At 39.7% G+C, this 181,520-nt stretch carries 162 protein-coding genes and 2 tRNA genes (1 of these 164 only partly in view); 79 read left to right on the top strand and 85 right to left on the bottom strand.

Annotated elements, in window-relative coordinates; translation table 11 throughout:
* Nucleotides 1–114 precede the first annotated feature (114 nt).
* Nucleotides 115–309, top strand: a complete 195-nt coding sequence (locus FW757_RS02735; protein ID WP_446440836.1) for a hypothetical protein — start codon at nt 115–117, stop codon at nt 307–309.
* Between the two features lie 162 nt (nt 310–471).
* Nucleotides 472–816: a hypothetical protein gene (locus FW757_RS02730; RefSeq protein WP_182794844.1), complete on the top strand. Its 345-nt coding sequence runs from the start codon at nt 472–474 to the stop codon at nt 814–816.
* A 20-nt stretch (nt 817–836) separates the two neighbouring features.
* On the opposite strand, the gene FW757_RS02725 is transcribed toward FW757_RS02730, so the two are convergent.
* On the bottom strand, nt 837–1,040 hold the full coding sequence (locus tag FW757_RS02725; protein ID WP_182794845.1) for a hypothetical protein: 204 nt from the start codon (nt 1,038–1,040) through the stop codon (nt 837–839).
* 81 nt (nt 1,041–1,121) lie between these two features.
* Between FW757_RS02725 and FW757_RS02720 the strand changes: the two genes are divergently transcribed.
* Both FW757_RS02720 and FW757_RS02715 read left to right on the top strand, forming a co-directional pair.
* Nucleotides 1,122–1,619: a GNAT family N-acetyltransferase gene (locus FW757_RS02720; protein WP_182718859.1), complete on the top strand. Its 498-nt coding sequence runs from the start codon at nt 1,122–1,124 to the stop codon at nt 1,617–1,619.
* A gap of 81 nt (nt 1,620–1,700) precedes the next feature.
* The gene (locus FW757_RS02715; protein WP_446440835.1) at nt 1,701–2,474 is read left to right on the top strand and encodes an alpha/beta hydrolase; all 774 of its coding nucleotides are present in this window, start codon (nt 1,701–1,703) and stop codon (nt 2,472–2,474) included.
* A 419-nt stretch (nt 2,475–2,893) separates the two neighbouring features.
* Here FW757_RS02715 and FW757_RS02710 read toward each other — a convergent pair whose 3' ends face one another.
* Nucleotides 2,894–3,415 carry a TetR/AcrR family transcriptional regulator gene (locus tag FW757_RS02710; protein ID WP_182740531.1) on the bottom strand — a complete coding sequence of 174 codons (522 nt, stop codon included), beginning with the start codon at nt 3,413–3,415 and terminating at the stop codon, nt 2,894–2,896.
* 110 nt (nt 3,416–3,525) lie between these two features.
* Between FW757_RS02710 and FW757_RS02705 the strand changes: the two genes are divergently transcribed.
* Complete coding sequence (locus FW757_RS02705; RefSeq protein WP_182740530.1) at nt 3,526–3,726, top strand: hypothetical protein; 201 nt, start codon at nt 3,526–3,528, stop codon at nt 3,724–3,726.
* Nucleotides 3,727–3,790: 64 nt separating this feature from the next.
* Here FW757_RS02705 and FW757_RS02700 read toward each other — a convergent pair whose 3' ends face one another.
* Entirely contained in the window at nt 3,791–4,999 is a 1,209-nt protein-coding gene (locus tag FW757_RS02700; RefSeq protein ID WP_149981168.1) for a porin, read from the bottom strand.
* A gap of 301 nt (nt 5,000–5,300) precedes the next feature.
* Here FW757_RS02700 and FW757_RS02695 point away from each other — a divergent pair, with 301 nt between their 5' ends.
* The 7 genes from FW757_RS02695 to FW757_RS02665 all read left to right on the top strand — a co-directional run bounded on the left by FW757_RS02695 (nt 5,301) and on the right by FW757_RS02665 (nt 13,658).
* On the top strand, nt 5,301–6,887 hold the full coding sequence (locus FW757_RS02695; RefSeq protein ID WP_145233417.1) for an ABC-F family ATPase: 1,587 nt from the start codon (nt 5,301–5,303) through the stop codon (nt 6,885–6,887).
* 153 nt (nt 6,888–7,040) lie between these two features.
* Nucleotides 7,041–7,523 carry a 5-(carboxyamino)imidazole ribonucleotide mutase gene (purE, locus tag FW757_RS02690; protein WP_145233343.1) on the top strand — a complete coding sequence of 161 codons (483 nt, stop codon included), beginning with the start codon at nt 7,041–7,043 and terminating at the stop codon, nt 7,521–7,523.
* 1 nt (nt 7,524) lies between these two features.
* Entirely contained in the window at nt 7,525–8,673 is a 1,149-nt protein-coding gene (locus FW757_RS02685; RefSeq protein ID WP_182735528.1) for a 5-(carboxyamino)imidazole ribonucleotide synthase, read from the top strand.
* 47 nt (nt 8,674–8,720) lie between these two features.
* The gene (locus tag FW757_RS02680) at nt 8,721–8,945 is read left to right on the top strand and encodes a DUF2798 domain-containing protein (protein WP_145233348.1); all 225 of its coding nucleotides are present in this window, start codon (nt 8,721–8,723) and stop codon (nt 8,943–8,945) included.
* A gap of 13 nt (nt 8,946–8,958) precedes the next feature.
* Nucleotides 8,959–9,894 carry a YeiH family protein gene (locus FW757_RS02675; RefSeq protein WP_446440834.1) on the top strand — a complete coding sequence of 312 codons (936 nt, stop codon included), beginning with the start codon at nt 8,959–8,961 and terminating at the stop codon, nt 9,892–9,894.
* Nucleotides 9,891–11,060, top strand: a complete 1,170-nt coding sequence (locus FW757_RS02670) for an endonuclease/exonuclease/phosphatase family protein (RefSeq protein WP_446440833.1) — start codon at nt 9,891–9,893, stop codon at nt 11,058–11,060. Before FW757_RS02675 ends, FW757_RS02670 begins: the two co-directional genes overlap by 4 nt.
* Nucleotides 11,061–11,165: 105 nt before the next feature.
* Complete coding sequence (locus tag FW757_RS02665; protein ID WP_446440832.1) at nt 11,166–13,658, top strand: prolyl oligopeptidase family serine peptidase; 2,493 nt, start codon at nt 11,166–11,168, stop codon at nt 13,656–13,658.
* 27 nt (nt 13,659–13,685) lie between these two features.
* On the opposite strand, the gene rrtA is transcribed toward FW757_RS02665, so the two are convergent.
* On the bottom strand, nt 13,686–14,306 hold the full coding sequence (rrtA, locus tag FW757_RS02660) for a rhombosortase (RefSeq protein ID WP_404936140.1): 621 nt from the start codon (nt 14,304–14,306) through the stop codon (nt 13,686–13,688).
* 56 nt (nt 14,307–14,362) lie between these two features.
* Between rrtA and ggt the strand changes: the two genes are divergently transcribed.
* The 3 genes from ggt to FW757_RS02645 all read left to right on the top strand — a co-directional run bounded on the left by ggt (nt 14,363) and on the right by FW757_RS02645 (nt 18,849).
* The gene (ggt, locus tag FW757_RS02655; RefSeq protein ID WP_446440831.1) at nt 14,363–16,156 is read left to right on the top strand and encodes a gamma-glutamyltransferase; all 1,794 of its coding nucleotides are present in this window, start codon (nt 14,363–14,365) and stop codon (nt 16,154–16,156) included.
* 161 nt (nt 16,157–16,317) lie between these two features.
* Nucleotides 16,318–18,012, top strand: coding sequence for an NAD-dependent malic enzyme (locus FW757_RS02650; protein WP_446440830.1), 1,695 nt, complete (start codon nt 16,318–16,320; stop codon nt 18,010–18,012).
* A gap of 126 nt (nt 18,013–18,138) precedes the next feature.
* A complete protein-coding gene (locus tag FW757_RS02645) occupies nt 18,139–18,849 on the top strand; it encodes an SIMPL domain-containing protein (RefSeq protein ID WP_446440829.1) in 711 nt (236 codons plus the stop codon).
* Nucleotides 18,850–18,857: 8 nt separating this feature from the next.
* Here the strand turns inward: FW757_RS02645 and FW757_RS02640 are convergent, their stop codons facing one another.
* Nucleotides 18,858–20,207, bottom strand: coding sequence for a DUF2254 domain-containing protein (locus FW757_RS02640; RefSeq protein ID WP_182718848.1), 1,350 nt, complete (start codon nt 20,205–20,207; stop codon nt 18,858–18,860).
* Nucleotides 20,208–20,570: 363 nt separating this feature from the next.
* Here FW757_RS02640 and FW757_RS02635 point away from each other — a divergent pair, with 363 nt between their 5' ends.
* The 3 genes from FW757_RS02635 to miaE all read left to right on the top strand — a co-directional run bounded on the left by FW757_RS02635 (nt 20,571) and on the right by miaE (nt 22,252).
* Nucleotides 20,571–20,945 carry an MAPEG family protein gene (locus FW757_RS02635; RefSeq protein ID WP_182718847.1) on the top strand — a complete coding sequence of 125 codons (375 nt, stop codon included), beginning with the start codon at nt 20,571–20,573 and terminating at the stop codon, nt 20,943–20,945.
* Nucleotides 20,946–21,578, top strand: a complete 633-nt coding sequence (locus FW757_RS02630; RefSeq protein ID WP_182718846.1) for a sulfotransferase family protein — start codon at nt 20,946–20,948, stop codon at nt 21,576–21,578.
* A 101-nt stretch (nt 21,579–21,679) separates the two neighbouring features.
* A complete protein-coding gene (gene miaE, locus FW757_RS02625; protein ID WP_149981156.1) occupies nt 21,680–22,252 on the top strand; it encodes a tRNA-(ms[2]io[6]A)-hydroxylase in 573 nt (190 codons plus the stop codon).
* A gap of 53 nt (nt 22,253–22,305) precedes the next feature.
* Here miaE and FW757_RS02620 read toward each other — a convergent pair whose 3' ends face one another.
* Nucleotides 22,306–23,013 carry a metallophosphoesterase gene (locus FW757_RS02620; RefSeq protein WP_446440828.1) on the bottom strand — a complete coding sequence of 236 codons (708 nt, stop codon included), beginning with the start codon at nt 23,011–23,013 and terminating at the stop codon, nt 22,306–22,308.
* Nucleotides 23,014–23,710: 697 nt separating this feature from the next.
* Between FW757_RS02620 and FW757_RS02615 the strand changes: the two genes are divergently transcribed.
* The 5 genes from FW757_RS02615 (at nt 23,711) to FW757_RS02595 (ending at nt 29,323) form a co-directional block, all read left to right on the top strand.
* Nucleotides 23,711–24,091 (top strand): response regulator, encoded by a 381-nt coding sequence (locus tag FW757_RS02615; protein WP_145233960.1) that lies wholly within the window; start codon nt 23,711–23,713, stop codon nt 24,089–24,091.
* 27 nt (nt 24,092–24,118) lie between these two features.
* Complete coding sequence (locus FW757_RS02610; RefSeq protein ID WP_182718844.1) at nt 24,119–25,024, top strand: AAA family ATPase; 906 nt, start codon at nt 24,119–24,121, stop codon at nt 25,022–25,024.
* A gap of 168 nt (nt 25,025–25,192) precedes the next feature.
* Nucleotides 25,193–26,020, top strand: a complete 828-nt coding sequence (locus FW757_RS02605; RefSeq protein WP_182718843.1) for a DUF58 domain-containing protein — start codon at nt 25,193–25,195, stop codon at nt 26,018–26,020.
* Entirely contained in the window at nt 26,007–28,004 is a 1,998-nt protein-coding gene (locus FW757_RS02600) for a transglutaminase TgpA family protein (protein WP_446440827.1), read from the top strand. Before FW757_RS02605 ends, FW757_RS02600 begins: the two co-directional genes overlap by 14 nt.
* Entirely contained in the window at nt 28,001–29,323 is a 1,323-nt protein-coding gene (locus tag FW757_RS02595) for a Na+/H+ antiporter family protein (RefSeq protein WP_182740520.1), read from the top strand. The genes FW757_RS02600 and FW757_RS02595 overlap by 4 nt, the downstream gene beginning before the upstream one ends.
* 174 nt (nt 29,324–29,497) lie before the next feature.
* Here the strand turns inward: FW757_RS02595 and FW757_RS02590 are convergent, their stop codons facing one another.
* The 3 genes from FW757_RS02590 to FW757_RS02580 are packed head-to-tail and all read right to left on the bottom strand — an operon-like array spanning nt 29,498 to nt 31,600.
* A complete protein-coding gene (locus FW757_RS02590) occupies nt 29,498–29,929 on the bottom strand; it encodes an acyl-CoA thioesterase (RefSeq protein WP_064666260.1) in 432 nt (143 codons plus the stop codon).
* A gap of 5 nt (nt 29,930–29,934) precedes the next feature.
* The gene (locus FW757_RS02585) at nt 29,935–30,750 is read right to left on the bottom strand and encodes a M23 family metallopeptidase (protein ID WP_182718841.1); all 816 of its coding nucleotides are present in this window, start codon (nt 30,748–30,750) and stop codon (nt 29,935–29,937) included.
* A complete protein-coding gene (locus tag FW757_RS02580) occupies nt 30,743–31,600 on the bottom strand; it encodes a 6-carboxytetrahydropterin synthase (protein ID WP_149981106.1) in 858 nt (285 codons plus the stop codon). The genes FW757_RS02585 and FW757_RS02580 overlap by 8 nt, the downstream gene beginning before the upstream one ends.
* Nucleotides 31,601–31,804: 204 nt before the next feature.
* Here FW757_RS02580 and fabA point away from each other — a divergent pair, with 204 nt between their 5' ends.
* Entirely contained in the window at nt 31,805–32,320 is a 516-nt protein-coding gene (gene fabA / locus FW757_RS02575; protein ID WP_182718839.1) for a bifunctional 3-hydroxydecanoyl-ACP dehydratase/trans-2-decenoyl-ACP isomerase, read from the top strand.
* Between the two features lie 80 nt (nt 32,321–32,400).
* On the opposite strand, the gene rmf is transcribed toward fabA, so the two are convergent.
* Nucleotides 32,401–32,571, bottom strand: a complete 171-nt coding sequence (gene rmf, locus FW757_RS02570; RefSeq protein WP_182718838.1) for a ribosome modulation factor — start codon at nt 32,569–32,571, stop codon at nt 32,401–32,403.
* 729 nt (nt 32,572–33,300) lie between these two features.
* On the opposite strand from rmf, the gene acuR reads away from it, so the two are divergent.
* Nucleotides 33,301–33,936, top strand: coding sequence for an acrylate utilization transcriptional regulator AcuR (acuR, locus tag FW757_RS02565; protein ID WP_446440826.1), 636 nt, complete (start codon nt 33,301–33,303; stop codon nt 33,934–33,936).
* A gap of 63 nt (nt 33,937–33,999) precedes the next feature.
* Nucleotides 34,000–34,992 (top strand): acrylyl-CoA reductase (NADPH), encoded by a 993-nt coding sequence (gene acuI / locus FW757_RS02560; RefSeq protein ID WP_182761831.1) that lies wholly within the window; start codon nt 34,000–34,002, stop codon nt 34,990–34,992.
* A gap of 211 nt (nt 34,993–35,203) precedes the next feature.
* Here the strand turns inward: acuI and FW757_RS02555 are convergent, their stop codons facing one another.
* A complete protein-coding gene (locus FW757_RS02555; protein WP_182718835.1) occupies nt 35,204–35,770 on the bottom strand; it encodes a hypothetical protein in 567 nt (188 codons plus the stop codon).
* 189 nt (nt 35,771–35,959) lie between these two features.
* Between FW757_RS02555 and FW757_RS02550 the strand changes: the two genes are divergently transcribed.
* Complete coding sequence (locus tag FW757_RS02550; protein ID WP_145233938.1) at nt 35,960–36,376, top strand: VF530 family protein; 417 nt, start codon at nt 35,960–35,962, stop codon at nt 36,374–36,376.
* 320 nt (nt 36,377–36,696) lie between these two features.
* Here the strand turns inward: FW757_RS02550 and FW757_RS02545 are convergent, their stop codons facing one another.
* Nucleotides 36,697–37,506: a sulfite exporter TauE/SafE family protein gene (locus FW757_RS02545; protein ID WP_182830920.1), complete on the bottom strand. Its 810-nt coding sequence runs from the start codon at nt 37,504–37,506 to the stop codon at nt 36,697–36,699.
* Between the two features lie 521 nt (nt 37,507–38,027).
* Here FW757_RS02545 and FW757_RS02540 point away from each other — a divergent pair.
* On the top strand, nt 38,028–39,002 hold the full coding sequence (locus tag FW757_RS02540; RefSeq protein WP_182717840.1) for a DUF1852 domain-containing protein: 975 nt from the start codon (nt 38,028–38,030) through the stop codon (nt 39,000–39,002).
* Between the two features lie 68 nt (nt 39,003–39,070).
* The gene (locus FW757_RS02535; RefSeq protein ID WP_182739273.1) at nt 39,071–40,120 is read left to right on the top strand and encodes a methionine synthase; all 1,050 of its coding nucleotides are present in this window, start codon (nt 39,071–39,073) and stop codon (nt 40,118–40,120) included.
* Between the two features lie 102 nt (nt 40,121–40,222).
* Here the strand turns inward: FW757_RS02535 and FW757_RS02530 are convergent, their stop codons facing one another.
* From FW757_RS02530 to FW757_RS02515, 4 genes are all read right to left on the bottom strand, one after another.
* Nucleotides 40,223–40,654 carry a DUF3859 domain-containing protein gene (locus tag FW757_RS02530; protein WP_182717842.1) on the bottom strand — a complete coding sequence of 144 codons (432 nt, stop codon included), beginning with the start codon at nt 40,652–40,654 and terminating at the stop codon, nt 40,223–40,225.
* A 49-nt stretch (nt 40,655–40,703) separates the two neighbouring features.
* Nucleotides 40,704–42,527, bottom strand: coding sequence for a protein kinase domain-containing protein (locus tag FW757_RS02525; protein WP_446440825.1), 1,824 nt, complete (start codon nt 42,525–42,527; stop codon nt 40,704–40,706).
* Nucleotides 42,528–42,848: 321 nt separating this feature from the next.
* Nucleotides 42,849–43,775: an electron transfer flavoprotein subunit alpha/FixB family protein gene (locus FW757_RS02520; RefSeq protein WP_149981097.1), complete on the bottom strand. Its 927-nt coding sequence runs from the start codon at nt 43,773–43,775 to the stop codon at nt 42,849–42,851.
* On the bottom strand, nt 43,776–44,525 hold the full coding sequence (locus FW757_RS02515; RefSeq protein WP_149981096.1) for an electron transfer flavoprotein subunit beta/FixA family protein: 750 nt from the start codon (nt 44,523–44,525) through the stop codon (nt 43,776–43,778).
* A gap of 195 nt (nt 44,526–44,720) precedes the next feature.
* Here FW757_RS02515 and FW757_RS02510 point away from each other — a divergent pair, with 195 nt between their 5' ends.
* The 6 genes from FW757_RS02510 (at nt 44,721) to FW757_RS02485 (ending at nt 51,394) form a co-directional block, all read left to right on the top strand.
* A complete protein-coding gene (locus FW757_RS02510; RefSeq protein ID WP_182717845.1) occupies nt 44,721–46,367 on the top strand; it encodes an electron transfer flavoprotein-ubiquinone oxidoreductase in 1,647 nt (548 codons plus the stop codon).
* Nucleotides 46,368–46,506: 139 nt separating this feature from the next.
* A complete protein-coding gene (locus tag FW757_RS02505) occupies nt 46,507–46,977 on the top strand; it encodes an acyl-CoA thioesterase (protein WP_145233918.1) in 471 nt (156 codons plus the stop codon).
* 222 nt (nt 46,978–47,199) lie between these two features.
* On the top strand, nt 47,200–47,772 hold the full coding sequence (locus FW757_RS02500; RefSeq protein WP_182717846.1) for an outer membrane beta-barrel protein: 573 nt from the start codon (nt 47,200–47,202) through the stop codon (nt 47,770–47,772).
* A 108-nt stretch (nt 47,773–47,880) separates the two neighbouring features.
* Nucleotides 47,881–48,585 carry a tRNA (N6-threonylcarbamoyladenosine(37)-N6)-methyltransferase TrmO gene (gene tsaA, locus FW757_RS02495; protein ID WP_446440824.1) on the top strand — a complete coding sequence of 235 codons (705 nt, stop codon included), beginning with the start codon at nt 47,881–47,883 and terminating at the stop codon, nt 48,583–48,585.
* 90 nt (nt 48,586–48,675) lie between these two features.
* A complete protein-coding gene (locus FW757_RS02490) occupies nt 48,676–50,400 on the top strand; it encodes a proline--tRNA ligase (RefSeq protein ID WP_182717848.1) in 1,725 nt (574 codons plus the stop codon).
* A gap of 151 nt (nt 50,401–50,551) precedes the next feature.
* Complete coding sequence (locus FW757_RS02485; protein ID WP_182739270.1) at nt 50,552–51,394, top strand: UDP-2,3-diacylglucosamine diphosphatase; 843 nt, start codon at nt 50,552–50,554, stop codon at nt 51,392–51,394.
* Between the two features lie 17 nt (nt 51,395–51,411).
* Here FW757_RS02485 and FW757_RS02480 read toward each other — a convergent pair whose 3' ends face one another.
* The 4 genes from FW757_RS02480 to FW757_RS02465 all read right to left on the bottom strand — a co-directional run bounded on the left by FW757_RS02480 (nt 51,412) and on the right by FW757_RS02465 (nt 57,450).
* Entirely contained in the window at nt 51,412–54,462 is a 3,051-nt protein-coding gene (locus FW757_RS02480; protein ID WP_446440823.1) for an ATP-binding protein, read from the bottom strand.
* 192 nt (nt 54,463–54,654) lie between these two features.
* Nucleotides 54,655–55,863 carry an ABC transporter permease gene (locus FW757_RS02475; RefSeq protein WP_182830918.1) on the bottom strand — a complete coding sequence of 403 codons (1,209 nt, stop codon included), beginning with the start codon at nt 55,861–55,863 and terminating at the stop codon, nt 54,655–54,657.
* Nucleotides 55,856–56,644, bottom strand: coding sequence for an ATP-binding cassette domain-containing protein (locus FW757_RS02470; RefSeq protein WP_149981088.1), 789 nt, complete (start codon nt 56,642–56,644; stop codon nt 55,856–55,858). Before FW757_RS02470 ends, FW757_RS02475 begins: the two co-directional genes overlap by 8 nt.
* Nucleotides 56,641–57,450, bottom strand: coding sequence for a DUF3025 domain-containing protein (locus tag FW757_RS02465; protein WP_182717853.1), 810 nt, complete (start codon nt 57,448–57,450; stop codon nt 56,641–56,643). Before FW757_RS02465 ends, FW757_RS02470 begins: the two co-directional genes overlap by 4 nt.
* 108 nt (nt 57,451–57,558) lie before the next feature.
* Here FW757_RS02465 and FW757_RS02460 point away from each other — a divergent pair, with 108 nt between their 5' ends.
* Entirely contained in the window at nt 57,559–59,184 is a 1,626-nt protein-coding gene (locus FW757_RS02460) for a M28 family metallopeptidase (protein WP_446440822.1), read from the top strand.
* Between the two features lie 69 nt (nt 59,185–59,253).
* On the top strand, nt 59,254–60,426 hold the full coding sequence (locus tag FW757_RS02455) for a putative manganese transporter (RefSeq protein ID WP_149981085.1): 1,173 nt from the start codon (nt 59,254–59,256) through the stop codon (nt 60,424–60,426).
* Between the two features lie 65 nt (nt 60,427–60,491).
* On the opposite strand, the gene FW757_RS02450 is transcribed toward FW757_RS02455, so the two are convergent.
* The 6 genes from FW757_RS02450 to seqA all read right to left on the bottom strand — a co-directional run bounded on the left by FW757_RS02450 (nt 60,492) and on the right by seqA (nt 67,900).
* Nucleotides 60,492–62,069, bottom strand: a complete 1,578-nt coding sequence (locus tag FW757_RS02450; RefSeq protein WP_446440821.1) for a dihydrolipoyllysine-residue acetyltransferase — start codon at nt 62,067–62,069, stop codon at nt 60,492–60,494.
* Nucleotides 62,070–62,077: 8 nt separating this feature from the next.
* A complete protein-coding gene (locus FW757_RS02445) occupies nt 62,078–63,055 on the bottom strand; it encodes an alpha-ketoacid dehydrogenase subunit beta (protein ID WP_145233893.1) in 978 nt (325 codons plus the stop codon).
* The gene (locus FW757_RS02440; RefSeq protein ID WP_182783667.1) at nt 63,055–64,269 is read right to left on the bottom strand and encodes a thiamine pyrophosphate-dependent dehydrogenase E1 component subunit alpha; all 1,215 of its coding nucleotides are present in this window, start codon (nt 64,267–64,269) and stop codon (nt 63,055–63,057) included. The genes FW757_RS02445 and FW757_RS02440 overlap by 1 nt, the downstream gene beginning before the upstream one ends.
* 261 nt (nt 64,270–64,530) lie before the next feature.
* Nucleotides 64,531–65,583, bottom strand: coding sequence for a succinylglutamate desuccinylase (gene astE / locus FW757_RS02435; protein WP_145233889.1), 1,053 nt, complete (start codon nt 65,581–65,583; stop codon nt 64,531–64,533).
* 84 nt (nt 65,584–65,667) lie between these two features.
* Nucleotides 65,668–67,305, bottom strand: a complete 1,638-nt coding sequence (gene pgm / locus FW757_RS02430) for a phosphoglucomutase (alpha-D-glucose-1,6-bisphosphate-dependent) (RefSeq protein WP_182761325.1) — start codon at nt 67,303–67,305, stop codon at nt 65,668–65,670.
* Between the two features lie 10 nt (nt 67,306–67,315).
* Nucleotides 67,316–67,900, bottom strand: a complete 585-nt coding sequence (gene seqA, locus FW757_RS02425) for a replication initiation negative regulator SeqA (RefSeq protein WP_182717858.1) — start codon at nt 67,898–67,900, stop codon at nt 67,316–67,318.
* A 141-nt stretch (nt 67,901–68,041) separates the two neighbouring features.
* Here seqA and FW757_RS02420 point away from each other — a divergent pair, with 141 nt between their 5' ends.
* From FW757_RS02420 to fur, 5 genes are all read left to right on the top strand, one after another.
* The gene (locus FW757_RS02420) at nt 68,042–68,806 is read left to right on the top strand and encodes an alpha/beta fold hydrolase (protein ID WP_446440839.1); all 765 of its coding nucleotides are present in this window, start codon (nt 68,042–68,044) and stop codon (nt 68,804–68,806) included.
* Between the two features lie 99 nt (nt 68,807–68,905).
* Nucleotides 68,906–69,127: a DUF2788 domain-containing protein gene (locus FW757_RS02415; RefSeq protein ID WP_054204660.1), complete on the top strand. Its 222-nt coding sequence runs from the start codon at nt 68,906–68,908 to the stop codon at nt 69,125–69,127.
* A 2-nt stretch (nt 69,128–69,129) separates the two neighbouring features.
* Complete coding sequence (gene ybfE / locus FW757_RS02410) at nt 69,130–69,408, top strand: LexA regulated protein (RefSeq protein WP_016709654.1); 279 nt, start codon at nt 69,130–69,132, stop codon at nt 69,406–69,408.
* A 14-nt stretch (nt 69,409–69,422) separates the two neighbouring features.
* Nucleotides 69,423–69,950, top strand: coding sequence for a flavodoxin FldA (gene fldA / locus FW757_RS02405; RefSeq protein WP_149981079.1), 528 nt, complete (start codon nt 69,423–69,425; stop codon nt 69,948–69,950).
* Nucleotides 69,951–70,136: 186 nt separating this feature from the next.
* A complete protein-coding gene (gene fur / locus FW757_RS02400) occupies nt 70,137–70,577 on the top strand; it encodes a ferric iron uptake transcriptional regulator (protein ID WP_145233880.1) in 441 nt (146 codons plus the stop codon).
* 91 nt (nt 70,578–70,668) lie between these two features.
* Here fur and glnS read toward each other — a convergent pair whose 3' ends face one another.
* The gene (gene glnS / locus FW757_RS02395) at nt 70,669–72,330 is read right to left on the bottom strand and encodes a glutamine--tRNA ligase (protein ID WP_145233878.1); all 1,662 of its coding nucleotides are present in this window, start codon (nt 72,328–72,330) and stop codon (nt 70,669–70,671) included.
* 498 nt (nt 72,331–72,828) lie between these two features.
* On the opposite strand from glnS, the gene FW757_RS02390 reads away from it, so the two are divergent.
* Entirely contained in the window at nt 72,829–73,899 is a 1,071-nt protein-coding gene (locus FW757_RS02390) for a DUF3083 family protein (protein WP_182717859.1), read from the top strand.
* A gap of 42 nt (nt 73,900–73,941) precedes the next feature.
* Here FW757_RS02390 and FW757_RS02385 read toward each other — a convergent pair whose 3' ends face one another.
* The 9 genes from FW757_RS02385 to sdhC all read right to left on the bottom strand — a co-directional run bounded on the left by FW757_RS02385 (nt 73,942) and on the right by sdhC (nt 85,859).
* A complete protein-coding gene (locus FW757_RS02385) occupies nt 73,942–75,789 on the bottom strand; it encodes a diguanylate cyclase (protein WP_446440820.1) in 1,848 nt (615 codons plus the stop codon).
* Between the two features lie 215 nt (nt 75,790–76,004).
* Entirely contained in the window at nt 76,005–76,877 is an 873-nt protein-coding gene (gene sucD, locus FW757_RS02380; RefSeq protein WP_145233870.1) for a succinate--CoA ligase subunit alpha, read from the bottom strand.
* Entirely contained in the window at nt 76,877–78,043 is a 1,167-nt protein-coding gene (gene sucC / locus FW757_RS02375; RefSeq protein WP_145233868.1) for an ADP-forming succinate--CoA ligase subunit beta, read from the bottom strand. The genes sucD and sucC overlap by 1 nt, the downstream gene beginning before the upstream one ends.
* Before the next feature lie 176 nt (nt 78,044–78,219).
* Nucleotides 78,220–79,734, bottom strand: a complete 1,515-nt coding sequence (gene odhB / locus FW757_RS02370; protein WP_182717861.1) for a 2-oxoglutarate dehydrogenase complex dihydrolipoyllysine-residue succinyltransferase — start codon at nt 79,732–79,734, stop codon at nt 78,220–78,222.
* 3 nt (nt 79,735–79,737) lie between these two features.
* Entirely contained in the window at nt 79,738–82,557 is a 2,820-nt protein-coding gene (locus FW757_RS02365; protein WP_182739261.1) for a 2-oxoglutarate dehydrogenase E1 component, read from the bottom strand.
* Nucleotides 82,558–82,643: 86 nt separating this feature from the next.
* On the bottom strand, nt 82,644–83,360 hold the full coding sequence (locus FW757_RS02360) for a succinate dehydrogenase iron-sulfur subunit (protein ID WP_064666153.1): 717 nt from the start codon (nt 83,358–83,360) through the stop codon (nt 82,644–82,646).
* A gap of 10 nt (nt 83,361–83,370) precedes the next feature.
* Entirely contained in the window at nt 83,371–85,143 is a 1,773-nt protein-coding gene (sdhA, locus tag FW757_RS02355; RefSeq protein WP_182717863.1) for a succinate dehydrogenase flavoprotein subunit, read from the bottom strand.
* Nucleotides 85,144–85,491, bottom strand: coding sequence for a succinate dehydrogenase, hydrophobic membrane anchor protein (gene sdhD, locus FW757_RS02350; protein ID WP_169017830.1), 348 nt, complete (start codon nt 85,489–85,491; stop codon nt 85,144–85,146).
* Nucleotides 85,482–85,859, bottom strand: a complete 378-nt coding sequence (gene sdhC, locus FW757_RS02345; protein WP_446440819.1) for a succinate dehydrogenase, cytochrome b556 subunit — start codon at nt 85,857–85,859, stop codon at nt 85,482–85,484. The genes sdhD and sdhC overlap by 10 nt, the downstream gene beginning before the upstream one ends.
* Before the next feature lie 411 nt (nt 85,860–86,270).
* On the opposite strand from sdhC, the gene FW757_RS02340 reads away from it, so the two are divergent.
* The 3 genes from FW757_RS02340 to FW757_RS02330 all read left to right on the top strand — a co-directional run bounded on the left by FW757_RS02340 (nt 86,271) and on the right by FW757_RS02330 (nt 89,329).
* A complete protein-coding gene (locus FW757_RS02340; protein WP_149981074.1) occupies nt 86,271–87,557 on the top strand; it encodes a citrate synthase in 1,287 nt (428 codons plus the stop codon).
* Nucleotides 87,558–87,687: 130 nt separating this feature from the next.
* Nucleotides 87,688–88,902: an aminotransferase class V-fold PLP-dependent enzyme gene (locus FW757_RS02335; RefSeq protein ID WP_404698889.1), complete on the top strand. Its 1,215-nt coding sequence runs from the start codon at nt 87,688–87,690 to the stop codon at nt 88,900–88,902.
* Between the two features lie 13 nt (nt 88,903–88,915).
* Nucleotides 88,916–89,329: a SufE family protein gene (locus FW757_RS02330; RefSeq protein WP_182761321.1), complete on the top strand. Its 414-nt coding sequence runs from the start codon at nt 88,916–88,918 to the stop codon at nt 89,327–89,329.
* Here the strand turns inward: FW757_RS02330 and tcdA are convergent.
* Genes tcdA through FW757_RS02295 form a run of 7 tightly spaced genes read right to left on the bottom strand, consistent with a single transcriptional unit; the run spans nt 89,326 to nt 96,552 of the window.
* Nucleotides 89,326–90,126: a tRNA cyclic N6-threonylcarbamoyladenosine(37) synthase TcdA gene (tcdA, locus tag FW757_RS02325; RefSeq protein WP_182777569.1), complete on the bottom strand. Its 801-nt coding sequence runs from the start codon at nt 90,124–90,126 to the stop codon at nt 89,326–89,328. The two genes, FW757_RS02330 and tcdA, sit on opposite strands and share 4 nt — an antisense overlap.
* Nucleotides 90,127–90,801 carry a TIGR01621 family pseudouridine synthase gene (locus tag FW757_RS02320; RefSeq protein ID WP_257325926.1) on the bottom strand — a complete coding sequence of 225 codons (675 nt, stop codon included), beginning with the start codon at nt 90,799–90,801 and terminating at the stop codon, nt 90,127–90,129.
* 3 nt (nt 90,802–90,804) lie between these two features.
* The gene (kdsB, locus tag FW757_RS02315; protein ID WP_149981069.1) at nt 90,805–91,563 is read right to left on the bottom strand and encodes a 3-deoxy-manno-octulosonate cytidylyltransferase; all 759 of its coding nucleotides are present in this window, start codon (nt 91,561–91,563) and stop codon (nt 90,805–90,807) included.
* Nucleotides 91,551–91,748 carry a Trm112 family protein gene (locus tag FW757_RS02310; protein WP_182761317.1) on the bottom strand — a complete coding sequence of 66 codons (198 nt, stop codon included), beginning with the start codon at nt 91,746–91,748 and terminating at the stop codon, nt 91,551–91,553. Before FW757_RS02310 ends, kdsB begins: the two co-directional genes overlap by 13 nt.
* Entirely contained in the window at nt 91,738–92,718 is a 981-nt protein-coding gene (gene lpxK, locus FW757_RS02305; RefSeq protein WP_404698890.1) for a tetraacyldisaccharide 4'-kinase, read from the bottom strand. The genes FW757_RS02310 and lpxK overlap by 11 nt, the downstream gene beginning before the upstream one ends.
* Entirely contained in the window at nt 92,715–94,460 is a 1,746-nt protein-coding gene (gene msbA / locus FW757_RS02300; RefSeq protein WP_182783662.1) for a lipid A export permease/ATP-binding protein MsbA, read from the bottom strand. Before msbA ends, lpxK begins: the two co-directional genes overlap by 4 nt.
* Before the next feature lie 58 nt (nt 94,461–94,518).
* Entirely contained in the window at nt 94,519–96,552 is a 2,034-nt protein-coding gene (locus tag FW757_RS02295; protein ID WP_446440818.1) for a DNA internalization-related competence protein ComEC/Rec2, read from the bottom strand.
* Nucleotides 96,553–96,777: 225 nt separating this feature from the next.
* On the opposite strand from FW757_RS02295, the gene FW757_RS02290 reads away from it, so the two are divergent.
* Nucleotides 96,778–97,287: a DUF2062 domain-containing protein gene (locus FW757_RS02290; protein ID WP_182830447.1), complete on the top strand. Its 510-nt coding sequence runs from the start codon at nt 96,778–96,780 to the stop codon at nt 97,285–97,287.
* Between the two features lie 111 nt (nt 97,288–97,398).
* On the opposite strand, the gene FW757_RS02285 is transcribed toward FW757_RS02290, so the two are convergent.
* From FW757_RS02285 to FW757_RS02185, 21 genes are all read right to left on the bottom strand, one after another.
* Nucleotides 97,399–99,132, bottom strand: a complete 1,734-nt coding sequence (locus FW757_RS02285; protein ID WP_446440817.1) for a DUF3466 family protein — start codon at nt 99,130–99,132, stop codon at nt 97,399–97,401.
* Nucleotides 99,133–99,143: 11 nt separating this feature from the next.
* On the bottom strand, nt 99,144–101,063 hold the full coding sequence (gene uup, locus FW757_RS02280) for an ATP-binding cassette ATPase Uup (protein ID WP_182717873.1): 1,920 nt from the start codon (nt 101,061–101,063) through the stop codon (nt 99,144–99,146).
* Nucleotides 101,064–101,078: 15 nt separating this feature from the next.
* Nucleotides 101,079–101,315 (bottom strand): glutaredoxin family protein, encoded by a 237-nt coding sequence (locus FW757_RS02275; protein WP_149981062.1) that lies wholly within the window; start codon nt 101,313–101,315, stop codon nt 101,079–101,081.
* The gene (gene rlmKL, locus FW757_RS02270; protein ID WP_145233826.1) at nt 101,308–103,425 is read right to left on the bottom strand and encodes a bifunctional 23S rRNA (guanine(2069)-N(7))-methyltransferase RlmK/23S rRNA (guanine(2445)-N(2))-methyltransferase RlmL; all 2,118 of its coding nucleotides are present in this window, start codon (nt 103,423–103,425) and stop codon (nt 101,308–101,310) included. Before rlmKL ends, FW757_RS02275 begins: the two co-directional genes overlap by 8 nt.
* A 90-nt stretch (nt 103,426–103,515) precedes the next feature.
* Nucleotides 103,516–104,046 (bottom strand): cell division protein ZapC domain-containing protein, encoded by a 531-nt coding sequence (locus FW757_RS02265; RefSeq protein WP_145233823.1) that lies wholly within the window; start codon nt 104,044–104,046, stop codon nt 103,516–103,518.
* Between the two features lie 120 nt (nt 104,047–104,166).
* Nucleotides 104,167–105,177: a quinone-dependent dihydroorotate dehydrogenase gene (gene pyrD / locus FW757_RS02260; RefSeq protein WP_145233821.1), complete on the bottom strand. Its 1,011-nt coding sequence runs from the start codon at nt 105,175–105,177 to the stop codon at nt 104,167–104,169.
* Between the two features lie 114 nt (nt 105,178–105,291).
* Nucleotides 105,292–110,133 (bottom strand): NAD-glutamate dehydrogenase, encoded by a 4,842-nt coding sequence (locus FW757_RS02255; RefSeq protein WP_404687346.1) that lies wholly within the window; start codon nt 110,131–110,133, stop codon nt 105,292–105,294.
* Nucleotides 110,134–110,343: 210 nt separating this feature from the next.
* A complete protein-coding gene (locus tag FW757_RS02250; protein ID WP_182757716.1) occupies nt 110,344–112,668 on the bottom strand; it encodes an efflux RND transporter permease subunit in 2,325 nt (774 codons plus the stop codon).
* Nucleotides 112,668–113,669 carry a YCF48-related protein gene (locus tag FW757_RS02245; RefSeq protein WP_145233815.1) on the bottom strand — a complete coding sequence of 334 codons (1,002 nt, stop codon included), beginning with the start codon at nt 113,667–113,669 and terminating at the stop codon, nt 112,668–112,670. The genes FW757_RS02250 and FW757_RS02245 overlap by 1 nt, the downstream gene beginning before the upstream one ends.
* Nucleotides 113,670–113,822: 153 nt before the next feature.
* On the bottom strand, nt 113,823–115,187 hold the full coding sequence (locus FW757_RS02240) for a DUF1329 domain-containing protein (RefSeq protein ID WP_149981191.1): 1,365 nt from the start codon (nt 115,185–115,187) through the stop codon (nt 113,823–113,825).
* Between the two features lie 10 nt (nt 115,188–115,197).
* Nucleotides 115,198–117,294: a DUF1302 domain-containing protein gene (locus FW757_RS02235; protein WP_149981057.1), complete on the bottom strand. Its 2,097-nt coding sequence runs from the start codon at nt 117,292–117,294 to the stop codon at nt 115,198–115,200.
* A 245-nt stretch (nt 117,295–117,539) separates the two neighbouring features.
* Entirely contained in the window at nt 117,540–117,761 is a 222-nt protein-coding gene (locus FW757_RS02230) for a DUF2835 domain-containing protein (protein ID WP_149981056.1), read from the bottom strand.
* A 3-nt stretch (nt 117,762–117,764) separates the two neighbouring features.
* Nucleotides 117,765–120,359 (bottom strand): aminopeptidase N, encoded by a 2,595-nt coding sequence (gene pepN / locus FW757_RS02225; RefSeq protein ID WP_446440816.1) that lies wholly within the window; start codon nt 120,357–120,359, stop codon nt 117,765–117,767.
* Nucleotides 120,360–120,408: 49 nt separating this feature from the next.
* On the bottom strand, nt 120,409–121,887 hold the full coding sequence (nhaC, locus tag FW757_RS02220; RefSeq protein ID WP_182717879.1) for a Na+/H+ antiporter NhaC: 1,479 nt from the start codon (nt 121,885–121,887) through the stop codon (nt 120,409–120,411).
* A gap of 162 nt (nt 121,888–122,049) precedes the next feature.
* Nucleotides 122,050–124,089: a carboxy terminal-processing peptidase gene (gene prc, locus FW757_RS02215; RefSeq protein ID WP_149981053.1), complete on the bottom strand. Its 2,040-nt coding sequence runs from the start codon at nt 124,087–124,089 to the stop codon at nt 122,050–122,052.
* A gap of 26 nt (nt 124,090–124,115) precedes the next feature.
* A complete protein-coding gene (gene proQ / locus FW757_RS02210; protein WP_149981052.1) occupies nt 124,116–124,766 on the bottom strand; it encodes an RNA chaperone ProQ in 651 nt (216 codons plus the stop codon).
* 15 nt (nt 124,767–124,781) lie between these two features.
* On the bottom strand, nt 124,782–125,060 hold the full coding sequence (locus FW757_RS02205) for a hypothetical protein (RefSeq protein WP_064666123.1): 279 nt from the start codon (nt 125,058–125,060) through the stop codon (nt 124,782–124,784).
* Nucleotides 125,057–125,518, bottom strand: a complete 462-nt coding sequence (locus FW757_RS02200) for a GAF domain-containing protein (protein WP_149981051.1) — start codon at nt 125,516–125,518, stop codon at nt 125,057–125,059. The genes FW757_RS02205 and FW757_RS02200 overlap by 4 nt, the downstream gene beginning before the upstream one ends.
* Before the next feature lie 125 nt (nt 125,519–125,643).
* Entirely contained in the window at nt 125,644–126,039 is a 396-nt protein-coding gene (locus FW757_RS02195) for a hypothetical protein (protein WP_182783641.1), read from the bottom strand.
* A 143-nt stretch (nt 126,040–126,182) separates the two neighbouring features.
* Nucleotides 126,183–126,273: transfer RNA gene (locus FW757_RS02190), tRNA-Ser, on the bottom strand.
* A gap of 52 nt (nt 126,274–126,325) precedes the next feature.
* Nucleotides 126,326–126,416: transfer RNA gene (locus FW757_RS02185), tRNA-Ser, on the bottom strand.
* A 252-nt stretch (nt 126,417–126,668) separates the two neighbouring features.
* On the opposite strand from FW757_RS02185, the gene FW757_RS02180 reads away from it, so the two are divergent.
* From FW757_RS02180 to FW757_RS02155, 6 genes are read left to right on the top strand one after another with little or no spacing between them, the layout of a single operon-like run.
* Nucleotides 126,669–127,334, top strand: coding sequence for a Bax inhibitor-1/YccA family protein (locus FW757_RS02180; protein WP_145233793.1), 666 nt, complete (start codon nt 126,669–126,671; stop codon nt 127,332–127,334).
* A 55-nt stretch (nt 127,335–127,389) separates the two neighbouring features.
* Nucleotides 127,390–127,743: a sulfurtransferase complex subunit TusD gene (tusD, locus tag FW757_RS02175; RefSeq protein WP_149981050.1), complete on the top strand. Its 354-nt coding sequence runs from the start codon at nt 127,390–127,392 to the stop codon at nt 127,741–127,743.
* Nucleotides 127,740–128,096 carry a sulfurtransferase complex subunit TusC gene (gene tusC, locus FW757_RS02170; RefSeq protein WP_145233789.1) on the top strand — a complete coding sequence of 119 codons (357 nt, stop codon included), beginning with the start codon at nt 127,740–127,742 and terminating at the stop codon, nt 128,094–128,096. The genes tusD and tusC overlap by 4 nt, the downstream gene beginning before the upstream one ends.
* Nucleotides 128,093–128,359, top strand: a complete 267-nt coding sequence (locus FW757_RS02165) for a DsrH/TusB family sulfur metabolism protein (RefSeq protein ID WP_149981049.1) — start codon at nt 128,093–128,095, stop codon at nt 128,357–128,359. The genes tusC and FW757_RS02165 overlap by 4 nt, the downstream gene beginning before the upstream one ends.
* A 3-nt stretch (nt 128,360–128,362) precedes the next feature.
* Nucleotides 128,363–128,692, top strand: a complete 330-nt coding sequence (locus FW757_RS02160) for a TusE/DsrC/DsvC family sulfur relay protein (RefSeq protein WP_145233784.1) — start codon at nt 128,363–128,365, stop codon at nt 128,690–128,692.
* A 2-nt stretch (nt 128,693–128,694) separates the two neighbouring features.
* Nucleotides 128,695–129,372 carry a pseudouridine synthase gene (locus tag FW757_RS02155; protein ID WP_182717880.1) on the top strand — a complete coding sequence of 226 codons (678 nt, stop codon included), beginning with the start codon at nt 128,695–128,697 and terminating at the stop codon, nt 129,370–129,372.
* Between the two features lie 58 nt (nt 129,373–129,430).
* Here FW757_RS02155 and FW757_RS02150 read toward each other — a convergent pair whose 3' ends face one another.
* Entirely contained in the window at nt 129,431–130,714 is a 1,284-nt protein-coding gene (locus tag FW757_RS02150) for a sensor domain-containing diguanylate cyclase (RefSeq protein ID WP_182717881.1), read from the bottom strand.
* A 352-nt stretch (nt 130,715–131,066) separates the two neighbouring features.
* Between FW757_RS02150 and FW757_RS02145 the strand changes: the two genes are divergently transcribed.
* The 3 genes from FW757_RS02145 to FW757_RS02135 all read left to right on the top strand — a co-directional run bounded on the left by FW757_RS02145 (nt 131,067) and on the right by FW757_RS02135 (nt 133,250).
* Nucleotides 131,067–131,642: a hypothetical protein gene (locus FW757_RS02145; protein ID WP_182717882.1), complete on the top strand. Its 576-nt coding sequence runs from the start codon at nt 131,067–131,069 to the stop codon at nt 131,640–131,642.
* A 92-nt stretch (nt 131,643–131,734) separates the two neighbouring features.
* A complete protein-coding gene (locus FW757_RS02140) occupies nt 131,735–132,649 on the top strand; it encodes a M14 family metallopeptidase (RefSeq protein ID WP_182739247.1) in 915 nt (304 codons plus the stop codon).
* Nucleotides 132,650–132,824: 175 nt separating this feature from the next.
* Complete coding sequence (locus FW757_RS02135; protein ID WP_182739246.1) at nt 132,825–133,250, top strand: hypothetical protein; 426 nt, start codon at nt 132,825–132,827, stop codon at nt 133,248–133,250.
* A gap of 1 nt (nt 133,251) precedes the next feature.
* On the opposite strand, the gene ccoG is transcribed toward FW757_RS02135, so the two are convergent.
* A complete protein-coding gene (gene ccoG / locus FW757_RS02130; RefSeq protein ID WP_182739245.1) occupies nt 133,252–134,634 on the bottom strand; it encodes a cytochrome c oxidase accessory protein CcoG in 1,383 nt (460 codons plus the stop codon).
* 141 nt (nt 134,635–134,775) lie between these two features.
* Nucleotides 134,776–136,194 (bottom strand): sigma-54 interaction domain-containing protein, encoded by a 1,419-nt coding sequence (locus tag FW757_RS02125; protein ID WP_149981042.1) that lies wholly within the window; start codon nt 136,192–136,194, stop codon nt 134,776–134,778.
* Between the two features lie 476 nt (nt 136,195–136,670).
* Between FW757_RS02125 and FW757_RS02120 the strand changes: the two genes are divergently transcribed.
* Both FW757_RS02120 and FW757_RS02115 read left to right on the top strand, forming a co-directional pair.
* Nucleotides 136,671–137,522, top strand: coding sequence for an ABC transporter ATP-binding protein (locus FW757_RS02120; protein ID WP_446440838.1), 852 nt, complete (start codon nt 136,671–136,673; stop codon nt 137,520–137,522).
* Nucleotides 137,519–138,718, top strand: coding sequence for an ABC transporter permease (locus FW757_RS02115; protein WP_182794443.1), 1,200 nt, complete (start codon nt 137,519–137,521; stop codon nt 138,716–138,718). Before FW757_RS02120 ends, FW757_RS02115 begins: the two co-directional genes overlap by 4 nt.
* Before the next feature lie 38 nt (nt 138,719–138,756).
* Here FW757_RS02115 and FW757_RS02110 read toward each other — a convergent pair whose 3' ends face one another.
* Complete coding sequence (locus FW757_RS02110; RefSeq protein ID WP_145233766.1) at nt 138,757–139,305, bottom strand: TIGR00645 family protein; 549 nt, start codon at nt 139,303–139,305, stop codon at nt 138,757–138,759.
* 227 nt (nt 139,306–139,532) lie between these two features.
* Between FW757_RS02110 and FW757_RS02105 the strand changes: the two genes are divergently transcribed.
* Nucleotides 139,533–139,775, top strand: coding sequence for a hypothetical protein (locus FW757_RS02105; protein ID WP_149981038.1), 243 nt, complete (start codon nt 139,533–139,535; stop codon nt 139,773–139,775).
* Between the two features lie 99 nt (nt 139,776–139,874).
* Here the strand turns inward: FW757_RS02105 and topA are convergent, their stop codons facing one another.
* Together topA and FW757_RS02095 are read right to left on the bottom strand one after the other, a co-directional pair.
* Nucleotides 139,875–142,595 carry a type I DNA topoisomerase gene (gene topA, locus FW757_RS02100; protein ID WP_182739243.1) on the bottom strand — a complete coding sequence of 907 codons (2,721 nt, stop codon included), beginning with the start codon at nt 142,593–142,595 and terminating at the stop codon, nt 139,875–139,877.
* Between the two features lie 250 nt (nt 142,596–142,845).
* A complete protein-coding gene (locus FW757_RS02095) occupies nt 142,846–146,520 on the bottom strand; it encodes an Ig domain-containing protein (RefSeq protein WP_446440815.1) in 3,675 nt (1,224 codons plus the stop codon).
* Nucleotides 146,521–146,725: 205 nt separating this feature from the next.
* Between FW757_RS02095 and FW757_RS02090 the strand changes: the two genes are divergently transcribed.
* Nucleotides 146,726–148,057: a dicarboxylate/amino acid:cation symporter gene (locus FW757_RS02090; RefSeq protein WP_182717888.1), complete on the top strand. Its 1,332-nt coding sequence runs from the start codon at nt 146,726–146,728 to the stop codon at nt 148,055–148,057.
* Nucleotides 148,058–148,127: 70 nt separating this feature from the next.
* Here FW757_RS02090 and sohB read toward each other — a convergent pair whose 3' ends face one another.
* Together sohB and FW757_RS02080 are read right to left on the bottom strand one after the other, a co-directional pair.
* Nucleotides 148,128–149,144: a protease SohB gene (gene sohB, locus FW757_RS02085; protein WP_446440814.1), complete on the bottom strand. Its 1,017-nt coding sequence runs from the start codon at nt 149,142–149,144 to the stop codon at nt 148,128–148,130.
* Nucleotides 149,145–149,240: 96 nt separating this feature from the next.
* On the bottom strand, nt 149,241–151,646 hold the full coding sequence (locus FW757_RS02080) for a VolA/Pla-1 family phospholipase (RefSeq protein ID WP_182717890.1): 2,406 nt from the start codon (nt 151,644–151,646) through the stop codon (nt 149,241–149,243).
* 250 nt (nt 151,647–151,896) lie between these two features.
* Between FW757_RS02080 and FW757_RS02075 the strand changes: the two genes are divergently transcribed.
* Nucleotides 151,897–152,643: a YciK family oxidoreductase gene (locus FW757_RS02075; protein WP_149981190.1), complete on the top strand. Its 747-nt coding sequence runs from the start codon at nt 151,897–151,899 to the stop codon at nt 152,641–152,643.
* A 221-nt stretch (nt 152,644–152,864) separates the two neighbouring features.
* On the opposite strand, the gene rluB is transcribed toward FW757_RS02075, so the two are convergent.
* The 3 genes from rluB to FW757_RS02060 all read right to left on the bottom strand — a co-directional run bounded on the left by rluB (nt 152,865) and on the right by FW757_RS02060 (nt 154,922).
* Nucleotides 152,865–153,734 carry a 23S rRNA pseudouridine(2605) synthase RluB gene (gene rluB, locus FW757_RS02070; RefSeq protein ID WP_145233749.1) on the bottom strand — a complete coding sequence of 290 codons (870 nt, stop codon included), beginning with the start codon at nt 153,732–153,734 and terminating at the stop codon, nt 152,865–152,867.
* On the bottom strand, nt 153,731–154,321 hold the full coding sequence (scpB, locus tag FW757_RS02065) for an SMC-Scp complex subunit ScpB (RefSeq protein ID WP_446440813.1): 591 nt from the start codon (nt 154,319–154,321) through the stop codon (nt 153,731–153,733). The genes rluB and scpB overlap by 4 nt, the downstream gene beginning before the upstream one ends.
* A 169-nt stretch (nt 154,322–154,490) precedes the next feature.
* Nucleotides 154,491–154,922, bottom strand: a complete 432-nt coding sequence (locus FW757_RS02060) for an exonuclease III (RefSeq protein ID WP_446440812.1) — start codon at nt 154,920–154,922, stop codon at nt 154,491–154,493.
* Nucleotides 154,923–155,169: 247 nt separating this feature from the next.
* Here FW757_RS02060 and xthA point away from each other — a divergent pair, with 247 nt between their 5' ends.
* From xthA to rlmA, 3 genes are read left to right on the top strand one after another with little or no spacing between them, the layout of a single operon-like run.
* Nucleotides 155,170–155,976, top strand: a complete 807-nt coding sequence (gene xthA, locus FW757_RS02055; RefSeq protein ID WP_182734793.1) for an exodeoxyribonuclease III — start codon at nt 155,170–155,172, stop codon at nt 155,974–155,976.
* A 29-nt stretch (nt 155,977–156,005) separates the two neighbouring features.
* Nucleotides 156,006–156,653 carry an energy-coupling factor ABC transporter permease gene (locus tag FW757_RS02050; protein WP_182717920.1) on the top strand — a complete coding sequence of 216 codons (648 nt, stop codon included), beginning with the start codon at nt 156,006–156,008 and terminating at the stop codon, nt 156,651–156,653.
* Entirely contained in the window at nt 156,650–157,462 is an 813-nt protein-coding gene (rlmA, locus tag FW757_RS02045) for a 23S rRNA (guanine(745)-N(1))-methyltransferase (protein ID WP_145233741.1), read from the top strand. The genes FW757_RS02050 and rlmA overlap by 4 nt, the downstream gene beginning before the upstream one ends.
* Here rlmA and yfbV read toward each other — a convergent pair.
* Nucleotides 157,443–157,889, bottom strand: a complete 447-nt coding sequence (gene yfbV / locus FW757_RS02040) for a terminus macrodomain insulation protein YfbV (RefSeq protein ID WP_145234096.1) — start codon at nt 157,887–157,889, stop codon at nt 157,443–157,445. The two genes, rlmA and yfbV, sit on opposite strands and share 20 nt — an antisense overlap.
* Before the next feature lie 318 nt (nt 157,890–158,207).
* On the opposite strand from yfbV, the gene FW757_RS02035 reads away from it, so the two are divergent.
* The 7 genes from FW757_RS02035 to FW757_RS02005 all read left to right on the top strand — a co-directional run bounded on the left by FW757_RS02035 (nt 158,208) and on the right by FW757_RS02005 (nt 164,858).
* Nucleotides 158,208–159,419: an acetate kinase gene (locus FW757_RS02035; protein WP_446440811.1), complete on the top strand. Its 1,212-nt coding sequence runs from the start codon at nt 158,208–158,210 to the stop codon at nt 159,417–159,419.
* Between the two features lie 2 nt (nt 159,420–159,421).
* On the top strand, nt 159,422–161,572 hold the full coding sequence (gene pta / locus FW757_RS02030) for a phosphate acetyltransferase (RefSeq protein WP_182759802.1): 2,151 nt from the start codon (nt 159,422–159,424) through the stop codon (nt 161,570–161,572).
* A 215-nt stretch (nt 161,573–161,787) separates the two neighbouring features.
* Nucleotides 161,788–162,186 carry an ACT domain-containing protein gene (locus tag FW757_RS02025; protein WP_145233734.1) on the top strand — a complete coding sequence of 133 codons (399 nt, stop codon included), beginning with the start codon at nt 161,788–161,790 and terminating at the stop codon, nt 162,184–162,186.
* Nucleotides 162,186–162,680, top strand: a complete 495-nt coding sequence (locus FW757_RS02020; RefSeq protein WP_145233732.1) for a PTS sugar transporter subunit IIA — start codon at nt 162,186–162,188, stop codon at nt 162,678–162,680. Before FW757_RS02025 ends, FW757_RS02020 begins: the two co-directional genes overlap by 1 nt.
* Before the next feature lie 5 nt (nt 162,681–162,685).
* On the top strand, nt 162,686–163,033 hold the full coding sequence (locus FW757_RS02015) for an ArsC family reductase (RefSeq protein ID WP_182717896.1): 348 nt from the start codon (nt 162,686–162,688) through the stop codon (nt 163,031–163,033).
* The gene (gene dapE, locus FW757_RS02010) at nt 163,030–164,160 is read left to right on the top strand and encodes a succinyl-diaminopimelate desuccinylase (protein WP_145233727.1); all 1,131 of its coding nucleotides are present in this window, start codon (nt 163,030–163,032) and stop codon (nt 164,158–164,160) included. Before FW757_RS02015 ends, dapE begins: the two co-directional genes overlap by 4 nt.
* Nucleotides 164,157–164,858 carry a M15 family metallopeptidase gene (locus tag FW757_RS02005; RefSeq protein WP_182717898.1) on the top strand — a complete coding sequence of 234 codons (702 nt, stop codon included), beginning with the start codon at nt 164,157–164,159 and terminating at the stop codon, nt 164,856–164,858. The genes dapE and FW757_RS02005 overlap by 4 nt, the downstream gene beginning before the upstream one ends.
* Here the strand turns inward: FW757_RS02005 and FW757_RS02000 are convergent.
* Complete coding sequence (locus FW757_RS02000; protein ID WP_182739235.1) at nt 164,839–165,720, bottom strand: DMT family transporter; 882 nt, start codon at nt 165,718–165,720, stop codon at nt 164,839–164,841. The two genes, FW757_RS02005 and FW757_RS02000, sit on opposite strands and share 20 nt — an antisense overlap.
* Nucleotides 165,721–166,061: 341 nt before the next feature.
* Here FW757_RS02000 and FW757_RS01995 point away from each other — a divergent pair, with 341 nt between their 5' ends.
* The 4 genes from FW757_RS01995 to FW757_RS01980 are packed head-to-tail and all read left to right on the top strand — an operon-like array spanning nt 166,062 to nt 168,995.
* The gene (locus FW757_RS01995) at nt 166,062–167,426 is read left to right on the top strand and encodes a COG3014 family protein (protein WP_182739234.1); all 1,365 of its coding nucleotides are present in this window, start codon (nt 166,062–166,064) and stop codon (nt 167,424–167,426) included.
* An 8-nt stretch (nt 167,427–167,434) separates the two neighbouring features.
* Entirely contained in the window at nt 167,435–167,860 is a 426-nt protein-coding gene (locus tag FW757_RS01990; protein WP_145233718.1) for a YcfL family protein, read from the top strand.
* 11 nt (nt 167,861–167,871) lie between these two features.
* Nucleotides 167,872–168,507 carry a penicillin-binding protein activator LpoB gene (gene lpoB, locus FW757_RS01985; RefSeq protein ID WP_145233716.1) on the top strand — a complete coding sequence of 212 codons (636 nt, stop codon included), beginning with the start codon at nt 167,872–167,874 and terminating at the stop codon, nt 168,505–168,507.
* A 20-nt stretch (nt 168,508–168,527) separates the two neighbouring features.
* The gene (locus tag FW757_RS01980) at nt 168,528–168,995 is read left to right on the top strand and encodes a glycine zipper 2TM domain-containing protein (RefSeq protein ID WP_149981188.1); all 468 of its coding nucleotides are present in this window, start codon (nt 168,528–168,530) and stop codon (nt 168,993–168,995) included.
* Between the two features lie 71 nt (nt 168,996–169,066).
* On the opposite strand, the gene FW757_RS01975 is transcribed toward FW757_RS01980, so the two are convergent.
* Both FW757_RS01975 and FW757_RS01970 read right to left on the bottom strand, forming a co-directional pair.
* Nucleotides 169,067–170,284 carry a pyridoxal phosphate-dependent aminotransferase gene (locus tag FW757_RS01975; protein WP_145233714.1) on the bottom strand — a complete coding sequence of 406 codons (1,218 nt, stop codon included), beginning with the start codon at nt 170,282–170,284 and terminating at the stop codon, nt 169,067–169,069.
* Between the two features lie 106 nt (nt 170,285–170,390).
* The gene (locus tag FW757_RS01970; RefSeq protein ID WP_145233710.1) at nt 170,391–170,735 is read right to left on the bottom strand and encodes an Hpt domain-containing protein; all 345 of its coding nucleotides are present in this window, start codon (nt 170,733–170,735) and stop codon (nt 170,391–170,393) included.
* Nucleotides 170,736–170,885: 150 nt separating this feature from the next.
* On the opposite strand from FW757_RS01970, the gene FW757_RS01965 reads away from it, so the two are divergent.
* Both FW757_RS01965 and FW757_RS01960 read left to right on the top strand, forming a co-directional pair.
* On the top strand, nt 170,886–171,491 hold the full coding sequence (locus tag FW757_RS01965; RefSeq protein WP_182783626.1) for a tRNA-uridine aminocarboxypropyltransferase: 606 nt from the start codon (nt 170,886–170,888) through the stop codon (nt 171,489–171,491).
* Nucleotides 171,488–172,267, top strand: coding sequence for a CLCA_X family protein (locus FW757_RS01960; protein WP_446440810.1), 780 nt, complete (start codon nt 171,488–171,490; stop codon nt 172,265–172,267). Before FW757_RS01965 ends, FW757_RS01960 begins: the two co-directional genes overlap by 4 nt.
* Here the strand turns inward: FW757_RS01960 and FW757_RS01955 are convergent.
* The 3 genes from FW757_RS01955 to apbC form a co-directional block, all read right to left on the bottom strand.
* Nucleotides 172,218–174,737, bottom strand: a complete 2,520-nt coding sequence (locus FW757_RS01955) for a putative bifunctional diguanylate cyclase/phosphodiesterase (protein WP_182794438.1) — start codon at nt 174,735–174,737, stop codon at nt 172,218–172,220. The two genes, FW757_RS01960 and FW757_RS01955, sit on opposite strands and share 50 nt — an antisense overlap.
* Nucleotides 174,738–174,954: 217 nt before the next feature.
* The gene (dcd, locus tag FW757_RS01950; protein ID WP_145233702.1) at nt 174,955–175,542 is read right to left on the bottom strand and encodes a dCTP deaminase; all 588 of its coding nucleotides are present in this window, start codon (nt 175,540–175,542) and stop codon (nt 174,955–174,957) included.
* A 3-nt stretch (nt 175,543–175,545) separates the two neighbouring features.
* Complete coding sequence (gene apbC, locus FW757_RS01945; protein WP_182783622.1) at nt 175,546–176,625, bottom strand: iron-sulfur cluster carrier protein ApbC; 1,080 nt, start codon at nt 176,623–176,625, stop codon at nt 175,546–175,548.
* Nucleotides 176,626–176,801: 176 nt separating this feature from the next.
* Between apbC and metG the strand changes: the two genes are divergently transcribed.
* Nucleotides 176,802–178,826 (top strand): methionine--tRNA ligase, encoded by a 2,025-nt coding sequence (gene metG / locus FW757_RS01940; protein ID WP_149981018.1) that lies wholly within the window; start codon nt 176,802–176,804, stop codon nt 178,824–178,826.
* A gap of 133 nt (nt 178,827–178,959) precedes the next feature.
* Here the strand turns inward: metG and FW757_RS01935 are convergent, their stop codons facing one another.
* The 3 genes from FW757_RS01935 to lepB all read right to left on the bottom strand — a co-directional run bounded on the left by FW757_RS01935 (nt 178,960) and on the right by lepB (nt 180,891).
* A complete protein-coding gene (locus FW757_RS01935; protein ID WP_182739230.1) occupies nt 178,960–179,349 on the bottom strand; it encodes a hypothetical protein in 390 nt (129 codons plus the stop codon).
* 115 nt (nt 179,350–179,464) lie between these two features.
* Nucleotides 179,465–179,893 carry a hypothetical protein gene (locus tag FW757_RS01930; protein WP_182717908.1) on the bottom strand — a complete coding sequence of 143 codons (429 nt, stop codon included), beginning with the start codon at nt 179,891–179,893 and terminating at the stop codon, nt 179,465–179,467.
* A 347-nt stretch (nt 179,894–180,240) separates the two neighbouring features.
* Nucleotides 180,241–180,891, bottom strand: a complete 651-nt coding sequence (gene lepB, locus FW757_RS01925; RefSeq protein WP_182717909.1) for a signal peptidase I — start codon at nt 180,889–180,891, stop codon at nt 180,241–180,243.
* A gap of 163 nt (nt 180,892–181,054) precedes the next feature.
* On the opposite strand from lepB, the gene FW757_RS01920 reads away from it, so the two are divergent.
* Nucleotides 181,055–181,520: the 5' portion of a flagellar brake protein gene (locus FW757_RS01920; protein ID WP_257325865.1), read on the top strand. 260 nt of this gene lie beyond the right edge of the window; 466 of the gene's 726 nt are visible here — the first part of the coding sequence; its start codon is at nt 181,055–181,057; the stop codon falls past the right edge of the window.

Here is a 181,520-nt window from a genome sequence, read left to right as displayed (position 1 = left end):
GAAGAAATGCGGGCGGCATAAAATTTAACTTGAGGCGACAACTAACTTGAAAAACTCCGTGATCAACTTAAGTCTTTTGATCCAACTCAATACTCTTCTTTTGATATTGCTACAATGGCCGTAGCTGCAGATGAGTTTCTGACCTTCTGGAAGTACTCAAATGGAGAATATGAATTAGATGACGATATATGGGCTTTTTTCATTCATGCCCCTAAAAACAATCGACAAGTAATATCAGATATCGAAGGTGTTTTATTGGCTAGCGGTAAGTTTATTAAAGAAGAGGTTGATTTTAGCCAATACAAATAATACGCCTTTCATTTACTAGTTAGCGTATGTTCAGTCATTAATTTTGTTGGTGTATTATCGTTCGCGCACCCCAAACATTAAACTATTTATCATCGGCATTTTAGGCCGTTGATCAATAGATTACAGGTCAATTTTTCAGTTAGATTTATGGATAATAAGAATATGAAAAATATTATTAAATACTTTTTCACTTTAAGCATTTTACTATGCTCTACTTCGACTTTCTCAAAAGAAAACGATATTCAATTTAAATGGAAATTAACGCAAATCATTGCTTCAGATACAAATACCATAGAAATTAAAGATGGTAACTTTGTTAAAATTGATGATGCGGGGATCCTTGAGATGATGAAAGAGTATGGGAACAGGTATCATCCTTATCACAGAGAAGGGAACATATTACATGTAACCTCAGCTGGAGAGACAACTAAATGGGAAGTATTACTTGTAGATAAACATAATCTTCATCTTGATACACCAATTGGAACCTATATTTTAAAACGTTAAATCTTATATTTATAAATAGCTTAGCTATTTTTCTTTTCACGCGCTAATTGATTAGGTAATAACTGCTCTACAATTTCCCTTGCTGGCAATGTGTAACGCACGCCATCGAACATTACAGATGTAAATTCATCAATACTTGTTATACCTGTTAATGTCCATCCTTCACCGCGCTCAGGGCAATAAACAGTGGTTGTAGGTTGTATTACTTTAAATTCGTCATTCATAATTAGCTCAGTTATTAACTTGTATGGCGGGTATCTTAAGGGAATAATAGCGGGCTTTAAAGCCGTAATTTAATTTTATTTATGAACAATGAGTTTGCACTAAGTCGAATCACATTAAAGCCAATTAAGCATAGGGACTGTAGTGCGTTGTGGGCTATTTTGTCTGAGCCGTTAGTTGCTCAGTTTAATGACTATGCAGTGCCACTTGCACGTGATGACGTAAAACAACTGATCCAAGATGATATTACTGGCATGTATGAAGGAAATACGCTGCGCTTTGGAATGTACTTACTAAATACGTCGACCTTGATTGGCTGCATTGGTTTATATGATATTGAAGAAGATACTGCTTGGTTAGGTTTTGAGTTGTCACCAAATCATTGGGGGAATGGGTTTATGTCTGAAGCATTAGCATTTATGCTAACAAATATAACAGCCGTTGTTGCGCAGTTAGGCAATGAGTTGAGCATTACTAATTTACAGGCGAAAGTGGCGACAGAAAATAGCCAAAGCCAGCAACTACTTCGCCGTTTTAAATTCACTCATGTAGCGAGTGAACAATGGTTGTATCAACTGTAAATCACACTTTGTTACATAACGGTAGTTTAATTAAAAATACAGAAAGGGTATTGTTTTTAAAACAATCTTTACCTGAAAGCTATGCTGCTATTAAAAAAACTAAATCGCACTGCAATCATAATTCTATTGAGTACAGCCGGCTTCATTGCATGCGCTATTGTCATTTATAAATATAACGCGCATTACACGTCAAATTTTAAAGACATCACTATTTATTCTCAGGTATTGGATGAAAGTAGGAAAGTGTTTATTCGTTTACCTAACAATTTTGAGCCAAATAAGCGCTACTCCTTGATCATTAGAACCGATGGTAACTTTAATCTTACGCAGTGGGATTCAGTGATGACTGAGTTACCAGCGCAGCAAGATACAATTTTAGTGTCTATTCCTAATCAATTTTGGACCTTTACCAGAAATCGTGATTTAGTGCCGCCGTATGCACGCCAAGATGTGAATACCCAGGCAAGACCAGCAAGTGAAAATTCACCAGAATTATTTGGTCAAGCAGATCAATTTTTGGCTTTTATTGAAGGTGAGTTATTACCGTATTTAGAATCACATTATAAGCTAGATAATAATCGTGTTTTGTCGGGCTATTCAGCAGGAGGGAGTTTTGTTTTATACACTATGAGTACAAAGCCTTGGCTGTTTAACGGTTATTTTGCATTTAGTCCGGCTGCTTGGTACGACGATATGACCGTTGTAAAAGAGTTTGATCGATTCTTATCGCAACGATGCCTCAATACAGACGATAACATACCGCTGTCGCTCTATATAACAGTAGGAGGCGCCGAGCATCCTTTAATGTTAAGTGCCTTTGCTGGTCTTAATAATAGCCTTAACATATATGCTTAACTAAATAATAAGACAGTAATAAACCACAAAAGAACACATCATACTATATTTGTTAATTAAGATAACTCTGCATAAAAAGTTATTTTCAACTAAAAGCTATCGAGAAGAATCATGAGCTTGATAAATCAAAGTTAGTAATTCGATTAAACGTATCACAAGAGTTATGTTTATTTGGCTATGGAGGGATCTTCATTGATACAACGACAACGTCTTAAATCAAAAAATATCAGTAAACAGTCGGTAATTGCAGCGAATTAGTAGGGGTTTAGAAGGTGAGTTTTATTTACACACTAACGACGTTTAATTTATCAATAGATAAGTTACAGAGTTTGCACTTAAACATAGAAAATCGCTATTACTTTAAATTAAAAGCTTAGATTTAATGCCCAAAGTGAAACACAGAGTGAAATAAGTTGTCGCTAAAGAATAGATATTTTGCTGGTTAGTTGGCGTAGCATTTTTTCAGGTTCTGGCGCAGGTTCATTTAACCCTGAAATAATGGTCATAAAATAACAATCTAACATCACACTTGCTTTTATATCGTCAAACTCTTGCTGTTCATTGAACAGCCGTTTTTTAAACTCACTCATTTGCTGTTCAAAAAAAGCAGCTTGCCAAATCATATCGCTTATCAATATTTTACTAAATTCAATGTTATTACAATAAAATTCAAACAACGGTAGGGCATAGTGACGTAACTTTAGCCTTGGTGCATGTTGGCGATCAGTTAAACTAGTCTGATGAATGATCGTATCTATTTGTTGCTGCATTCCTGCTTTTAGTAAGTCGATTTTATTTTCGAAATGACTAAACACAGTACCAACGGCCACATTAGCCGCTTTTGCAATTTCTCGTGTAGATGTATGAGCATAACCTTGCTCTAAGAATAACAGCCAAGCCGAGGTAAGAATTTTATTATAGGTTTGCGTTTTTTTATTCATTGTATATCAATTAATTATATTTAACTTGTGATAGTAAAGATGAAGTTACTTGAAAAAGTGACTGCGCTCAATTATATTTATGAGCGCGCTCATTTAAACAAGGAACTTATATGAACTTTATCAAACAAGTTATTGGTTACGGACTATTTATCCCATTTATTATTTTTTATTCTTACATGCTAGGACCATTACTTAAAGCAATTTTATTACCGGGTGGAATTTTAATGTTATGGATAATTTTAGGACCTAAGGAAGGTTATTTGGCTTTGACAAAAGCGTTTGCAACTAAAGGTAAAGCAAAAAAAATGTGATCGCAGCGGGTGCTAAATATTAGCAAAACAGGCTGATTAAATAATCAGCCTGTCAGTGTTCTAGTTATAATGTGTAATGAAAACCAAATGCAATGCCATCATCTTCTGATAGACCCATTTGATATTCTTGCTCTTTATCGGCACTTGAAAAATCACTAAAGTCTTTACGTGCTTCAATGTAAAAAATCGTATCTTCGTCGAATAGATAGTGAAAGCCAAGTACTGTAAATTGACGTTTAAAGTTGTCATTAGGATCGGCGTTAAAATTTGGTTGGATCACGTAATCTGTTCCAGCATCATAGACGTTATATGCAATGAAGGTACGAATGTCATTATCAAACTTATAAGATAATAAAGACTCTACCCCAATCGCGTCTTTGATCAGACGGCCTAAGTTATCGGTATCATGATTTTCATTTTTGTTGATATTTGCGGCAAAATAAAGGCCATCATTGTTGAAGTTACCCCAAGTAACGCCTGCGCCATAAATAAAATCATTAACAGACTGAATTCGTCCTGCTGCGTAATTTACGGTCAGTTCTCCGCGGTTAAACCCAGCAGAAAGTTTTAAGTCGTCGCTTACTGAATAGGTAACGGCTGCCCCATAGGTTGAATTAAATTCTACTTGTTGAGCAAGATCACTGCCATTTTCCCACAAAGTCTGACAAGCAGCTTCAGAAATGGCTTCGATATCGCAAGTATAAAAATCATTATTTTTAAATTGCACTTGTGTTGCAATACTAAAATCACCGAACGTATTACGATACTGCAATAACTTGTCACCGCGCCCGGTACCATTAATTGCACCATCGTCTTTGTTGTAGGTGTAAACACCGGCTGCATTACCATCCCAAACTAGGCTATAGTTAGTACTATAAACTACGTCGTACCAAGCACCCCATTGTTTACCAATTGTCACTTGTCCGTATTTTTCATGTGCTATACCTACATAACCAAGTCGGTTATATAAAAATTTATCTTGAATAGATTCAAAGCGGTTGTTATAGATAATATCGCTACTACCAACAGGGTTTACACCCCATTCTAATAAGGCTAAAGCTGACCACTGATCTTTTAGTTTGCGACTAAAATCAAAGCTAATCCGTGATGCACCATTAACTATTTCAGTTTGCCCTTGTGTGTGGATTATTCTGGCGTCAATAAAACCACCGATGGTTAAATTGTTTTTTCCGTCATCATAAACCTCAACAGCGTTTACGCTCGGTGCTATCAAAGCGCTTGCGATGATGACCCCAATTAATTTTCTATTCATTTAATATTGCCTTGTGTGCTATTTATCATTGTCCTTTGGTCGCGCAGACTAACAAAGCTAAATTAATGGCTAAAGTGAAAAAATATCATCAAAAAATGATAGAGGAAATTTGAATTGTTAATTTATGTTCTTTTTGTGTGCAGCTACACAATACTAGCATAATAAATTGACCTAAATTAGCTTATTTCGATGGACAGCAGCTATAGCCCACGAAGCTAATAATTCATGGAAAAATAAGCCTATTTGGTTTACACTCCAGCCAATTTTATTTCTTTGATTTTCCCCGTTGGAGGGTAGCGCTATCATCAGTACAGCTAACATCACCATGCAATTTGGTGCTAAACCGTTATTTGAGAATATTTCAGCTAAATTTGGCGAAGGTAACCGTTATGGTTTAATTGGCGCAAATGGCTGTGGTAAATCAACATTTATGAAAATCTTAAGTGGGGAATTGGAACCGTCAGCTGGTAATGTAAGTACTGATCCAAATGAACGTGTTGCTAAACTAAACCAAGACCAGTTCGCTTACGAAGAATATTCAGTTATTGACACTGTGATAATGGGCCACAAAGAGCTGTGGGCGATTAAACAAGAGCGTGATCGTATCTATAGCTTGCCTGAAATGAGTGAAGAGGATGGCATGAAGGTTGCCGATCTTGAAACTGAGTTTGCTGAAATGGATGGCTATTCTGCAGAATCTAAAGCCGGCGAGCTACTAATGGGCGTAGGTATTGCAACTGATCAGCATTACGGTCCGATGTCAGAGATTGCTCCTGGTTTTAAACTGCGTGTGCTTCTTGCGCAAGTGTTATTTTCAGATCCAGATATCATGCTACTCGATGAGCCAACTAATAACTTGGATATTTATACTATCAAGTGGCTCGAAGATGTACTGAATCAACGTGATTGCACAATGATCATCATTTCCCATGACCGTCATTTCTTAAACTCTGTATGTACGCATATGGCTGATATTGATTATGGTGAATTGCGTATTTACCCAGGTAACTATGACGAATATATGTTTGCAGCAACGCAAGCTCGTGAACGCTTATTAAGTGAAAATGCCAAGAAGAAAAATCAAATTGCTGAGCTACAACAGTTTGTTTCACGCTTTTCAGCTAATGCATCTAAAGCAAAACAAGCAACATCTCGTGCCAAGCGAATTGACAAGATTCAATTAGATGAAGTTAAAGCATCGTCACGTCAAACACCGTTCATTCGTTTTGAGCAAGAAAAACAGTTATTCCGTAATGCCCTTGAATTAACAAACTTAGGCCAAGGTTTTGACGATATGCTGTTCACTGGCCTTGAAGGCTTAGTTGAAGTAGGCGAGCGTATCGCTATCATTGGTGAAAATGGGGTTGGTAAAACAACACTATTAAATACTTTAGCAGGTCGTTTGGCACCGAAGCAAGGCGAGTTTAAATGGTCTGAAAACCATAATATCGGTTATTATGCGCAAGATCATGCTGATGAATTTGCCACCGATATGAACTTATTTCAGTGGATGGAGCAATGGCAGCAAGAAGGCGATGATGAACAAGTTGTTCGCAGTTTCTTAGGCCGTATGTTGTTCTCACAAAATGATATTAAAAAGTCTGTAAAAGTAATATCTGGTGGTGAGCAAGGCCGCATGCTATTTGGTAAGATTATGATGCATAAACCAAATATCCTATTAATGGATGAGCCAACGAACCACATGGACATGGAGTCAATAGAAGCATTAAACCTTGCGCTAGAAGCATATGAAGGTACGTTAATGTTTGTATCTCACGACCGTCAATTTGTATCCTCAGTTGCAACCCGTATTTGGGAAATCAAAGACGGCAAAATAATTGATTTCAGAGGTACTTACTCTGAATATTTAGCCAGTAAAGAAGGCTAAAGCTCAATTTACATACTGATCAAAAAGCCATGCTAGTCATGGCTTTTTTGTTACTCGATATTCGCAATTTAACAATTAATACGTGTATAATGACCGCCTTTAATGCGGACATAAGTCCGCTATAGGTATTAAAACCATTACTGAGGAGTATTTATGACTGTTGGCATTATTATGGGTTCCAAGTCAGATTGGCCAACTATGGAACATGCGGCGATCATGCTAGATAAATTTGGCATCGCTTACGAAACTAAAGTTGTATCGGCTCATCGTACTCCTCAACTACTCGCTGATTACGCAAGTTCAGCAGCAGAACGTGGTATTAAAGTAATTATTGCCGGTGCCGGTGGTGCAGCGCATTTACCAGGTATGGCCGCTGCTTTCACATCGTTACCAGTATTAGGTGTGCCGGTTAAGTCTAAAACGTTAAATGGCATTGATTCATTGCTGTCGATTTGCCAAATGCCAAAAGGTGTTGCGGTAGGTACATTAGCAATTGGTGAAGCTGGTGCTGCAAATGCAGGATTATTAGCTGCACAGATTTTAGGTTGTCAGCAACCGGAAATATTCGCCAAAGTTGAAGCGTTCCGTAAAGAACAAACCGAAACTATTTTAGCTAACCCAAATCCAGCAGAGTAATATGACTATTTTAATTTTAGGAGCCGGCCAATTAGCACGTATGATGTGTTTAGCTGGTGCGCCATTGAATTTAAATGTGGTTGCGTATGATGTTGGTAGTAAAAAAATTGTTCACCCATTAACTGGGCAAATCTATACTACAACGTTAGAGCAAGCCATTGTAGATGCTCATGCGATCACTGCTGAGTTTGAGCATATTCCTGATGATGTGCTAACGCTATGCTGTGCAAGCAAAAAGTTTTATCCGGGTAAAGCCGCGATTAAAACGGGTGGCGATCGCGCCCTAGAAAAAGCATTACTAAGTAAAACCGCGGTTAAGTGCGCACCATATCAGTTAATCACTGAAAAAGCCCATTTAGAACAAGCCGTTGCTAGCTTGGGTAAGCCATTAGTGATCAAAACCTGTCAAGCCGGTTACGATGGAAAAGGCCAGTGGCGTTTAAAATCAGATGATCAAATTGAGCAGATATGGTCACAAATGGCTGATTTTATTGCCTCCGGTACTGAATCCGCGCCACACACTATTATTGCCGAACAAATGATCCCATTTGATCGTGAAGTATCAATCATAGGTGTTCGCGATAAAAGTGGTAATACCGCTATTTACCCACTTACTGAAAACCAGCATACCAATGGTGTTTTAACCTTATCTATCGCCGGTAAAGAAAAATCAGTGATTCAACAACAAGCTGAAGATGCATTTAATAAATTGGCTAATGAGCTTGATTACGTTGGTGTATTGGCGATTGAGTTTTTCGATGTGGCAGGGCAGTTATTGGTCAATGAAATTGCTCCTCGGGTTCATAATTCTGGTCATTGGACCCAACAAGGCGCGCATTGCAGTCAATTTGAAAATCATATGCGTGCAGTCTCTGGGCTGCCATTAGGTAGCACACAATTACAGCGTGTTACGGCAATGGTGAATGTGCTCGGACAAGCCGCGATTCCTCAGCAAGTACTAAGCATTGCTGAGGTTACGAGTCATTGGTATGGTAAAACAGCAAAGCCTGGTCGTAAAATGGGCCATATTAATGTATCTGCTGCGAACCTTCATGAGTTAGGTGAACGCTTAGCACAATTGTCGGAGTATCTTCCGGAGGAAGATTATCCCGGCGTATTAGCGGCCAGCACCGCGTTGATTTTAAATTAACTAAAAAAGCCGAGTTTATCTCGGCTTTTTACTTGAGGAATGGTTTTATGATTAGCGCTAAATACAGAACCGTGGTATTCGCTTTTTTCATGGCATTATTTATGTCTGGTTTTATGTCATTGGTAATTTCAATTTTTAATGTTGGTTTAATTGATAACATAGTTTCTATTTGGTTAGCGGCGTGGGCTTTTGCATTTTGTGTCGCATTTCCTACCGTAATTCTTGTAGCGCCAGTTGTGCATAAGCTCACTACAAAGATTGTGCGCTCGTAACGAAGGGATTATTTTGTCTGTGTCTGATCGGATTAAAAAGCCTCTATACCTGCTTTGTTTTGTCCTGTGTATCACCCCTTTGATTGGTGGTGGTAGTGCCCTAATTTGTGGCGCGATGTTTGCAGTTTTGCTCGGTAATCCATTTGCAGAGCTATCCCAAAAGGCGAGTAAATGGATGCTCAAAGCCGCGGTGGTTGGCTTAGGTTTTGCTGTTGATTTTAATCAGGTGATTGAAGTTGGTCGCAGTTCGCTGGTACTGACCATAGTCAGTATTACAGCGATCATTGGTCTTGGTGAAATTTTAACGCAAGTCTTTAAATTAAATCGTAACACAGGTGTATTAATATCATTCGGTACGGCCATTTGTGGAGGCAGTGCGATTGCAGCAATGGCGCCTGTAATTAAAGCTAAAGATCACGAAGTAGCGGTTGCACTTGGTGTAGTGTTTTTATTAAACGGTGTCGGTTTGCTACTATTTCCAACCATTGGTCATTACTTTAGTTTAAGCCAACACCAATTTGGTTTATGGGCAGCGTTAGCTATTCATGATACAAGCAGTGTAGTAGGGGCGTCAGCAGCTTATGGAGCTGTGGCACTAAGTATTGCTACAACAGTTAAGCTCACACGTGCGATGTGGATCATTCCCTACACTACGATTGCAGGTGTCTTTTGGCGCTCAGAAGAAAAGGCCAGCATTCCTTTATTTATTGTTGGTTTTTTAGCTGCTGCATTGATCAATACGTATTTGCCTCAATTTACAGATCTCTGGCAGCTGATCAACACCGTAGCAAAGCAACTATTAGTAATGACTTTATTCTTAATTGGCAGTGGCTTATCACTGGCTGTATTAAAACAAGCAGGACTAAAGCCCTTTATAATGGCAATTATTTTATGGATAGTCGTAAGTAGTGTCATTTTGTTATTAATTTTAGATGGATATATCGTATGAAGAAGCAGTTTTCTATCGCCACATTAGCGTGCCTATTAATCAGTGGTTTTTCTAACTCAGCATTGGCCGCATCATCTTTACGTGTAGCCACGTTTAATGTGAGCATGGATGCAACAAATTATGCTGAAAATGATAAGGACGTTGATCCTAATGGCCTGGTAAATGCGTTACAAACAAATCATCCACAAATCAAAAATATTGCCGAGATCATTCAACGCATTCGCCCTGACATTTTATTATTAAATGAATTTGATTATGTCAGCAAAGCGCAAGGCATTGATTATTTTAAAACGCACTACCTTGCTAAAAGCCAAAATAAACAGCCCTCTATAGATTATCCGTACAGCTATGTTGGCCCAGTAAACACAGGTTTGAAAACGCCATTTGATCTAGATAATGACGGCCAAGCAACTGGTATTAAAGGGGATGCATTTGGTTTTGGCTTTTTTGAAGGCCATTATGGTATGGCCGTCTTATCTCGCTACCCAATTGATTTTGATAAAATTCGTACCTTACAAACCTTTAAATACAAAGATATGCCAAATGCTAAAATGCCAATTGATCCAACTACAGGTGAAAATTGGTATAACAACGAAGAATGGCAAGCTTTGAGACTCAGTTCAAAATCGTTTTGGGATATTCCGGTTACTGTAAAAGGTAAAATGCTGCACGTTATTGCATCGCACCCAACGCCTCCTGTATTTGATGGTGCTGAAGATAGAAACGGCTTACGTAATCATGATGAAGTACGTTTGATTAAAGATTATATCGCCAGCGCAGATTACCTCTATGACGATCATGGTGTCAAAGGCGGGTTAGCTGAAAAATCACGATTTGTTATAGTCGGAGATTTAAATGCGGCTCCTGAAGGAGATAAAAAACGCCCAGATACAACGGATCAACTTTTAAAAAATTCATTAATAAATAGTCAATTTACACCAACTAGTAAGGGCGCTAAAACCACTTACAGTGAAAAATATGCTGCGGCTTACACAGCTTACTGGCAAGCTCGTGCAGATTATGTTTTGCCTTCAACTTATGGCATTGAAGTCCATGACGGTGGGGTATTTTGGCCAACTAAAAGTAGCGAGTTGTACCGGTTAATTAAAGATCGTAATGCATCGTCAGATCATCGCATGGTGTGGTTAGATATTTCTATAAAGTAACTTGGTTATTAAACAGCAAAGTTTGGCTGTTTGTCTGAAATAATTGCTATTACATAGGCGCTTCTGCTTAAATTGGGGGAATTACAATAACCTTACAGAAGCCCTATGATTTTTAAATCTTCTACTCAAAAAACCTTAATTGCACTTGCCGTCGCGTCCAGCGTTATGTTGTCCGGTTGTCAATCAACCGCATCTACCCCTACAGAGCAACCACAATCAACTGTTGCCAGCGTTGTTGTAACACCTGCAGATACAGGTAGCAGCGCAATCACACTTGAGCAAGCAATGGCTCATCCTGATTGGTTAGGCCGCCAAGCAGAGCGTGCGTTTTGGGCTGCTGATTCAAAAACAGTTGTCTATGCGCAAAAACAACAAGGTAATGAGCTTCGAGACTTATTTTCACAAGCTGTTGATAGCCAAGCTGCAAGCCAAGTAGCGTTAAATAAGTTGCATACATTAGGGGCTGATGATGCTGTTTATTCAGCAGATCGTACACAGCAAGCCTATGTATTTGAAGGTAATGTATTTGTAAAGAACATCAATACAGGTGCAATTACACAAATTACTCACGACAGTGCTAAACAATCTAAACCACAATTTTTAACTGATGGTAATTTAGCTTATCGTCAAGCAAACACTTTTTATAAAGTAGATCTGGCAACGGGACTGCAAGCTGAGCTTGTAAATCTTCATTTGAGCGATGCACCAAAAGGAGTTACAGAGCCTGAAACTTACATCGCTAAAGAACAGCATAAACTGATTGATTACATTGCGCTGACCCATAAAAATAAAAAAGATAAACAAGCGCGCAAAGAGCAACTCAACCAGCAAAATAGTTCAATTGCCAATGCTCAGTTTTACTTAGGTAAAGGCAATGAGTTAGCCGATGTGCAGTTATCTCCAAATGGTAAAGCCTTAATTGCTGTTGTCACTGAAGCCAGACCTTGGCGAGATGAAGCCGACATCATGCCAAACTATATTGCTGATGATGCACGGGTAAAAGCTGAAAAAGTACGTCGTCGTGTTGCTGATGAAAAACCACAAACCTCGCAAGTTATCTACATAGATTTAACTGAGCAAACGCAAACAGCACTCGCATTTGATACCTTACCTGGTTTTGATGAAGATGTATTAGCGGCAGTTAAAAAAGAAAACTATGCCCGTGACGGCAAAACATATGAATCTAAAAAAGAACTTCGTGCTATCAACCTAATGATGGATTGGGGATGGGATCAAAGTGCTATCGTCTGGAACAAAGCCGGCACGCAAGTCGCGATTATGCTTGAAGCATGGGATAACAAAGACCGTTGGTTAGCTACTGTTGATACTAAAAATTCAAAACTTGTTTCACAACACCGTTTACACGATGATGCATGGGTTAACTATGCTTATAACGATTTTGGCTGGTTAAATAATTCAGATACCTTGTATTATTTATCTGAAGAAACTGGCTATAGCCACCTATATAAAAAACCACTCAATGGTAAAGCAACACAACTTACCAAAGGTCAGTTTGTCGTATCGAACCTCACACTAACAGATGACGACAGTGCAATTTATTACAAAGCCAATGTTGAGCATCCTGGTCTATATGAAATCTACCGCGTTGATCCACAAACGGCAAAATCAGAGCAAGTAACCAACTTAGACGGTATGACCGACTATAAATTAAGCCCTGATCAAAGCAAATTATTGTTAACACATTCCAAAATCATGGCTCCACCAGAGTTATATGTTGCTGATGCAAAAGCGAATACAACTGCAACGCAGCTAACTCATACAGTATCGAGTGAATTTTTAGCAAAACAATTAATTGCGCCTAAAATTGTTGCGGTACCGTCAAGTCATACTGAACAACCGGTATACGCTAAAGTATATTACCCAGCAGACTATGTAGAAGGTGAGAGCGGCAAAAACCGCAAAGCGATCATTTTTAACCATGGTGCAGGTTATCTACAAAACTCACACATGGGTTGGTCAGGTTACTTCCGCGAATTTATGTTTCATTCATTACTAGCCTCTGAAGGTTATGTAGTGATGGACATGGATTATCGTGCATCAAAAGGTTATGGACGTGATTGGCGTACGGCGATTTACCGTCAAATGGGTACCCCAGAAATTGAAGATTTAGCCGATGGTGTTAAATGGATGGCTGAAAATGCCAATGTTGATACCGGTGCTGTGGGTACATATGGCGGCTCTTATGGTGGCTTTATGACCTTTATGGCGTTATTTACTCAGCCTGATTTATTTCAAGCCGGGGCTGCACTTCGTCCAGTTACCGATTGGGCACACTATAATGGTCCATACACATCAAACATTTTAAATCACCCAGATGTTGATCCAATTGCGTATGAAAAAAGTTCGCCTATATATTATGCGCAGGGACTTAAAAACCGCTTATTGATCAACGCCCCTATGGTTGATAATAATGTGTTTTTCCAAGACTCAGTACGCTTAGTACAGCGTTTAATTGAGCTTGAAAAAGAAAACTTTGAAACGGCTATATTTCCAGTCGAACCACATGGTTTTGTACAGCCTTCTAGTTGGTTAGATGAATACCGTCGTATTCATAAACTATTTAAAGAAAGTTTATAAGCACTAAATTTTTAGACAACGCCAAGCTTATGCTTGGCGTTTTTTTATATAATTTATCAGCAGTGGCGTTGCGAGTACTATTCCGCCAATTGCACCTATTAAGTGAGCATCAACAGCAACCCGAGAGGCAATTAATTTACTCACTTCAGCACTGGGGCCATGAAATTGTTCATAAGTAATTTTAAGCCAAATACCGATAAACAATAAACCGCCGCTTTTCATGCCAACTTCAATATCTTTGATTGCCCCCCATACAATGACACCATGCAGTAGTGCACTCAATCCGGTGTAAATGTGAATGTCAGGACAAAAAAAGTAAACCCCAATACCGCACCAAGCAGCCAAAAATAAGGTGTGTAATGCATATTGCGTCGGTTTTGTATGCTCAGCATGTAACGCCCATATCAGTACGATACCGGCACAATTTAATGCTAAGTGCGCCCAGTTAGCATGCACATATTGGCTCGTGATCAAACGCCATACTTGGCCTTGGTCAATGAGCTGGCGATTAAACTCTAAAACATCATTTAAATTAAACGCTGCAAATAGGGCGCTTAATGCCATTAAACACAGCGGGGGTAAAATATATCGGGGTTGAAGTGGTAAATTGACCATTTTATTCTTATTTTTTACAGCAAAATTTTGCATATTGTGCCCGTTTAACTTTAAGATGCCAAACATCTCAATGCAATTAAGGTCTTTTTATGTTTTTACCTTTTAAAACCAGCGTCGTCTTTAGTTTAACTCTTTTTACTTTACCGGTTTTAGCCACTCAAACACCACGGGAAGTACGCGAGCCAGAAGCCGCCACTGGCCATCAACTTAAGCAACATGTCACCGGTCAGCAGTATATGGTTGCTGCGGCAAACCCCTATGCTGCTAAAGCTGGACAAACCATACTCGCTAAGGGCGGCAGTGCTGTTGATGCTGCCATTGCAACACAATTAGTGCTGACTTTGGTCGAGCCGCAATCATCCGGGATCGGTGGTGGTACTTTTATGCTGCATTTTGACAAAGGTCATAATAAGCTAACCAGCTTTGATGGCCGCGAAACAGCGCCAAGTAATGCTGACGAAACATTGTTTTTAGATGAAAAAGGTAACGCGGCACCTTGGATTGAAGCAGTGGTTGGCGGCCGTTCAGTGGGTGTACCTGGTTTATTGCATGCCTTCTCTAAAGCGCATCAACAATATGGCAAACTTGCATGGGCGGAACTGTTTAAACCGGCCATAGAACTTGCTGAACAAGGATTTGTAGTATCGCCGCGTTTACATGCTTTATTAGCCAAACAAATAAATCCTGGGGTGACAACACTTCCAGTGATCCGTGATTATTTTTTTCCAGATGGTAAACCGCTTGCTGTTGGTACTGTTAAAACGAACCAACCACTTGCTGAAGTTTACAAAAAAATCGCCAGTAAAGGCATTGATGCTTTTTATAAAGGCGATAACGCTAAGCAAATGGTTGCTGCGGTCACTCATTCTATTGTTGCGCCAGGCACTTTAGCATTAACCGATCTAGCTAATTATCAAAGTAAACAACGTGACGCAGTTTGCACCCCGTACCATAGCTATAAAGTATGTTCTATGGCACCACCGAGCAGTGGCGGAGTCGCGGTGTTACAAATTCTCGCTTTGCTTGAAGATAAGAACATGGGTCAATTTAAAGCTAATTCGGCACAAGCCCTGCATTATTTTAGCCAAGCATCGCGACTCGCTTTTGCGGATCGTAATGTGTATATGGGCGACCCCGATTTTGCAGATATTCCTACTAATGAGCTACTCGATAAACGCTATATCGAGCAACGGACAAAATTAATAAGTGAGCGAGACGAAAAAGCCTATGCAGGGCAGCCTCGTCCATTACTAAGTTACGCACAAGATGATGCGTATGAATTGCCATCTACTACCCATGTATCTATTGTCGACAGTGAAGGGAACGCGGTATCAATGACCAGCTCAATAGAAATGGCGTTTGGTTCAACGGTTATGGTGAACGGTTATATATTAAACAACCAATTAACCGACTTTGCCTTGTCGCCGCGCAAAAACGGCAAATTATTAGCCAACCGTGTTGAAGCAGGTAAACGTCCGCGCAGCTCAATGTCACCGGTGATGGTGTTTAATAACGATGGCAGTTTACGCTTAGTGGTCGGCTCACCTGGCGGTAGCCGAATTATCGACTATGTCGCGCAAGTGGTTATTGGCGTACTAGATTGGCAACTAACTGCTCAACAAGCCATTGACTTGCCAAGAATTACTAATCGTAATAATAATTACACTAGTATTGAAAAAGGCACCGCTATCGAGGCGATTATTCCTGATTTACAAAAGCGGGGTCATACAGTAAAAGTGGTCGATTTAAACTCTGGCTTGCATGCGGTTGAAGTCGTCAATGGCACTTTATTTGGTGCCGCAGATCCTCGCCGCGAAGGGATCGCTTTAAGTGAGCAAAGTATTGTTCTTAAAGAGCACGAAATGCCAGTGAATAAGCCTTAATTGACATCGTGATTTAATGTACAATCTACTTTTACGTGTGTGTTAAGCACACACGTCTTATTTTCTCCTAATGGTCTGACAAGATTGAATATCATTGCTTTTTAATATTCAACAGTAATAATGACAGATCGTAACTTAAAGACTTCGTTAAGCTTGGACTTATGACTACAAATACTGACCCAAATTATCTTTATATTCATCACTCAGGCCCTGGTCTGATCGAAACGCCACTCTTAAATAAAGGCAGTGCATTTACTCAAAAAGAGCGTGAAAGTTTCAACCTTGCGGGATTACTGCCTCCACGCTATGAAACGATTGAAGAGCAGGTTGAACGTTGTTATCAACAATATTCAAGTTTTAAAGACAACCTAAATAAACACATTTATTTACGCGCCATCCAAGATAACAACGAAACACTTTACTACCGTTTAGTGCGTGACCATCTTGAAGAAATGTTGCCTATTATTTACACCCCAACGGTGGGTGATGCCTGTGAAAAATTCTCAGATATTTATCGTAGCGCGCGCGGTTTATTTATCTCTTATGAAGATCGTTATCAAATCGATGATATTTTACGTAATGCGACCAAAGGCAAAGTAAAAGTTATCGTTGTTACCGATGGTGAACGTATTCTTGGTTTAGGCGACCAAGGTATTGGTGGCATGGGTATTCCAATTGGTAAACTATCACTTTATACCGCCTGTGGTGGCATAAGCCCAGCCTATACGCTACCGGTTATGCTTGATGTAGGAACGAATAACGAAAAGTTATTAAACGATCCTATGTATATGGGTGCTCGCCATAAACGTATTGCACAAGATGAATACGATGAATTTTTAGATCTATTTATTAAAGCCGTTAAGCGTCGTTGGCCAAATGTGTTATTACAATTTGAAGACTTTGCACAGCCTAATGCGATGCCTTTATTAAAACGCTACCGTGATGAAATTTGCAGTTTTAATGATGATATTCAAGGCACAGCAGCGGTTACAGTTGGTTCGTTGCTTGCTGCATGTCGTGTGAAGAATGAACAATTATCAGAACAAAAAGTAGTGTTTGTAGGCGCAGGCTCCGCAGGTTGTGGTATTGCCGAGCAAATCATTACGCAAATGGTGTCGGAAGGTATTTCTGACGAACAAGCTCGCAGCCAAGTTTTCATGGTTGATCGTTTTGGTTTGTTAACACAAGGTATGGAAGGACTGCGCGACTTCCAGCAAGCACTTGCTCAACCTACAGATAAATTAGCTGATTGGACATACAGCGGTGAATACGCCTCATTGCTAGATGTGATGCACTGCACAGCTCCTGATATTCTCATTGGTGTATCAGGGCAACCTGGTTTATTTACTGAGCAAGTCATTCGCGCCATGCATCATGGATGCGAACAGCCTGTTATTTTCCCGTTAAGTAATCCATCTAAGCAAGTTGAAGCACTACCTGAAGATGTGATCAATTGGACACAAGGCAAAGCGATTGTTGCAACTGGCAGCCCATTTGCACCGGTTGTTTATGACGGTGAAACATTTGTAATTCCACAGTGTAATAACAGCTATATTTTCCCTGGTATTGGTTTAGGTGTTATTGCGGCGAAAGCCACCCGTATTACTGATGCAATGCTCATGGTGTCGAGTGAAATATTAGCAGAATCATCACCTCGGGCTAATACCGGTAAAGGGAGTTTATTACCTGCACTAACAGAAATTGAAACACTGAGTAAACGTATTGCTTTTGGGGTGGCTAAAAAAGCCATCGAAGAGGGGGCAGCGCTTGAGATCAGCGATGATATGTTATGGGCGGCAATTGACAGAAATTACTGGTTACCAAAATACCGTAATTACAAACGTTGTAGTATCTAAGCGGTCACTGCTGATTAACTAGTAAATTATCTAGAAACAGGCTTCGGCCTGTTTTTTTATGCTTGTTCATTTTAAATTAACCGCGTACGGTATCTAATAACGTTATTAAAACTATTAAGGATATGTATGCGTTATTTACCATTATTAGCCGCGACTCTAAGTTTCAATGTATTTGCAGCCAGTACACCAGATGCCCCACACATTTATATTCAAGGCCAAGCGCAAATCTCCACTATTGCCGATAATGTAAAGTTAGGCGTTGCCATTGTTGAAGTTGATAAGGACTTGATGAGCGCTAAACAAAAAGCTGATCAAACTATGTCTAAAGCGATTAAATTAGCAAAGCAGCAGGGGATTGATGAAAAAAGTATTTATGGTTCACAGATCTCAATTAACCGAGAAAATCAATATAACCGTGAAACAGGTAAACAAGACTTTATTGGTTACCGAGTTAGTCGCACACTTTCACTCACACTGACGGATGTAACAAAATATCCATTACTGCTGCAAAGTTTAGTGAACGCAGGCATTAATGAAATAAATCAAACTGAGTTCACATCGAGTCGTTACGATTCATTGCAAAAGAAAGTGCAAAAAATGGCAATTGCAGATGCAAAATCAGCGGCAAAAGAATTTGCAGCTGAATACGACGTAGAACTCAAAGGTTTGTATAGTGCTTCAAATGCCCCTATGAACGTATCAGCTCAACCTTACATGCGTGCTGAAAAAACCATGCTGTCAGACAGTAATTCAGGTAATTTCGTCCCTGATGCCTATCATGCTGGCGAAATCACAATCTCAGCAGACAGCTATGCAATTTATCTAATTAAAAATTAACACTCAACTCATTGGTGGCGAAATTTCGCCACCAATTTATCTCCCATTTCAGGGGAGATCCTCGCGATAGCATTAAGCATATTAATTATTTGCTCGCGATCATACTGATTACTAATATTTTCATTTACATCATCGATAATAGCATCTAAATAAGTAAATAGACTCTGCGCTGCTTTACTGTTCTGGTGGGTTCTGAACAAAATGTTTTTGAACGCTTCGAGTACATTATTCATCACATAACCATCACTTTTTGCATAGTTGCGGATTGGCGTGAAGTTATCATGCAATAATTCATCAAATGATGTTTCATGGAAATATAACAGTGGCTGTTTATCATCACTATGTTTTAAAGAGTAATTAACGTTATAAATGCTTAATCGATCAATGAGTAAAATACTGAGCATATCGATCGCCTTTACCGCAGTACCTGGATCGTTAATACCCGGGCTCATCGCTTTCACTGCAATCTCTGAAATCTGTGTCATTCCAAACCTATAATTGTCACTTACATATTCTTCGATATAAAAAATAAAGCAATTAAGTAGATCTTCAAGGAGTTGCTCGTTATCAGATAAATCATGATTACATTTTAAAAACGGATAGCCTTCAACAGTAAAAAAACCCTGCTTAACTACAACATAAATTTTTATATCATGTTGTTGGCAAAGGGCACATAGTTTATCGCTATTCACGCCTTTAAAGTAACCTTCTGTTTTACTTGAAATACTCGACCAATCGTCAAAGTTAGGAAATACATCGATAGGGTTATCTTTTTGCATGCTAATAATCGATTTCAATTCATTTTTAGTATTCTTATATAAGTCGTTTAATACGTTATCGACTTGAATAGCCCTTGAAATTGAATGGATGAAAAATACAAAAAAGCCTAACGATATCAGGCCAAAAACAAGTGAAAAAAGTATGCCCAATGAAGGAATTCCTATTTCACCATTATCCATAGTACGGATGTTGATCAGCATAACGATTGAAAAAATAATACTGCCGAGATAAAACCCCAAAACAAGTTGATGTGATTTCCGCGTTATAAGCCCCGGTAATACTCTTGGTGATAGACTTGCGCTGGCACTATTTAGTACCACCATAACCATAGAAAAACTAAAAACAGTTAGCGAAATAATACTACCCGTTAATGTACTTAGAATCGTTCGTGCATTTTCTTCGCTATCAACCAATAGTACCTCAAGCAGCGACTTAAGCTCCATAACAAAAGAGGTGTACTCTGTTGTGGTAACAAGTACTGCAAACAATAAAAATATCACCGATAATAACGATGGATAGAAACCAATACTACTGACTAATTCTCGGTAATTATCGGCAAATTTTCGCGGAGTAAACATATATGAACCCTAAGATGACTTAGTTGTTGCACCAACAACAGCTAGTTTATGCAGTAAGCTTAACAACAAACTTTGTTGCAGGTCTAATTATTAATAGTAACAGTGCCAATAGGAACGTATTTTTTGTCCGCTGCAGGTTTAAAATCTATAATATATGGGCTTCTAATCGCGGGCGGTAAGATGTTGTTACTTTATTTATATTTCATCATGATTAATCGGATAAATAGTAAACGCCATTGATACTGTACTGGTTGATTATCATTTGTTATTTAAATAACAATAGTTGTATAGTACTACCAATAATTAGGGAGACTTGGTAATACACAAGTTTTTATAAACACTTAGATAAAAATTAGGTTTATTGTGATTGTATCTTTATATGCTGCTTTATTAGCACTTTTTTATATTTATTTAACGATGAACGTAGTTAAAGTTCGTCGAGCTGAACGAATTTCACTTGGTGATGGTGGTAATCAACAACTGCAATGCGCCATGCGCGCGCATGGTAATTTTATTGAGTATGTTCCTCTTGCAATTATTTTATTGTTTTTAGTCGAGTATCAAGGTTTAGCCAGTCATTATTGCCACGCATTTGGGGCAGCATTACTGATAGGGCGCGTATTTCATAATTTGGGTATTGTCGATAAAAATCTCCGCTATCGCCAAATTGGCGCGCTAACAACCTTCTTAATAATAGTGTTAAATGCGTTTATCTTATTACTTACACGCCTTTATTAAATGTCAGAGAGAATCTTTATAATTGGCCTACCTCGTACGGGCACAACCAGTGTATGCCATGCATTTTTACAACTTGGTTTTAGTTGTGCCCATACAGCCTATACCAAGCAATGTTTTAACCAAGCGCAAGTGATCGCTGACACCCCAATTTTTAATGATTACGAATATTTAGATTCACTTTATCCAGGTGCTAAATTTATCTATTTAGAGCGAGAAGCAGATAAATGGCTGCCTTCAATTCGCCAATTATTACTGAGAATGCACACCAACTTGATGCGAGCGGATGGGGGGTTCAACCCTCATATTAAGCGTTGTTATCTGCATACCTTTGGCCGTTTTTCTGTTGATGAGTTACACAGTGATGCCTATTTGCAACAATGCTATGAGCAACACAAAAGTGCTGCGCATAACTATTTTGCTAAGCGAACAGCTGACTTTTTATCAATAGATATCGCCCATCCAAACAGTTTTAATCAGCTTTGTGATTTTTTGCAATTACAAACTGAACTGACAGAGTTTGAAAAAATGAATATTGGTGGCAAAGTAACAGCTTGGAATGCAGTAAAACATCCACTAAAAGTTGCTTCAACAGCAAATGGTAAAATCGATAAATATCTATACCCATCGTCTTGATAGGAAGTAACTACTCAAGGTGATTAAAAATTATTGCTGTAACAAGATTTTGTAGTTCAATTGCGTTAAAATCTCGCCATTAGTTTTTAGGTAAAATATTTATGTTCGAATTAAAATACCACACTCCATTTGCATGGACCGAAGCTGTGATGGCAGACTTTGACACCTTTTTACAAGATCATGCCGCTGCAGAAAAAAAAGCATCCGGTATGGCTATGTCGATGTTGTCGCATTATCCAGATCGCCGCAAGCTTGTAAAAGCAATGACAGATTTAGCACTGGAAGAAATGATCCACTTTAAACAAGTATTAAAGCTACTGCTTGATCGTGATGTTAACTTAGGCAACGACCAAAAAGATCCCTACGTGAAACAAATTCGCGCGATTTTTAGAAATGGCCGCGACGAGTTCTTAATGGATAGATTATTAGTCGGTGCCGTAATTGAGGCGAGGGGACACGAGCGTTTCTCTTTAGTTGCACAAGCATTACCAATCGGCAAAGAAAAAGATTTTTATGTGGCAATAGCTAAATCGGAAGAAAAACATAAGAACTTATTTGTCGAGCTGGCTTATGAATATTTTGATAAAAATGAGGTCGATGCACGATTAGAAGAAATTCTTATCGCTGAAGCTGAAATATGTAAAAACATTCCATTTACTGCAGCGCTGCATTAAACATATGGGCACTAGCTGGTAATTTTATTTATCTAGTGCCTAACTGTAAGTTACTAATTTATCAACGTTTTAAAATTTTTGATTAATTCACTTAACTCAACAATTGTAGGGCTCCCGCCTAAGTAATTGGTATCAATATGGTACGTATTTTCGATCCAATATGGCTTAGCGGTTGCGTTATGTCCATGAATAGAGAACAGCACGCCAAGGTTTTGAACCAGTTTTTTACTCTGCGTTATTTGTCTATCCCATAATAAGTCACTGATCAGTTGAGCATTTACTTTCATAGGTTGCTGCCAATCCCAACATGTAGCTAAAGTATGCGACAAACCAATTTTTTCGCCTTGGTAGTTCAATAAAATTGATAGTGGGCATGATATTAATTTATTACAGGCATTTAGTAGGCTATTTTTATCACTATGTTTGTGCCATAGACCGCCATTTTTTATCCATAAGTCATACGCTTGTTGATCTTTAGCAAGTGCCTCGAGCATCATATGCTCATGGTTACCCAAGACCATATAGACACCCAACTGTGAAAAGGTATCTAACAACTTTAAACTATCATTGCCACGGTCGATAACATCACCTAATGAAATTAGTACATCAGCGTGCGGATCAAAACTTACTGAATGGATGGCTTGTAGAAATTTATTATAATCAGCATCTAAATCACCAATCACAAACACACGTTTATCAGCCGGAATATCAATAACTTTATTAGGGGACGCATACCGTATTTTATTCGTGCTAATTCCCATCAAAACAAATTACTCCTGTGATTTTACTAATTCTTCATACGCTAACATTGTAGCTATGTAAGCTAAAACAATTTATAAATAAGCGAAGTGTTTACTGGTCATAAATAATCAAGCCGTAGTTCACGCTTAAAAAGTCGCTACCAGATAGTCAGCAATAAAAAACGCATCTTACGCTAGGGCACTTGCCTGTGAATATACTAAACGAGCTGTCACGTACAATTGAGCAAATACACGAACGAATGATCGTAGAGCTAGGACCATAGTTCAACCATATAGTTGTGTGTAAATGAGCAATGCTCAAAGTCAGCTAATATAAAACAGATTTAAAGTGCGCTTAGAATCAAAGTTAAACGACCAGCCTTAACAATTAGTTATGTGTGAGTTAGGTATTTGAAATTGATGTAACTGATTTAATCTAAATTTGCATGCAAGTAGGGAAAATAGCGTTTATTTATCACGGTAATTAGGTTGTTACTTATAAAACTCACTCTATTTAACATAATATAAATTATAGGTTATTAATTATCTAAGCTGGGGTGTGTTTATATGGGCGTTAAGTCCAATACTAGACGGTATCGGACTTAGTGGTGGTTTATTTCAATAATACAGTTTAATTCGAGTATCTTTCTTGAGCTTCATTATCGCTTAGCATAGTATTAAAAATACAATTTAAGCTGTATCACAAGAAGTAAACAATATGGAATTTGTGCGCCCGTTAGAACCAATCCTAATAATTGATGATGTTCAAGATATACGTGACTACTTAAATCAGATCTTAACTGAGTTAGGTTTTGAAGATATTCTTGAAAGCAGAGATTTTGAATCGGCTAAAACGTTGATTGATGAAAAATCCCCGAATGTTATCTTTCTCGATATTGAACTGCCCGATACCGATGGTACAGAAATTCTTGAATACTTAAATGACAATTACCCACATACACATGTTGTCATGTGCTCTGGCCATAACAGCCTCGAAAATGTTCAAAATACTTGGGAACTAGGTGCTAAAGGTTTTATTGCAAAACCATTTAATGCTAAAAAAGTTGATACGGTCATGAAACGCCTCGAACTCATTTAATGTAATTTATCAACCTACAAGGTTACTATGAAACAGTCCGTACAAGCGATCATTGATGATTTATCTCAGGTTATTTTTGGCAAACAGCAACAAATAAAACTCGCGTTAACCTGCTTATTTAGCCAAGGTCATTTATTAATTGAAGATTTGCCAGGTATGGGTAAAACCACTTTATCGCATGCACTTGCTGCGGTATTAGGTTTATCATATCAACGAGTGCAATTTACCAGTGATTTATTACCCTCAGACATACTGGGCTCAAGTATTTTTAATGCCAATGAGCATAAATTTACTTTTCATAAAGGGCCTATCTTCAGTCAAGTTGTTTTAGCGGACGAAATAAATCGCGCAGGTCCAAAAACACAAAGCGCTTTATTAGAGGCAATGGAAGAAAACCAAGTTACTATGGATGGTGATAAACATGCCCTACCAACACCATTTTTTGTTATAGCAACTCAAAACCCTTTATATCAATCAGGTACTTATCCTTTACCTGAATCTCAATTAGACCGTTTTTTTATGCGTATTAGTTTGGGTTTTCCACCTAAAGAAGCTGAACGTAAACTCATTTTAGGCCAACATAATCGTGATTATGCACACTTACCTGTACGTATCGATACACAACAATTAATTGAAATACAAAATAAAGTAAGTGCTGTTATGTTAAGTGAACCGGTTGTTGATTATATTTTGGCGCTTGTATCTGCTACCCGAAATAACAGCCAATTTGCTAATGCGTTATCTCCACGGGCCAGTATTGCAGTTGGCAAAGCCGCGAAAGCATGGGCGTTTATTGATGGTCGTGACTTTGTTACCCCTGATGATGTGCAAACTATTTTTGCTAGTGTTAGCGAACATCGTTTAGGTCTGCAGCATGATGTTAGCTCACAACAGATCAAACAATTAATAAATACTGTTGATGTGCCACTTTAAGGTATGAACAATAAAACAGGAAAGCGCCCTACTTTTTGGTTTCAGTTTAAAGCTAAGGTTTTCAAGCTATTACTAAGAAATAAACATAATACCGAACATCTTACCTTAACGCATAACACAATATATGTTTTGCCATCAAAATTGGGCGTGAGCTTTTTAGTGGTTACTATGCTTAATTTTATATTAGGCATTAATTATCAGAATAATCTGATTTTAGCGATGGCTTATTTAATGCTTGTCGTAATGATATTTTCGCTACTTATGGGTTATAGCAATCTTAAAGGATTAAAAATTGATTATAAAAATCATATAGCTAGCTATGCTCCCTGCTCTGCATTATTAGAGCTGCAACTAAAAACCGAAAAAAAATGTCAATCATTGCAGTTTATTTATGAAAATAAAACCCTCACAACCGTTGATGAAATAACCAGTCAAAAGCAAATAGTTAATTTAGATTTAGGATTAAAAGAACGTGGTGAATACCCCTTGCGCCGATTAAAAATAATCAGCAAGTACCCGTTTGGATTAGTATCAGTATGGAGCTACATGCAATTAGCACATACGGTATTTGTCTACCCGCAACAACTCAAACCATTGCATGAAGCTAGTTTGCAAAATAACCACAACACTGATGATGGCCTGCATAAAAACAGCCATGGTAGTGATGAATTTGATGGTTTAAATATTCATCAAACTGGTATGAATATGAAACGAATATCATGGAAACATTACGCAAAAACTCAGCAATTAATGGTAAAAGAGTTTGTAAATTATTCAGCCCAAAGTGTTGTTTTTGATTTTAATCAGTTACAAGGAAATACCGAATCCCGCCTACAACAATTAAGCTATTTAGTAACTCAGGCTTACTCACAAGGCGTTAGTTATGGCCTGCAATTAGAAGCAGGACTATACGCGATCAGTGATACCAAAGAACATTGTAAACAGTGTTTAGAAGCACTAAGCCGTTTTGCAAAGGATGAAAATGAAAGTCACTGATAATTTAACCGCGATCAATTTGTCGTTATCTATTGTTTATATTTTAGTGCTGAGTTTTATTTTTACTGAGTTACCTCCTCTATTTAATACATTATTAGCTAGTTTGTGTATTTGGAATCTAGCCGTTACCTTATTGAAAAGAAATAAACCCACTGCCATATTAGCAAATACTTTGGCCGGTTTGAGTCTATTGATCTTGTTTTATGACGTAGGTTTTAGCGATACGGTGACTTTATTTGTTGCGATGCTGATCCTCTCTAGCTTATTTAAATTACTGCAAGCCAATACAAAAAAGCATTATCAAACTATCATTTTGTTAAGTTTTTTTAGTCTCTCAACAGTATATCTATTTTCTCAGAGCTTATTTGCTACGCTAGTAATTAGCATGCTATATATTTTAAATTTTGCGCTTTTAGCGCTGATTGAATCTAAACATAGTTTAAAAATTGCAGCTAAAGACAGCTGCAAACTTTTGTTGCTAGCACTACCTTTAGCGATATTTTTATTATTATTGTTACCGAAACTTCCCGCATTTTGGCAATTACCGGGGCCAAAACTCGCTAAAACCGGTTTGTCAGAAAGTGTTGATCCATTTGATATAGCCAAACTGTCTAATTCAGATGAGTTAGTATTTCGAGCTAAATTTGATCAGCAAAAGCCATCTACCCCCTATTACTGGCGAGCGATTATACATGATGAGTTTGATGGTAAACGCTGGTTAATATCGGACATTTTAAAAAGCCAGCAAGTAATTGACCAAATCACCTCAGCTGAACGTGGTGAACCATTATATAGTTATCAAATTTTTGCAGAGCCTGGCGCTAAGCCTTGGCTTTATGGTTTACAGTTTGCCGACTCGGCCCATCAAGATGTAAAAACAACCAGCAATGGATTACTACTGCGGAAACGTTTTTTAGCTAATAGTATCAGCTATACAGCCCAGAGTTATGCTTTTAGCTTGGCTGAACTCTCTCGCTCTGCACACTATCAAAACGTGCAGCTTAGTTTATTAGCTAAAGAGACTAATTTACAGTCGCAGTCTTTAGCTAAACGTCTGTATGAACTACATAATAACGATGATCAGGCTTTTTATTTAGCACTGTATGACTACTTTGCCAATAATAACTTTAGCTATACCTTAACGCCGGATCCAATTACCGGTAACAACACCCTTGACCAGTTTTTATTTGCTAATAAACGTGGTTTTTGTGGCCATTATGCCAGCACGGCTGCATTTATGTTTAGAAGTGTTGGTATTCCTGCCCGCGTTGTTTCGGGGTACTTAGGTGGTGAGTATAATCAACAAAATAGTTATATGAGCATCTATCAATATGATGCCCATGCATGGGTTGAAGTATTTATAAAAAATAAAGGTTGGCAAATTTTTGATGCAACTGCGGTTGTTTCACCTGAACGATTAAACGGATCTTTATCACAGCACTTGCAGCTTAATAGCGAATTTACTAGCAACTTGAGTTTTGGCTTATTACGATTGAGTAATATTGCTGATATTAACTGGTTAAGGCTTAAGCTTGAAAATCTTGATTACCAATGGACAAATTGGGTGTTAGGTTTTGACCAGCAAAAGCAATCTTCCCTGCTAAAAGAATTATTCGGTAATAAACAGCTTTGGCAAATTTCACTGATCGTGATAGCAACCGTATGTTTAGCCTTTATTTGTTACTTTGTGTATTTGTCTTGGCCTAAAAAGCCAGAATCGCCAGCGCATTCACTCGCAAAAGACTACCTTACTGTTGTGCGTTGGTGTAATAAGCAAGGTATTTCTGCACCGTCAAATCAAACGCCGCTGCAATTTTTAGCATATGCAGCTCAACAGCTGCCTAACAAGCGGACATATATCATGCAATTTGCGCAATTATACTCCGATGTGCGTTATCGCCAGCTAATATTTAGCGCTTATCGTAAAAAACACAGTAAAAATCTGGTAAAATTAATTAAAACAACAACTAAGAGAACTCTATGAATGCAGTCGTGATTGGCGTTATTTTAATGCTTGGCCTTACTTTAGCCCGCGTTAATGTAATTGTTGCTATGACTTTAAGTGCTTTAGTCGCCGGTTTAACCGCCGGACTTAGCTTAAACGATACCCTAAACGCATTTAACGCAGGCCTCTCTGGCGGAGCTGAGATCGCTCTAAGCTATGCAATGCTAGGCGCATTCGCTGTTGCGATTTCAAAATCAGGCTTAACGCGCATTTTAGCTGCAAAACTACTCGCTAAAGTAAATAACAATAGTAGTAATAGCGAAACGAATTTAAGCTATTTTATTTTACTGATAATTTTAGTGTGTGCAATTTCATCGCAGAACCTAGTCCCAGTTCATATAGCTTTTATACCAATTTTGATACCCCCGCTACTGGTTATATTTAATAAACTAAGGTTAGATCGACGTGCTATTGCCTGTATTTTAACGTTTGGTCTAGCAACCTCATATATGGTTTTACCCTATGGCTTTGGTGGAATTTATTTATACTCGATTTTACATAAAAACTTAGTGGAAAATGGCTTAGATATCATTAATACCCAAGTACCTATGGCGATGATCATTCCTGCCTGTGGCATGTTAGTTGGGTTAATTGTAGCTGTGTTTATCAGTTATAGAAAACGTCGGGATTATCAGCATGATGAACATCAAGAGCACGCAACTAATGTGGTTGTAGAACAACCTAAAAAAGTATTGTTAGTCGGTATTACAGCGGTATTAGCCTCTTTAGCAGCACAAAATGTCAGTGGTTCAATGATTTTAGGTGGCTTAGTTGGGGTGATGATTTTTAGTTTGTTTGGCGTAGTTAAGTGGGAGCAAAATAGCGACGTATTTAGCAAAGGCGTAGCAATGATGGCAATGATTGGATTTATCATGATCTCAGCTCAAGGGTTTGCCTCTGTAATGAAAGCGACAGGCGATGTGACTAGCTTAGTACAAAGCGCCGCATTGATTATTGATGGCAACAAACCTTTGGCAGCTGCACTAATTTTATTAGTTGGTTTAATGATCACCATGGGGATTGGCAGCTCATTTTCCACAGTTCCAATAATAGCAACCTTGTTTGTGCCACTGTGCTTAGAGCTTAACTTTTCAATGATGGCAACCGCAGCTTTAGTGGGAACCGCAGGTGCTTTAGGCGATGCTGGTTCCCCTGCTTCCGATTCAACCTTAGGACCAACTTCCGGCTTAAACGCTGACGGTCAGCATGATCATATCTGGGATTCAGTTGTGCCTACTTTTATCCACTTTAATATTCCATTGCTAATATTTGGCTGGATAGCTGCTATGGTGCTTTAATACCTTGAATGTGAGTAACCAAGTAGAGAATAGATTAAGACCCCTACTTGGTTACTCAATTATTGTTTTAACGCAGATGCTAAAGATATATAACAGTGCAACATAGTATGATGTGTTCTTTTTATATAGCAAAGAAAGCACCATAAAAGTGCTTTCTTAACTTAACAACTCGGTTTAAAAACCATAAATCATCTTATCGCATACAACAGGCGTAGGTCTGTGATTGTCATCGACCGCAACGAATGTAAAACTCCCAGTAATTGCCGAGTGTTTATCATCCCTGTGCATTGTTTCTAAGAATATTTCAACGTCTACTCTTAAACTTGTATTGCCTACATGCACAACTTTTGAGATCAATTCAGCGAAGGTTCCAGCTGGAATAGCTTCTTTAAAATCAACTCTATCTGATGAAATGGTTACCAATGGTTTACGGCAAAAGCGCGTTGCAGCAATAAATGCAACTTCGTCCATCCATGCCAATGCATCACCACCAAACAAGGTATTGTGGTGATTAGTGCGCCCAGGAAATACTGTTTTTGTGACCGAAGTCGTTGAGTCTTTAATACGCTGAGCAATTATTTCTTCACGGTTTACTTGAGTTGTCATGTTCTCTACTTTTGGTTTGCTAATTTATCTAACATCATAAGTGCAGGATCAAGGCGTTCGCCTTTCCAATTAAAACGCCAATCCAGATGAGGGCCAGTTACACGACCAGTCGCACCAATTTCAGCTATTTTATCACCGCGTTTAATGGTATCCCCTACTTTTACATCAAGCTTACTTAAGTGTATGTAGGTAGACGTGACACTGTGGCCATGATCTAAAATTAAAGTTCCACCAGAGTAATAAAGGTCGTTATCAGCAAAAACAACGGTACCACTGACAGGCGCATAAACAGGACTGCCTGTCTTGTTGGCTATATCTAAACCAAAATGTGGCCGACGAGGCTCACCATTAAAATAGCGTTGGCTACCATACACACCCGAAATACGCCCTTGTGCAGGTTTGTAAACTGGATCTAAAAAGTACCTAAGCTCAGAGTCAACTTTTCGGGCATTTCTTACTGCCACAGCTTCGCGGCTGATACGGTCACTTACCGCTTTTGGCGGTGACACATATTTACTTGCCACTCCAGTAATTTTATCAATTTTATAATCACGTTTAGTGATCTCAATCGCTTGCTGATGTTTGACACCGTCTGCATCAACCCAGGCTAATTGATGGGTTAATTCAGCATCACGGCCAAAGCCAAATACAAACTCACCTTGTGCGGTGGTTTTTAATGCTTGGCCATTAAAAATAACTGACTTAACCCCATCAATTTGACCAGTCACTAACCCGCCTTGGGTTAAGTGACCTTTTAGCTCCACTGCATCAGCAAAAAAGCTCACAGTAGCAAATAACGAAACGGCTAATAATTTACGCATAACAAATGGACCCTTTGGCCACACCTTCGTATGCTGTGACTTTTACGTCATTGTCAGGATGCTGAGCTTTAACTTGCTCAGCAAGGTAACCTGCAATACATTCAACCGTAGTATCAATGGGTAAAATATCACACCGTTCTTTACTTATTGCCATTTCAAAATAGCCTTGTGCGGCGGTATAGGCAAAACAGAGGTCATTTTCTTTGGCGCTGATGTGCTGTAGCTGCGGCGCTTGAATTTGATCTTCTGCTGTAGCTAAATAAATATCTTGCCATTTATCAGCCCATTGCTTTTGTAATCGTGGCATTGCCATTCCATCAAGGGCAATACCAATTTGCGAACGGTGACCATGAATAATACGCTGGCAATTACCGTCGTGCTTTTTAAGGCCATGACTATAGTGATAATAAAAGCTCTTACTATGCTCTGGCTTTAACTCAATTTCGATTTTATCGATATTGCTTGGTAACTGCGGCATGATTGTAGCAATTAAAAATTCAATAACTGACTGCTCATTAATAACATCAGCATCAATTAAACAAAACGCTTGGTTTGGCGCGCTCATTGCTAAGTGGTGATCATCACCAAAAGTACAATCAAGTGTTGTGTAGTCACCATGGTTTTCAACTTGGCCGTTAATTTGGTTGCCAATGGCCAGCTTGTGATCAATACATTGGTCGATAATGCCTTTGATTTGCTTTTTAACTAAGCCAAAATCAAGCACCATAGACTCTTCATTTAACTTGCCATGCAAGGTTAAATCAACAATCCAGCTCTCGCCAACTGCGCCTCGTTTATTACACAAGTAAGAAAAATCAATTACGGTAAGTGCGTTAACAAAAAGGATCATAAACTTCCTTTATACTGGTTAAAAAATCACGGTAATTATAATGATTTTTGCTAGTAATTGCGCGATTTAATCGTGTAATTAGCATGTTCTTCACCTAAGCGGTGGTATTTCGTGCAAATAAATTATTTTTTTAACTGCTCCGAGTTGTTTAGCGTACAAGTGTACGCTAAAGTACGTGGCAATTTCTAAGCGATGAAAAATGTTATGGAACCTAAAAATAGTTATACAAAAGAAGATTTGATCCTATGTGGTCAAGGTGAAATGTTTGGAGAAGGCAATTGTCGTCTACCAAGTGACAACATGTTAATGATGGACCGTATCGTCTCAATCACTGATGACGGTGGAGAGCATGGTAAGGGTGAAATCGTTGCTGAGCTTGATATTAACCCTGATCTTTGGTTTTTTGCTTGTCACTTTAAAGGTGATCCAGTCATGCCAGGTTGTCTTGGTTTAGATGCAATGTGGCAACTGGTTGGCTTTTTCCTTGGTTGGTCTGGTGGTCCTGGTCTTGGCCGTGCGCTAGGTGTAGGTGAAGTTAAATTTACTGGGCAAATTTTACCAACAGCAAAAAAAGTGACCTACCGTTTGACCATGAAGCGCGTTATTAAACGTAAATTATTCATGGGGATGGCTGATGGTACTGTTGAAGTAGATGGCCGCGTTATCTACGAAGCAAAAGATTTAAAAGTTGGTTTATTCCAAGATACTAGCGCGTTTTAATTTTGTAATTAAAACCCAGCTACAAAAACGCCGCTGTTTCATAAACAGCGGCGTTTTTGCTTTAATTCAATACTTAAAAATTAGGTTTTATACATATTGCGATTTTCTATCGCTTCGCGCCAACCGCCTAACCACTCTGATTTTGGGTCTATTTGTTGATAAGGGCATAGGTCTTTTGAACGGCCCGCGAGGCCTGCTTTAAAGCCTTGAGAATGAGCTCTTTCTAACCGATCTCTTTTCTGTCTCTTCATAGGTAAATCCTCACCTTTTATATTTATATATTTGTAGTGTTCGTGACATCTACATTTAATGAATAGTTAATAAAACTGTTAAATTCAAATCACAAAAGCAATTAAATAAATTGACTTTAACTAAGCTGCTGATGCAAAAATGAATTAACATATAAAAAAGTAAAGTGGTCGTACCATCTTCTGTGCGACCCATATATGTACAAAAAATTACGACTATCTAATCACTAACACGCAGTTTCCTGCTCTAATTGTGACTGCGGTTTATGGGTGAAGTTCCTATAAAAAATGTAATTATGACAAATTTATTTCAACTCATTAATAGTAAAGAAGTTTAATTTTTGAACTTATTTCAGACCACTTTACTGCGGCTTATTCACACTTAATTAGCCCACATTTCACGTACATTTTTAAATTGTTTAATAATTAATCCTTGCAACTATACCCAAACCACCTCAATATACAGAATTCAGCGTTTCACAGGGGCTTAGTATCAAGGCGTTACTTTGCAACAATGGCAGCCCCTTTTAAGAAGTAACAACGCTGAGAGTAAGTGCCTGTGAAACGCCCAACGGGTTGGTTTAAAAGCGATTTATACTGCGTTATTGATTTTAACAATAGAACCACTATTACTTGCAATCAATGCCTTGCCTAAATCGCTTTTAATTCCAACTGAAACTCGCATCTTGAGGTGGTTTGGGTATATTAATACGATCGGTCTAATATGTGTTTATGCTAAAAAACAGTCAAAATCCACCACGACGTGGTCGCCCACCAAAAGTTGCCCGCAGTAATGCCGACACCAAAGCGTTACTTATTACTACGGGGGTAGAAACACTAACCGAGTTTGGCTTCAGTGCCACAGGACTTGATACTATTTTAAAAAAAGTAGGTGTTCCAAAAGGTTCTTTTTACCACTACTTTAATAATAAAGATGCCTACGGCTTAGCTGTTATAGACGCTTATAACGATTACTTTGTTGCTAAACTTATTCGCTATCTAGGGGCAAGCGATATCCCTCCTTTAGAGCGACTAATCAATTTCACCCAAAGTGCAGCACGGGGTATGCAAAAGTACGATTTTAGTCGCGGTTGTCTAGTCGGTAATTTAAATCAGGAACTAAACCACCTCAGCGATGACTTTAAAAATAAACTATTAACCAGCTACGAGATTTGGCAACAACATGTGCAAGTTTGCTTGGCACAAGCTCAGCAGGAGCGTGTTATTGCAGCCAACGTGAATACCACACAAATGAGTGAATTTTTTTGGATTGGCTGGGAAGGTGCTGTAATGCGTGCCAAGCTAACTAAAAATACTCAGCCACTTATTTTATATACTGAAATGTTTTTACGTGCATTGCTTAGGTAACGGCTTAAGTAATTGCTCTTTATTCATAACAATTAAAAGACGATCGGTCTAAATGGAGTCCAGATGAACAATCAATTTAAAGCCATTGTTATAAATAATACTGACGATAAGTATACCGCGTCAGTACAAACACTAAATAATAGCGAATTACCCAATCTCCCTGTCAAACTAGATGTGCTTTACAGCACCCTAAATTATAAAGATGGTCTAGCTATTACAGGAAAAGGCCCCGTGGTGCGCTCATTTCCTATGGTGCCGGGTATTGATTTAGTGGGTAAAGTAACAGCCAGTGATTCTAGCGAGTTCGCTATTGATCAGTTGGTATTACTAAATGGCTTTGGTGTTGGCGAAAAATACTGGGGGGGTCTGGCTCAACAAGCCGCTGTTAATGGCAATTGGTTGCTCCCACTCCCAACGTCGTTAACACCTAAACAGGCCATGCAAATTGGTACTGCCGGTTACACCGCGATGCTCAGTATTATTGCGCTTGAAAAGCAAGGCATCACTCCCGAATCTGGTGATATTTTAGTTACGGGTGCAAACGGTGGTGTAGGTAGTTTTGCCGTCTATTTACTTAATCTACTAGGTTTTACCGTAGTTGCAGCAACAGGTCGTGTAGATCAAAGCAAACATTTAAAACAACTTGGCGCCTCTGAAGTGATCGATCGAAATGAGCTATCAAATCCAGGTAAGCCATTAGCAAAAGAACGTTTTGCTGCAGCCATTGATTCGGTTGGCAGTCATACCCTTGCTAATATTTGTGCTTCTTTAAAGTATGGCGGTGTAGTTACTGCTTGCGGTTTAGCACAAGGCATGGATTTTCCTGCATCCGTTGCGCCGTTTATTTTGCGTGGTATTTCATTAATCGGCATAGACAGTGTAATGCGTCCAAAGGTCGACCGCATCCAAGCATGGCAACGTCTAGGTGAGCTTGTTGAGCAGAGCTACTTAGATAAAATATCGACTGAAATTAATTTAGAGCAGGTTATTAACGCGGCTGATGAGCTGATGGCCGGAAATATCCGAGGCCGTGTAGTAGTAAATTGCCAACAGTAAAAATAAGTTATACCAATCGTGTTAAGTTACTAAGTATTTATAGCGACGGAGAAATACAGTGATAACAAGACAGGAATTTTGACATGCCGTTGTTCTACTTGAAAAATTACTGACGTATTTAGCGCTTCATTTAGCCCGCTAGAATGGTTAAATATTTAACTCAATTGGTATATTAAAGCTTCTTGTAAAAGAAGCTTTAATTTTTTCGTCATTACATGCCTAAAGCAGCAAGCTTTTCGTTTAATTCGTCTTTTGAAATTAAACTCATTTCATACTGTTTTTTAACTTTACGAATAGTGTCGAAATTATCAAGTTTTAATCGTGCTTTAGCTAATTTCTGTTCTTTTTCTGCTACAGAGATCACATCAAGTTTAACGGCTTTTTCAAGCTTCTCTTTTTCTTGATCGTATTCTTTTTGAAAAATTGCTTTTTCTTGAATGATGATTTGATCTTTTAGCTTTTTCTCAATTTCAATAGCTTCATCTTCAAGCTCAATTTTTTTCTCAAGTAACGGTTCAACACGGTTTAATGCTTCTTGCAAAGCACTTTCGATATTTTGTCCTTGGTTTTCTAGTAAATTTTCTACGTATTTTTTACCAATATCTTGATAACCAATATTTAGCTGCCCTTCTATTGAAGTGATCTCAGAGCGGATCGCCGATAACTTTGAGTTCTCTTTCATTGAGGTGCTCATATCAGAGCTTAGTTTAGACGTTGATTCGCTGATATTTGAACCAATAGTGGTAGCTTGTGTTTTAATTTTATTAAAAAGACCCATGTATATTATTCCTTAAATCTATCATCCAATGTTGTGGCGTCATGCCAATACTTATTAAAGCGCACTAATATTACCGATAAACTAAACAAATGTAAATTACACAAGCAAACTGACTTGATATTCTTGTATCAAATTATCGTGATAAAAATTATAATTCTGGGATTAGATTTTAGAAAAAGAGTGTAAAACATGAGTAATGAAGATTTATTCGGCAATAACCCGCTACAAGGCGTTAAACTTGAGCAAGTTGTATCAGAGTTAGTTGATCAATATGGGTGGGAGCTTTTACATGCTTATCTACTGCTAAATTGTTTTAAAAACAACCCTGACATCAAATCTGCAGTTAAATTTTTGCGTAAAACCCAGTGGGCACAAGATAAAGTTGAAAACTTTTATCTTTATAGATTAAAAAATCTTCCTAAACCCGATGATGTTCAATATGAACTACCACCACGTGACCGCGTTATTCCTGAAGATCATAAACCGGGTGAACCATGTGAGTTAAGTTTTAGTGACGCAAAACGTATTCAAGCGAAAAAAGAAGCCAAAGATCGTGCACGGACGCGCAAACAACGCTCAAATGCCAGTAATCCTTGGGGTAACTAGGTGCTAGGTGCTAGGTGCTAGGTGCTAGGTGCTAGGTGCTAACAAAATATTTTAATAATTAAGCTGGCAGTGCCAGCTTTTTTGCGTTTATACGGATACTTTTCATAAATGTTCTAATGTACTTTCATTTAAAAAACGACTTAGCTTTCTCAGATTTAAGCCCTCATTTATTTCTCATTCTTTCCTCTTTGTGCAATAAAATTTTAGTGAATTATTCACAAAGAAATTAAGGTTCGCTGCGCTTAAAGAGCTAGCCTACGCAAATAGAACCGATTTGATAAATTATTGGCTCTATTCGTTTCACTGCAGTGCCCTTCCTTTTAATACATAATCATTTTGACAGCGGTTACTAGCAACAATGCGGCGAAGATTTTTTTGACTAACGTGACTGGTAAGTGATGGGTGGCTTTGGCGCCTAACGGGGCGGTAAACCAGGATGTGCAAATAATACCGAATAACGCTGGTAAATACACGAATCCAGCAAATCCATCTTCTAGTGCAAAATGGCCGCTGCCTGAGCTGATGTAACCAATTGAACCAAATAATGCGATAACAATGCCGCATGCGGATGCACACCCTATGGCTTTTTTCATATCGACTGAGAAAAACATTAACAATGGTACCAAAAGCGCGCCTCCGCCAATACCGATCATCGCAGACAAGCCGCCGGTGATCGTGGTCATAATGGTTAACACACCTTTATTGGGCATGTCACGCTCAACCGATGGCTTACGCTTATTACTTACAAACATCTTTATCGCAATAAGTACCACTGTGACAGCAAACACTAAGCGAACAATCTGCTCAGGTAATAGTGCTGCTATAAAGCCACTGATAAGCGCCCCCAGTGCAACGCCCGTCATTACCCAAGGAGCAAGAGTCCATGGAACATTGCCATTTTTATGATGTGCGATTGCGGAAGACGTTGATGTAAATAATATTGATGCTAATGACGTTGCAATTGCGGCAATAACGACTTGCTCAGCTGGTAGAATTTCAAAATGCAGTAAAATAATACTCAACACAGGAACAATAACCAGCCCGCCCCCAATACCTAGCAGCCCTGCTAAAAAACCTACGCCACTGCCAAGTAAGGCGCAGTATAAAATCAACATTATCAATTCACTCATTGCGTTTATCTCTTATTATAATTTTGGGGCACTCATGCCAGATGAATGCGTTTCTATTTCCAACAGAGCAGCGATCACTCACCACATTGGCCGCGAGTATATCAATATAACTGATGCCCATTGATATATTTGCTAAATTAAGCCCTGAATAATCCTCATGTTTTAGATGAAATAAATACAAGATACCCACCCAGAAGTCTAAATGTCTGTATAGCCAAGTTGGCACTCTGTCTTTTAAAGTGCCACTTCAGATAATTTATAGCTAATGGCGTGCAATATTATTAGTTGATGAATACAGCTCATGTTTTAGGTGAAATTAAACCGTTTTTATTCATGTACCGATCCACGTATAAATAGCTCAACTCTTAGAGGCAACACAGTTTTACAGCGGTTTTAATTAAGCCATCAGGCACAAACACAAAAACTGTGAACATCACTTACTGAGAGATCAGTAACGTTAATTCGCTCAAGAGCACAGCATAAACGCAGGTTTTAAATCAGATAATTGGATACAGATCACCATGACTAAAGATTTCACATTTACTATTAAGAGTATTTGTCTCGATGAAAATTATCATCCAGCAGCTAATACACGTATCACTACCAATTTTGCAAACTTGGCCAGAGGCAGTTATCGCCAAGCAAACTTACGCAACGCCTTAAAAATGATCGATAACCGTTTTAATGCCTTGGCGCAGTGGGATAACCCAAAAGCGGATCGTTATTCTGTAGAGCTTGAAATCATCTCTGTTGATATGGATATTGCTGGCAGTGGTAATAGCTTTCCATCGATTGAAATATTGAAAACAAATATTGTTGATCATCACACTAACAAACGCATTGAAGGCATTGTAGGAAATAATTTTTCCTCCTATGTGCGCGACTATGATTTTAGTGTATTACTGCAAGAACATAATAAAGATCAGCCTAAATTTAGTATTCCTGATAACTTTGGCGAGCTGCATGGCAAACTATTTAAATATTTTATTAGTTCTGACAGCTACAAAAAGCACTTTAAAAAGCCGCCAGTAATATGCCTAAGTGTTTCGGATAACAAGACCTATCATCGTACTGAAAATCAGCACCCTGCGTTAGGTGTTGAATATCAGCCAAATGAACCGTCTTTGACTGAGCAATATTTCAAAAAAATGGGCTTGCAGGTGCGTTATTTTATGCCGCCAAATAGTGTAGCGCCCTTAGCCTTTTATTTTGTTGGTGATTTGCTAAATGATTACACTCATCTTGAGCTTATTAGCACTATTAGCACTATGGAGACATTTCAAAAAATCTACCGACCAGAGATCTATAATGCCAATGCGACTGCGGGGAAATCATATCAACCAAATTTGAAGAACCTAGATCATTCACTCACGCAAATTGTTTATGACCGTGAAGAGCGCAGTAAATTGGCGAATGAACAGGGGAAATTTGCTGAGCAGCACTTCATCAAGCCATATCAAACAGTGCTTGAGCAATGGTCTGCTAATTACGCGTAATAGCGAGTTCAATCGTTAGATTCAATCGCAACTTAAAAAGTTAACCCAAATAAATGGCATTATTTATTATGAAAACATCTATTAGCAAAACAATATTACCGACTTCAACTGCAGGCAGCTTACCTAAACCTTCATGGCTTGCAGAGCCAGAGACTCTTTGGTCACCTTGGAAACTTCAAGGTGATGAATTAATTGACGGCAAACACGATGCATTACGGATCTCTCTGCAAGAGCAACAACGCGCAGGTATTGATATTGTCAGTGATGGCGAGCAAACACGCCAACACTTTGTTACCACATTTATTGAGCACCTTAACGGTGTAGATTTTGAAAACCGTAAAACGGTGAGAATTCGTGACCGCTATGATGCCAGTGTACCGACAGTCATTGGACCTGTTAGTCGTATAAAACCGGTTTTTGTTGATGATGCTAAGTTTTTACGCAGCCAAACCAAAAAACCGATCAAATGGGCGCTACCAGGTCCTATGACTATGATAGATACACTTTATGATGACCATTATAAAAGCCGCGAACAGCTCGCTTGGGAATTTGCCAAAATTCTTAATCAAGAAGCCAAAGAACTAGAAGCTGCGGGGGTTGATATCATTCAATTTGATGAGCCTGCATTTAACGTGTTTTTTGATGAGGTAAATGATTGGGGAATTGCGTGTTTAGAAAAAGCCATTGAAGGCCTTAAATGCGAAACGGCCGTACATATTTGTTATGGTTATGGCATCAAAGCCAATACAGATTGGAAAAAAACGTTAGGCTCAGAATGGCGACAATACGAAGAAGCATTTCCAAAACTGCAGCAATCTAATATTGATATTATCTCATTAGAATGTCACAACTCTCATGTACCAATGGAACTACTTGAACTTATTCGCGGTAAAAAAGTAATGGTTGGCGCCATTGACGTTGCCACCAATACCATAGAAACACCTGAAGAAGTGGCAAATACGCTACGTAAAGCACTGCAGTTTGTCGATGCTGACAAGCTCTACCCGTGTACTAACTGTGGTATGGCCCCCCTACCTCGCGCAGTTGCAAGAGGTAAGCTCAATGCGTTAACCGCTGGCGCAGAGATTATTAGAAAAGAGCTGGCTCAAAGTAATTAAAATCTAATTTATTTCATGAGGTGGAGTAACCACCTCGTCCTAATTTATTTTCAACAATTACACTTACTACAAATACAATAAGCCTATATACACATAAAGTATTTAATACCCGCGCTTTTGCCAAAACTCAATTTCTGACATGGACTCTTGTTCAAACACTGAAAATGTTTTATCGGCAATCAGTTTACCGTTTAGCTCTATGGTCATGCGCCAGTCACCTATTTTATTGCTGATAGGTTGCCACAAGGTATCACCTAAGTAAAAGTGCCAGTCATTGTCTTTAACGTATTCAAAGCCGTCAAATGGTGGCATTACCTCACCATCAGCATCCGGTATGTCAGGATGATAAATACAATAATGAAGCTTTTCGCCTTTGGCTTTTTTAATATTAATGATAAAACCAAACTCCACATCGAGTTGTGCGGGTACTTTTGTGGTAAATGCTTGAATTTGCGGTAAGGCTTTTGATGATGAATCCCACTTTGTATAAATACCAAAGCTTTGCATAGTGATTGCGGGCTGAGTTTTTGCCATTATTTATCCTTTTTTTGATGCATTAGTTTAACGTATTTACACGGCAAAATTAAGCGCCAAAACGTTTAGGATCTTTAGGATAGAAAAAATCAGGCTGGCGATCACACAAGGCAAACTCACGGGTATTTTTGTAAGGTAGTTTCATAAACCCGGCAACCCCCACATCAGTAATGCTCACCGCATATTGCATCAACTTATTAAGCAAGCGCTTAAACTGTGCTTCTTTAGTGCCATCTAACAAACGATAGTAATGATGTATTTTCATTCTATCTGGTAAAGCTTCAAAAATAATGCAGCCGGTATGATGTATTTGGTTTAACTCAAATACGCATTTGATCACTTTTTTAGGTAGCTGCAGTTGCTCGTCCGGATCTTTACCGTCTTCAAAATAAGAATGTGGTCGGGTGACTTCTGAGCTTTTTAAATTCATTACCTCATAGTCAAGCTCTGGAAGTTGTTCAAACTTAAATGCCCCTGTGCCATCACGCTCCAGTTGAATGGTCTTTCTGGCATCAAATAAACAACACTTAAATAAGCCTTTTTGATGAATGCCTTGTGCCAACATCACGGTATTATTAACCGCTTGGGTAAAAGCATGGCCTAAACTTTCATCATGCATGATCAGTGATGATTCAACGAACAGTGATTCCTCTTTCCAATGAAAGCTTAAGCCCCCTACTACTGGATATTTTGCTAATCGGCTGATAGAGGCTAAAAATGCTTTTTCAGTATCACCGGTATCAAACAGGAATTCTTTATAATACCGGTCCAATTGAGCGTCATTTACATCAAGCAGTTGTTGATTGAGGTCGGCTTGGCGTAAAAATTGTTTACGTGAACTATAAACCACAGTATCAGGTAGTTCGTCATCGTTACCAAACCAAAATGGAATATTGGCTCGCACATCTTCAGCTAAATTGAGCTCTGGTAAATATGCTTTTGCCATAGCAGGCATATTACGCATAAAGTAATCACCCGCCCCGTCTCTTGTAATTTTATTTTTAGAGAGCATACCGTCAATCACTTTTGCAAGCTCCATAGGGAGCCCTAGTGAACTGGCTGGGATCACTTGCGCGCCAAATCGGCATGACTGTGCAGAAGCCAGTGCGTATAAGGTGGACGCCACGCCTTGCTCATCAAAACGCGGCGATGATTTAGCACCTGACATTTGCTCATCACCAATAAAATACACATCCCCCATCCGCGCATTGGTGGTACTTAAATCGCCAGACATTAAATCCATAAAGTTACTGGTGATTGGCTCGCCATTACTGTCTATTTGGGCATACACAGAGCTGCCCCAGTCCACCAGCGATAAGCCTTGGGTATGTTCATCCCACACTAGATTAGAGGGCTTGATATCGCCATGCACAATCGGTTGTGGCGTTATGCCATTTTGCTGAGTGCGAAGGTCTATTAATACATTACGTAGTTTTAGCGCTAAACTGGTGATTGCTGCGGCGCTAAAGCGGCCTTTTTTAAGTGATACTTTTTCTAAGTCTTCGCCTAGCGCGCGGGCCATCATTAAAATGCCCTGCTTTTTTATCCGTTCAAAAGCATAAAACTTAGGCACTAATGGGTTATCAACTTGCGAGAGCATATACGCTTCGTCCTCAAGTCGATCACGTACACTTTGCGCCAAGGTGATACGTGAAAATTTAAACACCCAAGGAAGTTTACGCTCATCTAAACCCGCAAATACAAATCCAAAAGCACCCGAGCCAATCATTTCAACCTGGCTGTAGCCTAAATTAGTGAGTTGCTTAATACAGATATTCAACCATTGGCGGTGTTTTTTGGCGTCATGGTGCGAAAGCAAATAGACCGACTGCTCTTCATTGATATAAAAATTGCGGATTGCTTTGGTTTTCACTGCGAAGTCTCAACGTATTCTAAAAAATGTAAGGGATAAGGGTGAAGCTAGCTTATTGATTATTAATTTTTTAGTTCTAAATTTCTAGTCATTTAGCCTCAGCTTAGCGTGTCCTGACATTTTGCGCAAAAAAAGTGTAAAAAGGCAATCTGTGTTAAAAAAATAATGCACCCAACTCACTAAACGACAAGTGATACTCCTTTTTCATGGTAATTGCTTAGTTAGATATTACAGACTTTCTGATTGGTAAAATAAAAGAAAAAAAGCCGCGTGATCAGCGAACTGATCACAACAGCTTTTAACAACCAGAATCGTTATAAATTAGAGTGCTTGTTCAAGCTCTGGTAGCACATCAAATAAATCCGCAACAAGGCCATAGTCTGCAACTTGAAAAATAGGCGCATCGGGATCTTTATTGATTGCAACAATCACTTTTGAATCTTTCATGCCTGCTAAATGCTGAATTGCGCCACTAATACCTACAGCAATATATAAGTTAGGCGCAACGATCTTACCGGTTTGACCCACTTGCATATCGTTTGGCACAAAGCCTGCGTCAACCGCAGCACGAGACGCACCAATTGCCGCGCCTAGTTTATCGGCAATACCATTAAGTAATGAAAAGTTCTCGCCATTTTGCATACCGCGTCCACCTGATATAACCACTTGCGCAGCAGTTAACTCTGGGCGCTCAGATTCGGTTTGCTCAACACTTACAAATGCGCTTAATTCACTGCTAAACACAGAATCAACAACACGACTCTCAGCGGGAGCTTGCTCACCTTGCAGATCAAAGCTACTTGCACGAACGGTGAGCACTTTTTTGCTATCAAGTGATTTTACAGTTGCGATGGCATTACCTGCATAGATTGGGCGTTTAAATGTATCAGCGTCAACCACATCAATGATTTCTGAAATTTGTGCAACATCAAGTAATGCGGCAACACGTGGCATAAAGTTTTTGCCCGTTGTAGTGGCACTAGCAACAAGATGCGAATAATCTGGCGCAAGCGATAACACTAAATCTGCGATGTTTTCAGCTAACTGATGCGCATACTCGCTATGATCAGCCACCAGCACAGTGTTTACACCAGCAATACTGGCCACTATTTCACTCATTGGTGCTACGTTTTCACCAGCAATTAGTACATCAACAGCAAAACCAAGCTTTAATGCTGCGTTTATGGTTTTAGAAGTTTCAGGCTTTAAACTGCCATTGTCATGATCTGCTATAACTAATGTTTTCATTTAAATCACCTTCGCTTGTGTTTTTAATAAATCAACTAACTGCGCTACATCATCAACAATGATACCGCCACTGCGTTTTGCCGGTTCATGTACCGCAACAAGTTCGATACGCGGGGTTAAGTCTACACCTAAGCTATCAGCTGCAATTACCTCAAGTGGTTTACGTTTGGCTTTCATAATATTTGGCAATGATGCATAACGGGGTTCATTCAAACGTAAGTCTGTTGTGACTACGGCCGGTAACTTTAATGCCACTGTTTGTAAACCGCCATCAACTTCACGCGTCACATTAACAGTGCCATTTGCTATGTCGACCTTTGATGCAAACGTACCTTGCCCGCGCCCAGTAAGAGCCGCCAGCATTTGACCTGTTTGATTGTTATCTGAATCAATCGACTGTTTACCTAAAATCACCAGTTCAGGGGCTTCTTGCTCGACGATTTTAGCAAGCAGCTTTGCAACGTGCAGTGATTCTAATTTTTCGTCAGTCTCAATATGAATCGCTTTATCGGCGCCCAGTGCCAGAGCTGTACGTAATTGTTCTTGAGATGCTTTAGCACCAATGGTTACAGCAATCACTTCAGTGGCAGTGCCCGCCTCTTTTAAGCGGATAGCTTCTTCAATGGCAATTTCGCAAAATGGGTTAAGTGCCATTTTCACATTAGTTAGATCAACGTCGCTATTATCTGCTTTAACGCGTGCTTTTACGTTGTAGTCGATAACTCTTTTTATTGGAACGAGAACTTTCATAGGAACTCCATAATTATTTAAACCTACAAGCTAACGTGTACGTCAACCTATTTATTTTATGAAATCAGACTACTTCCTGTTGACGTAAACGTCAACCTAAAATAACCTTAAACTATTCATCGCCTGTAACGTTTCATTTGCAAGTATGAAATTGCCCTCGTAAAGGCACAGGTCCGTCACATAAAAGAGGTTAATATGGTCGAACGCGAAACCATGGAATTTGATGTCGTTATTGTCGGCGCAGGCCCTGCAGGCTTAGCTACCGCCATACGATTAGCGCAACAAGCACAAGAAAAACAACAAGAGTGCATGATCTGCGTGGTTGAAAAAGGCTCCGAAGTGGGCGCCCATATATTATCGGGCGCAGTATTTGAAACCACCGCTTTGGACGAGTTACTGCCCAATTGGCAAGAACTTGGCGCACCAGTGACCACTAAAGTAACCAGTGATGAAATATATTGGTTTAATAATGACAGCAAAGCCACCGCTATCCCTCACTTTGCCGCACCTAAAACATTTCATAATTCTGATAACTATATTGTCTCTATGGGTAATGTATGCCGCTGGCTTGCAGAGCAAGCAGAAAACCTAGGGGTTGAGATTTTCCCAGGTTTTAGCGCACACTCACTGATTATTGAAGATGACACAGTAAAAGGCATTATTACCGGCGATATGGGCCTTGATAGCAATGGCAATGAAAAAGATGGCTTTATGCCTGGCATGGAACTTCGTGCTAAATACACTGTATTTGCTGAAGGTTGTCGTGGTCACTTAGGTAAACAGCTGATCACTCAATTTGCACTTGATCAAGATGCCTCACCGCAACATTATGGTTTAGGCTTTAAAGAAATTTGGCAAATCGATCCTGCTAAACACAAGCAAGGCACGGTAGTTCATGGCACCGGTTGGCCCTTAAGTGCAGATACTAACGGTGGTGCGTTTATGTACCACAGTGATAATAATCAAGTTGTAGTCGGCTTAATTGTTGATTTAAATTACTCAAACCCGCATTTAAGCCCGTTTGATGAATTTCAGCGCATGAAACACCACCCAATCTTTAAAGATGTATTAGCCGGTGGTGAACGTATTGCTTATGGCGCTCGTGCGATTGCAAAAGGTGGCTTACACTCATTACCAAAAATGCACTTCCCGGGTGGTTTGTTGGTCGGCTGTGATGCTGGCACCTTGAATTTTGCCAAAATCAAAGGCAACCACACAGCGATGAAGTCAGGTATGATTGCCGCTGAGGTGATCTTTAGCGCGCTTACAAACGAGCAACAGCATACTGACTTAGTTGACTACAGCGAAGCATTTAAACAAAGCTGGGCTTATAAAGAGCTATACCAATCACGTAACTTTGGCCCTGTGATGCATAAGCTAGGAAAATTTCTTGGTGGTGCGTATAACACCCTTGATCAAAATATTTTTGCAGGGGCATTACCTTTTACTTTTAAAGATAATATCCCAGATCACGCAACGCTAGTTGATAAAAATCAGGCCAGTGTCATTAATTACCCGAAGCCTGATGGTCAACTCAGCTTTGATAAATTATCTTCGGTGTTTTTATCAAATACCAATCATGAAGAATCTCAGCCGTGTCATTTAAAACTAAAAAATAGCGCTATTCCTATCGATGTTAACTTAGTTAAATTTGACGAGCCTGCTCAGCGCTATTGCCCGGCGGGTGTGTATGAGATACAGCAAATTGCCGGCAAAGACGAGTTTGTGATCAATGCACAAAACTGCGTGCATTGTAAAACCTGCGATATTAAAGATCCGAGCCAAAACATCACCTGGGTAACACCTGAGGGAGCCGGTGGTCCCAACTACCCAAATATGTAATCTAAATACAATTAAAGCGCTTGATACAGCGTAAAAATAATATTTTACATATAAGTTATAAACCTATCCTAAATTGCAGGGGCTTCGGCCCCTTTTTTGCGCTATGCTAATAAGAATTATATATGAGTGAGATATTTTTATGCCGTCGTCTAATGTTGTATTCCGTTTTTTAGCAGAGCCCACCGATGTGAATTTTGGCGGGAAGGTTCATGGCGGTGTCGTCATGAAGTGGATTGACCAAGCAGGTTATGCCTGCGCTGCTGGTTGGAGTGGTCATTACTGTGTCACTGTATCTGTCGCTGGGGTTAAATTTCGTCGCCCAATTCTAGTTGGTCAAATTGTTGAAGTTGAAGCTAAAATTGCCCACACTGGCAAAACCAGTATGCAAATCTTTATACAAGTTCGCTGTGGCGATCCGAAAACGCGTAATTTAGTTGAGACTAACCACTGTGTAATTAGCTTTGTTGCCATGGACGAAACAGGTTACCCCGTAGCAGTGCCAGAATACATCGCAGTGAGTAATGAAGACAAAAAATTAGAAAACTACGCAATTAAGATGAAAGAGATTGCCATAGAAACTGAAACTTTATTGCATAAATCAGAACCCTGATCACCTAAACTATCTATCTGTAAAAGCTACATCCTAGTCAGAAATATTTTCTCCAGCCAAACTGAACGAGCGTTTAAATAGCGCTCATTGGTATACTTTATATGCTATAAAAGACTATAACTGGCTGTTTTTAAGCCAAATTAATCATGGCACGCACCATGCAATATTAAAATTAACCGGTAATTTAAAGGTTATATTTTTATTTTGTAAAGGAGCTATTAAATGATTAAATCAATTTCACTTTCTGCTATCTCATTAGCATTGTTAGGTTTTAATACTGCAGCTAGTGCAGAAACAACAAACATGGATTACCCTCGCGTATATACAGGTATTGGCTATGGTCAATACTCATTCAAATTTGAAGACTCTGATGACGACATCGATTTTGATGATGATTCACAAATGCTTAAGGGTTACGTTGGTACGCAATTTAATAAGTATTTAAGTTTAGAGCTTGCCTATCAAAACTTTGATGAAGTAAGCGATATTGATAGCTATGCTGAAGTTGATGGTGTGTCTTTGGCCGCACGGTTAGCTGCCCCTATTACGGATAGCTTCTCTGTCTATGCTAAAGGTGGTTGGCTAGAATGGGATGCTGAGGTAACCAGCGACCTTCCTGCTATTGGTAAGATATCAGCAGATCAAAGTGGAGGCGATGTATTTTATGGTGCAGGTATCGAGTACGCATTCACCACCAACATGCAGGTACGCTTTGAGTATGAACGCTATGAACTAAAAGATGAAATTGATCCAGAAATGGATGTAGCATCGGTTTCATTCCAATATATGTTCTAAGAAATGCTTAACCTATTTTGAGGTTATTTAGCAGTAAAAGGCAGCTTCGAGCTGCCTTTTTTGTTTTTAGCGGTTAGAATATCGTATCTTTAACAGTAATTGAGTTTCATGAGCGATTTTCAACTAACGGCTATTGGCCATATTCAATCTCCTTATAAACAAAAGTTCGCCATTCCTCGCCAACCGCGTTTAGTTCCACAAGCAAAAGCTAAGTTGGTATTTGCTGCTGATTTTAACCGTGAAGAATTTGTTCGTGGTTTAGATGAATTTAGCCATATTTGGTTATTGTTTCGCTTTCATGAAACTGCAGATAAAGGCTACTCAGCCATGGTTAGACCACCGCGTTTAGGCGGTAATGAGCGCAAAGGCGTATTCGCCACACGCGCGACCTTTAGACCCAATGCCATAGGCATGAGTGCCGTCAAACTTGAAGGCATAGAGTATAAAAATGGCCAGCTGTGTTTATTATTGGCAGGCATAGATTTACTTGATGGCACCCCGATTTTAGACATCAAACCATATTTACCTTATTCAGATGCCATGGTTGATGCCACTGCAGGCTTTGCTGACACGCGCCCAGAAACGCAAATGACCGTTGAGTTTAGCCCGCAAGTGCAGGCGTTTATTGAACAGCAAACCAACTTCCCACAGTTGGATGACTTTATTAGTAATGTACTTAAGCAAGATCCTCGCCCTGCCTATAAAAAGCAAAAAGAGGGTGAACAAAGTTATGGAATGACCTTGTATGATTTTAATATCCGTTGGCAAGTAAACGACGAGCATAACTATGTCACTAGCATAGAAAAAAGTTAGAAAAACACACTTAGCGCTTTAGTGTAAAAGCAACCGCTGCTAAACTGAGTGCCCAATTGAAATAATAATTTTATAACTATCGGAATAAACATGCGTACCAGTCAATATATACTCGCAACACTTAAAGAAACGCCATCAGATGCTGAAATTGTATCGCATCAATTAATGTTAAGAGCGGGCATGATCCGTCGCGTCGCGTCGGGCCTATATACTTGGTTACCCTCTGGATTACGCGTGTTACGAAAAGTCGAAAACATTGTGCGTGAAGAAATGGACAAATCAGGTGCAATCGAAATGTTGATGCCTGTTATTCAACCTGCGGATCTATGGGAAGAGTCTGGCCGTTGGGAGCAGTTTGGCCCAGAACTTATGCGTTTTACTGACCGTCACAATCGTACTTTCGCGTTAGGACCAACCCATGAAGAAGTGATCACTGACTTTGTTCGTAAAGAAGTAAGTTCGTATAAACAATTACCGCTTACTTTGTATCAAGTACAAACAAAAGTGCGCGACGAACGTCGTCCTCGTTTTGGGGTTATGCGCGCGCGTGAATTTACTATGAAAGATGCCTATTCATTTCATTTAAGTGAAGAATGTTTAGATGCAACTTATCAAGTAATGCACAAAGCATACTGTAATATATTCGATCGCTTAGGCCTTGATTACCGTCCTGTTATTGCTGATACCGGCTCTATAGGTGGTAGTGTATCTCATGAATTTCATGTGTTAGCTGAATCAGGTGAAGATGCTATCGCCTTTAGTGATAAAAGTGACTACGCAGCAAACATCGAAAAAGCAGAAGCATTAGCGCCAAGTGAAGCGCGCCCTGCTGCCGCAAAAGAATTAAAAGCATTCCCAACGCCTGATGCGAAAACTATCGACGAGCTAAAGAAACACTATGGTGTTAAACCTCATCGCAGTGTTAAAACACTGATTGTTTACGGCGCGCCAAATGAAGATGGTCAACGTGGTTTAGTTGCATTAGTAATACGTGGCGATCATGAGCTTAACGAACTTAAAGCTGAAAAACATCCATTAGTAGATTCTCCACTGGAAATGGCAAACGAGGCTGACATAATTGCAGCCATTGGTGCTAAACCGGGTTCATTAGGCCCTGTTGGCTTAATCATGCCAATTTTAGTAGACCGTACAGCCAACGTAATGGCTGATTTTGTAGCCGGTGCTAACAAAGATGACGAGCATTACAGCGGTATTAACTGGGATCGCGATGTAACTGAGTATGAAGTTGCTGATCTACGTAATATTGTCGAAGGTGATCCTAGTCCATGTGGTAATGGTACTTTACATATTAAACGCGGTATTGAAGTTGGCCATATCTTCCAGCTTGGTACTAAGTACTCAGAAGCGATGAAAGCGGGAGTATTAAACGAAAGCGGTAAAAACCAAATAATGACTATGGGTTGTTATGGTATTGGTGTATCGCGTATTGTCGCAGCGGCTATTGAACAAAATAATGATCAATACGGTATTATTTGGCCACAGCCAATCGCCCCGTTCGATTTAGCTATTGTGCCAATGAATATGCATAAATCGCATCGTATACCAGATATCGCTAATAACCTTTACGACGGTTTAAAAGCCGCAGGCTTAGACGTGTTATTTGATGACCGTAAAGAGCGCCCAGGTGTGATGTTTAACGACATGGAATTACTCGGTGTACCTTTCACGTTGGTAATTGGTGAGCGTAATCTTGATGAAAACAAGGTTGAGCTGAAAAATCGCCGTACCGGTGAAAAACTAATGATAGATATTGATAGCGCTGTTGAAGCAATCAAAGCGGCCATGAACGCTTAATCATCAGCACCCTCTGTAACAAAAAAACCGCGAAATGCGGTTTTTTTGTTTTTGCACGATCATTAATTGTCATAGATGTTTCGTCAAACAGTCTTATAAACGTCATTCAAGTTGCTTAACTTTGTTGTTATTACACCGTGAGTAACCTCCTATGCACGACATCGAAAAAAGTGATAAAAAGTACTACCCAGCCGTTTGGATCTCCGATGTACATTTAGGCTATAAAGATTGTCGAGCAGATTACCTACTCGACTTTTTAAATAGTATTGAGTGCGATACCCTTTATCTAGTGGGTGACATCGTCGATTTATGGTCTATGAAGCGAAGTTTTTATTGGCACCCTAGTCACTATCAAGTATTAGCCTGTATTCAAGCCAAAGCAGTTCAAGGTACTCGAGTGATTTATATTCCCGGCAATCACGATGAAACATTCCGGCACTACGTCAATAACAGCCTATTTGGTATTGAAGTCCACCAGCAGTTTATTCACACAACCAAAGCCAACAAACGATTTCTTCTGGTTCACGGTGATGATTTTGACTCAGCAACTCGGTATAACAAACTGATCAGTATTGCCGGTGATGCAGGTTATGACTTTTTACTATTTTTAAATCGCTGGACTAATCGTATTCGACGCCTATATGGTGGTAACTATTGGTCACTTGCTGCTTGGATAAAAGCCCGCGTTCATAAAGCGCGTGAAGCAATAGAGGCATTTGAAAATGCTGCTATTCATGAGGCTAAAAAGCAAGGCGTAGACGGTATTATTTGCGGTCACATTCATCACCCACAACTCAAAGTCGTTGATGGCATTGTTTACTGTAATGATGGCGATTGGATAGAAAGTTGTACCGCAGTAGTAGAGCAAGAAAATGGTCGTATCGAATTGCTACACTGGTCTGACACTCAAACAGTGATTAATTCTGCTGATATTACCAAACTTAATCAAAATCTTGGTGGACCAAAGGCTAAACCTGAAAAATCAGTAGCTTAAAATTTAGACTGTGTGGTTTATTTTAACCACATAGCTAATTTGTCTTTCAAAACTTTTGGCTTTATGGGTTTGGTAATATAATCATTCATACCAGCTGTAATACAGCGTTCTCTGTCACCTGCCATAGCGCTGGCAGTCATAGCGATAATAGGCACTTTCGCATAGTCAGCACCAGCTTTGTTGCTGCGAATTGCAGAGGTCGTGTCATAGCCATTGAGGTTTGGCATTTGGCAATCCATAAAAATCAGATCAAATAAAGCTGTTTGCTCTGTATTTAATATTTCTAGTGCATCGAGGCCATCGCTGGCACATACAATAGTGACACCGGTATTTTTTAATATTGCTTTGGCAACTTCAAGGTTGATCATATTATCATCAACCAATAACACCTTAAAATTTGAGAAATCGTATTCAACATATTCTGTTTGCTCACTACCTTGGCTAGCAACCAAAAAACTATTATTAATACCAAACAAACTTGCTAACTTAAAGCTAAATTGATCTTGAGTAAGCGGCTTATTAAGTACATGGCAATTTTCAGGCACCTGCTCTTTGGCTTTTTTACTAAGCAATAAATCACGCAAAATTAATACATATTTTTTATTCTGCTTATTACATAAATTAATCAGTGTTTGTAAGTATGGGTGATCATTATCAACAACCAGTAAATCAACTTTTAACTCTTGATATTGTGCTTGGTAGTCAAATCGTTGAATATTATTGGCCGCTACTTGGCAATTTTTAATCAATAAATTAGTGACATTGTTATATACACTGTCGCTATCTATCAGCACGCCAACCTGAATATCTTTTGCCAACTCAACGGCTGTATTGAGCTTTTTCTCAGCTGCAATATGTAATTGCACTTGCGCTGTAAAACAGCTCCCTTTGCCTTTTTCACTGGTGACGCTAATATCACCGCCCATCAATTGCGCCAACTTACGACAAATTGATAAACCAAGCCCAGTACCACCAAAGTGGCGAGTGGTACTGGTGTCCTCTTGGGTAAAGGCCTCAAACAACTTATCGATATTTTTTTCAGCAATGCCGATGCCTGAATCTTCAATAACAAAGCTCATTAATAACTTTTCTTCAGTAAGATACTGACATCCAAGAGTCAAACTGACTTCACCTTGATGGGTAAATTTGAATGCATTATTAAGTAAGTTTATTAATATTTGTTTTAATCGGTGGCTATCTCCTACTAACATACGATCAATAACTTTATCGGTATGCAAAAACACTTCTAAGCCTTTACGCTGGGCTTGTAATGCCATAGAGGTGATCATATCACTGCATACAGTAATCACATCAAAACTGTGATTATCAATATCAAGTTTACCTGCTTCTATTTTTGAAAAATCCAAGATGTCATTAATTAATGTCATTAATGAGTTAGCGCTGCTATTGGCCAGCTCTAGGTATTGCTGTTGCTGTTGCGTTAGTGTGTCTTCTTTGAGCATTTCCAGCATCCCTAATACACCATTCATAGGGGTACGTATTTCATGGGAAATGTTAGCAATAAAATCACTTTTCGATTTACTGGCTGCCAACGCTTCTTCAATCGCACTTTCAAGTTCAGTTGTGCGTTGGCGAACCTTTTGCTCTAACGTACTATTGAGTTTTTCAAGCTCTACTTGAGTCTGTTTAAGTGAATTGATGTTTCGTAAAATCGCTGCAACCTGGTGGCGCTGGGTAAAAATATCAAACACGCTAGTAAGTGTAATTGAGTAAAAGTGTTGTTGATCCTGCGGATCAGTATACACGCCTTCAAATGATGGTTTTGACCCCTGCGCTATGGTTTCATCAATACATGAATTATCACTTTCAGCAAGCGTAAATAATTGCGTGAATTTGGTGTGATCAATAATGATATCAAAGAACTGCAACGCTGTTTTATTGGCATTACTGATAAGCCCATCCTCTTGTACTGTTAAGATTGCATCGAGGGAATTTTCAATAATCTTGTTATTACGCTCCTTCAAGGAGTGAAACTCTAATTTGCGGTTTATATACCTTTGGTATAACCACACTAATAACCACAAAGCAGTGAAAAGTGAAATAATTACCAGCACAAAATGATCACGACGCTTAGCAACGTCTTTTGCCAAAATATCGGTATTAATTGATACCGCAAGTTCAAGGGGCAACATGCTAATGTTATTTTCTAAACTAATACGTTGTTTTAAATAATAATGGCTTGGTAAATCATGAAAAGGTAAAGTCGCTTGGCTGCTCATATCTTGGCTTTGACTAAATACACTTGACCAAGTAATGTCTTGACCAAACTCAAAACCAAATCGCAGTTTAGGATCTGGGTGAAATAAAAACTGCTGCTGATCATTTAACAGATAAACATCAACCCCAGCAGGTGAACTAAAAGTAACACTATTAAATAACTCATCAGCAAAATAATTGGTTACTAATACAGCAAACACTGCTCCTTGTTTATTAAATACCGGCTTAGCAACTCGGTAGGTACTCACGTAGGGGATCTGAATTTGGCCATGCTCTCGATTATAGTTAATCGGTGATATATAGACAGATTCACTATCTAACCTGCTGGCATTAAGCATGTAATCCCGCTGCCCTTTTTGTTGTAATAAGTCTCCCTCTAGGCGAACCAAAGCATCATTGATCCTATCAACACGGACAATTTCTTGACCATTATCAGCAAGGGTAATATATCTGGCTTGTAATAGCTGCGGGTCAGTGCGCATAAAGCCACTAAATATTTCAGCTAAGCGCGTTTGCCATATTGCGATGGGAGTATTTAATAGTGGATCAATAAGGTTATTTGCAGCGGCTCGGCTGATGCCACTGATAGGCGGTGTGGCATTTAAAAAGTTGATTGACGAAACACTGTCTTTTAAATGTCCTTTTAACATCAGTGCTTTTGTATCAAGCTCTTGCTGTAGTGTGGTTTGGGCAACCTGGTAAACATCTTTGCGTACTTTCAGCTCAAATATATATAAAGCAGGTATTGCGAGGATGAAAAAAAACAGCAATGCTAATAAAGAAAGTTTATTACTGCGAAATAAATTAAAAAATGTCAGTGAGTTGCGCATCAAAATTGCCAGTTTGCTTTCAAATACAAACTACATTATAGAGCAATTAAAAAGTTATCTCTGCGCTTTTTATCGATTCTTAGTTTTTCTAAGGAAACTATAGTAATAAAAAATGACGAGCTAGCCCGTCATTTTTATTATTTAACTAAGAGTATTGTAACAACCACGCCCAGCCTACTTCTATATAATTTATTATCTAAATAAGACTTCTTCTTTATTAAACCATTTAACACAAAATGCTAATAGTGCACCGGCAACAATCACGGTCGCTAAAAAGATTAGTCCAAGTAACGTGTAATCAATCGTACCTTTGATAATTTCTTTAATCGCTAAAGCCACATTAGTAACCGGTATAAATGCGGTTTTAGCTGTTAGCTCAACATTCGGTAGTAAAGCAACAATGATAGGAAATATCACCCCCATACTCAGTGGTGTCATGTAATTCTGAGCTTCTTTAAAGCTACGCGCATAAATCGATATTGCTAACGCAAGAGAAGAAAAAATCGCGGCGACGGGTAATAAAATAATAAAAATGAGTGCCAAATCTAATACGCGTAATGAACTAAATGCTGTTTTTATCACATCCAAATCAATGAAAGAAATCGCGATACTGATCCAAACGCCCATACTCAACACGGTTATCGTTGTGGTGGCGATTGACGCTGCAAGTAAAGTAATAAATTTACCTAATACAAGTTGCGTACGGGTGATTGGTGTCAATAGTAACGTTTCTAATGTGCCGCGTTCTTTTTCACCTGCACCTAAATCAATTGCTGGGTATGTTGCTCCCATCAATACTAATGGGATCAGTAAGTAAGGGATAAAGCCGCCTATTTTCTCACCTAAATTTTCTCGTTTATCAGCAGTATCAACTTTTACAACTTTGATTGGATCAATAATTGCACTTTGTTGCTCAACTGAAACACCGTAGCTTAATAGTTTTTCAGCTCTTAGCTTATTACCAAATTCTTCAGCAAGCTCTTTTACTCTGTCGAATAAAAAGTTAATCGCTTTAGCATCGTTATAAACCACTTGCCACTGACTTTGTTTTGCGTCATCAAGGTTTTGTTTGGCATCTGCGGGTAAGAAAATACCCATATCAATGGTGCCGGCTTTAACGGCCTCTGTAAGCTCTGCAACTGTATTAAAGGTGTGATCACCTTTGTATAATTGAAAACTTTTATGATAAAAAACTTTATCTGTGAATGATTGCGCATATTCGCCATTGATAACGGCATAGGTATGAACTTTTTGTTCGGCTTCAAGTGTTGCTTGAGAACTAATAAATGCCATCACCGCAAATAATAATGGAAAGATAGCAACTGGTAATGCGACAATAAAAATGAGTGTTTTTTTATCTCGTAATAGCTCCTTTAATTCCTTTTTAAATACTTCAAACATTATTTTTCTCCGTCAATATATTCATAAACGCTTGATTAAGTTCGTCGCTTTTACCCACTTTTTTAAATTCGTCAAGACTGCCGTCAAAACAACTGATACCTTCGTTGATCACCGCAACGCGGTCACACAGTAGCGCTACTTCATCTAAATGATGGGTTGAAAATATAACAGGAGTCCCTTGCGCTTTAAGCCGTTTTATAAACTCGATCACCGTTTGAGTGGTCATAATGTCTAATCCAGTGGTCGGCTCATCAAGTACCACGACTGCCGGATGGTGCACAACTGCGCGGGCTATATTGGCTTTTTGCTTCATACCCGTTGATAAATTATCAGCACGTTTATCAATAAAGCTATGCATATCGAGTAAATCAAATAACTCTTCACACCGTGCTCTAATCGCGTCTTTACTCATACCGTGTAGTTTTGCAAAATATTCGATATTTTCTTTTACCGTTAAACGGCCATATAAACCGGTACTGCCAGATAGAAAACCAATAGACTTACGACCAAATAGTGGTTTTTTAATGATGTCTTCACCAGCAATAATTATTTGCCCTTCATCGGGTTTTAACGCTGTCGAGATCATTCTTAGCGTGGTGGTTTTTCCTGCACCATTAGGGCCGAGTAAGCCCAGCACTTCGCCTTTATTACAATGAAAGCTGACATCTCGCACCGAATGAAAATAATCTTTATCTTCACGGGGATCTATTTTATCGACTTTGTTTTTTTTATGGTCTTTAGTTAGCTTAAATTTCTTTTTAAGCCCCGTAACTTCTATCATGTTCGTGTCCTTCGTTTTGGTCTAAAGTAATCCGTATTACTATAAAACTCGGGGTTATTATTATCATACCAGCCTGGTACGCCTAGCAGTGGTAATGGTGAGAGCTGGCTATTGTCCCTTAAACAGTTATCGACGCTAATCATCTCATAAAGGGTTTGATCAATATACTGATACTGCTGGGCTAAATCTTTACAAAATATGTCACTCGGTACTTTTACAAATAATGCTTTACCTGTCAGACCAATATACGGCTTTGTTAGCATTTCATAATTAGCGTGGCCGAACATAAATGGCGCAATGGTTTTACCCCACAACGCTCTTTGCTCAATAAATGCCTGCTGCCATTGATGATTTTTAAGTAACGCAGGCCAAACATTATCACTTACAGCAAGTACAACCCCACATTCATCAAACAAGGTTAAGGCATTGCGGTGTTTTGAGCGTACTTTAGTGCCGTGAAGTGTGATCTCTTCAACATGGCGTTGATTGATCAATGCTTTCGTTTTAGGAAATAAACACCAGATAAGTCCACCAAATAAGTCATGCCAATTTTGTTGTCGCGTTGGTACTTTACCGGTATCAAAAATGATTTGCTCATAATAGCGCTCTTCCTCACTAAAGCAGGCGTCTTCAACAAAGCGAATTGTTTGCTGATTTGCATTTTTAGCATCTAAAAATGATGAAATCCACGCACATTGCGGCCAGTCGGATAAACCGTTTAAAGAAAACAGTGTATTTAAATGGCTAAATGCACCATTTTCTAAACTGGCGCTATGCCATTGTTCGTAAGGGGTAAAACGCTTCATGAGTATCTTTAGCTTTACAATTATTATGGTTGGAGTTTACCGCAAAAACTGGTTCTCTTTAATAGAAGTTCTTATACTGAGCTCACTTAAAACAAAAAAAGAGCGACTATGAAACGTTATTTTTCTCTGACACTCCTTGCAACTGCGGTACTTGCAGGATGTGCAACAACAAGTCTCACCTCTGATGATGTTAGCAAAGGGTATAATTCAATCAATGCCCAACAACTCGCAGAGCATGTCAAAGTGCTTGCCTCCGATGAATTTGGAGGCCGCGCTCCATCTTCAAAAGGTGAAGAACTCACACTAGCTTACCTTACTGATGAATTTAAAAAACTAGGTTATCAACCAGGTAATGGCGACAGCTTTTTACAAGAAGTTCCGTTGGTGTCTCTTGAAGCAGATCCAAACATGGTGTTAACTATCGGCGGCAAAGATTACCAGTATAAAAAAGACATGGTAATGGGCAGCAGTCGCATTAGCGAACGCCAAAGTATTAAAGACTCTGAACTGGTATTTGTTGGTTATGGTGTTAATGCCCCAGAATATAATTGGAATGATTACGCAGGTTTAGATGTTAAGGGTAAAACTGTGGTGATTTTAGTCAACGACCCTGGTTTTGCCACTAAAGATCCTGCTTTGTTTACCGGTGATGCCATGACTTACTATGGCCGTTGGACTTACAAATACGAAGAAGCCAGCCGTCAAGGTGCTGCTGGGGCTATCATCGTTCATGAAACTGCACCGGCCTCTTACCCTTGGTCTGTGGTTGAAAACTCATGGAGCGGCGAGCAGTTTGGTTTTCAAAAAGAAAACAATAATATGGACAGAGTCGCTGTTGAAGGTTGGGTAACCACAGAGGTTGCTAACGAGCTTTTCACTAAAGCAGGTTTAGATTTTGCCAGTGCGAAAACCAATGCAGCAAAAGGCGCTTATCATGTTGATATGGGCGATTTAACGGCGTCTGTTGCGGTTAAAAACACCATCAAAAAATCAATTTCATATAACTTCATTGCGACTTTACCCGGTAGTGAAAAACCAGATGAGCATATTATATACTCAGCACACTGGGATCACTTAGGTACTGATAAAAACCGTAAAGGCGACCAAATCTACAATGGAGCACATGATAACGCGACAGGCACTGCAGGCTTAATTGAAGTAGCAGAAGCGTTTGCAAGCTTACCAAAGCACCCTAGCCGCTCAATGACTTTCTTGGCAGTGACAGCTGAAGAGCAAGGTTTATTAGGATCTAAGTATTATGCTGCACACCCAGTGATAGCAGCAAATAAGACAGTCGCTAATATTAATATGGATAGCTTGAACTTGTTAGGCAAAGTAAAAGATATCAGCGTGGTTGGTATTGGTAAATCAGAAATGGACTCGCTATTAGCACAGGCAGCTAATGCACAAGGGCGCACGGTCTCCGGCGATCCTAAACCATCTTCAGGCGGGTACTATCGCTCTGATCATTTTGCTTTCGCCAACATGGGTATTCCAGCGATGTATGCGGGTGGTGGCAGTGAAGCACTTGACGAAGATACGGCTAATTATCGTAAACGCATGAGCTTAGTGCTACGTGGTTGTTACCATCAACCATGTGACAGATACCGTGATGAATGGGATCTATCGGGAGCTGTACAAGACTTACAACTGTTTTATCAAGTAGGTTTTGATATTTCAGAGCAACCACAATGGCCCAAATGGAATGCGAACTCAGAATTCCAAAGAAAATAACGCAAATGATATTGATTTTCATTTAATTTGAATCTAAAGTGCAACTTAGATAGTTTTTAGGTTGCACTTATGTTTTCACTTTCACTGCCCAAAATTAGTTTTCCAGCGTCCACACATTTTATTACCAGTAATAAACGGCTGCTATTACCGCTATTGTTGTTGTGTTGTTTAGCTTATGCTCCTTTGCGAGCAATGACATTGACGGCAATGAGTGATGCGTTTTTTCAAGTTAGTATATTTGTTGCCGTCACTTTATTTATCTATTACTACGCCATCGATCGGTTGCCTCACTTAGAGCTTGGCTATTTAAGCCAAAAATCACCCTTGTTAGAAATTAGTTTTGCTTCACTACTAGGAGCTTTACCTGGCTGCGGAGGCGCCATCATAGTAGTGACACAATTTACCAAAGGACAAGCGAGCTTTGGCTCTATCGTTGCTGTATTAACAGCGACCATGGGGGATGCTGCATTTTTACTATTAGCAACGAAGCCGCTTGAAGGCTTACTTATTATGATTATTGGCCTAAGCGTTGGTATTATCAGCGGATCCTTAGTCAATGCATTTCATAAGCAAGATTATCTTCGCCCAGCAAAAAATGATTATGCTGATGAGTGCTTAAATCAGCCTAGTAAGGCAATTATAGTCAGTAAATCAATTTGGCAAATTATTATGATGCCCAGTCTTATTGTGGCAATAATGATTGCTTTCAATACTGACTTTTCAGCCTTTGATGCTCTACTTGCTGAATCAATAACCTTATTTGGCGCTATTATGGCGCTATTGGCTGTTACCACTTGGGCGCTGTCGTCTAAAGGTCAAAGCTATCAACAAGTAACTTCAGAAGAAGAGACTATAACGCCCCCTTCAAAGCTATATAAAGTTTTGCAAGACACCCATTTTGTTACGGCATGGGTAGTTGCCTCATTTATGCTATTTGAGTTATTAGTAACATTTGCCGGTGTGGATTTAAAAGCCTGGTTTACTCACTATGCATACTTAGCGCCTTTAATTGCCGTTTTGATTGGTTTTTTACCTGGCTGTGGACCACAAATAGTGGTAACTACATTGTATATTCAAGGCATCATTCCCTTTAGTGCCTTAGCTGCGAATGCAATATCAAATGACGGCGATGCCCTTTTCCCTGCAATCGCAATGGCACCACGTGCCGCATTTGTGGCAACAATATATTCGGCAATTCCCGCTTTACTCGTTGGCTATGGCTTATATTTCTTTGGGGTGTAAGTCACTGACATAAAAAAGCTCAGCGACTGCTGAGCTTTGATAAAATGAATAATTAAGAGCTACGCTTAACTCATTGCCATCATCATTTTGGCTGGGTTTTCTAAATACGATTTCCACAAGTTATTGAATCGCGCTATCGTGGCCCCATCAATCACTCGGTGATCGCCTGACCAACTAACTTGCATAATTGCAGCAGACACCACTTGCCCTTTGGCATCAAAACGCGGTAGATGTTGTAATTTACCCAATGCCACAATCGCCACTTCTGGCTTGTTGATAATTGGCGTCGCAACTGTTCCGCCAATCGCACCAATATTAGAAATGCTAATTGTGCCGCCTTTGAGATCGTCAGGGCTAACACGTCCTTCACGGGCAGCATCCGTCAATCGCGTTACTTCATTGGCTACATCAACAATACTCTTTGTTTGACATTGTTTGATATTTGGCACTAACAAACCAATTTTAGAGTCAACTGCCATACCGATATTGTGATCATCAAAGTAGCTAAGCTCAGTGCATTCATCATTTATTTTCGAGTTTAATACCGGAAATTCTTTCATAGCCAGCGATAAGGCCTTGATGAAAAATGGCATCATTGTCAATTTAACGCCTTGTTGCTTATATTGCTCTTTTAAATCACTGCGCAAAGCAATCAAAGTTGTTAAATCAATCTCATCACAAAATGTAAAATGTGGGATAGTCGTTACCGAAGCAACCATTTGTTTAGCCATTGCTGCTTTGATGCCTTTAATTGGCTCAATACGCATGCCGCCAGTGTCGCTAGCTGTGGTTTTCGTAACGTCAGGCTTCGTTTGCAGTGGTGATGTATCAATACTATTTGGCACTTCCCCTTTCACAAACTGTTCAATGTCCTCTTTGTAAATACGGCCATTCTTACCACTGCCTGGGACTGTGGTTAGATCAACATCAAGTTCACGTGCTTTGCGTCTTACTGCCGGTGATGCGACCGCCTTTTTATTAATTACAGGGGCTGTCACTGACTTTTCAACTACTGCTGGTTTTTGCTCTACCGCTTTTGTTTGTGCTTTCACTAATGCATCATTGATATCGACAACGTTTGCTTGAGTGCCTGCAATCGACATTTGAAAAAGTGGACTGTGTACTTGTGCAACATCCCCTTTAGCATAATAAAGTTTTACCACTGTGCCGGTATATTTAGCTGGAATTTGTACCAGTGCTTTATCTGTCATTACATCACAAACGGCTTGGTCTTCTTCTATCAAATCGCCTTCGCTGACTAACCACTCAACAATTTCACACTCAACAATTCCTTCACCAATATCGGGAAGGATAAAATCCTCAACGACTTCAGCGTGAGTATTTGTTTGCGTGTGTTCTATCGCGCTGGTTGTTTCTGGTTGAGTATGATCGGCTGTAGTCTCACCAGCTACATCCATTGCAAACAGCGGGGCATGCACTAAAGCAACATCCCCTTTAGCATAATAGAGCTTACTGATCACACCATCATGAACCGCAGGAATTTGCACCAGTGCTTTGTCTGTCATTACATCACAAATCGGTTGATCTTCAGCTACGGTGTCGCCTTCGGCTACTAACCATTCAACAACTTCACATTCAACGATACCTTCACCGATATCCGGTAAAATAAAATCTTTTGCCATGATGACTCCTAAAATTCGACCGATTGCTTGATTGCTGCGAGCACTTTCAACGCATCAGGTACATATTCTTTTTCAAGCGCTAATGGATACGGAGTATCTAAGCCGCAAACACGTAAGATAGGTGATTCTAAATGCAAAAAACATTCTTGTTGGATTGTCGCCGCAATTTCTGCACCAAAACCATTAGTGATTGGTGCTTCATGGCTAACAATAAGTCGCCCTGTTTTTGTCACTGAGTTAACAATCGTTTCCATATCCCATGGTAAAATACTACGTAGATCAATCACTTCACAACTAATACCTTGCTCACTTGCACGTTTTGCAGCATCTTCGATGATTTCCATCTGTGCGCCCCAAGCAAGTAGTGTTACATCCGTACCTTCACTAACTATTTCAGCTTTACCCAGTTCAATGCTGTAATCTTGTTCAGGAACTTCACCCGTTGATGCACGATATAAACGTTTAGGCTCAAAGAAAATAACTGGATTATCATCTTTAATTGCAGCACGTAATAAGCCCTTTGCTTGGTAAGGGTTGCGAGGGACAACAATCTTAAGTCCCGGGGTATGTGCAAAATAAGCTTCAGGTGATTGCGAATGATATAAACCACCGGCAATACCACCACCGTAAGGAGTACGGATAGTCAGGTTGCCAACATTAAACTCGTTACCGCTTCGATAACGAAATTTAGCAGACTCATTTACTATTTGGTCAAAGGCTGGAAATATATAATCGGCAAATTGAATTTCAGCAAGTGCTGGTGCGCCAAACGCTGCTAAGCCATTAGCAAAACCCATGATCCCTTGTTCGGTTAATGGTGTATTAAATACACGGTGCTGACCATATTTCTCTTGTAGTCCAGACGTTGCGCGAAATACGCCGCCAAAATAGCCAACATCTTCACCAAAAATACACGCTTGCGGATGTTCAGCCATGGTTATATCAAGGGCTGAATTAATCGCATGTAACATATTCATTTTAGCCATTACTTAATTCTCCCTGCAGTCACTGGGTAAGCATCGGGGTGTTGCTTGATATGCGTTTTCAATTGCTCGTATTGACGTTGCAAAGAAGGGATCGGTGTATCATATACATCCGACACCAACTCTTCTAAGGCCGGTTTTGCAATCACTTCAGCGCGTTTTAATGCGGCTAGGATATCATCACGAATTTGCTCTTTGGCTTTATTGTCTTCTTCTTCATTAAGCCAGTTTTGCTTAATTAACCATTTGCGAAAACGTTCGATTGGACAAGATTGATAATTTGCTTCTTCGTCTTTTGAACGATAGCCACTAGGATCATCTGATGTAGAATGCGCGCCAAGGCGATATGCAATCGATTCAATTAAAATCGGCTCACCTGTTTTAGTGGCAAGTTCACGGGCTTTTTTAGTTGCGGCATAAACAGCAAGTGCATCAGCACCATCAACACGAATCGTTTTAATACCATAACCTACGCCACGAGAAGCGATGCCGTCGCCCTTAAATTGCTCATCCGCAGGGGTTGAAATCGCATAACCGTTATTGCGAGCAAAAAATATAACCGGTGACTTATGCACTGCGGCCATATTTAAACCAGCATGGAAGTCTCCTTCTGAAGCAGCCCCTTCGCCAAAGTAACAGATAGTTATGTTATCTATCGTTGAGCTTAGCTCACCTGATTTTGCATCTATGTGTTTAATTTTTTGGCCGTACGCGTAACCTGTTGCTTGCGGTATTTGAGTGCCTAGCGGCGATGAGATAGTCATGTAATTAAGTGCACTTGAACCGTAGTGAATTGGCATTTGGCGACCTTTACCTAAATCCAACTCATTTGAAAACATTTGATTCATAAACTGATCAAGTGTGAAGCCACGGTAATGAAGTGCAGCCTGCTCACGGTATTGCGCCATGATCATATCGTCTTGATCAAGTGCCGCAGCAGACGCTGTCACTGCCGCCTCTTCGCCTAAACATTGCATGTAAAAGCTTACCCGGCCTTGGCGTTGAGCAGCTTGCATACGCTCATCAAGTGCACGAATAAAACGCATTGTTTCATACAAGCGCAGCGCAGTACTTTCATCAATATCGGGGGCTGTTGCACCGTCGTGGATATCGCCATCCTCGTTTAAAATACTCAAGGTCGGAATATTTAAGGCATGACCGTCAATAAATGAGAGAGCATGACTAATATTCAGCGATACGTTATTTGGATTGCTCATAACCTACCTTCTTTTGTTGTCGTAAACAGTACAAGTCAGTTGTTATTATTGGCTGTGCTCTGCAGGATAAACTTTGCAGAAACTGTACTGTATTTAAATTAAAGCTGCTAACACTTTACGTTAACGTAAAGTGTTATTCAACTAATCATAGACGAAACAAAGTTAATTGGCGACAGTGGCATTGGAAAGTTAACTATACAAGAGCATAAAGTATATACAATCATATAGTTAACGATTTGAGCTGACCTGCAAAGCAACAAATTAAATAATATTATCAGTCAGTTGTAATGGTATTACCGTTAATAATGCACGTTGTCCAAGGGCAACATCGGCATTAGGAAATATAATTGCTTCGCCTTCAACATCTGCGTAATAACAGGTCTGACCATCCGTTGCGAGTAAATCACCTTTGCTAAACCCGGTAAAATTCTCGGCATCATCCGAAAAAGGAAACGAAAAATCGTGTTCAGTGCGATTGATTGATCGGTGCACAGCAAATAACTCAAAGTCACTTGCATCAAATTCTTTATATATCACTTCTTTTTGGCTAATTAATGCGATTAGGGTCGCTTTGGTTTTCGCAAAACGACTCATATCATTTTCACCAAACGGTTTTACTTGACCAAGTTCAACGGTAAATGAATCTGCACCATGAACAAAAGAAGAATAGTAACTAAAAGTGGTGGCTGGTGATTTCATCATTAGCACCGTATTTACTCCACAGCTTAATAAAAACTGTAGTTGCGACTTTTTCCACGGTTTACCATGCAAAAATGGATATACAGCAAATTTATCATTTTTTGAACCACGAATAGCAGTGTGTAAATCGTAATGACAGCGCTCTCGCTGCTGACCGCCGCGTTGATAAAAGTCACTAACATATTGTTCAAGCTTGGCCGCTCGTGTGCGCTCATTATTCATCTTTACACCTTCGACAGTGTGATGACCATTAAATAAACGGTTTAGATTTTCTTCTACAAAACGCTTGTCAATATTAATTGATTGCGGGTTACCAAAAATAAACAGTACACGCTGTGCTAGTTGTAAATCGCCTAAGATAATACGCTTAATTAATTCATCGCAAATTTCAATAGGTGCTGTTTCATTACCATGGATCGCACTTGAAAGTACCACATCGATTGTAGTAGCGCATTTTGGTTGAAACTCTATAACGCCAGTGTCATGAATAGTTACAGTGGTACCATTACTTAAAGTAAAAGCACTCGGTGCTAAATGCCATTCATTATTACGGCTGAGAGTTAAAAAATCGCCTTGCTGTTGTAATTCGTTTAAATACTCTGAGTTGGCTGTCATAATCCAAATGCCTTCATATTATTATGCAAATGAGAAACAAAAACGGCTGAATAAATCAGCCGTTATAAAATAGTCTAAGCGTTATTAACTAATCACTGAATCAACCAACTTCTTGGCTTCTTTTTCTAATAGCGCTAAATGTTCTTCACCTTTGAATGATTCAAGGTAAATTTTATAAATGTCTTCAGTCCCTGATGGACGCGCTGCAAACCAGCCGTTTTCAGTAACTACTTTTAAACCACCAATAGCGGCATTATTACCAGGCGCATGAGTTAGCTTTTGTAAAATAGGCTCGCCCGCAAGTGTATCTGCCGTAACATCTTTCGCACTTAGCCCTTTAAGTCGCTCTTTTTGGGCAGAACTTGCAGGCGCATCTATACGTTTGTATATAGGCGCACCAAATTCGAGCTCAAGCTCTTTATAAAGTGCTGATGGGGTTTTTCCTGTTACAGCTAAAATTTCCGCGGCTAATAATCCCATGATGAAACCGTCTTTGTCGGTATTCCATACTGTACCGTCAAAACGAAGGAATGATGCCCCGGCACTTTCTTCACCGCCAAACGCGAGTGTTCCAGTACTTAGCCCTTCGACAAACCATTTAAAACCAACAGGTACTTCTCGCACTTGACGATTATTACGGGCAACTACTCGGTCAATCATCGCACTTGAAACAAGTGTCTTGCCAATTTCAACGCCTTTGGACCAATCACGATGATTTAATAAGTAATCAATGGCAACCGCTAAAAAGTGATTAGGATTCATTAAGCCGTCAGGAGTTACAATACCATGGCGATCATAGTCAGGATCATTGCCAATGCTTATATCAAAATCATCTTTAAGGGCGATTAAGTTTGCCATCGCATAAGGTGATGAGCAATCCATACGAATTTTGCCATCTTTATCAAGTGGCATAAATGCAAAGCGCGGATCGACACTTTCATTGACGATTGTTAAATCTAAAGCAAATTTTTCGGCGATAATAGGCCAAAAGTTGATCCCTGAACCACCGAGCGGATCAATACCCACTTTAATATTTGCTTTTGCAATCGCTTTTACATCAACAACATTAATCAGATCTTCAATATAAGGAGTCATTAAATCTTGGTATTTAATAAAACCTGAACGGGCTGCTTTTGCAAATGGGAATAGCTCAACTTCAACTAAATCTTCTAGTAGTAGTTGATTTGCTCTGTCTTCTATCCACTTAGTAACGTCAGTATCTGCCGGGCCACCATTAGGTGGGTTATATTTAAAACCGCCGTCTTCTGGAGGATTATGTGAAGGTGTAACAACAATACCGTCAGCTAATTCATGAGGATGTAATTTGTTATGACACACGACCGCGTGGCTAATCACCGGTGTAGGTGTAAAATCGTCGTTTTCTTGCGTGATCACTTGTACTTCGTTAGCAACAAGCACTTCAATCGCTGAATTGTAAGCCGCCTCACTTAACGCGTGCGTATCCTTACCTAAGAATAGCGGTCCAAAAATATTATTTTGTTTTCGGTAATCACAAATTGCTTGAGTAATGGCGAGAATGTGAGATTCATTGAATTTCACATCATATGAACAACCTCGGTGCCCTGAAGTACCAAAAGCAACACAATGTTCAGGGTTTTGCTCTAGATCGGGTTCATTTAAATAATAAGCAGACACTAATTTTGGTACATTTACTAAATCTGATTGTGTTGCAGGTTTCCCTGCACCGGAATGAATCGCCATTACATTTCCTTTATAAGTAGTCTCGAATTTTTTCAGCTTGTTCAGCACTATAGCCTAAGCCAAGTGCCACTTCGTGTAGCATCATTTTCTTACGGGTAGTATTTGAGTTGGTCATTACCCAGTATTCACTGTCGGTAATGTTTTTTGGATTCATACTGCTGCCACTGTTTACTAACGCTTCTTTGCTGGTTGCGAAGTAAACGCGATCACGCCCTTGCACATCCAATACCGCTGAAAAATCAGTTTTATGAGTTCTATGTAAAGCAGATAAAATAAACAAAAAGCGCCCTACTACGCCTTTTTGCATCGCCAACTCTTCTTTATTGAGTATATTAAAAACACTGGCATGCGCTTGTGTCAATGGTGTGACAGCGGCTGACTTTTTATTCTCGGTCGATGAGGTGTGTTCAGTTGTTTGAGTCGTCTTTGCAACCTCATGCGTGACGGGCTGTTCTGGTTTTTCTTGCGCGGCTAAATCATTTTCGCCGTGAATATTTAATAAACGACGTAAAATAGTTGAGGCGCTTTCGCCTATACTTTGAGTGTTACTTGCAATGTATTGATATAACTCGTCGTCTATGTCAATTTTTTTCATGTTATTCCTGTCGTTACGGGTCACATTTTTTTCATCCATGCTGATTATACCCAAACCTGATTTAATTCTCTATGTTTTGCAATTTGTTATTTCACTAGGCAAACTAGGCACACTTTTATGAGATTAGTTTTGGAAACTGTGATGCTGTTAAATTACAAACAAACTGGCCAAGGGCCGCATGTAATTTTGATCCATGGATTGTTTGGTTCACTGGAAAATTTAAATGTTATTGCCAATGCATTGGCAGAAAATTTTACCGTAACGAATCTTGATTTACGTAACCATGGCCGTTCACCACACAGTGATATTATGGATTACCCGGCAATGGCTGACGACGTACTCGCCTTAATGGACCATTTAGGTATTGATAAAGCCCATTTAGTCGGTCACTCTATGGGCGGGAAAGTTGCTATGCAAATAGCACATATTAATCCAAGCTCAGTAAATAAACTTGTAGTATTAGATATCGCCCCCGTTGCATATCAAAGTCGTCATGATGATATCATTGCGGCACTAAAGCTGGTAAAAAGCCATGCTATTAATGACCGCAAAGAAGCGGATAAATTAATGACGCAGCTAATACCTGAATTAGGTGTTCGCCAGTTTTTGCTAAAAAGCTATGCGAAAAACGAACTTGGTGAACTGCAGTGGCGCTTTAATTTGACTACCCTAAGTGAAAAATATCGCAATATTTTAGCAAATATTAAAGCAAATGATTCTTGTTTATGCGATACTTTATTTATCAAAGGGAACGATTCTGATTATATATTGCCTGAATATCGTGAAGCTATTATGGCTCAATTTAGCAACGCAAAAGCAAAAATTATTCATGGCGCAGGTCATTGGTTGCATGCCCAAAAACCAATGGCGGTTAATAAGTCTATCAATGATTTTTTAATGGCTTAATAAAGCAAAATTTAATCACGTATTTTTGACTTAGCGCACTAAATTATTACAATTTTATATGCTATAGTACGCGCCGTTTAATTTAAAGGTTATACGTTGATGGTCAGTCAGTTAATTAACGAATTTGATACCCTTGGGTTGTACTTTGGCTTAGCCGGTGTGTTCTTTTTTATCGGTATGGCTATCCAAGACGTACTAAAAAAAGGTAATGTGCCTAAATTTGGCCGTTATGTAGTATGGCTTGTGCTATTTTTAGGGTGTTCTGGTTTTATCGCTAAAGGACTTATTCAAGTTTTTTGGCAAGGTGCGGGTGTGGGTTAACCATGGCTAAGTCTGAAACAGATAGAACAACGCTCGATTTATTTGAATACGAAAAACGCCCCGGCAGACCAAAAACGAATCCCCTACCAAGGGAGGTTCAGTTAAAGGTAAATAAACGTAATCAAATAAAAAGAGATAAAGCACGTGGTTTAAAGCGTGTCGAATTTAAAGTTTCATCGCAGTTATATCAAGCGTTAAGCGATATGGCCGATGCACAAAATATTAGCCGCAGTGCGCTGATTGAAACTATTTTACAAGAAAGATTGGCTATTGATAGATAAAAGGTTTTAAATCCATGGCAAGTGTAGGTATTTTTTTCGGAAGTGACACAGGTAACACAGAACACGTAGCTAAAATGATCCAAAAAGAATTGGGTAAAAAGTTAGTGGCTGTGCATGATATTGCTAAAAGTTCAAAAGAACAGATCGCAGAATTTGATTTAATCTTATTTGGCATTCCTACTTGGTATTATGGTGAAGCACAATGTGATTGGGATGACTTTTTCCCTGAATTAGAAGAAGTTGATTTTGATGGCAAGCTTGTGGCTATTTTTGGCTGTGGCGATCAAGAAGACTACGCTGAATACTTCCTTGATGCGATGGGTATGATCAATGACATCGTTACTGAGCGTGGCGCTATTGTTGTGGGTCATTGGCCAACACAAGGGTATGATTTTGAAGCCTCGAAAGGCATGGCTGATGACAACCATTTTGTTGGTTTAGGCATTGATGAAGACCGTCAACCAGAGCTTACTGAACAACGTGTAAAAGCATGGTCAGCACAAGTTTATGAAGAAATGTGTTTAAGTGAACTTGCTGATTAAATGCACTTTATTGCTAGTAATCGTATAAAATAGTGACGTTCGTTTTCCTATTACACATTTTATAAGTATTTCTAGCAATTGATCTTTGCACTTAATGACTAGGCACGTTATTCTTATCGTTGCTAATGTGTCGTGTACATCTTTGTAAGGTGTCTAGTATAACCAAATATAATTGAGACAGATTTAATGACTGATCATAACTTGGAATTAAAAAAAGCCGGCTTAAAAGTAACTTTGCCGCGTATTAAAATTTTAGAGATTTTACAATCTCCAGATAACCAACACATCAGCGCTGAAGATGTTTACAAAATTCTTTTGGACCTAGGTGAAGAAATTGGCCTTGCTACTGTGTACCGCGTACTTAACCAATTTGATGATGCGGGTATTGTTAGCCGTCACCATTTTGAAGGCGGTAAGTCAGTATTTGAACTCTCTGGTAGCACACACCATGATCATCTTGTATGTTTAAAATGTGGTAAAGTTGTTGAATTTGAAGATGAAATGATTGAACGTCGTCAACTTGAAATTTCAGAAGAAAATGGTATTAAATTAACCAACCACTCTCTTTATCTGTATGGCGAGTGTACTGACACTGCAGCATGTAAAGCATTTGCTGATAGCCAATAATTTATTAGCTGAATAAAAAAAACCTGCAAATTGCAGGTTTTTTTATATCTGTTACTTTTATCCCCTCGCCTTTGAGCGAAGGGATAAAAAACTACTGCTGTGTTTTAGTCCAAGAATCACGTAAACCAACTGTTTGGTTAAATACAATATTCTCTGACTTAGTATCACGGCTGAAGTACCCTGTACGTTCAAATTGAAAACCTTGTGCAGGCTCTGCATTAGCAAGTGATGGCTCAAGTTTTGCGTTTGCTAAAACCACTAATGAATCAGGATTTAAAGTTGTTGCAAAGTCTTCAGCTGCTGCAGGATTTGGTACGCTGAATAACCGATCATATAAACGAACTTCTGCGGTGATTGACTCACTGGCTGACACCCAGTGGATAACGCCCTTCACTTTACGTCCATCAGTTGGATTTTTGCCCAGCGTTTGTGGATCATAGCTACAGAAAATCGTGGTTATTTCGCCATTTTCGTCTTTTTCAACACGCTCTGCTTTAATAACATAAGCACCACGTAAACGAACTTCTTTATCAAGTACTAAGCGCTTGAATTTGTTATTTGCTTCTTCTTTGAAGTCTTCACGTTCAATATAAATTTCACGGGTGAACGGAACATCACGACGACCCATACTTTCATCATTTGGATGATTTGCAATTGATAAGGTTTCAACGGTATCAACAGCATAGTTTTCAATGATGATTTTAACCGGATCGAGAACGGCCATGGCACGTGGAGCATGTTCGTTTAAGTCTTCACGGATACAGGCTTCAAGCATGCCCATTTCAACCATGTTTTCTTGTTTGGTTACGCCAATACGTAAGCAAAATTCGCGAATTGATGCTGGTGTATAACCACGACGGCGAAGACCTGCAATGGTAGGCATACGTGGATCATCCCACCCTTCAACATACTCATTGACCACTAAGTCATTTAGCTTACGCTTTGACATTATAGTATATTCAAGGTTTAACCTTGAAAACTCAATTTGTTGTGGATGACATTCAAGACTGATGTTATCTAACACCCAATCATATAAACGGCGGTTATCTTGAAATTCAAGTGTACACAATGAATGGGTAATGCCCTCTAACGCATCTGAGATACAGTGCGTAAAGTCATACATTGGGTAAATACACCATTTGTCACCGGTTTGATGATGATGAGCAAAACGCACACGATAAATAATAGGATCACGCAGCACCATAAATGAGCTGGCCATATCGATTTTTGCACGTAGTACACACTCGCCTTCTTTAAATTCACCAGCACGCATTTTTTCAAATAGTGCTAGGTTTTCTGAAGGACTAGTATCACGGGTTGGACTATTTTTACCAGGCTCTTTTAACGTGCCGCGATATTCACGCGCTTGATCAGCTGTTAAAAAGCACACATAGGCTAAGCCTTTATTAATAAGCTCTACAGCATAGTCATACAAAGTATCAAAATAGTTTGACGAATACTTTATTTCACCATCCCAGTTAAAACCTAACCACTGAACATCTTCTTTGATTGAATTAACGTAGTTAATATCTTCTTTTTCAGGGTTAGTATCATCAAAACGTAAATTACATTGACCACTGTAGTCTTGCGCTATACCAAAATTTAAACAAATTGATTTAGCATGACCAATATGTAAAAAACCATTTGGCTCAGGTGGAAAACGAGTATGTGTAGACGCATGTTTACCTGATGCTAAATCTTCATCAATACGGGTTCTTATAAAGTTACTTGGGCGATTCTCAATTTCCGCCATAGGAATACAATCCTCACAATAGTGCATGGTGACAAAACTACTGCATTATACCCAAACCATCCCAAGATGCGAGTTTCAGTTGGAATTAAAAGCGATTTAGGCAAGGCATTGATTGCAAGTAATAGTGGTTCTATTGGTAAAATCAATAACGCAGTATAAATCGCTTTTAAACCAACCCGTTGGGCGTTTCGCAGGCACTTACTCTCATCGTTGTTACTTCTTAAAAGGGACTACCATTGTTGCAAAGTAACGCCTTGATATTAAGCCCCTGTGAAACGCTGAATTCTGCATATTGAGGTGGTTTGGGTATATTATAAAAACAAACCTTAACATACAGTAATAGATGCGGGTTTATTACATATTGTGTGCTTAGCTGAAGAACCACGTCTGGGTTGTTATTTAACCTCTTAATGGCGATAAATTGTTCTAGCGCAATAAAACAGTCATTCAACCAAGCTACAGTGGCGTCATTAAAGTAATTCTTTTAAGGAGAAAATAATGGCTTCACTTTCACAGCATCGCGTTTATATCCCAACTACTGCACGCGCAAACCAATATATCTTAGCGGAGTTCGTACCCAGTGCCGATTTATACGCACGTTTTAGCAATATACAGCAATGTTATGAACGTTTAGCACGACAGCTATTCTCTTCATGTGATGAATACGAGCTACACAATGTACATTTGATAGCAAACGATAAGCTTCCCGTTGTTAGGTTTCATGAAGAGTCTTATTGCTTACAAACAGAAAAACAAATTTTATTCTTTTATAACCCGCGTTACCATGAAGCGCATAAATGCATTTACGACAGTAGCAAACCCAGTAAAAAAATTCGCTTGCTCTTCCTTGCTACTGGTGAAGACTTGCGTGCGAATGCTGCTATATTCCATACCCGTGTTAAAAAAGTACTCGAATACCTACAAAGCACATTATTGATCGATGAAACAGCAATAAAAGTGCGTGATCATCAGCATTTAACCTATGACTTGTTCGCCAAAGCGAAAGGATGTAAAGAAAGCTACGGTTATAAACTTAGAGGACTCTACCCTCGCTACCAAAGCCGCCATTGTACACTCCCCGCAGAACATAATGAGATGACTTATACGACATTTGCGATCCCAATAACACGTACCATTAAAACTCAGTTTCATCATTTACTTAATAAGCCAACATTCACAGAGTTTTACCAGTATTTTTATGACGCATTTATTCAGCAATGCGCCGCCAAAAATTTACATTTAGCGGCGATGATAGCAAATGGTACGATGCCAATAATTAGAAACAGTAAGACTGATAACAACGATGGCAATCATGAATTGCAAAAGCTGAGCTTTTCAACCGACGATCAAAAAACGCAATACAGTCATTATTGGCATGATGAAAAACTAGTAGATTCACTGCATTTTGTTATTGTTGCCAGTGAAAAAGACGAACAAGGAATTGGCCACGGTCGGTTTATGAATCAAGTTGAAAGTGTGATCCGTACACTCATCGAACCATTATCTATTAATAAAGAGCGCCAAGATATCACTGTGCGATTTTTTCAACATATCAATCATTATCTATAATAGCGAGCTTGTCGATAATGACCCCCTTAAGCTAAGTTCAGGTTAACTACAAACCTTATCCCTGCCAGTATTTTTAGCATGGTAAAGGTTTGTGTCAGCAACTTTTAATAATGTATTAAGGGCTAATCCTGGCTGCATTTGTGCGACCCCAGCACTGCTTGTTAAAGTGATTTTTTTATCGGTCAAGCTTAACGATTTTAAACAAATGCATAAGTTACCGATAAAATCATGCCCTTGTGCAAGTGTTAAGTTTGGCATTACCACAATAAACTCTTCACCACCAAAGCGAGCAAATTGATACTCAGTATCAGCTAACTGCTCAGTAAGTAACGCGCTAAAAGCAATTAGGGCTTGATCACCGATATCATGACCATATTGATCATTTACTTGTTTAAAATGATCAATATCTAAAATTGAAACTGAAAAGTTTTGTTGCTTCCCGATAAGTTGCGATGCAATAAAATCGAGAATATAACGACGGTTATGAGCTCCAGTGAGTGGATCTGTATTTGCTCTGCGTTGGCTTCGTAAATATGCTTTGCGTTGATTTAATGCGAAAATTGTAATGCTTAATATCGCTAATATACCAATAACAGAATAGGCTGCTTGTAACTGTCCTTCTTTAGCTAACTTATCTAAAGTAATTTGTTGGTATTTTAATTTCTCTTCAGCCAACTGCAATTTGATATCTTGTTGAGTAGATTCAAATCGTGAGCGTGCTTCTTGCTCGAGTTTCTGCTGCGTTGTTTCTTTTGCTTGCTCTGTAAGCTTAATCAATAACTTCAGTGCATTAGTAGCCTCTGCAAAACGACCTAATTGTTCTAGGCTTTGCGCCTTTAAGCTAAGTGTATTACGGCTGTAACGGTTATTAAGCGGCCTATCGTAATCAGTCAACAATAACTCTGATGCTTGAATATATTCAAGTGCTTGCTCTGGTTGCTGTAATGCTAAGAAAGTTTTAGCAAATCCATTATTTAACGCAATTATATGCGCTGGATTTACAATCACTTTATTGACATAACTTTTAGCCAAGTATAGTAGTTGCAACGCTTGCGAATATTTTTTTTGCTTCAGAGCGACATTTGCCTTACCAGCTGGTGCAAAAAAAAGATAGCGCGGTGCTTTTACCATTGCTGATAACATTATCATTTCTTCATAACAAGCCGCCGCTGAATCAAGTTTTTCAGCGCGCTCATATGTCATGCATAAGATATAGATAACAGGCAAACCATTGACAACATCGCCGTTTTTGCTGGCGATATCGCGCGCCAAAACTGCATATTGCTCACCTTTCTCAAATAGTGACATGGTCGAATAATATGCCGCTAAACTATCATAAACATAAAGCATGGTAGTTGATGACATATTCGTAGTTTTCGCTTCAATGTAGGCATTTTCGATAATTTCTATTGCTTTAGGGTATTCCTCTTGCCAGAGCAACAGAGCTCCTTCAATAGACTCAGCTTGTACCAACATCTCTAAATCGTTTGCTTGAGTAAAGGCATTTTGTGCTAAGCGGATTTGTTTAATACTTTCAGGTAACAGCCCTTCTTCTAAAGAAAAAACACTCCGATACATTAACCAATAACCTTGGATCCAATCATCGTCTTTAGGCAGTTGTTGTTGGGCAAGTTCAAAGTAACTTTGTGAACGTGCGATATCACCTTTAAATAAATACAGCCGCGCTAACAAAGTATTATTATAAGCGTGTTCAGTGGTAGAAATACCCTGAGCTGCTTGTGTAAGAACTAATTCTTCGATCAACTGATTTGGTTCAGCTAATGCGCGTTGTTCGGTTACTAAAAATGCGGTACGAAATGAAGTAGATGAAAATAAATTGAAAGAGCAACAAAAGCATACAAGGTAGACTGTAAAATAAATTATTCGCATTACTGCTAGATCTTCCAATGATAAAAAGCAATCGCACATTATAACGGCAGTTTTGATTATTACCAGTAGATTTTATTGAAACAAGCTATTGATTTTTATTATTAAATAAACAGCTAAAGATTCTGAAATTTATTATTATCTAGACATAATACTTATAAATAATGGCAATAAAAAAGGCTCACTAAGTGAGCCTTTTTTCAAAACATAGCAGGTTATTACCAGCCAGTTTTTTCTTTAAGTGCTTTACCGATATCAGCAAGTGAACGTACAGTTTTTACGCCCGCAGCTTCTAATGCAGCAAACTTCTCATCAGCAGTACCTTTACCGCCAGCGATGATTGCGCCAGCATGACCCATACGCTTACCTTCTGGTGCAGTAACACCAGCAATGTAAGAAACAACAGGCTTAGTAACGTTAGCTTTGATGTACTCTGCAGCTTCTTCTTCTGCAGTACCACCGATTTCACCGATCATTACGATCGCTTCAGTTTGTGGATCTTTTTCGAACATTTCTAAAACGTCGATAAAGTTAGTACCAGGAATTGGGTCGCCACCAATACCAACACAGGTAGACTGACCGAAACCTGCATCTGTAGTTTGTTTAACAGCTTCGTACGTTAAAGTACCAGAGCGAGAAACAATACCTACTTTACCAGGTTTGTGGATGTGACCAGGCATGATACCAATCTTAGTCTCACCAGGAGTGATAACACCTGGACAGTTAGGACCGATCATACGAGTACCTGTTTGATCTAGTTTAACTTTAACGTCAACCATATCAAGTGTAGGGATACCTTCAGTGATACAAACGATTAGCTCGATGCCCGCATCGATTGCTTCTAAGATAGCATCTTTACAAAAAGGTGCTGGTACATAGATAACTGATGCAGTTGCGCCAGTTGCTTCTACAGCATCACGTACAGTGTTAAATACTGGAAGACCAAGGTGCGTTTGACCGCCTTTACCTGGGCTTACACCACCAACCATTTGTGTACCGTACTCAAGCGCTTGCTCAGAGTGGAAAGTACCTTGGCCACCGGTGAAACCTTGACAGATAACTTTTGTATCTTTATTGATTAATACAGACATTATTTGCCCTCCGCAGCAGCAACAACTTTTTCAGCCGCGTCTGTTAGTGATTCAGCAGCAATGATATCTAGACCAGAGTTCTTAAGAACTTCACGACCTAGCTCAGCGTTAGTACCTTCTAAACGTACAACTACTGGTACGTTTACGCCAACTTCTTTAACTGCACCAATGATGCCTTCAGCGATCATGTCACAACGAACGATACCACCGAAGATGTTAACTAAAACGGCTTTAACGTTGTCATCAGAAAGAATGATTTTGAATGCTTCTGATACACGTTCTTTAGTCGCGCCGCCGCCAACATCTAGGAAGTTTGCAGGCTTGCCACCGTGTAGGTTTACGATGTCCATAGTACCCATTGCTAGGCCTGCACCGTTAACCATACAACCAACGTTACCGTCTAATGCAACGTAGTTAAGTTCAAAACTTGCTGCATGAGCTTCACGTGCATCTTCTTGTGATGGATCGTGGAAATCACGCATTTTAGGTTGACGGTAAAGTGCATTACCATCGATACCGATTTTGCCGTCAAGACAGTGAAGGTTACCTTCATCAGTGATAACAAGCGGGTTGATTTCAAGTAGTGCGAAATCGAAATCAGTAAACATTTTACCAAGACCCATAAAGATCTGTACGAACTGTTTCATTTGTACTGGGTTAAGACCCAATTTAAAACCTAGTTCACGTGCTTGGTAAGCTTGAGGACCTACTAATGGGTCGATCTCTGCTTTGTGGATAAGCTCTGGTGTTTCTTCAGCAACAGTTTCAATTTCAACACCGCCTTCAGTAGACGCCATGAAAACAACTTTGCGAGATGCACGGTCAACAACTGCACCTAAGTACAATTCGTTGGCGATATCAGTACAGCTTTCTACTAAAATTTTAGCAACTGGCTGACCATTCTCGTCTGTTTGGTAAGTAACTAGGTTTTTACCTAACCAGTTAGCTGCAAACGCTTTAACTTCGTCGATAGTTTTAACTAGCTTTACACCGCCAGCTTTACCACGTCCACCTGCGTGAACCTGAGTTTTAACAACCCACATATCACCGCCGATTTTCTCAGCAGCTGCTGCAGCTTCTTCAGGTGTATCGCAAGCGAAACCTTGAGAAACTGGTAAACCATATTCGGCAAAAAGTTGTTTTGCCTGATACTCATGCAAATTCATGATGCTTTATCCAATTTTTTATACTAAAAGAGCTGACTATTTTTATAAATAGACAGCTATCCCAAATTGCGCACCTAGTATAGATCCCAAGGCTTAACATGAAAACCCCAGTACGACCAAAGGCGCAAAAAAAAAGCTGTGAATATGACTCACAGCTTATATTTTATACTACTGAATTAAACATCCAGTAATAAACGAGTTGGATCTTCAAGTAACTCTTTAATTGTTACTAAGAAGCCAACAGATTCTTTACCATCTATTTGGCGATGATCATAAGATAATGCCAAATACATCATAGGAAGAATTTCAACTTTACCATTCACAGCCATTGGACGATCTTGGATTTTATGCATACCCAAAATTGAAGACTGCGGTAAGTTAATAATAGGTGTTGATAGTAACGAACCGAACACACCACCGTTAGTGATAGTGAAGTTACCACCGGTCATATCGTCAAGCGTCAGCTTACCGTCACGACCTTTAAGTGCTAGTTCACGAATACCTTTTTCGATTTCAGCAACAGATAGCTTATCGCAATCTTTTAGTACTGGAGTTACTAAACCGCGCGGCGTAGAAACAGCAATGCTGATATCAAAATAGTTGTGGTATACGATATCATCGCCATCAATTGAAGCATTTACATCAGGGAAGCGTTTTAGTGCTTCAGTAACTGCTTTTACGTAAAAAGACATGAAACCTAAACGGATACCGTGACGTTTCTCGAACACTTCTTGATACTGCTTACGAAGATCCATGATTGGTTTCATGTTAACTTCGTTAAATGTCGTTAACATTGCAGTAGAGTTTTTCGCTTCAAGAAGACGATTAGCAATGGTTTTACGTAAACGTGTCATAGGCACGCGTTTTTGTGTACGGTCACCCATTGGTGCCGCTGGCGCTGCTTCAGCTTTCGCCGCAGGAGCTGGTGACTTCAAGAATTGATCAACATCTTCTTTTGTCACACGACCATTTTTACCAGAGCCTTTAATTTTAGAAGCATCTAGGCCTTTTTCTGCGATTAAACGACGCACTGACGGTGTTAACACGTCTGAGCTATCGCTAGAATCAGCAGCTGGAGCTTGTTCTTTTGCTGCAGGGGCTGCAGCTGGTGCGCCACCGGCTTTAACTTTACCGATAACTTGGTCACCCAGTACTGTATCGCCTTCTGCGTGAATAATTTCACCCATTACGCCATCTTCTTGAGCAACAACTTCAAGAACAACTTTATCAGTTTCGATATCAACTAGGTTTTGATCGCGTGTTACTGCGTCACCTGGTTGCACATGCCAAGTAGCTACTGTCGCGTCTGCGACTGATTCTGGAAGTACAGGTACTTTAATGTCCACTTCTTTACCTTCTGATGCTGGTGCTGATTGCGCCGCTGGCGCGTTTTCTTGTTTGTCCGAAGCTGGTGCAGCTTCGCTCTTTGCGTCTTCAGTTGGCGCAGCTGCATCAGCCTCACCAATGATACCGATCACTTGGTCGCCAAGTACGGTTGCACCTTCTTCTTGTGAAATTTCAGTGATCACACCATCATGTGGTGCAACAACTTCTAAAACAACTTTGTCTGTTTCGATATCTACTAAGTTCTGATCACGGCTTACTTTGTCGCCAACACTTACATGCCATGTAGCAACGGAAGCATCAGCAACCGACTCAGGAAGAACAGGAACTTTAATTTCTGTGCTCATTGCTTATCCTTTATTTTCAATAGTAAGCGCGTCTGCGACAAGCGCTTGTTGTTCTTTAGTATGCACTGACATATAACCACACGCTGGAGAAGCAGAGGCTTTACGACCTGCATATTTAAGCTTCGCACCTTGTGGGATTGCATCTACAAAGTGGTGTTGTGAACAATACCAAGCACCTTGGTTTTGCGGCTCTTCTTGACACCAAACAAAGTCTTTCACATGTTGATAACGCGCCATAATGGCTTCCATTTCATCATGTGGGAATGGGTATAACTGTTCAACACGCACAATAGCTATATTGTCTTGCTCAAGCTTACGACGCTCTTGTAATAGCTCGTAGTAAACTTTACCACTACAAAATACTACGCGTTCTACTTTCTTAGCATCAATATCATCGATTTCATCGATCATATTATGGAATACACCTTCTGCAAGCTCTTCAAGCGACGACGTTGCAAGTGGATGACGTAACAATGATTTAGGTGTCATAACAATCAGTGGGCGACGCAGTGGTCTTACTGATTGACGACGTAACATTGCATATACTTGTGCCGGTGTTGATGGCACACATACTTGCATGTTGTGATCAGCACATAGCTGTAAGAAACGCTCTAAACGTGCTGAACTGTGCTCAGGACCTTGCCCTTCATAACCATGTGGCAATAAAATGGTCAGTCCACATAAGCGGCCCCATTTTTGCTCACCTGAACTTAAGAATTGGTCAAATACAACTTGGGCGCCGTTAGCAAAATCACCAAACTGTGCTTCCCACAATACTAGTGATGTTGGCTCTGCTGTCGCATAACCATATTCAAACGCCACAACCGCTTCTTCTGAAAGCACAGAGTCAAATACTTGGAAAGTACCTTGATCTTCACTTAAGTGCTGTAAAGGCGTGTAAGTGGCCCCATCAGTTTGACTATGTACAACTGCATGGCGGTGGAAGAAAGTACCACGCCCTGAATCTTGGCCTGTTAAACGAATATCAGTGCCTTCAGTTGCGATTGTTGCATAAGCAAGTGTTTCTGCCATACCCCAATCAAGTGGTTTCTCACCGTTAGCCATTAATTTGCGATCATCGTAAATCTTTTTAACGCGAGACTGGGCTTTATATTGCTCAGGGTAACTTGCTATTTTGTTACCCAGTTCTTTTAATTTTTCAACTGGAACGCTGGCATCGTAATCAACACTCCATTCATGGCCAACATACTTAGCCCAATCAGATGAGTGTGATGTTTCTGGTTGAATTTCTTCAACAACACAATTGCCTTCGTCTAAACCATTACGGTAGTCATCAGCCAGTGCTTTAATTTCATCTTCAGTAAACGAGCCTTCAGCCATTAACTGATCTGCGTAGATCAAACGTGGCACAGGGTGTTTTTTGATTTTTTGGTACATGATCGGTTGAGTCGCATTCGGCTCATCCGCTTCATTATGGCCGTGACGACGATAACAAACTAGATCAATAACCACATCACGTTTAAATTGATTTCTGAAATCAAGTGCTATTTGCGTAACAAATGCAACCGCTTCAGGGTCATCTGAATTAACGTGGAAAATAGGCGATTGCACCATTTTTGCGATGTCTGTACAGTAATCTGTTGAACGTACATCGTATTGTTTGCTTGTAGTAAAACCAACTTGGTTGTTCACTACAATGCGAATACTACCACCACAACTAAACGCATTTGTTTGCGATAAGTTAAAGGTTTCTTGAACAACACCTTGGCCTGCAACTGCCGAATCACCATGAATGGTGATAGGTAGTGCTTTAATACCTGAACTGTCACCCAAACGGTCTAAACGTGCACGAACCGAGCCCATAACTACTGGGTTTACGATTTCAAGATGCGATGGGTTAAAGGCAAGAGCCATATGAACTTTGCCACCTTTAGTAGCAAAATCCGAAGAGTAACCCATGTGGTATTTAACATCACCTGAGCTTAATGTTTCTTTATGCTTGCCAGCAAACTCATCAAATAGTTCTGATGGATTTTTACCAAGTACATTGACAAGAACATTTAAGCGACCACGGTGAGCCATACCAATTACCGCTTCTTGTTGGCCACTTTCGCCAGCACGGTGAATAAGCTCTTTCAGCATCGGTACTAACGCATCACCACCTTCAAGTGAGAAACGTTTAGCACCGGGGAACTTAGCCCCTAAATATTTTTCAAGACCATCCGCTGCGGTTAATCCTTTTAGGATACGCAACTTTTCATCTTTACTGAATGTTGGACGTGATTGCACTGACTCTAAACGTTGCTGTAACCAACGCTTTTCTTCAGTTGATGTGATGTGCATATACTCAGCGCCAACAGAACCACAGTATGTGGTCATTAGAGCTTGATATAACTCACCTAAAGGCATGGTATCGCGGCCTACGGCAAACGATCCCACGTTAAATTCACGGTCAAAATCAGCTTTAGATAATTCATGATATTCAAGCTCTAAGTCTCGAACACGTTCACGTTGCCAAATGCCCAATGGATCTAAGTTGGCATTTTGGTGACCACGGAAACGGAAAGCATTTATAAGCTGGAGAACTTTGACTTGTTTAGGGTCACTGCTTCCACCTTCTGCTACCACTACTTCTCTATGCTTGTTTTTCGCAAGCGCCGCAAACTGTGCCCGAACTTCTGAATGCTTAACTTCAACATCCACACCATCAACTTTTGGTAATTGTTCGAACACTTCTCGCCATTCTTCTGGCACAGAAGTCGCATTGTCTAAATACGCTTCATAAAGCTCTTCTATATAAGCAACGTTTCCGCCGTTTAAATGTGAAGATTCTAGCCATGCCTTCATCACACCTTCGTGCATTTATAAGCCCTTTTCTTTAGCGCAGAAATTAATTGTTATAACAAGATGGCTAATTTACATTAGCCATCTTACATTTATCAATATTATTAAACTGAACGGTTTATTAACATTGATTTGATTTGTCCGATTGCCTTAGTTGGATTAAGACCTTTAGGACAAACGCTAACACAGTTCATGATACTGTGACAACGGAACACGCTGAATGCATCGTCTAAGTCAGCTAAACGCTCTTCTGTTGCTGTATCTCGGCTATCTGCCAAGAAACGGTAAGCATGAAGAAGACCAGCTGGACCGATGAACTTGTCTGGATTCCACCAAAACGAAGGACACGATGTTGAACAACATGCACATAGAATACACTCATACAAGCCATCTAACTTGTCACGTTCTTCAATTGATTGAAGACGCTCACCTGCAGCAGGTGTATCGTTAATTAGATAAGGCTTTACTTTTTCGTATTGAGTGTAGAACTGACTCATGTCAATAACAAGGTCACGTACCACTGGTAAACCTGGTAATGGACGAATTACGATTTTACCTTTGCCACCTTTTTGTAGCGTTGATAAAGGAGTAATACATGCTAAACCATTTTTACCATTCATGTTAACACCGTCAGAGCCACACACACCTTCACGGCATGAACGACGAAATGATAACGTTGGATCTTGCTCTTTTAATAATAAAAGTGCATCCAATACCATCATGTCGTGGCCTTCTTCCGTTTGCAAAGTATATTCTTGCATACGGGGGGCGTTATCAACATCTGGATTATAACGATAAACAGAAAATTGTACTTGTGCCATCGTCTCGCTCCTAGTAGGTACGTGCTTTAGGTGGAAATGCTTCGCGCAGTTTCGGCGCATAGTTTACATCACGCTTGCTCATTTCATCCGTTACCGGATTGAATACTGAGTGACATAACCAGTTTTCGTCATCACGATCTGGGAAGTCAAAGCGAGAGTGTGCACCACGGCTTTCTGTACGGAAGTTTGCAGCAACTGCTGTTGAGTATGCTGTTTCCATCATGTTATCTAACTCTAGACATTCGATACGTGCAGTGTTGAAGTCTGATGATTTATCATCAAGACGCGCATGCTGCAGACGTTCACGAATTTCTTTAAGCTCTTTTAGACCGGCTGCCATTGACTCACCTTCACGGAATACCGAGAAGTTAAGTTGCATACACTGCTGTAGGTCTTTCTTGATTTGTACTGGATCTTCGCCTTGACCAACTGTTGAGTTCTCCCAACGATTGAAACGAGCGAGTGCAGCGTCTAAATCTGATTCTGAGGCATCTTTTGATACTTCAACGTCATTTAGGTAAGTGCCAAGGAAGTTACCTGCAGCACGCCCAAACACAACTAAATCAAGTAATGAGTTACCACCTAGGCGGTTTGCACCGTGTACAGATACACAGGCAATTTCACCAACAGCAAATAAACCTTCAACTACTTTTTCGTTGCCGTTAGCATCGATTTGTAGCGCTTGACCATTTACGTTAGTAGGAACACCACCCATCATATAGTGACAAGTAGGGATTACTGGAATTGGCTCTTTTGCAGGGTCAACGTGAGCAAATGTTTTAGCAAGATCACATACACCTGGAAGACGTAGGTTAAGCGTTTCTTCACCTAAGTGATCAAGTTTAAGCTTAATGTGTGGACCCCAAGGACCATCACAACCACGACCTTCACGAATTTCTGTCATCATTGAACGGGCAACAACATCGCGTGACGCTAAGTCTTTCGCATTCGGTGCATAACGTTCCATGAAGCGTTCGCCATCTTTATTTAAAAGATAACCACCTTCACCACGACAACCTTCCGTTACTAGCGTACCCGCACCAGCAATACCGGTTGGGTGAAACTGCCACATTTCCATGTCTTGCATAGAAATGCCAGCACGTGTCGCCATACCAACACCGTCACCAGTGTTAATGTGAGCATTAGTAGTTGAAGCGAAGATACGACCCGCACCACCTGTTGCTAGTACCACAGCTTTTGATTTGAAATAAACAACTTCGCCTGTTTCAATATCAATAGCAGTACAACCAACTACATTACCATCATCGTTTTTAACTAAATCTAATGCATACCACTCAGAGAATACATTGGTTTTGTTTTTAACGTTTTGTTGATAAAGAAGGTGCAATAACGCATGACCTGTACGGTCAGCCGCAGCCGCGGTACGTGCTGCTTGCTCGCCACCAAAGTTTTTCGATTGACCACCGAAAGGACGTTGGTAAACACGGCCATTTTCAAAACGAGAAAACGGTAGACCCATGTTTTCTAATTCAGTAATTGCTTCTGGGCCAGTTTTACACATATATTCGATAGCGTCTTGGTCACCGATGAAATCGGAACCTTTAACGGTATCGTACATGTGCCATTCCCAGTTATCTTCATGTGAGTTACCCAGCGCAACCGTAATACCACCTTGTGCAGACACAGTGTGTGAACGCGTTGGGAAAACTTTAGAGATAAGTGCACAGGTTTTACCTGATTCAGTGATTGCAAGTGCCGCGCGCATACCCGCACCACCTGCGCCAATCACGACGGCATCAAATTCACGAACAGAATATTTCACTTAAACACCCCATAGAACGATTAGACCAATTGCTACGTATGCAGCGGCCATTAGGTTCAAAACAAAACCTAAAACAGCACGCAATTTTGCGCATTTAACGTAGTCAGTCAGTACTTGCCAAAGGCCAATACGGGTATGAACCATAATGCAAACAAGGGTAATTAGTGTGAACCCTTTCATTGCTAGGTTTGAAAACAGGCCTTGCCATGCTTCGAAAGTGACTTCTGGTGTACATAAGAAGTAGCCAATAATAAAAATCGCATACGCGGTAATTACTAGTGCCGTGGTACGTAACGAGACATAATCTTGTATGCCGTCACGTTTTAGAGTTGCTTGATTTAAAACCATATCCACCCCCCTGCTAATACAGAAGCCACAACGCCAAGTGCCATTGCAATTTTAGCGCTAAGGTTACCTGATTCAAGTTCTTCCCAATGTCCCATATCCATAATGATATGACGGATACCACCAATAAGGTGATACGCCAATACAGAAATGGTGCCCCAAGCTATAAATTTGGCAATGAATCCGCTAAACAGACCCTTGACGAATTCAAAACCTTCAGCTGAAGAAAGAGACTCTGACCAAGCCCAAATGACAAACGTTAAAGCAAAAAATAATGCAACACCGGTGACGCGGTGAAAAATTGATGCTTTAGCCGCTGCCGGCATAGATATAGTTGTTAGATCTAGATTTACAGGTCTTTGCTTTTTCACAGTTACTTGCCCATCTTGCCCACTAGGAGCTCATCTACTTGTTTTTCTTAACCCACCAAAAAACGATTTTTCTGATGGAACTATCTAAGTAAAGCGTTTTGTTACGACTAAAATTCACATTTTTGCAAAGATTAGCTGTAAAAATAACGTTTACCTACAGACAATACGGTATAAAACCTTCGATAGTATATATAGCCAGAGGTCTTTTTACAATTCTTGTTTAGTTATAGCTATTTGCGAATTAGCCAATGGTATAATATTTAATCCCGTGAGAATATTTATTATACATTTGTGCATAATGTTTATAAAAATTGACTTTAACCCCCTCTTTCACGTTAAAATGAAAAGAATGTGCTTAAACAGATTCAGAACATAACAATCAGAGTTGTTATCTTAATAGGAGATAAATAGATGGCGGATAAGAAAGCCACAGTCCATATTGATGGTCTAGATCCAATCGAACTTCCAATTTACCAAGGTACTGCTGGTCAGGATGTAATCGATGTACGTACGTTAGGTGCTCATGGTCATTTCACATATGATCCAGGTTTCATGTCGACTGGTTCTTGCGAATCTTCAATTACATATATCGACGGTGGCAAAGGGATATTACTTCACCGTGGTTACCCAATTGAACAACTAGCCGAAGACTCAGATTATGTTGAGTTGTGTTATTTACTGCTAAATGGTGAGTTACCAACTAAAGAGCAATATGCTGATTTTGCATCACAAATTACACATAGCACGATGCTTGATGAGAAAATTGCAAACTTCTTCCAAGGTTTCCGTTTTGATGCCCATCCAATGGCTATGCTATGTGGTGTAGTTGGTGCATTATCATCTTTTTATCATGAAGATCTTGATATTACTGATGCAACACAACGTAAAACAAGTGCAGTAAAATTAATTGCTAAGCTACCAACTATCGCAGCGATGGCTTACAAATATAACGTAGGTCAACCATTCGTTTATCCACGTAATGATTTAAGCTATGCAGAAAACTTCTTACATATGATGTTTTCTGTACCAGCTGAAGAATATAAAGTTAATCCAGTGACTGCTAAAGCAATGGATAAAATCTTTATGCTTCACGCTGATCACGAGCAAAATGCATCAACGTCTACAGTACGCTTAGCTGGCTCTTCTGGTGCTAACCCATATGCATGTATTGCAGCGGGTATCGCATCACTATGGGGCCCTGCACATGGCGGTGCTAACGAAGCATGTTTAAACATGTTAGAAGAAATTGGCTCTGTTGATCGCATCGACGAATACGTTGCTAAAGCAAAAGATAAGTCGGACCCATTCCGTCTTATGGGCTTTGGACACCGTGTTTACAAAAACTTCGACCCGCGTGCAACTGTAATGCGTCAAACCTGTCACGAAGTACTTGCTGAGCTTAATATTCAAGATCCATTGCTGGATATTGCAATGAAACTTGAGCAAATTGCCTTAGAAGACCCATACTTTGTTGAGAAGAAACTTTACCCTAACGTAGACTTCTACTCAGGTATTATCTTAAAAGCAATTGGTATCCCAACAAGCATGTTCACTGTGATCTTCGCAATGGCACGTACTGTTGGTTGGATCACACACTGGGACGAGATGTTATCGCAACCTGGTCATAAGATCAGCCGTCCACGTCAGCTATATACTGGTCACACACACCGTGATTACGTAGCGACAGACAAGCGTTAATTTTAGTTAATGCTAAAAAGGGCCGCATTTGCGGCCTTTTTTGTATCTAGTCCTTGAGAAATATCACAAAGCCATTACAATTCCGATTCAGTTTTTAATTCGGCTTTGCTGTGCTTGGTGTTGAAAAGTTATGTTTAATATAGAAAAAATTCGCGCAGACTTTCCTGCCCTAAAACAACTCATCAACGGGCAACCGCTGGTCTATCTTGATTCGGCTGCAACCACCCAAAAACCACTGTCAGTTATCAGCGCGACTGAGCAATTTTACGCACGCAATAATGCTAATGTTCATCGTGGCCGCCATACCTTAAGCGAACAAGCAACCTATGCCTATGAACAAGCAAGACAGACCGTTGCCAATTATTTTAATATCGAGGCAAATGAATTAGTTTGGACCAAAGGAGCTACTGAGGCAATAAACTTAGTGGCGAATGGCTTAACTGAGCAGCTTGATAATGATTCAACCATCATCATTTCAGCCTTAGAGCATCACGCTAATATTGTGCCATGGCAACAGTTAGCAAAGCGCACGGGAGCAAAGCTACTGGCACTTCCGTTACAAAAAAATGGCTGCTTTGATGTTCAAGCATGTGTTGAATTCATCAGTCAGCATAAGCCATCTGTACTTGCTATCACTCACGCGTCTAATGCGCTTGGTAATATCACATATCTTGACCCAATATTACATGCCGCAAAACGCCATGACGCAATTACCTTAGTGGATGGCGCGCAGGCTGCGCTACATTTACAGCCAAATTTACCTCAACTCGGTTGTGATTTTTATGTTTTTTCGGCTCATAAAATGCTCGGCCCAACCGGATTAGGTGGATTATATGGTCGCTATGATCGGTTAAATAGTTTAGCTGTGTATCAAACTGGTGGCGAAATGATTGAAACTGTTACATTAGCAAAAACAATATTTCGTCAGGCACCAGCAAAGTTTGAAGCAGGTACACCAAACATTGCTGCAGTGATCGCTTTTGCAGCTGCAATCGATTATCTAACCAGTTTAAATAAGACTAATGTATATACTCATGAACAAGTAATTTTTAATTATGCGGCAGAAAAACTGCAATCCATCGCAGGAATTACCGTTTATAGCAACCTTGAGAACAATATTGGCACCCTTTGTTTCAATTATAAAGACGAACACCCTTTCGATATAGCAACACTTTTAGATGGTTATGGTATAGCAGTTCGCAGCGGTCATCATTGTGCGCAGCCATTAATGCAACATTTAGGTATTAATGGCAGTGTTCGAGCCAGCTTTGCATTTTATAATAACCATAGCGATGTTGATTTATTTATCGCTGCTTTGCAAAATTGCTTAGAGTTATTAGACTAATTATGGATAAGACATGATTAAAACGTTTAAAGAAATTGCTTTATCGCTTGAGAGATCGCCATCATGGCAACAAAAATACCGTGAAATAATGCTACTAGGTAAACAATTACCAGCTATGCCGGCTGTTTTAAAAACCAGTGATGCCCTTGTGCCTGGCTGTGAGAGTAAAGTTTGGCTGTATTTGGATTTTGATCTTGAAGAAAATTGCCTAGTTATTATTGGTGACTCAGATACCCGCATAGTAAAAGGATTATTAGCGATCATTTTGTCGCTTTATAATGGCTTAACCCCTGAACAAGCTATTAACACTGACGCATTTGCACAGTTTAATCATCTAGGGCTTATCCAGCACCTTAGTCCTTCCAGAGGCAACGGTATTAAAGCCATGGTTGAGCGTATTCAAACCATGGCAGAACAGAAAAACTAACTTTTCACGGTACGTGCGCAGCGATCTAAATATTTACGTATTGATTTTGCTGCGACAAAAAAACCAAAACTTCCGGTTACCATAGTCGCTGAACCAAAACCGTTGTTACAATCCATATTCATCGAGCCATCAGCCCCCTGTTTAGCATGACAAACGCTGCCATCAGTACTTGGATATACCAATTGCTCAGTTGAATAAACACAATCGATGTTGAATTTTCGCTTTGGATTGCTACTAAAGTTGTACTGCTTGCGCAAAATATATCGGACTTTTGCCAGTAATGGATCATGGGTGGTCTTTGCTACATCACCAAAAGTGATTTGACTCGGATCAGTTTGACCGCCAGCACCACCGGTGGTGATCACCGGTATTTTGTTACGTTTACAATGCGCTATTAATGCCGCTTTTTCTTTTACTGCATCAATGCAATCTATGACATAGTCAAAACCACTTATATGCTCACGAATATTATCTAAAGTAATAAAATCATCGACAACACTGACCTCACACAGTGGATTGATCAATTCACAGCGGGCCTTCATTGCGACAACCTTTGCTTCCCCTACTGTACCTGTTAAGGCATGAATTTGCCGATTTACATTAGTTGCACAAATATCATCAAGATCAATTAAGGTTATTTTACCAACTCCAGTACGTGCTAGAGCCTCTGCCGCCCACGAGCCCACGCCACCAATACCAATAACACAAAAGTGGGCTTGTTGTAGCCATTCAAATTCAGTGTTGCCATATAATCTTTTGATACCACCAAAACGGATATCGGTTACTTTTTCACTCATTTACCAATCCAGTTGCCATGGTGTCTGCCAAGGCTGAAAATTTTCATGTTCAATTAATGTTGTAAACTCATCATCGTAATGCGGTAACAAACTAAATTGCTGTAGTTTACCTTGCCACACAAAACTTAGTGCAAAAGCATGTAAATAGGTGCGCTCAGCAGCAGTACCACCGTATATTACATCACCTAAAATCGGCGCAGAAAGGCTTTTTAGCGCGACCCGTAGTTGGTGCGTTTTACCCGAGTAAGGCTTTAAAATAAATGCCCTTCTATTGGCTTTAAAATTAATAGAATAAAAGCGAGTTATGGCTGGGTTTTCTTTACTTGTTAGTAGCTTATAGGTACTACGGCGTGATTTAGCCATATCCCCTTTGATCCAACCTTGCTTTTTCTTCGGTTTGCAATCACTTATCGCCAAATAAAACTTATTAACTTGATGAGCAGTAAATAAAACTGTCAGCTTTGCAGCCGCTTCACTACTGCGTGCTAAAATTATTAGCCCCGATGTCACTTTATCAAGGCGGTGCACAGCATATAACTTTTCTGCCAGTTGTTGCTCAGCGAGTACTACAAACCCTGGGCCTTCTTCACTATGGAAATTAAGCCCGGCAGGTTTTTCTATAATATAAAAATCAAGGTGCTTTGCTATAACCTTGAGTAATGTGAACGTGTTCACCACTTAATGACTTTGCAGTATAGCGACTACACGCGCTAAATCATCAGGCGTATCAACCCCTGCTTGCGGTGTTATTTTTGCCTGTTCTATTTTTATTTTATAGCCATGATATAAAACACGTAATTGCTCAAGAGATTCAAGTTGCTCTAATGGGGATGGCGTCAGTGAGATGTATTGTTTAATAAAACCAGCGCGGTATGCATAAATACCCACATGACGTTGAAAATCTTGTATGTCTAATCCGTTATTTTCACCTGTGTACATATGACTTCGATCATAGGGAATGCTGGCACGAGAAAAGTACAGTGCGTTTTTATTTACATCGCTGACGACTTTAACTGCGTTGGGATTAAAGATCTCATCGACACTATCAATGGCAGCACTCAAGGTCGCCATTGGCGCACTTGAATTAGCAAGTAAAGCAGCAACTTGCGAGACATTTTCAGCGGCTAATAAAGGCTCATCACCTTGTACATTCACTACAATAATATCGTTATTGAGAGATAATAAATCAACAACTTCTGCTAGCCGTTCAGTGCCTGACTGATGATCATCTCGAGTCATTAATACATCATTAGTAAAACCTTTGACAACATCAAAAACCTGTTGGTGATCGGTGGCTATCACGACCTTACTTGCCCCTGACGCCATCGCCTTTTCATAAACATGTTGGATCATCGGTTTGCCACAAATATCAGCAAGTGGTTTACCTGGTAGACGACTCGATGCAAAGCGTGCAGGAATAACGACTACGAATTCCACTTTTCAATCTCTTCTAGGCTCAATTCACGCGCTTCATTTTCTAGTAATACAGGAATATCATCACGAATAGGGTAAGCAAGTTTTGCAGCTGTGCTGATCAATTCATTGTTTTCTTTGTCTAAACGTAATTTGCCTTTACACACTGGGCAAGCAATTATTTCAAGTAATTTTGTATCAAAGGCCATCTAGGATCCCTTTTTCTCTCAGTAATAAGTTAAGTTTAGAAACCACCGCAGGGGATGGCTCTGCGTCAACGGGTAAAAAATACCACGTTGGTTTTGCAAATGAATGACATTTTACCGCATCTTTCTCCGTCATAAACACTATTTCATCATTAAATTTTATGAAATCTTGTGCTGTATAACCATAATGATCTCGAAAATGATGGCAACTTAGCAATGTAATGCCTTGTTGACGTAAGCTATTTTCAAAACGTTGTGGATTACCAATGGCGCTCACTGCGTGACCGGTCAAAAGCGGGACTTGAGTGGCTATATTAGTGGCAACATTTACTAAATCAGCACTTTTTAGCTGATAATTAAACGTGGCATCCCCCCCATTTTCAATAACTAAGTCAACTGATTTTAAACGTTTTTGTGTTTCTCTCAGTGGCCCCGCAGGCATTAACAAGCCATTGCCAAAACGCCGTTCACTATCAACAATACAGCACTCTATTGTTCTGGCCATTTTATAATGTTGCATACCATCATCGGAAATAATCACATCAAGCTGATATTGCGCAATTAATTGTTTTATATTCGCTTGTCGATCTGGGCCTACAACTACAGGGCAGTCAAGCCTGCGTTGAATAAGTACGGGCTCATCACCTGCCTGAGTCGTGTCGGTATGCTCAGTCACAGTAAGTGGATAGCTATCACTATTACCGCCATAGCCGCGACTAATAATGCCAACCCTTAAGCCACGCTGCTGTAGGTAATTCGCAAGCCAGATCACAAAGGGGGTTTTCCCATTACCACCAACGCTAATATTACCTACCACGATAACTGGCACAGGGCTTTGGTATGCCTTCAATAAACCTAGCTTATACGCTAATTTACGCAGATCACTTATAAACCAAAATAATACACTCAGTGGTAAAAGTAATATGGTAATAAAGCTTATTTCTCGATACCAACTCTGTTCTATTTTACTCACCCGTGATCACCAAATTGCATCTTGCAAAGCGCTGCATACGTGCCATCATTAGCCAGTAAGCTGGTGTGATCACCACTTTCTATCACTTGACCATTATCAATAACATAGATGCGGTCGCTTTGTTCGATTGTTGATAATCGGTGGGCAATCACAATAGAGGTTTTATTTTTCATTAATGCTTCTAAAGCTTGCTGGATCAGTTTTTCAGACTCAGTATCCAATGCAGAGGTTGCTTCATCTAAAATCAAGATTGGTGCATCTTTTAATATCGCCCGCGCAATTGCTATTCGTTGTCGCTGCCCGCCTGATAACATTACACCATTCTCACCGACCATGGTATTTAGACCATCGGGTAAATCTTTAACAAATTCCCACACATGTGCTTGTTTTGCCACATTCAACACCTCGTCATCGCTAAGTGAACGTGCAATGCCATAACTGATGTTATTAGCAATAGTGTCATTAAATAACACTACTTGCTGGGATACTAAAGCAAATTGGCGACGTAAATCAGTTAACTTATAATCCGCCAATGGCACACCATCGAGTAAAATCTCACTGGGCGGTTGTAAGTCATAATAACGCGGTAATAAGTTTGAAATGGTTGATTTACCAGAACCAGAACGCCCAACTAACGCAATACTCTCGCCTGCTTTTATAGTGAGCGATAAGTTTTTTAATACAGCTTCTGCTTTCGTTGGGTAATTGAAGGTGACATTTTTAACTTCAATCATACCTTTTACTTTATCTACACTAATTGTACCGACGTCTTTTTCAGCCTCTTCATCAAGCACTAAAAAAATACTTTGCGCTGCAGATATGCCACGCTGTAAATCACTATTTACATTAGCTAATTGCTTTAAAGGGCGTAATAACATCATCATCGATGAAATAAGCACCACAAAATCCCCAGAGCTCACTGTATCAATCATTGATGGCATGGAAACCACCCAGAGAATAACGGCCATTGCACTGGCAGCCAAAATTTGAATCACAGATACACTAAGCGCTTTAGTGGCATCCATTTTGATACGCTGCTGACGGTTATGGTTATTAATTTTTGCAAACTGAGTTATTTCTTGCGCTTGACCGCCAAAGCCATGAATAACTTTATGACCACTGAGCATTTGCTCTGAGCTACGGGTAACTTGTCCCATTGCTGATTGAATGTTTTTAGAGATATGGCGAAAACGTTTTGATACAACAGAGACAATAACGGCCACTAAGGGAATTATAACCAAAAAGATTAACGACAGCTTCCAACTGGTATAAAACATCACAGCTAGCAAAAACACCACAAACGCGCCTTCTCTGACCACAATGAGCATCGCTTTGGTGATCGCTTGCTGTACTTGCTCTGTATCGAACGTTATTTTTGAAATCAAATCACCCGTTGAATTTTGATCATGAAATGCAACCGGTAAATGTAAAATATGCTCAAATAATTGCTGACGTAACGAACGGACAACTTGTGAACCCACATAACTTAAACAATAAGACGAGATATAATTAAAAACACCTCGGCCAAATACTAACGCGATGACAACAAATGGCGCGTATTTTAATACTTCAGCGTTGCGTTGATTTAAGCCCTGATCTATAAATGGCTTCATTAGTTGGATAAATAAAGCATCCATCGCTGAGTAACCAATCATGCCAATAACAGCAAAAATGGCAACGCTTTTATAATCCCCCACATACGTCAATAAACGCTTATAAATTTGTGATGTAGTCTGGTCCATAATACTCTCTTATTCATAATCTGTGGCTATTGTAGCCTCCAGTTGCACAAAACTAAACTCAATCTTTTAGAAACCAATAACTTTCATCTTCACGAGCTAGGTTTACTGTGTAGTGATGTGGATAAAATTCAATTTTAACCTGCCCTTTATTCGCTGTTGTATATTGTAAAGCATGCTGTGTAGCATAACGTGCTATAACTTCTGTACGTGGAAATTGCCACTGTCCTTTATATGCCGTTGAATGAATAACAATCTCAGGAGCAACCGCAGCAATAAATGCATCACTCGATGAGGTATTACTGCCATGGTGAGGACTCAGTAATACCGTACTTTTAAGCACCCCTTGCTGCTGGATTAGTTGCGCTTCTCTTGTTGCTGAAATATCACCTGGAAGCAAAACACTGAACCTGCCATCGCTAATGCGCACGACACAAGAGTTATCATTATCAGTTATTAAATGCTGTGCTGGCTCGCTCACGGTAATGGTTAAGTCATAAAAACTATATTCGCCCGCTCTGCAAACTTGCTCTGGCCCATTTGGTTGTAGCAATTTAAAAGTATGCTGATAACCTTGCTCTAACCAATGGATAAGCCCTCCAGCATGGTCTTTATCCATGTGGCTGATGAGCGCAACTTCCGCCTCAATGCCGTTTCTTTTTAAATAAGGTATTAAGGTGCTGTTGACCCGCGTAAATGTATTAAAATAAATTGGGCCAAGATCATAGATAAAACCTTTATCTCGATTACTGACTAACACCATGGTGCCATGACCGACATCGAATACATTTAGCTGCCAGCGCGGTTTGGTCAGTAAATAATGATCGAGTACAACCAGTAATAATGGTATGCATGCCAATAAACGCCAGGGCAAAAAACACACAATTATTGCTGTAATGTAGCTACTAATAAGCCATTGCTGGCTAAAATTTGTGGTATCAAACCAACGAAAATCAACCGGGATCAACAATAAGAGTTGATAAATATGTTGTAATAATGAATCAAACACACTAATCAACCCACTAATATCAAAAAACACACTCATTGCAGAAAACATTACTAAGCAAGGCATGATAATTAAACCAAGTAATGGGATAGCCACTAAATTAACAACTAAGCCAATTACACTGACCCCATTAAAATAATAAAGTGATAATGGTAGTAAACCAATAAACAATGCAAGCTGTAGAATAATAAGTGTTTTTATGATGGCTAAAAAGCCGGAGCTGGTTACGGTTATAACACTAAAAACCCAAAAGATAATTGCCACCGCAGTGAATGAAAAATAAAGTCCCGGATTAAGTAAACTAAATGGATCAATTAGTAATACACATACCAATGCAAACAAGATAAATCGCCAGCGTAGTGCCTGCTTAGCAAAGTAATAAATAACTAAATAACACCCTAGCATGATCAGCGCACGCGTTGCAGAGACGATAAAACCACTTAAGTACACATAACTAAAAGCAAGCACAAATCCACCTAAACTATAAATAAGTGACAAATTGATCTGCTGTGTAGTTGGTTTAACCACAAAAATAAAAAGGCTTGTTAAATAGCGAGTTATAAAAAAACCGATACTAAACATCAAGCCAATGTGTAATCCCGAAATAGCCAATAAATGGCTAATACCAAATTGCTGTAATTCTTGCTTTTGTGAAAAACTCATAGCACTGCGGTCGCCAGTCATTAGCGGATAAAACAGCCAATTTAGTGAGTTATGCTGGTAGGTATGTTTGATAAAATTACGATATTTTTCAATTAGCTCAAATTCATGGTTGTTAGATATTTCGATAATACTACCAACTTGCTTGCCTTTAAAAAATAGTCGCTCACTAAATGCGTAACGCTCTTTATCAAACACATCATAATTTTTTTGGCTGCGATATTTTTCTAATTCAAGCCACGTTGTAACGTGATCACCTACTTTGAGTCTCTGGTCGTTTTTTAATGTGAGCAATGCAAAAGGAGGCTTAATATTTGATAGAGGCTGATTATCTATCTCATTGAGCTGAACTTTTAAATAATAGTTATCACGCTGAGAAATAACTTCAACAATCGTAACATTACTTAGATGTGGTTTATTTTCATCCAAAGCCAAGCTGGAAATTGCATAAAAGCTGGAAAAATGTCCCCATACACACAAAATTCCACAAATAAAACCTAACAATACACTGTAAAACGGCTTAAAATAGGCACTCGCAATTAACAGAGATAACGCGAAAACTGTAAATACAAGGGTCTGATAATAATAAACGGTTATGATACAACCAACGACAAACCCAACGCTTAACCAAACAGATGTAAATGGTTGCTTTAAATGGCTAAAAAAACGATCCAAAGGTTTTTACCCGATCACAATAAAGTTAAACATCATAAATATTTAAAAATTTTTGGTCGTTTACTCCACGATGCTAATCTATGGCATTTAAATCGTCGCTCAGCTCGTGGGGCATTTTCAGTCGGTTTATTCTTCGCTTTCATCCCTGTTCCTTTTCAGATGGTGCTTGCTGCTGCGTTGGCTATTCCATTACGAGTAAATCTACCTATTTCTGTCGCCGTAGTATGGATCACCAACCCGCTAACCATGCCGCCTATTTTTTATTGTTCGTATTTAATTGGCACGTTAGTGTTAGGGCAGCCGGAGCAACATTTTGCATTTGAACCAAGTTGGCAGTGGTTTATGGAAAGCTTAACCACCATTGGTCCTGCTTTTTTAGTTGGCTCGTTTATTTGTGCGTGTGTTGCCTCCATAATAGGCTATTTCGGTGTTGATTTACTATGGCGCCGCTCAGTGCGTAAAGCATGGTTAAATCGTCATAAAAAATAACTGTTTCAATTTAAAGTATAGACAAAAAAAACCCTGCTTAGCAAAGCAGGGTTTTTTATTTTAATACTAAGTGACCGTTAATGCTGGATCACCTAGCAATAATTTCAATACTTATCGCAATATACGACGCAGACCAACTAACGGTAGTAACAATAACGTATACCAAGGAGAACTAGACGATTGACGTTCATAAGTTTCCGTTTCAGGAGCTGAACAACTATCAATAGTCCCGTTAATAGGAGATAACTTCACTGGCACTGCAATACTTTCGTATTCTATTTCACCATTGATATCTCGTACAACACCGCCTAATGAATCAGTTTTTTCGACCGTTTTAGTAGCAACACCAAAAATTTCGTTTTTATTGTTAATCACTTTAGCTTCTGCAACAACATAACCGTAACGTGTTTCACCATCTGCTTCGTAGCAAGGCAGTAAATCATTTATGTTTGTAATCGCATCTTCACCAATCTTGTACAGGAAACCTTCGCGGCGACGCGCACCAACATTAAATAGGTCAGTTTCACCTTCACCAACAATATAACCATTGTCATTAATATCATTGGCAACTGAGCTGGAGCTATTAAAGAAATCCGTTGGGAATACAGTACTATTACTGGCAACATCATGATAAAAGAATTTTTGACGATCTGAGCCATCAATTCTCTTTATTCCATAACCAACAATCGTATTATTATTATTAATTGCTACTGCCTTACCACCTGTCCAATCATCTTCTTGATTGAGCATTTCAACAACGTTTCCGTCTTTGTAATAAACAGGCAACGATCTAATTGTTGACGATCTGTTATTATCACGAATGTCAGAGTAACCGGCAACAATACCATTACTATTAACAGCAAGTGCATTACTTATAAATGCAAACCCATCATCATCTTCTGGTGTAAGACCCAAACCAAGCGGTTCAGTTTTAGTAATGTTTAAATTTGTATCAAGTGTCCACTTAACTGCACGGGTATCGAACAATCGTGATGATGTGCTTCTATACAAATTCTCAATACAAACACTGACAGGTTCATCTTCACCATCACAATTATCATCAATATTTTCTTGTCTATCAACTGGGATCCCTGTTGATACTTGCCCAACGACAATATAACCGGTGTTTGTTTTAACGATATCGTTGGTTGAACTTAAGCCACCAAATTCCGCATACTCAGGCACTAACGGCACATTTAAACCCGATGGCGATACAACAATGCCCCGAGAGATAAAATCACGCACGAATCGTGTTTCTTCTTCACTTTCACCCTCAGGAAGAAAGCTAGTTTTCTCATAAGGTGCACTGCCCCAACCCACAGTAACACCGTCTTCAGCCACTGCATTATAGTTATTGCTAACTGATCGTGTAAGGCCATCATAATCGACTGATGCAACATCAAACAGTACTTGCTCTTGAGCTTCACCATTCAAAACATGGTAACCAACAATATTTGCCAGTTTTTGATATTCTGAGTTATTAGCTTGTGCTGATAAAAATGAAAGCATAAAACTGTGTGCATCTGGGTTAGTTGCCGCCGCATTATTTTTTTCAATATCATCAAGCGTAAAAGTAATTTCTTTATCAATGTTCTTAAAATACTTTTCTCGCTCACGGTAAGCACTTTCAATTACATTATCACCAAAATCGATATAACTAACATCAATAGGTAAATTGTAAATACCGTTAGCAACGCCGATTATATTGCCACTTTCGCTGACATCTTTTACGTAATTATGCTTGGCTTCGTCTAAAGAACTCAGCTCTGTCAACTGATATGTTGCACTGATTGCTGATGTACTCATCGTAGCTAAAATACTAGCCGCGAGTAATTTATATTTCATTTTAGTCCTTACTACTGATTCTTTAAATCTTCAAGTTCTTCCCAGCGCTCCAGAGCGGCTTCAAGGTCAGACTCAAGTTGTGCTAAATGGTTCAATTCTTTGGTTGTCGCACTGGCATCTTGTTTAAAGAAATCAGCGTCATTAACCACAACTTGCTGTGCTTCTAATGCTTGTTCAAGTTGTTCCAGCTTACTGGGTAATTGTTCTAATTCAAGTTTTAATTTGTAAGAGAGTTTATTACTTTTGTTATCTGCTTTAGCCACAGGAGCTGGTGCAACGACTGCTTCTTTTTTAGCAGGTGTAGTTAGCTGTTTTTTTTGTTCCTGTGCTAAATAATTAGCATAGGCTTCATAATCACTGTAACCACCGACAATATCTGTAATTACCCCATTACCTTCAAATGCCCAAACACTGGTACAGGTATTATCAATAAACTCACGGTCATGGCTTACAATTAACACAGTTCCCTGATACTGATTAATAATATCCTCTAACAGCTCAAGGGTTTCTATATCTAAATCATTGGTTGGCTCATCAAGCACAAGAATATTTGATGGTTTTAAAAATAGTTTAGCTAATAATAAGCGATTTTTTTCACCGCCAGAGAGTGCTTTAACTGGTGTACGAGCACGCGCAGGTGGGAATAAAAAGTCTTGTAAATAACCGAGTACATGACGTGAGCGTCCGCCCATCATTACTTCTTGCTTACCTTCGGCAACGTTATCTTGTACGGTGGCTTCTTCATCAAGCTTTTGGCGGTATTGATCAAAGTAAGCAAACTCTAAGTTCACCCCTTGCTTAACAATCCCTGCATCAGCTTCAATATCACCAAATAGCAGTTTTAATAAAGTCGTCTTACCAATACCGTTAGGGCCAACTAAGCCAATACGATCGCCACGCATTACTAATGTAGAGAAGTCATTGGCGATAACTTTATCTTTATTAAATGCATGATTTAGATGTTTAGCTTCAAATACTAATTTACCTGAACGGTCTGCAGTTTCAATATTGAAGTCAGTTTTACCCACTTGATCAACACGCTGTTTGCGTTCATTACGTAGCTGTTTGAGCTCGCGGACACGCCCTTCATTACGCGTTCGACGTGCTTTTACACCTTGGCGGATCCACGTTTCTTCTTCTGCTAAGCGTTTGTCAAATAATGCGTTTTGCGTTTCTTCTACTTTTAAATCATGGGCTTTTTGCTCTAAATAAGTAGCATAATCGCCAGGGTATGAAATTAACTTACCACGATCTAAATCAAGAATACGCGTAGCAACTGCACGAATAAAAGCACGGTCATGAGAAATAAAGACAATACCGCCTTTAAACTCTTTTAAGAATTGTTCAAGCCACATCACACTTTCCATATCTAAATGGTTAGTAGGCTCATCAAGTAATAATAAATCCGGCTCACTGACAAGTGCCCGTGCAAGAGCAACTTTGCGTAACCAGCCACCAGAAAGTGATTCAAGTTTGGCTTCTGGTGCTAATTCTAACTGTGTTAATACAAGTTGAATTCTACTATCAAAACGCCAACCATCTGCGGCTTCGAGTTGATTTGATAAACGTTCAAGTTTATTAAGTAGTTTATCTGTGCAGTCAGTTTGTAACTCAGTGCTGACGTGATGAAAGTCAATTAATAAATTTGCAATCTCAGGCATACCTTGAGCAACATAATCAAACACCGAGCCACTAGCCCCTTTTGGTGGATCTTGCTCTAGACGCGATATTTTAATACTACCTAACTGATTTATTTCACCATCATCTAAAATAACTTGGCCATCAAGGACTTTTAGTAACGTTGATTTACCCGCACCATTACGACCAACCACACACACACGCTCACCAGTTTCGATGACGGCATCAGCGTTGTCTAACAGTGGATGCGTACCATACGCGAGTTGAGCTTTAGAAATTCTAATTAAATCCATACTATCTGTTTACTCTTATTCTGTTTGCGTAAAAAACTGACGCACATCTTGCGCAGTGAAAGGCCAAAATAATTGCGGGCCTTGATCGCTTTTTAAAACGGGTATACTGGTCTGATATTCTGTAATTAATTCTTCATCACTCATAATATCAACAAGCTGTAACAGATCATCACCTAACAACGGCGTGATCAAGCTCTGCGCTTGCTCACATAAATGACAGCCATCGGTATGATACAAAATCCACTTAGCCATGGGTTATCAACCAGCTATTATGTATTTTTTTATTGCGTTTAAAGTCAGGAGAAATCGTCTGCTCTGAAATATTAACAGCTTTTAAGCCTAAGCCAATCAAGCCAACTTCATCCATGGTGAAGCCACGCATATTATTCGAGAAAATCAACGTGCCAGATGGACTGAGGATTTTTTTGACCCATGTCAGTAATTTAATATGATCATTTTGTACATCAAAAGCATCTTTCATGCGTTTTGAATTTGAAAACGTTGGCGGATCTAAAAAGATCAAATCGTATTGGCTTGTGGCATGCTCAAGCCACTTCAAACAATCAGCTTGTTCGAAACGATAACGAGTATTGCTAATATTGTTCAGGTCAAAGTTATCTTGGCCCCATTTTAAATAGGTTTTCGATAGATCAACCGTGGTTATCGCTTTAGCGCCACCCAGAGCGGCATGTACAGAGGCTGTCCCTGTGTAGGCAAATAAATTCAAGAAGCGTTTATCTTTGGCATTTTCTTGGATATAACGACGCGCAAGACGGTGGTCTAAAAACAAGCCAGTATCTAAGTAATCAAATAAATTGACTTTAAACTTCGCGCCAAACTCCTCAACTACTTGAGTACGATTTTGCTTAGCCATCGGTGTGTATTGCTCTTCACCTTTTTGCTTTTTACGTACTTTTACAGCAATATTTCCAGGTGCTATATTGAGCTGCTGTGAGGTTAACGAAATCACGTCTTGTAAACGTTTGTGCGCTGTTACATCGTCAATTTCTTTCGGCGCAGCGTACTCAAATATTACCGCTGAATCACCATAAATATCAACAGCTACATTGTATTCAGGGATGTCAGCATCGTAGACACGATAGGCCTGCACATCATTTTGTTTGAGCCAATTTTTCAAGCCTTGCTTATTCTTTTTAACCCGATTAGCAAACGACATTGAACCTTCAAAGTTCAATGCAGGCTTATCTTCAGTTGTTTGGCTGACTTGTTTGTCATCAAGTTGATATAAATTAAGTACCACATCAAGTGGACCATTTTTAAATTTATAACGCTTGAGTTTCACCAGCTTTAATAATTTAAATAAACTCTCATCCATGCCTAGTAGAGCAAGTTTCCAGTTATTAAAATGTTTTTTAAAGCCTGTACCTAAAGCACTGTGTAAACTTACCAACTCAGCCATCGAACCAATACGTTCACCATACGGTAAATTTGAAATAACCACACCTGGTAATTTTGCCACTGAGGTAAGCTTAGTTGCATCGCTTTGTTTAAACTTGATCACATCACCTAGATCAGCTCTACGAGCATTATCTACTGCTTTGCTTAGTACATTAGCGTCATTGTCATGGCCAATAAGCCATAGTTTAGGATCTGTAATTTGTGCTGTAAGCTGCTCTTTTAACTCTTTGTATTTAGCAATACGGAAACTTGGTAAGCGCTCAAATGCAAATCCCTCACGGAATAAACCCGGCGCTTCATTACGCGCCATGCCAGCAGCTTCAATCAAAATAGTACCTGCACCACAGCAGGGATCAAATAGCGGCTGTTGAACATTGTCAAGCCAACCACTGCGTTTGATCAGTGCTGCCGCTAAATGCTCTTTAATAGGTGCCTTACCTTGACCTTCTCGATAACCACGTTCAGATAAACGCGGTCCTGAATAATCGATATACATGGCCACACCTTGACGCGATAAACGCGCAACAACGCGTACATTGGCATCTTGTTTATCAACGTTTGGCCGCTGTTCAAATAAATCATTAAAATAATCAACAATCGCATCTTTGATCACTAAACCTGAGAACTGGGTATTTTTAAGTGAGTCGTTGGTACCATTAAAGTCGACTGCAAAAGTTTGCGTTGGACCAAACCATTCCTGCCAAGGCTGTGAGCGAGCAAAATTGTAAAGGCTTTCTTTATTATTTACGCCCTCTTTCTCTTCGATCAACATCAGCACTCGTGTCGCGAAGCGGCTCATTAAACAGACCTTTTGTGCTAATGTAGTGTCGGCGTCAAAACGCACAGAACCGACTGTTTGTTTGGTCACCGTAGCGCCAATGTCAGTAAGTTCATCAACCAATAAATTTTCGATTCCGATAGAAGTAAGTGCGATAAAATGCAAAGTAATAACCCTTAATAGCTAATTGCGCGGGATTATAACATAGGTTGGGCGACAAACACGCGATAAACAAAGGAACTACAAAAAATATGCTTAGGCTGTTTTACTGTTTTGTGCGTGGTTATAAATTGGATGGACACGATTGTTAAGTATACGAATAGCTTCAAATTGATTAAGGCTTAAGTTTTCATCAAGCTTAAAATGCTCAGATAGACAAATGCATAAAGAGGCTTCTTTACAGTGGTCAACAATCAAAAACTCACCACTTTGTTCGCTAGTTTGCAATTTTATAACGGCTTCTATACTGGGCTCATTGCCTTTGTAGGGTTCGAAAAACCAACTTTTTGCCAGCATTGGCTTTAAATAAAATTTAGCTGCTGTCGCATTGAGCGCAATTTGACATAGCTGCGCGCCATTCCAAAGATTAAATCCAGCAAGATATTGGTAAACCTGCTGATAAAAGGCGGCATCTTCTAAACTAAAGTTAGGTTGGGTTAAAATAGCATCGGTGAGTTGACGTAGTTTATAAGGCGTGCACAGCTGCATATCTTGATCTAAATCGATCAATAAACGATTTCTTACTGGACAAGCAATCCATTTCCACTGCTTTGATGCTTGTAACATGCGTTCCCTACGCCCCTACTAATTAATCTTATGAATATTGTAGTATAGCGGCTTTTGACCAATTAATATATATTTCTTTAGAACATTTATTGAACGATCAAAAGCTTAAATAACGGATCCTTATAAGCCTTGCAGGATCGTTTTTACCAATTGCGGTCCTTTATATATAAATCCAGTGTATACCTGTACAAGATCCGCTCCTGCTGATAATTTTTCTTTCGCACTGGCTGCATCATCAATTCCGCCCACTCCAATGATCGGCAACTTACCTGCGGTTAAACGTTTTAATTCTTGCACTACATGAGTGGAGCGCTCACGTACTGGCTGACCTGACAGGCCTCCGGCTTCATCAGCATATTGTTGTCCATGCACCGCAGCGCGCTCTAAGGTAGTATTCGTCGCTATTACACCATCGATGTTGTTATTTAATAATGATTCACTAACTTGAGCTATTTGCACAGCATCAAGATCTGGGGCAATTTTTACTAGCATTGGCACTTGTTTATTATGTTTGGCGATCAAATCAAGCTGCTCATTTTTAAGGCTTTGCAATAGATCATCCAGTGCAGCACCATATTGCAGATCACGAAGTCCAGGCGTATTTGGTGATGAGATATTGACAGTAATATATGAGGCATGTTCAAACACTTTACGCATACAGTGGATGTAATCGTCTTTACCTTGTTCATTTGGGGTATCTTTATTCTTACCAATATTGATACCTAGAATGCCGTCGTATTTAGCAGCCTTAACGTTATTAATTAGGTTATCAACACCTTTATTATTAAAGCCCATACGATTGATAATTGCATTTGACTCCGGCAGACGGAAAATACGCGGCTTGTCATTACCGACTTGTGGACGAGGTGTCACAGTACCTACCTCAATAAAGCCAAAACCCATCTTTGCAAACGCATCAATACATTCTGCATTTTTATCAAGGCCAGCTGCTAATCCTACTGGGTTTTTAAACTGTAAACCTAAAAATTCGACTGGACGATCTGCCACTGATTGCGACCATGCAGCACTGAACGGGGTATTGTTAAAACGGCGCAAGTTATGAAGTGCAAATTCATGGGCCCATTCCGCATCACGGGTGAACATAAAACGGCGAGCAAGATCGTAAAACATGAAATAATCCTCTTAATAAAAAAATACCCCAGACTAGGCTGGGGTATTGTATAACAATTTTAACGATTAACTCATTATTTTCATGTGGGAAAATAATCAGTCAGTATCAATTGCTTATTTTGCAGATGTATCACAGTTATGACTAAGTAGCATAAGTTCACGTAATGCAACTGAGAACTTAGCAAAATCATGACTTTGTGAAGTCTTAAATTCAGCTAACATTTGCTTCCAGCGTTGTAGTAATAAATCTTGGCTGTCCATCCACTGATCAATTTGACCGTCAACATCTTTGTTATCACCAGCAAAGTTATTTAAAACAACTTCAGATAGTGTACGTTGTTGCCAATCAAGCTCTTCACGGTATGAAGCGCGGGCCAATGCTTGCCAATGATTCGCCACCGGCTGATGAGTAATTTGGTCAAGGAACCAATGCAGTCCCATCCGTGCACCTAGTTTGAAGTAGGTATTAGATACCATATCAATACTACGCCCTGAATTTGCAGCAACTTCTGCTAAGTCCATTACTGAGAACAAGCTAGAGAGCGATACAATACGTGTTGCAAGCTCAGCTGGCACTGCACTTTCAATAAGCTTGTCTGCGGCCGCAGATAAACGTTCACTTTCTTTTTCAACCATGTAGGTAGTTAAGTTTGCACTTAAATCAGCGAAGGTCGGTGCAAAGAAGGCAATTGTTTGCTCAATATTTTGCGCTTTATTGCGATGACGTAAGAACCAACGCGTTGCACGGCGTACTGTACGACGTAATTGATACAACATTTCAGTTTGCACTGCGGCTGGGATCTTGTTATCAAGATCAACAATTGCAGACCACGTATCACGCATTTGGAATACTTCACTGGCAACAGAGTAACATAACGCAATTTCAGCTTCGTTTGCGCCAGTTTCTTCATGCATACGTACCATGAAGTTCAGACCCATATCGTTAACGATATTATTAGCTAATTTAGTAGCAATAATCTCTTTACGCAGTGGGTGATTATCCATCGCAGTATTGAACTTTTCACGTAGTGGTAAAGGGAAAGACTTCACTAATAGCTGACGATAATATGGATTTTCTGTGATGTCGTCAGTCACGAGTGACTCTTTAAGTACCATTTTAGCGTAAGACACAAGCACCGATAACTCTGGGCGAGTTAAATCTTTACCCGCTGCAGCGCGTTCTGCCAACTCTTCATCGCTTGGAATAAATTCAATTGCACGATTTAACTTGCCATCTTTTTCAAGGGCATGAATAAAGCGTACTTTTTCTTTAAGCGTTGATGAGCCTTTTGATTGCGTAATTGACAGTGTATGCGTTTGGCGATAACAGTCTTTCAGTACCAGTTGTGCAACTTCATCGGTCATTGAATACAGTAGTTCATCACGTTGTTTACGCGTTAAATCACCGGCTGTAACTAAACCATTAAGTAAAATTTTGATATTTACTTCGTTATCAGAACACGCAACACCACCTACGTTATCGATGAAGTCAGTATTAACGCGACCGCCTTTAGCAGCAAATTCAATACGTCCTAATTGGGTTGCACCTAAGTTACCACCCTCACCGAGTACTTTTGCACCAAGCTCACGACCATTGATACGTAGAGCGTCATTTGCACGGTCGCCTACATCTGCATCGCTTTCTTTACTGCTCTTAATGTAAGTACCAATGCCGCCATTCCATAATAGATCGAATTCCATCATTAAGAATGCTTTGATCAGCTCGTTTGGTGTCATGCTGGCTTTTTTAGTGCCCAACATTTTTTTCATTTCTGGCGTTAAAGTAATTGATTTAGCCGCACGTGAGAACACTCCGCCGCCCGCTGAAATCAAGTCTTTGTTGTAGTCTTCCCACGATGAACGAGGTAAGTTAAACAGGCGCTCGCGTTCTGGGTAAGACGTCGCTGAATCTGGGTTTGGATCAACAAAGATATGCATGTGGTTAAATGCCACTTGTAAACGGATATGCTTGGATAACAACATACCATTACCAAATACATCTCCAGCCATATCACCAATTGCAACTACCGTAAAATCAGTTGTTTGTGTATCAATGTCCATTTCGCGGAAATGACGTTTAACCGATTCCCATGCACCTTTGGCTGTAATACCCATTTTCTTATGGTCATAACCTACTGAACCACCTGATGCGAATGCATCACCTAGCCAGAAGTTATATTCATTGGCAATGCCATTGGCAATATCAGAGAAAGTAGCTGTACCTTTATCAGCTGCTACAACCAAATATGCATCATCTTCATCATGACGAGTTACATCAACCGGCGGCACAATTTCGCCTTGGATAATGTTATCTGTGATATCTAATAAACCACGAATGAAGATTTTGTAACACTCTTGGCCTTCTTTGAAGAATGCGTCACGATCCGTTGGCAGTTGTTTACAAACAAAGCCGCCTTTTGAGCCTACAGGTACAATAACTGTATTCTTTACTTGTTGTGCTTTTACTAAGCCTAAAACCTCAGTACGGAAATCTTCACGACGATCTGACCAACGCAGGCCACCACGCGCAACTTTACCACCACGTAAATGCACACCTTCTACACGTGGAGAATAAACAAATATTTCAAATGCCGGTAATGGCAATGGCATATCTGGAATTAAGCTTGGATTTACTTTGAACGACACATAAGACTTAAACTGACCGATGCCATCTTTTTGGAAGTAGTTAGTACGCAGCGTAGCAATGATCATATCGACGTATAAACGAATAATACGGTCATCATCTAAGTTAGCAACGTTTTCAAGTTCTACATAAATTTGTGCAATTAGCTTATCAAGCGTTTTAACACTAGCAGGGCTTTTAACAGAGAACTTTTTAGCAAATAAATTAACAATTTGCGAACCAATGTGCGGGTAATTAGCTAATGTGCTCTCGATGTAGGTTTGCGAGAAAGTAACCCCAACTTGGCGCATGTATTTTGCATAAGCGCGTAAAATTGACGCTTCGCGACCAGTTAAGCCACCCATTAACACTAAACGGTTAAAGCCGTCATTTTCTAAACGGTTACTCCACACACTAGTAAGTGCGGCACGAAAACGTGCTGATACTTTATCGAAATCTGCAATGCCTTTGCTATCAAGTAGCATTGAGAAATCCATGATCCAGTTGATACGGCCATCGCTGGTTTTAACCGAATAAGGCGTTTCACCAATGACGCGCAAGCCAAAGTTTTCAAGCATTGGCATAACGTCTGATAAATGGATTGGCTCATCTTTGTGGAATAAGCTTAAACGTACAATGTTGCTGTTCGCTTCTTCTTGCGGACGGTAAAACAACATTTCAAGCTTGTTATCGTCATTCAATAGTTCAAGCTTTTCAATATCAACAACAGCGGCACTTGGCAGTACTTCATCTTTGTAAGAACGAGCAAACGCATTACAATATTTGCGGTTTAATTCGTTACCACGTGCTTCACCAGCAGACTCTAACAGTGCTGATTGTAATTTATCTTCCCAAGTACGAGCGGCTTCTACTAAATTATTTTCGATGTCTTTCACGTTATATTCTATATTGTTGTCAGTCACACGCACGGTATAATGAGTACGCGCCAGTGTAGACTCAGAGAAGAAGGTAGTAAATTCGACTTTATCGTCTGAATTAAATGCATTGCCTAAAATATCTTGTGTTTCACGGCGCAGCGCTGTGTTATAACGCTCACGCGGTACATAGACCATGCAAGAGAAAAAACGACCATAAGCATCTTTACGCACAAATAAGCGACACATATCGCGCTCTTGTACTTGTAAAACACCCATTGCAACTTCAAGTAACTCGCTTTCACGGGCCTGAACAAGTTCATCACGCGGATAGGTTTCAAGAATATTTAACACCGCTTTATAAGCATGAGTGCCTTTGGCAAAATCACACATTTCCATAATGCGATTTATTTTACTTTTTAAAACCGGCACATCAGCGGCGCTGTTGTTATAAAAACTTGATGAAAACAACCCGATGAAACGGTCTTCGCCAATCACATTCCCCTCATCATCAAAACGTTTAATCCCTACATAATCTATGTATGCTGGGCGATGTACGCGTGATAACGAATTGGTTTTTGTAAGGATCAACAGGTTATTGCTACGGGCTTCTTGACGGGCAACTTCTGGTAATTCAGATAACAGGCGAGAATGCTCTTCGGTTGAATTCTTCATTAAACCTAAGCTGCCCTCGATTTTACCTTTGAGCTGGTAATCGCCTTGTACTGGCGACAAATCGTATTGGCGATAGCCCATTAATGTAAAATTATCTTTTACTAACCAATCTAAGAATTCAACAGTCTCTGCAACTTCACTTGCATTGTTGTTATGGTTACGTTTTGGTAATTCTTTACTGACCGCAATTAACTTTTTGCGGATCGGTTGCCAATCTTCTACCGCAGTAGACACATCGTTCAACACTGACTCAAGCTCTTTTTTGAACGAGTCAATCACTGAAGAATCTGTTTGGCGATCAATTTCGATAAAAAACACTGTTTTTGTAGAGCTAGACTCTTGTTCGGCTTTTAAATTTGATAAAGCCGAAATTTTAGCGTTTTTATCGCGTTGAATCTTAAGTGGGCTGTGTAATAGCAAGTGAGATGCGATATTTTCGCGGGTCATCGCCATACGAACAGAATCAACTAAAAATGGCATATCTTTAGCGATAATTTCGACGATTGTGTGTGATGACTGCCAGCCATCTTTTGCTACTTCAGGATTGAAAACGCGGATCACCGCATCATCAGAGGTATTTTTTTCTAGCGAGTTCCATAGGCTAAGTGCAGCGCCATATAAGTCACTATCATTGCGATGTGCCAAATCTTCTTTAGACATATTGCTGTACAAGGATTTGGCGAATTTCTCAACGAGTAACACATTATCAGCGTGAACTTTTTTCTGGATCAGCTTACAGACATTATCTAAGATAACCGAGGCTTGCCCTTCATTTCGTGTCATTACATGTTCCTTAAATCTATACCACCTACTTAGATGGAAAATTTGTACAGCAATTTATTGTGTGGAGTCAGGCAAATTCTAACCCTTTTAAAATTAATAAACAGCCCTTTCGATGAAAACATTTTAAGCATTTCAGCTATTTGGTCATCTATTCACAAATTATAGATATAAATGGCCTTTACAGGCCATTTAGGAGCAAAATTATTCACATTATTTTTTCTGGTCAGTCCAGATCAAACTACCAATTGCTGGTAAAAGTAATACTGCGCCAAGCATATTGACTAAAAACATGAAGGTTAACAATATTCCCATGTCCACTTGGAACTTAAGATCAGAGAAAATCCAGGTGCTCACACCAATAGCTAACGTGATACCGGTAAATAACACCGCACTACCACGCTCAACGAGTGCATTACGATACGCCACTGGTAAGGCAACACCTTGCTTTAATTGCCCCATCATCGATGACAAAATATAAATCCCATAATCCACCCCAATACCTACACCTAGTGCAATCACTGGCAACGTTGAAACCGTCAGACCGATTTCAAGTTGTACCATTAAAGCTTGCGCAAGAGTCGATACAATATACAAGGGTAACACTACCGCTATGGTCGCTTTTACACTCTTAAAGCTAATCAAGCATAAAATAATAACTGCACCATAAACGTATAACATCATAGGTAATTGTGCAGCAGAAACTGATTCATTCGTCGCAGCCATGACGCCGACAGGCCCTGAGGCCAACTTAAACTGCAGCATATCGGTTTGTTCTTCAATGGCAAATTGCTTAACACTGGCAATGATATGTTCAATGGTCTGCGCTTTATGATCATCTAAAAAGATAATCACTGGCATAACTGAACAATCACCATTGAGTAAACCGGTACTGGTTTCGACTCGTGAGGTAGATTGCACCAAACTTGCCGTATTACGAGGCAAACTTTGCCATTTTAAATTACCTTCGTTATACCCGGCATTAACCGACTGCGCTACTGAGCTTAGGGATACTGCTGATTGAACACCTGCTAAGTTTTCAACTTTATATTGAAAACGACTAATGCGATCCATTACGTCGTGCTCTGTACATGCTGCAGGGTAAGCTTCGACAATCACTTTTAGAATATCGGATGAAATTGTATATTTGTCCGATATTAAAAAGGTATCTTGGTTATAACGGGCATCTTGATGCAATGACGGTGCACCTGCATGTAAATCGCCGATATGCATTTTCCCTGCTTGCCAATAACCTACAGCAAACAATACTAAGGTGCAGCCAATAATGATTTTCGCGCATTTTGGATCCGTGGCTTTGACTAACAGATCACGAATTGAATCAAGTAAGTTTGGTTTTTCGCTGTTGCCTGATTGAATATGAACTGTGTTTTCAAAGCGCATATACGATGCCCATACTGGCAATAAAATCAAATTAGTAAAAATAATTACAGCCACACCTAAACTTGCTGTGATAGCCAGTTCACGAATTATACCTATATCTATGGTTAGTAACGTCAAAAAGCCGACCGTGTCTGACAGCAATGCAATACCACCGGGTATTAACAGCGATCTAAAACTAGCCTGACAGCAAAGACGCGTATTACTGCTTCCTTCGGCGACTTTTTTACCTATTGCATTGATCATCTGTACGCCATGACTTACGCCGATTGCGAACACTAAGAATGGTACTAGAATCGACATTGGATCTAGACCAAAGCCTAAGCTCGACAATATCCCTAACTGCCAAACCACGGCAATAATTGAACAGGCTATAGGTAAAATAGTGAGCTTGATGCTGCCGCAAAATAACCACACCATGATGAAAGTAAACGCGATAGCAATAGCAAAAAATAACACAACCCCTTTCGCACCTTCGGCAATATCACCGGCCATTTTGGCAAAACCAATAATGTGGATACTTACTTTATCAGTGCTCAATGGCTCTCGAATTTCGCTTTCTAGCTTTTGTGCAAACGCCAACGTATCTAATTTTTCTTGCGTTTGCGGATCAGTTTCCATCAACTGCGCGGTTACCATCGCACACGAATAGTCAGAGGCAATCATCCTGCCTACGACTTTCGCTTTTTCGATATTCTCTTTAACAACCGCTAAACCTCGTTGATCAGCAGTAAAATTGGCGGGAATAATTGGCCCACCCGCAAAGCCGTCTTCAACAACTTCAACAAAACGTGCACTGGGTGAAAAAATTGAATTCACTAACGGACGATTCACCCCAGGAATAAAATATAACTGATCATGAACGGCTTTTAATTGGGTGAAAAACTCAGGATTAAAAATATCACCGCTATCATCACACACTGAGATCAAAATACTATTTGCGCCACCAAATTGCTTTTCATGCTTTAAATACACTTTCATATAATCATGATTAAGTGGAATATTTTTATTAAATGAAGCATCAAGTTGGATTTGTGTGGCTTTAAAACCTAAAAAACATGTTATTAAAATAAAACTTATCACCATCATTAATCGATGACGAAAAACTGCTTTCTCTAAAAAATTGACGATTGTGTGCATTATGGAGCCATCCCCTTCACTTTAATGCCATTTTCTGATGCCATAACCAATTGATTTTCAAAAATAACGGCATCAAGAATTGCTTTACCATCCGCTAACTGCTCAATAGTAAGTTGATTATTTTTATAGTGGAAAATCACACCGCTGTTGGCAAGTAACAACCATTGATTATCACCGCTAGCGATAATACTATTGATTGTGGCGGTTTTATTATTACTTATTGGTTGCCATTGCTCACCTACCTGACGGCTAAAAATATTGCCTCTTAAACCCGCAACTATTTCTTGCCCTTGTTCATCGCTGGCATAAGCAAAAAAAGAACCCCGGTAGATTTCTTCATCGCGTTGCCATGTTTTTCCGTTGTCTGTACTGTGCGCTAACAAACCCATTTCGCCCACTAACATAAGTTTATCTTTTGTTGTGACAATACGATTAAAGTGCGGCAATATTGATGCAGTTTCGGCTTCATAGCCTTGTGGATCTGATTCTTTTAAATCATTTAAGTAATCTCTATCATCAGCAAATAATAAAGAATCCAGAAAACGTTTTTGCCAATGTTTGCCACCATCACTGGTTTCATAAAACATACCATAGGCACCCACAGCAAAGCCGTGGAGCTCACTGGTAAATAAAATATCTAAGCAAGGTTTATCTAATTGCGTGTTCACTTGTTGCAACTGCCAGTTTGCACCACCATCATTGGTATGAATAATAGTCGCATCATGCCCGCAAGCCCAACCAAGTTCACTGCCACTAAAAGCAACCGCCGTTAATAACACTTGCGTTGGAACGCTCGCTTGTTGCCAATTTTTTGCATTACTGCTGGTAATTATAGTGCCATGTTTTCCAACAGCGACCAGTTGCTTTCCTGTGTATTCAATATCAGTCAACAGGGTTTTATCTGCTTTAGTTGCGACAATTGCAGCAAGTGGTTCAGCTGCAATAGAAAGAGTTGAAAGGCTCGCCACAGCGGCAAGACCTGCATAAAGCATGTACTTCATAAATTAAAATCGCCTTGAAAAGAATGTGTTTGTCGGTATATAACGTGCAGTCGGGGGACTCGGTTAGTGTCATGACCCAGTGCGTGTCAGAGTGACAAACGCGATTTGAAATAATAAAAAAGCACCTAGATAATCCCAGGTGCTTAGAGTGTATTAACGACCTTCGCGGCGCAGTGCACTTGAGGTAAATTCATTATCATTAAACGATTGTGAGAAATCATACATTTTCTCTTGGTTATCTAAACCAATCGCTAGGTAACGGCGTGAATTCAAATCGTAGTAAACGTCTAACGTACTCCAGTTAGTGAGCGCATCGTAATAGTTAATTGTATGAGCCATCGCTACACGGTACATTTGGTCACGGTTATCATAGATATCCGTCACTTGAACTTGCCAGCTATCTTCATCAATATAAAATACGCGCTTCTTATAAATATGACGAGTGTCGCCTTTCAGATCTGCTTCTACAACCCAAACACGGTGTTTTTCATAACGTACATGTTCCGGGTTGATGTGACCGGCCATCAGAATATCGTCATACTGTAGCTTATCACTGTGTAGCTTATAACTATTGTATGGTACATAAAGCTCTTGCTTACCTTTGAGCGTCCATGTGTAGCGGTTTGGCGAACCGTTAAACATATCGAAATCATCGGTTGTACGCAAGCTATCAGCTGCTGTTCCTGGTGCATCATAAGCAACATTAGGGGCGCGGCGTACCCGACGCTGGCCAGAATTGTAAGTCCACGCTTGTCGCGGAGTTAAAATTTGGTCCATGGTTTCATGAACTAATAGGGCCGTGCCAGCTAAACGCGCAGGCTCGGTGACTTTTTGTTTAAATTTAAACAAAATATTAGATTCTTGTAACTCTGCTGGTGTTGCTTTTGGATCTGAGTACTTAACTAACAGTTGCTCATCAAAGCCAACTAAATTATACGAACCTGAGGCTATAGGAGCTGCTTGACCGCCAAAACGCTCAATTGACAGACCACGGTAGCGTAATAAATGGTTCCAAATTGCCTCTAAGCCAGTTTTTGGAATAGGAAAAGGAATACCAATTGCGGTATTTTTTATCCCATTACCTTCTTCTATCAACTCTGCAGTTGGTGCGTATTTTTTTGTCGCATCATAGACAAACTGTGGGTTTGAAGCACTGCGATGAGTAGTATAGATATTCATTTTAAACGTATCTGGATACGCTTCAAAAAGAGCTACTTGACCAGGACTTAAATTTGCTTTGTATTTATCAACATTCGATTTATCAATGGTGAAAAGTACTTTGTCGTCAGCGTACGGATCTGGATGATGCATTCCCGGCGTATAACCTGCCGGTGCTTTAGTAATACCACCTGTCCACGCAGGAATCGAACCATCAGCATTACCTGCTTTTTCTGCACCTAAAGGAGTTAGATCTGCACCTAAACGTGCTACTTCTTCACTGGTCATTTTGGCAACGACCGCTGTTGTAGAAAACAAACTACATAGCGTTAGTGCAATGAGGGTAGGTTTTTTTATCATCATGATACCCCTAAATTGAATATTTAATATTGAAAGAAACAAAATCACGGTCTGAGAAAGTATTTATATCACCGCCACCCCAGAAAGAGTTGTAGCTAAAGTCAAATGACCATGCATTTTGATAATTAAAGTTCGCTGTAACACCAAGTGACTTACGATCTTCTATAAATAAGAACATCGGATCGGGTGTGTTACCATTTACATCGTGCGAAAATACAATACGAGGTGAGAAGTTAACTCCTTTGAAGAAGTTATAGTAATCGCCTTTGGCAATTAAGCGATATCCCCACGATGATGCTGATGCAAACTCTTTTTGCTCTGGCCCATTTGATAAAGCCATATGAAGTGTTGAGTAATCATCGGTACCTGGTCCAGTCATAATACCGCTTCGACCAGTGCCTGATACATTTAAACGCATTTCATCATATTCAGGCATGTTATTAATGTGCACACCACCAATTTCACCCACAACAGCCCAGCTATCAGCCCAAAGTGATGGGCCAAATAAATGTGTTGCTGTAAACTGCAATTGGCTAGTATTACGCTCAATATAACCTTTTGCTAATTCGCCAGGTCCTACAACGCTAATCGCATCCCCCGGACTCATTTGTGAAATACCTGCAAACTCAGGACGAAGCCCCGCTACCGCTAACTGCTCAGGCATAGCAGCATAAAGCAATTCTACGTCATCGATTTGTAATGGTTCGTCTTCACGGAAGGTGAACTCACCAGCAAACGCTGTTTCACCAATTGATGTATTAAAGCTTAACCCATACAGTTTAATATCTTCTGGATACTCATTGGTTGCTTTAGCAAATGCTTTTAAATCAGAGACATTGTCAGAAGTGATTTTAGTCGTTGCTAACATGGCTAAATCTTGAGCCATTGAGGCTTGTGTAAAGTTAGATACGCGACCAGAGATAAGCGGGCGACGACTATGGTAGTTTACATGATAAAGTGCAACCTCAGTGTCATTAAACTCTGGTAAAAACATACCTAAACGTAAACCATATTGGCCACCATCATCAGGCTCAGTTTTACCATCCCCTCCTTTGCCTTTAAGCGCGACTTTAGTAGGGTACGCTAGATAAGTTTGTGCTAATAACGCTTTACCTTCAGGGCTTGCAGGATCGATCCCTTTAGCGGCAGCAGCTTGACCAAAGGTGGTCATCAAGTTATTTAAGCTATCAGTTAAAAACGCTAAATCTATATCAGGGTTAGAGGTAAAACCAAGCTGTACATTTTGCTGATAACCATTTTCTGCGGCAAAGTCATTGGTTGAAAAATACGTACCAGCTGCAGGTAAGCGTGTTTCATGCCATTGGTACTGGTAAAAGCCTTCCAAAGTCACATTTTCAGTGATCCCTAAAGATGCCCATAACATACCAACTGGAATAAAGGCTTCTTTTAACTCGGCACCAGGCGCTTTTAATCGGTCAATATCGACCGGATTTACGTTAATACCGTGAGAAATTAATGTGCTTTCACCCCAGTTTATAACTTGTTGGCCAAGGCGAATAGAAAGTGGATTATTACCCTCATTCAAATCAAAGTTGGCCCATACGTAAGCATCTAATAGACGAATATCTGCGCAGCTTTGTTTTTTAGTGTCTTTATCATCACAAGGATCAACTCCTTGGCCTGAAGTTGGATTAACATAGGCGCGATCGCCATCCATCAATTCAAAATCATAAAAATACATAAAACGGGTGAAAAGGCCGTAGTTATCTTTGTTGATCGATAAATCGTGTGTCCCTTTCAACAGCTTTGAAAAAGACTCACCACTATCAAAGTTCAAATCCCCAGCGTCACCGTTATTAGAGTAAGAGCCAGGTTGGGCCCAGACATCTTGCGCTGAATAAATAGGATTTAAAACGGAGTTGTAGCCTGTCCAATCAAAAGACGGGTTATTACTTTTCCCTATTAAGTTAAAGTTTCGGTCTTCAACACGAATACTTTGCCCATAAGAGAAAGTCGAGTCGAAGGTTATATCAAACCCTCCGGCCTCAAATGTTGCAGCCTGTGTTGGTGCTGCTGATAACCCTAAAGTAGCGGCTGCGATGCCTAGTACTAGTTTATTTTTAACAAAAAGCGATCTTCTTATCATTGTGTGTCCCCCTGTCGCGGGTAATTTTGTGATCAAGTTATTGTTTTTAGTGTAGTCGTAACGATAGAAGCGAAATAAAGAAATTACAAATAGAACGCGTTCAATCGGTCATAATTTTTCTGTTTAGTTGACGTTCACCTAATGGTAAGACGTCCTACCAGATAATTTATACACGTAAATTAACAATAGGACAAATCGAATTAACAAAAAAATAATATTATAAGTGATTATTTTAAAATATTGTTTTAGGCAACACGTTCCAAACGTAAAAATTTATGCTCTGGGGTAAGCAAAAGTCGAAAGCGCCCTCTTACTCCTAAAGAAGAAATAAAAGGACGCAAATGGCTGGCCGCAAAACGTACTTTTTTGCCACCATCTTCAATTACTTGAACTGATGTATACTTACCTTCATAGTAATCCATGCACTGTTTGTAAGTTAAGTTCAGTAAAAAATAATATTCGACCATAATTTATTGTAGTGCTTTATCAACTTTTTCATACAAGTCGTCACTTAAATTATCAAGCAAAGCAAGACGTTGCAACTGAGCTTTGATAGCAACCGAACGTACTTCATCGTATCTGCGCCATGACATAAATGGCGTTAACATACGTGATGCATTTTGAGGGTTGATTGCATTAAGCTTAACTAATAAGTCACCTAGCAATTGATAACCTGTACCATCTTCACGGTGAAACTGTGCGGTATTAAAATGACTAAAACTGCCCACTAGTGCCCTGACACGGTTTGGGTTTGAAAAATCAAAACAAGGGTGATCATATAACTTTTTGATATTAATAATGGCGTCATCGCCACCTTGCATTGCTTGCAATGCAAACCACTTATCCATCACTAACACATCATGGCGCCACTGACTGTCAAATTGGTTTAACAACTCTTTTGCTAAGGGATTGTCAGCTTTTACCACCGCACTGAGCGCGGCGAGTACATTGGTCATATTGTGTGAATTAGCAGTACTAACAAGGAGTTGATTAATATCAAGCTCATTAATTTTTGCCAAATAATGTAAGCACATACCTTTTAATGCACGTATAGCGACAGCTGTTGCACTTACAGAGCCGTCATCAATTAAACTTTGATAACAGTCTAAGAGCTCACTACGCAATTGCTGAGCAATTTGTAACTCAAACTGATTTGTCACTGCAACCAATTGATCCACAGGGATCACATTAAACTCAGCTGCGAGGGTATCAAAACTAGGCAGCTTTAATAATTCCGCAATTAAAGCTAAATCTCCCTCCTGATCAACTAATAAACTACGTAATGCAGTAATAATTGCTGGATCCAATTGATTATTTTCAGGTGTTGTCATGGCCCCTTTAACTGCCCCAATGAATAATTGTTGTTGAGCATCCCAACGCGAAAAGTCACTGCGCGCAAAGCGCATAATGTGTAATAATTCAGTGGCTGTATTTTGTTTCTCAACAATACACGGCGCAGAGAAATCCTCTAGTAGCACCGCTACAGGCTTCGCGGTTAAACCATCAAAGCTAAACGTTTGCTGCGCTGTTGTGACATCTAAGACATGATCAAGTGGCTGTCCTTCAAACTGTAAAGGGACGGACTCGCCCTGTTGATCAAGTAGCTCGATAGCAAATGGGATATGTAATGGCGCATTTTCTGGCTGATTAAGCGGTGCCAGCTGCTCTATATGCAGTGAAAAAGTACCATTGAGCTTATCAAACTCTTGTTTTACGATTAGCCGTGGTGTGCCAGCTTGGCTATACCAACGTTTAAACTGAGTTAAATCGATACCTGAGGCATCACTCATAGCCGCAACAAAATCATCACAGGTGACGGCTTGCCCATCATGACGCTGAAAATAAAGTGCCATGCCCTGCTGGAACTTTTCTTCTCCCAATAACGTGTGCATCATGCGAATAACTTCAGCGCCTTTGTCATACACAGTTACTGTATAGAAGTTATTCATCTCAATCACTTGTTCAGGACGGATCGGATGTGCCATAGGACCGGCATCTTCACTGAATTGATGAGTACGCATTACTTTAACCGCATCAATACGATTCAGTGCCCGCGAGCCTAAATCACTGCTAAACTCTTGATCACGAAAAACTGTTAAGCCTTCTTTTAACGACAGTTGAAACCAATCACGACAAGTCACTCGGTTTCCTGTCCAATTATGAAAATACTCATGGCCAACGATTGACTCTATGGTGTGATAATCTTTATCAGTGGCGGTTTCTTGATTCGCCAACACACATTTAGAGTTGAAAATATTAAGACCTTTATTTTCCATCGCGCCCATATTGAAAAAATCCACAGCAACGATCATGTAAATATCTAAATCATACTCAAGATTAAAACGCTGCTCATCCCACTGCATTGATTTTTTAAGTGATGCCATCGCATGAGGAGTTTTCGGTAAATTCCCTTTATCAACAAACAAGGCTAAATCTATTGTACGACCACTTTGCGTAACAAAGGTATCTTCAAGTACATCAAAGTCCCCTGCAACAAGTGCGAACAAGTAACTTGGCTTTTTGAATGGGTCTTGCCATTTTGTAAAGTGACGGCCATTGTCTAATTTACCTTCCGCTAATTTATTACCATTTGATAATAAATGAGTAAACTGCTCGTCAGCAATAATTGTCACGTCAAAGCTTGCAAGTACGTCTGGGCGGTCAAGATAATAGGTTATTTTTCTAAAACCTTGCGCTTCACATTGTGTACAATACGCACCGCCAGATAGATATAAACCTTCTAAAGATGTGTTAGTTTTTGGCGCTATTTCATTAACGATTGTAAGCTGACATTGCGCTGGTAAATTATGGATCACAAGTTGCTCATCACGTAGGTCATAATCTGTATATGCGTTGTTATCTACAGTAATTGAGATCAGCGTCAAATCAATGCCATCAAGCACTAAATCTGCCACACCAGCTATTTTTTTCGTGATCGTCATTACACTCGTAACACGGGTGTTTAACGGCAATAAATCAAAGGTCAAATCAATGTGATCAATTAAAAATGGTGGAGCTTGGTAATCTTTAAGATACTGTGCTTGAGGTTTTTTTAATGCAGTCATGTGAAACTCCAAAGTGGCTCCTCTTGACAGAGGAGCGTATAATTTATGGCTATTGTTTTGGCTTAATACGTAAAATTTTAATGCCTAGGTAAGCATAAATAACAGCTAGTAATGGATTAATAAGATTAAAAAATGCATATAGCGCATAATCAAATGGGTTGATCAGTAATACACTTTGCATATATGCACCACAGGTATTCCAAGGGATCAGAGGACTGGTTATCGTCCCGCCATCTTCTAATGTTCTTGATAAATTAACAGGTTTCAAACCACGCTTTGCATATTCTTCTTTAAACATCCGACCAGGGACCACAATAGCGATATACTGATCTGCAGCAATTACATTGGTACCAATACAGGTCGCAATAGTAGCAGTAATTAAAGAGCCAGTGCTTTTGGCAATTTTAAGAATACTTTTTACAAAAATATCTAATAAACCTGTTTTTTCCATAATGGCGCCAAACATCAATGCCGTCATGATCAGCCACGTTGTGGTTAACATGCCAGACATCCCACCACCACTGAGTAATGAATCCATTTTTTCATCGCCTGTCAGGATACTAAAGCCATCAAAAAATGTACTCCAAACCAATTTAAAATAACCGACAATTTGCCCCTGGGAGCCATCAATTTGTGTTGCAATTAGGTCTGATTGAAAAATCATTGCCCATACTGCACCAAGTACCGCACCGATAGAAATTGCCGGAAATGCAGGCATTTTTTTAATTGCTAACACCAGTAAAACAATCAGTGGCACCAGCATCTCTAAACCTATATTAAAGTTTTGTTGTAGAATAGCGGTTATTTCATCAATACGCCCAGCCTCACTTGACGCTGTGGCATTAAAGCCCATAAAAATAAAGATGATTAATGCAATCACAAAACTTGGTACAGTCGTCCATAGCATATGATGAATATGCTCGAATAAATCAGCTCCCACAACCGCAGGAGCTAAATTTGTTGTTTCAGACAGTGGACTGAGTTTATCGCCAAAGTAAGCCCCAGATATTACGGCACCGGCCGTCACTGTTTGTTCTAATCCAAGGCCAGTAGCAACACCGAGTAGCGCTACACCTATTGTCGCCGCCGTGGTCCAAGAGCTACCAATACTCATTGCTACAATGCCACAAATTAAACAGCTTGCTGCGTAAAACCAACTAGGATTAATTACCTGTAAACCATAATAAATAAGTGTAGGTACAGTGCCTGACAGCAGCCAAGTGCCGATCAGCGCGCCAACCATTAACAAAATTAATATAGCGCCCAAAGATAGAGTGATCCCCTCTATCATCGCTTGTTCAAGTTTTTTCCAAGTATAGCCATTTTTAAGGCCAATAAGTGCAGCTGTAAATGTAGCAAACAGTAGCGCAATTTGATTCGGCCCTGATGACGAACTATCGCCAAATAAATAGACCGCAGCACCTAATAAACAAATCAGTACAGAAATTGGGATCAAGGCATCGAAAAAGCTGGCCTGTAGGATGGGTTTTTCTTTTTGTGAATTCAAAATTAAGACTCCTACGCGCATTTTTATGCGCGTTTAATTATTATTTTTTAGCACAGACGCGACGCTTAGCCTAACTAAGTTACTTACTTTTGTCAGCGTTTAATCAGTAATTATAGCAATATCAAGAGTTTTAGGCAGCAAAAAAGGCGCCAAAGCGCCTTTTTTATTAACCTGTAAAACAAGTTATTTCTTAGCTACACGACCAAACTTGATATAATCTTGGGTAATTAATGCAGCTTCTTCTAAGAATGGATCTAAGTCGTCTAAGACATCAGGCGCATCATCCAAGCTCTCGATTGGTTTTTCACCTAAACGAGTAAGCCTTTCATTAGTACGAGCTAATGCACGCGCTTCACCATCGTCTTTTTCTTTAATACGCTGCGCTTCTACAAGAGAAATAGTTTTCCGGTCTTTCTCTTCTTTATAACGCGTAATATCTTGAAAAACATAGTTAAACTCAGGTTCTGATTTAATGCGTTCAGCATGCGCTTTGCTTAAGTAAGCAATAGCTGGGTGTAAGTCATCAACCGAGTTATATTTGGCGCGTACGATACTGTCCCACGGTAATGCATTATCCTCTTGGCTTTCGCCCCATTCCGCTGGATCAATTGCTGATGGGAATGAAATATCTGGGATCACACCTTTATGCTGTGTACTACCACCATTGATACGATAGAACTTTGCAATCGTATATTGCACACTGCCAAGTGGATTATCGTATAAATCGTAAGCACGGCCTAAGCCCTTATGCTGTTGCACAGTGCCTTTACCAAACGTTTGCTCACCAATTATTACTGCTCGACCATAGTCTTGCATCGCTGCAGCAAAAATCTCAGAGGCAGATGCGCTGTACCGATCAACAAGTACTGTTAGGGGGCCGTCGTAAAACGTAACACCATCGCGGTCTTTTTGCTCTTCAATGCGATTATTTAGAGTATGAATTTGTACCACTGGACCTTGGTCAAAAAACAAACCAGATAGTTGTGTTGCTTCATATAATGAACCACCACCATTTTGGCGTAGGTCAATTATAATGCCATCTACTTTGGCTTCTTTTAATTTCGCCAATTCTACTTTAACGTCTTTAGACAAGTTGTTATAGAAACCAGGGATCTCAATAACACCTATTTTGCTGGTTAAATCAGAATATTTTGCTTTGAATACTTCTGATTTTGCCGCTCTATCTTCGAGGCGAATTTTATCGCGAATAATTTCAACTACTTTAGGCGCGCCATGATCATCAGCACCTTTTAAGTATTGTAACCGCACCTTAGTGCCTTTTGGTCCTTTGATTAAATCAACTACGTCATCTAAACGCCAGCCAATGACATCAACAAATTCTTCTTTGTCTTGAGCAACGCCGATAATACGGTCGTCAGCTTTAATTTGCTCCGATTTATCAGCAGGTCCGCCTGGAACTAAGCTGCGAATAACCGTGTAGTCTTCGTCGTAGCTAAGTACTGCACCAATACCTTCTAGTTCAAGATCCATGTCCATTTTGAACTGTTCAGCTCTGCGTGGCGATAAATAGGAGGTATGTGCTTCAATACTTCGCGCAAAAGAGTTCATTACGATCTGAAATACATCTTCACTATTGGTTTGCACTAAACGTTTTTGTGCATTGTGATAACGCTTAGTTAATAATTCTTTTATACCAGGCCAATCTTTGCCGGTCATTTTTAATCGTAGTGCATCATATTTTACACGTTCACGCCAAAGCTCATCTAACTCAGCTTGCGTTTTTGCCCAATCAGCATCTTCACGATCAAAGTAATATTCATCAGCCTTATCAAAGGTCATTGGTGTTTCAAGTAACTTTAAAGAATACTCATAACGCTCAAACCGACGCTGCATGCTTAGGTTGAAAATATCAAAGGTAAAATCAAGTTTACCGGTCGTTAATGCATTATCAAATTGGTTGCGGTATTGCTCAAATGAGGCAATATCCGCAGCCAAAAAGACGCTTTTATTAAAATCAAGGGATTCGATATAACGGTCAAACACTTTACTTGAAAGTGCGTCATCAAAACGAATTGGTTTATAATGTGCACGAGTAAATAAGTTTGTCACCCGTTTGCTAGCCGTACTATGCTGACTCTCTTGCGTAAGTACTGGCAAGTCTTTTGCTGTAACTACATCATTAACATCAGCAATATCTGATGCAAATAATAAACCTGAATACAGGGCGGCAACTAACGGAATGAGCTTAAACTTCTGACTCATACACAACTCCTTAATTTATATACAGCTTAAATAATGTACAGGCTGTCTGCTTTAGTTTTAACTTGCATGCCAGTTACCAACTCTACATGAACGTCTTCTTTGTTCACTTCAGTGATTACTGCATTAACAAGGGCTTGGCCAAGTTTAACTTTAACTTTGTTATTAACCTTGACCTCACTTGCTGGTAAAGGTTCAATTTTACCTGAACGTTTAACCGGCGCAGCTTTTGCTGGTGTGGCATTAACTTTAGCGTTTTTATCGCCTGGTTTAGCGAATTGGCCTGGTTTCTTTTTGTAAGATTTTGTGTCTGAATCATTACGTGGACGTTGTGACTTTTTACGTTTAGCCATTTTCGCACGACTTTCTTCAAGTGCTTTTTGAGCATGATCAATGTGCTCTTGTTCCACTTTAGCATCTTGATTTCCATCAAGATCAATACGAAATTCAGACTTAGTCACGGCTTCTAAATAACGCCAGTTAGACGTATATTTTCTCAGTGCTTGACGTACTTGCGTCTTACTAACTTTTTCAGAACCTTCAATTCGCTCAGCGATATCTTTAAAGATACCTACTTTCAGCGGCTTGATGCCGTCTTTTTGTTTAAAACATTGCGGAAATTCTTGATATAAAAATTCCAACACTTCATTAATATCTTTTAGCTTGTTTGTGGTTTCCATTTTAGAACCTATTTTTCACATCTTTTCATCAAGGGACGAATCGACGTAGTGTGTTACCCAGTCGACCAGCTCTTCAAAGTCGGCTTCAATTACAGCCATATCACCTCGAAGGTGTTCCCAAATACCATTTATAATTTCATCAATTAATTCACATTCAGTATCATCAGGAAGACGATCCCATGCAATGTGGATTAAATCGTTGAGCGTTTCCGCTACATGCTCTTCATCCCCTTCCCAATCACCTACATCAGTGATGGCAAACAGATAATCCTGTACATTTACTAAGTCTTTCATGCAATAGTTGCCTCAAAGCACGCGATCAGTGCTTCTAAACCTTGCTTATCATCAGCATCAAACCTAGCAATACTTGGGCTGTCGATATCTAATACAGCAAATACCTCACCATTTTTGTGGATAGGTATTACTATTTCAGAGTTAGACGCCGCATCACAGGCAATGTGGCCTGCAAATGCATGTACATCTTCAACAAGTTGAGTTTGCGCAGTTGCAGCGGCAGTTCCACAGACCCCCTTTCCGACAGGAATTCGGATACATGCAGGATTACCTTGAAACGGACCAAGTACTAATTCAGTTGGTGAATCCATCAAATAAAAACCAGCCCAATTTACATCATCGAGTGACGTAAATAACAGCGCGCTAATATTCGCCATATTGGCAATAATGTTAGGTTCACCAGTAATTAGCGATTCAGTTTGTTTAACTAATGACTGGTAAAATTCTTGCTTTTGCATACCAAACTACTTCTTATCAAACATACAGTAGCTAAAGGTACTCTTTGTCGCCAATAATTGAAACCTTTTCAGGGCAAAAAAAAGCAATTTGCCCTAATTTTCAGCAAGCTTGGTTAATAATTCTGCTATTGAGGAGGCTGTTGTTTTATCGCACCTAACCTTAATCCATATAAAAACAGTCCCGCCGCTAAAGCTGACATCGCGGTATTAATTAAAAAGACCATACCACCTGTTGCACTGAGTAAGTAACTAAAAATTGCACCACCGAGTAAACCTAATGTCAGTACTCCCGAATAATTAACTTTCGCGTACTTGTGCATCAATAAATATCCGGGTACTACAAAAGCAGCCATGGTTAAACCGACAATATGCGCGTTAGCTATCGCACTCATAAGTAACTGGAAAAAGGTAGTCAGCGGATCGGTATTGAGCGTTAATGCATAATAAACTCCTAACACACTGCCAATGATCACAGGTGAAAGTAATGATAACCCAACACTTTTTGCAAGCCGATGTTTCATAATGCGTCCTTAAAATCATACCTGAATAAATACTAAGAATGCATGATGTTTTACAACATCGAAATAGAGACTATGGTCGTAATTAAATAACTACATAAAACTTAGGCACAAAAAAGCCCGCTAATTTAGCGGGCTATTTTATATGGTGGAGAGATAGGGATTTGAACCCTAGAGGGGCTATAAACCCCTGCCGGTTTTCAAGACCGGTGCATTCGACCACTCTGCCATCTCTCCGAAACATTTATAAATCACGAATAAGAGTGTACTCGCAATTATTTTAATTAGGTGGTGGAGAGATAGGGATTTGAACCCTAGAGGGGCTATAAACCCCTGCCGGTTTTCAAGACCGGTGCATTCGACCACTCTGCCATCTCTCCGCACGGCCTGCATAATAGAGAAGGCAGTGCTCTTTGTGAAGCTTTTTTTTCAAAAAAGTGTTCAAGTGCTTAAAAAATCATTGATTTGTTTATTCTTAACTCACCACTGGGTAAAAATCACACTAAATTGAACTTTTCTTTTTAATTATCGGTCTATTGAACTACAAAGGTTTGCCCAAATATAGAAGTCTTGGTAATCTAACTTCAGTTTAATTATCGGAACTTACAATAGGTTTCTAAAGGAGCTCTAAAATGGCATTTAATCATTCGTACAATACCGCTAGACCGGTTATGTCGACCATTGAAACAAACAAGGTACTTAAAAACACCTATTTCTTATTGGCCATGACATTAGCATTTAGTGCTGTGACGGCTGGTATCTCAATGGCATTACAACTACCTTATTTTATGGGGTTAGTTTTTACTCTTATTTCATTTGGCCTTTTATTTGTTGTAAATAAAAAAGCCGAAAGCGCGTCAGGCGTTGCATGGGTATTCGCTTTTACGGGTTTAATGGGTGCGGGACTTGGTCCGTTACTTAACCATTATGCAGCGATGCCAAATGGCCCAATGCTTATCATGCAAGCGTTAGGATCAACTGCACTGATTTTCTTTGGTTTGTCTGCGTATGCACTAAATACTAAAAAAGATTTCTCTTTTATGGGCGGTTTTTTAACGGTAGGCCTTATTGTTGTGATTGTGGCCAGCATTGTTAATATCTTCATCGGCAGCTCGCTAATGTTTATGGTATTAAATGCAGCGGTTGTATTGATCATGTCTGGCTTAATCTTGTTTGATACAAGCCGCATCATCAACGGTGGCGAAACAAACTATATTCGCGCTACAGTCTCTTTATATTTAAGTGTATATAACTTGTTTACTTCATTGCTTGCACTGCTTGGCGCAAATAATGACTAATTAAATAGTTCTGTTAAAATAGCCCCTCTTTAGGGGCTTTTTTATTGGAATAGTTTTGGCACGATTTGTACTTTCTCTGCACAGCGCACCATCGGATCATGATACCACGCAACGTTTGGTGAAATTTGCACAAGCATGTTTAACACAAGGGCATAACATTGATGCCATTTTTTTGTATCAAAACGGCGTTTTTCATGCCAGCGAGCAACTAGATTTGGCAGCTGATGAATTAGCGATTAATGCTTTATGGCAACAATTACATGAGCAAGGGATTCATCTTATGTTGTGTGTTACTGCTGCCGAAAAGCGTGGCCTTGATATAAATAATACCGGTGTTTTTGCAGTCGCAGGGTTAGCTGAGTTTGCAATGCTTGCCAGTGATGCGGATAAATGGGTGCAATTTAAATGATCAATGTATTAGTTTTAAGCCACCATAGTCCTTTCGATGATTTACATATTCGTGATGCATTAGATATGACATTAATATTCGCTGCTGTTGAGCAAAATATTAGTTGGTTATTTAGCGGCCCTGCGGTACTAGCCCTAAAAAAACATCAACAACCTGAGCATATAGGTTTAAAGAACTACTTTAAGACCATCAGAACGCTAGAAATTTACGATGTTGAAAACATTTATGTATGTGAAAAGTCTCTGCTCGAGTATGGCCTTGATAAACATAACTTGTTAGTAGAAGTAAAAGCGCTTAATTATCAGCAGCAAACTCAACTTATAGCCCAGCAACAACACATAGTGAACTTATGAGCACTTTACACATATTTTCCAAGCCACTTGGCTATTACAACACGGATCAATTAGTTAACCTGATCCAGTCAGCAGACAAAGTATTATTATTAAGTGACGCATGCTTTGCGATTGCCCAATTTAGACAGCTTGCAACGCACTTATTAATACTTGCTGATGACGCCAAGGTACGAGATATCACAATCAATCAGCCCGATCACTCGCTTAGTTATGACGACTTTGTCGCACTAACATTAGCAACATCTCACTCTATTACGTGGTAATACATGCTTGAATTTAATAATCAAATTATCGACACGGATAAACAAGGTTACTTACTTGATCACTCGTTATGGAGTGAACAATTAGCCTGCGTTATTGCCGAGCAAGAAAACATTGAATTAACCTCCCAACACTGGGAAGTGATTCATTTTGTGCGTAATTTTTATTTGGAGTACAACACCAGCCCAGCAATAAGAATGTTAGTTAAAGCAATGGCAAAAGCACTGGGTGAAGATAAAGGCAATAGTATTTATCTGTATACTCTTTTTCCTAAAGGCCCAGCTAAGCAAGCAACTAAAATTGCTGGCTTACCAAAACCCGCACGGTGCATCTAGCAATGACAATAGCTAAACCAAATAATACAGCAAAACGCCGAAATAGCGGCCGTAGCTATAATCGCGGTGCAATTACAACCAAAAAAGTGAATAACTCAATAAAGCGCGAGATAAAACCAGCCATTGCCGCCAGTGAGCGAAAAATTGTCTTATTTAATAAACCATTTGATGTGCTGTGCCAGTTTACTGATGAAGCAAACAGACAAACCTTAGCTGACTTTATTACCATTAAAGATGTATATGCTGCAGGACGATTAGATAGAGACAGTGAGGGCCTGCTATTGCTCACTAATTGTGGGAAATTACAAAACACTTTAACAGCGCCAAACAAAAAAACCAGTAAAACTTACTGGGCACAAGTTGAAGGTGAACCAACTGATGCAGCAATTAAACAACTGTGCCAAGGCGTCGAGCTCAAAGACGGATTAACATTACCAGCCGTTGTTAAACGCATAGATGAGCCAACTTTATGGCCACGTAATCCTCCCGTTAGAGAGCGAAAAAACATTCCAACCAGTTGGCTCAGTATTACCCTTACCGAAGGACGTAATCGCCAAGTAAGAAGAATGACAGCACATATTGGCCACCCTACTTTACGTTTAATCCGCTATCGTATTGGTGACTATACGTTAAAAGGAATTGATAATGGCCATTTTAAAATAATCGCAGATGAACTATAGCTGTGCTTGAGCGCAGCTATTTCAAATATGCCTAGTAGCGCTCAGCTGATTTTTTGTATCAATCTTCACTAACAACGATACAATTACGCCCTTGTCTTTTTGCTTGGTACAAAGCTTTATCTGCCGCATCAGCAAAATAGATATAATCGCCAGTTTGGGGATTATGCAAAGTTTTAATGCCCATGCTTAGTGTTATATAGCCAATATCTGTATATTCATGCTTAATAGCTAATTGATTAACTGCTTGCTGGATTTGTAATGCACTATGTAAAGCCTTTTTCGGATCAGCCTCTGGCAGTAACACCACAAATTCCTCACCGCCAAAACGGGCAACAAAGTCCTTTTCGTGATTCATCGTGGCCACTGCAATACATTGTGCAATTTGATACAAGCATTCATCGCCTTTAATATGACCGTAGTTATCGTTGTATTGCTTAAAATAATCAATATCGATTAAGATCATTGATAACGGCTTTATTTTTTTATTCATTAATTCAAGTTCATTGGCCAACTTCTCATCAAAACAACGTCGATTGGCAATTTGTGTTAATGAGTCTAAAAATGCCATGTCTCGAAGTGTATCTTCAGCAGCTAAATGCTGTGTTACATCCTTAAATATAGCTAAAAATTCGTGCCTAAAATATCTTCCCGAAATTTCCATCATTATATGGGAGCCATCTTTACAAGTAACACAATAAACTTGTGGTTCAATATCAGTATCATTTTCTAACGCAAAGCTAAGAGCTTGTTGCCACGTTTGTCGCACCCACATCAGATAATGTGGATCTGGGTAAGCATTAAGCCACCAATCATTAAGTGTTGGAATATCCTCAATAGTGTAACCGAACACATCTACAAAACGTTGGTTTATACGGATTATATTCTCGGTGAGCATACATACATTACACAACGGTATTGGCACTTGCGTAAATAAATTAACGTACTCACTCAAATCATGCTGGCGGGTTAGTGGTTTATTATCTTGCGTTGAGTAATCACTATTTTGCACGATAACAGCATTATTTTGACTCGTTTTTACGCGCATCGATAGCGCGAAATGCCATTCTTGCCACCAGGTTGCTAACTGTGAAACGAGAAAATACTCAGACTCACTTGAAGTTTTCAAATTCACGGCAACACTTTTAAGTAGGCAATCTACTTTACTATATTCAATTACTCCCAATTGTTGATAATTTAAAAGAATATTTTCAAAAAGCCTATACGCATCAACTCTTAAAATACTGCGCGTGTCATCAACCATCGCTGTTAATTGTGATTTAGAATTACCAGCATATTGTGCAATGAAGTTAATTATTGATTGTTGATAGAAAATATAGTCCATATACATTGCCCATTAATTACGTGTGCATAAAAACATGCACTTGGAAGTACACCAGAATAATTTAAAGGAATGTAAGCAGATGCAAATATTCGGCGTGAGAAAATTCGTAAAGAGTAGTTGATTAATGTAAACAATAAATAGGGGTAGATTTATCATCTGACAGTGTATAAAAGTGCTAGCTCTTATATATTTTAACAATCCAAAAAGACGACTTTGTGGCGCACAATATGCTTATTTTCTTAAATAACTCAAGTATGTTATTACACTGCCGTTATACATTATTGTATGAATAAACTCTCGACTTAAAATACGGTATTAACTACATTATCGCCCGCATGGGATTAGATGCTAAATGGATATGACCAATGAAGAACTAAATTTTATATCAGATCTTTTCCAAGTGACGGTTCCTTCAAAATTGAGGGACAATCATACACTGACATTACAAAGCTCTATCCCTGCCAATATTGCTGAATTACTAAATAATACAAAATTAACACTACTGGCTGAAGTTGGCGATTATCAATTATGGTTTCCACTTGAAATAAGAATTGATAAAACAGGCGTTGTAACCCCTGTATTAAGCGCACCAGAGGTCATCGACACACAAGGAATAAAGCGCTGTTGGCGTGGCGGGAACCTCAATATTCAGAGCCAAGACTTTGAAGTTGAATCAATCTCAAGTACTGGACTTTTTCTAAAATCAACGACTCAAAAAGCTCCTTTAGCGATTGAGCAACAGATAAAATTAACCCTTCCAAACAAAAAAAATATTACTATCGACATCAAACCGGTACGCTTTAGTAAGCGAGGCATGGCTGCCAAGATCACTCATATTCATCAAGGGAAAGAACATCTAAGGGCTTATTTATTTGAAGCCCATAAGCGCCAAAATGCCAATTTATATGAGTCCTCAAACAGCTTATAAATATAATTCACAGTTGTGTATTAGTCGCAGCTAGTTGCAGTGAGGTTAGTACAGCGATAAGCTAAACCTTTATTGTAATAAATGAAGGTTCTATGAGCGAAAATAACTATCCAATAGGTACTCAAGGCACGCCTTGGAATGATAAAGATAAACAGTGCTGGTTTAACCTACAAACGATTAAACGTAGCTATCAATCTGAAGTTGTAACTTTAATCAACGAACTGGATAATGATTTCGAGGTTGAGCAATATGGTGCGCTCAGTTTTGATCCTACTCGCTACCCTCTTTTTATTATTAAATCAAAACAGTGGGCATCGAATAAACCGAGCATATTGATCACCGGTGGCGTACATGGCTATGAAACAAGCGGTGTTCATGGCGCATTACATTTTATGAAAACGCTAGGTATGAAATACGCTAAAGAGTTTAACTTACTGGTTGCTCCTTGTATTAGCCCGTGGGGATATGAAACCATTAATCGCTGGAACCCAGCAGCCATAGATCCAAACCGTTCGTTTTATTCATCAAGCCCAGCACCAGAGTCAGCAGCACTAATAAATTATATTAAAGCACAAAATATACCTTTATTAGCGCATATTGATCTGCATGAAACAACTGACACTGACAACAGTGAGTTTCGCCCTGCACTTGCGGCTCGTGATGGCAAAGTGAACACTAATTGGAATATTCCTGATGGTTTTTATCTTGTCGCTGATAGCAATAAACCTGAACCGCAATTCCAAAAAGCGATTATTGACACTGTTGCTAATGTGACTCAAATTGCCCCCAGTGATGAAAACAATCAACTCATTGGAGTGCCATTAGAACAACATGGTGTGATCAATTATGCAGCACGAGAACTCGGTTTATGCATGGGCTTTACAGATGCACAGTATGTCACCACAACAGAAGTGTACCCAGATAGTCCGACGGCAACAGATGAGCTATGTATTACAGCACAGGTGGCTGCAATTAAAGGTGCATTAGATCACCTGCTTACAAAATAATTATTGCGAGGGTCTATTGGTAATTATATTTAGGCCCTATTCTGACATTTTTAATCTGGTTATATATTATTCACTGATTAATTAATGCAAATTTATAAAAAATTAAAAAATACCTAGACTCCGCGTTTTAATTGTATAAAATTCGCGCTCTTAAATTTTCTTACAAGGAAGCACGTTGAAATTTAGCAATAAACATGGACAGGTTAGTTTACACCGCGAGCAAAATATAATCATTGCTAATTTTTGCGGGAATCTTAACGCCAGTTTAGTAACCTCATTTAGCAATGGCTTATTTGAGCAGGTTAGTCAGCTTGCCAATAAACCATGGGGATATATCAGTGATTCTCAAAATTTGTTGGCTGCAACTCCTCAGGCAGAGCAACAACTTACAGTGTTGGCCTCTGCCATGGTTCGTAATGGATGTATTGCTAGCGCTTATATTTTTGATTCAGCTATCGTAATCAATCAAATGCAACGCATTATTCAAAATGCAGGCCTTAGCGTGGATGTTCGCCATCGTCTGTTTAAATGTTTAGTGCAAGCTAAAACCTTTGTTCACCAAACAATGAACGATAATGCAGCTCAATTTCACTCTGCATAACTTAGTTACGATAAAACACACTGCTTATTGATGTATTAATACTGCTATCTTCTTCGGCTGTGATCACAAAATCAAGTTCATTGAGCTTACTTGGTAAATCATAGCCATCGGCAACCACAGTGACCGGGATGCGCTTCATTTGACCAGGCTCGACAGCTGTAAGTTGAGGGCTCTGTAACTTAGCCACATCAAGACCGGTAATCGCTACTCGGTAATGCAGTAACTGTTGTGTTTTATTAATTATTGTCAAGGTGTAAGGGTTTTCAACTAAGCCCTCATAATTTACTCGATATAATGCATTACGATCACGCAGTACTGACACTTCGATTGGCGTGCGTTGAACTAACCACGCTAACATACTGACCATTAATAAAACCGTGAGTGCGCCATAACCAACCAGTTTCAACCGGTATGGATTAGTTTGCTCGCCAGCCATCTGTTTTTCGCTTGCGTACTTGATCAAGCCTTTTTGATAGCCAAACTTATCCATTGTATCGTCACATGCATCGATACATAAACCACAGTTAATACATTCATATTGTAAGCCGTTACGAATATCAATCCCTGCCGGGCACACTTCCACACATAAATTGCAATCTACGCAATCACCTAAATCTAACGCTTTAGGATCGGCCTTACGTTTACGTGGACCACGACTTTCCCCACGCGCACTATCGTAAGTGACAAGTAATGTATCTTTATCAAACATTACAGCCTGAAACCGTGAGTATGGACAAGCAATAGTGCACATTTTTTCTCTTAAGAAACCGGCATTTCCATAAGTACAAAAGGCAAACAAAAATACCCAAAAACTAGTGATGCCCGACCATTGCAGAGTAAACATATCCCCATACAAGCTTTTAGCCGGAATAAAGTAAGCCATAAATGACGTTGCTGTAAACAATGATATGATTAACCAAGCGCTATGCTTGATTGTTTTTTTCTGCCATTTTGATAACGTCCACGCGGATTTATCTAACTTTATACGTTGATTACGTGTTCCCTCTATACGTTGCTCCACCCATGAAAACATCAGCATCCAAATTGTTTGTGGGCATGTATATCCACACCATACCCGGCCAAGCCAATTGGTAACAAAAAACAACGCAAAAGCACCTAACATAAATAACAACGCCAAGATCATAAAATCTTGGGGCAGTAAGGTCAGCCCAAAAATAGCAAACTTTTGACTCGCAACATCTAGCAATACCGCTTGCTGGCCTTTGTATGGGATCCAAGGAATAAGAATGAATGTAAGCATGAGTAACCAACCAAGGTTACGGCGAATACGCTGGAAAAATCCTTTTTGCTCACGGATATAAATAGGCCCTTCATGCTTATAGGGCTTGATGATCATATCTTCTTCTTTAATATCAAATTTCATAATAACTACTTACTGTGACGGTTAGGCCCGTAAGTTTGCAAGTTTCAGACCAAACAGAAATTAAATTAAGCAGTTGAATATTAATGAATTTTTATTTAATAAACTCGCTAAAATCGCGACATTTAGCGAGTGCCGTGATATTTAACGATTTTTACGGATCATCAACTTGCGCATTTTTGATCGTAACGTACTCTCCGGCATGCCTAATTTAACTGCCGCGCCTTGACTGCCAGAAATTTGCCAATTTGATAATTCTAATACTGCGATGATATGCTGTCTCTGCGCTTCGTCAAGGCTCAGATCCGTGTTTAGGTTAGCGCTAGCATTGGCATCAAGTGGTTGCGATAACTGCAATACAGACTGCTTTGATAAAATAGCCTCTCGCTCTAGTACATTCTGTAATTCACGAATATTACCCGGCCAATCATAAGCTTGTAGCTGTGTTATGGCTTTTTCACTGAGTCCTTTGAGCTGTTTACCAAGACGTTTATTTAATTGCGCAATTAAATTACTACACAAATATGGAATATCTTCTTTACGCGCTTTCAGTGGTGGAACTGTGATTGGAAATACATTTAGTCGATAATATAAATCTATTCTAAAGCATCCTGACTGCACCATGGCCCATAGGTCACGATTAGTCGCAGCAATTACACGAATATTAACTTTACGTGTTTGACTACTGCCAACACGTTCAAATTCATGCTCTTGCAATACCCGTAACAACTTACTTTGCGCTTCAAGAGCAAGCTCTCCAATTTCGTCTAAAAAAATGGTGCCATTATTAGCCAACTCAAAACGTCCTTTACGATGCTCCTTAGCCCCCGTAAAAGCCCCCTTTTCATGACCAAATAACTCAGATTCAAGTAAGCTTGGCGTAAATGCGGCGCAATTAACCTTAATAAAGGATTGCCCACTGCGCCCACTTAAGCGATGTAAGTTACGAGCAACTAATTCTTTTCCTGTGCCGTTTTCACCTAAAATCAATACCGTGCTATCGGTCGGGCTAACAAGTTTTATTTGCTCAAGCATGGTTTGAAATACGTGGCTTTTGCCTACCAAACCAGACTCTTGCCAATCTTCATTAAGTTCTGCTATCAAATAGCTATTTTGCTCTTTTAATTGCTCACTTAAGTGATTCACTTGCGCTAAAGCATCACGCAGTGCGTGCTCTGTCTGGTGTTGTTTTGATACATCGCGAAATATCGCGACAGCGCCGATCAACTGATTATTTTTATAAACGGGTGTAGATGTATATTCTACCGCGAAACAGCTGCCGTCTTTACGCCAAAATACCTCATCTTTAACATGGCGATGCTTGCCGTCAAACATAGTGCAATAAATCTGGCATTCATCTGCTGGATATGGCCGTCCGTCAGCGTGACTATGATGATGGTACTGATGAATTTTTTTACCCAGCAACTCATCTGCATGCCATCCAGTCATGCGTTCAGCAGCGGGATTTACAAATACCGCATTACCACTTAAATCAAAGCCATATATTCCCTCACCAACGGCGTTGAGTAATAAAGTTGGATCGTCTAAAAACTGTTTTATCATTGCTTACACCAATCTCGCGAAATATCGCGTTCATTATGCCTATAATGGCGAAGATTTGCACCCTAAGTGACTAACTCATACCGTTCATTAAAGCGAAACTATCCGTCGTTTTGCTTCATCATGAACCGCATCTAAAGTAACTGTAAGACTACAGCGCTCATCGTTAAGTATTTGAAAAATAAATTAATAAATACCTAACTATCATCAAGACAAAGTTAATCTGCTTGTGATTGTAATGCATTAGCTTTGCAAATATGTATTAACTGCAGTGTCTGCACACTTCTTATTTAATTATTGCATAATCTTTGCTTACAATTTCATCTCTGGTAGTAGTTACATTCTTGGTTGTAACCGATTAAACTCAAAAAAAACAATATTGTAGGGATCACATGTCGTTAATTATTAACAACCTTGAAAAACACTATAAAACGGTTACTGCGGTGAATAAGCTGTCATTTGATGTGTAACCAGGAGAGATTTTTGCTTTACTTGGCCCCAATGGTGCGGGGAAATCATCATTAGTAAAAATGATCGTTGGTTTTTCCTCTCCAGATAGTGGCTCTATTCAACTCAATGATGCAAGACAAGCGTATTCATCTATTCCGGCACATTTACTGGGCTATCTACCAGAAGACCGAGGCCTCTATCCAGAAAAAACAATAAAACAAAATCTACAATTTTTTGCAGCATTACACGGCGTAAAAGATAGCGAATTTACGCAGCGCTGTGACTATTGGTTAGCTAAATTTAATTTAACCGCACGATTGAATGACCCCTTAAAATCACTTTCTAAAGGGAACCAACAAAAAATCCGATTGATCACTGCAATTTTACATAAGCCCAAATGGGTAATTTTAGATGAGCCATTTTCTGGCTTAGATCCTATTAATCAGGAATTAGTTGTTGAATTTTTAGCGCAATTAAAACAGCAAGGCATGACCGTTATTTTAAGTGCACATCAGATGGCGATGGTAGAAAAACTTGCTGATCGGGTATTGCTATTAAATCAAGGTGAAAGTGTTTTATACGGCAAACTCAGTAATATACTTCAAAGCGCGCAAAATAATAGTATTCAAGTCGTATTCAACGATCCAATTAATCAAACTTACTTTGAGCAACTATGTGAACATTATTGTGTTGAGCAAATAAAAGCACAGCAACTAACTATCACCCTAAAGCAACACCAATCACTTAACCAGTTACTTCCTCAGTTAATCAGCATCGGGGAAATATGTGAACTCAAAAATAAAGCTCAGTCACTGCATGCAATTTATTTACACGCAGTAGCTGAGCATAACGCTAAACTGGATCAAGGAACGACGCTATGAATAAATCATCGCTTACACAGCAACAGCTCTGGATTGTTGCAAAATGGGAGTTCTTGCATTTTTTTAAATTAAAACAAGAAATTATTTCGAAGTTGATCATGCTCGCTATTGCTGGAGTTATTTATTTTTTTGCCACTGCAAACAGTCAACTTGAACAAGGTTATCATTTAGTAAGCAACCTCGAGTTTAGCGTCAAAACAGAGCCTACATCGACACAATTTAAGTTTACCAAACATGATGATTTAACTGCCATCATTGCAAATTTAGCTGAGGATACTGGCTATGATGGCGTACTTAAGTTTGACCAAGCGACTCACTCATATACGTTAATAACGGCTGTAAAATCAGCATGGCAAACAACATTGCAATCGCTCCTTAGAGCGCAATTGCAACAAGCTCAATTTGATAGCTTAGGCTTAAGCGAGCAACAACGACTAGGATTGACGAAAAATATTTCAATTGAACATAGGGTACTTGACGAGCTTTTGAAAAATCAAGCTGATCGTAGTCAAACATACACAGCAGTTGGGGTACTGATATTATTATTTGTTGCGATGTTTGGGATCTTTAGCCAACTCTTTGTCAGTATTACCGGTGAAAAGCAAAACCGCGTAACGGAGCAATTGCTAGCCACCATGACACCACAAACATGGATAGATGGTAAGCTACTTGGGCAAATATTACTTGCAGTAAAAACCATGATTGGCACCTTGCTATCGATTATTTTATCGATGCTATTTTTTACCGTTATCATTAAACAACAAGCCCTCAATTTAGACTTTATTAATTGGTCATTACTGCCTTGGTTGTTAGCCTATGCGATTGTAGGTCTTGGCATCTGCGCTGCATTTATGGCTGCGATCGCAGCGGGTATTGATGATCCTAATCACAGTAGTAAAAGTGCCTTAATGATGCTGCCATTGGCACCTATCGTGATTGCATTTTTTGTTATCGATGCACCAAACAGTGTTTTAACAATCGTGCTTAGTTACTTGCCGATCACGGCATTTGCGGTTATGCCGGTGCGCATGTCATTAGTTGAAATACCAATTTGGCAAGCACTCTTATCCCTGCTTCTCAGTATTGGCTGTTTTTATTACTTACGTATATTTGCCGCTCGTATTTTTAAAATGGGTATGAATATGTACGCAAAAGAACCGAGTTTAAAGGCTATGTGGTTGAGTATCTTTAAATAACAAAACATATAGGCAGATAGCGTTGCGTTATCTGCTATTTAATGATTGTGAGTTTTGCTATTTATAAAATCAGTGAGAGCAAATAGCACACCTGATATCACAAAAGTAACATGAATTATTACTTTCCACATCAATTCATCACTTGAGTGACTAGTAGAGCTTATAAACACCTTTAACAGTTCGACTGCAGAAATGGCAACAATTGCGCTGATCAATTTCATTTTAAGACCAGAAAAACCTACTTTACCCATCCATGCAGGGCGATCTTCATGATTACCAATATTTAATTTAGAAACAAAATTTTCATAGCCACTAAAAATAATTATTAATAATAATCCTGCCAGTAATGCGGTATCAACCAAGGTCAAAATACCCACCAGTAGTTGCTCATTAGTAGCGCTAAATGTATTTATCGCCATTTGATACAGGTATTTAAAAAACTTCAAAAGTAACAGTACAATTGCAACGAGTAAGCCTATAAAAAAGGGAGCTAGTAGCCAGCGGGCTCGAAAAATAAAGCTTTCAACAAACTGTTCTAGTTTAGATGCAACACGAGGTGTGGTGTCAGGTAGTTGGCTTTGAGACATAATTATTCCTAAATTGATAGCTGGCGTAAGATAGCATTGATTAACATAAGTTTCTCATTATTTTACCGTCTCTTATTACATTATATTTGTCTTTACGATAAAAATATTTCGTTATCTTTTATTATCATTTCGTTTAAGAATCACTTACCAACAGCATGTTGCTTGATTGGATCACTGTTGTTTTTGAATATAAAACAGCAGTCACTACATTTTTTAGGAATACACGAATGAAAAAAGCATTGCTAGCGCTTATCGTAGCGCCATTATTTGCAGTTTATGCAACTTTTGCTGTTGCTGACGATGCTGTTGAAGCTTCCGCCGAAACAATTAAAGAATACACTGAGATGTGTTTAAACTGGGCTAAAGACGACGACATCAGCAATGAAGAGCTTAAACCATACGTACTAAAGTGCGTAAATGATGAACTTGAATCAGAAGGCTATAAAAAAGTCACTGACGTAAAAATCTAACGTCAAAAATGCCTCTAAAGGCATAATTTTTGATATAAAAAAACCGGAATTGACACAAGGGTGTGCATTCCGGTTTTTTTGTTTTCAGAGCTTAGTATTCTACTCAGCGTCCTTTTTTGTTTTTGCAGCGGCTTTTTTAGGTGCGGCTTTCTTGACTGTTGCCTTTTTAGCGGCTGGTTTTTTCTTAGGTGCGGCTTTCTTCTTTGCCTCTTCAACCCACTTTCCTGCATTGAAATGTGCAGTCCAGCCTGTTGCTTTACCGTCAACCTCAGTCATTACATATTGTTCTTTATTCTTACGGCTATAACGAACAATTGCTAAGTTACCATCAGGATCTTTTACTGGTGCATCAGCTAGATAATAAAACTTAGGTGAAATACGATCTCTAAAACGCTGTAACTCTTCCACTTTAGGGGCACGAGTTTCACGTGATTTAGGGAAGGTATTCGCTGCTAAGAAAATACCTGCAGCGCCGTCACGTAGCACAAAGTATGCATCAGATTTTTCACACTCTAACTCTGGTAACTGAACAGGGTCTTCTTTTGGTGGCGCTGCTTCGCCGTTACGCAGTAATTTACGGGTGTTTTTACACTCATCATTACTACAGCCAAAGTATTTACCAAAGCGCCCTGATTTAAGCTGCATATCTGATGAGCATTTATCACATTCAATGATAGGGCCATCATAGCCTTTAATTTTAAACGTGCCCTGCTCAACGACATAACCCTTACAAGCAGGGTTATTACCACAAACATGTAATTTACGAGTTTCATCTATCAGGTATGAATCCATTGCCGTTTCACAAATTGGGCAACGCTTCATTTGCATCAATGTTTCGGTTTCGACATCTTCAACGTCAGCGGCAACCGCTTCATCACCTGACACTAAGTTCATAGTGGTAGTACAACGTTCTTTTGGCGGTAAATTATAGCCTGTACAGCCTAAGAAAACGCCAGTAGAGGCTGTTCGAATACCCATTTTTCTGCCACATGTTGGACAGTCAATATCAGTTTCGACCATTTCATTTTTACGCATCCCACCTTCATCTTCTTCACCACTGGCTAAAGTCAGTTGTGTAGAAAAATCAGCGTAAAACTTGTCAAGTACCTGTGTCCAGACACGCTCACCTTCAGCGATATCATCTAACCGGCCTTCCATTTTTGCAGTAAAGTCAAAGTTCATCAGATCAGTAAAGTTCTCAACTAAACGATCGGTGACAATTTCACCCATTTTTTCTGCAAAGAAACGACGGTTTTCAACACGGACATATCCACGATCTTGTATCGTTGAAATAATTGATGCATAGGTAGATGGACGACCAATACCACGTTTTTCAAGTTCTTTTACTAAACTCGCTTCACTAAAGCGTGCTGGCGGCTTAGTAAAATGCTGTTTTGGATCAAGTTCAACAAGGCTTAATATCTCGCCTTCTTTAATAGCTGGTAGTGATTGATCTTCTTCGTTCTTTTTTCGAACTGCTGGTTGTACTTTAGTCCAACCATCAAAACGTAACACCCGTCCTTTGGCTCTTAATTGGAAATCGGCGGCAGTAACAGTTAATGTTGTTAAGTCATATTCAGCAGGGACCATTTGACACGCAACAAATTGACGCCAAATTAATTCATAAAGCTTTTTAGCATCCGGGTCTACGCCATCTAGGTGACCAGATAATACAGTAACACTTGAAGGACGGATCGCCTCATGCGCCTCTTGTGCATTGCCTTTTGAACTATAACTAATAGCTTCTTTTGGTAAATACTTATCACCAAACTGCTGCGAAACATACTCGCGACACATTGCAACTGCATCTTTCGACAAGTTGGTTGAGTCAGTTCGCATATAGGTGATATAACCTGCTTCATACAAACGTTGCGCTAACATCATGGTCTTTTTAACGCCATAGCCTAAACGCGTACTCGCAGCTTGTTGCATTGTTGAAGTAATTAGTGGCGCACTAGGACGACTTTTACTTGGCTTTTCCTCAACACTAACAACTTTATATTCAGCTTGCTCTAAAGATGCAGTAGCTGCCATAGCTTGCGCTTCATTGACTGGCTTAAAGGCTTTATCACCTTGTTTGAACACCTCTAAACGAAGTGCCGACTCGGTATTTTTCACATCGGCATGAATATCCCAGAACTCTTCAGGAATAAACGCTTTAATTTCACGCTCGCGCTCAACTAACAAACGTACTGCGACAGACTGTACTCGTCCAGCGGATAAACCACGGGCAACTTTTTGCCACAATAATGGCGATACCATAAAGCCTACAACACGATCTAAAAAGCGACGAGTCTGCTGGGCATAGACCATGTCGGTATTTAGCTCACCAGGGGCCTCAAAGGCGGCCTGAATGGCATTTTTAGTTATCTCATTGAATACGACACGCTTATACTTTTCTGGCTCTCCACCGATAATTTCTTGCAGGTGCCAAGCAATCGCTTCTCCTTCCCTATCCAAATCCGTTGCGAGATAGATTTGGTCAGCGTTTTCAGCGAGCTTTTGTAATTCTTGAACAACTTTTTCTTTACCTGGTAATACTTCGTAATGTGGCTCCCAGCCTTTATCTGGATCAATCCCCATTCGAGCTACTAAATTTGTATAATCACGCTGTTTTTTGTACGCGGCCTTTTCTTCTGGTGCCATTTTACGTACTTCTGCAGGTGTTTTTACAGCAGCCGTTTTGGTTTTGCCTGAACCGGAGGTAGGAAGATCTCGTACATGCCCAATAGAGGACTTGACGATAAAATCGTTTCCTAAATATTTATTAATTGTTTTAGCCTTAGCAGGAGACTCTACAATTACTAGCGATTTGCCCATAGTTGCCTATTTCTAACCAAGTATTTTAAATGTGTTTTGCCCATTTACGGGCGCGAATATTTATAGGTATATCTACAAACACCAATTGTTACAAGCTTTTAATACAAACTTTTCTGCTTTTAATGAATAATTAAACAATTATTGTCGTTAATTTAGACAAAACGGTATTTTAAGGTATTTGCAGTGGAATATATAGAATAGCAACAAAAATGCCAACCTTATGGTTGGCATTTTTTAAAACTAAACAATCTTAAGGTACTTTTGGATCATCTCTAACTGATACAGATAAAGATGAAACTAATCCTGATGGTGCTGTTGTTTTAATTTCTAAAAAGCCACTTGTGATATCATTGCGATTATCTGCAGGCTCACGACCAAGCGCAAATGATAAGCTAACCGGAACCCGACTCGTTGTATTCGGGAAGGCATAATTTTCTGGCTCGCCACTGAGTACACCATTATCCGTTAATATCGTTACTCCTGTACCTACAGGTAATGGATTATTAAATATATCAGCAATAAACACGGTCAAATTAATACTCTCTTGGCCGGTAGCTGACGTTAAATCCACTTCAGTTATTTGACACATTTTTTGGCTAGTTAAATCATTTTGTACCTTACGTACTAAGTTACTATTTATGTCACTATTAACATGTACTTCTGTAGCAGTTACGCCTTGCACATCAGTACATTCGTCGGCATATGTTACCAATCTAAAGTGAGCGTTATCACTCGACATTACGATCTCTTGATTTTGAAATACATTTATCATTTCGCGTGTACATATACCTGCTGCATCATCTTCTGGGCGACACAATAAGCCATTGTATAAACCATTTTGTTGAGTCCACTGGGCATTGCCATCAAAATCTATAAATTCCTCAAATTCATCCCCTGTAGAATTAGCCGCAGAGCACAGTTCAGCTGCGGTTTCACAATTTTTTCCACCAAATGTTCCATCTTCATTATTATCAATAAAGGCTTCTGGCTTATCAAAAAGATCATCAAAGAAGTCTTCTTCATCAAAATAACCATTGCCATTTAAATCAGAAAATGTTTCTTCACCTATAGCATAAGCGAGTACCGTTGCTCTCCCGCCTAAAGGTAAGTCAAACGCTGTATTATCATTATTTTTAATACCAAGCGGACATGGTAGTCCACTATCGCATTTATCTGCGATAGTATTTCCGTAAAAGCTGCGAGTAATTCCGCCCTCAACTATAAACTCAGCAAACGGCCGTGGGTTGCTACTACGCCACTTAACTGAACATCCCCCGTTAGATGTAGTACAACTGGGCTCAATAACCCCACCTTCGGTAATAAAACTAACCGCAGTTCCATCGGGCACTGGATTGTTAAAATGGTCAGCTAAGCGAACATTAACATCGACTTCAGTGCCATCAACATTTAAACCATGCACATTAAATTGCGAACGAGATAGTGAAAAACTATTTTGGTCAGCAATACCAGTGCTGACCACCAAAACATCAGATGGTGCTGTTACAATTACATTCTCACCATCAACGTTTTGCTCACTGGAAGCTATCACTTTGACTGGCGTTGGCACTACTCCTGACTGCACAACAGTTTGTACTACACCATCAGCATCAGTGAAACCTGATAACTGACCTAACTTCAATCCACCGACTTCCGTTGCTAACTTAAAGTTTACAGTTCGAGCTGGGAGTACATTGCCATTTTCGTCAATTAACCTAAAGCGAACAACAGAGGTTTCTTTTCTGTTTGCGCCGCCGGTACCTTTAAGCGCAATAACTGGTTCAGATACATCTAAAAACTCTAAAGAGCCAACATTTGCAGCAGAGACGTTCACTACCGTAGAAGCAGAAACAGTATTACCACCAGTAATAACTGTTGCTGTTATTAAGTCAGCGCCAACACAACCTTGTGCTCTATATGTTGAACGCGCAACACCACCGATACTAGTCACACTGGCATCTATAACAGCTAGGCCTGCATCAACACAACCTGATGTAAACTCAACAGATAATGGAGAAACGAAGGTTTCTCCATTTTTGCTCAGGTTTACAGAGATTAAAGCGGTTGAACCTGCTGATAAAACTTCTGATTCTGCTAAAGAACTATTGATACTAACATCAACATCTACTGCTGATATTTGAAATGCTTTTTTTATAGAGCTTTGAAGAACAGTAACTGTTATCTCGCCTGCACCTACATCCCTTCCAGGCACAAGGTCCAATAGTGCGATACCATTCTCATTTGATATAGCAGTACCAGTGCTTGGTGAAATAGCGCCAATAGTCGTCGTTGCAGTTACAAGAGTTTGTGCTAATGGCGTTGTTGATCCTTGCTTTGTTAATTCAATAAACACGATTGCTGCATCTTCGCCCGATATGCTCGTTGTTTCCTCGCATAAGTTAGGGTCTCGCGTCGTTCTAAAATCAGATTGGCAATTAATCAAAATTTTAAAAGCGATATCAGCATTATTTTGGTTTGGGTCTATCGCATCCCCCCGAGTATAAAAGCCAATGGAAGACTCTACAGCTTCATATTGGGCTGTTATAAGCCCCGCCCCTTCAATAGTTCCTGTCGTGATATTGAGCGTAGCGACACCATCTTGATTTGTAAGTGCAGTGCCCGAGCTTGGCAGTAAACTACCAAGCGTCGAGGTAAAACTCACCACTCTATTGACTACGGGGTCACCATTTGAGTCTGTAACTCTTGCTTTGATAATACCGCTCTGCTGTGCATTAATTTCATTCGTGTCAGATAAGTTTACAGATGAAGTAAGGCTTAAATTGACATTAAAGTCTTCTGACACGCCTTGAACTGGAGCATCACCCGCAGCAGTATAAGTATAAGCATTCGAATTAATAACTTGCTGCGACTCAGAAAGATAACTAGCAGAAATGTTACCTGCTCCCGCTTCAGAACCTGTAAGTAAATCAAGTTTAGCAATACCTTCGCTGTTGGTCATAGCGGTACCATTTGAAGGGTTTAGAATACCAAAACCTGACACATTAAACTGTATTAGCTTAAAGGCCGCCGGCTGTTGATTTAATAGCAATTTAGCTTGAGCTACTGATGGTTCTGAAAAAGTAACGTTTCGTGTTGCGGTGTTATCTGATGAAAGTAAAGTAACAACCAAATCTGCTGAGGCACTTGCGTCTATGAGGGTCTCAAAGCTAAATGGTTGTGAAGTTATTGTTTCCCCATTATGAGTATACGTTGCTGTTGCTTCTCCAGCTCCGATGACATCACCAGCGGATAATTCAACCGTTGCTATACCAAGGTTGTTAGTTAAAGCCGTTCCAGAAGAAGGCGTTATTTCACCTATATTGTCAGCTAGATTAAAAGTGATTCTAACATTCGATAAAGGCTCTCCTTGTTGCTTTAATGTTGCTTGTAAATCCAGACTATTCAAAGTAGTAACTGTATTAGTAGGCTCTGCAGTTAATTGAGATAGTCCTTTCAAACTAAGTGTAAATGCACCTTGGTTACTTTCTCCTTGCCCACCCGTAGATGTAAAAGCAAAACTGCTATTAACATTGATGTCATTGCCGGTGTAAGTCGCCGTTATCTCACCAGCGCCTGCTTGTAGTCCAGCTGAAAGCTCAACAGTGGCTATCCCTTCGCTATTGGTAAGTGCAGAATTTAAATTTACAGCACCTATATTATCAGCCAAGATAAAAGTGATTCTTTGCCCACTTGCCGGCTCATTATTTTTTAATAGAGTTATCTTTATATCTATCGGATCAGCTTCGGTTACTGCATTAATAGTTTCATCGCTTGCTTTTACGTAACCCTGAACAGATAAGGTATAAATGGGATCAGCAGTAGTACCATCATCAATTGTTCCACCGTCCTTTTCAAGTGTTCCACCGCCACCACACGCGGTGATAAAAAAACTCAACAGTATGACACTGAGCCATCGCATTAAAGGCATTGCCCTCTCCCTAGCGTTTGTTATTAATTATTTAAAGAATACATTTACTCAATATTAACCTATAACACGCTTGAAAATCACAACTTTTATTTGTTTTTTGTTGTTTTTTTGATCCATATTTTTTTTTCATATTTATCGATTTTTTCTGTATAAAAATCTGCATGCTGGTAGGCTATGGTAAATTTATAAAAAATAGATTGTTACTATGTCAAAAATCCGTTCAATGAGTTTAACCACCCGTATCATGATAGGTATGTTTCTGGGGGTTGCTGTAGGCTTCATTTTCCAAGCAATATTAGCTGGCGAAGACGATTATCTAATCCCACTTGGATTATTCTCTTTGCCAATTAAGAGCTTTTTTGTTGATGGTTTATTTCATATTGGTGGACAAATATTTATCGCCAGTTTGAAAATGTTAGTTGTACCGCTGGTATTTGTATCACTTGTTTGTGGTACATGTAGCTTAAGTGACCCGAAAAAATTAGGCCGTTTAGGCGGTAAATCAATCGCTCTTTATCTTATTACTACCGCAATTGCAATTACGGTTGCGATTACCTTGGCATTATTAGTTAATCCAGGGGAAGGGATTAACTTACCTTCTGAAGCGACTTATAGCGCAAAAGAAGCACCCACTCTTGCACAAGTAATCATTGGCATGTTCCCAACCAATCCAATTGATGCCATGGCAAGCGGCAATATGTTACAAGTAATTGTATTCGCATTGCTATTTGGTATTGCAATGGCTCTTGGCGGCAGTGCTGGTAAACGAGTAGCGGTTGTTTTTGAAGATTTAAACACCGTGATCTTAAAGTTAGTTACCTTATTAATGAATGTGGCTCCTTATGGGGTGTTCTGCTTAATGGCGAAGCTATTCACTACTATCGAGTTGAACTTGATAGTCAGCTTAGCTAAATATTTTGGTGTTGTGGTGGCTGCACTATTTTTCCATGCCTTCATTAATTACACTTTGCTACTGAAGTTTTTAACTGGATTAAACCCAATTATCTTTTTGAAAAAAATGAAACATGCCTGTTTATTCGCATTTAGCACTTCAAGCTCAAGTGCAACAATGCCTATTACACTTGAAACAGCCACTAAAAAATTAGGGGCAAAGAATTCAGTTGCGTCATTTACAATTCCACTCGGTGCCACTATTAACATGGACGGTACAGCAATCATGCAAGGTGTGGCTACGGTATTTATTGCACAAGTATTCAGTGTTGATTTAACGATTTCAGATTACTTAATGGTAATTTTAACCGCCACTTTAGCGTCTGTAGGCACCGCTGGTGTTCCTGGCGTAGGCTTGATCATGCTTGCCATGGTCCTGAATCAAGTTGGTTTACCTGTTGAGGGCATTGCCATCATTATTGGCGTTGATAGGTTACTTGATATGACTCGTACGGCGGTCAATGTCACAGGCGATTGTATGGTGACATGTGTGGTTGCTAAATCTGAAGGTGAACTAGATGAGGCAGTATTTAACGACCCAAATGCAGCCAAAGACTTAGAGGATTATCACAAATCAACTGACTAAAGTTGTCCGTGTATAAATGAAAAAAACCCGCAAATTTGCGGGTTTTTTTATCATTTAATAACGGAAACCTTTATGGGTTTAGCCCTTTTAAACGAGACAATAATGATATACCGGTTTTGTTAACAGTGTTACTCAACCCGATAGCAAGCTTGTCGCTTAAGCTCTTTTTAACTTTATATTTAATTTTATATATTTGTCGCTCATCTTGATACTTAAGTAATGTGTCATCACTGGTTTCTATGGTATCGACTAGACCTTTTTCAAGCGCTTGAGTCGCAAACCAGTGCTCACCTGTTGCCACTAAGTTAATATCTAAACTTGGCCGTTGACTGCTAACAAACTGTTTGAATAAGCCATGGGTTTGCTCTATTTCTTCTTTAAACTTCTCCCGTGCTTTATCTGTATTTTCACCAAATAAAGTTAGGGTACGTTTAAACTCACCCGCAGTGATTTGTTCAAAATCAACATCGTTTTTCTTCAGAATTTTATTAAAATTTGGAATTTGTGCTATCACACCAATAGAGCCAACGATAGCAAACGGTGCGGCAACAATTTCATCAGCGACACAGGCCATCATGTAACCACCACTGGCAGCAACTTTATCAATCGCAACCGTAAGGTGAATACCTCTATTTTTAATGCGTTGTAGCTGGGAAGCAGCAAGTCCATAGCCATGAACTACACCGCCACCACTTTCTAGCCTAACCAACACTTTGTCTTGCTTAGGATCGGCAATTGCAACAATTGCGGTAATTTCTTCACGTAAACTATCGACTTCATGGGCATCCATACTACCATTAAAATCAAGTACATATAATCGTGGTTTCGACTGTTCATCAGTGCTTTTTTTAGCATCATTCTTTTGGGCTTTATGGTGCGCTTTTAATGCTTTTTTAGATAAGGTGCTTGCAATAAAATCATTTTTCAAATCATCTAACTGCTCAGAAATATCATCAATCTCAATCTCACCTTTTTTACTTTTAGGCTTTATCGCTGCAGCGACACTAATTAATATTACTGCAGCGGCGGCAATCACAAACGTTGTCGTTTTAGCTAGAAACAGCCCGTACTCATATAGAAATTCCAATCGTATTCTCCAAACAAAAATTTCGTCTAATTTACCATTCAAACAAAAAAAAGCCACTTTTCAGTGGCTTTTCATTTATTTTAATACTCTAGAAAGTTAATCAGTGACAATCTCGGTATTTTGAATAGATAATGCACGACCTCGAGTTACTAAATAAGTTGCAATCTGTAATTGCATTTCAGTTGTCACTGCAGCACTCGCTTGTGGCGATAATACCGAGCTGTGACCACCATCTGTAAACTTAACTAAATAACTGCTAGGCTCAGCATTTGGCCCTTGTGTAGTCGCCACAGTAGAAAGCCCCATTAATCTAGCAAGTGTTAGCGACCCTGCAATTGGGTTATTGACGGTTGTTGGTGGAATAACTTGGTCAGGAAGATTACCTGCACCATCACCAACCACGACATTCATATAAACTGGTGTGCCAAGAGCATTCAAACTGGTCGCATAGTTTGTTGGATCTCCACTATCAAGGACCGTTTGTGCAGCAAATGCAAATTGTGTCATTACACCTTGGATCTTGGCCGTTTTAGCCGTTTCACCTGCAACAGTTAATGAAGTTATATATTCAGGATAAGCACAACTTACATATGCTTGCTGGTTTTCGGCAAACACACCACAATTAGATACTGCATCAGTTTGTAAGTAAGTCGCAAATTCAGCTGATTCTGCCGTACCTGCGGCCAATAAAACAGAGCCTTGTACAAATGGCCCAAAAGACGCTGACTCTAATAAGAAACTGGCGATACCACCACCACCACTGGCAAGAGCAACAGTGTTCACTTTGAACAATCCATCAACTTGTTCATCGAGTGGCGTATTAGCTTGTGCTATAAAAGCGGGTGCTACTACAGCTCCTAATGAATGACCTATAAATGACACGTCTTGTGTATTCAATGACGTATCGTTAGTCAAGTTTAAGCCTAAACGCAGGCCTAGTAAGTCGGCCGCAGACTGTCTTAAATTGTCGCGCGCAACGAGTAATGATTGCAAGTTCATATACGCCAAAACAGAGCCAGTTGAGGCATTAAAATCATCTATACCATCATCATCCACGTCGATACCACGCTCACCATGAACCGGGTGATCAATGGCAACTGTTGCAAAGCCTTGAATGGCTAAACTAGCCGTTAATGCCAACATGTCTTCTTTTTTAGAAGTAATACCGTGCTGCATAATCACCACAGGCCAACCACCCGCAGGCATTTCAAGTGCAGACATACCAAGACTTTGTGTTCTGATAAAATTTATTACAGGCAAAATAGGTTTTGTTATCTGAACAGGTACTTCTTGCTGGCTTTGCACTTTAGGGATTGAGTTGTATTTAGTTAGATGTCTTGTTGTATCTAGTCCTAAATCACGTAATCGTCCATCACTTAATGCTGAGCAAGTGCCATCGCTGACACTAACTGGAGCTGTCGGAAAGTTTTCTCCTTCAGCTGCTTTATACCCTAATACTGCAACTGCGTTATCGCACATGCCTTGCCAGTATGTAGCAGCTAAATCTGAAATTTCTTTTCCTTCAGGCTGAGATAAATACATGGGTAATGTAACGCTGCCTTTTTGATATTGAACACCTGCAAATGCTGGCGAAAGTCCCGTAATACCTTGTGAAGCAAAGACTTGCTCAACCGTTAACATTGGTTGTTCAGGAATTTGAACCATTGGCGTTGGCAAGGCTGGATTTTGTAAGCTCGCTGCTAGCAATTTTTTAATAGTACCAAGCACTGGACCTACAGATTGAATGGTCATCGCTGCTGAATATATAATCTCATCTTTAGTGATCGTGCCGCCTGAAATAAGTACATTTTCATAGCTATTTACCACGCCCTGCAGCGCGAGTTGCGATTCAGTTACTAATGGGGCTTCCTGTTTTACTAATCCGTAGGTTGAAGATGGCTGGATTGAACGCCCTAATGAGTCTTTAAGCTCTGTCGTCAGCACATTAATGTACGAGCTGCCAGCTTTAAACGGTTTTAATGGAATAATAGCAACCGCATTACCACTTGCTTTAGTGATGAAATCAACGCCAAAGGTTAATTCACCTAATAATTTACATCCTGCTCCAGCGGGTACCGCTGCGCAATCTGCATCTGTTAAACTAGCGCCCATAACAACTTCAAAAATACGCACAGATCCCGGCGCACCAGCCGAACTTTCATCAAGGCTAACATTCGCAGGAAAGGTAAGATCTACTTTATAAGGAACTTGGCTAGACCAGCCATCAAGTGCACCTAGTGCCAGTGACGGGTTAGCATAGGCGCTTCTTGGCACTGATACACCATTAGCACTCAACTCACCGGGGATATTTATAGTGCCATCTTTTGTACCACTCATTAATAAATCATTTGGTACTGAAATAACCCCATTTGCGGGATCAAACTTCACTGTAGCTGATGGAATAACTGGTGGTGTATCATTTTTAACATCTTCTAACGTTTCACCGCCGCCGCAACCAGCTAGAGCAGCTGTAATTGCAAGTGAGAGTAGCATTTTTTTCATATTGTTTGCTCCGCACGTAATCTTTTTTTTATGTGTGTTGATAAATAAGTGTAGCTAATTTTGTTACTAATTCTTTTAAGTTTTCGCGTAATATTTAGTTAAAATAATGTAATTAGGTTATTAATAAGACATTAGACCAGTTAAAGTTAACGTAAAGTTTCAAATTTCGCCACCTTATTTTGCAATAAATTCGATAACTTGGTGTTTTGCTATGTTAAAATCAATCAAATTGATTTTTTGGACCTTTATTATGCAAACCTATAAAGCGGCTGATAATGCCCTACAAGACAAAGTGATCTTAGTAACTGGTGCAGGTGACGGCATTGGCCGAGTGGCTGCAATAACTTATGCCAAACATGGCGCAACGGTTATATTATTGGGTAAAACCACCAGCAAACTGGAAGCGGTATACGATGAAATCATTGCCGTTGGCGGGCCAAAACCTGCCATTGTACCGATGGATTTAAAAGGTGCAAGCAAACAAAACTTTCGTGATTTAGGCGCTACCATCGAACAGCAATTTGGTAAACTAGATGGCTTGCTCAATAATGCAGGAATAATTGGCTCACTGGGTCCACTTGAGCATTTTTGTTCATCAACGTTTGATAACATCATAAAAGTGAATGTTACCGCTCAAGCGATGATCACAAAATATATGTTTCCAGTTTTACGTAAATCTCCAAGTGCTTCAATTATTTTCACCTCTTCTGGGGTTGGTCGCCAAGGCCGTGAGTTTTGGGGCGCGTATGCCATTTCAAAATTTGCAGTTGAAGGAATGATGCAAACATGGGCATGTGAAGTAGGTAAAACGAATATCCGGATAAATTGTATTAATCCCGGCGCCACCCACACAGCTATGCGTGCCAGTGTCTATCCAGGCGAAGATCGCGATAAACTAGCCTGCCCTGAAGACTTAATGCCAACTTATTTATACTTAATGAGTGATGATTCAAAAGACGTCAATGGTCAATCATTAGACGCGCAAACAAAGAAATAATACCAGTCGTGTTAAGTACTGAGCATTTATAGCGACAGATAAATACAGTGATAACAAGGCAGGAATTTTGACATGTAATTGTTCTACATAAAAAATCCCTAACGCAGTTAGCGATTTATTTAGCCTGCTAGAATGGTTAAATATTTAAGTCGATTGGTATAAACCAAGTACTAAACATAAAAAAGCCGCTAATTAGCGGCTTTTTTAATGCAAGGCAGATATTAACGGCGTTTAGTTTGTTTAACGCGATTATTATGTTTTTTGACTGCTTTACGAATTTGATTAATTTTAGCGCGTTTATCTTTGCGTTTTTCAGGCATAACAGATAATTTTGTTTGCGTTTCACGGCCAAGCTTAACTGTTTTACGTAAGTAATTTACAGTCTCTAAATCTAGCTCAGCCCAACCACCTTGTGGTAGACGTTTATCGAGCTCTAACTTACCATAACGAATACGAATAAGGCGAGAAACCTCAACGTCTTGAGACTGCCATAAACGACGAACTTCACGGTTACGCCCTTCAGTCAGCGTTACATTATACCAGCGGTTAATACCTTCGCCGCCCAGTGGTTTAATAGTAAGAAATTTTGCCATACCATCTTCAAGCTCAACCCCTTTGGTTAAATTTTTGATAGTTTCTGCTGTTACTTCACCAAATACACGTGCTGAATATTCACGCTCTACTTCGTAACTTGGGTGCATTAAGCGATTAGCAAGCTCACCATCATTGGTGAACAACATTAAACCTGCTGTATTTATATCTAAACGACCAACAGCAATCCAACGTTCACCATCAACGCGCGGCAGGCGGTCAAATACCGTTCTACGTCCTTCAGGATCTTTACGTGTACATAACTCACCTTCAGGTTTGTTATACATAACAACGCGACAGATACGTTCAGCTTTTTCTTCAATTTTTACCGTATGGCCATCAACACGGATCTGGTCGGTTTCTTCAACACGATCACCCAGCTTTGCTACTTTACCATTAACACTGACACGATTTGCATCAATGTATTTTTCCATCTCACGTCGCGAACCTACGCCCGCTCTTGCTAAGACTTTTTGTAACTTTTCACCTTGTATACTCATTCGGATAGTTCTCTCACAGAAGGATCACTCAATAACTGGTCAATTTTACTTTGCTGCTGTTTTGGCAGTGGCGGTAAGTTATCTAAACCTGTTAACGAAAAATAATCTAAAAATTGTTTGGTTGTGGCATATAAAGCGGGCCTACCTGGCACCTCTTTATGACCAACAACATGTATCCACTCACGCTCGAGCAGACTTTTAATAATAGTTGAGCCTACGGTCACTCCACGTACTTGCTCTATCTCGCCCCGAGTTATCGGCTGACGATAAGCAATAAGCGAAAGAGTTTCTAATAGTGCACGGGAATATTTAGGCGCCCGTTCTTGCCAAAGGTTATTTAACCAAGGGGCTAAGCTGGCACACGCCTGAAATCTAAATCCACTACCGACTTCAACTAAGCGAATACCACGGGTTTGATAATGAATTTGGATCTGTTCAATCGCGAGGTTAATACGTGCCATAGACACACTTAACTCAGTTAATACGGTGTCTTTTAAATGCCGTTTAGTGACTGGTTTTCCCGCAACAAAAATCGCCGCTTCAATGATCTCAACAAGCTGCTCATCACTGATTCGTTTCGTAGCCATTTTCGTAGCAGATTTTGTCACCATAGGCACCAAGACGTTGCGGTATATTCAACGCGCTATTATGCCAGATCAATGCAAAGGTTGGAAAAGTTATTCTATAAAAATGTAAAATAGCAGCGATTAAAGCGCTGCTATTTTAGATAAACGAGCTAGTGCGTTACATTTTTAATCAAATTGTTGCACCCTGATATCGTTTCACAAACTCAGTAACCACTTCACCATTACAGATCAATGAGTTTAAGTTCGCTATTTTTTCTTTCACTGGAGCCAAACCTTGCTTCAAGGCAGTAATACATAGCTGTGTTTCTACCTGTGAGTTTTTAGCAAACACTTCAATTACTTTTTCTTGGCGAACTTTATCATCCACTTTTTTTGCAATATCACGAATATCATCACCATTACACAAAATACTTTTTGAATAACGTGATAAATACACCCCGTGCTGGGCTGCAACTTTGCGTGCTGCAGTAAATCCTTCGTTAGCACTGATTGAGCATAATTTAGATTCAATTTTATGATCAGCATTATAATAATGTGCTGCACTGGCAGTCTCAGAGAAAGCAGTCGCTGCGACGAATAATGCTAATAATTGTAGTTTCATGATTTACCTTTAAGTGGAGTTATATTGTGAGCAATTTTTGCGCATTATATAGACCAAAGTTTACAAATCAACCGAATTATTTATTTAATTTTTTATTTAAAAAAGCGTTAACAATGTTTAATCAAAATTCATACTTTGTTCAACAATTGAGCGGCTTATTATTATAAATAAGCGCATGTACCATACGCTAATTGATGGTAGAATTTGCCATAATCTGCAAAAGATAACTCTAATTAAAGGTCAAGCCATGAAAGTAATTTCATTTAACATTAACGGGCTGAGAGCTCGTCTGCACCAATTACAAGCAATCATAGATAAACATCAGCCTGATATAATCGGCTTACAAGAAATAAAAGTACATGATGAAGCTTTCCCACTCGAAGATGTTCAAAATATGGGTTACCACGTTTATTTTCATGGTCAAAAAGCACATTATGGCGTAGCTATGTTATGCAAAACTGAACCTAAGTCTGTGGTTAAAGGATTCGCAACCGATACTGATGAATCACAAAAGCGCATGATCAGCGTCACTGTTAGCCAAGAAAATGGCCGTGATCTAACCGTAATGAATGGCTATTTTCCACAAGGCGATAACATTACTCATGAAACAAAATTTCCGTATAAGCGACAGTTCTACCGTGATCTAATGACTCACTTACAAAGCCACCACAGTAACGACGAGGATGTCATTGTCATGGGCGACATCAATATTTCTCCTACTGATCTTGATATTGGCATTGGTGAGGTTAATCGCAAGCGTTGGTTAAAAACTGGCAAATGTTCATTCCAGCCTGAAGAACGTCAATGGCTTGCAACCTTGCTAGATTGGGGCTTTACAGACACCTTCCGTGAACTTCACCCAGACACAAGCGAACAGTACTCTTGGTTTGATTATCGCTCTCGAGGCTTTGATGATAATCGTGGTCTACGCATTGACGTTATCCTAGCGACTCCAACTTTGGCTGCTCGTTGTATTGAAGCGGGAATTGACTATGAATTACGTGGTATTGAAAAGCCATCAGATCATGCGCCAATATGGTCAACCTTTAGTTAACGCTAATGGATAAGCTAACGACAATCCCGATAATAAGCATTGAACTTCAGGCAATTGCTTGGCTTGTTATCGGCAGTGTTTTTTGGTCGAGTGTCAATAAATCACACTACCAACATTTAATAACCACGCCAGCCCGTCAAACAGGCCTATTTGTCTGTGCGTTAGCATTTGCCTTATTGTGGCGAATTAAAGCCGGCATATTACCCGGTCTTGAACTGCATATTTTAGGTGTAACTGCCATAACGCTTATTTTAGGCTGGCGCTTTGCATTATTGAGCGCCACCCTAGCAAGTCTGCTATTAACGGCTTTCAACCAAATAAGCATTGCGCAATTACCTATCCACTTATTGTTAACCGCTTACTTACCCATTTTAGTCAGTTATGGGGTATTTATACTGTGTTATAACCTATTACCACGGCATTTTTTCATTTACATTTTTGTATGTACTTTTATTTGCGCCGCTTTCATCGCCTGCTTTAAGATTATCACCATTAGCTTATTTTATTATTTAACCGGCAATTACAATTGGTTTGAATTAAGTGAAAACTATCTCTATTTATGTGTCATTATTTGCTTTCCTGAAGCGATGTTAAACGGCATGGCCATTACCCTATTGATCACCTATCGCCCACATTGGGTAAAAACATTTTATGATAAGGATTACCTAGATCCATGAGTCTCGATTACCAATGCCCGCTCTGCCAACAATCGCTTGAGTTACATGCCAAAGTGCTAAAATGTATTAACAACCATAGCTTTGATACTGCAAAAGAAGGCTATGTGAATTTATTACCTGTGCAACAAAAGAACTCTAAGCAACCTGGCGATAATCTTGACATGGTACAAGCAAGGCGTGCTTTTTTAACCACTGGGCACTACCAGTTTTTACAACATGCCGTTGCACAGCGAGTTGCTCTGCAAGCACCACAACAGGTAATTGATTTAGGGTGCGGGGAAGGTTTTTATACTCATGCGATTGCCAATGCATGTACTGCACACGTTTATGGCGTCGATATATCAAAATCAGCGGTTAAATATGCTGCAAAGCGATACAGTAATTGTAATTTTAGCGTTGCATCAATCAGCCAAGCTCCATTTAATGATGGCTCAGCAGATGTATTAGTGAGTATTTTTGCCCCATTATTTGATGCTGAATTGGCTCGATTAGCAAAACCAGACGCTACATTGGTAGTTGCAAGCCCTGGCCCTTGGCATTTAAAAGAACTCAAGCACTATATTTACCGAGACGTCAATGCGCATACACCGATTGCTGCGCCTGTAGGGTTTGAGCTTATAGAGCAAACATTATTAGAACAACAGATAAGCTTGCCATTTAAAGATGTGAAGAACTTGATCACCATGACTCCCTTTGCTTGGAAGTTTCGTCCTGAACATTGGCAACAACTAGAACAACAAGGTGAGCAAGTCGTCACCCTGTCATTTTATGTTAGTCAATTTAAACGTGTTACAGATTCTCTCGGGTAAACGCGCGGTCCATTTTATCAAACATATCATTGAGTAAATGGGCCAACTCTGCATAACGTGGTTTATCTTTAGGGACATGCCCTTGGTAGCCATTGGCTACCATTTTTGTATGAAGCTCTTTATACCAATGCTCCATCGCAGGCTCAAGTACAGTATCTGCACGCTTGCCTAACCACAGCAATCCCTGTAGCGGTAGAGATAAAAAAAACAACGCGATAGCGACTGCTTGAGGTAAAAAACTGCTGCCTAAATAATTAATTTGCATAAATAAAGTGAGCATTGCCAAAATCGGCATTACTGTAATTGCCAGCTCGGTGGCTTTGATCACTCTAAACTCCGTGAATAGAGGCGCTAATTCTTTACGCATAGGCCATTTTTTTGCATATTCACGACCAGTTTGGACTTGTGACATCACACTTTTTTGCATCATGACTCCTAGGTGTCGCTGGTATATTTATTAATGTTACCGCAATGAGTGTATCATATTCACGGTAACATTCCTGTGTAAAATCCCTTCCACCTTTTTCGTCCAAAACGTGTTTTTGATCATGGTTTAAACTTACCTTAAAACAATTAATGAGTTAAAATAAGCGCACGTTAAGTCAACTAGACTTTAGTATAGTCATTACAGATATCCATAGCAATTTATCGACCAATGACTCTTTTACTTTAATCACTATGCTCGAGTACTTGGTTATATAACAACTAAGCTTAATGCGCAATTGTCAAAAAATGGGATCCTGTTATGTCTTCGCAATCATCACCTCAACATGTTCTTGTACTGAACTGTGGAAGTTCGAGTTTAAAATTCGCTATTTTAGATGCCACCACATCTGAAGAAATCATTTCAGGTCTTGCTGAACGCCTAGGCTCATCGTCGCCATCTGTGAAATACAAGTACCTTGGCAAAAAACAACTGATTGAACTTGCGCCTAATCAAGCTCACAGTGCAGCAATCGATACCTTAGTTAGCCTTATCAACGAACACCATTTAGCTGAAAACCTTATTGCAGTAGGTCATCGCGTGGTTCACGGCGGCGAGCACTTTACTAAATCGGTACTGATTGACGACGATGTAATTAAAGGAATCACTCAAGCCGCTACGCTTGCGCCATTACATGGGCACGCTAATTTATTAGGCATTGCTGCGGCGCAAGCATCATTCAAGGGACTACCGCAAGTTGCTGTGTTTGATACCGCGTTTCATCAAACCATGGGCAATGTTGCCTATTTATATGCCCTTCCTTATAAACTTTATACTGATTATGGTGTTAGACGTTACGGCTTTCATGGTAGCAGCCATTATTATGTTGCAGGTCAAACAGCAGCCCTTTTAAACCAGCCTATTGAGCAAAGTAATTTTATCAGCGCTCACTTAGGTAATGGCTGCTCTGTGTGTGCAATTAAAAATGGCAAAAGTGTTGATACCAGCATGGGCTTAACGCCACTAGAAGGCTTAATAATGGGCACCCGCAGCGGAGATATTGATCCGGGTTTATTTAACTTTTTAACCACCCAACTTAACTACGATGCACAACAAATTGATGACTTATTAAACCAACAAAGCGGCTTACTGGGTATCAGTGAACTTTCTAATGACTGTCGTACAATAGAAGAAGCTGCTGTTGCAGGAAATGAAAAAGCCATTTTAGCACTGGAGATGTTTTGTTATCGTTTAGCAAAACAAATAGCCGCATTTATGGTGCCATTGCAACGCCTTGATGCGTTAATTTTTACCGGTGGTATTGGTGAAAACTCCGATATTATTCGTGGCAAAGTAATAACACAACTGAGCTATCTTGGCCTTGATTGCGACAGTACAGCCAACCTTGCAGCCCGATTTGGCACACCAGGGGTTATCAGCAGTAATAATGCAAAAACAAAAGCAGTAGTAATGCCAACAAATGAAGAGTGGATCATTGCTCTTGATGCCGCCTCAATTGCACAGGAGTTATAATTATGGCACGTCGAATTATGCTAGTACCTATCTCTACTGGGGTTGGTTTAACATCGGTCTCAGTCGGGTTAGTGCGTGCATTAGAACAAAAAGCGGTCAAAGTTAATTTTTTCAAGCCCATAGCCCAGCCTCGCTCAGGTGAAACGGGCCCTGAAAAATCAACACAAATTGTCACCCAAGGTTCGCCTATTACACCACCTACTCCCTTTGCACTAAATTATGCAGAGCAAATGATCGGGGATGGTAAAGGTGATGATTTACTTGAAGAAATTGTTGAGCGCTTTGAAAATGCCATAGGCAACGATGTGGTCGCAATTATCGAAGGTATGGTCCCTACTCGCCGCCAACCTTATGCAGGTAGAGTAAACCGCGAAATAGCACAAACTCTCGGCGCTGACATTGTGTTTGTGCTCACTCCTGGTAATGACAGTAACGATCAAATTGAAGACCGCTTAGAAATTGCAGCCGGGTATTATGGCAGTGTTGACCATGCCCGCGTATTAGGCTGTATTTTTAATAAAGTAAATGCACCACTGGATGATGAAGGCAGAGCACGCGCCGATCTCGTGGAAGCACATAAACCCGACGAGCTTGACAATGAGCTCAATCGCTTAGCATCTTTACCTATTTTTAGAAAACATCCGTTTATGTTACTTGGCTCGATCCCATGGGATTTTGAGCTGGTTGCGCCGCGCGTTAAAGATTTATGTGCGTATTTAAAAGCTGACGTGATCAACGAAGGTGATATGGCTCACCGTCGTCTACGCCGCGTAACATTTTGTGCCAGAACAGTGTCAAATATCTTAAATCATTTCACCCCAGGCGCACTGCTGGTGACCCCAGGCGATCGTTCAGATGTGTTAGTTGCGGCCTGTTTATCAGCCATGAATGGCACTAAATTAGGAGCTATCTTATTAACTGGTGGTTTTAAACCTGAGCCACGGATCATGACCTTGTGCGAACAAGCGATGGCCACCGGCCTGCCAATCCTCAGTACAGATGCTGACACCTGGCGTACTTCATTGCTACTGCATAACTTTAATATGGAAGTACCGTGCGATGACGTACAACGAATTGATAAAGTAAAGCATCATAATGCCAGCCATATTGATTCTGACTGGTTAGATACGCTTGCTAAAAGTGTCGGCAAAACTCGTAAAATGTCGCCTCCAGCATTTCGTTATTTACTCACGGATAAAGCCCGCCAAGCGGCAAAAACTATAGTGTTACCTGAAGGCAATGAGCCTCGCACAATAAAAGCCGCCGCTATTTGCGGTCAACGTGGTATTGCGAAGACCATTCTATTGGGCGATCGAGAAGAAATTGAACGTATCGCTATACAACAAGGTGTTGAGCTAAACGAAAATGTAACCATTATCGAACCTCATGATGTGATCAACGACTATGTTGCGCCTATGGTTGAAATTCGTAAAAGCAAAGGCCTGACTGAAGTGGTTGCCCTTGAACAGCTCCAAGACAACGTTGTGCTTGGCACTATGATGTTAGAGCGTGGTCAAGTTGATGGTCTGGTTTCGGGTGCAGTAAATACAACTGCCAACACCATTCGTCCGCCGCTGCAATTAATAAAAACCGCACCAGGGTCATCATTAGTCTCGTCGGTGTTTTTTATGTTGCTGCCTGATCAAGTACTGGTATACGGAGATTGTGCTATTAATCCTGATCCAACCGCTGAGCAATTAGCCGATATTGCCATTCAATCCGCAGACTCAGCCGCCGCATTTGGTATTGAGCCACGAGTAGCGATGATAAGCTACAGCACCGGCACGTCAGGCACTGGGGCTGATGTAGAAAAAGTCCGTCTAGCAACAAAGTTAGCGCAACAAAAGCGCCCTGATCTGATCATCGATGGTCCATTACAATATGATGCAGCGATTATGGAAAATGTCGCACTTAAAAAAGCACCAAATAGTCCAGTGGCTGGTAAAGCGACGGTGTTTATATTTCCAGACTTAAATACCGGGAATACCACTTATAAAGCGGTGCAACGAAGTGCTGATTTGATAAGTATCGGCCCAATGTTGCAAGGTATGCGCAAACCCGTCAATGACTTAAGCCGCGGTGCTTTGGTTGATGATATTGTCTATACCATTGCGCTTACTGCCATTCAAGCGGCACAAGCCGAAAATATTTAATACCATGGGTAAAGTGATTGCGTGGTGATCACTTTACCCTGAGCATTTCTTTAGCTAATAATAATTATAAATAACTTAGCGTTGTTATACCTCCCTATTCCCAACCTTATCCACAGAAATTGTGGACAACATTGCTCTTTTATTTAAGTAAGATAATCTATACTATTGATCAGTATACACAGATGGGAAGTCTCACAATTAAAAAAGGGGTAGCAATGTCTAAGCAAACGTTACAACTGCATAGTACGGCCTTTACCATTCATAGCCTTGATGTTGATAGCGAGATCCCCGCTGCTTTATTCAAACAATCAATGTTTATTATCGCCAAAACCAACGATGAGTTATCTATTGTTTGCCCTAGCCAGTTCGCCATTGAAAGCCTTGATGCTGAGCACGATTGGCGCGCGTTAGAAGTGATCGGTCCACTTGGTTTTTCATTAACCGGAATAATGGCAAATATTTCTGGAGTTTTAGCCAGAGCAAATATCTCTATTTTTGCTATTTCAACCTACGACACCGATTACGTTTTAGTAAAACAACAGCGTATTAAAGATGCCATCAGCGCGTTAAAAAAAGATGGCTATCAGTTTCTCAATGAGCCCAAATTAACATAATGAAATACACGGATATTAGTTATTTACCACAACGTCAGTTAGCGGCTAACAGTATTGCAATTTGTAGCCCTTTTAGTGGTAAAGTTGCCCCATTAAGTGAGCACCCAGAACCCTTCTTTAGCTACGGCACACTTGGCCCAGGGATTATGGTTGCCCTGAGCAATCATAAAATATTAGCGCCCTTTGATGGTACATTAATGCAAGTAAAAAATGCCGGTACTGAATTTATTTTACAAGCCAACAATGGCTTAAAAGTGCTTCTAAATTTATATTTAGACCAACAGCAACACATTAAACACACTCATATAGCCCAACTCAACGGCAGTAAAATAACCAAAGGGCAACGGCTCGCTTATTTTGATCTTAGAGATCTCAATAGCCCCTTACTTGCCAGCCTTATTTTACTTAACGGGCATCAACTTAAACCAATACATTATTCTTTATCTCAGGTTACAGCTGGGGTAGATACTCTTTTAACACTAACTAAGAAGTAATTAATATGACGACTCTTTACGGCATTAGTAACTGCGACACTATAAAAAAAGCCAAAAAATATTTAACCGATAACAACATTGACTTTAATTTTCATGATTACCGTAAAGACGGCATAAGCCTTGATATGATCACTGAGTTTGCAACACACATCGACTGGCAAGATCTGGTCAATAAACGTGGCACAACCTATCGCCAATTATCAGATGAGCAAAAACAGAACCTTGATAAAGACACTGCCTTGGCAATTTTGGTAGCACAACCGGCAATGATCAAGCGCCCAGTGCTTATTCGCAACAACAGCTATCATTTAGGTTTTAAACCAGCGCAATACGATGAGATTTTTGCATCATGAATCATCCCGTCATCGAACTTGCGCAAGCCTTAATACAGCGTCGCTCAGTCACCCCTGAAGATGCAGATTGCCAAACTATAATGAATGAGCGATTGGCACAGCTTGGTTTTAATATTGAATCACTGTTTTTTACTGACACCCAAAATACATGGGCGCGAAAAGGCGACAGTTCACCGCACTTTTGCTTTGCAGGTCACACTGATGTAGTACCAACTGGACCAGAAAAGAACTGGCAGCACCCGCCTTTCTCTGGCTTTCTAGCCGATGGCATGTTGCATGGCCGTGGTGCGGCTGATATGAAAGGCTCTTTAGCTGCCATGGTGGTAGCAACCGAGCGATTTGTAACTAAACACCCCGATCATAAAGGCTCAATTTCTTTTTTAATTACCTCTGATGAAGAAGGCCCTTTTATCAACGGCACCACGCGAGTAATCGATACGCTGGAGGCCCGAGGTGAAAAAATAGATATGTGTTTGGTTGGCGAGCCTTCATCGCGTGATGTACTGGGTGATGTCGTTAAAAATGGCCGCCGAGGCTCACTGACTGGCTTTTTAACTGTTAAAGGCATACAAGGTCATGTGGCTTATCCGCAACTTGCTCTAAACCCGATTCATATTGCAGCGCCAATGCTTGCCCAGTTGAGTCAAACGGTATGGGACAACGGCAATGAATTTTTTCCTGCTACTAGTTTTCAGATTTCAAATATTAATGGCGGTACGGGAGCTGGCAATGTGATCCCAGGCGAGCTTGAAGTGCAATTTAATTTTCGCTTTAGTACCGAAGTAACTCATCAGCAACTCCAGCAACGAGTTAACGACATTCTGGCTGAATATGATTTTGCATACGAGCTGAGTTGGATTGTTAACGGTCAGCCATTTATCACCGAAGGCGGCCCGCTTATTGATGCGACGGTTGCAGCCATCAAATCAATAACTGGCTTAAATACCGCACTTGAAACCACTGGCGGTACTTCAGATGGACGTTTTATAGCACAAACCGGCGCTAAGGTTATTGAACTTGGACCACGTAACGACACCATTCATAAAGTGAATGAGTGCGTTAATTGTGATGATCTCATTGCACTTGCTGATATTTACGAGCAAATTCTAGAGCAACTTTTAACATGATCCCTGCTAAGCTCACATCGCAACAGTTGGCTGAGTGTGCCTGTGGTAAAGACGAGCTACTGCTTGTTGATTATCAAGCTCATAAACTGCATAAAGACATTATTGATGACTTTATGCAGTTGCAAAATGCAGCTCGCGATGCAGGCTTTGCACTGACTATTGCATCAAGCTTTCGTAACTTTGAACGTCAAGCATTGATTTGGAATGCTAAATTTAATGGTCATCGACCTGTGCTCAATAAGCAGCAACAGCCAGTTGATTTAGCCTCCATGACAGACATTGAAAAATGCCATGCCATTATGCTTTATTCAGCCCTACCGGGAAGCAGTCGCCATCACTTTGGTACTGATCTGGATATTTTTGACAAAGCCAGTGTTTCTGATGACTATCAGCTGCAGTTAGAGCCGCACGAATACCAAGACAATGGCCCTTTTGCAGCGCTGACCAAGTGGCTTGATAGTCATATAGAAAAGTATGGCTTTTATCGCCCTTATCAACATGATTTAGGCGGCGTTGCGCCTGAACCTTGGCATATTAGCCACATAGTGCAATCTGACATTTTACTACAACATCAGAGTTTAACCGTATTAGCTGATACTATAAATAACAGTCAGCTTGCCGGCAAAGCTGCTATTTTGGCGAATTTGCCGCAACTGTATCAGCGTTACGTGCTCAATGTCAGCCCTGCGGTTGTTTAGCCAGTAAAAAAACCAGCACAGCGCCAAGAATAACTGCGCTGGCAATAACAAACTGAATGCTTAGTTCTTCCGCTAAAAATAACATCCCTGCCAGTGCAGCTATCACTGGCACACAAAGCTGAACCACTGCGGCTTGACTGCTTTTTAATAAGGGTACGGCAACATACCAAACACTATAGCCAATACCCGACGCAAGAGCACCAGATGCACATGCAAGCACGATCCCCTGCCAACTGATCCCCGATAAATAACCAAAACCCACGATCAACAATATCGGTAATGCAAATAAACTACGCACAAAATTAAACGTTGTGGTTTTCAGTGGGGATAGGCACACTTTTCCGCGAATACTGTATATCCCCCACGCAATACCGCTAATAGTCATTAATAATGCAGGGCTCATTGACGGCATCGTTGCCGATGGCAGCATTAAATACACAAAACCAAGGACAGCGATAATAAATGCACACCACTGTACAGTTGTGAGTCGCTCCTTGTTGAAAATCCCCCAGCCAATCATAGTCAATTGAACAGCAGAAAATAAAATCAACGCGCCAGTTCCAGTGTCCAATTCTACATAGGCAATTGAAAAACATAACGCATAAACCAGTAAGCTAACACTGCTGCGCCAACTACCACGTTCATGCTCTGCATTATTAAGATTGTTATCTTCCCTAGCTAAAGACTCTGTTGGTACTGCTTGTATAAGGAAAATAAATCCTAAACACAATGCGCCACTGAATAGCCGCAAAGCTGTGAAATTCCATGGATCAATGTAATTTTGTGCTAATGCCATACGACATAAAAGAGAATTAGCTGCAAATGCCACTAGGGCGAGTACCGTAAACAATGTTGCTTTCAAAGTGATCCTTAGTTTTAATCTTGCTAAGCATTAAACCCTATGAGGTGAGTTATTCTATCGTTTAGTAGTCGGCAACCACTCGAGCCATTAATTTAATCAACATAATAAGAAAATCAGCTACCTGTTTGCCTGAAGTATCTATTTATACAGGATTGCCATAATAGCGCAAAGCTTACCTATTGTTTTGATCATTCGAATGTATCGTGCAACAACTCAGTGACCAATGATCGCGTAACTATTTCTTATAAACACGGTGATTACTACGCTTTTTTACATTGTTTAACATCTCCTCTGGATTAGATTATGCTAATCTGTATTAACGCTTATAAAAGGAGTGCCATGTGCAACGCAGTGTTATTTTTGGCTTTTGTGTCATGCTAAGTGGATGCAGCACCATTGGGTTTAGTGATCTGTTTTCAGATTACGCTACCCAAATGAAGCCTGTACGCCAAGCTATTAAGACCAACAATATCGACCAAGCCCAACAGCTTTTGCCGACTAATGGGCAGTCACATAGTAACTACTTGCTCAATCAATTAGAGCAGGCCCGTTTAAGCAATTTAAATAATCAAAATGAGGCTGCAAAACCACAGTACGAAGCGGTATATCAGCAAATGGAAATAAAACGCCAAGCAGCAAAAATACAAGTAAGCGCAGGGCTTGAACAAAGTAACGCCCTTTTAACCAATGATTCAGTCATTAGCTATACGCCAGCGGCTTATGAAATGAGTATGCTGCACAGTTACCAAGCACTTAATTATATATATCAACATAATATCGAAGGCGCATTAGTCGAAGTTCGCCGTGCAAATAAAGTACAAACAGATGCGTTAACGGCTAATCAAGACGACATAGATGCTAGCGTGAAAGCAGCACAAAAACATTACCCAAGTATGGATGAGGTGATCAAAAACGTAAAAAATGGCTATCAAAATGCGTTTACATTTTATCTGTCAGGTTTGCTCTATCAAAGTAATAAACAATACGATGATGCATATATAGATTATAAAAAGGCACTAGAGATCAACCCTGAAAACACCTATTTGCAGCAGGTTGTGCTGCAATTAGCAAAACAGCAAGGGTTTGATCAAGATTTTTCCGAGTATAAAAAACGCTTTGCTGAATTACCAAAACAAGTCGCCAACAGCGGTGACGTTGTGGTCTTGATCGAACAAGGTTTAGTGCCAGAAAAAGATGAATTTGTGTTGCGTCTGCCTATTTATACATCCGGTGGTGATGCCCGTTTTTATAGCTTAGCGATGCCCGTTTATAAAGATAGAGCTTATATACCAGCGGTTAGTGATATTAGTATCGGAACACAGATTTTACCTTTGAGTCCATTGGTAAGAATAGAAGCGTTAGCGGCTAAAACACTTGAAGAGCAAACACCGGCAAGAGTATCGAGGCAAATACTGCGGTTAGTCGCTAAAGAAAAAGTACGGGCAGAGCTGGCTAGAAGTGGCGGCGATGTGGGTAATATACTCGCTAATCTATACAACCTAGCCTCTGAGCAAGCAGATACCCGCAGTTGGTTAACTTTACCTAATCAAATAAGTGTTGCGCGCACCCAGTTAACAGCAGGAGACCATGTTTTAAAACTTGCCAATCAGAAAGACATAAACTTTACGGTTAGTAAGCAAGGGTTAACCTTGATTTATCTAACCTCTATTAACAACTATTTTAATTCCCATGTAGTGCAACTTTAGGAGCTATCATGAAATATTTAGTGCCATTATTAACGGTCTGTCTACTTGCTGCCTGTACCAGTAGACCGACTACATCAGGTATAAGTGTTGAACAAGCTTCAGCGCAATACCAACAACAGCTAAAAGTCGATAATCCTGCACTAGGTAAAAAGCTGGCCATTAGTGATGTAAAGACTCGCCAAACGAATCAATTAACTGATGTTGTTGTCACACTTTCGAGTCAGTATAAAAAATCACAATATTTACAGTATCAATTTACCTGGTATGACGGCGATGGTTTTGTGATCAAAGGCAATCATTCTCCTTGGCAATCATTGACTTTATTTGGTTTTGCTAACGTGCAACTGCCTGGCCTTGCACCTACATCTGATGCGGTTACATTTTCATTAGCGGTACGCGAAGTATCGACACAAGCACAAGAATTTAAAGATTAAAGGACACCATTATGAATACAGTAAACACAACTAAAAAACCAACGCTTAAAACACTCTCGGGTTTTGCGTTGTTAGGTTTGAGTGCGCTTGCCCTCAGTGGCTGTGCCAATAAAGCCGTAGTCAGCTACGGAGACGCACAAGCTGTAGAAACAACTGATATTAACTTCGGTTCAACTGACTTACAAAAAGTCGCCAGTCAAATGACGGATTCACTGTTGGCATCACCTGTGGTCGGCACATTAACAGCTAATACTCGACCAATCGTATTTGTTGAACGTATAAAAAACAAAACCAGTGAACACATTGATACTGAATCAATTACCGATTCAATTTCAACACAATTATTGCGCAGTGGTAAATTTCGTTTTGTTGATATGGGTCGCGTAGAAGCCGCTCGAGAACAATTGAACTTTCAAAATGATGATGCCCTAGTAGACCCAACTAAAGCGATTGCATTTGGCCAACAAGTTGGCGCGCAGTATATGCTTTATGGCAACCTGTCGAGCATCGTAAAATCGAATGCTGATAAAGCCGACGTATACTATAAATTCACAATGCGCTTAATGGATTTAAAAAGTGGCTTAGTAGAATGGGCGGACGAAACAGAAATTCGTAAAACCCGCGAAAAATCAACCTTTGGCTGGTAATTCAGCTGAGGAGGTAAATGATGAATAAACTCATACTTGGGCTGTGTACAGCCCTGCTCATCAGTAATCCAAGCTTTGCCGCATACGAACGCAATAAAGCCGTTCCTGTCCAGCAAGTACTATTTGGCAGTGTTCAATCTGTACGTAATATTACCGAGCAAGAACTTGTTCAAGACAAAAATAGTGGCTGGAAAACCTTTGGCGGTGCATTACTTGGTGGCGTTATTGGTAACCAATTTGGCGGCGGCAGTGGTCGCACCGCAGCGACTATTCTAGGCTCGGTCATCGGTGGCAGTGTGGCGAACAACAGGCAACAAAGCAGCCATTATAATCAATACCATTTAGTCGAGTTAATGATCAAAGTTGAAAACGGTGAACAATTTATGGTGGTACAAGACAAAGACAATCAAATGATATTTAGAACTGGCGACAGCGTGCGCTTAGTGTATTTATCAGATAATACAGTCCGCGTTGATAAAGCCTATTAAGCTATTACATTAAACTAAAAAGCGAGCAGTATTAATGCTCGCTTTTTAGTATTTATAACTTTATTACTACGTTAACTTTGTCTGTAATCGCTAAAAAAGCGTTGCATCTTACTCATCGCAGTCGTTAAATCATCTTTGTTAGGTAAAAATACCAATCTGAAATGATCTGGATTTGGCCAGTTAAATGCTCTTCCGTGAACCAGTAAGATCTTTTCTGCTTTGAGTAAATCTAAAATCATTTTTTCATCATTTTTGATATTAAAACGCTCAGTATCTACTTTGGCAAATGCGTACAATGCTCCTTTTGGTTTTGCACACGAAATACCTTCTATCGCATTTAAACCACGCCATGCAATATCACGTTGTTCGTATAAACGCCCACCGGGATTTATTAAATCATCAATCGACTGTACGCCACCTAATGCTTGCTGGATCGCATATTGTGCCGGCACATTGGCACATAAACGCATAGAGGCTAAAATATCTAAACCTTTACGTAAATCATCCATCAATGCAGTACGGCCACTTAATACCATCCAGCCCATACGCAAACCCGCTGCGCGATAGGTTTTTGCTAAGCCATTAAAAGTAATTATCGGCACATCATCACACAGTGCACCAATGGAGCTGTGCGTGATCCCATCGTATAAAATCTTCTCATAGATTTCATCACTCAATAACAATAATTTATGTTCACGTGCAATATCAATTAACTGCTGTAAAAGTGCGTCGTCGTATACTGCACCCGTCGGATTATTAGGGTTGATCAGCACTAATGCTTTAGTTTTTGACGTGATTTTACTGCGAATATCAGCAATATCAGGGAACCAATCTTGCTCTTCATCACATAGGTAATGGACTGGATTACCACCCGCAAGTTTGACTGAAGCGGTCCACAATGGATAATCAGGTGCTGGGATCAACACTTCATCATCATTATTCAGCAAAGCTTGAGTCGTCATTTGAATTAATTCACTGACCCCATTACCAATATAAATATTATCGACGTCTAGGTTATATAAACCACGTTGTTGGTAGTGCTGATAAATAGCCACACGGGCTGAGTAGAGGCCTTTGGAGTCACAATAACCTTGGGCTGAATACAAGTTACGAATAATATCGCGGTGCATATCTTCAGGCATATCAAACCCAAATGCCGCAGGATTACCAATATTCAATTTTAAAACTTTTTGGCCTTCATCTTCCATTTTGCGAGCCTGAACTAACACCGGCCCACGAATGTCATAACAAACGCCTTGTAATTTATGACTCTTTTTAATTTCTGACATTTTTACCTCTACTAGTGGAACAGCTAGATTAACCTAGTAGAGGGGCTAAATACCAGTGGATTTAATACCTCAAAACTGAAATAAATTCACGTCTGGGTATAGCTAACTAACGGCTTTGTAACCAATCAGTTAACTTAGCTGCTGATCCGGCAACTTGGTTGTCAAGCTGCTGAGCTGCCGCAAGCGCCTGAGAAACATCATTATTATTTAAACTTTGTTCAATTTCTCTGGCCACCTGAGATAGACTGCTGGCACCAAACTGCGCGGCATTTGATTTTAAACTATGAGCATGGCGACTTGCGACTTGGATATCACTATGTATTGTAGCCAATACTTCAGAGCCTAATCGTTCAAATTCAGCACAACAAAAAGTCAGCGTATCGCTAAATTGCTCGCCTAATAACGATTCCATACTTTCCAATGCGCTTTCATCAATGACTATTGTATTCATTATTCATCCTTTTGTATTTAGCAACACTAAACCAGTAACTTATACTATTTTTATACTTTATCGTTCTATAGAAAAAAAACCAACTAATTGTCTCATTAAGCGTATAATTAGCGGGTTTTTCAACTTATTGCTACTAAACAAGATTCTTTTATGTCCCGTTCTTTGTGTGTTAATTGTAAATTTAGTCTACAAACGTGTCTTTGTGAAGATTTGTCGGTACTGGAAAATAAACTCAAAGTTATAATTTTGCAGCATCCTAGCGAAGTAAAGATCACTAAAAACACCGCCCGTTTACTCACATTGTGCCTAACGCAATACGACATCATGGTAGGAGAAACGCAGGCTGATTTTGCACAACTAAACACACTACCCGTTGCCACAACTGCATTACTCTACCCTGATGATAATGCCATCTTACTGGATGATGAAAGTACCGCAGCACCACAATTTAAAAGCCGGTTAAGTCATCTAATTGTAATCGATGGCACCTGGAAAAAAGCATTTAAGATCATGCAACTTACCCCAGCCCTTGCGGCTTTTAAAAAGGTCAGCTTTACGACGATCCCACAAAACCGATATCGTATTCGCAAAGCTCCCCGTGCAGATAGCCTCTCCACATTAGAAGCGGTTGCACATAGTTTAGCCTTGATTGAACATATTAACCCTGAGCCTTTATATCAGGCACTGGAAGCGCTCAACAGCAAACAAACCCAGTTTATGCCTGAGCATATTAAAGCGCGTTATCAAGCCAAATGAGTGCCAGCAATCGCTTAAAGCGCGGGTTTTACCGCCAAGGACCGGATTACCGATTTGATGACCAAGTTGACTTTAGTGATATCCGCGATACATTTGGTTTTCGTACTATGGTGGTGGGTAAATGGGTCACCATAGAAGAACGCTTTATTAGTGCTAATTTAATTTACGACGCACTAGCCGATTTAGCGCAAATACTGCAAGTGCCGCCAAAGACCATTGGTCTGAGGGGGAAACTCAATTTTGCTTTTGGCCATGGCGGGCAACAACACGTCCAAGCACATTATAATAGCCGTACTCGTACCCTTGCGCTGGCAAAAAATGCAGGCGGTGGCGCGCTGGCGCATGAATGGTTTCATGCGTTTGATCATCACATAACTAAACACATATTTCCCCAGCATTCGCCACAGCATTTTGCCTCTAAACTTTGGCTGGAGCACACGATTGGGCAAAGTCACCCACTAAACTTAGCATTAAATAAGTTTTACCAAGGGGTATTTCTAGAACCAACCGGTCAACACGCTAATCAGTATGTATTAGATTGTATAGAATTTGATAAACGCCATCAGCAGTTTTATATGAGTATGCCTGAAGAGTTAGCTGCACGTAGTTTTGAAGCTTGTATTGCTTGTAATGAGCAGATCGTTAATCACTTTTTAGTCTCTGGGCTCAATAACTCAGCGCTAATTTACCCTAAGCGCGATAGCTTAAAAATTTGTAATAACGCGCTCAATGATTATTTTTCCCAATTAGGTCAACTACTTTTTCAAGATCATTGACAAATACGGTGGTGGTTTCAAGATTTTCTTCAAGCCACTGCATGTAATCGTCAAACGGTAATGGCCGTGAAAAAAAGTATCCCTGACCAACTTCACAGCCATAGCTTTGTAATTTAGCCATACTTTGGCTATCTTCTATCCCTTCAGCCACTACGTATGAACCCAGTGATTTGGCAATATCACAGGTAGCACGACAAATTGTTTGATCATTTTTAGAGTATTCAATATTCATTACAAATTGCTTATCTATTTTTATTTCATCAAAGCCCATTTTGCTCAAATACGCGAGTGACGAATACCCCGTGCCAAAGTCATCAATTGCTATTTTAACGCCAATTAAACGGTAATCATTCAGGGCATTTTTTATATCAACCCCCTCAAAGAGTGTTGCCGATTCCGTTAGTTCTAACATTACATTAGCCGGGTTGAGTTGATGCTCATTCAACAACGTTATAAATAACACGGGTAAATCTTTACGCAGCAAATCTTTAGCCGAAATATTGATAGATACAATATGCTCAGGCAATAATACAATCATTTTCTTTTGATATTGCAGTGCTTGCGTAATAACCCATTCGGTTAAATCTGAAATTATCCCTGATGATTCAGCAATAGGGATAAATAAATCAGGGGGAACATTACCCAATTGTGGATGCTCCCAACGTAATAAAGCTTCCGCGCCGTACACTTTACCGGTGTTTAGATATATCTGTGGTTGAAAAAATAAACTAAGCTGATCGCATTCAATGGCTTCTTTTAGAGCTGATGCAATCGCAATGCGCCGTTGCGATAACGTCACATTCTCTATATTAAACATATGCCAGCGTTCACCATGAAGGGGTTTAACCGCCAGTGCTTGCAGCCCTCGCTGGACTAGTTGTAATGAGGTACTGGCATGTAAGGGATAATTTGCTACACCGATTTCAACTTTATCAATTAAGTGAATGCGTTGATGAGTGAGACCCTCAGCAAAAACGCTATTGATCACACATACAAACTGCTCTACTTGGCTTAATTCTAACTTGCCGACTATTACAACCCCATAGGTGCTGTCATCTAACCTGGCAATACAACGGCTATGCTGATGGTTAGCTTCAACACACAGTACATTCATTGAGGCTAATTGCTGGGCTAATTTGCCCATGGTTAATTTTATCTGCTCATTTACATGTTCATAGCCAAAATTTGCTCGAGCATTAATCAGTACAGCAGGCCTAAATAACAGTAAAGAATGCTCTGTTGATAATTTCACCTGACTATCAAGACGCTCTATTAGTAACTGTTTATTAGGTAGTTTTGTATCATCGTCGTGAGTGAGGCTGTAGCTATATTGCATAACACACTTACGCTCGTGAATGAGTAACACCATCACAAAAGTAATTACATTTAGCACCAGTAACATATCATTAAGTTGCTGTATCTGTGCACCAGCCACCAGCGTTGCTTGCCAACATAAAGTTTGTAAAGCCACTGCAAACCAAACCAGTACAAACTTAAATTGCATCGCTTTTTTGGTATTACTAAGCCAATAAAAAAATAAATAACTCATCACCACCAACATAGAACCCAAACACACGGTCACTACAGCAAACTGCACTGATTGCTTCATAAAACAGCTAAATAGTGCTGCAACACAAAATAAGCTTATATAAACTGTTAACTTATCTTGTCGAGCGTTTAAATGATTTTGCGACTGTAAATAATGAATAAAGTAAAAGTTGACCACCCCTAAGGCTATAACTTGAAATGAAAACTGTAACTTTGTGTACCATAAAGACGCAAATTCAATATTAAAGTAATTCAACACCCCTTTTGCTATTAAAAACTCACTTAATACACACACTAGGTAAGCAAGTAAATAAAGCGATTTTGCTTGATGAGATAAACCGTATACAGTGCCAACAACGGCAAGACACAGCAGTAATAGCCCGGTAATTAAAAAGAAATTTCGCAGTTTCTTGTTTATCAAATTGGCAAATTCATTACCAGTTGCAAGGCCAATGCTCAGCCTGTCATCTTCACTATGGCGAGCGTAAATTACAGCCCAACGAGCCTCATCTTTAGGTAACAGTGCGTGTGGCAGTACTTTATCAACATAACGGTATGCATCATTTTTTACTTCAACTAACGGGTTGAAACTCTCATCAAGAATATAAAAATTAAGCTGCGCTAAATGGGAATTGTCTGCATAAATCACCTCAACTTTTGATTGCGACCGTTTATTTAAATCAACAATAAACCAATAACCTTGCTCTGCCTTGATACGAACATGTGATAAATCTGTTTTTGAATCGGTAGTGACAACTTGTTCTAGTAAGGGTTTGGTAGTTTGAAAGGGCGTATTTGCTGGCACTAACCAGCCACTGGCAGACACTTCATCAGCCATCACAGACGCTGTAGCAGTAATGCTTAACAGTATTAAAAAAATCTTTATACAATATGCTCGCGCTAATATGCTTGCCTGATCCACTGTCACTCCATGTGCATTGAATAAATAGTAAATTATAAAAAGATAATTAAAGTATGGAGGTATTAAATGAAATAGCCAGTAAATAACCTGAACCGTGGATAATATATCAATAAAATGCTTAAGCAGTTTTTATGGTAGTAAAATCGAGTGAGTGTATTTCCAAGCAATAAAAAAGGCCTATCAAGTGATAAGCCTTTATTTTAAAAATATATTTTAATTAGTTACTATCATCACTAATACGACTTGCAACTGCGCTGGTTTGATCTTTATATTTGGCATCTTTGCGTGTATTGTACGGATTTTCAGCAGGACCTGACATGGTCTCAAAGCTCATAGCGCCGATTTTCATCATTGGTCGTAATGCCAACGGCAATTTACCGGAGTTATAAAACTCTAACACGATATTACCAGACCAACCGGGATCAATCCGATGGGCCGTCACATGCACCATTAAACCTAGACGTGCCAAAGATGAACGACCGTCAAGCCAGCCAACGATATCTGCCGGCAACGTGACTTTTTCATAGGTCATCGCAAGGGCTAATTCACCTGGGTGTAAAAAGAATGCATCGCCCTCTTTTAACACTATTTCATCGCTCATTATTGATTCCATTGCTTTATTAAGCTGATCTTTTGGACCACTTAAATCAACATAAGCTGCTGTATGATCTTGAAATACACGAAACTTATTACCTAAACGTAAATCTGCCGTTACCCCAGAAATCATTTCATCGGTCGGACTTGGCTCAATAATAATACGCTGTTGGGCAATATATTCTTTAATATGGGTATCTGATAATCTCATTAGTTAATCATCCGTAATCACAATTTCGACTGAATTATGATGGGGTTGTTGATAGTAAAGCATACTGGCAATCAGCCGCGCAGCGTCAGCATAAGTTTCACTCACCGCAGCCTGATTATCCATGGCGATTAATTTGCCTTGCTCTGAGTATTCGCGAATATCAATCGCCAAAGGAATTTGCGACAACACTGGCACACCATGACGCTGAGCTAATTTTATTGCGCCATCCTTACCAAATACATGGTTTGGTTCGCCGCAGTGTGAGCACAAAAAATGACTCATATTTTCAATCAAGCCCAATACTGGCACATTCACTTTATTAAACATGGCAATGCCTTTTTGCGCATCAGCAAGTGCTAAATCTTGCGGAGTCGTCACAATCACCGTGCCACTGGCAGGTACTTTCTGACTCATAGTAAGTTGAATATCCCCAGTTCCTGGTGGCATATCTACAATCAGGTAATCAAGCTCACCCCATGCAGTTTCATTTAACAGTTGCGTTAATGCGCCCGACGCCATCGGTCCGCGCCAAACTGTGGCATCATCACTAGGCACTAAAAAGCCAATTGATTGTGCTTTGATGCCATTAGCGTCAAATGGTAGCAATTGCTTGTCATTTTTAGCCGTGGGTGTTGCTCCTTCAAGGCCTAGCAACATTGGAATAGACGGGCCATAAATATCCGCATCTAAAATCCCCACTTTCGCGCCTTCAGCTTTGAGTGCGCCCGCTAAATTTACCGCGGTGGTTGATTTACCCACACCACCTTTACCTGATGCAATCAACACAATATGTTTTATCGCTTTGAACTTACATGCTTCAGTCAGCTCAATGCTTGCGTTAATTGTCACTGCTTGATTAAGTTGTTGGCTTACAAACGCTGCTACCTTTGGCATTTCAGATAACGCAGCAAATGGCAGCGTTAAATGAAGCAATATTGATTTATCAGTTTTTGATTCAATGCTTTTAATGAATTTTTCATCAATGCCGACAGCAAAAGCGGCACTGCGATACCCTGCTAAGGCAGTAAGAATCGGTTGTTTTTGCACCGATTTAGAGGAGAATAGTTTCGACAATCCAAACATAACAATAAAATAGTGTTTCTTTGATGAAAATTGCCTCGGAATTATGTAACATTCAGGGCATTAACACCAGTCAATTAATGAAAATCGGCCAACCACGAAGGTGTTTCCTTTAGGTTTGCTGATAATATTATGATTTTCATCCGTTCCTTAACAGGAACCGTCAATTCGGAATGATTATGGCACAGCGAAAGATCCTCATTACCAGTGCATTACCTTATGCCAACGGCCCAACACATTTAGGCCATTTATTGGAATATATTCAGACTGATATCTGGTCACGTTTTCAAAAACTACAAGGCCACGAAGCTTATTATGTTTGCGCCGACGATGCCCATGGCACGCCAATTATGCTCAATGCACAAAAGCAAGGGATCACGCCGGAAGAAATGGTAAAAAATGTCAGCATTGAACGTCAACGTGACTTTGCAGACTTCAATATTAAATTTGATAACTACCACAGCACCCACAGCCAAGAAAACAAAGAATTCAGCGAGCTTATTTATAATCGCTTAAACGATGCCGGTCATATCAAAAAGCATACTATTTCACAGTTATTTGACCCTGAAAAAGGCATTTTCTTACCCGATCGCTTTGTAACTGGTACGTGCCCAACTTGTAAGTCTGAAGACCAAAATGGCGACAGCTGTGACGCATGTGGCGCAACATATAGCCCAACAGAGCTTATCAACCCGCGCTCTGTGATGTCAGGTGCTGAGCCAGTACTTAAAGACTCTGAGCATTACTTTTTTGACCTGCCAGCATTTGAAGGCATGTTAAAAGAGTGGCTTCACTCCGGCACTATTCAGCAAGAAATGGCTAACAAACTAGACGAATGGTTTGCCGATGGCCTGCAACAGTGGGATATCAGCCGCGATGCGCCCTACTTTGGCTTTGAAATCCCTGGTGCGCCTGGTAAATATTTTTATGTCTGGCTTGATGCGCCAATTGGTTACATGGCCAGCTTTAAAAACTTATGCGACAAACAAGGCATCGACTTTGATGCATTTTGGCAAGAAGGCTCTGACGCTGAGCTTTACCACTTTATCGGTAAAGATATTATCTACTTTCACAGCTTATTTTGGCCAGCAATGCTTGAAGGCGCAAAATTCAGAAAGCCAACCAATGTATTCGCGCATGGTTTTGTAACGGTTAATGGCGCTAAAATGTCTAAATCGAAAGGCACGTTTATTAAAGCGCGTACATATTTAGACAACCTCGACCCTGAGTTTTTACGTTATTACTACGCTGCTAAACTTAACAGCGGCATCACCGATCTTGACTTAAACTTAGAAGACTTTGCACTACGTGTAAATTCAGACTTAGTTGGTAAAGTGGTTAACATTGCCAGCCGTTGCGCCGGTTTTATTACTAAAAAGTTTGACGGTAAATTAAGTGACACTGTCATGGAGCCGCAATTATTAGCTGAATTCCAAGCAGCTACCGATACCGTTGCTCAGCACTATGAAAACCGTGATTATAGCCGTGCTATTCGTGAAATAATGGCGCTTGCTGATAAAGCAAACCAATTTATTGATACCTCAGCACCATGGGTATTAATCAAAGACGAAACGAAACAAGAACAAGCTCACCAAGTGTGTTCGCTTGGGCTTAACTTATTCCGCGTGCTAATGACTTACTTAAAACCAGTATTACCGGGTATGGCGGCAAACGTAGAAGACTTCTTAAATGATGATCTATCTTGGCAAGGCGCGCAAACTGCGCTTGTTAGCCACCCGATCAATAAATTTAAACCGTTAATGCAACGTGTAGAAATGGATAAAGTAAATAAAATGGTCGAAGAATCAAAAGAAAGCTTACTCGCTGCAAAAGACAAAATCGATCCAAACAGCCCTTTGGCAAAAGAGCCTATTGCAGCTGAAATCGAATTTGACGATTTTGCCAAAGTAGATTTACGTGTAGCTAAAATAGCCAAAGCAGAGCACGTTGAAGGCGCTGATAAGCTACTTAAACTAACGCTCGACTTAGGCGGCGAAACACGCCAAGTATTTGCTGGTATTAAATCAGCTTATGCGCCAGAAGATATTGAAGGCAAACTAACGGTTATGGTTGCCAACCTGAAGCCACGTAAGATGCGCTTTGGCATGTCAGAAGGCATGGTACTAGCAGCAGGCCCTGGCGGTAAAGAAATCTATATTTTAAACCCAGACGACGGCTCAGAGCCAGGTATGCGTGTAATGTAATTCGACTTTAACTAGTTAACACTAAAAAGCCGTTGTTTTAAACAACGGCTTTTTTAATTGCCACAACAAATTGTTTTTCCAGCACATAAAATTGTAGGTGCTGAAGTTAGCGACCTGCGGCTACCCGGTTAACTTAAAGTTTGGATGACCATAGCCAAATCATATAATTGGTAAAAGAAAAAATTATAAGTGGCATACCGAAAAACATTAGACCAAAATAAGGCCCTGTTAGTGCTGATATTAAGTAGTAACCTACACCTTTAAAAGGCTCACCTGAAATTAACTCAAATATACTTCTTAAAAAGCTCGATAAATACAGAGCTAGAAAGCCCATGCCCAAACCTAAAAGCTGTACTTGGTACTTTTTGGTTTGTCTGTGAGTTATTGGAGCAAAGTAATAGCCAACTATAAACCCTGAAAGTGCGCAAAAGCTACCGACGAGATCTGTGCCCAGCCAAATGAATAGTGGCCAACTGGCGAAAGATAAGATGACTGCATATTTCAGCCTTTCAGAAACTCTCAATATGGGCACCATGTTTAGTTAAGTTAACACGCGCATAAATTGCGGAAAATGCTTGGCTATAATTAGCGAAGAATGAGCGCCAGCCAAGCGTTTGAAGTCATTTCTGATGCGTTTATTATACCTTCTTTATCGGTAATTCACTTATTTTATAGACTCGAAAAGGTCCCATACAAAAAGTGATTAAGCCATCATTTTTCTTCGGAGCTCGGTAATTCACAGTAATATAAGCCTCATTTATCGTATCAGTCTTAATTGTAAAGGTTGATACTTTATAATCAGCTAGCTCATGATTGCTTTCAAAAGCATGTGGTTCAGAAATAATTGTAGGAACATACAAGGTTACCCTATCAATTTCACCTAGAGAGATTACAGCTCTTACAGCCTCAGCAACACCATAATTAACAGGGTAATAAACCGTTATTTCTGATAAATCAGCGAAATTATCTTGAGTTATAAACGCCGCTACTTTCTTTATTTCGCTTTTTTTATCACAAGAAAAAGTTGATATTGAAGTAAATAAAAATAACAAAACTAAAAGTTTCACTGAGCTTCCTTGAAGGTATAACAATTTTATCTACGACATTTATCTTTTTACAAACAGAAAAATATCCATATATTATAATGCATTTATCTTAGCTATCAAACAGATACCTGTAAACAACTAGTTAACTTCACCTCATTTTTTACAAATGCAGCAATATACAAAAATGCTAGAGATCAGTAATATCTGACAAAATCATAAACACTATTTTTATATACAGTTTATTGTTAGGTGAGAGTCAACAACGCTAAATTTAATCGCTAAGCTATTTTAAGTTTTAGCGCTGTTATTTTTTGCACTACTATCTTTTATCAGTGCTATCCTTTACCAGACTATAACAGCGCTTACTATTACTGTAATTCTTTTAGAAGCCTGTTTTTACGTGGTAAATAATAGTCATCGTAATCCAGTGAAACTATCACCCGCTTTGCCCTTCCGAGCAATTCAGCTCTTGGTACTAAGCCTATTACTCGTGAATCAGCACTGTTATCACGGTTATCCCCCATTGCTAAATACATATCTGTAGGGATGATAAGTGGATCAAAATTTTGCATATAAGAGCGCTGCTTAGCGAGTTTTACGGTATGTTTTATGCCATGCAAATTCTCTATTTCCACTCGGTTTATGGCGGTTTCAGCTACAGTTTCGTAATTAAGCTTTTCACCATTAATAACAAGTTGATTATTAACTAAAGCAACAGTGTCGCCCGGTACACCTATTACTCTTTTTATTAGGCGATTTTGTGCAGCAACAGAATCAAATACAATAATATCACCGGCCTGTGGCTCGGCTAGTTTAACCAGCGAAATTTTAGTAAAAGGCACTCGTAGGTCATACGCCATTTTATCTGTCAATATACGGTCGCCCTCAACAATGGTTGGCTGCATTGAACCTGTGGGTACTTCGTACCAGTCAGCCACTGCACTTCTAAAAACACACATCAGCGAGATAAATACGATTAACGAGCGGTTATTTTTCCATATTTTATAAAGGTATTTCACAGTTTTGTTCCATAAGTTAGTATGTTATTTAATAGACAAAGCAGATATTTATCAGTTCAATCAACTTTGTAACAAGGCGTGTATTACTTTTATTAATTAAGGCTTATAAACTAATACCAGTCGTTTTTCGTAGTGATTTTTTAGTTCTTTTGATGGATACTATTTGGAAACAAATAATAATAACTACGTATATATGGAAATTACACAAGACAGACCAGCGCAAGCTAGCAAAGCTAAGTTTTGCTTAGACTTACTGCCAGGTAAATTAATCGACATTCAGTTCACCAACCCATTAAGTGTCAGATTTAAACTCTCTTTAGTTGGCTATGAAGCTGGTAAGTATTTAATTTTAAAGTACCCTGTCCAAGCAAAAAAAAGCCAATATGCTGATGTGTTAAAAGAAGGCAATGGCGCAATTGTACGCTATATAGTCGAAGGTGAACGTGGGGAGTGCGTCGCTTTTTCGACCACTATATTAGCTATTTCTTTTCGACCAGAAAAATTACTTTACCTTGCTTACCCTAAGAATATTGAGAGTCGGCAACTGCGTGAAGTCAGCCGTTTACAAACCCATATACCAGCAAAGATTAGCATTAATAAATCGCATACTTATGACAGTGAAAATCTAT

The organism is Pseudoalteromonas sp. 1181_04 (assembly GCF_052850545.1).
The sequence above is the reverse complement of the archived record's forward strand: the minus strand, read 5'-3'. Positions and strand labels throughout refer to the sequence as shown.

Excerpts from the sequence above, each read along its gene's own strand:
- FW757_RS02645 (WP_446440829.1), top strand. The coding sequence starts at position 18,139 with ATGCGTTATTTACCATTATTAGCCGCGACTCTAAGTTTCAATGTATTT.
- prc (WP_149981053.1), bottom strand. The coding sequence starts at position 124,089 with ATGAGTCAGAAGTTTAAGCTCATTCCGTTAGTTGCCGCCCTGTATTCA.
- xthA (WP_182734793.1), top strand. The coding sequence starts at position 155,170 with ATGAAAGTAATTTCATTTAACATTAACGGGCTGAGAGCTCGTCTGCAC.
- FW757_RS01970 (WP_145233710.1), bottom strand. The coding sequence starts at position 170,735 with ATGAATACAATAGTCATTGATGAAAGCGCATTGGAAAGTATGGAATCG.
- FW757_RS02520 (WP_149981097.1), bottom strand. The coding sequence starts at position 43,775 with ATGAAAACATTAGTTATAGCAGATCATGACAATGGCAGTTTAAAGCCT.
- ybfE (WP_016709654.1), top strand. The coding sequence starts at position 69,130 with ATGGCTAAGTCTGAAACAGATAGAACAACGCTCGATTTATTTGAATAC.
- FW757_RS02705 (WP_182740530.1), top strand. The coding sequence starts at position 3,526 with ATGAACTTTATCAAACAAGTTATTGGTTACGGACTATTTATCCCATTT.
- pta (WP_182759802.1), top strand. The coding sequence starts at position 159,422 with ATGGCACGTCGAATTATGCTAGTACCTATCTCTACTGGGGTTGGTTTA.
- rlmA (WP_145233741.1), top strand. The coding sequence starts at position 156,650 with ATGAGTCTCGATTACCAATGCCCGCTCTGCCAACAATCGCTTGAGTTA.
- dcd (WP_145233702.1), bottom strand. The coding sequence starts at position 175,542 with ATGAGATTATCAGATACCCATATTAAAGAATATATTGCCCAACAGCGT.
- FW757_RS02025 (WP_145233734.1), top strand. The coding sequence starts at position 161,788 with ATGTCTAAGCAAACGTTACAACTGCATAGTACGGCCTTTACCATTCAT.
- FW757_RS02360 (WP_064666153.1), bottom strand. The coding sequence starts at position 83,360 with ATGGCACAAGTACAATTTTCTGTTTATCGTTATAATCCAGATGTTGAT.
- FW757_RS02505 (WP_145233918.1), top strand. The coding sequence starts at position 46,507 with ATGCCGTCGTCTAATGTTGTATTCCGTTTTTTAGCAGAGCCCACCGAT.
- apbC (WP_182783622.1), bottom strand. The coding sequence starts at position 176,625 with ATGTTTGGATTGTCGAAACTATTCTCCTCTAAATCGGTGCAAAAACAA.
- purE (WP_145233343.1), top strand. The coding sequence starts at position 7,041 with ATGACTGTTGGCATTATTATGGGTTCCAAGTCAGATTGGCCAACTATG.
- miaE (WP_149981156.1), top strand. The coding sequence starts at position 21,680 with ATGTTCGAATTAAAATACCACACTCCATTTGCATGGACCGAAGCTGTG.
- pgm (WP_182761325.1), bottom strand. The coding sequence starts at position 67,305 with ATGGCGATTCATTCCGGTGCAGGGAAACCTGCAACACAATCAGATTTA.
- FW757_RS02145 (WP_182717882.1), top strand. The coding sequence starts at position 131,067 with ATGGATATGACCAATGAAGAACTAAATTTTATATCAGATCTTTTCCAA.
- FW757_RS01960 (WP_446440810.1), top strand. The coding sequence starts at position 171,488 with ATGAGTGCCAGCAATCGCTTAAAGCGCGGGTTTTACCGCCAAGGACCG.
- FW757_RS02725 (WP_182794845.1), bottom strand. The coding sequence starts at position 1,040 with ATGAATGACGAATTTAAAGTAATACAACCTACAACCACTGTTTATTGC.
- FW757_RS02420 (WP_446440839.1), top strand. The coding sequence starts at position 68,042 with ATGCTGTTAAATTACAAACAAACTGGCCAAGGGCCGCATGTAATTTTG.
- FW757_RS02275 (WP_149981062.1), bottom strand. The coding sequence starts at position 101,315 with ATGGCTAAGTGGATTTTGTATCATACCGATGGCTGTCATTTATGTGAG.
- FW757_RS02195 (WP_182783641.1), bottom strand. The coding sequence starts at position 126,039 with ATGAAACATCGGCTTGCAAAAAGTGTTGGGTTATCATTACTTTCACCT.
- FW757_RS02020 (WP_145233732.1), top strand. The coding sequence starts at position 162,186 with ATGAAATACACGGATATTAGTTATTTACCACAACGTCAGTTAGCGGCT.
- acuI (WP_182761831.1), top strand. The coding sequence starts at position 34,000 with ATGAACAATCAATTTAAAGCCATTGTTATAAATAATACTGACGATAAG.
- FW757_RS02680 (WP_145233348.1), top strand. The coding sequence starts at position 8,721 with ATGATTAGCGCTAAATACAGAACCGTGGTATTCGCTTTTTTCATGGCA.
- FW757_RS02385 (WP_446440820.1), bottom strand. The coding sequence starts at position 75,789 with ATGCGAATAATTTATTTTACAGTCTACCTTGTATGCTTTTGTTGCTCT.
- FW757_RS02670 (WP_446440833.1), top strand. The coding sequence starts at position 9,891 with ATGAAGAAGCAGTTTTCTATCGCCACATTAGCGTGCCTATTAATCAGT.
- FW757_RS02730 (WP_182794844.1), top strand. The coding sequence starts at position 472 with ATGAAAAATATTATTAAATACTTTTTCACTTTAAGCATTTTACTATGC.
- FW757_RS02265 (WP_145233823.1), bottom strand. The coding sequence starts at position 104,046 with ATGTTACAAGCATCAAAGCAGTGGAAATGGATTGCTTGTCCAGTAAGA.
- glnS (WP_145233878.1), bottom strand. The coding sequence starts at position 72,330 with ATGGCGGAAATTGAGAATCGCCCAAGTAACTTTATAAGAACCCGTATT.
- FW757_RS02005 (WP_182717898.1), top strand. The coding sequence starts at position 164,157 with ATGATCCCTGCTAAGCTCACATCGCAACAGTTGGCTGAGTGTGCCTGT.
- FW757_RS02165 (WP_149981049.1), top strand. The coding sequence starts at position 128,093 with ATGAGCACTTTACACATATTTTCCAAGCCACTTGGCTATTACAACACG.
- FW757_RS02205 (WP_064666123.1), bottom strand. The coding sequence starts at position 125,060 with ATGAAAGACTTAGTAAATGTACAGGATTATCTGTTTGCCATCACTGAT.
- yfbV (WP_145234096.1), bottom strand. The coding sequence starts at position 157,889 with ATGCAAAAAAGTGTGATGTCACAAGTCCAAACTGGTCGTGAATATGCA.
- FW757_RS02415 (WP_054204660.1), top strand. The coding sequence starts at position 68,906 with ATGGTCAGTCAGTTAATTAACGAATTTGATACCCTTGGGTTGTACTTT.
- FW757_RS02180 (WP_145233793.1), top strand. The coding sequence starts at position 126,669 with ATGGCATTTAATCATTCGTACAATACCGCTAGACCGGTTATGTCGACC.
- pyrD (WP_145233821.1), bottom strand. The coding sequence starts at position 105,177 with ATGTTTTACGATCTTGCTCGCCGTTTTATGTTCACCCGTGATGCGGAA.
- FW757_RS01965 (WP_182783626.1), top strand. The coding sequence starts at position 170,886 with ATGTCCCGTTCTTTGTGTGTTAATTGTAAATTTAGTCTACAAACGTGT.
- FW757_RS02105 (WP_149981038.1), top strand. The coding sequence starts at position 139,533 with ATGAAAAAAGCATTGCTAGCGCTTATCGTAGCGCCATTATTTGCAGTT.
- ggt (WP_446440831.1), top strand. The coding sequence starts at position 14,363 with ATGTTTTTACCTTTTAAAACCAGCGTCGTCTTTAGTTTAACTCTTTTT.
- FW757_RS02470 (WP_149981088.1), bottom strand. The coding sequence starts at position 56,644 with ATGATAGAAGTTACGGGGCTTAAAAAGAAATTTAAGCTAACTAAAGAC.
- topA (WP_182739243.1), bottom strand. The coding sequence starts at position 142,595 with ATGGGCAAATCGCTAGTAATTGTAGAGTCTCCTGCTAAGGCTAAAACA.
- FW757_RS02580 (WP_149981106.1), bottom strand. The coding sequence starts at position 31,600 with ATGATCCTTTTTGTTAACGCACTTACCGTAATTGATTTTTCTTACTTG.
- odhB (WP_182717861.1), bottom strand. The coding sequence starts at position 79,734 with ATGAGCACAGAAATTAAAGTTCCTGTTCTTCCTGAGTCGGTTGCTGAT.
- FW757_RS02460 (WP_446440822.1), top strand. The coding sequence starts at position 57,559 with ATGAAACGTTATTTTTCTCTGACACTCCTTGCAACTGCGGTACTTGCA.
- dapE (WP_145233727.1), top strand. The coding sequence starts at position 163,030 with ATGAATCATCCCGTCATCGAACTTGCGCAAGCCTTAATACAGCGTCGC.
- FW757_RS01990 (WP_145233718.1), top strand. The coding sequence starts at position 167,435 with ATGAAATATTTAGTGCCATTATTAACGGTCTGTCTACTTGCTGCCTGT.
- FW757_RS02720 (WP_182718859.1), top strand. The coding sequence starts at position 1,122 with ATGAACAATGAGTTTGCACTAAGTCGAATCACATTAAAGCCAATTAAG.
- proQ (WP_149981052.1), bottom strand. The coding sequence starts at position 124,766 with ATGGAAACCACAAACAAGCTAAAAGATATTAATGAAGTGTTGGAATTT.
- FW757_RS02640 (WP_182718848.1), bottom strand. The coding sequence starts at position 20,207 with ATGTTTACTCCGCGAAAATTTGCCGATAATTACCGAGAATTAGTCAGT.
- FW757_RS02035 (WP_446440811.1), top strand. The coding sequence starts at position 158,208 with ATGTCTTCGCAATCATCACCTCAACATGTTCTTGTACTGAACTGTGGA.
- FW757_RS02390 (WP_182717859.1), top strand. The coding sequence starts at position 72,829 with ATGGCTTCACTTTCACAGCATCGCGTTTATATCCCAACTACTGCACGC.
- tusC (WP_145233789.1), top strand. The coding sequence starts at position 127,740 with ATGATCAATGTATTAGTTTTAAGCCACCATAGTCCTTTCGATGATTTA.
- FW757_RS02510 (WP_182717845.1), top strand. The coding sequence starts at position 44,721 with ATGGTCGAACGCGAAACCATGGAATTTGATGTCGTTATTGTCGGCGCA.
- FW757_RS02630 (WP_182718846.1), top strand. The coding sequence starts at position 20,946 with ATGTCAGAGAGAATCTTTATAATTGGCCTACCTCGTACGGGCACAACC.
- FW757_RS02710 (WP_182740531.1), bottom strand. The coding sequence starts at position 3,415 with ATGAATAAAAAAACGCAAACCTATAATAAAATTCTTACCTCGGCTTGG.
- fldA (WP_149981079.1), top strand. The coding sequence starts at position 69,423 with ATGGCAAGTGTAGGTATTTTTTTCGGAAGTGACACAGGTAACACAGAA.
- ccoG (WP_182739245.1), bottom strand. The coding sequence starts at position 134,634 with ATGAAATTTGATATTAAAGAAGAAGATATGATCATCAAGCCCTATAAG.
- FW757_RS02140 (WP_182739247.1), top strand. The coding sequence starts at position 131,735 with ATGAGCGAAAATAACTATCCAATAGGTACTCAAGGCACGCCTTGGAAT.
- FW757_RS02160 (WP_145233784.1), top strand. The coding sequence starts at position 128,363 with ATGCTTGAATTTAATAATCAAATTATCGACACGGATAAACAAGGTTAC.
- FW757_RS02340 (WP_149981074.1), top strand. The coding sequence starts at position 86,271 with ATGGCGGATAAGAAAGCCACAGTCCATATTGATGGTCTAGATCCAATC.
- FW757_RS02595 (WP_182740520.1), top strand. The coding sequence starts at position 28,001 with ATGAATGCAGTCGTGATTGGCGTTATTTTAATGCTTGGCCTTACTTTA.
- FW757_RS02230 (WP_149981056.1), bottom strand. The coding sequence starts at position 117,761 with ATGGTCGAATATTATTTTTTACTGAACTTAACTTACAAACAGTGCATG.
- metG (WP_149981018.1), top strand. The coding sequence starts at position 176,802 with ATGGCACAGCGAAAGATCCTCATTACCAGTGCATTACCTTATGCCAAC.
- rrtA (WP_404936140.1), bottom strand. The coding sequence starts at position 14,306 with ATGCAAAATTTTGCTGTAAAAAATAAGAATAAAATGGTCAATTTACCA.
- FW757_RS02330 (WP_182761321.1), top strand. The coding sequence starts at position 88,916 with ATGATTAAAACGTTTAAAGAAATTGCTTTATCGCTTGAGAGATCGCCA.
- FW757_RS01975 (WP_145233714.1), bottom strand. The coding sequence starts at position 170,284 with ATGTCAGAAATTAAAAAGAGTCATAAATTACAAGGCGTTTGTTATGAC.
- FW757_RS02515 (WP_149981096.1), bottom strand. The coding sequence starts at position 44,525 with ATGAAAGTTCTCGTTCCAATAAAAAGAGTTATCGACTACAACGTAAAA.
- rmf (WP_182718838.1), bottom strand. The coding sequence starts at position 32,571 with ATGAAGAGACAGAAAAGAGATCGGTTAGAAAGAGCTCATTCTCAAGGC.
- sdhD (WP_169017830.1), bottom strand. The coding sequence starts at position 85,491 with ATGGTTTTAAATCAAGCAACTCTAAAACGTGACGGCATACAAGATTAT.
- FW757_RS02110 (WP_145233766.1), bottom strand. The coding sequence starts at position 139,305 with ATGTCTCAAAGCCAACTACCTGACACCACACCTCGTGTTGCATCTAAA.
- FW757_RS02540 (WP_182717840.1), top strand. The coding sequence starts at position 38,028 with ATGACTAAAGATTTCACATTTACTATTAAGAGTATTTGTCTCGATGAA.
- FW757_RS02060 (WP_446440812.1), bottom strand. The coding sequence starts at position 154,922 with ATGAAACTACAATTATTAGCATTATTCGTCGCAGCGACTGCTTTCTCT.
- FW757_RS02155 (WP_182717880.1), top strand. The coding sequence starts at position 128,695 with ATGACAATAGCTAAACCAAATAATACAGCAAAACGCCGAAATAGCGGC.
- FW757_RS02250 (WP_182757716.1), bottom strand. The coding sequence starts at position 112,668 with ATGCACACAATCGTCAATTTTTTAGAGAAAGCAGTTTTTCGTCATCGA.
- FW757_RS02480 (WP_446440823.1), bottom strand. The coding sequence starts at position 54,462 with ATGCGCAACTCACTGACATTTTTTAATTTATTTCGCAGTAATAAACTT.
- astE (WP_145233889.1), bottom strand. The coding sequence starts at position 65,583 with ATGACAGCCAACTCAGAGTATTTAAACGAATTACAACAGCAAGGCGAT.
- FW757_RS02450 (WP_446440821.1), bottom strand. The coding sequence starts at position 62,069 with ATGGCAAAAGATTTTATTTTACCGGATATCGGTGAAGGTATCGTTGAA.
- FW757_RS02600 (WP_446440827.1), top strand. The coding sequence starts at position 26,007 with ATGAAAGTCACTGATAATTTAACCGCGATCAATTTGTCGTTATCTATT.
- pepN (WP_446440816.1), bottom strand. The coding sequence starts at position 120,359 with ATGACTGCATTAAAAAAACCTCAAGCACAGTATCTTAAAGATTACCAA.
- FW757_RS02255 (WP_404687346.1), bottom strand. The coding sequence starts at position 110,133 with ATGACACGAAATGAAGGGCAAGCCTCGGTTATCTTAGATAATGTCTGT.
- FW757_RS02240 (WP_149981191.1), bottom strand. The coding sequence starts at position 115,187 with ATGATAAAAAAACCTACCCTCATTGCACTAACGCTATGTAGTTTGTTT.
- FW757_RS02615 (WP_145233960.1), top strand. The coding sequence starts at position 23,711 with ATGGAATTTGTGCGCCCGTTAGAACCAATCCTAATAATTGATGATGTT.
- FW757_RS02555 (WP_182718835.1), bottom strand. The coding sequence starts at position 35,770 with ATGGGTCTTTTTAATAAAATTAAAACACAAGCTACCACTATTGGTTCA.
- FW757_RS02735 (WP_446440836.1), top strand. The coding sequence starts at position 115 with ATGGCCGTAGCTGCAGATGAGTTTCTGACCTTCTGGAAGTACTCAAAT.
- tcdA (WP_182777569.1), bottom strand. The coding sequence starts at position 90,126 with ATGAGTGAAAAAGTAACCGATATCCGTTTTGGTGGTATCAAAAGATTA.
- acuR (WP_446440826.1), top strand. The coding sequence starts at position 33,301 with ATGCTAAAAAACAGTCAAAATCCACCACGACGTGGTCGCCCACCAAAA.
- FW757_RS02075 (WP_149981190.1), top strand. The coding sequence starts at position 151,897 with ATGCAAACCTATAAAGCGGCTGATAATGCCCTACAAGACAAAGTGATC.
- FW757_RS02150 (WP_182717881.1), bottom strand. The coding sequence starts at position 130,714 with ATGGACTATATTTTCTATCAACAATCAATAATTAACTTCATTGCACAA.
- FW757_RS02715 (WP_446440835.1), top strand. The coding sequence starts at position 1,701 with ATGCTGCTATTAAAAAAACTAAATCGCACTGCAATCATAATTCTATTG.
- FW757_RS02235 (WP_149981057.1), bottom strand. The coding sequence starts at position 117,294 with ATGATAAGAAGATCGCTTTTTGTTAAAAATAAACTAGTACTAGGCATC.
- rluB (WP_145233749.1), bottom strand. The coding sequence starts at position 153,734 with ATGAGTATACAAGGTGAAAAGTTACAAAAAGTCTTAGCAAGAGCGGGC.
- FW757_RS02200 (WP_149981051.1), bottom strand. The coding sequence starts at position 125,518 with ATGCAAAAGCAAGAATTTTACCAGTCATTAGTTAAACAAACTGAATCG.
- uup (WP_182717873.1), bottom strand. The coding sequence starts at position 101,063 with ATGGATTTAATTAGAATTTCTAAAGCTCAACTCGCGTATGGTACGCAT.
- FW757_RS02285 (WP_446440817.1), bottom strand. The coding sequence starts at position 99,132 with ATGAAATATAAATTACTCGCGGCTAGTATTTTAGCTACGATGAGTACA.
- FW757_RS02455 (WP_149981085.1), top strand. The coding sequence starts at position 59,254 with ATGTTTTCACTTTCACTGCCCAAAATTAGTTTTCCAGCGTCCACACAT.
- FW757_RS02490 (WP_182717848.1), top strand. The coding sequence starts at position 48,676 with ATGCGTACCAGTCAATATATACTCGCAACACTTAAAGAAACGCCATCA.
- FW757_RS02585 (WP_182718841.1), bottom strand. The coding sequence starts at position 30,750 with ATGCGTAAATTATTAGCCGTTTCGTTATTTGCTACTGTGAGCTTTTTT.
- FW757_RS02365 (WP_182739261.1), bottom strand. The coding sequence starts at position 82,557 with ATGCACGAAGGTGTGATGAAGGCATGGCTAGAATCTTCACATTTAAAC.
- msbA (WP_182783662.1), bottom strand. The coding sequence starts at position 94,460 with ATGGACCAGACTACATCACAAATTTATAAGCGTTTATTGACGTATGTG.
- nhaC (WP_182717879.1), bottom strand. The coding sequence starts at position 121,887 with ATGCGCGTAGGAGTCTTAATTTTGAATTCACAAAAAGAAAAACCCATC.
- FW757_RS02015 (WP_182717896.1), top strand. The coding sequence starts at position 162,686 with ATGACGACTCTTTACGGCATTAGTAACTGCGACACTATAAAAAAAGCC.
- FW757_RS02080 (WP_182717890.1), bottom strand. The coding sequence starts at position 151,646 with ATGAAAAAAATGCTACTCTCACTTGCAATTACAGCTGCTCTAGCTGGT.
- FW757_RS02590 (WP_064666260.1), bottom strand. The coding sequence starts at position 29,929 with ATGACAACTCAAGTAAACCGTGAAGAAATAATTGCTCAGCGTATTAAA.
- FW757_RS02665 (WP_446440832.1), top strand. The coding sequence starts at position 11,166 with ATGATTTTTAAATCTTCTACTCAAAAAACCTTAATTGCACTTGCCGTC.
- FW757_RS02440 (WP_182783667.1), bottom strand. The coding sequence starts at position 64,269 with ATGAGCAATCCAAATAACGTATCGCTGAATATTAGTCATGCTCTCTCA.
- FW757_RS02090 (WP_182717888.1), top strand. The coding sequence starts at position 146,726 with ATGTCAAAAATCCGTTCAATGAGTTTAACCACCCGTATCATGATAGGT.
- FW757_RS01980 (WP_149981188.1), top strand. The coding sequence starts at position 168,528 with ATGAATAAACTCATACTTGGGCTGTGTACAGCCCTGCTCATCAGTAAT.
- FW757_RS02545 (WP_182830920.1), bottom strand. The coding sequence starts at position 37,506 with ATGAGTGAATTGATAATGTTGATTTTATACTGCGCCTTACTTGGCAGT.
- FW757_RS02550 (WP_145233938.1), top strand. The coding sequence starts at position 35,960 with ATGAGTAATGAAGATTTATTCGGCAATAACCCGCTACAAGGCGTTAAA.
- FW757_RS02535 (WP_182739273.1), top strand. The coding sequence starts at position 39,071 with ATGAAAACATCTATTAGCAAAACAATATTACCGACTTCAACTGCAGGC.
- FW757_RS02610 (WP_182718844.1), top strand. The coding sequence starts at position 24,119 with ATGAAACAGTCCGTACAAGCGATCATTGATGATTTATCTCAGGTTATT.
- FW757_RS02290 (WP_182830447.1), top strand. The coding sequence starts at position 96,778 with ATGGCTAAAAAAACGATCCAAAGGTTTTTACCCGATCACAATAAAGTT.
- FW757_RS02465 (WP_182717853.1), bottom strand. The coding sequence starts at position 57,450 with ATGAAGCGTTTTACCCCTTACGAACAATGGCATAGCGCCAGTTTAGAA.
- FW757_RS02700 (WP_149981168.1), bottom strand. The coding sequence starts at position 4,999 with ATGAATAGAAAATTAATTGGGGTCATCATCGCAAGCGCTTTGATAGCA.
- FW757_RS02115 (WP_182794443.1), top strand. The coding sequence starts at position 137,519 with ATGAATAAATCATCGCTTACACAGCAACAGCTCTGGATTGTTGCAAAA.
- FW757_RS02310 (WP_182761317.1), bottom strand. The coding sequence starts at position 91,748 with ATGGCCTTTGATACAAAATTACTTGAAATAATTGCTTGCCCAGTGTGT.
- FW757_RS02485 (WP_182739270.1), top strand. The coding sequence starts at position 50,552 with ATGCACGACATCGAAAAAAGTGATAAAAAGTACTACCCAGCCGTTTGG.
- FW757_RS02475 (WP_182830918.1), bottom strand. The coding sequence starts at position 55,863 with ATGTTTGAAGTATTTAAAAAGGAATTAAAGGAGCTATTACGAGATAAA.
- tsaA (WP_446440824.1), top strand. The coding sequence starts at position 47,881 with ATGAGCGATTTTCAACTAACGGCTATTGGCCATATTCAATCTCCTTAT.
- fabA (WP_182718839.1), top strand. The coding sequence starts at position 31,805 with ATGGAACCTAAAAATAGTTATACAAAAGAAGATTTGATCCTATGTGGT.
- FW757_RS02095 (WP_446440815.1), bottom strand. The coding sequence starts at position 146,520 with ATGCCTTTAATGCGATGGCTCAGTGTCATACTGTTGAGTTTTTTTATC.
- seqA (WP_182717858.1), bottom strand. The coding sequence starts at position 67,900 with ATGAAAAAAATTGACATAGACGACGAGTTATATCAATACATTGCAAGT.
- sucC (WP_145233868.1), bottom strand. The coding sequence starts at position 78,043 with ATGAATTTGCATGAGTATCAGGCAAAACAACTTTTTGCCGAATATGGT.
- FW757_RS02500 (WP_182717846.1), top strand. The coding sequence starts at position 47,200 with ATGATTAAATCAATTTCACTTTCTGCTATCTCATTAGCATTGTTAGGT.
- scpB (WP_446440813.1), bottom strand. The coding sequence starts at position 154,321 with ATGGCTACGAAACGAATCAGTGATGAGCAGCTTGTTGAGATCATTGAA.
- lpoB (WP_145233716.1), top strand. The coding sequence starts at position 167,872 with ATGAATACAGTAAACACAACTAAAAAACCAACGCTTAAAACACTCTCG.
- sucD (WP_145233870.1), bottom strand. The coding sequence starts at position 76,877 with ATGTCTGTATTAATCAATAAAGATACAAAAGTTATCTGTCAAGGTTTC.
- FW757_RS02445 (WP_145233893.1), bottom strand. The coding sequence starts at position 63,055 with ATGGCTAAAATGAATATGTTACATGCGATTAATTCAGCCCTTGATATA.
- FW757_RS02620 (WP_446440828.1), bottom strand. The coding sequence starts at position 23,013 with ATGGGAATTAGCACGAATAAAATACGGTATGCGTCCCCTAATAAAGTT.
- fur (WP_145233880.1), top strand. The coding sequence starts at position 70,137 with ATGACTGATCATAACTTGGAATTAAAAAAAGCCGGCTTAAAAGTAACT.
- FW757_RS02650 (WP_446440830.1), top strand. The coding sequence starts at position 16,318 with ATGACTACAAATACTGACCCAAATTATCTTTATATTCATCACTCAGGC.
- FW757_RS02335 (WP_404698889.1), top strand. The coding sequence starts at position 87,688 with ATGTTTAATATAGAAAAAATTCGCGCAGACTTTCCTGCCCTAAAACAA.
- FW757_RS02245 (WP_145233815.1), bottom strand. The coding sequence starts at position 113,669 with ATGAAGTACATGCTTTATGCAGGTCTTGCCGCTGTGGCGAGCCTTTCA.
- FW757_RS02125 (WP_149981042.1), bottom strand. The coding sequence starts at position 136,194 with ATGATAAAACAGTTTTTAGACGATCCAACTTTATTACTCAACGCCGTT.
- FW757_RS02685 (WP_182735528.1), top strand. The coding sequence starts at position 7,525 with ATGACTATTTTAATTTTAGGAGCCGGCCAATTAGCACGTATGATGTGT.
- FW757_RS02605 (WP_182718843.1), top strand. The coding sequence starts at position 25,193 with ATGCTTAATTTTATATTAGGCATTAATTATCAGAATAATCTGATTTTA.
- FW757_RS02530 (WP_182717842.1), bottom strand. The coding sequence starts at position 40,654 with ATGGCAAAAACTCAGCCCGCAATCACTATGCAAAGCTTTGGTATTTAT.